215 protein-coding genes, 3 tRNA genes, 4 pseudogenes and 1 riboswitch (2 of these 223 cut by a window edge) are annotated in these 229,416 nt (G+C 57.8%); of the genes and pseudogenes, 110 read left to right on the top strand and 112 right to left on the bottom strand.

Annotated features, from left to right (window positions below; translation table 11 throughout):
• The 5 genes from ptsP to GOV53_RS08705 all read left to right on the top strand — a co-directional run.
• Positions 1-941, top strand: the end of a protein-coding gene (gene ptsP / locus GOV53_RS08725) for a phosphoenolpyruvate--protein phosphotransferase (protein ID WP_170465467.1). The gene continues 1,303 nt to the left of window position 1, outside the view; only the last 941 of its 2,244 coding nucleotides appear in the window; its start codon lies off the left edge, out of view; it ends in the stop codon at positions 939-941.
• A gap of 110 nt (positions 942-1,051) precedes the next feature.
• Positions 1,052-2,497: a glucose-6-phosphate dehydrogenase gene (gene zwf / locus GOV53_RS08720; RefSeq protein ID WP_170465465.1), complete on the top strand. Its 1,446-nt coding sequence runs from the start codon at positions 1,052-1,054 to the stop codon at positions 2,495-2,497.
• A 2-nt stretch (positions 2,498-2,499) separates the two neighbouring features.
• On the top strand, positions 2,500-4,305 hold the full coding sequence (gene edd, locus GOV53_RS08715) for a phosphogluconate dehydratase (protein ID WP_174823385.1): 1,806 nt from the start codon (positions 2,500-2,502) through the stop codon (positions 4,303-4,305).
• A 3-nt stretch (positions 4,306-4,308) separates the two neighbouring features.
• On the top strand, positions 4,309-4,941 hold the full coding sequence (locus tag GOV53_RS08710) for a bifunctional 4-hydroxy-2-oxoglutarate aldolase/2-dehydro-3-deoxy-phosphogluconate aldolase (RefSeq protein ID WP_170465464.1): 633 nt from the start codon (positions 4,309-4,311) through the stop codon (positions 4,939-4,941).
• Positions 4,942-4,992: 51 nt separating this feature from the next.
• Positions 4,993-6,183, top strand: coding sequence for a pyridoxal-phosphate-dependent aminotransferase family protein (locus GOV53_RS08705; RefSeq protein ID WP_170465462.1), 1,191 nt, complete (start codon positions 4,993-4,995; stop codon positions 6,181-6,183).
• Positions 6,184-6,277: 94 nt separating this feature from the next.
• Here the strand turns inward: GOV53_RS08705 and GOV53_RS08700 are convergent, their stop codons facing one another.
• Positions 6,278-7,387: a pyridoxal phosphate-dependent aminotransferase gene (locus GOV53_RS08700; protein ID WP_170465921.1), complete on the bottom strand. Its 1,110-nt coding sequence runs from the start codon at positions 7,385-7,387 to the stop codon at positions 6,278-6,280.
• A gap of 94 nt (positions 7,388-7,481) precedes the next feature.
• On the opposite strand from GOV53_RS08700, the gene GOV53_RS08695 reads away from it, so the two are divergent.
• Both GOV53_RS08695 and GOV53_RS08690 read left to right on the top strand, forming a co-directional pair.
• Entirely contained in the window at positions 7,482-8,552 is a 1,071-nt protein-coding gene (locus GOV53_RS08695; protein ID WP_170465460.1) for an SMP-30/gluconolactonase/LRE family protein, read from the top strand.
• A 64-nt stretch (positions 8,553-8,616) separates the two neighbouring features.
• Positions 8,617-9,399: a crotonase/enoyl-CoA hydratase family protein gene (locus GOV53_RS08690; RefSeq protein ID WP_170465458.1), complete on the top strand. Its 783-nt coding sequence runs from the start codon at positions 8,617-8,619 to the stop codon at positions 9,397-9,399.
• Between the two features lie 80 nt (positions 9,400-9,479).
• On the opposite strand, the gene GOV53_RS08685 is transcribed toward GOV53_RS08690, so the two are convergent.
• From GOV53_RS08685 to GOV53_RS08675, 3 genes are all read right to left on the bottom strand, one after another.
• Entirely contained in the window at positions 9,480-9,812 is a 333-nt protein-coding gene (locus GOV53_RS08685; protein WP_170465456.1) for a DUF1992 domain-containing protein, read from the bottom strand.
• A 39-nt stretch (positions 9,813-9,851) separates the two neighbouring features.
• Positions 9,852-11,015 (bottom strand): benzoate/H(+) symporter BenE family transporter, encoded by a 1,164-nt coding sequence (locus GOV53_RS08680; RefSeq protein ID WP_170465455.1) that lies wholly within the window; start codon positions 11,013-11,015, stop codon positions 9,852-9,854.
• Between the two features lie 140 nt (positions 11,016-11,155).
• Complete coding sequence (locus tag GOV53_RS08675; RefSeq protein WP_170465453.1) at positions 11,156-14,311, bottom strand: valine--tRNA ligase; 3,156 nt, start codon at positions 14,309-14,311, stop codon at positions 11,156-11,158.
• A gap of 133 nt (positions 14,312-14,444) precedes the next feature.
• Between GOV53_RS08675 and GOV53_RS08670 the strand changes: the two genes are divergently transcribed.
• Together GOV53_RS08670 and GOV53_RS08665 are read left to right on the top strand one after the other, a co-directional pair.
• Positions 14,445-16,736 carry a xanthine dehydrogenase family protein molybdopterin-binding subunit gene (locus GOV53_RS08670; RefSeq protein WP_170465451.1) on the top strand — a complete coding sequence of 764 codons (2,292 nt, stop codon included), beginning with the start codon at positions 14,445-14,447 and terminating at the stop codon, positions 16,734-16,736.
• Positions 16,714-17,790, top strand: a complete 1,077-nt coding sequence (locus GOV53_RS08665) for a DUF2235 domain-containing protein (protein WP_170465449.1) — start codon at positions 16,714-16,716, stop codon at positions 17,788-17,790. Before GOV53_RS08670 ends, GOV53_RS08665 begins: the two co-directional genes overlap by 23 nt.
• 1 nt (position 17,791) lies before the next feature.
• Here the strand turns inward: GOV53_RS08665 and GOV53_RS08660 are convergent, their stop codons facing one another.
• Together GOV53_RS08660 and GOV53_RS08655 are read right to left on the bottom strand one after the other, a co-directional pair.
• The gene (locus tag GOV53_RS08660) at positions 17,792-18,436 is read right to left on the bottom strand and encodes an NUDIX hydrolase (RefSeq protein ID WP_217361245.1); all 645 of its coding nucleotides are present in this window, start codon (positions 18,434-18,436) and stop codon (positions 17,792-17,794) included.
• Between the two features lie 3 nt (positions 18,437-18,439).
• Entirely contained in the window at positions 18,440-19,015 is a 576-nt protein-coding gene (locus GOV53_RS08655) for a GcrA family cell cycle regulator (protein ID WP_170426647.1), read from the bottom strand.
• A 128-nt stretch (positions 19,016-19,143) separates the two neighbouring features.
• On the opposite strand from GOV53_RS08655, the gene GOV53_RS08650 reads away from it, so the two are divergent.
• Positions 19,144-19,947 carry an ABC transporter permease gene (locus GOV53_RS08650; protein ID WP_170465447.1) on the top strand — a complete coding sequence of 268 codons (804 nt, stop codon included), beginning with the start codon at positions 19,144-19,146 and terminating at the stop codon, positions 19,945-19,947.
• 13 nt (positions 19,948-19,960) lie between these two features.
• On the opposite strand, the gene GOV53_RS08645 is transcribed toward GOV53_RS08650, so the two are convergent.
• On the bottom strand, positions 19,961-20,845 hold the full coding sequence (locus GOV53_RS08645) for a DMT family transporter (RefSeq protein WP_170465445.1): 885 nt from the start codon (positions 20,843-20,845) through the stop codon (positions 19,961-19,963).
• 293 nt (positions 20,846-21,138) lie between these two features.
• On the opposite strand from GOV53_RS08645, the gene GOV53_RS08640 reads away from it, so the two are divergent.
• Positions 21,139-22,326 carry an aspartate aminotransferase family protein gene (locus tag GOV53_RS08640; protein WP_170465443.1) on the top strand — a complete coding sequence of 396 codons (1,188 nt, stop codon included), beginning with the start codon at positions 21,139-21,141 and terminating at the stop codon, positions 22,324-22,326.
• A 28-nt stretch (positions 22,327-22,354) separates the two neighbouring features.
• The gene (gene argF / locus GOV53_RS08635; protein ID WP_170465441.1) at positions 22,355-23,281 is read left to right on the top strand and encodes an ornithine carbamoyltransferase; all 927 of its coding nucleotides are present in this window, start codon (positions 22,355-22,357) and stop codon (positions 23,279-23,281) included.
• Here the strand turns inward: argF and GOV53_RS08630 are convergent.
• Together GOV53_RS08630 and GOV53_RS08625 are read right to left on the bottom strand one after the other, a co-directional pair.
• On the bottom strand, positions 23,278-23,877 hold the full coding sequence (locus GOV53_RS08630) for a ferric reductase-like transmembrane domain-containing protein (RefSeq protein ID WP_170465439.1): 600 nt from the start codon (positions 23,875-23,877) through the stop codon (positions 23,278-23,280). The genes argF and GOV53_RS08630 overlap by 4 nt on opposite strands.
• Positions 23,878-23,882: 5 nt before the next feature.
• On the bottom strand, positions 23,883-24,371 hold the full coding sequence (locus GOV53_RS08625; protein ID WP_170426642.1) for a twin-arginine translocation pathway signal: 489 nt from the start codon (positions 24,369-24,371) through the stop codon (positions 23,883-23,885).
• 193 nt (positions 24,372-24,564) lie between these two features.
• Between GOV53_RS08625 and GOV53_RS08620 the strand changes: the two genes are divergently transcribed.
• From GOV53_RS08620 to GOV53_RS08610, 3 genes are all read left to right on the top strand, one after another.
• Positions 24,565-25,401: a phytanoyl-CoA dioxygenase family protein gene (locus GOV53_RS08620; protein ID WP_170465437.1), complete on the top strand. Its 837-nt coding sequence runs from the start codon at positions 24,565-24,567 to the stop codon at positions 25,399-25,401.
• Between the two features lie 114 nt (positions 25,402-25,515).
• A complete protein-coding gene (locus tag GOV53_RS08615; RefSeq protein WP_170465435.1) occupies positions 25,516-26,478 on the top strand; it encodes a pirin family protein in 963 nt (320 codons plus the stop codon).
• A gap of 67 nt (positions 26,479-26,545) precedes the next feature.
• The gene (locus GOV53_RS08610; protein ID WP_170465433.1) at positions 26,546-27,520 is read left to right on the top strand and encodes a 2-dehydropantoate 2-reductase; all 975 of its coding nucleotides are present in this window, start codon (positions 26,546-26,548) and stop codon (positions 27,518-27,520) included.
• On the opposite strand, the gene GOV53_RS08605 is transcribed toward GOV53_RS08610, so the two are convergent.
• From GOV53_RS08605 to GOV53_RS08590, 4 genes are all read right to left on the bottom strand, one after another.
• Positions 27,521-28,999 (bottom strand): inorganic phosphate transporter, encoded by a 1,479-nt coding sequence (locus GOV53_RS08605; protein ID WP_170465431.1) that lies wholly within the window; start codon positions 28,997-28,999, stop codon positions 27,521-27,523. It abuts the gene before it with no gap.
• Between the two features lie 91 nt (positions 29,000-29,090).
• Complete coding sequence (locus GOV53_RS08600; protein WP_170465429.1) at positions 29,091-29,549, bottom strand: NUDIX hydrolase; 459 nt, start codon at positions 29,547-29,549, stop codon at positions 29,091-29,093.
• 110 nt (positions 29,550-29,659) lie between these two features.
• Entirely contained in the window at positions 29,660-32,095 is a 2,436-nt protein-coding gene (gene hrpB / locus GOV53_RS08595; RefSeq protein WP_170465427.1) for an ATP-dependent helicase HrpB, read from the bottom strand.
• A 41-nt stretch (positions 32,096-32,136) separates the two neighbouring features.
• A complete protein-coding gene (locus tag GOV53_RS08590) occupies positions 32,137-32,841 on the bottom strand; it encodes a DUF3108 domain-containing protein (protein WP_170465425.1) in 705 nt (234 codons plus the stop codon).
• Positions 32,842-32,925: 84 nt separating this feature from the next.
• Here GOV53_RS08590 and meaB point away from each other — a divergent pair, with 84 nt between their 5' ends.
• The 5 genes from meaB (at position 32,926) to GOV53_RS08565 (ending at position 36,938) form a co-directional block, all read left to right on the top strand.
• Positions 32,926-33,903 carry a methylmalonyl Co-A mutase-associated GTPase MeaB gene (meaB, locus tag GOV53_RS08585; protein ID WP_170465916.1) on the top strand — a complete coding sequence of 326 codons (978 nt, stop codon included), beginning with the start codon at positions 32,926-32,928 and terminating at the stop codon, positions 33,901-33,903.
• Positions 33,904-34,051: 148 nt separating this feature from the next.
• Positions 34,052-35,200 carry a Hint domain-containing protein gene (locus tag GOV53_RS08580; protein ID WP_170465423.1) on the top strand — a complete coding sequence of 383 codons (1,149 nt, stop codon included), beginning with the start codon at positions 34,052-34,054 and terminating at the stop codon, positions 35,198-35,200.
• Between the two features lie 163 nt (positions 35,201-35,363).
• The gene (gene rpmB / locus GOV53_RS08575; protein WP_170426633.1) at positions 35,364-35,651 is read left to right on the top strand and encodes a 50S ribosomal protein L28; all 288 of its coding nucleotides are present in this window, start codon (positions 35,364-35,366) and stop codon (positions 35,649-35,651) included.
• A gap of 405 nt (positions 35,652-36,056) precedes the next feature.
• Complete coding sequence (locus GOV53_RS08570; protein WP_170426632.1) at positions 36,057-36,407, top strand: hypothetical protein; 351 nt, start codon at positions 36,057-36,059, stop codon at positions 36,405-36,407.
• A 45-nt stretch (positions 36,408-36,452) separates the two neighbouring features.
• A complete protein-coding gene (locus tag GOV53_RS08565; protein ID WP_170426631.1) occupies positions 36,453-36,938 on the top strand; it encodes a copper chaperone PCu(A)C in 486 nt (161 codons plus the stop codon).
• Between the two features lie 87 nt (positions 36,939-37,025).
• On the opposite strand, the gene GOV53_RS08560 is transcribed toward GOV53_RS08565, so the two are convergent.
• Both GOV53_RS08560 and GOV53_RS08555 read right to left on the bottom strand, forming a co-directional pair.
• Positions 37,026-37,634, bottom strand: a complete 609-nt coding sequence (locus tag GOV53_RS08560) for an HdeD family acid-resistance protein (RefSeq protein ID WP_170465421.1) — start codon at positions 37,632-37,634, stop codon at positions 37,026-37,028.
• 63 nt (positions 37,635-37,697) lie between these two features.
• Positions 37,698-38,393 (bottom strand): NAD-dependent deacylase, encoded by a 696-nt coding sequence (locus tag GOV53_RS08555; RefSeq protein WP_170465419.1) that lies wholly within the window; start codon positions 38,391-38,393, stop codon positions 37,698-37,700.
• 28 nt (positions 38,394-38,421) lie between these two features.
• Between GOV53_RS08555 and GOV53_RS08550 the strand changes: the two genes are divergently transcribed.
• Positions 38,422-38,865, top strand: coding sequence for a low molecular weight protein-tyrosine-phosphatase (locus GOV53_RS08550; protein ID WP_170465912.1), 444 nt, complete (start codon positions 38,422-38,424; stop codon positions 38,863-38,865).
• Here GOV53_RS08550 and GOV53_RS08545 read toward each other — a convergent pair.
• The 3 genes from GOV53_RS08545 to GOV53_RS08535 all read right to left on the bottom strand — a co-directional run bounded on the left by GOV53_RS08545 (position 38,862) and on the right by GOV53_RS08535 (position 41,284).
• Positions 38,862-39,803 (bottom strand): LysR family transcriptional regulator, encoded by a 942-nt coding sequence (locus GOV53_RS08545; RefSeq protein ID WP_170465416.1) that lies wholly within the window; start codon positions 39,801-39,803, stop codon positions 38,862-38,864. The two genes, GOV53_RS08550 and GOV53_RS08545, sit on opposite strands and share 4 nt — an antisense overlap.
• A 66-nt stretch (positions 39,804-39,869) precedes the next feature.
• Complete coding sequence (locus tag GOV53_RS08540; protein WP_170426627.1) at positions 39,870-40,181, bottom strand: hypothetical protein; 312 nt, start codon at positions 40,179-40,181, stop codon at positions 39,870-39,872.
• 2 nt (positions 40,182-40,183) lie between these two features.
• A complete protein-coding gene (locus GOV53_RS08535; protein WP_170465414.1) occupies positions 40,184-41,284 on the bottom strand; it encodes a Hint domain-containing protein in 1,101 nt (366 codons plus the stop codon).
• 163 nt (positions 41,285-41,447) lie between these two features.
• On the opposite strand from GOV53_RS08535, the gene lepA reads away from it, so the two are divergent.
• The gene (gene lepA, locus GOV53_RS08530) at positions 41,448-43,247 is read left to right on the top strand and encodes a translation elongation factor 4 (RefSeq protein WP_170465412.1); all 1,800 of its coding nucleotides are present in this window, start codon (positions 41,448-41,450) and stop codon (positions 43,245-43,247) included.
• 26 nt (positions 43,248-43,273) lie between these two features.
• Here lepA and GOV53_RS08525 read toward each other — a convergent pair whose 3' ends face one another.
• Positions 43,274-44,221, bottom strand: coding sequence for an aldo/keto reductase (locus GOV53_RS08525; protein WP_170465410.1), 948 nt, complete (start codon positions 44,219-44,221; stop codon positions 43,274-43,276).
• A gap of 253 nt (positions 44,222-44,474) precedes the next feature.
• Between GOV53_RS08525 and GOV53_RS08520 the strand changes: the two genes are divergently transcribed.
• The gene (locus tag GOV53_RS08520) at positions 44,475-44,924 is read left to right on the top strand and encodes a hypothetical protein (RefSeq protein WP_254439232.1); all 450 of its coding nucleotides are present in this window, start codon (positions 44,475-44,477) and stop codon (positions 44,922-44,924) included.
• A 972-nt stretch (positions 44,925-45,896) separates the two neighbouring features.
• Here the strand turns inward: GOV53_RS08520 and GOV53_RS08515 are convergent.
• The gene (locus GOV53_RS08515; protein ID WP_170426623.1) at positions 45,897-46,034 is read right to left on the bottom strand and encodes an entericidin A/B family lipoprotein; all 138 of its coding nucleotides are present in this window, start codon (positions 46,032-46,034) and stop codon (positions 45,897-45,899) included.
• A gap of 184 nt (positions 46,035-46,218) precedes the next feature.
• Positions 46,219-46,560 carry an ArsR/SmtB family transcription factor gene (locus GOV53_RS08510; RefSeq protein WP_170465408.1) on the bottom strand — a complete coding sequence of 114 codons (342 nt, stop codon included), beginning with the start codon at positions 46,558-46,560 and terminating at the stop codon, positions 46,219-46,221.
• Between the two features lie 314 nt (positions 46,561-46,874).
• Between GOV53_RS08510 and GOV53_RS08505 the strand changes: the two genes are divergently transcribed.
• From GOV53_RS08505 to GOV53_RS08480, 6 genes are all read left to right on the top strand, one after another.
• Positions 46,875-47,507, top strand: coding sequence for an ATP-dependent Clp protease proteolytic subunit (locus GOV53_RS08505; protein WP_170426621.1), 633 nt, complete (start codon positions 46,875-46,877; stop codon positions 47,505-47,507).
• 134 nt (positions 47,508-47,641) lie between these two features.
• The gene (clpX, locus tag GOV53_RS08500; protein WP_039532395.1) at positions 47,642-48,907 is read left to right on the top strand and encodes an ATP-dependent Clp protease ATP-binding subunit ClpX; all 1,266 of its coding nucleotides are present in this window, start codon (positions 47,642-47,644) and stop codon (positions 48,905-48,907) included.
• Between the two features lie 62 nt (positions 48,908-48,969).
• Positions 48,970-49,332, top strand: coding sequence for a RidA family protein (locus GOV53_RS08495; RefSeq protein ID WP_170465406.1), 363 nt, complete (start codon positions 48,970-48,972; stop codon positions 49,330-49,332).
• A 79-nt stretch (positions 49,333-49,411) separates the two neighbouring features.
• Entirely contained in the window at positions 49,412-49,795 is a 384-nt protein-coding gene (locus tag GOV53_RS08490) for an NADH:ubiquinone oxidoreductase subunit NDUFA12 (protein WP_170426619.1), read from the top strand.
• Positions 49,796-49,808: 13 nt separating this feature from the next.
• Entirely contained in the window at positions 49,809-50,261 is a 453-nt protein-coding gene (mlaD, locus tag GOV53_RS08485; protein WP_170465404.1) for an outer membrane lipid asymmetry maintenance protein MlaD, read from the top strand.
• Positions 50,258-50,626, top strand: coding sequence for a DUF2155 domain-containing protein (locus GOV53_RS08480; RefSeq protein ID WP_170465402.1), 369 nt, complete (start codon positions 50,258-50,260; stop codon positions 50,624-50,626). Before mlaD ends, GOV53_RS08480 begins: the two co-directional genes overlap by 4 nt.
• Here the strand turns inward: GOV53_RS08480 and aat are convergent.
• From aat to GOV53_RS08460, 4 genes are all read right to left on the bottom strand, one after another.
• Positions 50,581-51,213 carry a leucyl/phenylalanyl-tRNA--protein transferase gene (gene aat / locus GOV53_RS08475; RefSeq protein WP_170465400.1) on the bottom strand — a complete coding sequence of 211 codons (633 nt, stop codon included), beginning with the start codon at positions 51,211-51,213 and terminating at the stop codon, positions 50,581-50,583. The two genes, GOV53_RS08480 and aat, sit on opposite strands and share 46 nt — an antisense overlap.
• Before the next feature lie 48 nt (positions 51,214-51,261).
• Positions 51,262-52,611 carry an acetyl-CoA carboxylase biotin carboxylase subunit gene (gene accC, locus GOV53_RS08470; RefSeq protein ID WP_170426615.1) on the bottom strand — a complete coding sequence of 450 codons (1,350 nt, stop codon included), beginning with the start codon at positions 52,609-52,611 and terminating at the stop codon, positions 51,262-51,264.
• Between the two features lie 9 nt (positions 52,612-52,620).
• Positions 52,621-53,118, bottom strand: a complete 498-nt coding sequence (accB, locus tag GOV53_RS08465; RefSeq protein WP_170465399.1) for an acetyl-CoA carboxylase biotin carboxyl carrier protein — start codon at positions 53,116-53,118, stop codon at positions 52,621-52,623.
• A 151-nt stretch (positions 53,119-53,269) separates the two neighbouring features.
• Positions 53,270-53,806, bottom strand: a complete 537-nt coding sequence (locus GOV53_RS08460) for a LuxR C-terminal-related transcriptional regulator (protein ID WP_170426613.1) — start codon at positions 53,804-53,806, stop codon at positions 53,270-53,272.
• Between the two features lie 192 nt (positions 53,807-53,998).
• Between GOV53_RS08460 and GOV53_RS08455 the strand changes: the two genes are divergently transcribed.
• The 5 genes from GOV53_RS08455 to GOV53_RS08435 all read left to right on the top strand — a co-directional run bounded on the left by GOV53_RS08455 (position 53,999) and on the right by GOV53_RS08435 (position 59,912).
• Positions 53,999-55,294: a helix-turn-helix transcriptional regulator gene (locus GOV53_RS08455; protein ID WP_170465397.1), complete on the top strand. Its 1,296-nt coding sequence runs from the start codon at positions 53,999-54,001 to the stop codon at positions 55,292-55,294.
• Between the two features lie 76 nt (positions 55,295-55,370).
• The gene (locus tag GOV53_RS08450) at positions 55,371-55,751 is read left to right on the top strand and encodes a response regulator transcription factor (RefSeq protein ID WP_170426611.1); all 381 of its coding nucleotides are present in this window, start codon (positions 55,371-55,373) and stop codon (positions 55,749-55,751) included.
• Positions 55,748-56,062: a hypothetical protein gene (locus GOV53_RS08445; RefSeq protein WP_170465395.1), complete on the top strand. Its 315-nt coding sequence runs from the start codon at positions 55,748-55,750 to the stop codon at positions 56,060-56,062. Before GOV53_RS08450 ends, GOV53_RS08445 begins: the two co-directional genes overlap by 4 nt.
• Entirely contained in the window at positions 56,050-58,728 is a 2,679-nt protein-coding gene (locus GOV53_RS08440) for an ATP-binding protein (RefSeq protein WP_170465393.1), read from the top strand. The genes GOV53_RS08445 and GOV53_RS08440 overlap by 13 nt, the downstream gene beginning before the upstream one ends.
• Before the next feature lie 77 nt (positions 58,729-58,805).
• Positions 58,806-59,912, top strand: a complete 1,107-nt coding sequence (locus GOV53_RS08435) for a FliM/FliN family flagellar motor C-terminal domain-containing protein (RefSeq protein ID WP_170465391.1) — start codon at positions 58,806-58,808, stop codon at positions 59,910-59,912.
• Between the two features lie 13 nt (positions 59,913-59,925).
• Here GOV53_RS08435 and GOV53_RS08430 read toward each other — a convergent pair whose 3' ends face one another.
• Genes GOV53_RS08430 through GOV53_RS08415 form a run of 4 tightly spaced genes read right to left on the bottom strand, consistent with a single transcriptional unit; the run spans position 59,926 to position 62,116 of the window.
• The gene (locus tag GOV53_RS08430) at positions 59,926-60,357 is read right to left on the bottom strand and encodes a TIGR01244 family sulfur transferase (RefSeq protein WP_170465389.1); all 432 of its coding nucleotides are present in this window, start codon (positions 60,355-60,357) and stop codon (positions 59,926-59,928) included.
• A 9-nt stretch (positions 60,358-60,366) separates the two neighbouring features.
• Positions 60,367-60,798, bottom strand: coding sequence for a DUF6691 family protein (locus GOV53_RS08425; RefSeq protein ID WP_170465387.1), 432 nt, complete (start codon positions 60,796-60,798; stop codon positions 60,367-60,369).
• The gene (locus GOV53_RS08420; RefSeq protein WP_170465386.1) at positions 60,798-61,220 is read right to left on the bottom strand and encodes a YeeE/YedE family protein; all 423 of its coding nucleotides are present in this window, start codon (positions 61,218-61,220) and stop codon (positions 60,798-60,800) included. Before GOV53_RS08420 ends, GOV53_RS08425 begins: the two co-directional genes overlap by 1 nt.
• A gap of 32 nt (positions 61,221-61,252) precedes the next feature.
• Positions 61,253-62,116, bottom strand: coding sequence for an MBL fold metallo-hydrolase (locus GOV53_RS08415; protein WP_170426604.1), 864 nt, complete (start codon positions 62,114-62,116; stop codon positions 61,253-61,255).
• 244 nt (positions 62,117-62,360) lie between these two features.
• On the opposite strand from GOV53_RS08415, the gene GOV53_RS08410 reads away from it, so the two are divergent.
• Entirely contained in the window at positions 62,361-62,576 is a 216-nt protein-coding gene (locus tag GOV53_RS08410; protein WP_170426603.1) for a hypothetical protein, read from the top strand.
• A 9-nt stretch (positions 62,577-62,585) separates the two neighbouring features.
• Here the strand turns inward: GOV53_RS08410 and GOV53_RS08405 are convergent, their stop codons facing one another.
• Entirely contained in the window at positions 62,586-62,804 is a 219-nt protein-coding gene (locus GOV53_RS08405) for a hypothetical protein (protein ID WP_170465384.1), read from the bottom strand.
• Between the two features lie 161 nt (positions 62,805-62,965).
• Here GOV53_RS08405 and GOV53_RS08400 point away from each other — a divergent pair, with 161 nt between their 5' ends.
• Positions 62,966-63,232 (top strand): DUF2312 domain-containing protein, encoded by a 267-nt coding sequence (locus tag GOV53_RS08400; protein WP_170426601.1) that lies wholly within the window; start codon positions 62,966-62,968, stop codon positions 63,230-63,232.
• A gap of 13 nt (positions 63,233-63,245) precedes the next feature.
• Here GOV53_RS08400 and GOV53_RS08395 read toward each other — a convergent pair whose 3' ends face one another.
• Positions 63,246-64,121 carry a hypothetical protein gene (locus GOV53_RS08395; protein WP_170465382.1) on the bottom strand — a complete coding sequence of 292 codons (876 nt, stop codon included), beginning with the start codon at positions 64,119-64,121 and terminating at the stop codon, positions 63,246-63,248.
• 184 nt (positions 64,122-64,305) lie between these two features.
• Between GOV53_RS08395 and GOV53_RS08390 the strand changes: the two genes are divergently transcribed.
• Positions 64,306-64,381, top strand: a tRNA-Thr gene (locus tag GOV53_RS08390).
• A gap of 142 nt (positions 64,382-64,523) precedes the next feature.
• Here the strand turns inward: GOV53_RS08390 and GOV53_RS08385 are convergent.
• The 3 genes from GOV53_RS08385 to GOV53_RS08375 all read right to left on the bottom strand — a co-directional run bounded on the left by GOV53_RS08385 (position 64,524) and on the right by GOV53_RS08375 (position 66,778).
• Positions 64,524-64,700 (bottom strand): hypothetical protein, encoded by a 177-nt coding sequence (locus tag GOV53_RS08385; protein WP_170465380.1) that lies wholly within the window; start codon positions 64,698-64,700, stop codon positions 64,524-64,526.
• 266 nt (positions 64,701-64,966) lie between these two features.
• Entirely contained in the window at positions 64,967-66,037 is a 1,071-nt protein-coding gene (locus GOV53_RS21310; RefSeq protein ID WP_170465378.1) for a Hint domain-containing protein, read from the bottom strand.
• A 102-nt stretch (positions 66,038-66,139) separates the two neighbouring features.
• Positions 66,140-66,778 (bottom strand): hypothetical protein, encoded by a 639-nt coding sequence (locus GOV53_RS08375; protein ID WP_170465376.1) that lies wholly within the window; start codon positions 66,776-66,778, stop codon positions 66,140-66,142.
• Positions 66,779-67,697: 919 nt separating this feature from the next.
• Here GOV53_RS08375 and GOV53_RS08370 point away from each other — a divergent pair.
• The 3 genes and pseudogenes from GOV53_RS08370 (at position 67,698) to GOV53_RS21305 (ending at position 72,190) form a co-directional block, all read left to right on the top strand.
• Complete coding sequence (locus GOV53_RS08370) at positions 67,698-69,020, top strand: mechanosensitive ion channel family protein (RefSeq protein ID WP_170465374.1); 1,323 nt, start codon at positions 67,698-67,700, stop codon at positions 69,018-69,020.
• On the top strand, positions 69,017-70,630 hold the full coding sequence (locus tag GOV53_RS08365; protein ID WP_170465372.1) for a mechanosensitive ion channel family protein: 1,614 nt from the start codon (positions 69,017-69,019) through the stop codon (positions 70,628-70,630). The genes GOV53_RS08370 and GOV53_RS08365 overlap by 4 nt, the downstream gene beginning before the upstream one ends.
• A gap of 219 nt (positions 70,631-70,849) precedes the next feature.
• Positions 70,850-72,190: pseudogene (locus GOV53_RS21305) on the top strand (adenylate/guanylate cyclase domain-containing protein).
• A gap of 169 nt (positions 72,191-72,359) precedes the next feature.
• Here the strand turns inward: GOV53_RS21305 and GOV53_RS08350 are convergent.
• Complete coding sequence (locus GOV53_RS08350; protein ID WP_170465366.1) at positions 72,360-73,454, bottom strand: hypothetical protein; 1,095 nt, start codon at positions 73,452-73,454, stop codon at positions 72,360-72,362.
• A 197-nt stretch (positions 73,455-73,651) separates the two neighbouring features.
• Between GOV53_RS08350 and GOV53_RS08345 the strand changes: the two genes are divergently transcribed.
• Positions 73,652-73,990 carry a helix-turn-helix domain-containing protein gene (locus GOV53_RS08345; protein ID WP_170465364.1) on the top strand — a complete coding sequence of 113 codons (339 nt, stop codon included), beginning with the start codon at positions 73,652-73,654 and terminating at the stop codon, positions 73,988-73,990.
• Between the two features lie 351 nt (positions 73,991-74,341).
• Here the strand turns inward: GOV53_RS08345 and GOV53_RS08340 are convergent, their stop codons facing one another.
• The 5 genes from GOV53_RS08340 to GOV53_RS08320 form a co-directional block, all read right to left on the bottom strand.
• Entirely contained in the window at positions 74,342-75,322 is a 981-nt protein-coding gene (locus GOV53_RS08340) for a D-2-hydroxyacid dehydrogenase family protein (protein WP_170465362.1), read from the bottom strand.
• Between the two features lie 14 nt (positions 75,323-75,336).
• A complete protein-coding gene (locus tag GOV53_RS08335) occupies positions 75,337-75,555 on the bottom strand; it encodes a hypothetical protein (protein ID WP_170465360.1) in 219 nt (72 codons plus the stop codon).
• 51 nt (positions 75,556-75,606) lie between these two features.
• Complete coding sequence (locus GOV53_RS08330; RefSeq protein ID WP_170465358.1) at positions 75,607-76,695, bottom strand: 4-oxalomesaconate tautomerase; 1,089 nt, start codon at positions 76,693-76,695, stop codon at positions 75,607-75,609.
• A gap of 88 nt (positions 76,696-76,783) precedes the next feature.
• Positions 76,784-78,814 (bottom strand): tripartite tricarboxylate transporter permease, encoded by a 2,031-nt coding sequence (locus GOV53_RS08325; RefSeq protein WP_170465356.1) that lies wholly within the window; start codon positions 78,812-78,814, stop codon positions 76,784-76,786.
• A gap of 79 nt (positions 78,815-78,893) precedes the next feature.
• Positions 78,894-79,982: a tricarboxylate transporter gene (locus tag GOV53_RS08320; protein WP_155150290.1), complete on the bottom strand. Its 1,089-nt coding sequence runs from the start codon at positions 79,980-79,982 to the stop codon at positions 78,894-78,896.
• Between the two features lie 139 nt (positions 79,983-80,121).
• On the opposite strand from GOV53_RS08320, the gene GOV53_RS08315 reads away from it, so the two are divergent.
• The 5 genes from GOV53_RS08315 (at position 80,122) to GOV53_RS08295 (ending at position 87,927) form a co-directional block, all read left to right on the top strand.
• Complete coding sequence (locus GOV53_RS08315) at positions 80,122-80,790, top strand: response regulator transcription factor (RefSeq protein WP_170422429.1); 669 nt, start codon at positions 80,122-80,124, stop codon at positions 80,788-80,790.
• Entirely contained in the window at positions 80,787-82,154 is a 1,368-nt protein-coding gene (locus GOV53_RS08310; RefSeq protein ID WP_367648765.1) for a sensor histidine kinase, read from the top strand. Before GOV53_RS08315 ends, GOV53_RS08310 begins: the two co-directional genes overlap by 4 nt.
• Positions 82,155-82,530: 376 nt before the next feature.
• Positions 82,531-86,112: an adenylate/guanylate cyclase domain-containing protein gene (locus GOV53_RS08305; RefSeq protein WP_170465354.1), complete on the top strand. Its 3,582-nt coding sequence runs from the start codon at positions 82,531-82,533 to the stop codon at positions 86,110-86,112.
• 26 nt (positions 86,113-86,138) lie between these two features.
• Positions 86,139-86,396 (top strand): DUF4242 domain-containing protein, encoded by a 258-nt coding sequence (locus GOV53_RS08300; protein ID WP_170465351.1) that lies wholly within the window; start codon positions 86,139-86,141, stop codon positions 86,394-86,396.
• A gap of 115 nt (positions 86,397-86,511) precedes the next feature.
• Complete coding sequence (locus GOV53_RS08295; RefSeq protein WP_170465350.1) at positions 86,512-87,927, top strand: FAD-binding oxidoreductase; 1,416 nt, start codon at positions 86,512-86,514, stop codon at positions 87,925-87,927.
• Positions 87,928-89,337: 1,410 nt separating this feature from the next.
• Here GOV53_RS08295 and GOV53_RS08290 read toward each other — a convergent pair.
• Positions 89,338-89,442: a LysR family transcriptional regulator gene (locus GOV53_RS08290; protein ID WP_302477690.1), complete on the bottom strand. Its 105-nt coding sequence runs from the start codon at positions 89,440-89,442 to the stop codon at positions 89,338-89,340.
• Positions 89,443-89,678: 236 nt separating this feature from the next.
• Here GOV53_RS08290 and GOV53_RS08285 point away from each other — a divergent pair.
• Both GOV53_RS08285 and GOV53_RS08280 read left to right on the top strand, forming a co-directional pair.
• Positions 89,679-90,894 (top strand): annotated as a pseudogene (locus tag GOV53_RS08285) (beta-eliminating lyase-related protein).
• 1,185 nt (positions 90,895-92,079) lie between these two features.
• Positions 92,080-92,165 (top strand) — tRNA-Leu (locus tag GOV53_RS08280).
• A 565-nt stretch (positions 92,166-92,730) separates the two neighbouring features.
• Here GOV53_RS08280 and GOV53_RS21510 read toward each other — a convergent pair.
• The 3 genes from GOV53_RS21510 to GOV53_RS21190 all read right to left on the bottom strand — a co-directional run bounded on the left by GOV53_RS21510 (position 92,731) and on the right by GOV53_RS21190 (position 95,500).
• Positions 92,731-93,849 (bottom strand): ATP-binding protein, encoded by a 1,119-nt coding sequence (locus GOV53_RS21510; RefSeq protein WP_170465348.1) that lies wholly within the window; start codon positions 93,847-93,849, stop codon positions 92,731-92,733.
• 221 nt (positions 93,850-94,070) lie between these two features.
• Positions 94,071-94,730, bottom strand: a complete 660-nt coding sequence (locus tag GOV53_RS08270; protein WP_170465346.1) for a response regulator transcription factor — start codon at positions 94,728-94,730, stop codon at positions 94,071-94,073.
• A 56-nt stretch (positions 94,731-94,786) separates the two neighbouring features.
• A complete protein-coding gene (locus tag GOV53_RS21190) occupies positions 94,787-95,500 on the bottom strand; it encodes a PepSY domain-containing protein (RefSeq protein ID WP_217361244.1) in 714 nt (237 codons plus the stop codon).
• Between the two features lie 195 nt (positions 95,501-95,695).
• On the opposite strand from GOV53_RS21190, the gene GOV53_RS08260 reads away from it, so the two are divergent.
• The 10 genes from GOV53_RS08260 (at position 95,696) to GOV53_RS08215 (ending at position 106,402) form a co-directional block, all read left to right on the top strand.
• Entirely contained in the window at positions 95,696-96,811 is a 1,116-nt protein-coding gene (locus GOV53_RS08260; RefSeq protein ID WP_170465086.1) for a hypothetical protein, read from the top strand.
• A gap of 1,111 nt (positions 96,812-97,922) precedes the next feature.
• Positions 97,923-98,114, top strand: a complete 192-nt coding sequence (locus tag GOV53_RS21175) for a Flp family type IVb pilin (protein ID WP_174823383.1) — start codon at positions 97,923-97,925, stop codon at positions 98,112-98,114.
• Positions 98,115-98,248: 134 nt separating this feature from the next.
• Positions 98,249-99,064 carry a Flp pilus assembly protein CpaB gene (gene cpaB / locus GOV53_RS08250; RefSeq protein WP_170465345.1) on the top strand — a complete coding sequence of 272 codons (816 nt, stop codon included), beginning with the start codon at positions 98,249-98,251 and terminating at the stop codon, positions 99,062-99,064.
• 34 nt (positions 99,065-99,098) lie between these two features.
• Positions 99,099-100,580, top strand: coding sequence for a pilus assembly protein TadG-related protein (locus GOV53_RS08245; RefSeq protein WP_170465343.1), 1,482 nt, complete (start codon positions 99,099-99,101; stop codon positions 100,578-100,580).
• Positions 100,577-101,068 carry a TadE/TadG family type IV pilus assembly protein gene (locus GOV53_RS08240; RefSeq protein ID WP_170465341.1) on the top strand — a complete coding sequence of 164 codons (492 nt, stop codon included), beginning with the start codon at positions 100,577-100,579 and terminating at the stop codon, positions 101,066-101,068. Before GOV53_RS08245 ends, GOV53_RS08240 begins: the two co-directional genes overlap by 4 nt.
• Positions 101,065-101,703, top strand: a complete 639-nt coding sequence (locus GOV53_RS08235; RefSeq protein ID WP_170421748.1) for a TadE/TadG family type IV pilus assembly protein — start codon at positions 101,065-101,067, stop codon at positions 101,701-101,703. Before GOV53_RS08240 ends, GOV53_RS08235 begins: the two co-directional genes overlap by 4 nt.
• A gap of 11 nt (positions 101,704-101,714) precedes the next feature.
• Positions 101,715-102,920, top strand: coding sequence for an AAA family ATPase (locus GOV53_RS08230; RefSeq protein WP_170465339.1), 1,206 nt, complete (start codon positions 101,715-101,717; stop codon positions 102,918-102,920).
• Positions 102,921-102,969: 49 nt separating this feature from the next.
• Complete coding sequence (locus GOV53_RS08225; RefSeq protein WP_170465337.1) at positions 102,970-104,370, top strand: CpaF family protein; 1,401 nt, start codon at positions 102,970-102,972, stop codon at positions 104,368-104,370.
• 12 nt (positions 104,371-104,382) lie between these two features.
• Positions 104,383-105,411, top strand: a complete 1,029-nt coding sequence (locus tag GOV53_RS08220; RefSeq protein ID WP_170465334.1) for a type II secretion system F family protein — start codon at positions 104,383-104,385, stop codon at positions 105,409-105,411.
• A 13-nt stretch (positions 105,412-105,424) separates the two neighbouring features.
• Positions 105,425-106,402: a type II secretion system F family protein gene (locus tag GOV53_RS08215; RefSeq protein WP_170465331.1), complete on the top strand. Its 978-nt coding sequence runs from the start codon at positions 105,425-105,427 to the stop codon at positions 106,400-106,402.
• A 31-nt stretch (positions 106,403-106,433) separates the two neighbouring features.
• Here GOV53_RS08215 and GOV53_RS08210 read toward each other — a convergent pair whose 3' ends face one another.
• The 4 genes from GOV53_RS08210 to GOV53_RS21295 form a co-directional block, all read right to left on the bottom strand.
• Positions 106,434-106,925 carry an A24 family peptidase gene (locus GOV53_RS08210; RefSeq protein ID WP_170465329.1) on the bottom strand — a complete coding sequence of 164 codons (492 nt, stop codon included), beginning with the start codon at positions 106,923-106,925 and terminating at the stop codon, positions 106,434-106,436.
• Positions 106,925-107,677 carry a helix-turn-helix transcriptional regulator gene (locus GOV53_RS08205; protein ID WP_170465327.1) on the bottom strand — a complete coding sequence of 251 codons (753 nt, stop codon included), beginning with the start codon at positions 107,675-107,677 and terminating at the stop codon, positions 106,925-106,927. The genes GOV53_RS08210 and GOV53_RS08205 overlap by 1 nt, the downstream gene beginning before the upstream one ends.
• Before the next feature lie 487 nt (positions 107,678-108,164).
• Positions 108,165-108,662 (bottom strand): hypothetical protein, encoded by a 498-nt coding sequence (locus tag GOV53_RS08200; protein WP_170426597.1) that lies wholly within the window; start codon positions 108,660-108,662, stop codon positions 108,165-108,167.
• Positions 108,655-109,404: a helix-turn-helix transcriptional regulator gene (locus tag GOV53_RS21295; protein WP_254439229.1), complete on the bottom strand. Its 750-nt coding sequence runs from the start codon at positions 109,402-109,404 to the stop codon at positions 108,655-108,657. The genes GOV53_RS08200 and GOV53_RS21295 overlap by 8 nt, the downstream gene beginning before the upstream one ends.
• A 602-nt stretch (positions 109,405-110,006) precedes the next feature.
• On the opposite strand from GOV53_RS21295, the gene GOV53_RS08190 reads away from it, so the two are divergent.
• The 6 genes from GOV53_RS08190 to GOV53_RS08165 all read left to right on the top strand — a co-directional run bounded on the left by GOV53_RS08190 (position 110,007) and on the right by GOV53_RS08165 (position 119,158).
• Positions 110,007-112,664, top strand: a complete 2,658-nt coding sequence (locus GOV53_RS08190) for a hypothetical protein (RefSeq protein ID WP_170465325.1) — start codon at positions 110,007-110,009, stop codon at positions 112,662-112,664.
• Positions 112,665-112,793: 129 nt separating this feature from the next.
• Complete coding sequence (locus tag GOV53_RS08185; RefSeq protein WP_170465323.1) at positions 112,794-114,740, top strand: type I secretion protein; 1,947 nt, start codon at positions 112,794-112,796, stop codon at positions 114,738-114,740.
• A gap of 218 nt (positions 114,741-114,958) precedes the next feature.
• Positions 114,959-117,070, top strand: coding sequence for a type I secretion system permease/ATPase (locus GOV53_RS08180; RefSeq protein ID WP_437436791.1), 2,112 nt, complete (start codon positions 114,959-114,961; stop codon positions 117,068-117,070).
• The gene (locus GOV53_RS08175; protein WP_170426593.1) at positions 117,067-118,419 is read left to right on the top strand and encodes an HlyD family type I secretion periplasmic adaptor subunit; all 1,353 of its coding nucleotides are present in this window, start codon (positions 117,067-117,069) and stop codon (positions 118,417-118,419) included. Before GOV53_RS08180 ends, GOV53_RS08175 begins: the two co-directional genes overlap by 4 nt.
• Before the next feature lie 80 nt (positions 118,420-118,499).
• On the top strand, positions 118,500-118,871 hold the full coding sequence (locus GOV53_RS08170; RefSeq protein WP_170465319.1) for a rhodanese-like domain-containing protein: 372 nt from the start codon (positions 118,500-118,502) through the stop codon (positions 118,869-118,871).
• Between the two features lie 101 nt (positions 118,872-118,972).
• A complete protein-coding gene (locus tag GOV53_RS08165; RefSeq protein WP_170465317.1) occupies positions 118,973-119,158 on the top strand; it encodes a hypothetical protein in 186 nt (61 codons plus the stop codon).
• Here the strand turns inward: GOV53_RS08165 and GOV53_RS08160 are convergent, their stop codons facing one another.
• Positions 119,159-119,917 carry an alpha/beta fold hydrolase gene (locus tag GOV53_RS08160; RefSeq protein ID WP_170465315.1) on the bottom strand — a complete coding sequence of 253 codons (759 nt, stop codon included), beginning with the start codon at positions 119,915-119,917 and terminating at the stop codon, positions 119,159-119,161.
• A gap of 89 nt (positions 119,918-120,006) precedes the next feature.
• On the opposite strand from GOV53_RS08160, the gene GOV53_RS08155 reads away from it, so the two are divergent.
• On the top strand, positions 120,007-120,381 hold the full coding sequence (locus GOV53_RS08155) for a hypothetical protein (RefSeq protein ID WP_170426589.1): 375 nt from the start codon (positions 120,007-120,009) through the stop codon (positions 120,379-120,381).
• Between the two features lie 58 nt (positions 120,382-120,439).
• Here GOV53_RS08155 and glyA read toward each other — a convergent pair whose 3' ends face one another.
• Positions 120,440-121,735, bottom strand: a complete 1,296-nt coding sequence (glyA, locus tag GOV53_RS08150) for a serine hydroxymethyltransferase (protein WP_170426588.1) — start codon at positions 121,733-121,735, stop codon at positions 120,440-120,442.
• Between the two features lie 168 nt (positions 121,736-121,903).
• Between glyA and GOV53_RS08145 the strand changes: the two genes are divergently transcribed.
• The gene (locus GOV53_RS08145; protein WP_170465313.1) at positions 121,904-122,665 is read left to right on the top strand and encodes an NAD kinase; all 762 of its coding nucleotides are present in this window, start codon (positions 121,904-121,906) and stop codon (positions 122,663-122,665) included.
• Between the two features lie 257 nt (positions 122,666-122,922).
• On the opposite strand, the gene GOV53_RS08140 is transcribed toward GOV53_RS08145, so the two are convergent.
• The 3 genes from GOV53_RS08140 to GOV53_RS08130 all read right to left on the bottom strand — a co-directional run bounded on the left by GOV53_RS08140 (position 122,923) and on the right by GOV53_RS08130 (position 128,889).
• Positions 122,923-124,356: an amidase family protein gene (locus GOV53_RS08140; RefSeq protein WP_170465311.1), complete on the bottom strand. Its 1,434-nt coding sequence runs from the start codon at positions 124,354-124,356 to the stop codon at positions 122,923-122,925.
• 94 nt (positions 124,357-124,450) lie between these two features.
• Positions 124,451-126,340 carry a propionate-CoA ligase PrpE gene (prpE, locus tag GOV53_RS08135; protein WP_170465309.1) on the bottom strand — a complete coding sequence of 630 codons (1,890 nt, stop codon included), beginning with the start codon at positions 126,338-126,340 and terminating at the stop codon, positions 124,451-124,453.
• A gap of 275 nt (positions 126,341-126,615) precedes the next feature.
• On the bottom strand, positions 126,616-128,889 hold the full coding sequence (locus tag GOV53_RS08130) for an NADP-dependent malic enzyme (protein WP_170465306.1): 2,274 nt from the start codon (positions 128,887-128,889) through the stop codon (positions 126,616-126,618).
• Between the two features lie 185 nt (positions 128,890-129,074).
• On the opposite strand from GOV53_RS08130, the gene GOV53_RS08125 reads away from it, so the two are divergent.
• The 7 genes from GOV53_RS08125 (at position 129,075) to upp (ending at position 135,474) form a co-directional block, all read left to right on the top strand.
• Positions 129,075-129,779, top strand: a complete 705-nt coding sequence (locus GOV53_RS08125; RefSeq protein ID WP_170465304.1) for a hypothetical protein — start codon at positions 129,075-129,077, stop codon at positions 129,777-129,779.
• Positions 129,742-130,845, top strand: coding sequence for a cupin domain-containing protein (locus GOV53_RS08120; protein ID WP_170465302.1), 1,104 nt, complete (start codon positions 129,742-129,744; stop codon positions 130,843-130,845). The genes GOV53_RS08125 and GOV53_RS08120 overlap by 38 nt, the downstream gene beginning before the upstream one ends.
• Positions 130,846-130,949: 104 nt before the next feature.
• Positions 130,950-131,342 (top strand): cytidine deaminase, encoded by a 393-nt coding sequence (locus tag GOV53_RS08115; protein ID WP_170465300.1) that lies wholly within the window; start codon positions 130,950-130,952, stop codon positions 131,340-131,342.
• Positions 131,343-131,346: 4 nt separating this feature from the next.
• The gene (locus GOV53_RS08110; protein ID WP_170465298.1) at positions 131,347-132,654 is read left to right on the top strand and encodes a thymidine phosphorylase; all 1,308 of its coding nucleotides are present in this window, start codon (positions 131,347-131,349) and stop codon (positions 132,652-132,654) included.
• Entirely contained in the window at positions 132,651-133,862 is a 1,212-nt protein-coding gene (locus GOV53_RS08105) for a phosphopentomutase (RefSeq protein ID WP_170465296.1), read from the top strand. Before GOV53_RS08110 ends, GOV53_RS08105 begins: the two co-directional genes overlap by 4 nt.
• The gene (locus tag GOV53_RS08100; protein ID WP_170465295.1) at positions 133,859-134,845 is read left to right on the top strand and encodes an adenosine deaminase; all 987 of its coding nucleotides are present in this window, start codon (positions 133,859-133,861) and stop codon (positions 134,843-134,845) included. The genes GOV53_RS08105 and GOV53_RS08100 overlap by 4 nt, the downstream gene beginning before the upstream one ends.
• The gene (gene upp / locus GOV53_RS08095; protein WP_170426577.1) at positions 134,842-135,474 is read left to right on the top strand and encodes a uracil phosphoribosyltransferase; all 633 of its coding nucleotides are present in this window, start codon (positions 134,842-134,844) and stop codon (positions 135,472-135,474) included. The genes GOV53_RS08100 and upp overlap by 4 nt, the downstream gene beginning before the upstream one ends.
• A gap of 6 nt (positions 135,475-135,480) precedes the next feature.
• On the opposite strand, the gene GOV53_RS08090 is transcribed toward upp, so the two are convergent.
• The gene (locus GOV53_RS08090; RefSeq protein WP_170465293.1) at positions 135,481-136,494 is read right to left on the bottom strand and encodes a hypothetical protein; all 1,014 of its coding nucleotides are present in this window, start codon (positions 136,492-136,494) and stop codon (positions 135,481-135,483) included.
• Between the two features lie 103 nt (positions 136,495-136,597).
• Here GOV53_RS08090 and GOV53_RS08085 point away from each other — a divergent pair, with 103 nt between their 5' ends.
• Entirely contained in the window at positions 136,598-137,581 is a 984-nt protein-coding gene (locus GOV53_RS08085; protein ID WP_254439227.1) for a DMT family transporter, read from the top strand.
• A 286-nt stretch (positions 137,582-137,867) separates the two neighbouring features.
• On the top strand, positions 137,868-138,605 hold the full coding sequence (locus GOV53_RS08080) for a Hint domain-containing protein (protein WP_170465291.1): 738 nt from the start codon (positions 137,868-137,870) through the stop codon (positions 138,603-138,605).
• Between the two features lie 63 nt (positions 138,606-138,668).
• Here the strand turns inward: GOV53_RS08080 and GOV53_RS08075 are convergent, their stop codons facing one another.
• The 8 genes from GOV53_RS08075 to GOV53_RS08040 all read right to left on the bottom strand — a co-directional run bounded on the left by GOV53_RS08075 (position 138,669) and on the right by GOV53_RS08040 (position 146,489).
• A complete protein-coding gene (locus GOV53_RS08075) occupies positions 138,669-140,870 on the bottom strand; it encodes a 3-hydroxyacyl-CoA dehydrogenase NAD-binding domain-containing protein (protein ID WP_170465289.1) in 2,202 nt (733 codons plus the stop codon).
• Entirely contained in the window at positions 140,863-141,351 is a 489-nt protein-coding gene (locus GOV53_RS08070) for a cupin domain-containing protein (RefSeq protein ID WP_170465287.1), read from the bottom strand. Before GOV53_RS08070 ends, GOV53_RS08075 begins: the two co-directional genes overlap by 8 nt.
• Complete coding sequence (locus tag GOV53_RS08065; protein ID WP_170465285.1) at positions 141,351-142,562, bottom strand: acetyl-CoA C-acetyltransferase; 1,212 nt, start codon at positions 142,560-142,562, stop codon at positions 141,351-141,353. Before GOV53_RS08065 ends, GOV53_RS08070 begins: the two co-directional genes overlap by 1 nt.
• 12 nt (positions 142,563-142,574) lie before the next feature.
• Complete coding sequence (locus GOV53_RS08060) at positions 142,575-143,213, bottom strand: glutathione S-transferase family protein (RefSeq protein ID WP_170465283.1); 639 nt, start codon at positions 143,211-143,213, stop codon at positions 142,575-142,577.
• 124 nt (positions 143,214-143,337) lie between these two features.
• On the bottom strand, positions 143,338-143,550 hold the full coding sequence (locus GOV53_RS08055) for a hypothetical protein (protein ID WP_170426570.1): 213 nt from the start codon (positions 143,548-143,550) through the stop codon (positions 143,338-143,340).
• Between the two features lie 55 nt (positions 143,551-143,605).
• Positions 143,606-145,387: an acyl-CoA dehydrogenase C-terminal domain-containing protein gene (locus GOV53_RS08050; protein WP_170465281.1), complete on the bottom strand. Its 1,782-nt coding sequence runs from the start codon at positions 145,385-145,387 to the stop codon at positions 143,606-143,608.
• 48 nt (positions 145,388-145,435) lie between these two features.
• On the bottom strand, positions 145,436-145,837 hold the full coding sequence (locus tag GOV53_RS08045) for a MerR family transcriptional regulator (RefSeq protein WP_170426568.1): 402 nt from the start codon (positions 145,835-145,837) through the stop codon (positions 145,436-145,438).
• Between the two features lie 283 nt (positions 145,838-146,120).
• The gene (locus GOV53_RS08040; protein WP_170426567.1) at positions 146,121-146,489 is read right to left on the bottom strand and encodes a MerR family transcriptional regulator; all 369 of its coding nucleotides are present in this window, start codon (positions 146,487-146,489) and stop codon (positions 146,121-146,123) included.
• A 117-nt stretch (positions 146,490-146,606) separates the two neighbouring features.
• Between GOV53_RS08040 and GOV53_RS08035 the strand changes: the two genes are divergently transcribed.
• The 3 genes from GOV53_RS08035 to GOV53_RS08025 are packed head-to-tail and all read left to right on the top strand — an operon-like array spanning position 146,607 to position 148,867.
• Entirely contained in the window at positions 146,607-147,026 is a 420-nt protein-coding gene (locus GOV53_RS08035; protein WP_170465279.1) for a PaaI family thioesterase, read from the top strand.
• On the top strand, positions 147,026-147,541 hold the full coding sequence (locus GOV53_RS08030) for a PaaI family thioesterase (RefSeq protein ID WP_170465277.1): 516 nt from the start codon (positions 147,026-147,028) through the stop codon (positions 147,539-147,541). Before GOV53_RS08035 ends, GOV53_RS08030 begins: the two co-directional genes overlap by 1 nt.
• 9 nt (positions 147,542-147,550) lie before the next feature.
• Positions 147,551-148,867, top strand: a complete 1,317-nt coding sequence (locus GOV53_RS08025) for an MATE family efflux transporter (protein ID WP_170465276.1) — start codon at positions 147,551-147,553, stop codon at positions 148,865-148,867.
• On the opposite strand, the gene arsC is transcribed toward GOV53_RS08025, so the two are convergent.
• The 4 genes from arsC to GOV53_RS08005 are packed head-to-tail and all read right to left on the bottom strand — an operon-like array spanning position 148,864 to position 151,023.
• Positions 148,864-149,205, bottom strand: a complete 342-nt coding sequence (gene arsC / locus GOV53_RS08020; RefSeq protein WP_170426563.1) for an arsenate reductase (glutaredoxin) — start codon at positions 149,203-149,205, stop codon at positions 148,864-148,866. The genes GOV53_RS08025 and arsC overlap by 4 nt on opposite strands.
• Positions 149,202-150,260, bottom strand: coding sequence for a quinone-dependent dihydroorotate dehydrogenase (locus GOV53_RS08015; protein ID WP_170465274.1), 1,059 nt, complete (start codon positions 150,258-150,260; stop codon positions 149,202-149,204). Before GOV53_RS08015 ends, arsC begins: the two co-directional genes overlap by 4 nt.
• The gene (locus tag GOV53_RS08010; RefSeq protein WP_170426561.1) at positions 150,257-150,688 is read right to left on the bottom strand and encodes a DUF1330 domain-containing protein; all 432 of its coding nucleotides are present in this window, start codon (positions 150,686-150,688) and stop codon (positions 150,257-150,259) included. The genes GOV53_RS08015 and GOV53_RS08010 overlap by 4 nt, the downstream gene beginning before the upstream one ends.
• Positions 150,685-151,023 (bottom strand): DUF952 domain-containing protein, encoded by a 339-nt coding sequence (locus GOV53_RS08005; RefSeq protein ID WP_170465272.1) that lies wholly within the window; start codon positions 151,021-151,023, stop codon positions 150,685-150,687. Before GOV53_RS08005 ends, GOV53_RS08010 begins: the two co-directional genes overlap by 4 nt.
• Positions 151,024-151,131: 108 nt before the next feature.
• Here GOV53_RS08005 and GOV53_RS08000 point away from each other — a divergent pair, with 108 nt between their 5' ends.
• From GOV53_RS08000 to mnmH, 3 genes are all read left to right on the top strand, one after another.
• On the top strand, positions 151,132-152,715 hold the full coding sequence (locus GOV53_RS08000) for a bifunctional metallophosphatase/5'-nucleotidase (protein ID WP_170465270.1): 1,584 nt from the start codon (positions 151,132-151,134) through the stop codon (positions 152,713-152,715).
• Positions 152,716-152,847: 132 nt separating this feature from the next.
• Positions 152,848-153,513, top strand: coding sequence for an SOS response-associated peptidase (locus tag GOV53_RS07995; protein ID WP_170465268.1), 666 nt, complete (start codon positions 152,848-152,850; stop codon positions 153,511-153,513).
• A 36-nt stretch (positions 153,514-153,549) separates the two neighbouring features.
• Positions 153,550-154,602, top strand: coding sequence for a tRNA 2-selenouridine(34) synthase MnmH (gene mnmH, locus GOV53_RS07990; RefSeq protein WP_170465267.1), 1,053 nt, complete (start codon positions 153,550-153,552; stop codon positions 154,600-154,602).
• Here mnmH and selD read toward each other — a convergent pair.
• The 7 genes from selD to GOV53_RS07955 are packed head-to-tail and all read right to left on the bottom strand — an operon-like array spanning position 154,593 to position 162,685.
• Positions 154,593-156,752 (bottom strand): selenide, water dikinase SelD, encoded by a 2,160-nt coding sequence (gene selD, locus GOV53_RS07985; protein ID WP_170465266.1) that lies wholly within the window; start codon positions 156,750-156,752, stop codon positions 154,593-154,595. The two genes, mnmH and selD, sit on opposite strands and share 10 nt — an antisense overlap.
• 5 nt (positions 156,753-156,757) lie before the next feature.
• Positions 156,758-157,144, bottom strand: a complete 387-nt coding sequence (locus tag GOV53_RS07980; RefSeq protein ID WP_170426555.1) for a Na+/H+ antiporter subunit G — start codon at positions 157,142-157,144, stop codon at positions 156,758-156,760.
• 7 nt (positions 157,145-157,151) lie between these two features.
• Positions 157,152-157,421, bottom strand: a complete 270-nt coding sequence (locus GOV53_RS07975) for a K+/H+ antiporter subunit F (protein ID WP_170426554.1) — start codon at positions 157,419-157,421, stop codon at positions 157,152-157,154.
• A complete protein-coding gene (locus GOV53_RS07970; protein WP_174823381.1) occupies positions 157,418-157,918 on the bottom strand; it encodes a Na+/H+ antiporter subunit E in 501 nt (166 codons plus the stop codon). Before GOV53_RS07970 ends, GOV53_RS07975 begins: the two co-directional genes overlap by 4 nt.
• Positions 157,915-159,459, bottom strand: a complete 1,545-nt coding sequence (locus tag GOV53_RS07965; protein ID WP_170465264.1) for a monovalent cation/H+ antiporter subunit D — start codon at positions 159,457-159,459, stop codon at positions 157,915-157,917. Before GOV53_RS07965 ends, GOV53_RS07970 begins: the two co-directional genes overlap by 4 nt.
• Positions 159,456-159,815 (bottom strand): Na+/H+ antiporter subunit C, encoded by a 360-nt coding sequence (locus GOV53_RS07960; protein WP_170426552.1) that lies wholly within the window; start codon positions 159,813-159,815, stop codon positions 159,456-159,458. The genes GOV53_RS07965 and GOV53_RS07960 overlap by 4 nt, the downstream gene beginning before the upstream one ends.
• Complete coding sequence (locus GOV53_RS07955) at positions 159,815-162,685, bottom strand: monovalent cation/H+ antiporter subunit A (protein ID WP_170465262.1); 2,871 nt, start codon at positions 162,683-162,685, stop codon at positions 159,815-159,817. The genes GOV53_RS07960 and GOV53_RS07955 overlap by 1 nt, the downstream gene beginning before the upstream one ends.
• Positions 162,686-162,905: 220 nt before the next feature.
• Between GOV53_RS07955 and GOV53_RS07950 the strand changes: the two genes are divergently transcribed.
• Together GOV53_RS07950 and GOV53_RS07945 are read left to right on the top strand one after the other, a co-directional pair.
• Positions 162,906-163,379: a rhodanese-like domain-containing protein gene (locus tag GOV53_RS07950; protein WP_170465260.1), complete on the top strand. Its 474-nt coding sequence runs from the start codon at positions 162,906-162,908 to the stop codon at positions 163,377-163,379.
• A complete protein-coding gene (locus tag GOV53_RS07945; RefSeq protein ID WP_170465258.1) occupies positions 163,376-164,191 on the top strand; it encodes an alpha/beta hydrolase family esterase in 816 nt (271 codons plus the stop codon). The genes GOV53_RS07950 and GOV53_RS07945 overlap by 4 nt, the downstream gene beginning before the upstream one ends.
• On the opposite strand, the gene mdoH is transcribed toward GOV53_RS07945, so the two are convergent.
• The 13 genes from mdoH to cbiE form a co-directional block, all read right to left on the bottom strand.
• Positions 164,192-166,060, bottom strand: a complete 1,869-nt coding sequence (mdoH, locus tag GOV53_RS07940) for a glucans biosynthesis glucosyltransferase MdoH (RefSeq protein WP_170465256.1) — start codon at positions 166,058-166,060, stop codon at positions 164,192-164,194. It abuts the gene before it with no gap.
• Positions 166,057-167,556 (bottom strand): glucan biosynthesis protein, encoded by a 1,500-nt coding sequence (locus GOV53_RS07935; RefSeq protein WP_170465254.1) that lies wholly within the window; start codon positions 167,554-167,556, stop codon positions 166,057-166,059. Before GOV53_RS07935 ends, mdoH begins: the two co-directional genes overlap by 4 nt.
• Complete coding sequence (locus GOV53_RS07930; protein ID WP_170465252.1) at positions 167,553-168,770, bottom strand: OpgC family protein; 1,218 nt, start codon at positions 168,768-168,770, stop codon at positions 167,553-167,555. The genes GOV53_RS07935 and GOV53_RS07930 overlap by 4 nt, the downstream gene beginning before the upstream one ends.
• 32 nt (positions 168,771-168,802) lie before the next feature.
• Positions 168,803-170,173 (bottom strand): tetratricopeptide repeat protein, encoded by a 1,371-nt coding sequence (locus GOV53_RS07925; protein ID WP_170465250.1) that lies wholly within the window; start codon positions 170,171-170,173, stop codon positions 168,803-168,805.
• 181 nt (positions 170,174-170,354) lie between these two features.
• Complete coding sequence (locus GOV53_RS07920; protein ID WP_170465248.1) at positions 170,355-171,539, bottom strand: CaiB/BaiF CoA transferase family protein; 1,185 nt, start codon at positions 171,537-171,539, stop codon at positions 170,355-170,357.
• Positions 171,526-173,145, bottom strand: a complete 1,620-nt coding sequence (locus GOV53_RS07915) for a thiamine pyrophosphate-binding protein (protein ID WP_170465246.1) — start codon at positions 173,143-173,145, stop codon at positions 171,526-171,528. Before GOV53_RS07915 ends, GOV53_RS07920 begins: the two co-directional genes overlap by 14 nt.
• Before the next feature lie 78 nt (positions 173,146-173,223).
• Positions 173,224-173,682, bottom strand: a complete 459-nt coding sequence (locus GOV53_RS07910; RefSeq protein WP_170465244.1) for a DUF302 domain-containing protein — start codon at positions 173,680-173,682, stop codon at positions 173,224-173,226.
• A gap of 115 nt (positions 173,683-173,797) precedes the next feature.
• Positions 173,798-174,541, bottom strand: coding sequence for a precorrin-6A synthase (deacetylating) (cobF, locus tag GOV53_RS07905; protein WP_170465242.1), 744 nt, complete (start codon positions 174,539-174,541; stop codon positions 173,798-173,800).
• A complete protein-coding gene (gene cobA, locus GOV53_RS07900; RefSeq protein ID WP_170465240.1) occupies positions 174,534-175,262 on the bottom strand; it encodes a uroporphyrinogen-III C-methyltransferase in 729 nt (242 codons plus the stop codon). Before cobA ends, cobF begins: the two co-directional genes overlap by 8 nt.
• On the bottom strand, positions 175,259-176,581 hold the full coding sequence (locus GOV53_RS07895; protein WP_170465895.1) for a cobyrinate a,c-diamide synthase: 1,323 nt from the start codon (positions 176,579-176,581) through the stop codon (positions 175,259-175,261). The genes cobA and GOV53_RS07895 overlap by 4 nt, the downstream gene beginning before the upstream one ends.
• Complete coding sequence (gene cobM / locus GOV53_RS07890; RefSeq protein ID WP_170465238.1) at positions 176,568-177,362, bottom strand: precorrin-4 C(11)-methyltransferase; 795 nt, start codon at positions 177,360-177,362, stop codon at positions 176,568-176,570. The genes GOV53_RS07895 and cobM overlap by 14 nt, the downstream gene beginning before the upstream one ends.
• A complete protein-coding gene (locus GOV53_RS07885; RefSeq protein WP_170465892.1) occupies positions 177,359-177,727 on the bottom strand; it encodes a cobalamin biosynthesis protein in 369 nt (122 codons plus the stop codon). The genes cobM and GOV53_RS07885 overlap by 4 nt, the downstream gene beginning before the upstream one ends.
• Positions 177,724-178,923, bottom strand: a complete 1,200-nt coding sequence (gene cbiE / locus GOV53_RS07880; protein ID WP_170465236.1) for a precorrin-6y C5,15-methyltransferase (decarboxylating) subunit CbiE — start codon at positions 178,921-178,923, stop codon at positions 177,724-177,726. Before cbiE ends, GOV53_RS07885 begins: the two co-directional genes overlap by 4 nt.
• Between cbiE and GOV53_RS07875 the strand changes: the two genes are divergently transcribed.
• Complete coding sequence (locus tag GOV53_RS07875; RefSeq protein WP_170465234.1) at positions 178,922-179,671, top strand: cobalt-precorrin-6A reductase; 750 nt, start codon at positions 178,922-178,924, stop codon at positions 179,669-179,671. The genes cbiE and GOV53_RS07875 overlap by 2 nt on opposite strands.
• Here GOV53_RS07875 and cobJ read toward each other — a convergent pair.
• The 8 genes from cobJ to GOV53_RS07835 form a co-directional block, all read right to left on the bottom strand.
• Positions 179,644-180,396, bottom strand: coding sequence for a precorrin-3B C(17)-methyltransferase (gene cobJ, locus GOV53_RS07870; protein ID WP_170465233.1), 753 nt, complete (start codon positions 180,394-180,396; stop codon positions 179,644-179,646). The two genes, GOV53_RS07875 and cobJ, sit on opposite strands and share 28 nt — an antisense overlap.
• Complete coding sequence (locus tag GOV53_RS07865) at positions 180,393-181,121, bottom strand: precorrin-2 C(20)-methyltransferase (protein ID WP_170465231.1); 729 nt, start codon at positions 181,119-181,121, stop codon at positions 180,393-180,395. The genes cobJ and GOV53_RS07865 overlap by 4 nt, the downstream gene beginning before the upstream one ends.
• Positions 181,118-181,747: a precorrin-8X methylmutase gene (locus GOV53_RS07860; protein WP_170465229.1), complete on the bottom strand. Its 630-nt coding sequence runs from the start codon at positions 181,745-181,747 to the stop codon at positions 181,118-181,120. The genes GOV53_RS07865 and GOV53_RS07860 overlap by 4 nt, the downstream gene beginning before the upstream one ends.
• Positions 181,747-182,868: a cobalamin biosynthesis protein CobG gene (locus GOV53_RS07855; protein WP_170465227.1), complete on the bottom strand. Its 1,122-nt coding sequence runs from the start codon at positions 182,866-182,868 to the stop codon at positions 181,747-181,749. The genes GOV53_RS07860 and GOV53_RS07855 overlap by 1 nt, the downstream gene beginning before the upstream one ends.
• A complete protein-coding gene (gene cobN, locus GOV53_RS07850; RefSeq protein ID WP_170465225.1) occupies positions 182,865-186,158 on the bottom strand; it encodes a cobaltochelatase subunit CobN in 3,294 nt (1,097 codons plus the stop codon). Before cobN ends, GOV53_RS07855 begins: the two co-directional genes overlap by 4 nt.
• Before the next feature lie 5 nt (positions 186,159-186,163).
• Positions 186,164-187,219 (bottom strand): cobalamin biosynthesis protein CobW, encoded by a 1,056-nt coding sequence (gene cobW / locus GOV53_RS07845; RefSeq protein ID WP_170465223.1) that lies wholly within the window; start codon positions 187,217-187,219, stop codon positions 186,164-186,166.
• Between the two features lies 1 nt (position 187,220).
• The gene (locus GOV53_RS07840) at positions 187,221-187,604 is read right to left on the bottom strand and encodes a DUF1636 family protein (RefSeq protein ID WP_170426529.1); all 384 of its coding nucleotides are present in this window, start codon (positions 187,602-187,604) and stop codon (positions 187,221-187,223) included.
• Positions 187,605-187,687: 83 nt separating this feature from the next.
• A riboswitch (cobalamin riboswitch) is annotated at positions 187,688-187,898 on the bottom strand.
• A gap of 72 nt (positions 187,899-187,970) precedes the next feature.
• Positions 187,971-188,855, bottom strand: coding sequence for a LysR substrate-binding domain-containing protein (locus GOV53_RS07835; RefSeq protein WP_170465221.1), 885 nt, complete (start codon positions 188,853-188,855; stop codon positions 187,971-187,973).
• Positions 188,856-188,963: 108 nt separating this feature from the next.
• On the opposite strand from GOV53_RS07835, the gene GOV53_RS07830 reads away from it, so the two are divergent.
• The 3 genes from GOV53_RS07830 (at position 188,964) to GOV53_RS07820 (ending at position 192,453) form a co-directional block, all read left to right on the top strand.
• Complete coding sequence (locus GOV53_RS07830) at positions 188,964-189,920, top strand: NAD(P)-dependent oxidoreductase (RefSeq protein ID WP_170465219.1); 957 nt, start codon at positions 188,964-188,966, stop codon at positions 189,918-189,920.
• 911 nt (positions 189,921-190,831) lie between these two features.
• A complete protein-coding gene (locus GOV53_RS07825) occupies positions 190,832-192,184 on the top strand; it encodes a DEAD/DEAH box helicase (RefSeq protein ID WP_217361243.1) in 1,353 nt (450 codons plus the stop codon).
• A gap of 59 nt (positions 192,185-192,243) precedes the next feature.
• Entirely contained in the window at positions 192,244-192,453 is a 210-nt protein-coding gene (locus tag GOV53_RS07820; RefSeq protein ID WP_170329064.1) for a cold-shock protein, read from the top strand.
• Between the two features lie 128 nt (positions 192,454-192,581).
• Here GOV53_RS07820 and GOV53_RS21505 read toward each other — a convergent pair whose 3' ends face one another.
• From GOV53_RS21505 to GOV53_RS07805, 3 genes are all read right to left on the bottom strand, one after another.
• On the bottom strand, positions 192,582-192,707 hold the full coding sequence (locus GOV53_RS21505) for a DUF1660 family phage protein (RefSeq protein ID WP_170336644.1): 126 nt from the start codon (positions 192,705-192,707) through the stop codon (positions 192,582-192,584).
• A gap of 4 nt (positions 192,708-192,711) precedes the next feature.
• The gene (locus GOV53_RS07810; RefSeq protein WP_170329068.1) at positions 192,712-192,945 is read right to left on the bottom strand and encodes a hypothetical protein; all 234 of its coding nucleotides are present in this window, start codon (positions 192,943-192,945) and stop codon (positions 192,712-192,714) included.
• Positions 192,946-193,664: 719 nt separating this feature from the next.
• On the bottom strand, positions 193,665-193,898 hold the full coding sequence (locus GOV53_RS07805) for a hypothetical protein (RefSeq protein ID WP_170336649.1): 234 nt from the start codon (positions 193,896-193,898) through the stop codon (positions 193,665-193,667).
• Positions 193,899-194,033: 135 nt separating this feature from the next.
• On the opposite strand from GOV53_RS07805, the gene GOV53_RS07800 reads away from it, so the two are divergent.
• The 7 genes from GOV53_RS07800 to GOV53_RS07770 all read left to right on the top strand — a co-directional run bounded on the left by GOV53_RS07800 (position 194,034) and on the right by GOV53_RS07770 (position 200,105).
• A complete protein-coding gene (locus GOV53_RS07800) occupies positions 194,034-194,786 on the top strand; it encodes a Crp/Fnr family transcriptional regulator (RefSeq protein ID WP_170465217.1) in 753 nt (250 codons plus the stop codon).
• Between the two features lie 447 nt (positions 194,787-195,233).
• Positions 195,234-195,542 carry a hypothetical protein gene (locus GOV53_RS07795; RefSeq protein WP_170329073.1) on the top strand — a complete coding sequence of 103 codons (309 nt, stop codon included), beginning with the start codon at positions 195,234-195,236 and terminating at the stop codon, positions 195,540-195,542.
• A gap of 3 nt (positions 195,543-195,545) precedes the next feature.
• Positions 195,546-195,899 carry a hypothetical protein gene (locus GOV53_RS07790; protein ID WP_170329075.1) on the top strand — a complete coding sequence of 118 codons (354 nt, stop codon included), beginning with the start codon at positions 195,546-195,548 and terminating at the stop codon, positions 195,897-195,899.
• Positions 195,889-196,743 carry a hypothetical protein gene (locus GOV53_RS07785; protein WP_170356897.1) on the top strand — a complete coding sequence of 285 codons (855 nt, stop codon included), beginning with the start codon at positions 195,889-195,891 and terminating at the stop codon, positions 196,741-196,743. Before GOV53_RS07790 ends, GOV53_RS07785 begins: the two co-directional genes overlap by 11 nt.
• A gap of 92 nt (positions 196,744-196,835) precedes the next feature.
• Positions 196,836-198,035 (top strand): DUF1611 domain-containing protein, encoded by a 1,200-nt coding sequence (locus GOV53_RS07780; protein WP_170356898.1) that lies wholly within the window; start codon positions 196,836-196,838, stop codon positions 198,033-198,035.
• Entirely contained in the window at positions 198,032-199,153 is a 1,122-nt protein-coding gene (locus GOV53_RS07775) for an alanine/ornithine racemase family PLP-dependent enzyme (protein ID WP_170465215.1), read from the top strand. The genes GOV53_RS07780 and GOV53_RS07775 overlap by 4 nt, the downstream gene beginning before the upstream one ends.
• Before the next feature lie 379 nt (positions 199,154-199,532).
• The gene (locus GOV53_RS07770; protein ID WP_170336663.1) at positions 199,533-200,105 is read left to right on the top strand and encodes a hypothetical protein; all 573 of its coding nucleotides are present in this window, start codon (positions 199,533-199,535) and stop codon (positions 200,103-200,105) included.
• Positions 200,106-200,717: 612 nt separating this feature from the next.
• On the opposite strand, the gene GOV53_RS07765 is transcribed toward GOV53_RS07770, so the two are convergent.
• From GOV53_RS07765 to GOV53_RS07740, 6 genes are all read right to left on the bottom strand, one after another.
• Positions 200,718-201,188, bottom strand: a complete 471-nt coding sequence (locus GOV53_RS07765) for a hypothetical protein (RefSeq protein ID WP_170465213.1) — start codon at positions 201,186-201,188, stop codon at positions 200,718-200,720.
• Positions 201,189-201,687: 499 nt separating this feature from the next.
• Positions 201,688-204,447, bottom strand: coding sequence for an AAA family ATPase (locus tag GOV53_RS07760; RefSeq protein ID WP_170465211.1), 2,760 nt, complete (start codon positions 204,445-204,447; stop codon positions 201,688-201,690).
• A gap of 397 nt (positions 204,448-204,844) precedes the next feature.
• Positions 204,845-205,348, bottom strand: a complete 504-nt coding sequence (locus GOV53_RS07755; RefSeq protein WP_170465209.1) for a hypothetical protein — start codon at positions 205,346-205,348, stop codon at positions 204,845-204,847.
• 6 nt (positions 205,349-205,354) lie between these two features.
• Complete coding sequence (locus GOV53_RS07750) at positions 205,355-205,585, bottom strand: helix-turn-helix domain-containing protein (RefSeq protein ID WP_170465208.1); 231 nt, start codon at positions 205,583-205,585, stop codon at positions 205,355-205,357.
• A 319-nt stretch (positions 205,586-205,904) separates the two neighbouring features.
• Positions 205,905-207,296 (bottom strand): tyrosine-type recombinase/integrase, encoded by a 1,392-nt coding sequence (locus GOV53_RS07745; protein ID WP_170465206.1) that lies wholly within the window; start codon positions 207,294-207,296, stop codon positions 205,905-205,907.
• 236 nt (positions 207,297-207,532) lie between these two features.
• Positions 207,533-207,606: transfer RNA gene (locus GOV53_RS07740), tRNA-Cys, on the bottom strand.
• 227 nt (positions 207,607-207,833) lie between these two features.
• Between GOV53_RS07740 and GOV53_RS07735 the strand changes: the two genes are divergently transcribed.
• The 3 genes from GOV53_RS07735 (at position 207,834) to GOV53_RS07725 (ending at position 210,843) form a co-directional block, all read left to right on the top strand.
• Positions 207,834-208,487 carry a protein-L-isoaspartate O-methyltransferase family protein gene (locus tag GOV53_RS07735; protein WP_170465204.1) on the top strand — a complete coding sequence of 218 codons (654 nt, stop codon included), beginning with the start codon at positions 207,834-207,836 and terminating at the stop codon, positions 208,485-208,487.
• 95 nt (positions 208,488-208,582) lie between these two features.
• Positions 208,583-210,001 (top strand): TolC family outer membrane protein, encoded by a 1,419-nt coding sequence (locus GOV53_RS07730; protein ID WP_170426525.1) that lies wholly within the window; start codon positions 208,583-208,585, stop codon positions 209,999-210,001.
• A 74-nt stretch (positions 210,002-210,075) separates the two neighbouring features.
• Positions 210,076-210,843, top strand: a complete 768-nt coding sequence (locus GOV53_RS07725) for a hypothetical protein (RefSeq protein ID WP_170465202.1) — start codon at positions 210,076-210,078, stop codon at positions 210,841-210,843.
• Between the two features lie 3 nt (positions 210,844-210,846).
• Here the strand turns inward: GOV53_RS07725 and GOV53_RS07720 are convergent, their stop codons facing one another.
• Positions 210,847-212,304 carry a cobyric acid synthase gene (locus tag GOV53_RS07720; RefSeq protein WP_170465200.1) on the bottom strand — a complete coding sequence of 486 codons (1,458 nt, stop codon included), beginning with the start codon at positions 212,302-212,304 and terminating at the stop codon, positions 210,847-210,849.
• Positions 212,305-212,364: 60 nt separating this feature from the next.
• Between GOV53_RS07720 and GOV53_RS07715 the strand changes: the two genes are divergently transcribed.
• Complete coding sequence (locus GOV53_RS07715) at positions 212,365-212,934, top strand: cobalamin biosynthesis protein CobQ (RefSeq protein ID WP_170465198.1); 570 nt, start codon at positions 212,365-212,367, stop codon at positions 212,932-212,934.
• 67 nt (positions 212,935-213,001) lie between these two features.
• On the opposite strand, the gene GOV53_RS07710 is transcribed toward GOV53_RS07715, so the two are convergent.
• On the bottom strand, positions 213,002-213,322 hold the full coding sequence (locus GOV53_RS07710) for a DUF6280 family protein (RefSeq protein ID WP_037310273.1): 321 nt from the start codon (positions 213,320-213,322) through the stop codon (positions 213,002-213,004).
• 218 nt (positions 213,323-213,540) lie between these two features.
• Here GOV53_RS07710 and efp point away from each other — a divergent pair, with 218 nt between their 5' ends.
• Positions 213,541-214,104, top strand: a complete 564-nt coding sequence (gene efp / locus GOV53_RS07705) for an elongation factor P (protein WP_170426521.1) — start codon at positions 213,541-213,543, stop codon at positions 214,102-214,104.
• A 54-nt stretch (positions 214,105-214,158) separates the two neighbouring features.
• Here the strand turns inward: efp and GOV53_RS07700 are convergent, their stop codons facing one another.
• Together GOV53_RS07700 and ygfZ are read right to left on the bottom strand one after the other, a co-directional pair.
• Positions 214,159-215,103, bottom strand: coding sequence for an ABC transporter transmembrane domain-containing protein (locus GOV53_RS07700; RefSeq protein WP_170465196.1), 945 nt, complete (start codon positions 215,101-215,103; stop codon positions 214,159-214,161).
• A gap of 107 nt (positions 215,104-215,210) precedes the next feature.
• Positions 215,211-215,948, bottom strand: coding sequence for a CAF17-like 4Fe-4S cluster assembly/insertion protein YgfZ (gene ygfZ / locus GOV53_RS07695; protein ID WP_170465194.1), 738 nt, complete (start codon positions 215,946-215,948; stop codon positions 215,211-215,213).
• A 74-nt stretch (positions 215,949-216,022) separates the two neighbouring features.
• On the opposite strand from ygfZ, the gene GOV53_RS07690 reads away from it, so the two are divergent.
• Positions 216,023-216,697, top strand: coding sequence for a TIGR04283 family arsenosugar biosynthesis glycosyltransferase (locus GOV53_RS07690; protein WP_170465192.1), 675 nt, complete (start codon positions 216,023-216,025; stop codon positions 216,695-216,697).
• Between the two features lie 7 nt (positions 216,698-216,704).
• On the opposite strand, the pseudogene GOV53_RS21590 reads toward GOV53_RS07690, so the two are convergent.
• Together GOV53_RS21590 and GOV53_RS07680 are read right to left on the bottom strand one after the other, a co-directional pair.
• Positions 216,705-217,451: pseudogene (locus GOV53_RS21590) on the bottom strand (hypothetical protein); the annotation flags it as partial.
• A 77-nt stretch (positions 217,452-217,528) separates the two neighbouring features.
• Entirely contained in the window at positions 217,529-218,416 is an 888-nt protein-coding gene (locus GOV53_RS07680; RefSeq protein WP_170465190.1) for a MurR/RpiR family transcriptional regulator, read from the bottom strand.
• A gap of 105 nt (positions 218,417-218,521) precedes the next feature.
• Here GOV53_RS07680 and GOV53_RS21500 point away from each other — a divergent pair.
• From GOV53_RS21500 to GOV53_RS07635, 10 genes and pseudogenes are all read left to right on the top strand, one after another.
• Positions 218,522-218,587: pseudogene (locus tag GOV53_RS21500) on the top strand (hypothetical protein); the annotation flags it as partial.
• Entirely contained in the window at positions 218,584-219,309 is a 726-nt protein-coding gene (locus GOV53_RS07675) for an N-formylglutamate amidohydrolase (protein ID WP_170465886.1), read from the top strand. The pseudogene GOV53_RS21500 and the gene GOV53_RS07675, both read left to right, overlap by 4 nt.
• Positions 219,306-219,890, top strand: coding sequence for a TRAP transporter small permease subunit (locus tag GOV53_RS07670; RefSeq protein WP_367648764.1), 585 nt, complete (start codon positions 219,306-219,308; stop codon positions 219,888-219,890). Before GOV53_RS07675 ends, GOV53_RS07670 begins: the two co-directional genes overlap by 4 nt.
• Positions 219,887-221,206 (top strand): TRAP transporter large permease, encoded by a 1,320-nt coding sequence (locus tag GOV53_RS07665; RefSeq protein ID WP_170465188.1) that lies wholly within the window; start codon positions 219,887-219,889, stop codon positions 221,204-221,206. The genes GOV53_RS07670 and GOV53_RS07665 overlap by 4 nt, the downstream gene beginning before the upstream one ends.
• A 51-nt stretch (positions 221,207-221,257) precedes the next feature.
• Positions 221,258-222,292, top strand: coding sequence for a TRAP transporter substrate-binding protein (locus tag GOV53_RS07660; RefSeq protein ID WP_170426514.1), 1,035 nt, complete (start codon positions 221,258-221,260; stop codon positions 222,290-222,292).
• A gap of 93 nt (positions 222,293-222,385) precedes the next feature.
• On the top strand, positions 222,386-223,738 hold the full coding sequence (locus tag GOV53_RS07655) for a glutamine synthetase family protein (RefSeq protein WP_170465186.1): 1,353 nt from the start codon (positions 222,386-222,388) through the stop codon (positions 223,736-223,738).
• 94 nt (positions 223,739-223,832) lie between these two features.
• Positions 223,833-225,215, top strand: a complete 1,383-nt coding sequence (locus GOV53_RS07650) for an aldehyde dehydrogenase family protein (RefSeq protein ID WP_170465184.1) — start codon at positions 223,833-223,835, stop codon at positions 225,213-225,215.
• Between the two features lie 67 nt (positions 225,216-225,282).
• Entirely contained in the window at positions 225,283-226,428 is a 1,146-nt protein-coding gene (locus GOV53_RS07645) for an iron-containing alcohol dehydrogenase (RefSeq protein WP_170465182.1), read from the top strand.
• 74 nt (positions 226,429-226,502) lie between these two features.
• A complete protein-coding gene (locus GOV53_RS07640) occupies positions 226,503-227,342 on the top strand; it encodes an EamA family transporter (RefSeq protein ID WP_170465180.1) in 840 nt (279 codons plus the stop codon).
• 68 nt (positions 227,343-227,410) lie between these two features.
• A complete protein-coding gene (locus tag GOV53_RS07635) occupies positions 227,411-228,181 on the top strand; it encodes an alpha/beta hydrolase (RefSeq protein WP_170465178.1) in 771 nt (256 codons plus the stop codon).
• 18 nt (positions 228,182-228,199) lie between these two features.
• On the opposite strand, the gene GOV53_RS07630 is transcribed toward GOV53_RS07635, so the two are convergent.
• The 3 genes from GOV53_RS07630 to parE form a co-directional block, all read right to left on the bottom strand.
• Positions 228,200-228,481 carry a hypothetical protein gene (locus GOV53_RS07630; RefSeq protein WP_170426508.1) on the bottom strand — a complete coding sequence of 94 codons (282 nt, stop codon included), beginning with the start codon at positions 228,479-228,481 and terminating at the stop codon, positions 228,200-228,202.
• A 330-nt stretch (positions 228,482-228,811) separates the two neighbouring features.
• On the bottom strand, positions 228,812-229,399 hold the full coding sequence (locus tag GOV53_RS07625; RefSeq protein ID WP_170465176.1) for a hypothetical protein: 588 nt from the start codon (positions 229,397-229,399) through the stop codon (positions 228,812-228,814).
• A gap of 10 nt (positions 229,400-229,409) precedes the next feature.
• On the bottom strand, positions 229,410-229,416 hold the end of the coding sequence (parE, locus tag GOV53_RS07620; RefSeq protein ID WP_170465174.1) for a DNA topoisomerase IV subunit B. The gene runs 1,952 nt beyond the window's last position; the window shows 7 of its 1,959 coding nt (coding positions 1,953-1,959); the start codon falls outside the window, past its right edge; the stop codon is at positions 229,410-229,412.

Genomic DNA, 229,416 nt, shown 5'->3' with positions numbered 1-229,416 from the left:
CAACGGTGACTCGGGACGGTGAGCGGATCAATCTGGTCATGAACGCAGGCCTGATGGCGGATCTGCCGTCCCTGGGAAACTCTGGCGCCGAAGGCGTAGGCCTGTTCCGCACCGAGCTGCAGTTTCTGGTGCGCAACCAAATGCCCAAGCGATCCGAACTTGTGACGCAATATCAGCGCGTTATGGACGCTGCGGGCGACAAGCGCGTGGTGTTCCGTACGCTGGATATCGGGTCTGACAAAGTCTTGCCCTACATGAAGCATGTCGAAGAGCCGAACCCGGCTCTGGGCTGGCGTGCGATCCGGGTCGGCTTGGACAAACGCGGCGTGATGCGGATGCAGTTGCAAGCGTTGATGCGAGCCGCAAACGGTCGCCCCCTGACCCTGATGTTCCCCTTTGTCGCGCAGGCCGACGAATTCCGAGAGGCCAAGTGGGAAGTCAACAAGACCATCGAGCGTGAGAAGCGATTGGGTCATGTGCTGCCCGAGTCAATCGAGGTCGGCGCGATGCTGGAAACCCCATCGCTCGCCTTTGCGCCGCAGAAGTTCTTTGACGAGGTCGATTTCGTCTCAATCGGGGGCAACGACCTGAAGCAGTTCTTCTTTGCCGCTGACCGCGAGAATGAGCTGGTGCGCCGTCGCTACGACACGCTGAATGTCAGCTTCCTCAGCTTCATTGAGCGCATTGTGGAACGCTGTAACATCTCGAACACGCCTCTGTCTTTTTGTGGCGAGGATGCCGGACGTCCGGTCGAGGCGTTGTGTTTGGCTGCCATGGGTATACGAACGTTGTCGATGCGCCCCGCATCTATTGGGCCGGTCAAAAGCGTGCTGCTGCGGGCCGACTTGCTATCCTTGCGCAAGATCATCGCCGACGCACGTCACCGGGGCGAACAATCGGTGCGACCATCAGTGATGGAGTGGTTGCGGAATCTGGGTTGATTTTCCAGACGCGGTTCCCTATTCAGTGCGTGAATGTTAGCGATAACAGCGCCCGCATCCCAAGGCGATCAGCGCCAGGAGATGCCAGCAAGACCTAAAGGAGCCCACGGATGGTTTCACGCGTAATTCCGGTACACCCGTTCGATCTGGTGTTATTCGGCGCGACCGGAGATCTGGCGCAGCGAAAGATCCTGCCGGGCCTCTATCACCGGTTCGAAGTCGGCCAAATGCCCGAAAGCGCCCGGATCATCGGTACAGCAAGGTCCGATATGGACAGCGATGGGTTCCGCGACCTTATCCGCGCGTCGATGAAAGAATTTGCTCCGGCCTTCAAAAAGGATGTTCTGGACCAGTTTCTAAGCCGCGTGGAATACGTTCCCGTGGACGCGATGGGGGACGCAGGTTGGGGTGAACTAGCCAAAGTTCTACGCCCGGACGTGGTGCGCGCCTTTTATCTGTCTGTTGGTCCAAGCCTGTTTTCGGGCATCGCACAACGGCTGAGCGATCACGGAATGGCAACGCCTGACAGCCGTATAGTGGTCGAAAAACCCTTTGGCCATGACCTCGCCTCGGCCAAGGCGTTGAACGCTGGTCTGCGAGCCTGTTTTGAAGAACATCAGATTTATCGGATCGACCACTATCTGGGCAAAGAAACGGTGCAAAACCTGATGGCGGTGCGCTTTGCCAACTCATTGTTCGAACCGCTCTGGAACGCGACCCATATCGACCATGTGCAGATCACCGTCGCTGAAACGGTCGGCGTCGAAGGGCGCGGGGCGTACTACGATCAGTCCGGTGCTATGCGGGACATGGTGCAGAACCACCTTGTACAGCTGCTGTGTCTGACCGCGATGGAACCTCCGTCTAAGTTTTCGCCGAATTCGGTTCGTGACGAAAAGGTCAAGGTGATTGAAGCACTGGAGCCTGTGGCCCCGTCGGACATCGCACGCGGCCAGTACCGATCAGAAAAAGGCGGGGACGGGTATCTGGATCACGTTGGAAACCCTGCCAGCCGCACCGAAAGCTACATTGCGCTCAAGGTTCATTTGGGCAATTGGCGTTGGGCCGGGGTGCCTTTTTACCTGCGTACGGGCAAACGCCTGCGCGCGCGGGAATCCGAGATTGCGGTGTTCTTCCGCGATCCGCCGCACACGATCTTTCCTAATGTCGGACCTCTGCGCGGCAACGTCCTGGTGATCCGCTTGCAACCGGACGAAGGCATCACCCTGCGCACCACGATCAAAGAGCCGGGGCAGGGTGGTTTCCGTCTATCCGACGTGGCACTGGATATGAGCTTTGCCGAGGCGCTGGGGGACGAAGCCAAATCACCGGATGCCTATGAACGTCTGGTCATGGATGTCATCCGTGGCGATCAGACATTGTTCATGCGCGGGGACGAGGCCGAAGCGGCCTGGGCCTGGGTCGATCCCATCATTCAAGGCTGGGAAGAGCGGGGTGATCGCCCGGCGAAGTATGATCAGGGCAGTTCCGGCCCCGAGGAAGCACTGATGCTGATGCATCGCGATGGACGCCGCTGGCGTCAAATCGGAGGGTAATCATGGTTCATTCCGTCATCACCGACGTCACTCAACGAATCATCGACCGCAGCGCCGACCTGCGCGGCCCGCATCTTGAGCGGATGGAGCACGCGCGCTCCAAAGGTCCGGCGCGCGCGCATCTGTCCTGCAGTGGTCAGGCCCATGCCTATGCAGGTGCAGGTGAAGATCAACAGGCCATGGCCACAGGCACGGCGGGCAATCTGGGTATTGTGACCGCCTACAACGATATGCTCTCGGCCCACCAGCCGTTCGAGCGTTATCCCGCTTTGATCCGCGACGCGATCCGCGCTGCGGGCGGCACCGCTCAGGTCGCGGGCGGTGTGCCTGCCATGTGTGACGGCGTCACGCAAGGTGAGGCGGGGATGGAGCTGTCGCTGTTCTCGCGCGATGTGATCGCCTTAGCCACGGGCGTGGCGCTCAGCCACAACACGTATGATGCGGCTGTGTTCCTTGGTGTCTGTGACAAGATCGTCCCCGGTTTGATCATCGGCGCGCAGGCGTTCGGCCACCTGCCAGCGGTGTTCCTGCCTGCGGGTCCTATGACCAGCGGGTTGCCGAACGATGAAAAGGCCAAGGTGCGTCAACAGTTTGCCGCTGGCGAAGTAGGCCGCGACGCTTTGATGAAGGCTGAGATGGCCGCCTATCATGGTCCGGGCACCTGCACCTTCTATGGCACCGCGAACACCAACCAGATGCTGATGGAGTTCATGGGCCTGCACCTGCCGGGCTCGAGCTTCGTCAACCCGAATACGCCATTGCGCGACGCGCTGACCGAGGAAGGCGCGCGCCGCGCGTTGTCGCTGAGCGCGCTGGGCAACCACTATACGCCGGTGTGCCAGATTCTGGATGAACGCGCCTTTGTAAACGGCATCGTCGGCCTGATGGCCACGGGCGGCTCGACCAACCTTTTGATCCACCTGATCGCCATGGCGCGCGCGGGCGGTATCGTGTTGGATTGGGCAGACTTTTCGGACATCTCCGCTGTGGTGCCGTTGGTCGCGCGGGTTTACCCAAACGGTTTGGCGGATGTGAACCATTTCCACGCCGCGGGCGGGTTGGGTTACTGTATCGGCACCCTGCTGGAAGACGGTTTGCTGCATCCCGATACGCTGACCGTCGCCGGGCAGGGCCTGCATCGTTATACGCAGGAACCCAAGCTGAAGGACGGCGACCTGATCTGGGAAGATGGCGCAGGCCACAGCCTGAACGAAAAGATCGTCCGTTCGGCCAAAGACCCGTTCCAGCCCACCGGCGGCTTGTCGCGCCTGACCGGAAATCTGGGGACCGGAGTGATGAAAGTCTCAGCCGTTGCGCCAGAGCATCAGGTGGTCGAGGCTTCGGTCCGTGTGTTCCACGATCAGGATGATGTCAAAGCCGCTTTCAAGGCCGGAGAGTTCACAGATGACGTCATCGTCGTCGTGCGGTTCCAGGGCCCCAAGGCGAACGGCATGCCCGAGTTGCACTCGTTGACGCCTATCCTGTCGATTCTTCAGGGGCGCGGGCAAAAGGTGGCGCTGGTCACCGATGGCCGCATGTCCGGCGCGTCGGGCAAAGTTCCCGCCGCCATCCATGTCTGCCCCGAGGCGCTGGACGGTGGCGCGATCGCTTACCTGCAGGATGGCGACATCCTGCGTGTCGATGCGGTGAAGGGCGAGTTGGAGATCCTGACCCCCGGCGTTCTTGATCGCGCGCCAGCCGTCGCCGATTTGTCGGGCAACCAACATGGCGTTGGGCGCGACCTATTTTCCACCTTCCGCCAAACGGTTGGATCCGCCGATACCGGCGCCAGTATTTTCGGAGTTTAATCCATGTCCAAAACCCAGCGCACGCGCGAAATCTGCGCTCTGGCCCCCATTGTTCCAGTCCTCGTCGTCGATGATGCCTCGCAGGCCCGTCCGTTGGCCGAAGCCCTTGTCGCTGGCGGGCTGCCCGCGCTCGAGGTCACCTTGCGCACCCCTGCAGCGCTGGACGCGATCCGCGCCATGTCAGCGGTTTCGGGCGGCGTCGTCGGTGCAGGTACGCTGGTCACGCCTGAAGACGTGAGGGCGGCCAAAGAGGCGGGCGCACAGTTTGGTGTGTCTCCGGGCGCGACAGACGCACTGATTGCGGCATGTGAAGCTGAAGGTCTGCCGCTTCTGCCTGGTGCTGCGACCGCAAGCGAGGCAATGGCCCTGCTGGAAAAGGGCTATGACATGCTCAAATTCTTCCCTGCCGAAGCCTCGGGTGGCGCGCCCGCTTTGAAGGCCATCGGAGGCCCTCTGCCGCAGATCAAGTTCTGCCCGACCGGTGGCGTGTCGCCTGAAAACGCACGCGATTACCTGTCTTTGTCCAATGTGGTGTGTGCGGGTGGCAGCTGGGTCGCGCCTAAACAGATGGTCATTGATGGCGATTGGGCGGGCATCGAAAACCTTGCGCGCGCGGCCTCCAAGCTGATGGATTGACGCCGCCAAAGGCTGCGCTAGTGTGGGCGTCAATTCTTACAGGTTGATCCCATGACAGACCCAATATCTTTGGCGCAAGGGCGCACGTATCTGGCGATTCCCGGACCTTCGGTGATGCCGGACGCTGTGTTACAGGCCATGCACCGCCCGTCTCCGAACATCTACGACGGCGAGCTGATCGAGATGATGCCCGCGCTGACCCGCGATTTGTGCCGCGTGGCGCGCACCGATCACACCGTGGCGATCTATATCGCCAACGGTCACGGCACGTGGGAGGCCGCGCTGTCCAACGTGATCGCGCCCGGCGAAACCGTGCTGGCTCCGGCCTCGGGGCGGTTCACCCATGGTTGGGCCGAAATGGCCGAGGGGATCGGCGCCAAGGTCGACCTGATCGATTTCGGCTCGTCCTCGGCCTGGGATCTGGACCGGATTGCCGAAGCCTTGCGCGCGGACAAGGCTCATCAGATCAAGGCGGTTCTGGCTGTTCACGTTGATACCTCAAGCTCGATCCGCAACGACATTCCGGCGCTGCGCGCCGTTTTGGACGATCTGGGTCACCCGGCGCTTTTGATGGCGGATTGCATCGCCTCCTTGGGGTGTGACCAGTTTGAAATGGATGCCTGGGGTGTCGATGTCATGGTTACGGCCTGCCAGAAGGGGCTAATGACGCCTGCCGGTACGGGGTTCGTCTTTTTCAACGACAAGGCGCAGGCCAAACGTGCCGCGATGCCGCGCGTATCCCAATATTGGGATTGGCAGCCAAGAGCGAACCCCGGGCTGTTCTATCAGTATTTCAACGGCACCGCACCGACGCATCACCTCTATGGTCTGCGCGCTGCTCTAGACCTGATCCTTGCCGAGGGGATGGAGCAGGTTTGGGCACGCCACGAACGTCTGGCAACTGCAATTTGGGCGGCCTGTGAGGCTTGGGCGCAGGGCGGCGCACTGCAGATCAATGTTGCTGATCGCAAGCATCGCAGCCATGCCGTGACCGCTCTGAGATTGACAGACGGGCGGGGCACCCCCCTGCGTGAATTCACCGAGCATAAGCTGGGCCTGACCCTCGGCATAGGTCTGGGGATGGAGGATTGGGACGGATGCTTCCGCCTTGGTCACATGGGCTATGTCAACGCGCAGATGGTCATGGCAATGTTGGGCGGCGTTGAAACAGCAATGGCGGCGCTGGACATCCCCCGAGGCCAAGGCGCGCTTGAGGCTGCGGCTGCGGCGCTGGTGGCCTAAGGGCGCAACCCGCCTCTTCATCTGGCCAAAAATACCTTCTGGGGGAGTCGCGCCTCTGGCGCGATGGGGGGCAGACAGCCCCCCTTTTGAGCGGTCAGCCAGCTTGAGCCTTGGCTGCGGCCAACGCGCGCGGCAAAGCTGTCGCAAAAGCCTCAAGATCTGATATTTCACCACAGCTGACACGGATGCTTCGGTTTTGCGGTGCGGCAAACGGCATGCGCACAAAGATACCCTGTGCGACCAACGCGTCCAGAACGGCCTTGGCAAACGCTCCATCCCGCCCGCAATCAATGGCGACGAAATTTGTGGCCGAGGGCAGAGGGATCAATCCGTTCTCGCGTGCGATCCGACTGATCTGCGTGCGGGCCTCGGTGATCTTCGTCTGGACGTGGTCCAGCCAATCAGAATCCTGCAAAGCGGCCAGAGCCCCAGCCTGTGCCGTTCGGTTCATGCCAAAATGGTTGCGCACTTTGTTGAAAGCCGAGATCAGGCCGGGTGCCGCGATGGCGTAACCCACGCGCGCGCCCGCCATGCCATAAACCTTGGAGAACGTCCGCATACGGATCACGCGAGGATCGTCAGCGGCGACCGGGGCGGCCGTGCCCTCTGGCGCGCATTCCACATAGGCCTCGTCCAGCACAAGCAGGCATCCGTCTGGCAGGTTTTCCATCGCGCTCATAATGTCCGCACCGGAATGCCAACTGCCCATCGGGTTATCTGGGTTGGCCAGATAAACCAGCTTGGCATCCACTTCGGCGGCTTTGGCAAACAGGGCCACAGGGTCTTCGTGATCGTCACGATAGGGCACTTTGTGCAGCGTGCCGCCGAAACCGGCCACGTGGTAGTTGAAGGTCGGATATGCCCCATCCGAAGTGACAACCGCATCGCCGGGGCCAACCATGAGGCGCACCAGATACCCCAACAGCCCGTCGATGCCTTCACCCACGACAATGTTTTCGGGTGAAACTCCATGATGATCCGCCAAAGCGTCGCGCAGATCGTGGTTTTCGGGGTCGCCATACATCCAGATTGCCGTTTCAGCCATTGCGGCAATGGCACGAGGCGACGGGCCAAAGACGCTTTCATTCGCCCCCAGCCTGGCAACGAATGGCGCACCGCGCTGGCGTTCCTGTGTTTCGGGTCCGACAAACGGCACAGTTGCAGGCAGGGATTGGGCAAGCGGGGTATAGCGAGGCTCAGTCATGGGGGCAGATAAACGCAAGGTCACAAGACAGGCAAGCTTGCGTTGCATAGGGATGCTTCGCACTCTGTGACGAACACGAAAGGGAGGAGCGTACATGCGCATCGTTTTGGGTCTGTTGATCGTTGGACTTGCTTACCTGGTCTTCTGGCCGGTCCCTGTGCAACCTGTGGTGTGGAACCCGCCCAAAGCGCCCGGTTTTGCAGGTGAATTTGCGGAAAACAACGCATTGGACGGATTGGAGCTGATCTCTTTGCCGGGTGGTCAGATTGGTCCCGAAGACATTGCGATCACGCCGGACGGAACTGTGTATACGACATCGTTGTCGGGGGCGCTTTATCGGATTGACGGGGCCGAACCGGTCAGGATTGACGATCTGGGCGCTCGACCCTTGGGCCTGAAGGCCGGACCGGACGGCGCGCTGTATATTGCTGACAGCTATCGTGGCGTAATGCGTTGGACCGGACCCGGCACGCTGGAAACAGTGGTTGCCGAGATCGACGGAGCGCCTGTGATTTATGCAAACCAGCTGGATGTCGCCCAGGACGGAACGATCTATTTCTCGAATTCGTCTGATCGATTTGACCCCGAGACCATGGGGGGGACCAAGCCGACCTCGGTTCTGACCATATGGGAGCAATCGGACACCGGCTATGTCGCCCGCCATTCCCCCGATGGCACGACCGAAAAACTGGCCGAAGGGTTCGTCTATACCAATGGCGTGGCCTTGTCGCCCGACGAAGATTTCCTGCTGATCGCTGAAACCGGGCAGGCGCGGGTACACAAACTGTGGCTGACGGGCCCCAAGGCGGGCCAGCAAGAGGTTCTGCTGGCTAATTTGCCCGGCTATCCCGACAATATCGAAGCGCAGGGCGACGGCACCTATTGGATGGCCTTTGCCAGTCCGCGAGTCCCTAGCGAGGCACTGATGCCGTATCCGTTTTTGCGCAAAGTGATCTGGCGGTTGGGGCCGATGGTACGTCCGGCTCCGATCCATCGGGGGATGATTGTTCAGTTTGACGGCGACGGGACGATTTTGCAGAACCTGCAGGATCCCGGTGGTCGCGTGGGCATTACCACCGGCGGAAAGATTGCCGGAGACCAGCTCTATGTGATGACGCTGGACTCGCCATGGTTCGGGCGCATGCCTGCATCGGATCTGCCCTAACGTATAGGTGGAACTGAGCGGGCCTTCCGGGCATGGTACTCCTAACCAGAGTTGGGAGGCCAAAATGTCACGCGTTTCCATCGAATACAAAGATCACATCGCCCATGTCACACTGACCCGCGGCGATAAAATGAATGCGCTGGATGACGCGATGATCAAGGCGATCATTTCCGCAGGGCAGGAGGTTGCGGCCTCGAACGCGCGCGCCGTGGTCTTGTCGGGTGAAGGCAAAAGTTTTTGTGCCGGTCTCGACATGGCAAGTTTTGCCCAGATGGCGCATTCAGACCCGACCGAATGGTTGATGACCCGCAGCCACAAAGACGCCAACGAAGTGCAGGAGGTCGCTCTGACCTGGCGGCGGGTACCAGTGCCAGTGATCTGCGCCATTCAGGGTGTCGCCTACGGGGGCGGTCTGCAACTGGCGTTGGGCGCTGATATTCGCATTGCCCACCCCGAGGCAAAGCTGTCGGTGATGGAGATGAAATGGGGCCTGATCCCGGATATGGGCGGAATGGTGTTGTTACCAAAGCTGGTTCGGTCAGATGTGCTGCGCCTGTTGACCTACACCGCGCGTCCGATTGGTGCTGCGCAGGCGGCAGAGTGGGGGTTGGTCACCAAGCTTTCCGATGATCCATTGACCGAGGCGCTGGCCCTGGCCGAGGATATTGCGGGCCAAAGCCCATCGGCTATTCGGGCAGCTAAACGTCTGATCGAGGTCGCCGAGTCCCAACCCCGTACTGAAGTTTTGACCGAGGAATCCTCGGAACAGGTCGCATTAATTGGGAAGCCGGAGCAAATGGAGGTCATTGCCGCACAGATGCAGGGACGCAAGCCGGAATTCAAATGAAAATGAGGCCCGTACGATCTCGCGAGCCCGAAATCAGATTGCCCGATTTCGGTGTCGAATTAGACGTTTACGACAAGGTTCTAACGTAAAAAGGCCCGTCTTGCATCGCGCGCCATGTTATAGCGCATCTCAAGCTCGGCTATTTGAGCCATTGTTGCCTTGCGTTCCTCCGGGTCGGTCTGAGAAGCATAGGTTTTTCGCGCAGCGTCCAGCTTATTCTTGATGTCGAACTCTTCGGGCAAAACACCTGCCTGCGCCATGATGCGATGACCTGCGGCAAGCGCCGGATCGGTTTGCGCTTCGGACGACCGATCTGGCAGAGGCTGACCTTCACCCTCCAACCCGTCCAGCTGACCTTCGGCTTGCGCCTTTTTGATCTGACGTTCGACCAGTTTTCCAAACGATCCCAACATGGCATGAGTGTACTCGACCAGTGCGGCAGGGAAAAGCGATCATCTGAGCCGGTTTGCAACCACGTAAGCGATACCACCCGCCGCCAACCCCCAAACGGCGGCGCCCAAACCAAAGACCGTGATGCCCGATGCGGTGATGGCAAAGGTCAGAATGGCGGCTTCGCGCTCTGCGGGTACATCCAAGGCTGCGTGCGTGGCGTTCGCCATTACACCGATCAGGGCGATACCGGTCAGCGTGCCCATCAGCAACGGGTCCGCATGGGCGGCAAAACCTGTAATTGCAACAGCAAACACGCCGAACAGGCAGTAGAAGCCGCCCGCCATTACGGCTGACCAATAGCGCTGGTTCGGGTCTGGGTGGCTGTCTTCGTTTGAGCACATGGCGGCAGTGATCGCTGCAAGGCAGGTGGCGGGGGCACCAAAGGGGGCGGACAGGATGCTGGCCCCGCCGACCGCCGAGAACAGATTGCCTGCCCGAGGCGCGTAGCCAAAGCTGCGCATCACCGCGATACCGGGGATGTTTTGCGTGGCCATTGTGACGATGAACAAAGGTATGCCGATACCGATTGCAGAGGCGACCGAGAATGTCGGCATCGTAAGAACTGGCGCGGCCACCAGATGTTCCGGCATGACCGAACTGTCGCCAGCGTTCAGAACGACGACAATAGCCGCCGCGATCACAGCGGTGGGAACCGCAAACAGGCGGTTGACCCGCCCTGCGATGAACCACGTCAGGATGACGGGTAGCGCCTGCCACGGAACGGCGACTGCGGCCTGGAAGGGGATGATGCATAACGGCAGCAGAACCCCGCCCAGCATCGCCTGCGCAAGCGTTGTTGGGATGGCCGCTGCGAGCCGTCCAAGCGGCCCCCACAATCCGGCCAGAACGGTTAGCGCACCAGCACACAGAAACGCCCCGACGGCGTCAGAAAACCCAGCCAGCGGAGTGGCCGAAACAGCAAGCAGGGCGGCCCCGGGTGTGGACCAGGCCACGCTAATCGGCTGCTTGAACCACAGGCTGAGGGCAATCGCAGCCAGCCCCATCGCAACTGCGGCCATCATCAGGCCGGACGCGGACTCGGCCGCTGATGCGCCCATTGCGGCCAATCCCTGAAGCACAATCGGGAAGGAGCTGAAAAAACCAACGACCGCGACCACAAGGCCGGTCGAGATCGTTTGCATTGGGGGGAAAGCGCGTGCCATCGCAGCCTCAGAGTTATCTGGACAACTTGCTAACAATCACAAGCCTCTAAGAACAAGACAAAAGCAGTCATACGAACAAAAAAACCCGCCGAAAACATCTCGGCGGGGTTGTTGGAGTGAGTTCAAAGATAGGTCGAAGGTCAGGCGATTTCGGCTAACCGGGCCAGCGCCTCATTCAACCTGGCTTCTTCCTCTTCGCGGGCGGCCAGATTGGCTTTGGCTTCCTCGACCACCTCTTCCGGAGCCGAGGCCACGAATTTGGGGTTGTCCAGGCGTCCGCGCAAGCCGCCCAGTTCCTTGGCCAATTTTCCCTTGGCTTTCTCCAGCCGTTCTTTCTCGGCACCGATGTCGATGATATCCGCCAGCGGCAGACCAAAGGACGCGCCGGGGGCAGCGATCGAGATGGTGCCTTTGGGCAGTTCATCGGCCTTGGTCAGGCTGTCGATCCGCGCCAGACGCTTGATCAACGCCTCGTTTCGGTCCCATGCGGCCTGTCCATTGGCGTCGATTTCGGTCACCAGCATCGGGACGTAGAGGCCAGCCGGAACGCGCATCTGCGCACGGGCGGAACGGGTGTTTTCGATTACCGAGATCACCCAGTTCATCTCGCGATCCGCATCGGCGTCGATCAGGTCGGCAGCGGCATAGGTCGGCCAATCAGCGTGGACGACCATCTTGGCGCGGTCGCCGGTCAGGCCCCACAACTCTTCGGTGATGAAGGGCATGATCGGGTGCAGCAGGACCATGCACTGGTCCAGAACCCAACGCATAGTCGCGCGGGTCTCGGCCTGTGCTTCGGCGTCATCGCCCTGCAACAGGGGTTTCGACAGTTCCACGTACCAATCGCAGACCTTGCCCCAGACAAAGGCATAAAGCCCGTTGGCGGCGTCGTTGAAGCGGTAGCTTTCAAGTGCTGCGTCGACCTCTTCCCGCACACGGGCGGTTTCGCCGATGATCCAGCGGTTTACAGCCGCTTTGGGTTTCAGGTCGACCACGTCCAGTTGTGGAACGGCGTCGGTAAAGACTTCGTTCATCTCGGCAAAGCGGACGGCGTTCCACAGCTTGGTGCCGAAGTTGCGGTAGCCGGTGATGCGGTCTCGTGACAGTTTCAGCACGCCTCCAATCGCCGCCATCGAAGCGTTGGTGAACCGCAGCGCGTCGGCGCCGAATTCGTCCACGATCTCAAGCGGGTCGATCACGTTGCCGGTGGTCTTGGACATCTTCTTGCCCTTCTCGTCGCGGACGAGCTGGTGCAGGTAGACGGTGTGGAACGGAACCTGATCGACCACGGCCAGTTGCATCATCATCATCCGGGCGACCCAGAAGAACAGAATATCCGCGCCGGTGATCAGAACATCTGTGGGGAAGTAGCGTTCCAGCTCCTCGGTCTGCTCGGGCCAGCCGAGCGTGCCGATGGGCCAGAGGCCCGAGGAGAACCAGGTGTCGAGGACGTCGGGATCACGCCAGACCGGGTAGACCAGTTTGGTTGGATCCTGATCAACTGCGTACTGAGCCAGGCTCTCAGCGAACTGATGGATCGCTTCGTGCTTGTCAGCGACTTCGATGACCGTTGCGTGGCTAAGCGGGCTTGGAATGTTTGCGTTGTCGTCGAGGAACTTCTCAGTAACAGCCTCAAGGCTCGCTGCGCATTCCATGACGTTGCCACGGTGCAGCATGCCACCTTCGTTCAGCAAACGGCCCAACTCGACCAGATCAAGGTTGCCGTCGTTCTCGTCGTCCTTGAAGTTCTCAGCCGAGAGATCGAGACCATACCAAACCGGAATCTGATGTCCCCACCACAGTTGGCGCGAGATGCACCAGGGCTCGATGTTTTCCAGCCAGTGGTAATAGGTCTTCTCGCCCGACTCGGGGATGATCTTGACCGTGCCGTCCTTGACCGCATCCAGCGCGGGGCCGACGATCTTTTCGGCGTCCACGAACCACTGGTCGGTGAACATCGGCTCAATCACCACTTTGGAGCGGTCGCCGAAGGGCTGCATGATCGGTTTGCTCTCGACCAGCGGCACAAGGGCTGCCGGGTCGTCATCTTCGCCCAGCTTGGTGCCCAGAACCGGATCATCCGCGCGAGTCATTACGGCCAGACCATCGGCGTTGATCTCTTCCACCACTTTCGCGCGCGCTTCGAACCGGTCGAGGCCGCGCAGGTGGTCGGGGACCAGGTTGATCGCGTCGATCTCGTTCTCGGTGAACGCCTTGCCGCGCGCGTACTCCTGCGCCTTGCCCGCCTCGTCGGCGTAGGGCGCGCCATCGGCCCGCATCGCGCCTTTGGTGTCCATCAGGCGGTACATCGGGATGCCGCCGCGCTTGGCCACCTGGTTGTCGTTGAAGTCATGCGCGCCGGTGATCTTCACCGCGCCCGAGCCGAACTCTGGGTCCGGATAATCATCGGTGATGATGGGGATCTGACGGCGATGTTCTTTCGGGCCAACAGGGATTTCGCAGAGTTTGCCGATGATTGGCGCGTAACGCTCATCCGAGGGGTGAACCGCAACCGCGCCATCACCCAGCATGGTTTCCGGGCGGGTCGTCGCGATAGAGATGTAATCGCGCTCTTCCTCAAGTACGACGTTCCCGTCTTCGTCCTTTTCGACATAGGTATAGGTCTCGCCACCGGCCAGCGGGTATTTGAAGTGCCACATATGGCCCGCGACTTCGATATTCTCGACCTCAAGGTCCGAGATCGCGGTTTCGAAATGCGGGTCCCAGTTGACCAGTCGCTTGCCGCGATAGATCAGGCCTTTTTCGTACATATCGACAAAGACCTTGATCACCGCGTCGTGGAAGTTGGCCGAGTTCTCGTGCCCCGTGCGCGGATCACCCGCCGCACCAGCCATCGTGAAGGCATTGCGGGACCAGTCACAGGACGAGCCCAGCCGCTTCAACTGATCGATAATGGTGCCGCCGTATTCGGCCTTCCATTCCCAGACCTTTTCAAGGAATTTCTCACGCCCAAGCTCGCGCCGACCCGGCTGTTGGGTCAGCATCAGCATCTTTTCCACCTGCATCTGGGTGGCGATACCCGCATGGTCCTGACCAGGTTGCCACAGGGTGTCGAAACCCCGCATACGGTGCCAGCGGGTCAGGATGTCTTGCAGGGTGTTGTTGAACGCATGACCCACGTGCAGCGCGCCCGTCACGTTGGGCGGCGGGATCATGATGGTAAAGCTTTCGTCGCGCGATTTGTTCGCGCCTGCCTTGAAGGCTCCGGCCTGTTCCCAGGCCTCGTAGATGCGGGCCTCGGCTTCGGCCGCGTTGAATGTCTTTTCCATCGCCATCGGGTGCGTCCTGCGTCATCAATCTTGGGTCAGCGCCTGCAATAGCGAATGCGTGCAAGAAGGGGAAGGCCCCTATGGACATCACCCTGCCGCAGGCTAGTCTCGCCCCGTATCGCAGCGGCAGGAGCACAGCATGGAAAAGTTCGGAAGAAGCCAGCCCGTCAAACGGATCGAGGATCAACGGTTTCTGACCGGGCAGGGGCGGTACATGGACGACGCAGTACCCAAAAACGCCCTGTTCGCAGCGTTCTTCCGCAGCCCGGTCGCTCATGGCCGGATAACCGCGCTTGACCTGGACGCCGCGCGACAGGCAGACGGCGTGCGTCTTGTTCTTACTTTGGACGATCTTGAGGCGGCCGGTATCGAAACCGTCATGAATGCCGCTGCAGTACCGAACCGCGATGGTTCGCAGACCGCGATACCCGACCGACACATGCTGGCAAAGGATCGCGCCCGGTTCGTCGGCGAGCCTGTAGCCGTTGTGATTGCAGATACACTGGCGCAGGCGCGAGACGCGGTTGAGCTGATCTGGATGGAGACCGATGATCTGCCCGCAAAGCTGGACGTTGAAGTGGGCGGCGAGCCACTGCACGCTGAGGTACTCGACAACCGGGCATTCGACTGGGGGTTGGGCGACGAAGCGGCGACCCAGGCCGCCTTTCAGTCCGCCGCCCATACCGTTACGCTGAACGTCGCCGACAACCGTGTGATCATTACGTCGATCGAGCCGCGCGGCTGTCAGGCCAGTTGGGCCGATGGACGGCTGCACTTTGCCTACGGCGGGCAGGGTGTCTGGGCGATGCGCGGGCAATTGGCGCAAAAGCTGAAGCTAAAGCCAGAGGAAATTCGCGTCACCACTCCGGATGTCGGCGGCGGGTTCGGCATGAAGGTGATGCCGTACCCAGAATATTTCTGCGTGTCCGTTGCCGCGATGAAGCTGGGCCAACCGGTGCATTGGATGTCGGACCGGTCCGAGGCGATGCTGTCGGACCACCACGGTCGCGACCTGACATCGCTTGCGGAACTGGCCTTTGACGAAGACCTGAACATCACGGCCTACCGGGTGCACAGCAAAGTCAATCTGGGCGCATACAGTAGTCATTTCGGGCAGGCCATTCAGACCAATCTGTTCAGCAAGGTTCTGATGGGCGTTTATGATGTTCAGACCACATATCTGCGGGTCGAGGGGTTTTATACCAACACCACACAGGTCGACGCCTATCGCGGCGCAGGCCGACCCGAGGCAATCTATGTGCTGGAGCGTGTCCTCGACCGCGCGGCGCGGCAACTGGGCGTGGATCCCTGGGAATTGCGTCGACGCAACTTTATCAAACCTCAGAACTTCCCTTACAAAACCGCGACCGGTGAAACCTATGACGTGGGCGATTTCGACATGGTCCTGTCCCGCGCCGGCGAGCAAAGCCAGGGGTTCGCCGACCGCAAAGCAGCCGATGCCGAACGCGGCCTGATCCGAGGGCAGGGGTTGTGTTACTATATCGAAAGTATTTTGGGTGACCCTTCGGAAAACGCAAAGGTCGAATTCTGCGAGGATGGCACCGTGAACCTCTATGTTGGCACCCAATCAAATGGGCAGGGGCATGAGACGGTGTATGCGCATTTCCTGTCGGACCAGACCGGGATTCCGCTGGATCAGATCAACGTGGTGCAAGGTGACAGCGATCGTCTGGCGCATGGCGGAGGAACGGGCGGGTCACGCTCGGTCACAGTGCAAAGTACGGCGACCCTTGCCACGATTGACGTCATGATCGCCGCATTCACGCCTTATCTTGCCGATAAGATGGGGGTCGAGGAAAACGATGTGTATTTCGACCACGAAACCTTTCGCGCGCCGGGTTCGAACCTGACGCCCACCCTGACCGAGGCGGCCGAGATGGCCCGTGCCGATGGGCGCACAGACCTGTTGCGACACGAGGCGCGCGCCGAACTGGATGCGCGCAGCTATCCCAACGGTGCCCATGTTGCCGAAGTCGTGATCGATTCTTACACCGGCGAAACCTGGGTCGACCGCTATATCGTGGTTGACGATTTCGGCAACCTTATCAACCCGATGTTGGCCGAAGGGCAGGTGCATGGCGGCGTGGCCCAAGGGATCGGTCAGGCGCTGAGCGAGCATGTTGTGCATGATGCGCAGGGGCAACTGCTCACGGCTTCGTTGATGGATTACGCCTTGCCCCGCGCCGCCGAGATACCCATGATTAAGTTTACCTCGGCGCCGGTTCCGTCAACTTCTAACCCGATGGGCATGAAAGGATGCGGAGAAGCCGGCACCGTGGGCGCGCTGGCCGCAGTGGCAAACGCGGTTCAGGATGCGCTCTGGGATCACGGGGTGCGGCAGGCCGATATGCCATTCACACCTCAAAGAGTATGGGAATTGCTGACGCATGGTTCTGTCGCGGCTGAGTAGAAAGGTACTGGGATGGCTCGGACGGCCTTTGCGGTCCGAGCACTCCGCCGAAGCGCTCCATCGCGAGCCTGTCAGCCATGTCATTATCCTCGACGGCACGATGTCGACGCTTGAACCCGGATTTGAAACCCATGCGGGACAAGCCTATCGCCTGTGCCGCGAGATGGGCAGTCAGGTATCCGTATTTTACGAATCCGGCGTGCAATGGGACAACTGGAAGTCTTCTCTGGACGTGATGATGGGGCGTGGCATCAACCGGCAGATCCGCCGCGCTTACGGCTACCTTGCGTCGCGCTATAAGCCCGGCGACCGGATCTATTTCATAGGGTATTCGCGCGGCGCATATGGGGTGCGCAGCCTCGCAGGCGTGATCGACATGATCGGTCTGCTCAAGGCCGAACATGCCACCGTGCGGAATATCAAGCAGGCCTACCGGCACTATGAATGCAACGCCAGCGGGTCCGCTGCAGCCGTGTTCCGGCAAAAATTCTGTCATGCGGACGTGGCGATCGAGATGGTCGGCGTCTGGGATACGGTCAAGGCGCTGGGCCTGCGCCTTCCGCTGCTGTGGCGCTGGGCCGAGGAACGCCATTCCTTCCACAACCACCAGCTTGGCCCCGCCACCCGCCACGGATACCATGCTCTGGCCCTGGACGAGACGCGTGAGGTGTTCGAGCCGGTCCTGTGGAAATGTACACCAGAGTTCAAAGGCCACGTAGAACAGGTTTGGTTCCGCGGCACCCATGGCGATGTCGGTGGGCAATTGAACGGGTTTGAAGAGGCGCGTCCGCTCAGCAACATTTCTCTGATATGGATGCTGGACAAGGCCGAGCTGCACGGCCTGCAGTTGCCTGACGGGTGGCGTGACCGCTTCCCAACGGACACGCATGCGCAATCTGTCGGCACCTGGCGCGGCTGGGGCAAGATTTTCCTGCTGCGTAAACATCGGAAAGTGGGGCGGGACCGGTCCGAGCATCTGCACGTCTCTGTCGCGCCGGACGAGTTGCCGGGCTGGGTACCGATGCCAGATTTGCCGTCACATCCGGCGCAGTAACTCAGTCGAAACGCGTCATTTTCCCATCGTCCGCCTTGGCTTGAAACGCGGCAGTGATATCGGCCTCAATGGTTCGTCCTAGTGACAGTTGGGGTAAGTTCTCCGGCGCAAAGAATGCTGCTTCGCTTGTTTCCGGCCCGGCTTCCGGGAAAGCCTCACCTGCGACGTCGCACAGAAGGTACAACTTGTAGAAATCTCTCACATCTGCAGGGTATGGATGTCGCGCTTTGTGGTGCACGGCATAAAGACGCCTTGCGTTAACGCGCAACCTTGCTTCTTCCCAAACTTCGCGCTCGATGTTTTCTGCTGGCGAGTTGCCGATATCGGCAAACCCGCCCGGCATCGCCCATTTTCCGTCGCAACGTTCGCGCACCAGCAAAATACGCCCATCGCAGATCACTGCGCCCCGAATGTCGATGCTGGGCGTAGCGCAGCCTGCCGCGTGTTCTGATATCAATCCGTCGATCCGCGACAGTGGTACACGCCCCAGATCGGCCAACATGGTGCGGGCGATAATTGCGATTTCGTCATAACGTTCGCGGTCGAACGGATCTTTTGTAAAGTGCTGGCCGGTTTCGGCCAGCGCCAGCAATCGTTTTGCCTGAGCAAGCCAGGTATCCTCCATCGCTGTCGGATCCTGGTGCATGGATTACCGCCGCCGGTCGCGGCGCGAGCTCATCGGTTGGAACGCCACGCCCACATGCGCCTCGCAATAGGGTTTGCCCGCTTCAACCGGCAGGCCGCAGAACCAGAAATCCTCGGTCGCAGGGTCGCCGACGGGCCATTTGCAGGTCTTCTCGGTCAGTTCCATCAGCGTCAGCTTCTTGGCCTTTTTCTCGACCTCGTTGACCTTGGCCAGCGCCTCGGGGCTGATTTCGTTGGCTGAAGGCTGCGGCGGCAGCGGTTGTCCGGCCGGGATGATCTGGCGGCGCGCCGGAACGGCAGGCTTTGCCTCGGCGGCCGGGGCAGGGGCCGGTCGCGCGGGTTCCGTTTTGGGCGCGGGCTTTGGCTTGGCCTCGGCCTTGGGCGCGGGTGCCGGCTTTTCCTTGGGCTCGGCCTTGGCGGGCGAGCCGCCGGTTGCACGGTTCGACAGACCCAGGCGGTGCACCTTGCCGATGACCGCGTTGCGGGTTACGCCGCCCAGTTCTTTGGCGATCTGGCTGGCCGACTGGCCCTCGCCCCACATCTTCTTGAGCAGTTCTACGCGCTCATCAGTCCAGGACATGCGCTTCCTTTCAAAAAAGGGGAAAGCGGCCCCGGATTCGGGCCGCCTTCGAAATTCGTCTCAGCACCCTATTCTAATCACTGCGTCCCGAGTTACAAGCGGTTCTCGAATCAGGATGAGGGCAGAAGATGCAGATTACCGCAGATCACAGTGAACGCCGTTTCGGAGCGGTCAATTGGATGGGTCTGTACACGTTGGCCCAGCGTGAAACGCTGCGGTTTTTGGCGGTCTGGACCCAGACGCTTTTGGCACCGCTTGTGACGGCTGGGCTGTTCCTGCTCATCTTCAACATCGCCATCGGTCCCGGGCGACCAGACGTGATGGGCGTGCCGTTTCTGACCTTTTTGGCGCCCGGCATCATGATGATGACGGTGATCCAGAACGCTTTCGCCAATACTTCGTCGTCGATGGTGATTGCGAAGGTTCAGGGCAACATCGTCGATACGTTAATGCCGCCTTTGTCGCCGCTTGAGATCCTGCTGGGCTATCTGGCCGGTGGCATCGTTCGGGGCGTCCTGATCGCCTGTGTTGTTGCGGCGGCGCTTGCGCTGGTTTTGGGCATCTACCCGCAAGACCCTCTGATCGCATTGGTTTTTGTTGTATTGGGTGGAGCGTTCATGGGCGCGCTGGGTCTTTTCGCCGGGATTTTTGCCAACAAATTCGACCAGATGGCGGCGATCACGAACTTTATCGTGACACCCTTGGCGTTTCTGTCTGGTACGTTCTATTCGGTGCAGGCGCTGCCACCGATTCTGAACCGGCTGAGCCATGTGAACCCGGTTTTCTATCTGATTGACGGGTTGCGTTATGGAATGATCGGGGTGTCCGACAGCTCTCCCTGGTTGGGGATCGCGGTGTGTACCGGCGCGACCGTTTTGGTTGGCGCGCTGACCTGGCAGATGTTGCGGACCGGCTACCGCTTGAAGGCCTGAGTAGGGATGGCCGTTAGGCCCTACGCGCCCGCGCTTCGCGCCAAACAAGGATTAGCCCGCCCGTCAGGATGATGACCGATCCGATCATGCTGATGCCGTCTGGGACAACCCCGAAAATCGCGAAATCGTAGAACGCTGCGAAGATCAGCGTCGCGTAGCTGATCGGTGCCACGAATGAGGCATCCGCCCGCGCCATACCGTTCACAAAACACGCCTGCGCGCAGGCCATCAGCACCCCAATCGCGACCAGCGCTGCCCATTGTTGTGGTGTTGGCATTTGGAAAACAAAGCTGACGGCGACTGAGGCGATCGTCAGGCCCATTGCGTTGTTGATCAACAGAATCTGTATCGGAATCTCACGTCCCGAGAGCTTTTTGATAAAAATCAGCTCCATTCCAATGATCGCCGCAGCGGACAGAGCCAGCAACGCAGCGGGTTGAAAACTGGCGGGTGTGGGTCTGAGAAGGATAAGCGCGCCAAGCAAGGCGACCGCAGCGGCGAGCCAGCGCCAAGGACCGACGCCCTCTTTCAGCAAGGGAATCGCCAAAACCATCGCGAAGACAGGGTTCAGGAAAGAAATCGCCGTCGCATCCGAAACCGGAATGAATGCGACCGAGGCGAACATCAGTGTGATCCCCGCCCAGCCAAAGCTGGTTCGCCCGATATGCAGCCCCCAATGCGGGCGTTGCAGGCGCGGGCGCAGGATGCCTACGGCAGAAACGATCACCACAAAAGCAAACAGGAATCGTCCGTGGCTGATCTGCATCGGATGCAACGCCGGTCCTAGTGTATCTGTTCCCAACGCCTTGGCCAGCAGTGTGGTTCCGGCCAGCAGGGCACTGGCTGCGGTGATCAACACGGCCGCAAGCGGCGGGTTATGGGTCTTGGCGACAAACATAACGCAGCGGTGCGCCAGCGCCGATAAAATGGCAAGGATCAAATGCCCGACGCGACAAGTATTTTTGCGGCTTTCCAATTTCAGGGTTTTCAGGGGCGCGGCATCTGGCTATACGGCCCGCATGATCAAAACCGCACATATCCTGCGAGTCCGACGCCGACGCATTGCCGCGTAACCGGCCTCTTTGATCTGTTTGCGCTGTCCAAATCGGCGCATTTCCCACCAAATCAGTTGACGAACATGGGCCACGTGTATCACTCACAAGGCTCAAACTATCTGAAAAGGATGATCCGATGATCCCGTCCGTTCTGCCGACCTACAACCGTGCGCCCCTGACTTTCGTAAAGGGCGAAGGCGCCTGGCTGACCGAGGCGGATGGCCGACGTTTCCTGGACCTTGGGGCCGGGATCGCGGTGAACGCGCTGGGCCATGCCCATCCCGCACTGGTCAATGCGCTGACCGAGCAGGCGCATGCGCTTTGGCATGTCTCGAACCTGTATCACATTCCGCAGCAACAGGCGCTGGCGGACAAACTGGTCGAGCATACCTTTGCAGACACGGTGTTCTTCACGAACTCGGGCACTGAATCCTGTGAGTTGGCGGTCAAGATGGCCCGCAAGTATTTCTATGACAAAGGTCAGCCTGACCGGGTCGAGATCATTACCTTTGACGGCTCGTTCCACGGCCGGTCCTCGGCTGGTATTGCGGCTGCCGGGTCGGAAAAGATGACCAAGGGCTTCGGGCCGCTATTGCCGGGTTTCGTACACGTTACGTTCGGAGATCTCGACGGTGTCACCAACGCGATCACAGACAAAACTGCCGCAATCATGATCGAACCTGTTCAGGGTGAGGGCGGTATCCGTCCCGTACCCGATGCGGAACTTAAGGCGCTGCGCCAGATTTGCGATGAAAACGGACTTCTTCTGATCCTGGACGAGGTTCAGTGCGGCGTAGGCCGGACCGGCAAGCTTTTCGCTCATGAATGGGCAGGGATCACGCCCGACATCATGATGGTCGCCAAAGGCATCGGCGGAGGTTTTCCGCTGGGCGCTGTTCTGGCCACCGAAGAGGCTGCCAGTGGCATGACCGCAGGCACACATGGCTCGACCTATGGCGGTAACCCGCTGGGCTGTGCTGTGGGCTGCGCGGTTATCGATCAGGTGGCTACGCCCGCATTCCTTGAAGGCGTAAACCGCAAGGCAGGGATGCTGCGTCAAAAGCTGGAAGGCCTGATCGCCGACCACCCCGATGTTTTTGAAGAGGTGCGTGGTACCGGCCTGATGCTGGGCTTGAAGTGCAAAGCCCCTAACATAGACATGGTCAATGCCGGTTATGACAATGAGGTCATCACCGTTCCTGCAGCCGACAATGTGATCCGCCTGCTGCCACCGCTGACCCTGACCGAGGACGACATCGCCCAAGCTGTAATCCGGCTTGAGAAAGCGGCCGCGCAGGTCGAACAGTCGATGACCTCTGCCTAAGATACACTCGAATAAAAAGTGAACTGAAATGAACCATTTCCTGGATATCCACAAAACCGACGCGGCCGATCTGCGGGCCATGATTGATCAGGCGGGCGCAATGAAACAGGCGCGTCTTGGTCGCCCCAAGGCGGCGCTGGACGATGAACAACCGCTTAAGGACCGGATGGTCGCGCTGATTTTTGAAAAGCCTTCCACCCGGACCCGCGTATCGTTTGATGTGGGTGTGCGGCAGATGGGCGGCCAGACGATGGTGCTGTCCGGCAAGGACATGCAGTTGGGCCACGGCGAAACCATCGCAGATACCGCCCGCGTCTTGTCGCGCTATGTCGACATGATCATGATCCGGACCTTTGACGAGACCATTCTTACCGAGATGTCGGAATATTCCGACGTTCCGGTCATCAACGGCCTGACTGATCGTACCCATCCCTGCCAGATCATGGCGGATGTGCTGACGTTCGAGGAACACCGCGGCCCCATCGCGGGCAAAAAGGTGGTCTGGACTGGTGATGGCAACAACGTCTGCGCCTCGTTCCTGCATGCCGCTGGTCAGTTCGGGTTCGACCTGACCTTTGCCGGACCGGCTCAGTTCGATCCGGAAGAAGAGTTCATGGGCTTTGCGCGCCAGAAAGGGTCTAAGATCGTGGTCGAACGCGACCCGTTCAAAGCGGTCGAGGGGGCCGATCTGGTAGTCGCGGACACATGGGTCTCGATGCACGATTCCCAGTCCGCGAAAGAGCGCCGCCACAATCTGTTGCGGCCTTATCAGGTCAATGCCGAGCTAATGTCGCACGCCAAACCGGATGCACTGTTCATGCACTGCCTTCCTGCGCACCGCGAAGAAGAAGCCACGTCCGAGGTGATGGACGGCCCCAACTCGGTCATCTTTGACGAGGCAGAAAACCGTCTGCATGCGCAAAAGGCTGTAATGCGTTGGTGCCTGGGCGTCTAAGCCCGACGCCGCACATCCCATACACGCAGTTTGGCGAGCGCCCGAACGCTCGCCAATACGACCAGTGCGCAGAGCGCCCATTTGGTCATGATTTCCATTGTGCCTTCGATCAGCAGGGCATGCACGACGCTGCCGACAATGGTCACCGCCGCAAGGCTTGTATGTCCCAACCTCCAGACCCGGAACCGTAGGCCCAATCTCTGACGGGCAAAGCCCAGCAGCGCGACGCCGAAAGCAGCCCACATGGCCGTAACGCCCCACGCTGAAAACGGTGTCGGGGACACAAACAAAAGCGCGTCGATCACGTCAGGCGGGCTGGTGACCCACAAACCGCCGACATGGATCAGGATCGCCGCGACCAAAGCCAGACCACACCAGCGGTGCCAGTGGCGACTGGTCACCGGGGACAAACCCGGCAACAAACGCGCGGCAAGCAAGGGCTGCATCAATAGCAGACACATCGAGATCACCCCCGCAAAACCGGCTACGATGTAGACCGGTTCACGCCAAGCGAGCAGCGGGCTGTTCGCCGCCGCCACGATCGGCACGGCCACCGCCAGGATCACACCGGTCCAAATTGCCAGATTTCGCCGCACTCCGGTCAGGCGGGCTGCAGCACGAAATGCGCAGCTAAGGTCTTATCCTTGGAGCTGGCCATGATCGGACGCAGGAACACCGTTTCGAACTCGCCGCTGTCATAGGCCAGATGGCCATGCGGTTGCCCAAACGCGGGTACGATCTGGGGCATTTCCAGCCGGAACTCTCCGTTCGCATCGGTGAGAGTTGCTCCGTGGCTTTGGGGGTCGCGCTCGTGCCCTTCGGTGGTATGCGCCCAAATCTGGATGCGCTGACCGGGCAGGGGAGCTCCGTCACCGGCTCGCCGAACTGTGCCTGTCATCCAGAACCCACCGCCACCGATCCGATCCACGATTGGCGCGCCGGGGCGATAATTGTTGGACCCGCCGCGCATCGACGGGGTCGGGGCCACACCTTTGGCGCGTGCAGGCACCATCAGACCTGTTGCACCGGTTGCCAGCGCAGACGCACCGGTCACAATCAGAGAACGACGAGAGAACGTAACACCGGTCATGCAAACCTCTCAGTTTCACGCGTTAGAAGATGCCGCGACAGGGTCGCGCATCAGTTCGCGCTAAAGATAGCACGATTGGATTGCATTCCGAGGGGCAGTGGGGTCGCTCGGCAAAATTGTGAATTCCTTTGACGATGGCCCGGCCCCGATGCAATCCTGAACCCAGTCATTTCCTGTCAGGAAGGTCTGCGCCATGACTGCCGAAGACGCTGTATCAGACGACGACATCCGGGCCTTCCAACGTGACGGCGCCGTTGTCTTGCGGTCGAAGTTTTCGGAAGACTGGCTGGCGCGGTTGCGCGAAGGTATCGATGCTGATCTGGCTCAGCCGACCGACAATTTTACCCGCCATACTAAAGACCCGAGCGCACCGGCGTATTTCGAGGATTTTTGGGCGTGGAACAAGATTCCGCAGTTTCGGGATTTCGTTCAAAACTCGCCCTGCGCCGAGCTGGCGGCCCAATTGCTGGGCGCACCTTCGATCAATTTGGTCATGGACAATTGGTTCCTGCGCGAGGCTGGGTCTACCTCTCGCCCGCCATTCCATCAGGACCTGTCGTATTTCGATTTCGAAGGCACCATGTGCGTGTTGTGGCTGCCGCTCGAGCCGGTCAGCAAGGACAATGGCATCGCCTTCGTCAAAGGCTCGCACCTGTGGGACAAACTGTTCATGCGGGTGCGGTTTGCAGATGGGCATCCCAGCTATGAACCTACCGAAGTCGCCGGGCAGACCTATCACCCGCCGCCGGACGTCAATGCCGATCCGGATGCGTACGAATTGCTGCAATGGGATATGGATCTGGGTGACTGCATCTTTTTTGACATGCGAACGCTGCATGGGGGGCTGTCCTCGGTCACCCCGACCGAAACTGTGCGCCGCTTTACGCTTAGGATGACAGCTCCGGATGGGGTCATCCGGTATCGTGGCGATTGGGCCAAGGATGAACGGGCGCAGTTCGAGGCCGCCGGTTACAGTGAAGGGGATCGGCTGGACGGGGATTTCTTCCCCAGACTTTGGCCGCGCGCCTAATTTCGTCTGCGTCTCGCCCGCACCAAGTCTGTGCGTCTGTGCGAATTGAAAGCGTAAAATACGGATTATATCCTGCATGTATGAACGAAATGCGCATGTCATGGGAGAGAAGGCATGAGTTGGAATCCGACCCACAACCCCGAATGCAAGTCCGAAAACGCATCGCTGGAAACGCTGATTATCCCACGCGCCCGCGATCTGGGCGGGTTCGAAGTGCGGCGCGCGTTGCCCTCGGTCAAACGTCAACTGGTCGGGCCGTTCATCTTTTTCGATCAGATGGGACCAGCCGAGTTCATTACTGACGGCGGCATTGATGTCCGCCCGCACCCACATATCGGTCTGGGCACCGTGACCTATCTGTATCAAGGCGAATTCGAACACCGGGACAGCCTGGGCACTCATCAAATGATCTATCCAGGCGAGGTCAACTGGATGGTTGCCGGCCGGGGCGTGACCCACTCGGAACGCACCAGCGAGGATACGCGGGGCAAACGGCATAGCCTGTTCGGTATCCAAACCTGGATCGCTCTGCCCGAAGCGCATGAGGACATGGCCCCCGATTTTGAACACCACAAGCAGGGGGCGCTGCCCCATATTCAGGACACGGGCGTAAGCGCGCGGCTGATCCTGGGGTCTGCCTATGGTGAGACCAGCCCGGTGACGATGCTGTCCGAGACTTTCTATCTGGATGTCCAGCTTGAACCCGGAGCAGCATTTCCTTTGCCGGACAACCACGAAGATCGTGGGGTCTATGTCACCCAAGGTTCGGTCGAGATTGCTGGCGATACGTTTGATGAGGGTCGCATGATGGTGTTCCGGCCGGGCGATCATCTGTCGGTCAAAGCAGGACCGACGGGCGCGCGCCTGATGTTGTTGGGCGGAGCCACGTTGAACGAGGATCGGTACATCTGGTGGAACTTTGTGTCCTCATCGAAGGAAAAGATCGAAAACGCCACCCGTGAATGGAAAACGGCTGATTGGGCCAACGGGGCGTTCCACCTGCCACCGGGTGACGATCAGGAGTTCATTCCGATCTCGGAAGAACTGGAGCGCACAAGCCCAAGACTTGCACGCTGACCAAGCGTCAGGAGGCCTTGTTCGGAACCGCGATACCGGCAATCCTCGCCATCAGGGGAGGATCACCATGAAAATCGTTATCGCAGGTGCTGGTAGCATTGGTTGTTATTGTGGGGCCTTGCTGGCGGATGCAGGCCATGCGGTCACCCTGTTGGGTCGGGCCCGAATTCTGGATCCTATACGTGACAGCGGCTTGACCATCACCGATTTCTCGGGCTTGCGTCGGCATGTGAAGGCTGAAAACCTGACGTTGTCCGAAAGCCCGGAGTGCTTGTCCGAGGCGGAGGTTGTGATCGTCGCCGTCAAGGCTGCCGCGACGGCAGATATGGCTGGTGAAATCGCACGGTTTACTCCGCCGTCGGTCCCTGTGTTGTCCTGGCAGAACGGCATGGAGAACGCCCGAGTACTGCGCGAGGCCTTGCCCGAGCATGACGTACGCGCCGGGATGGTGCCGTTCAATGTTGTCCCCCCCGAACCCGCTTGCTTTCACCGTGCAACGTCAGGAGAGATCGTGATCCAGTCTGGCCCCGGCGGTTTGGGGCAGGCTCTCAGTTCCACCGAGCTGCCTGTGATCGAAAGCGATCAGATCGAAGCCGTGCAATGGGGCAAGCTGGTCATCAACCTGAACAACGCGTTGAATGCCTTGTCGGTAATGACGTTGAAAGAGCAACTGATGGACCGCAATTGGCGTGGCCTCATGGCAGATCAGATGGTCGAGGCCCTGACGGTGCTGCGTGCTGCGGGTCTTCCGGTGGCCTCGACCACTCCGTTGCCCGCCTGGATAACGCCACATATCCTGCGCCTTCCGACGCCACTGTTTAGCAGGATCGCTGCGCGTATGCTGACCATTGATCCCAGCGCACGGACGTCGATGGCCTATGATTTGATGGCCGGTCGCGTGACGGAAATCGACAGCCTGCAAGGCGAAATCATTCGACTTGGGGCCCAGAACGGTTGCCCTACGCCGATCTGCGAGAAAGTGCACACGCTGATCGAGGGGAGGCCGGACAAAAGCCTGACACCGGACCAAATCCGCCCCTAATCAGGTAAAGGCAGTCAGCATCCAAAAGATAACCGCCGACATGGTCGCCGCAGCTGGAACCGTTATGACCCAGGCCGCAACAATGGTCATGAAATGCGACCGGCGCACCAGCTTGCGGCGGCGATACTCTTCCACAGCCAAGCGGTGATCGGACGAGCGTTGGCGGTTGGAGTTCGTCCGGCGTCGATTCTGGTGCCATTCCCGATAGAACCCAACGCCAAATACAGCGCCCACTGCGATATGGGTCGAGCTGACCGGCAGCCCCAACCAGCTGGCCACAATAACCGTAATTGCCGCCGACAGTGCCACGCAGAAGGCGCGCATCGGGTTAAGCTTGGTGATTTGACTGCCGACCATACGGATCAGCTTGGGGCCAAACAGGAACAGGCCGAACGAAATGCCAAAGGCCCCGATTACCATCACCCAGGTTGGGATGGTCACTTTGGTGGCGAAATCTCCGAACTCGGCCGCGTGCACGATCGCGGCCAGTGGCCCAACCGCGTTGGCCACGTCATTGGCGCCGTGAGCAAAACTCAGGAACCCAGCAGAGATAACCAGCGGCAAGCCAAACAGTGTTTTCAGCGATTTGGTTCGGTTCTCAAGCCCTTCGGATTTGCGGCGCACCCATGGAACTGTAATCGACCAGACCAACGCGCCCGAGGCCAGACCGATCAGCAAAGCCATCTCCAGATCGACTTTTACAAGTCGCTTGAGGCCTTTGACGGCCAGATAGGTGGCGAACGCTCCGGCCATAACGGCGACCAATATCGGTACCCAACGGCGCGCAGCCGCGATCTTGTCGTCCTGGTTCTGGATCTTCGCTTTGATCAGCGCCAGAAACCCTGCCGCAATCACCCCGCCCAGAACGGGTGAGATCACCCAGCTGGCCGCGATTGCGCTCATCGTACCCCAGCTGACCGCGCTCAGGCCTGCTGCCGCGATCCCGGCCCCCATTACGCCGCCCACGACCGAGTGCGTAGTCGAGACAGGCGCGCCTACCCACGTGGCCAGATTGACCCACATTGCCGATGAGATCAGCGCTGCCATCATTGCCCAGATAAAGACGTTGCTGTTCTGAACCGAGGCGGGGTCGATGATGCCCTTGGAGATCGTCGAAACCACGTCTCCTCCGGCCAATAACGCCCCGGCGCTTTCGGCAACGGCCGCGATGGCGATCGCGCCACCCATGGTCAGGGCATTTGCGCCAACTGCGGGGCCCATGTTGTTGGCCACATCGTTTGCACCGATATTGATGGCCATATAGGCCCCAAAACCGGCGGCCGCGATCACGATTAATCCGCCTTCTGCCTGGCCAAACAAGACGGCCGCGGTCAGGCCTGCCAACGCGATGAAGGCAAGCGCGATACCGGGCGCCAGCATCGGGCGCGCGACGTGAACATTCGCGTGCTCAATGCGCGAAATACGGTGCAGGTCGCTGTCCAGCGCCTGCCAGCGGTTTTTTTGGTTTGCGTTCGACATAGGTTTTTGAAGGTGCCTTGATTTGACAGGCGCACTTAACGGCTGGTCGAAAGTGTTGCAACCAGCCTCACGGAACTTTGTTGGAAATCTGTTACAATTGCCGCAGCAATGCGCTCAGCTCCGGCTCATCCACCAGATCAGCAGCTTTTTTGGGGGGAAACCACTTGCGATTGCGTTGGTCGACCTCGGGGAAGTCATCCGCGAGCTCTGCAACATCCACACGGTAAACCGTCGCTCGGACCGGTACGGCGGATCCGTCATTCAAGCGTTTGTCATAGCTGTAATGGCCGATGGGGTCGCGATGCAGCTGCTGCGGGCGAACCCCGGCTTCTTCCCACGCCTCTTGCAGAGCGGCCTCGGCCCCGTCCTTGCCGTCCATGGGCCAGCCTTTCGGAATAACCCAGCGGCCGGTATCACGGCTGGTGATCAGCAAAACCTCTTCGCCATTCTCACCGTCACGCATGCACAGGGCTGCAAACTGCACCCGGTGTGGGCGCAGGATAAAAGGCCGGGCGACCTCTTCCCACATATTTCGCAGCCATGTCGTCATCGGTTAAGCAGTATTTCGCGTTTCCAAAAGTAAAGTGACGCGTCTTAACAGTTTATTTCGGATGCATCAATGTTTCTTCAGGAGGGTGAGAATTTCCCATTGGAAACACATCAGCTCCGTCGTTTGGCGCGCAGCGTAGGATCGGCTTGGGTCGGGTCTTCGGGCCAGGGGTGTTTGGGGTATTGCGCCCGCATGTCCTTGCGCACATCCGCATATGACCCTGCCCAGAACCCGGGCAGATCGCGAGTAATCTGGATCGGGCGTTGCGCAGGGGACAAGAGCGTGATCTTCAGCGCCTCTCCACCTATGACCGGATGTTGTGTCACACCGAACAGTTCCTGCAGTCGGACCGAGATCTCGGGCACCGCACCGCCGTAGTCGATGGGCACCTTGCGGCCCAATGGTGTCTGAAACGAGCCCGGTGCGCGGCGGTCGAGTTCCTGCGTCTGCGTCCAATCCAGTCGGGCGCGCAGGGCAGGCAAAAGATCGAACCGCTTCCAATCGTCGGCATTGCGCTGGCCCGACAGCATGGGCAGCAGCCAATCGTCCAGCGTGTCCAATAGCCCATCCAGCGAGAAATCCGGCAGGTCGGCCCCTTCGGCCCGCACCAGCTCGACCCGGGCGGCCAGACGTGCGGCGGCCCCATCCAGACGCAGGCCCAGATCGCGAACGCCGTCCAGCATGGCGAGTGCGACGGCTTCATCCGGCGCGTCCTTCCAGATGCGATCGTCCAATGTGATAGCGCCAAAGCGTTCCTGACGCCGGGCGATGACCCTGCGTTCGCGTTTCGACCACGCGCAGGTGTCGACCCATTCGATCTGATCCGCGAAAAGCTCTCGAATTTCACGCTCTGAGATTTGTGCCGCCATGCGCACCTTGGCCTCTCGCGGGTTTCCATCTGTGTCGGTGACCACCAGATACGGGGCTGCAGCCAGAGTGTCGTCGCTTGCCAGCACCACACCCTTGCCGCCCGACAAGACGTAACGCGGCACGTCGCCTTTGCGGCGCTGCCCGATGCGGTCAGGATAGGCCAGCGCGGCCATCGCTGAAGGGCCAAGCTCTGACCTGTCGCTCTGCGTTTTCAGTCGTTTGGTCTCGGCCTTGATCCGTTCAACGGTCCCAGTGTTGACCTGCCAGACCCGGTTGCGCTGAAACGCGCGCGGGTCGCGCATGGCCTCAAGTCGCAACAGCAGATCCGCAGGGGCTCCTTTCAGTGGATCCCGCTCGGCCATCAACGCGGCCAGTGGCGCGGCATCCGCCCCCGCGGTCACCAACATATGTCCCAACCGCGGATGCAGGGGCAGGGAGGACAGCGCCCGACCGTGATCGGTGATCCGCCCTTTGGCATCCAGTGCGCCCAGCATGGTCAACAGCGCCCGGGCTTCGGCCATTGTGCCTTCGGGGGGCTGCGTCAGGAACGCCAGATCGTCTGGTTCAGCTCCCCAAAGCGCCAGTTCCAGTGCAAGGTCGGTCAGGTCGGCTGCTTCGATCTCGGCTGGTGGGTAGGCGGACAACGCGCCTTCTTCACCCTTGGACCAAAGGCGATAACACACACCCTCGGCCACGCGCCCGGCACGGCCCGCGCGCTGGGTGGCCTCAGCGCGTGTTACCCGTTCGGTGACCAGCCGCGACATGCCCGAGCCCGGATCGAACCGCGCTCGCCGGGCTTGTCCCATATCAACAACAACGCGGATATCCGGGATGGTCAGCGAGGTTTCAGCGATCGAGGTTGCCAGCACTACCTTGCGCCCCGTTTCGGCCGGGGCGATTGCGGCGCGCTGGGCTGTGAATGGCATCGCCCCAAAAAGCGGCCTTACCACGCAGTTGCCGGACAATCGGCTGGACAAGGCCGCCTCGGCCCGGCGGATTTCGCCCTCACCGGGCAGGAAGGCCAGTATGCCGCCTTCTGTTTCGCGCTGGGCCTGAACGACCAGATCAACAAGCGCATCCAGTCGCCTTGCTTGCGCCCCTAGTGGGCGATCCAGCCAGCGGGTTTCAACCGGGTAACTGCGCCCCTCGGATGTGACCAGCGGCGCATTCATCAACTGACCAACGGGTTCGGCATCCAGCGTCGCGGACATGGCCAGCAGGATCAGATCGTCCCGCAGCGCTCCGGTGACCTCAAGGCACAGGGCAAGCCCGAGATCTGCGTTCAGCGATCGTTCGTGGAATTCGTCGAAAATGACCGCGCCGACGCCGGGCAGATCGGGGTCCGATTGCAGCATTCGTGTCAGAATACCCTCGGTTACCACTTCGATGCGGGTTGCTTTGGAAACCTTGGCCTCTCCGCGGACCCGATAGCCAACAGCTTCGCCCGCGCGCTGACCAAGTGTTTCCGCCATCCGCTCTGCCGCGGCGCGTGCGGCCAGCCTGCGCGGTTCGAGCATGATGATCTTGCCCTCACACAGATTGGCCTCGAGCATCGCCAGAGGGACCCGTGTGGTTTTGCCTGCACCCGGAGGAGCCTGCAGAACAGCCCGGCCATGGGCCTGCAGGGCCGCAAGCAAGTCGGGGATGGCGTCATCAATAGGCAGGCGTGGTGTCATTGGCGCTTTATCCGCCAACTGCGGGGCGAGGTCCAGTTCCGCTATTTCCGAACGACAACTGCCGCGCCATAAATCGTCTGCGCTTCGACGCGCGTTGCCCGCATCATATCGCCGAAAGGCACATAGGTGACCGACACGGGAAAACGACTTCCGGTACGCAGGTCGCCGGGCGGATAGCCTGCCAGCCGGGTAAACGCGCCGACGCACCGGATCTGACCTTTTTCCTCAATCCGTCGCGTGAGGGCGATTTCAGTCAGCCGCTCTCCATCAAACAGCTTTTGCCGCAGCGTGCACAGCGAGGCTGTATCCTGATCCCGCAACACCATGAAGATACCCGTCAAAGGGTCCACCGCACCGCGCTGTTGTGCATCTGTCACCGCATACTCGCCGCGATCGCTGATCTTGGGGCCGCTGGCCCGCGCGACGCCATTTCTGTACTCGAGCCGAACACGGGATTCGCGGCGTCCGGTGTCCATATCTTCGATGTACAGTCGGGGGAAGAACCGGTTCCCATCTCGCCTGCCTTGGGCCTCAAGCACGAAACTCACGCGTTTGATCGCTCCGGCCAACCCGGTTGTCGACAGCCGTCCCCGAACAGCATAGCCCGAGGTGCTGAGGTCCGAGGTCAACGCCATTTCGCCCACCTTCACCCCCAGCGCGCGCAGTGCAAACCGGCTTTGTTCGGCGATGCCCGTTGTGGGCAGGCAGAGGATCAGCAGCAACACACAGATGCGAAATGCAGGCATTGGGTACGTTTCCTTGATGCTCCGGTCTGGACAAACTACCCCGCGGGGCGGCAAGTAGTCATGCCGCAAGAGATCGGGGTCGGAATGGAAATAGACAGCCTAGGTGACAAGATTTTGAACGGAGACCGGCGTGCGCTGGCCCGGGCAATCACTTTGGTGGAAAGTGGCCGTGCCGATCACCGTGCGCAGGCGTCGGAATTGCTGGCGCATCTGGCCAAGTCCGGGCGGCAATCGCTGCGCATCGGGTTGTCGGGGACGCCGGGGGTCGGCAAGTCCACATTCATCGAAAGCTTCGGCATGATGCTGATCGCGCAAGGGCTGCGCGTGGCGGTCCTGGCCGTCGATCCCAGCTCGGCCAGATCTGGCGGGTCTATTCTGGGCGACAAGACCCGGATGGAGCGACTGAGCCGCGAGAGGAACGCCTTTATTCGCCCGTCGCCCAGTCAGTCTCATCTGGGCGGTGTCGCCCGGCGCACGCGCGAAGCGATCGCATTGTGTGAAGCCGCTGGGTTTGACGTGGTGCTGATCGAAACTGTCGGTGTCGGGCAGTCCGAGACGGTGGTCTCTGAGATGTCCGATCTGTTCCTGCTGTTGCTGGCCCCGGCGGGCGGCGATGAGTTGCAGGGCGTCAAACGCGGCATCATGGAGATGGCCGACATGATCCTTGTGAACAAGGCGGATGGTGATCTGAAGGCAACAGCCACCAGAACCTGCGCGGACTATGCCGGTGCCCTGCGGCTGCTGCGCAAGCGTCCGCAGGACCCCGAAGGGTTTCCCAAGGCGATGACCGTATCGGCGGTCGAGGAACACGGGCTGGAACAGGCTTGGGGCGAGATGCAGGCTTTGTCTAGTTGGCGGCGCGAGGCCGACCACTGGGAGTCTAACCGCGCGTCTCAGGCGCGGTTTTGGTTCGATCAAGAGGTGCGGCACGCCCTGCTTTCACGACTGGACACGCCAAACGCCCGGGCCGAAATGGACCGCCTGGGATCCGCAGTTGGACAGGGCAGCCTAAGCCCCAGCGTGGCGGCTGACAAAATGCTGAGCATCCTGGCAACACAATAGACGTGACGGCGTCGCAAAGGTGGCAAGTTCGCGGTCGCCATGTATTCTGGATTCGAACACACCTTCTGATTGCACTGCTGATTTAGGGAAGGACACACTGCCCAAACGGGGGCAAACCGAAAGTTAATCGCGTCGAGGACGGTCGAAAATGCCCGATATCAATGGCACGCCTGGTGCTGACAATATCGACGTTACGGGCGATCAGGGTACGCTGAATGGCGCACCGCAGGGGACGCCGATCGATGATATTCGCGCGCTGGGCGGCGATGACGATATCACGGTTGTCAGCAGTACGATCTCTGGCAATGTGCGCGGCAATGCGGGAAATGACACTATCACGGTGTTCAACGCCGAGATCGGCGGGCAGCTGAACGCTGGGCGAAACTCGGACACGGTCACCGTTTACGACGCTTTGATCGGAGACATTCGTCTGGGGCAGGGCAACGACACCCTGAACTTCATCCGAACCGAGGTCACCGGCGATGTTAGGGGCGGCGGCGGTCAGGATTCTCTCAACCTGCCTGTGGGCACTGTTGTGACCGACGCCAATTTCGGGACGTTCACTGTTGTCGCGGGGCAGTCTTACTCCCTGTCCAGTGGCAGTTTCGAGCTGCCCTCAGGTATCGTGGTTTTCTACAGCGGGTTTGAGAATGGTACAGGTTTTTTGTGCTTTACCCGTGACACCCTGATCCAGACACAGAACGGGCCCGTTCCTGTTCAGGACCTTCGAACTGGCGACAGAATCAAAACCCAAGACAATGGTCTGCAACCCATCCGGTGGATCGGACGCCGTCGATTTGGCAGTGCTGTACTGTCCGATGATCCAAGGCGCAGACCCGTGCGCATTCTGGCCGGGGCGCTGGGCGGAGGGCTGCCCGCCCGCGATTTGCTGGTATCGCGGCAGCACCGCATGCTGGTGCAGTCGAAGATCGCCGAGCGCATGTTTGGTACGTCCGAGGTTTTGATCCCCGCGATCAAGCTGACTGCTGTGCCTGGTGTGTTCGTTGACGACTCGGTCGACAGCGTCGAGTATTTTCACCTGCTTTTTGACCAGCATGAGATTGTCTTCGCGGAAAACGCCCCCAGTGAAAGCCTGTTTACCGGTCCCGAAGCGCTGAGGACACTGGATCCCGAAGCGCGGCGAGAGATTTTCGATATTTTTCCCGAGCTGGCCAAAACCAGCCATGCTCCCGAACCTGCCCATTTTATCCCAAAGGGCCGACAGCAGTCGCAACTGATTGCGCGGCATTTGAAAAACAATAAACCTCTGTTGAAGGACCGGTTGCACACCCGCTGACAGGAATATGGTGTGGGGCTAAAGAATCCGCGTGGTGTGTCTTGACCCTTCCGGCGATTCCCACTACACGCATCCAACCAGTTTTCGGGCGCGACTTCGGGTTGCGCCCCTTGTGATTTGGCCGAGGGCATCTGCCCGGCCTCCAGAAACAAAGGAAGAAACCATGTCGCGCCGTTGCGAACTGACCGGAAAAGGCCCGATGACTGGCAACAATGTCAGCCATGCCAACAACAAAACTCGTCGTCGTTTTCTGCCGAATCTGAACGACGTAACCCTGCAGTCCGAAACCCTGGGTCGTGGCGTCAAGCTGCGTATCTCGGCGGCTGCACTGCGTTCGGTGGATCACCGTGGTGGTCTGGACGCGTTCTTGGCCAAAGCCAAGGACGAAGAACTGTCCGCCAACGCACTGAAAGTGAAAAAGGAAATCGCCAAGGCGCAAGCTTCGGCCTAATACCTTTTCCTACAAGATTTCAGGCCCTGTACCGTTCGGTGCAGGGCCTTTTTCGTTTCGGAAGCTTTGTTCGAGAAAACGAATTAAAATTTCGAAATAGGTGAAACTGTTCACATACCCTGCGGCCAGGGCGTCTTATGTTTAGACATATTCATCTGACGGAGTAGTACCTCATGTCTTTCAAGTCATTTAATTCCTTCTCCCTGATGGCTGACTTTTTCAGCAAGTCTGTTGGGGCATGTCTACGTATGCAGCGTCGGGTGAATCGGCTGCACACAAGCCTCACAAAAGGGTCCGTCAAACGTCCTGAACCGGATCGCTGACACTTTCCTCCCGACCCTGGGCTTCAGGCGTATCGGAATGCGCTTGAAGCCCGCTTCGTCTCAGGCATATATCAGCGGTAGGATGAAGCTCGTTCTCAATAGATGCCTGCCGATCGTGGTCTCGCTGCTTGTCGTACTGACAGGCCAGAGCATTGCTGCATCGCGCGGCATGGATCGGGCTGTGGGCCAGATGGTCCTGTGTACCGGATCGGGACCTGTTGTCGTCTATATGGATGCCGAGGGCCAGCCGACCCAAGCCCCGCATTACTGCCCGGACTATGCGCTGACCCTGTTGGGGGCGATAGCCGTGACAGAGCTAACGCTACCCAATGCACCAGACGTTGACCGCCCCGCGCTTGTACGCGCAGGCGGCAGTCTGATTGCGCTACCTGTTCCCGCACAGCCCGCGCGCGCACCGCCTGTAAGTGTTTGACGCAATTATCTAAAACATCAAACGCTTAAATTCAGGAGAGGCGCTATGTCCCTCACATCCAAACTGCTGGCCACGCTGGCTGCCGCAACCCTCGCAACTGCCGCTTTTGCGCAGGACACTATTTCCGTCGATGACGCCTATGCCCGGTCATCAGGCAAAACCGCAAAAGCGGGTGCCGCGTTTATGATGATCCAGAACACAGGTCAGGTTGATGACCGGCTGATCGCAGTGGAATCGGATGCGGCTGCCCGGGTCGAGCTGCACACCCATATCGTTGACGACAATGGTGTCGCCAAGATGATGGAGGTCGAGGAGGGCTTTGCCATTCCCGCAGGTGAAGCACACATGCTGAAGCGTGGTGGTGATCACGTGATGTTCATGGGGCTGACTGCTCCGTTCGAACAAGGCGCGACAGTCCCTGTGACGCTGATTTTTGAGAAGGCCGGCGAGGTTCAGATCGAGATACCCGTTGATCTGGAGCGCAAGGATGCAGGTGGTCACGGCGATCATTCGCACTCGCATTCCAACTAAGGGGACGCCTGTCTTCGGGCCGCGTTGCGGCCGTCATCCATGCGTCAGGCCGGGGTTTCCCGGCCTGATGGCGTTACGGGGCAGGGGTCAACGATGGACCACCCGCATCGCGATGCGGTCATGGGCGCGCTTGAAGCGCACAGCAAGCCAGAACATCACTGCAGCAAAACACAGTGCAGAGAAGGCAATCGCCCAACCCAGTGCCACCATCCCGCTGCCCGGCCAGAACAGCAACGCAAGGCCAATCAGCAGCGCAATCAGTCCGGAATTGCGCATCGTCGCGGCATCCGGATGCGCATCAGGCAGCTGACGCCAGGCCATTAAAGAGCCGATGCCGACGATCAGTGCCCAGGCCCCAAGCAGGAAGAACGCCAGTCGCGCAACTCCTTCGGGCCAGATCACCAGGATAAGCCCGATCACCAGGGCACCGACACCGAATCCGCCGATCAGGCCACGCCGACCGAACCCCAGCAGGGTTAGTGCCCCGTCCAGAAGCAACAACACACCAACCAGCCTTAGCAGTATGGCGATACTGCCCGTGGGCCAGAACAGGGCCGCAATCCCAAGCGCCCCGGCCAGGATGCCGCGCAGAAGGAAGGTCCACCAAAGATCGGCTAGCTGATTGCTCAGCGCGTCCCGGCCATCGAGACTGTCATCGTCCAGGATTTCGCTTTCTGGGATTTGGGGATCTGTCATCGGAAGCTCCTGTTTTGGCGTCACTATAGGCGAGAAAGCGTGAGAGGTGTCTTAGATTTTGACCTATCGACCAGTCAGCAATTGATCGACCCAGGCTGGAACGGTTTCCGTTGCGGGCCCCAGAACGACCTGATCAAAGCTGGACGCGCCAGAGGACGGATCGAGGTTCAACTCAACGGTTCGCGCTCCGGCCATCGCGGCCTCATGCACGAAGGCGGCGGCGGGATAAACCTGACCCGAGGTGCCGATCGCGGCAAAGATAGCCGCCTCAGCCAAATGATCATAGATGCTGTCCATGTGATAGGGCATCTCACCAAACCAGACCACATCCGGGCGGCCCGTAGGGGCTGCGCAGGCGGGGCAGGGCTGTCCGACCGCCATCTCAGGCGGTGCGGCCCAGCGGTGGCCGCAAGCCGCGCAGAGCGCCCCGGCCAGTGTTCCATGCATGTGAATGACGTTCCGCGCGCCGCCCGCTTCGTGCAAGCTGTCGACGTTTTGCGTAACCAGGACGACCTCTCCGGGCCAACCTCGTTGCAGCCGGGCGAGCGCGGCATGCGCTGCGTTGGGTTCGGCCTCGGCCGCCTGAACCCGGCGCGCATTGTAAAACGCATGCACCAAAGCGGGATCACGGGCAAAGCCTTCGGGCGTGGCGACGTCTTCGATCCGATGCTGAGCCCACAGGCCGCCTTCGTCGCGGAACGTGCCCAGCCCACTTTCGGCGGAAATCCCGGCCCCTGTCAGTATGACGATCTTTTCCATCTTGGCCCTTCGCGTTACACCGTGGTTCATGACCCACCGTATCCTGTTCGTCTGTCTGGGCAATATCTGCCGTTCACCTGCCGCCGAGGGTGCCTTTCGCGCACGCGCACCGCATCACACTACTGACAGCGCAGGCACGTCCGGATGGCACATTGGTGACCCGCCATACGGCCCGATGCAAAAGGCGGCGCTGGCGCGCGGGATCAGGTTGGACGACTTGCGGGCGCGCCAATTTGTGGCCGCGGATTTCAACCAGTTCGATTTGATCATTGGAATGGATGCCGACAACATCGCTGATATTGAGGCCCTGCGGCCAGCAGGCAACCAAACCCCAGTGCGTTTGCTTACGGATTTTGCACCCCAACCGGGCGCGGACCATGTGCCCGATCCGTACTATACCCGGGACTTTGACGGCGCGCTGGACCTGATTGAGATTGCGGTTGAAGGGCTTGACGCCCATTTGCGTGGCTAGGTCATCAGCTTCAGGCGATTGTTCAGCCAGGGCAATTGAGCAAGGGCCGGGTCCACGATCTGGCTGCCCATCAGGCGGCGCATCATGCCGGCGACCTCTTGCGGAACCTGATCGGACCAGTCGGTGCGGGTGAACAGTGAAATCGTGCGCGAGACATCACCGATCGGGGCCGGGTGCGCTTCGATTGCGTCGTGAAACCGCGCGGCGCGCATGTAACCCAGCGGTGTCGTAATCGCCCATCCAAGGCCGCGCGCGACCATTGCCATCAAAGCAAGGTGCGAACCGATTTCGAACCTCTCCTCAAAATCCAGCTGGTGCCGGGCCAAATGTGCTTCGATCTGGCGGCTGATCAACTGCTCGCGGGCGTATCGCAGGAAGGGCAGATCCTCCATCGCGTTCTCGGCCCCCTTTGGGGTAACCAGTATGAACGGATCGCGTACCAACGGGTATTCAACCACGTTTTCCAGTACCTCGCCGCTATGGGCTGCGACGACCAGTTGAAGCCGTTGTGCCTCGAGCTCTTCAAACAGGTCCAGGCTGGGCAGAGTGATCAGCTTGAACTTCGACCGGGTCAGGCTTTCAGCCAATAGAGTTGCCAGGCGCGGAGTCAGGTCGTTGTCGAAATCGTCGATCAGACCAACGGAAAGGGTGGCCAGGTGGCCCAGCTCCATCACGGTCAGCTCGCTTTGGGCCATCTGCAGCTCGGCCAGAACCGCCTGCGCACGGGCCAAAAAGCTGCGCCCGGCTTGCGTCAGCCGCATCGGCCGTCGTCCGTGATCCACCAGATCGGTGCCAATAGCTTTTTCGAGATTGCGCAATTGCTGGCTGACCGAAGGCTGACTAAGTCCCGTGATCTCAGCAGCTTGTGCCACCGATCCCGTCCGAGCCAAGGCCTCGAACACTTCGAGCCCGCGCAGGGTCACCCCTTTCATAATCATGGAACACACCTTTCGCTGCGCCTTTTCTGAGGCGCAGGTCGGATCAGGTCAAGCGTCCAGAAAGGGTTAGCTACAGATTGCCTGTGCCATCTGGCCAAAGTTCCGGTACCGATCCCACAGCGCATCGTCGCGCGCGGTTTTCGACATCTTCAACTCTTGCGCCTGATGAGGGTCAGTAAACCACTTGGCCACGGTCTTCTGGTCACTGCGCGTCAGCGCCTGGTTGGCTACCCGCTGGATGCAGTTGCACCGGTCGCGCGTTGCGGCGCTTCGGTCCGATGCCAGACAAGCCCGTTTGATTTGCGCGGCTTCTGCGGGTTGCGGCGCCACGGCCGAAATAGAAGTGGCGCACAGTGCGATAATGAGGAATTGTTTCATGCTCATGCCTCGTTTTTGCCTGCCCGGAGAGATCTGACGCCCCTCTCGGCTTGCGCGGGAGTATGAATCAAACGGTTCTTCGGATCAATGGCCAAGATACTCTGCAACAACAGCGTGGCCTCTTTACGTTTTAGGGCAGGACGGGATGTCCGCATCCCGTTGGGCGCATGAGTGGCGAGGTCGGGGAAAAACAGGCTGTCGGGGTCGTCGGAAGTCGGCACTGGCATGGCCAAAAGGCTTTCTGATGCAGCGCCATTCGCCAGGATCACGCTGTGATGTTCCAGCAGAAAGTGGCAATACCGCGCAGTTTTTGCCATGGATAGCGTCGCGAGACCAACATCGACAAGGCTGATCGCCGGCACAAAAGCCTCTGGCTCACCAAAAAGCAGGTCTGACAGGGGATGTGAGATCAGGACTCTGTGCTGCTGGGACACGTTCAGTCGCGCGAAGGTCGACAGGGTGCCAGCCGGAACTTCAACCATTCTGAACCGCCCGGCGGCAATCACGTCCTGAGTTCCAACCCATTGAACGGGAAGGTAGCCATGATCCTGTGTCTGCACCAAATCACCGGGTTGGATTGTTTCGATGGGAACATTGCCCTTCTTCGTCGCGATGAGCGTGCCGGCGCTGTAACAGATGGGCGTGACATATTCGCCGGAGTCAAAGTTCGGGCCTTCCTGTGTACTGACCACGGTGAGAGGAACGCCTGCCGGAGGAAACTCGCCCGGACCGCCGATAAATGCGATCCCTTCCACGGTGCCGAAGGACGGAGAAGAGTTGTTCACGTTGAACGCGATAGCTTGCCACGTGTTCACACCATCCGTCAGCGTAATACCGTACTCGGCCTCGACCCGCGTTCCGTCGGCGTACGTCACGCCATCGATTGTTTGGTCGCCGTCCAGACGCTGATTACCGTCGTTGTCGCGAAAGTCGGTGTCATTGCCGCCGTCAGATATGAAGACTTCGGTGGCCGTGCGCGTATCAATCGTGATGGTTTGCCCGATCAGGTGAACCCCAGTCCCCTGATTGAGGCCATCTAACCCCTGCGGGACCGAGATGGAAAGCTGGCTTTCCCCCAGAACAAAGATCGAATAATTGGCCAAGGATTACCCTGCTTTCTTGTTTGTGCTTGGGCCATTCAGTGCCATCATCCTACCCATTGGCTGATCTTGGGTAAATGCGACTAGGCAGAAAGACATCATTGCGGCCTTTTCTGCAACGCTTCACCGCTTGACGAGGCCCCAATCTACGGACATATCCCGTTCCATGACAGACCTCGCTCATATCCGCAATTTCTCCATCGTCGCGCATATCGACCATGGCAAATCCACCCTTGCTGACCGGCTCATCCAAGAGACCGGAACGGTCAAGGATCGCGACATGAAGGAACAGCTGCTCGACAGCATGGATATCGAGCGTGAGCGGGGCATCACAATCAAGGCCAACACGGTTCGCATCGACTATACTGCGGATGACGGTGAGAAGTATGTGCTGAACCTGATCGACACCCCCGGCCACGTTGACTTTGCCTATGAGGTCAGCCGGTCGATGCGCGCGGTCGAGGGCTCTCTGCTGGTCGTGGACTCGACCCAAGGCGTCGAGGCGCAGACGCTGGCGAATGTGTATCAGGCCATCGATGCCGATCATGAGATTGTGCCGGTGCTGAACAAGATCGACCTGCCCGCGTCCGACTGTGACCGCGTGGCCGAACAGATCGAGGATGTGATCGGCATCGACGCGACCGACGCCATTCAGGTGTCCGCCAAGACGGGTCAGGGCATCCACGAGACGCTTGAGGCCATCGTGCAGCAACTGCCCGCACCGCAGGGCAATCTGGACGCGCCGCTCAAGGCGATGCTGGTCGACTCGTGGTATGACGCCTATCTCGGCGTCATCGTTCTGGTTCGCATCATGGACGGTACGTTGAAAAAGGGCATGCGGGTCAAGTTCATGTCGAACAATACCCTGCACCATGTCGACCGCGTCGGCGTCTTCCGTCCTGAGATGGAGATGGTGGACTCACTTGGCCCCGGTGAGATCGGCTTTCTCACCGCTTCGATCAAACAGGTCCGCGACACCCGCGTCGGTGACACCATCACCAATGATCGCAACGGGACTGAGGACGCGCTGGACGGTTTCAAACCCGCGCAGCCGGTGGTGTTCTGTGGCTTGTTCCCCGTCGACAGTTCCGAATTCGAAGACCTGCGCGATGCGATCGACAAACTGGCGCTCAACGACGCCTCGTTTTCGTTCGAAATGGAAACCTCGGCTGCGTTGGGCTTTGGCTTCCGCTGCGGCTTCCTCGGGCTGTTGCACCTTGAGGTCATCCGCGACCGGATCGAACGCGAATATGATATCGAGCTCATCACCACCGCGCCGTCGGTGATCTATCACGTCTACATGAAAGACGGTGAGATGATCGAGCTGCACAACCCCGCCGACATGCCCGACCCCTCCAAGGTCGATCATATCGAGGAGCCACGTATCAAGGCGACCATTCTTGTGCCCGACGAGTACCTCGGCGACGTGCTGAAACTCTGCCAGGACCGCCGCGGCATCCAGCTGGACCTGACCTATGCCGGTTCCCGCGCCATGGTCGTCTATGACCTGCCGCTGAACGAGGTCGTCTTTGACTTTTACGACCGCCTGAAATCTGTGACCAAGGGCTATGCCTCGTTTGACTATCAGATGACCGGCTATACCGAGGACAATCTGGTCAAGATGTCGGTGCTGGTGAATGACGAACCCGTCGACGCGCTATCAACCATGGTTCACCGCGACCGGGCCGAGATGCGCGGCCGGGCGATGTGCGAAAAGCTCAAGGACCTGATCCCGCGCCACATGTTCAAAATCCCGATCCAGGCCGCAATCGGGGGCAAGGTCATCGCCCGCGAGACCCTCTCGGCCCTGCGCAAGGACGTGACCGCTAAGTGCTACGGAGGCGACGCCACGCGGAAACGCAAACTGCTGGACAAGCAGAAGGCGGGTAAGAAGAAGATGCGCCAGTTCGGGAAGGTTGATATCCCGCAAGAGGCGTTTATTTCAGCTTTAAAGATGGACAGCTAAGGCTGTCCATTTTGATCTAGTCGGTGCTATGCCGCTTCTGGATCTGCGTCTGTCTGTCCAAGTTCAGCCAGTTCACTCCAAACAGCCTCTGGGATACTCCAATCAGCCCATTCGAGTGTCTGCCTGACATGTTGTGGCCATGTAACCCCACACACCGTTGAGGCAATGTTCGCGTCCCGCATCGAAAACTGAAGCGCCAGTGCGCCCAAGGGTACATCATGTCGAGAACAGATATTCTCAACTTCGCGAACGGGCGCGAGCGTCTTTTCGGTGGTTGGTCTGTAGACATAAAAGTGATGCAGTGAACTACCTCTAGCAAGCAGTCCGCCAGCGTATGGAGCAGCGTTCAAAATGGTGATGCCTTTAGAATTTGCAAATTCAATCAGAGGCGCTGCATTCACGTTCACAAGCGTGTGCCGGTTGTGCGTCATTACCACGTCGAAATCCCTGTCCCGCAGCATCGGCATCAGCACATCCAGCCGTCCACCCGCAAGCCCAACGGCGGTCGCCAAGCCTTCCTCTTTCATCCGGAACAACTCGTCTAGTGCCCCTCCGCTACGGGTTATCTCTGAAACGTTCCCGGCGTATTCCGGGTCGTGCAGGCTCAAGATGTCAACGCGCTCCACGCCGAGTGCCTGAAGGCTTTGTTCGAGCGACCGTCTTGCCTGGTCAGCATCAAAAACGCTTGTATCCATATCTCGGTCGATTTTTGTCGACAGAATTCGACCTTCAGGCATGCCACCAAGTTCCCGAATGACGTTGCCGATGCGCTCTTCGCTTCGCCCCAGCGCATAGCCTCTGGCGGTGTCGATAAACCCGTCCGGGCGATCAAGAATGGTGTGCAATGTGTCCCGCGCCCTGTCCTCGTCAACTTCGTACCCGTAGATCTGTGGAATACTTCCGATACCCGTAGATCCGAAGCCTATTGGCGGAATTCTGATGCCGGTTTTTCCGATTTCCTTGGTCTGTTGCATACCATCCTCCCATTCCCCGGTTTGACCCTTCAATTTTGAACAGGCCGTGTCTTTGGCGCAAGTTTGGTGCCCAAACGACGTGAGTTTTCTTTTTATTGTTTTATTTTAGATATTTAAGTTATTTTCGACTGGTGCGCGTCTAAGGCTACTCTAAACTCTTCATGAAGTTTCCCTAAGGTAAGTTGCAACCGCCGTCGCTCCTCCCAATTTGTTCAGCAGGCCAGAAACGGCCCTGATCTCAGGAGGAGAGCCCATGACCAGATTTATGACTGCCGGAGCAGCCGCTCTGGCCACAAGCCTCACATTGGCCACCGCTGCGATGGCCGACACGCCCGATCTGCGCGGGATTTGGACAGCCAGCCAGACGACGGTCTCGCCGTCGAACGCCGCTAGCGGGGATGCGCCCCGGTTCAACCAGTCTGAGTGGGTGCTCGACATCCAGAAGCAGCAGGACAACGTGTTCTGGGGCCCCAGCAAGTGGCGTCGCAACGCCAGTGATGACTGGACCATGTATGAGGCCACCGGCGCCGTCAGCCAGGATGGCTCTGGCAAGATCGGGATCGTCGAAAGTTCGGCCGAGCCCACGATAGGGGTGAACGCGCTGATTGATGCGCGGTACGAAGATGGAAAGATTTACGCGGATTTCCGTAGCCTGCGAACCGGAACGACCTACAGCACCGTTCTGGAACGTCAGGTGAACTGAAGCGGTTCCGGCCCGGTCCGGCTGTAGGGGGTACTGGCTGCATCCGTGTTGCGGCGCGTAAGAGGTAATCCCGGTCGGGTCGGAACGCTTCTCAAAATTGAAAGACAAGTCTCCACAGGGAGGAGACGGGTCGGGCGGCTTGGATTTTCCAACCCAGGTGTGATGCCGTCCGACCCCTTCGCAGATTTGTTGATTCGACCCGGTGTGATGGGTCAATCACGCAAAGTTCGGCCTTCTGGGCCTTTGCGGGTGCAGAAAAACGCCCAAAACTGGGCCATTTGACCGGCTGCAGCCTTTTCCCGCGTCAAAGCCGCCCGGATGTTGAATTTCCCGACTTATCCACAAAATCCTCCCGGCGGATATCAACACGTTATCCCCGTCTAATTTTCATGCTGCAGTGCTATTTTCTTGCCGGATGAGGACCCCAGTGTAACAGTCTAATCACCGCACGAGTTCTTAGGAGCCCGGGCGGGACGCAAAGACCAAGGGGGTCAAGCCAGACAGAGCGAATCTTAGGATTTTGCTTTATCTGAAAAGACTTACCGGTGGATGATCAGATGATCTGAGTGTCAAACCCAGGCCATTTGATCAGACTCTCAGAAGGTTGATGCGTGTTGCGTGACACTTTGCGGTGTCGTGCGGCGGCCATGGTCCTTAACAGGGTCGCGGCAACTGGATCGGGGCGTCCCTCGGGCGTGTCGACCCGGCAAGGCGTCAGGAGTATTCGCAAGGATACATGCATGGACCGCGTCTGCGCACCTGACGCCTTTTCCTTTTCCGCAATAACCGGGCTGCCACTCTGCCCCCGACTGAAATGGGAACGGGGTTCTTGTGTTTCCACAAGAACCCCGAGATCGTGTCAGAAATGCAATACCGCGTCTATGCACCTGTAGGGATCAGAGTACACTGATCAGGCGCATATCTCAACCACATCTTGTGGCGAGGGGCGACTTGGTCGCAAAATACGGAAAGTCAGATGTTTTGCTGAACGTCAGTTGCAGCGTTTTGAATTGCGTCGCCTGCCTTTTCGATGTCCTTGCCGGCGCCCTTTGCAGTTTCGCATGCCGCAAGTGAAAACAGGGCTAGCCCAACCAGAATTGCTCGGATCATCGGTACCTCCATTTTGCTTTTTGTACGTCGTGGGTAACAGCTTTCTTCGGCTGTAACCAGAGTTTAGCCGCAGAGATCAGAGCATGTTGCAAAGGTCTAAAGACCGCACAGTGACTGCTGCACGGGGCAGGCTAAGTGTACGGCCTGATTTCTGGGCTCACCCGGAAGGGTCAATCTGACAGTTTCAGCCTTTCTCGTCGTTGCAAAAAAGTTCGTAAACGACTTCCAGCATCCGGCGCGGGCGGTCGTCAGCCAGGCGATAATAAATCGCTTTGCCTTCCCGGCGGGGAATCACAAGGCCCTCAAGACGCAGTCTGGAAAGTTGCTGAGACACAGCCGCTTGTCGGGCGGACAACAGGTCTTCCAATTCGGTTACGGATTTTTCGCCAGAGACCAGGTGGCACAGGATCATCAGGCGGCCTTCATGACTGATAGCCTTAAGGAAATTCGATGCTCGGGTCGCATTGCCCGCCATCCGATCGAAGTCGTCAGATGACATTTTCTGTGAAATCTGAGGCAGAGCCATTGGTGTTTTCCTTTCGGGCCCGAAGCCGGGCGCGTGGTGTTTTTTTGAGTGGTCCGCTGTGGCGCGGTGCGTTTTGCTACACGTTATGATCATGAATTTCTATATGCATGGATCAAAATGCCGTGATGGAAAAAGGGGAACTTATCCCGTTACGCGTCAAACCGCTATTGCGACGCGCCTCTTCAGACCTGCGTTAGAGGCGTCTTAGCGGCGATATTTCTGGCCCCCCTTGCAGCCCCCCCGTGCCAATACTAAGACTCGGGTAACGTTTCTTCGGGTAGTGTCCCGATCCATAGCAAAGCAGGCAGGTTCTCATGTTCGATCCCGTTGATACCTATATGAATACGCTCGTTCCCATGGTCGTCGAGCAGACCAGCCGGGGTGAGCGGGCATACGACATTTTCTCGCGTCTTCTGAAAGAGCGGATCATTTTCATCAACGGTCCGATCCATGACGGTATGAGCCACCTGGTCGTTGCGCAATTGCTGCACCTCGAGGCTGAGAACCCGAACAAGGAAATCTCGATCTACATCAACTCGCCCGGCGGCGTGGTCACCAGCGGTTTGTCGATTTACGACACAATGCAGTATATCAAGCCGAAATGTTCCACATTGGTAATCGGTCAGGCGGCCTCGATGGGGTCGGTTTTGCTGGCCGGTGGCGAGAAAGGGATGCGCTTTTCGCTGCCCAACAGCCGGATCATGGTGCACCAGCCCAGCGGCGGTTATCAGGGTCAGGCCAGCGACATCATGATTCACGCAGCTGAAACGCAAAAGCTGAAGGATCGCCTGTATGACATCTACGTGCGTCATACCGGCCAGACCAAAAAAGCGGTTGAAAAAGCCTTGGATCGTGACAATTTCATGAGCCCGGAAGAGGCAAAAGACTGGGGTCACATCGACGAAATCGTCGAAAACCGCGCCAAAATGGATGGTGATGACGCCTAAGATTTCGTCCCCGCGTCAACGGCGCGGGGAACATTTTTGAGATTGTAGCCGCCCCAGTGGTGGCCTAAGCTGCACCAACAGGTGGCATGCGCGGTCCAGAATGGGCCGCAGAGACGAAGCCCGAAAGGTAGAACATGGCGACGAATTCAGGCGGTGACGGCAAAAACACGCTCTACTGTAGCTTCTGCGGCAAGAGCCAGCATGAAGTCCGCAAGCTGATTGCCGGTCCGACCGTTTTCATCTGTGATGAATGCGTCGAGCTGTGTATGGACATCATCCGCGAAGAGACGAAGGCCAGCGGGCTGAAGTCCAGCGACGGAGTGCCGACACCCAAAGATATCTGCGAGGTTCTGGACGATTACGTCATCGGTCAGGCCACCGCCAAGCGGGTTCTGTCGGTTGCCGTGCACAACCACTACAAACGTCTGAACCACGCCCAGAAAGCGGGCAGCGATATTGAGCTGGCCAAGTCGAACATCCTGCTGATCGGCCCGACCGGTTGCGGCAAGACCTTGCTGGCGCAGACGCTGGCACGCATTCTGGATGTGCCGTTCACCATGGCGGATGCAACCACGCTGACCGAAGCCGGTTATGTGGGCGAAGATGTCGAAAACATTATCCTGAAACTGCTTCAGGCCAGCGAGTACAACGTCGAACGCGCGCAGCGTGGCATTGTCTATATCGACGAGGTCGACAAGATTACTCGTAAGTCCGAAAACCCCTCGATCACGCGCGACGTGTCGGGTGAGGGCGTTCAGCAAGCGCTGCTGAAACTGATGGAAGGTACGGTGGCATCGGTTCCGCCTCAGGGTGGCCGCAAGCACCCGCAGCAAGAGTTTCTGCAGGTCGACACCACGAACATCCTGTTCATCTGCGGCGGTGCGTTTGCGGGTCTGGACAAGATCATCGCGCAGCGCGGCAAGGGCTCGGCCATGGGCTTTGGCGCCGATGTGCGTGACAATGACGATCGCGGCGTGGGTGAGATCTTTAAGGATCTGGAACCCGAAGATCTGCTGAAATTCGGCCTGATCCCGGAATTCGTTGGCCGTCTGCCGGTTCTGGCGACGCTTGAGGATCTGGACGAAGACGCTCTGGTCACGATTCTGACCAAGCCCAAGAACGCTCTGGTCAAGCAGTACCAGCGTCTGTTCGAACTGGAAGATGCGGAACTGGCCTTTACCGACGACGCCTTGAAAGCGATCGCCAAGAAAGCCATCGAGCGGAAAACCGGTGCACGGGGCCTGCGCTCGATCCTCGAAGACATCCTGTTGGATACCATGTTCGAACTGCCGGGTATGAAAAATGTGACCGAGGTTGTAGTGAACGAAGAGGCTGTGTCGTCGGACAAACAACCGCTTATCATTTACGCGGATGCGGCTGAATCGGCTTCCGCTGGTTAAGTTCCAATCGATTTACCAAACACGGCGCGGCACTGACCGCGCCGTTTTCTTGTGAGGCACCCATGGCGATCAAACGTATATCTTCCGGTGGAGAGTTCGAGACCAAGGTTGGTTATTGTCGGGCCGTGGTCGCAGGCGGATGGGTGCATGTGGCCGGAACCGTAGGTCAGGGCGACGATGTCGTCGCACAGTGCCAGTCCGCCCTCGATACAATCGGACGCGCGCTGGCCGAGACCGGAGCTTCGTTCGCGGATGTGGTACGCGTGACCTATATGCTGCCTGATCGGACCGAGTTTGAGCCGTGCTGGCCAATTCTCAGCGCTACGTTCGGAGAGAATCCACCAGCTTCTACGATGATCGAATGCGGTTTGATCGACCCGAAATACCGTATTGAGATAGAGGTGACCGCCTTTCTGCCGGAATAGGGGGTGCGGTCCTTGTGACACTGGACCTTGGCCAGCCTTTGGTCCATATCTGCAAGTACATAAATGCCGGAGGCAACCGATGGGAATCCTGAACAATCTTCTGCGGGCCGTAACCTGGTGGAACGGGTCCACATTGAACACGCAGATTTTTACTGCGCGTAAGGGGATCAAAGTCGGTGAAGATAACGAAGGTAACGTGTTCTATCGCAATGCCGACGACAGCAAGCGTTGGGTTATGTTCAACGGTGAGGCCGAAGCCAGCCGCATTGACCCGGATTGGCATGGCTGGCTGCACCGCACTTGGGATGAGCCGCCAACGGATAAACCTCTCAAGCACAAATCCTGGGAAAAGCCCCATCAGGAAAACCTGACAGGCACCGCGTTGGCCTATGCGCCTGCGGGGTCTCTGCGCCGCCCGGACCCGGTCGAGCGCAAAGACTACGAAGCCTGGAGCCCGGAATAACACGAGGCGCATAATGTCGACCTACAATGCAACCGAAGTTCTGGTCGGTGGGGCCGTTCTGGCTTGCTCCATCGCTTTTGGTGTTTATGCCAGCCAGTCCACCGGCCTGTCGCAAAGCGGTGCTGGTTATGAGCTTGGCGCCTCTTTCCGCTCCCTTGAAGGGGTCGGCGTGGGCACGGATGTCCGCCTGGCTGGCGTCAAGATTGGGACCGTTACCGGCGTGACCCTGAACCCCGACACCTATCGCGCGGACACAACCTTTACGATCTCTGATGGCATTCTGGTGCCGGATGACAGCGCCATCGTGATCTCCTCTGAGGGGTTGTTGGGCGGCAATTTTGTCGAAGTTATGCCAGGTGGTTCGCCGTTCTATTTCGAAGCGGGCGATCAGGTTGAAGACACGCAAGGTGCGGTCAGCTTGATTTCTCTGCTGGTCAAATTCGTAGCCGGAGACGGGAGCGAATGAAGCGTTTTGCCCTGATCGCTTTGCTGCTGGCAGCCACAGGGGCGACGGCCCAGCAAAAGGCGACCTCTGGTCCGGGTGCGATGCTGCGCGGGTTGGACAAGGTCAGCGGCCAGACCGTTGATATTGAGATGCGCAATGGCCAGACGCAGCCGATTTTTGGCTTGGACGTGGCGCTTGGCGATTGTCGCTATCCGGCAGACAACCCGACCGGCGATGCGTTTGCCTATTTGACGATCTGGGAAAAAGGCAAGACAGATCAACTGTTTGATGGATGGATGATAGCGACGTCTCCGGCTCTGAACGCGTTGGACCACGCGCGTTACGATGTCTGGGTGATCCGCTGTATCACACCTTCGGCGGACTGAGACAGCTCTGCCTCAAAATCAGCACTGGCGTTGATCGCCTCTTCCAACTCGACCCGATACTGCGTGCGAGAGATCTCGATCGCGCCTAACGACGCCAGATGCGCGGTCAGAAACTGGGTATCAAACAAGCGGAAACCGGTTTGGCGCAGACGATCAATCAGATAGGCTAGCGCGATTTTTGAGGCGTCCTTTCGGCGGGAGAACATACTTTCCCCGAAGAACGCCGCCCCAAGAGCGACACCATAGACGCCACCGACCAGCGTATCTTCGTCCCAGACTTCCAGTGAATGGGCGCGACCTGCTAGATGGAGTTGCTGATAAAGGTCGCGCAGCTCGGCATTGATCCAGGTGTCCGCACGGTCGGCACAGCCGTCGACCACGCCAGCAAAATCGCGGTTGATGGAGATGGTAAATCCGCATTTTCGGATGCGGCGCGCCAGGCTGCGCGAGATGTGAAAGCCGTCCAGCGGGAAAACGCCGCGAAACTTGGGGTCGACCCAGAACAATGCGGGGTCATCCCGATGTTCGGCCATCGGGAAAATGCCGATGGAGTAACCGTGCAGCAGAAGTTCGGGGGTCAGGCTCATGCGCAATACCTTGGGACCAGAGCGCAAATGCCCTCTGGTCCCTTGGTCTTATTCGGCCATGTTCGCCGCAAGCCAGTGTTCCAGCCAGTGAATGTTGTAATCACCGCTGTGAATGTCGGGCTCTTGCAAGAGGGCGTGGAACAGGGGAACGGTGGTGTCGATGCCATCCACGATCAATTCACCCAATGCACGTTCCAGACGCGCCAGCGCCTCTGCCCGGTCGCGACCCTGTACGATCAGCTTGGCGATCAGCGAGTCATAGTAGGGCGGAATCGAATACCCGTCATAAAGAGCCGAATCCATCCGCACACCCAGACCGCCGGGCGCGTGATACGCAGTGATCTTGCCGGGGCACGGCGAGAAATTCGGCAGCTTTTCCGCGTTAATCCGAACCTCAATGGCGTGACCGTTGATTTCCAGATCGTCCTGACCGAAGGACATGTCTTCGCCAGCGGCTACGCGGATTTGTTCGCGTACCAGATCGACACCAAAGATGCCCTCGGTCACCGGGTGTTCCACCTGCAGACGGGTGTTCATTTCGATGAAATAGAACTCGCCATTCTCATACAGGAACTCGATGGTGCCCGCGCCGATATAGTTGATCTTGGCGACCGCGTCGGCGCAGATCTTACCGATTTTGGCGCGCTCTTCAGGGGTGATGCAGGGGCCAGGGGCCTCTTCAAACACCTTCTGGTGACGGCGCTGCAGCGAGCAATCGCGTTCGCCCAGATGCACCGCCTTACCCTTGCCATCGCCAAAGACCTGAATCTCGATATGGCGCGGCGTGGTCAGATATTTCTCGATGTAAACTTCGTCATTGCCAAAGGCGGCTTTGCCCTCAGCACGCGCAGTCATGAAGGCGCTTTCCATCTCATCAGCGTTCTGCGCAACTTTCATGCCGCGTCCGCCGCCACCAGCCGTGGCCTTGATGATGACGGGATAGCCGAACTCCTCGCCGATGCGCTTGGCGTCTTCCAGCGTGGGCACGCCACCATCCGAACCCGGCACGCAAGGAACGCCCAGCTGCTTCATCGTGTCTTTGGCGGTGATCTTGTCGCCCATGACGCGGATGTGCTCGGCGGTGGGGCCGATAAAGGTGATGCCGTGATCTTCGACGATCTGCACAAACTCGGCATTCTCGGACAGGAATCCATATCCGGGGTGGATTGCCTGCGCACCTGTGATTTCACAGGCCGAAATGATCGCGGGCACCGACAGATAACTTTGCGGGCTGGGCGGAGGGCCAATGCAAACCGATTCGTCCGCCATGCGTACATGCATCGCGTCGCTGTCGGCGGTGGAGTGGACGGCAACCGTCGCAATCCCCATCTCGCGCGCGGCGCGGATGACGCGCAGGGCGATCTCGCCTCGGTTGGCAATCAGGATCTTGTCGAACATGGGCGCGCCTTACTCGATGATGACCAGAGGGGTGCCGAATTCCACAGCGTCGCCGTCGCCCACCAGAACACGCTTGATGGTGCCCGACTTGGGCGCGTGGATGTGGTTCATGGTTTTCATCGCTTCGACGATCAGCAGTGTGTCCCCCTCGGATACGGATGCGCCGACGGTGATGAATGCGGGTGCGCCCGGTTCGGGCTGCATATAGACGGTGCCGACCATGGGCGAGGTTACGGCGCCGGGGTGGCTGGCGGGATCTTCCTGGGCTGCCGGTGCTTCGACGGGGGCTGCTGCAGCAGGGGCCGCGACGGGTGCCGGTGCAGCCGCTGGAACAGCGACCTGAACCGGAGCGGGAGCGGTTTGCGACATGCGGCTGACGCGCACATTCAGGCTGTCTTCCTCGCCATATTCACGCTTGACCTGCAGTTCGGTCAGGTCGTTTTCGCGCAGCAATTCGGCCAGAGCCTTGATGAATGCCACATCCGCTTCGTGTTTGGTGTCTGTCATGAGTGTCCTCGACGGTTCCCCTTTGGCCCGTCTATTTGGTGCGGGCTTTGGCTTGATTACGCAGCGTTATAAGCTAAGCGCCCTGTCATGAAAAGCGCGTCCGAGCCTGTCAGATAGGGGTTTTTCTCAAGTTTTTGAGTAGTGAGCGGGTTCAGAGCGGCATTCCCGAGAGTTTTGCCACAAGTTCCGGTAGTTTACGCGCGCCGAACTTCTCCAATAAGCGGGCCCGATATGCCTCGATCGTGCGGTAGCTGAGGCCAAGTTCAACGCCGATTTCCTTGGCCGACAAGCCGCGGCACGACATGATGGCGACTTCGCGCTCTCGGGTCGTCAGTTCGACCAAGGGGCGTTCTTCCGAGATGTCCGAGAAGCTCCAGATGCCGTGTCGAAACGGATCATCGGGCGTCAGCGACCGACCGCGCGCCCGACACCAGAACAGATCGCCATTACGGCGGCGCATTACGCGTTCGTCGGTGTAATACCCGGTGTCGCGCATTACCTGCAGGCTGCGCTCGCCGATCCGTTCCCAATCCGCTACCGAGGGGTAGAGGTGCAGCAACGGCATGTTGCGATATTCTGCCTCTTCGCCGCCAAAGGTGCGGGCGAACTGCAGATTGCAGCGCCGGATGATGCGGTTTTCCAACTCGACCAATCCGATGGGGGCATATTCGAAGGCGGGGTCGCTCATCCGGCTATCGTGCAGTGATTTCAGGGAAAATAGAAGAGGCCGAGGTAAATTTCGCCACTTTGAAAGCCTGGGACGTGACAGAGTTCAAAGGTCCAAATTGTGAAGACTGTAAAGAGGCTATGAAAATGGAGATCTAACTTATAGAAATATAAAGGGAGTTTTGAAAAGTCGTTAGAGTTATGGGGGGAGAGCATGCGCGATACGCTAACCGGCAGCCGCATCCGCGAGCGACGTCAGATTGCGGGGTTGCGTCAGGCTGAGCTTGCGCGGCAGGTCGGGATTTCGGCGTCATACCTTAACCTGATCGAACACAACCGCCGCCGGATTGGCGGCAAGCTGCTGGTCGATATTGCCAATGCTCTGACGGTCGAGCCGTCGTTGTTGACCCAAGGGATTGAGGCGACGCTGATTTCGGCTCTGCGCGAGGCCGCGGCGGATGCGGTGGGGCAACAAGCCGAAGTGGAGGCTCTGGAAGAGTTCGCCGGTCGGTTTCCTGGATGGGCCGGAGTTCTGGCGCAAATGCACCGCAGGGTGGTTTCTTTGGAGCGCACGGTTGAGACTTTGTCGGACCGTCTCACCCATGACCCGCATTTGGCCGCGTCGATGCACGAGGTCCTGTCGACAGCCGCCGCGATTCGATCCACGGCTGCAATTTTGGCCGAGACGCAGGAGATTGAACCAGAATGGCAGGACCGGTTCCACCGAAACCTGCACCAGGATGCCGAACGTCTGGCGGACAGTTCCAAGTCGTTGGTTGCGTATCTGGACGATTCTCAGGCGGCCGAGGACCGCCGGGGTGTGCCGTCTGAGGATGTTGAGGCTTTTTTTGCGGCCAGCCGCAACCATTTCCCTCAGATCGAAGCCGGTAGCGGTAGTGCTGATATTGATCTGAGCGCATTGGAATCGTCTGCGGCCCGCACCGTGGCCAAGACATTCTTGGACGTTTACGCAGCGGACGCGCGGGCCATGCCGCTGGAAGATGTTCAGAAGGCCTTGGCAGAGGACGAGTCCGACCCATTGCAGTTGGCGGCTCGATTCTCCGTCGATATCGCGACGGTGCTGAGGCGGCTTGCAGCTTTGCCGGATGGATACCAGGGGCGCCCGACCGGGCTCGTTCTTTGTGACGCGTCAGGGAGCATTTTGTTCAGTAAATCCGTGCCGGGCTTTGCAATGCCCAGGTTTGGCGAGGCCTGTCCGCTCTGGCCGGTGTTTCAGGCGTTGAACCGACCCTTGGTCCCGATCCGCAAGCGAGTTGTTCAACTGGGGCGCACGGCGGCCGAGTTTGATTGCTACGCCTATGCGTGGCCGCAATCGGTTTCGGGGTATGACGATGCGCCCGTTTATCATTCGGTCATGCTTGTCCGTCCCGTGAACGAGGCAGAGCAGAATACACAGCCCGCCACCCGGGTTGGCCCAAGCTGCCGTGTCTGTCCAAACGACACCTGCGCATCGCGTCGCGAGCCGTCGATTCTGAGCGAAGGTTTTTGACAGTTTCCTGACAGAACGCGTAAGCTGACGCGGACAGGTTCGCGGACAGAGCCCGTCACGGGGAGGGATGGAGCATATGAGCCGCAAGGTTCTGTTAATTGAGGATGAGCCGAACATCGCTGAGGCCATCCGTTTTTTGCTGACTCGTGAGGGTTGGCAGGTGGAAACGCACGCAGAAGGGTCGGATGCGATACAGGTGATTCAGGGCGCAAACCCGGATTTGGTCATTCTGGACGTTATGTTACCGGGCAAGAGCGGAATGGAAATTCTGCGCGATCTGCGCGGGCTTGAGGGCATGCAAAACTTGCCCGTTCTAATGTTGACGGCGCGCGGCCAGACACGCGATCGCGAGATGGCCGAAAACGCAGGGGTCAGCCGGTTCATGACCAAACCGTTTTCCAATGCCGAAGTGCTGACGGCTGTGCGCGACCTGCACGCTCAGGCAACGCGGTCATGAGCGAGAGCGAAGATCGCAAGCCCCAGAGGGCCCGGCCTTCGCTGTTTCTCGAGCGTCAGAGCTACCGCCGTCGCAGGCTGATGGACGCGGCGCGGCTGTTGCCCATTCTGGGCGCGGCCTTGATTGCGCTGCCGCTTCTGTGGCCAAGCCAAACCAGCCCCGAGGATGGCGTGCCGTTATCATCGGCAATTTTGTACATTTTTGCATGCTGGGTTTTTCTGATCGTGGTCAGCCTGATTTTCGGGTTTGCCGCCAAGCGCATGGCCACAGGTGACGACCCCGAGGCAGAGTCGGACCGATGGCCACACTAAACGTTCTGATCCTTGTTTGCCTTGGCTACGTTGTGTTGCTGTTCGGCGTCGCCTTTGCCGCTGACCGAATGGCTGCTGCGGGACGGGGGGCGTGGCTGCGGTCTCCGTTGATCTACACGTTGTCCCTGTCGATCTACTGCACCGCCTGGACTTTTTATGGTGCCGTCGGCAACGCGGCACGGTCGGGGCTGGAGTTCGTGACGATCTATCTGGGGCCGACATTGGTGATGCTCAGTTGGTGGTGGGGGCTGCGCAAACTGGTGCGCGTCGGGCGCAGCCAACGTGTGACCTCAATCGCTGACCTGATCTCATCCCGATACGGCAAGTCCAATACGCTGGCGATCTGTGTGACCATTCTGGCCGTGTTGGGCGGCACGCCTTACATTGCCCTGCAGCTTCAATCCATTACCCTGTCATTCTCGATTTTTGCCGAGGCCGACCCCTCGGGCCTCTACCGCGAAGGTTCCAGCGTCTTTTGGGTCGCGGCGGGCCTTGCGATGTTCGCGATCCTGTTTGGCACCCGCAACCTGGACGCAAACGAGCGTCACCACGGGGTCGTAACGGCAATTGCGTTGGAATCCGTCGTGAAGCTTTTCGCCTTGATCGCTGTCGGCGTCTTTGTGGTTTGGGGCGTCGCTGGCGGAATTGGTCCGATGATGGCTCGCATCGATGCATCGGAAATCGGGCAGTGGAACGTGGATGCTGGGCGCTGGACGACCTTTATCTTTCTGTCCGCCGCCGCTTTCATCTGTTTGCCGCGGATGTTTCAGGTGATGGTCGTCGAAAATGCGGATGAAGGGCATCTGAGAACCGCGGCTTGGGCCTTCCCGTTGTATCTGCTGCTGATGAGCCTGTTCGTCGTGCCGATCGCCGTTGTAGGTCTGGACTTGCTACCCGAAGGGTCGAACCCGGACCTGTTCGTTCTGACGGTTCCACTGTCGCAGGGCAACGACTGGTTGGCGATGTTGTCTTTCATCGGCGGGTTCTCTTCGGCTACTTCCATGGTCATCGTCACCGCGATGGCGCTGTCGACGATGGTGTCGAACCATCTGGTCATGCCGATCTGGCTGAGCACGCAGGAAGGGTCCGGCTCGGTCTCGGGTGACGTCCGAAACGTGGTTCTGGTGGCGCGGCGTGTGTCGATCGCGGTCATAATGGCGATGGGTTATTACTATTACCGGCTGTCGGGTGGCGGCGCGGCGCTGGCCTCGATCGGGCTTGTCGCGTTTGCCGGCATTGCGCAGATTCTGCCCGCCCTTGTTGGCGGGTTGTTCTGGCGCGGTGCGACGCGGACAGGGGCTTTGATCGGGCTGACGGTCGGTTTCGTTCTGTGGATCTACACTCTGCTGCTGCCGGGAATGGACGGCGCTTTGATGCCTCAATCGGTGCTGCAGAACGGCCCGTTCGGCTGGGGCTGGCTGCGCCCACAGGCCCTTTTCGGGATCGAAGGAATGGACCCAATGGTCCACACAGTGATGTGGTCGCTGTCGCTGAACGCCTTTGCTTTCTGTGCGGCGTCCTTGCTGAGCTTTCCAAGCCCGCTGGAACGCCTTCAGGGTGCCCAGTTTGTCAACGTCTTTGACCATTCCGTCGCGCCGCGTGGCTGGTCCGGGTCTGTTGCGCAAAGCGAAGACCTCATGATCATGACCCAGCGGATTTTGGGCGCGGGTCCGGCGCAGGAGTTCTTTCAGGCCGAGGCGCGCGCCCAAGGCGGACGCACAAGCCTGCCCGAGCCAACGCCGGGGTTCCTTGAACGGTTGGAGCGGGAACTCAGCGGTTCGGTCGGTGCGGCGACGGCCCATGCGATGATCGGGCAGATCGTTGGCGGTTCGTCGGTCTCGGTCGAGGACCTTCTGGCCGTGGCTGACGAGTCCGCGCAGATGTTGGAATACTCCAGCCAGCTCGAGGCGAAATCCGCGGAACTCAGCAGGACTGCGCGGAAATTGCGCGAGGCCAATACCAAGCTGACGCAGATTTCCGAGCAAAAGGACAGTTTCCTCAGCCAGGTCAGTCACGAGCTGCGTACGCCGATGACGTCAATTCGAGCGTTTTCTGAGATTATGCGGGATACCGACGGGCTTACCCCGGAAGAGCAAACGCGATACGCCGCGATCATCCACGACGAGGCGCTTCGACTGACCCGCTTGCTGGATGATCTGCTGGACCTGAGCGTTTTGGAAAGCGGCCGGGTGAACCTGAATATGAGCGGGGAGAGCCTGAGTGCGGTTCTGGACCGCGCCGTCTCCAGTGCGCTGGCCGGCTCGCGTTCGACCCTAACGGTGCGGCGAACCCGGCAATCCGAACGGATTCCCCTGCACACAGACCTTGATCGCCTTGGGCAGGTCTTCATCAACCTGATTTCCAATGCGCAAAAGTATTGCGATGCCGAGGACCCCGTTTTGACCATTTCCGCACATGATGTGGGCGGGCAGGTCGTCATTGATTTTGCCGATAACGGCAGCGGTATTCCACCCGAGGCGCAATCGATGGTGTTCGAAAAGTTCGCTCGGGTCGGTGGCGACAAAGCTGGTGGTGCTGGCCTGGGGCTGGCGATCTGCCGCGAGATCATGCAGCGCTTGGGCGGCGAGATCACTTACCTTCCTGGACAGGGCGGCGCGGCGTTTCGCGTTCGCTTGCCGATGGCGTACCGACAAGCCGCGCAGTAGCGGCATTTTAAAGACATTGGTAACCAGCGCCGGGTTAGACCAGATACCAGACTCAGTAACTGAAATCGGTATCCGGGATGACGCAGTCTGTCAGCACAGCTTTGGCGCGCAAGCTTTCGGCAGGGCAGGAAGAGCAGGGCGAGAAGCCCCGCTCAATACTGCGGGCCCTTCGGCTGGCCTTTGCCCGCACCGCAGGCGACCGATACCAATTGCCGCTGGCAGTGATCGGGGCAAAGCAATCCCATAGGGCACCCGAAGCGCTGGAGCAGGTGATTCAAGCGGATTGGTTGTTGCTTCAGTTCAGCAATGCCGAGGGGATGGCGGCCGCGGTTTGCATGGATATGGCGGCGGTCTCTGCGATCGTTCAGGTTCAGACGATCGGTCAAGTCTTGCCTGGCGAACCGGACGCCCGCGCGTATACTGATACGGATGCAGCTATGGTGGCCCCGCTGGTCGAAGAGGCGCTGAGCAGGGCAGTTGGGGTGGTCGAGGCGAGCGCGGATCAGGCGAACCTGTCGGGTTATGAGTTTCGGGCGCGACTGGGTGATTTGCGGACATTGTCGTTGGCCATGGTCGAAGATGCCTATCGCGTGTTTGAATTGACGGTCGAACTGGGCGGCGGCCTCAGGCAGGGTCAGGTTTCCGTCCTGCTACCCGACCTCCCGGCAGAGCCGGGCGAGGATGAGGTGGATGCAGGTGAGGCCGGCCCAAACCTGGAACAGGCATCGGGGGTTGTACGGGCCGAGCTGAATACGGTGATCAGCCGGATGTCTCTGCCACTGGCGATGCTGTCCGATCTGTCTGTGGGCGATGTGCTTCCGCTGACAGGATCGCGGCTGGATCGCGCGGAGATTCTGACAATCGACCGGACCCGCGCCGCCATCGGGCGCCTGGGTCAATGCGGCGGGATGCGTGCTGTTCGTTTGAACGAATACGCCTCAGTTGCAGCGCTGGAACAGTCCGAGCTGCCCGAGTTTCTTAAGGCGCGGAGCACAGCTTCGCGGTCTGAAGCTTTGGAAGAACCGATACAGGCTGCCTCCAACCAAGCCGTTATTCCAATTGGAGCTGATGTTCTGGGCGACCTTGAGGCCGATCTGGGCTTTGAAAGCCCGGATCAGATGGTGGCAGAAATTTCGCAGTTGGCCGGGTTGACCGGGCTAGAAGACGAGCCCGGGCCAAGCTGATCGCCTTTCGGTGTCATTCACCGGTGCTTCGGATGTGGTCCAGCGCTGGACGCAGGTTTTCCAGCATGTAGCCAGCCTTGGTCGTGGCCTCCAGAATGTCATCCGTGCTCATGCGGTCGCACTGTCCCAAAGCCCAGACAACCGAACAGCGGGTCCCTGATGCGCAATAGGCCAGAACCGGGCCAGAGCAGCTTTCGGCCAACTCCCGCTGCAAGGCGACATTGCCGGGTGTCATGGTCTGGTGTGTCAACTCCAGAACCTCATATTCCATCCCAGCTGCGCGTACGGCCTCGCCGATGGCGTCCGATTGCATCATGGGCGGAACCTCGACGTTTGGACGGTTGCAGATGACCTTAACAAAACCGGCTTCGGCAATGGCTGGGACGTCCTCGACCGTAATCTGGGGCGAGACGGCGTAGCGGGGGGTTATTGGTCGAATCTCCATGCCAATTGCTTAGGCCGCGTTTGCGGTCCTGTCCAGTTGTGCGCCAAGCCCGGGTGCCGCAAACATGCCGGCAATCATGGCGGCCAGAAACACTAGCCCTCCGAGGCCGCCATAGGTGATCGACGCGATTGCAGGCCCCGGGCACAGACCAGCCAATCCCCAGCCCATGCCGAACATGACCGATCCAATGATCAGGCGGCGATCCAACTCGGGCGGGCTCATCTTTGGAAACTGACCGCCTGCCAGTGGAACGCGATGGGTTGTCATCCGCCAAGCGATCAGCATCGGCAGGATCGCGCCCCCCATCACAAAGGCCAATGTCGGGTCCCAGTTCCCAAAAACGTCCAGCCAGCCCTGCACCTTGGTGGTGTCGGTCATACCCGATATCAAAAGACCGGCACCGAACAGTGATCCGGCCAGCAGCGAAATCAAAATCCGCATCAGATTAGTCCCCATACGTGGCGCATCAGGGCAATAGTCACCCCACCTGCGCCGATATAGATCAGCGTTGCGACAATACCCCGGACCGAAAACCGCGAGATGCCGCAAACTCCGTGTCCCGAGGTGCAACCATTGGCAATGCGTGTGCCCGCGCCAACCAAAATCCCGGCAATGACGATAACGGCGATGTTGCTAGTCAGGTGCGTTTCGGGTGCAGAGGAAAGCAAAGGCCGCAATAGCAGCGGCATGGCGATGACGCCCGCAATAAAGCTCAGCCGTTCAAGAGTGCGGTCACTGCCATCGACGAGTCCGCCCAAAATCCCGCTGGCACCCATGACGCGTCCATTGCCAAGTAGATAGACTGCAGCGCCCAGCCCGATCAGCAAGCCGCCTGCCAGCCCCCATATCCATTCCGTATACATCGATTATCCTCTGATTTTTTCGACGGCCCGCATCACAGCTTGTTGATCGGAACCTTCAAAAACACGTTGCCCTTTTCGTCCGCCGGAGGCATCTGCCCAGCCCGCATGTTGACCTGCAGCGAGGGCAGGATCAGGCGGGGCATCGGGAGTGTTGCATCTCGCGCATCGCGCATCTCGACGAATTCTTCGATTGATTTGCCCTGTCCGATATGGACGTTCAGGGCCTTTTGCTCGCCGACTGTTGTTTCCCACGCGAACTCATCCCGGCCGGGCGCCTTGTAGTCGTGGCCAACAAATATCCGGGTCTCGTCAGGCAGTGAGAGGATCTTTTGGATCGATTCAAAAAGCTGCTCCGACGAGCCGCCGGGAAAGTCGCAGCGCGCGGTGCCAAAATCCGGCATGAACAAGGTATCACCGACAAAGGCCGCGTCTCCAATCACGTAAGTCAGACAGGCGGGCGTGTGGCCCGGCGTGTGCAGAACGTCTCCCCGCATCTGGCCAACATGGAAGCTGTCGCCATCCTGGAAGAGAGCGTCGAACTGGCTGCCGTCACGCTGGAACTCGGTGCCTTCGTTGAAGATCTTTCCAAAGGTATCCTGGATCGTCACGATCTGTTCGCCGATGCCGATCTTTCCGCCCAATTCCTGCTGCAGATAGGGGGCCGCGGACAAGTGGTCTGCGTGGACGTGGCTTTCCAGAATCCATTCGACCCTCAGGTCATTGTCGCGCACGTAAGCCACGATCTGGTCGGCCGAACTGGTATCCGTCCGGCCCGAGGCGTGGTCGAAATCCAAAACGCTGTCGATGATCGCACAGGCCGTGCCCTCGGGTTCCTGCACGAGGTATGAGACCGTGTTGGTTTCGGGATCAAAAAACGCTTTCACAATGGGTGTCATCTGGTCCTCCGTCCGTGCGACTTATTTCATATATTATTTTTAGAATGTGATGCAACAACCTTCTTCGATTTGATGCGGGTCAAGGCAAGTTAATCCAAATTCGAGTAGAAATTAATCATTCCGCCTTAGGTTGCTGATGCCGAGCAGGGGACAGGCAGTTTTCCGCGCGTTTCCAAGCTAAGCTCGGCAAGTCTTAAAACGGTTACCTATATGGTAGAGTGTAACGTTAACTGGGAGGATCGAGATGTCTACGAATTGCCTGTATTCTGAAGCCGAATACTTGGAGCAAAAGCTGCAGAACGCTTGTCTCGAAACGCGTTTGGCGCTGCAGCCCAGTGTGACGAATGTGATTGACCGGATGCGTCAGCAGGGTGTCCACGTGCCATCGCGGCTGCGGCGGCTGGATGCTGCATTGTGCGAAGATGCAATGGAAGCACGTTTCGACAATATGCCGATCTGAGGGCCAGCGTCAGCTGAACGCAATCCCCAAGATCACCAGCATCAGCCCGATCACCGACAGAAACAACGACGCCAGATTCCACGGCAGAACATTTTGAACAGCGGCGCGCAATTCGTCATCCGACAATCCGGATTTGCGCGCCTTCATCACACGCAGGATACACCAGACCAGGCCCACAAGGCCGGCAAGCGACAGGGCGGCACCGCCCCAGGTGATGAATTCGAACATGGTGCCCCACATTTCCCAGCAAATCTTCACTGCGCTTAGCGGATCGGCTAGGCACACACAAGCCCACCGGGGATTGCATGCTTGCAGCCCGCGCAGCGGCAATGTATCCGGCTATGTGCCGTTGTTAACGCATCAGATCGCAGCCTTTGGGAGAGATGAATATGGAAGACATGACCGAAGATCAGGCCGCCGCCAACTACCGTGTGACCGCGGGCGAGCTGCGTCAGTTCATCGAACGGTTTGAACGTCTGGATGCCGAGAAAAAAGACCTGGCCGAGCAGCAGAAAGAGGTCATGGCCGAGGCCAAAGCGCGCGGCTACGACACCAAGGTGATGCGCAAGGTCATTGCGCTGCGCAAGCGTGACAAGGACGACATCGCCGAAGAAGAGGCGGTGCTTGAAATGTACAAGGAAGCGCTGGGCATGTAAGCCCTGCGCGGGGTCAGGGTCTCAGAACCCTTACCCCATCCATCGCCTCAAGCGTGGCGACGTCCTGTTCGTACAGTTCGGAAAACGCGTCGATGACCTCTTCAGTCCAGCCGGGCAGGTCCAGTTCTTCCTCAATTTTGTCAGGCCGCACGTGATCTTCCAGAATCTGCGCCAGTGCGTAGCGTTGTTCGGTCCGCGACTGGGCCGTGTCCTGATCAAGAAGCGCTTGGGCCTGCTCCTGGCCGTCGTCAGTCAGCAATGAGATCAGCAAGTTGTATTCACCGATGATCCGCGAGTCGTCCGGAAGTCCTCCGACACACCGCACGATGTCGCCCCAGATGAACGGAGTATCCTCGTTGCACCATAAGGTGATCTGAACGCCCGGAGCGAAATCGCGGATGTCCTCGATCATCTCAACCCAGCTGAGGTGGCTCAGGTCGTTTTTGCGGATCACCTCTTTGCGCTGTTCTTCGGGCAGAGACATCAGATGTTTGGGAATCAGGCTGCCAGGGTTCCGAAGCGCAATGAAAAGCTCAACACCGCCTTCCCCGAAGGCCTCTTGCAGAACGGATAAACGTTTTCCGGCCAGCGGATAAAACTGACCTTCCGCAAGCAGAGTATCTCGATCGCCAACAAAGCCTTCATTGGAAAAAACAATGCGCCGAATGTCTTGGCTCGAAGACAATTGGTTTCGCAGTGTTTCTAACTCGTCCGGCACAGGAGGGCGGGTGTTCAGCACCTGGAATGTAGATTTGAACAGCTGCCGATAGCGGCGAGGTCCCAAAAGGGCCACGCTGTTCTGGCCCAGGGCCTCGCCATTGGTCCGCAACGATTTGAACAACCGCCCGTCATCGGTGAATGCCACGCCTGCGTGGATGGCAACCTTCATCTTCGGTTCATGTCCTTGCATCCCTATGCCCGCCTGTCGAGTTACAGGCTGCGAACAAGACAGTCAAATCTGCGCACTCACATGACGGTGTTCGATTGCACCACAAGGAAATTTCACATTCCCTAACGTCCGATGATAATTGAGGCTTGCAGTCCGGGAAAAGAGGCAGTAATCGACACCCAGCGCCCCTATAGCTCAGCTGGTAGAGCAACTGATTTGTAATCAGTAGGTCCGCGGTTCGAGTCCGTGTGGGGGCACCACCAGAACCATTTAAATTATTTAATATCAATGCTTTCTGCCTCCTATTATGAAGTCAGCCCCCCAAATGGTCCCCCGCAGGGATTGTGGTTAAAAAACCGCTTGATCTCACTGAAACGGCGATATCGGGTTCTTCAGGCGCAATCAGTCCAGCGTCAGAGCATTCACTAAAAGCCTGTCATTAACGGCTTCATCGTAGTCCTCTTTTCGCGGTAAAGCTTTGGCATGCCCAAATGGGATGAGAAACATCGCTATTTTGATGGCTTTGTCATGATTGCCCGTGCCAACAGCGCCTTTTCGCTGTCCAAGCAAATATTGCATCGGTTCAACGTAGTTCCGACGTGATGCTAAATCTTCCTACCGTTTCATATGGTTACGCTTGATTTTGTCCTGATTTGGCATGCTGGGATTATAGCTAGGTGACGCCCGTTAGGAAAGATTAGGAAAGGAATGACATTTGTTCTGCCCGCAAAGCTGACTTTCGCGTTAAGTGCAGCGAAAGTCTGCACAGCGGTTATTGATGCGCTGCTTAGCGAACAACCGCTTCGAGCCCAAAGCCGTAAATTGTCTTATGGTCAGTTATAAAACTAAAACAGAGCCTTTGCTTCGAAACCTTTTAACGTTGGACGAGCGACTTGCATTCGCTGCATAGAATGAATCTGTTTAGAAAAGAGGCGGCTTAATTCCGCTTCCATCGGCGTCGAATTAAACTCGGTGCGATGAGGATCAAAATAGTAGCTTTCCGACCAAACACCTGAAGAAAGCAATAGTTCATGCTGATCAAACATCAGGTGAAAATACTCAACTGGATCGGCGCTATAGTTTCTATAGATCGTGTCCCCGTTGCAAAGGTGTTTTGCAGCCACAAGGGCTTCATCCAACCCGAACAATAGCTCGGCTTTCCAACCAGATAACAGAACTCTGTGTTCTGGTGAAACTCGCAGCTCCCGAAAATTTCCTAGAGCCCCTTTGGCAATAACGATGGGGGCCAGTTTTCCAATTGCGTGAACTGTGACTTTGCCGATCCAACGGATCTGCCGCAAACCGTTGTCATGCGTAAGAACGTAGTCACCAACTTTCAAGTCCTCAACCGGTCGCAATCCTTCACGCGTCTCAATTAATGAGCCTCTAACGAAACAAGGTATGGGAGGAGGAGATAGAACGGTTCCAATATTGAAGTTTTCGTTGTTAAAGACCGTTCCGCCATCAGGATCCCCATCACCATTTGTATCCAGATCCGGACGAGATCTTGGAATTATCGGGTCAACTGAATTGCCATCGGTGTCAATGAAGGTCTCGTCAATTGAGAAAGCCAAAGTACCGCTTATGCTCGAACCAAATTCTGGGTCGTCCAGTGTAACATCGTCATTGGTTGTGAAAAACGAGTCACCTTGCTCCTTGGTGCCGCTATCAGCGCCCCCGGTTTCCTTGATCTTTGATCCGTCATTCACATCGAGGTCGTATCGAATTCCGTCTCGAATTACGGACACACGAGTAAAAATGATTTGGCTGTAATCAAATTCGCCATTTAAAGGAGGGCCCTGTATGTCGCCGCTGACAATATCGATTTCGATCAAGTCGGTGGCTTCAAATGTAAAGGAGGTCGACAATTGAGTTGAGCCAGATCCCACGTCGTCAATTGCATCGACAAATGCCACCTGCGAACCAGTAAAGTACAACGTTGTAACTTGGTCGTCGGCCAGTGGCGTGGGAAGCGCGCCAGAGCCGCCAGTATCAAATGTGAAACCACCTCCCGGGTTCTAGTTCCCCCCACCGTCGTCAGTGATCCAGTTATCAGGATCTCCAATTAGTGAAAGCAAATTCTCTCTGAGAACTTCTGGAGGTTCGGTATAGGTGTTGCCATTCAGAGCGGTAGTTGGGTCGAAGACCATAAAGTCTTCATCCCCTGCAATCGTTACTGCCCCATTTGTAGAATTTAGACCTGTTCCATCTAAGATTGGGCCTCCATTTACACCTACGTCCTCATTCGAAATTACTGAAATGAACCCGTCAGGATCAGGAACAACTTTTGTGCCGTCATACGTACCTTGTACAGCCCAGAGTTGTTCATTGTTTTGGGCGAGCAGACCTCCACCGCGAAGATAGTCAACTGATCCGACCGGGTCTCCCGAGGGTGACGAACCCTCTACTATCTCCGCGTCCGGTCCACCTTGATTGAAAGGTGTCATATCAATGGTGAAAACCTGACCGGCCGGAATGTCCTCTGTTACAGTCCATTCAATAACCTGTTCGCCAGGAGCAAACTCAGTCCCGTTCCATTCTGTGTCAGTAAAATAAATGACTTCGCCGGCAGAAATTGTCGCTGTCGCCAGAAAAGCGACATTTTCGTTGTCGGAATCCGAACCCACAAATGCGATATCACCAGCGCTAAGTGCCAATATTATCCTCTCGGTGAACTAACGTATACAGATACAACAGCATTTGAATTCGTTAGTTAAGACCGCCAATGGATCAAACTTCTATAGTGTTGCGCAACGCATTCACAATTTCGAAAGTGAAAACGTGGCCACTAAGAATTGTCTGGTAGGAAAAAGGAATGGTTTGTTCGCAAGGTAAAAGACACTCGCTGAATATTTTCTGGCGGCCGCCTAGTGCCCAAAGTATTCGCTCACTAAAGGCAGAGCAGCACGCAGTGGCGATCCAAATGCCCGCGCCGTCATGATCTGGGATGACAGACAGCGCGGGCCATAGTCTGGGTTTGGGACTGGCCAGACTATCTGGAATGCGAGTGGGGGCATGCGCAATTCACCAGAGCGGTATGGCTACTTGTTCACTTCATTTTTGCCCCAATTAGTGGCCAACTACTCGCACAATACGGCGCTATCTTCAGAGGCGGGGCTGCGAGATCTAATACGTAAACAGGTGTACAACACGCGAGAGAATATAATTTTCCGCGCGTAAAAATTGTTGAATTGTTGCATTTTGGAGTCAAGTATCTGGCTGCGTGACAAGTATGTATTTTTTGCTTTGTTCGCGCGTTTGCCAGACCTGTCTGGCTAGCCTCCTGGAGAGGTAAGTGAGTGGCGTCTTCAGGAGGCAATTTTATTTGGTATATTGAGTTTTATCGAAAAAGCTCGGAACTAGGCGTGCACGGCAAGTCTATGATCCGTCCACGCAAATTTTAGTTTCGTTCGTAGAACCATGAATCCACCCATTTGAAAGAGTTCCTCTGTCGAAAGCGATCCGAAGATTGGTGTGTTCGTCACAGGGAAATATTCAAACATAAACATAACTATGGATTTTTTTGCGTATGTGTGTGTGCTCTCTTCAACCGTTAAGGAAGTAGGGGACAGATTGATGAGACAAGCACTGAGAACGTTGACGATTTGGTCATTCCTTTGGTTCACAGCGTTATTGGGCGCTTTCCCTGCCGGCGCGCAAGAAACTGAGGCGGGCCAAGAGGCTGTCGAAGTCGAGAACGACGATCTTATCAATTCAGTCGTAGATGAGATGATTGCGGCCGATGACCTCGAGATCCTGCTTGTTCCCTTAACGTCTGAAGAACTTTCTGAGGTCGCCGGAAATTGGCAGAGTTACGTGCGCTCTCGGCTCGAAGAAGTCGCGAAATTAAACTTGCAACTTCGGTCGGCGAGCGGAACTCGGGAAGACACCTTGCGGTCTCAGTTGGCCTCCTTGAACAACTCTGGATCAGACGTTCTCATCAACTATCGTTTGGTGCTCGAAGCATGGGCCCTCAAAGGCGCGAAGGCGGAAGATCTAGAACCGCACACTGATTACATTCTTGCATTGAAAACGGGAGCCTTAAAGACAACCGACCTTCAAACGCTTTTTCAGAACGCGTGGTCTTGGTTGTTCTCGTGGGACGGGGGCGTCGGCCTGTTGATAGCTGGCATGGGCGTTCTGCTGGCAGTTTGGGCCATGATGTTCGTTGCGCGTATGGTGCGCCGGGTCACTGAACGGGGTCTGAACAAAATTCCAACTATTTCCAGAATGCTGAAACGCTTCATCGCCACCACCGTGTACTGGGCCGTTTTCGTCCTTGGCATTCTCGTCGTATTAGCTTTGTTCGGAGTTAACGTTACACCGCTGTTTGCGGTGCTTGGGGGTTTGTCGTTCATCCTAGGTTTTGCTTTGCAGGAAACGTTAGGCAACCTCGCAAGCGGTCTGATGATCATGGTTCTCAAACCGTTCGATACTGGTGACTATATCCAAGTAGGTGGTTCATCTGGGTTTGTTGATGAGATGTCGGTGGTTTCAACCAAGATCAGAACATTCGATAACCAGATTATCATAGTCCCCAACAGCAAGATTTGGGGGGACGTAATAACTAATGTGAGCGCATCCGAAGAACGTAGGGTCGATTTGGTCTTTGGCATCGCTTATTCGGACAACGCTGCCCAAGCAATTGAAGTCCTCAAGGACTTGGTCGCACGTCACCAGCTTTGTCTGAAAACACCGGAACCTGAAATCTTCGTGGGAGAGTTGGGAGACAATTCCGTTAACATCTTCTGCCGTCCATGGTCCAAGTCCGATGACTATTGGACTGTCTATTGGGACCTTACTGGTCAAGCGAAAGAGCGGTTTGACACGGAAGGTATATCCATACCGTTCCCGCAACGTGATGTGCACATAATTCCCGTAGAAGGAGTAAAACCATGAGGGCTCTTACGTTATGGTTCCTGCCGCTTCTATTTGCCTGCACTGTTGCGCTTGCTCAGTCTGAAGAAATTCTCGCACCTGTCGAAGAAAGAAATGATCCCGAATTCATAGCGCCGGTGATTGTGGATGGCGAAGAGCTATTCTTGGTTCGCGGCTCAAGTGCTTTGCCCGCTACCGAACGGGCGAGAAAGATCGAGGAACGGATTGCTCAGGTCGCCGATGCTTCGACGAGGGCTTCGGTTCAGGTTCAAGTATCGGACGCGGAATTTGGGAAAATGATACGCGTCGACGGACAAATGGTTACGACAACCACTCAGGCTGACGCCGAGCACGAACAAATGGCTATGGAAGTCTTGGCTGGGCTTCAGGCTGAAGCGATTGAGACGGCAATCCTTCAATACCGAGATGCTCGGTCCAATGAAGGCAGAGTAGATAGTGCGATGGCTGCATTTGCTTGGACGGCAGTCTTTGCCCTCGCTTCGTATGCGTTTTTTGCGAAGCGGCGAAAGCTATTGGACTACATCAGAAACAACTTGGAAAAGAGGGCTGAAGGCGTTGAGGAAGCCACAAAATCGATCTTGAGAAGCAGGGCAATCGCATCGATTATAGTCTATTCAATCCACATATTGATGTGGGTCTTCTTTCTATTCTTTTTCTACTACTATCTTTCATTGGTGCTGCTCTCCTTTGCCGAAACGCAGGGTATAGCCCAGATCCTCTTGAAGTACGTAAGTGAGCCACTCGTAACCGTTGTTTTGGCAATTGTTGGTTACGTCCCCAACTTGATCATGCTCGCAATCATCGCAGCTGTGACCAGGTTGGCAATTCGCGGTCTCGACCTGTTCTTTGAGAACCTTGAGAACGGGGCTTTCGAACTGAAAGACTTTGAGGATCATTGGATCGCCCCCACTAACATGTTGTTCCGCGCGTTGGTGATCGTCATCGCGCTGGTGTTTGCGTACCCCTATATCCCTGGTTCCGATTCCCGGGCTTTTCAGGGCTTGACGATTTTGGCGGGTATTATGGTTTCGCTCGGTTCGAACACCGTTGTTTCAAATATGATGGCCGGTCTGTTTGTCATCTACAGACGCAGTACCAACGTCGGTGACCGCATTCAGGTTGGCGACAAGATCGGAGACGTAACAGAGATCAAGTTAATGGAAACACTGATTAAATCGATAAAGAACGAGATGATAAGCATTCCAAATGCACAGCTACTCAACTCCGAGGTCGTAAACTATTCGCGCAAAGTAGACGGTCGGGGGCTATTGGTTCACACGACAGTCGGGATCGGATACGAAGAGCCGCCCAAGAAGATCAAAGCGATGCTGATAGAGGCGGCTCATCGAACTCAAGGATTAAGAAAGAACCCAGAGCCATTTGTCCTTTGGACACAGCTGGCTGACTACGCAATCAATTATGAGATCAACGCATACACTTCGCGTGGATCGAGCCTGCCCAAGATTTTGTCCGATTTGCGCGAGAACATTGTCGATGTGTTCAACGAAAACGGAACACAGATAATGACACCGTCTTACATTGCTGACCCGCCGGAACCCAAGGTTTCAACAGAAGAATGGGACGGCAGACTTGCGCACCACGTTGAATAAACCGTATTCAGCAATTCCCTATCAGCGTTGGTGCTTAAGCTTCGTACCGCACAAAACACGTCATTTAGTAACCACGTTGCTTGGTCCGCAGAGCGGGTAATGAAGCTATCCTTGCGAACGTCCGCTTCGAGCCCAAAGCGAACGGAGTTGTATTGCTTCTCAGCCTATGTGAGAGAGTGACTTAGCGATTTGGCGTGAATAGTTTAGACTGTCTGGCGCATGTCAGAAACCGTTCAAGAAAGAGTACGATCACGCGGCGGCGCGGCTTTCGCCGAGGAAGAACGCCAAGGCATGATGCTGGCCGCAAAGGTCCGCACTATTGCTCTTGCACTTGTTCTACTGTGGCAGGCCATTGATAGCCCGGAAACTGGACCATCATATTTTTTTGCTCTTCTTGAAATCTTCGCTTTTGTTTTGCTTGGTGGTTTGCAGTACATCGCAGCATACTCGCGTCGTGGCGGACGCAGCATTCAGTATGTGTTCGTTACGTTAGACTGCCTGTTACTGGCGGTAGTTTTCAGTCTCGGTTCGCCGTTTTCTGACATTTCATGGCCGCCAGCCATTTCGATGAACTCAGCGCGTTTCTTATACTTTTTGATGTTTCTGATGCAGGCATCCTTCAGCTTTCGACCTTTCTTGGTTGTCTGGTGCGGTTTCAGCATAGCGATTGCTCGTATCGGCATGTGGGTATGGTTTTTGAGCCTACCAGGTGCATACAGTAATCTGGACTTGCCGGAACAGACAGTTGAAGCTTGGCTTGCCGGAGGCACTGACCTCAATTTTCTGTTTCTGGGATATGCCGCCACAGAATTGCTGGTTGTTGTGATATTGTCTGCAGGCTTTGCTATCGTTGTTGCGCGATCTCGGCGGCTCGTTAGCAATCTCCTTTCGACTGAGAGGAAGCGGGCCAGTCTGGCAAGATACTTTTCACCAAATGTAGTCGACCAACTAAGCAGATCAGGTGTTGGTCTTGCGGCCGGTAAACACCAAAAAGTTGCAGTACTTTTTGCGGACATCATCGGGTTCACAAAACTTTGCGAAAAAGCGACTGCCGATGAGGTGATTGAGCTTCTTAGAGGCTATCATGAACGTTTGGGTAAAGCGGTATTTAGAAACTCGGGCACCTTGGACAAGTACATTGGCGACGGGCTGATGGCGACCTTTGGAACTCCCAACCCGAACCCTCGCGACCCCCAAAACGCACTAAACAGCGCTTATGAAATGCTCGAAGCATTGGACGAGTGAAACACTGAAAGAGCGTTGTCCGGCGACGATCCGATCCGTGTTGGGATCGGGCTGCACTGGGGCGCCGAGGTCGCCGGAGACATAGGGAATGAACGGCGCTTGGAATACAGCGTGATTGGCGACACTGTGAACATCGCAAGCAGGATCGAGCACTTAACCAGACAACTGAACACTCGGTTGGTTGTGAGCGACGATTTGGTTTGTGCAATCAAACAGCAAAACCCAAACGCCAATCTCGATCCCTTGATTGATGCAGGTCTTCAGAAAATCCGCGGCAGAGCGTCTAAAGTGAAAGTCTGGAAATACTCCAAGTAGCCACAGCGATCTCTATTGACCGTTTCGTAGGCCAACCGGACGTTCAGCCGAGTTCAGAAAGTTGCAGGGTAGTACAACAAAGCCGACGGCTTGAGTAAGCGAGGCATGTCAAAAAAGAGAAAAGCCCCACATGATCACGGGGCTTTTCTGGACTTAATTTGCGGAGGTATCAGGATCCTGCTGCAGGCTTCGGGCATGAGCGGAACTGGATCATCCGGCCACCTTCATTGGCTTGATCCATGGCATCGGCGCATACCCGGCCACCACTAAGTTCGTGAGCGATCTTGGCGTCTGTGATCGAGTAAGAAATTTCCGCGGCTGTCGCGAAATCCCGAACAGTGATGATGTCATCTCCCAGAATCGTTCTGCTGGTTTGTCTGGTGGTATAGGTCGCTCCGATGGTTGGATCGATAACCTGTTGGGGGACACTGGCACCGCTGTCATACATGTTTTGTACCGTTCCCAAAGCTTCAGGCTTGGACATACCACCCAGAGAAATGTTCTGGTTAAGCCAGGTCAGACGCAGGTGACGGCTTGCCGAGGAAATGTCCGCAGGAACATTCTCTGCAGTATTACCATCTTCCGCATTGAACGCCGCGATGTTCTCGCGATGATACTGAAGCAACGGCGCGTTCGCTTTCACTCCAAGGTCCGAGCCTTCAATGTTACCGGTGTAAACCAGAACTTCGCCACCTTCGTTTACTTGGAAAAGAACGGCATCTCCATTTGCATCCACAGCCGATACATGTACTCCGTGCTGACCCGCATAGCCCAAATCTGCAGACCACGCGAACTGGAACTCACCTGAGTTATACGCTTCGGCAATTTCGGGGGCTGTGTCGTACATTGCGACCAGATAACCCGGAGCGTCGGCCAAGTTCACAGCTGGGGCGCCATTATCTTTATAATCGCCAATGTAGTCCGCACTGGGTGCCATGTAGAGAGTATCGGCAACCATTCCTTTGTCATTGAAGGCCTGTGCCTGAACACCGTGGAAAGACTCATTTTCTACCCAAGCCACGGTGAAGTTTTTCGCCGGTTCGTTTGCCTGACGATAGAACCCTTCGGCTTCGTAGGTCGTCACGTCATCACCAACCCCGAAGGTCACCAGATCCATTCCGGTTTTGGTGCCCCAGTCCACCGAGCGGACATAAGCGACACCGTGGTCAGAGTGTTTGGCGAGACGCGAGCAGGCGTCTGCTGATGAAACCAGTGCGGTTGAGGCCATGAGGGTTGCCATCATTACTTTTGAAAAGAGGGTCATTGTTGTTTCTCTGTCTATGAGGTGTGATTGATCATCTTTGTGAGGTCGAAATAGACGATAAATCATCGATATGCAATGATTTGACGCGCATTTCGGTTATGCGCTTTTTGCAACTCTGCAGTTACCATCCTGTTGACGGTCGCGAATCTCGGCATTAACCCGTTGAATGACAGAACATAAGTTACCGATGGGAAATCATGCAGATTGAGAACGACGTCGAACTCGGGAAACGAATTGCTTCAAAAATCGCCGATCTCATTGAAGAACAGGGCACCAACCCTGGTGCTGTGGCGAAAGCTGCAGGGCTTGGAGTGACTTCGGTCAGAGACTTGTTGAGCGGTCGCGCGCGCACTCCGAATGTCGCAACCCTGGTTCGAATAGCGAATGTGCTTCACGCCGACCCGGGCGATCTTATAAGCCCTCAGCAAAGCGACCCTCAAGCAAACGCATTGTATTTTGCGTTAGACGCGGAAAATCAGCGTCGCATTCGCGCAATTATGCGAGCGTTGCTCAGCGATCAGGAAGCGAGCCAATAACATAAAACCAAACGGAATAGCGTGCGTCCGTCTCGGCATCTCATCGGTTGTTTTCGGTAAGTCTCAGCTCAGGCCGCGCATTTGATGCCTAGCTTGTAAATGGTCACGGCATTCGTTGAACGATCTTTGCGATACATTGCAGGATACTTTCATACTGGAATGAACTGAGTTACTTCGGTTCGCTTGTCTAGGTGGTGAAGCAGACGTCGCGTATCTGCACTGGGAGGTTTAGCCTCCTCAATTTGGCTTTCCAGTGATTTAGTCAGCTTCGAGCCATTCTGGAGCAGTCTATGACGAGAAAAAGGACCGCCGTTTCTTTGTTAGTTATGTCGTTGGCAACCGCAATCAATCTTATTCTGCGCTAGTCCAAACCTCGGCGTTGATCATGTGAATGGGAGCGCCTTCAGCAAAGGCGTTCACCTGATCGAATATGTCTGAGAATTGCAGGTCGAACTCGTCCTCGGTCACAAAGCCGATATGCGGTGTCGCAATCAGTTTTGGGTGCGATAGCAAAGGGTCATTCGGGTCGGTGAGCGGCTCGGTATCGAAGACATCAATTGCGGCCTTGCCTGGGCGGCCTGCATTTAGCGCCTCAAGCAATGCACCCTTTGCGATCAGCCCGGCCCGGGAGGTGTTCACAAACAGTGCTCCCGGTTGCATCTGCGAGAAATCCGACGCTGTGATGATGGCGCGTGTGTTGGGCTTCAGGCGGACATGGACCGAGACAACATCGCTGTTGGCAAAGAACGCTTCGCGGCTTGCGGCGACTTGAACACCATCTGCCTGCGCGCGCGCCCGACCTTCGTCCGAGGACCACCAGACCACATTCATCCCGAAAGCCTCGGCATAGCCAGCAACAGCGCGGGCGATACGGCCATATCCATAAAGCCCCAGCTGCCGCCCCTTCAAGGTCTTGCCTACTCCGGCCTGCCATTGTCCGGCTTTGACCGAGGCCATCTGCGCAGGCAAATCGCGCATCCCGGCCATGATCAGCGACCATGTCAGTTCTGCTGCTGCATATGAAGGCGTCCCGCCATGCATGTTCGAACACAGCAGCACGCCGCAATCCGAGCATGCCTGCACATCGACATGGGGGTACACGCTGCGCTGACTGATCAATTTCAGATTTGGGAGTTTTTCAACCAAATCGCGGGTGATCTTGGTGCGTTCGCGAAACAAAACCAGCGCCTCAGCCTCCTGCAAGCGTGCGGCCAATTCGCTGGTATCTTCAACATGATCTGTCCAGACCTTCACGTCATGACGTGACAGCTTTCCAAAACAGGGCAGATCCTGCAGTGTATCAAACCAATCATCCAGAATGTGAACTTTCATCGACTTCCTATACCCTACTCGGTGCTCAGTTTTCTTGGCGTCGGCACAAAATGACGAGTGTCGAGTGCTTCTAGCGCATTGCGAACCCGTTCACGTTGATCCAGCAAATGGTTGAATTGCTCGTCACACCCGGCAATCGGAGTCGGGTAGTCCGAGATATCCCTCCGCAGAGCCGCCTGCGCCAGCCTGAGTTCCTGACGCGCGATATCAAGGCATTCGGAATAGTCGTCCATCGTGACACCCTCATTATGTATACCATAGTATACCCAGTGAGACCTGCCATTTCAACAGCCGTTCCATTCTGATTCCGGCACATAAACATGCCCATCCGCCAATTTACGCGCAGTCCTGACCAGACCGGCGGAAATTACGTTGAACTCCCCGTCGTTCGAAAAGTCCACCAGAACGTCAATCTTGCCTGAGGCGTGTTCCAATACAACTTCAGCCGGGCTTGAATCCGGGCGATCAAGCACCCCGTCTGCGACGGTTCCGGGCGTCAAGGCGCAAGATGCCATGCATTGCGCACCCGTGACGGCCATTGTCGGGTGGGTTTTCCACGGCATGAAATACCGAACCGCAAGGGTTCCCCCCTCTCTGGCGGGTGCCATCAGGCCGAATTTGGGAGTAACCGATTTCGAAACGTCCCCCATACCCATCAGTTTCCCGGCTTCGATCCGCACGGCCTCCATCCGATCAAAGAAAGCACGGTTGGCATCCAGTTCTTCGGCGCTTTCATATCCTGTCAGTCCGAAATCCGCTGCCCGTGCTATGGCCATCGGCATGGCGACATCCATGCACGTCAGCTCGATCCCCTGCACTATATCGCGCAAGTTTCCTGTGGGTAGAAATGCACCTGTTGCCGAGCCAACAACGCCCATGAAACTCAGCTGTACCGGTGCAGAATGGCCCGGAACTCCGGCGATTTCCGCGTCACCCTCATAGACCAACTCACCTCCCGGGGTCTGCACTTTGGCAACGACGCGGGCGCCGGTATTGACAGCGCGAATGCGGATTTCGGTCTCATCGCCGGTGGGCTGAAACAAACCCATTTCAATCGCAGCTGGACCAACTCCTGAGAGGATGTTTCCGCAGGTGGGTTTGAAATCGACCAGCTTCTCCTCAACCGAAACCTGCGCGAAGAAATAGTCGACATCAGCCCAGTCGTCCTCGCTGACGGATAGGATCGCCACTTTGGTCGTCACTGCGTTACCACCACCGATCCCGTCGATATTGAGCGCTTGTCCAGCCCCGAGGGCAGCGACCAGAACATCGGCCAAAGTGTCCAAGTCTTCGGGCAGATCAGAGCGCCGAAAATAAGGTCCTCGGGAAGTGCCGCCGCGCATGAAGACATATGGGATTGCTGTCTGGGTCATTGAGAACCCTCCTTTACAAGCCTTTGAAATTTCTGATTTCAGGGCCGCCCGGCCCGCCTGATGGGCCAGCCGGGCAACCGTGGAGCGCCTACTTGAGTGGCCATGGCAGGTTCACCATGTCTTGCAGCAGACCCGGCGGAAAATCCCGGTTCAGAGCACCAGCCATGAAGCACATGAAACCGATGCCGCAGGCCGTCAGGAGCAGCGTCATCTGCCAGCTGGACCCGGCGCGAATGCGGAAGAATGCGATCAGGAACCCGATCAGGGCTAAGATGAATCCCACAACCCAGGTGGCCGCGATCAAACCTGCAAACCACGCGAGCGTTGACCAAAGTCCATGTGGCGCGCTCGCATCCTCGCCTGCGAGTTCCTTGTCAGCAAAAATCGCGTCCCCCTCGGGTCGCCGCATCATCTGGATCAATAGAATGACGCAGCAAAACAGCGACACGCTGCCGATCACCAGCGGGATGATCTTGTCGGTCATATTGTAGTCAGGGATCATGTTTGCATTAACCAATGCCACGATCAGATAGGCCATGATCACCAACAAAAAGATCAACGGCGCGCGCTTGCTTCCGGATTTGACCTCACCTTCGGCCATGATCATCTTAGCTTGACGAATGCCCAGAATGACCGAAACCACGGTAACCACGATCAGCACGATAACAATCGGGCTGAAGACGTACTCCATGCCTTCGCCAAAGCTTTTGCGGAAGCGGAAAGAGGCAATCTGGAACGCCTGGTTGGTGAACTTCTCAACCGGGTTCGACAGCACGAACCCAATCAGAAAGGCCGGGCGCGACCAGTCGAAACGGCGCAGGAAGATGCCGATCAGGCCGATGACAAACAAGGCCAGAAGGTCTTCAAAGTTCTGACCGGACTGGAATGCCGCGAAGCTGATCAGCATGAAAAGAAACGGCGCCAGATAAGTGAAGCGGATTGTTGTCAGTTTGGCGATCCCACCCGAGGCTGCGATACACAGGATGGTGCCCACCACGTTGGCAAGAGCTAGCAACCAGACAATCGAATAGGTGATGTCGAGATTATCCTTGAGCATGCTGGGACCAACCTCGATATCGCCGGATCCCAACAGTGCAACTGCGCCGATAAAGATCGCCATCGAACCCGAGCCGGGGATACCAAACAGCAGCGTTGGGACAAGCCCCCCGCCCTCCTTGGCGTTGTTCGAGCTTTCCGGCCCGATGACGCCACGCACTTCGCCTTTGCCGAAGTTGCTTTTGTCTTTGGTCGATTGAACCGAATGACCATAGGCAATCCAGTCAACGACCGAGCCACCAAGCCCGGGAATGACTCCGACAACCACACCAATGATCGAACAGCGGACCGACAACCAGATGTTCGCAGCCCAGTCTTTGACGCCATCCAGCCAACCCGCGCCTAGTGAGGCACCCTTGGCAATGGATCGGTCTTGTCGCAGCAGCGAGACGATTTCGGGCACCGCAAAGATACCCAAGCCGACGATGACCAACTTCAGACCATCGGTCAGGTAAGGAATGTCATACGTCGCCATACGTAGCGAACCGCCTGCGTCCGCCTCGCCAATCGTACCGACCATCAGGCCCAACCCTGCGGCGGCGACACCCTTAAGCGGGATACGTCCGGCTAGGATGGCGACCATCGACAAGCCAAGAATGGTGATCATCAGCATCTCGGGCAGACCGAATGCCAGAACGATGGGCCGCGCGATCAGGATAAACATGGTCAGAAATGTTGCGCCGACCAAACCGCCAAAAAGCGATGAAGCAAAGGCCGCTGACAATGCCCGCGCGGCCTCGCCCTTTTTTGCCATCGGAAAGCCGTCCAGCACGGTCGCCTGTGAGGCAGAGCTACCGGGGATGCCCATAAGAACCGATGCAAAGGTGTCAGAGGTCGGAACAACGGCAACCATCCCGATCATCAGTGCCAACCCAAGGATAGGGTCCATGCCGAACATGAAAGGCAGCAATAGGGACAGACCGGCAATACCCCCAAGCCCCGGAAAAACACCTACGGCCAGCCCCATGACGACGCCGAGAACAAGATACCCCAGAACAATAGGTTGCAGGATCAGACCCCACGCGTCGCTGAGCGCAGGAAGAGCGGTGGCGAAAACCTCCATAGCGGCCGCCTTTCATAAATTGTCTTGTGTTTGGAAAAGCGCGCGCCCAACATTGGGGCACGCGCAGTGGTGTTTGGGCTTAGTTCAGCTCGACACCATAGGCTTCTTTGAGCCAGTTCAGGACATAGGCCTTGGCGTTGTCGTCGACGTTTGTCGCAGTTTGCAGCGCCGACTTGGAGCCGTCACCAACAAACACCGGGTACTTGCCCACGCGCTTCGAGGAGATGTCGGCAAAGTCGCCGCGCTCGGTCACAGCCTGGAACGCTGCTGTGTATGCGTCGACCACTTCCTGAGGCGTGTCACCCGGCAGGAAGGCCAGCTTCTGAACCGGGAAACCGGCCACAAAGAACGCTTTCCACGCATCCCATGCCTCACCGCTGGTTTCACAGCCATCGGTCGCTTCGCATACTTCTTTGAATGTCGGAATGTCCGGGAAGGTCGGGTCGCGCACGATGTTGCCGTCCGCATCCAGAGCACCCCAGGTCATCATCGGCACAGCCTGACCGGATTCGACCAGAGGCGCTGATCCACCCAGATAGCCGGACGAGGTCTGATAATCGATGTTGGCTTCACCGCGCTCGAACATCAGGCGACCATCGCCGCGGCCTTTGATGCCAAAAACAGGCTCAACATTCATACCCAGCATTTGCCAGGCCAGCAGCGGCACAAGGTCAAGACGTGTCGCGCCCTGCGAACCGTAAATGAAGTTGGTGTCTTTCAGCGCGTTCGCGGAGCCATCAAACTTAGCTCCGTCTTCGGCGTTCAGATAGGCAACACCGCCGGTTCCCGACGCCATAACTGGAATCCAATCGTTGTATTCATAGCGCACGCGAGGATCGCTCAGCAGATATGGGAATTGAGTTGAGCCGGAGGTGCCAAATAGCAGCGTTCCATCATCATGGCTCTGCTCCTGGAACCAGTTTGCGCCTTTGGTCGAACCAGCGCCCGGCATGAATTTCACGACCACTGTCGGTTGACCCGGTAGAGCTTCGGACAGAAGTGGCGCAAAGAAGTTGGCCCATTTGGCAGACCCGCCCGTTTCCGAGAACGGGATGACCCATTCAACTGTCTTGCCCGAGAAGTCGACCTCGGCAGCGGCAGGTGCGGCGATACCGGCGGCGGCGATCAGCCCCACGACGGCGCGACGAGTGAAGTTGGAAATGGTCATTGGTTCCTCCCTGTTGACCAGACAACCACGCTAGCGCCCTCTGCGCCACCGTGATCGCAAATAGAACTGTGGGGTTGATTCCCCCTCCCATCTGGCAATCATGGAGCGCCAACCTTGCGCGAAACTTGCAGGAGCCCGAATGCGGATCGTCATCGTCGAGGATAACGAGACCCTCGCCAAAGCTATTGCTTACCGCCTACGTGACCGGGGTCATGCAGCAGAAGTGCTTGTGGATGGCGATGAGGCTGAGTTGTATCTCGCGCAAGAGGGCGCGGACCTAGTTGTTCTGGACATCAATTTACCCGGACAGTCTGGGCTGGAAATTCTAAAGTCTCTTCGCAATCGTGGCGACGGAGTACCGGTGATCTTGCTCACGGCACGTGCCGAAACACGCGACCGCGTTTCCGGGTTGGATATGGGTGCCGATGATTACCTGGTTAAGCCATTTGAAATGGACGAGTTGGAAGCACGCATCCGGGCGCTTTCTCGACGCAAAGACCTCGACTACGGAGCAAAGGAGAGCATCGGTGGCCTGGAATTCGACCGCGCCGCACGTCAGGTCAGTGTGCAGGGCGAAGTTATGGACATTCCGCGGAGGGAAATCGCGGTGCTTGAATGCCTGTTAGAGCGCAGGGGTAGAATTGTTCCCAAAAGCCAACTTACAGACTACGTCTATGGCGTGGGTGCCGATGTCGAGGCCTCTGCCGTTGAGCCTCATGTATCTAGGCTGAGAAAACGTCTTCAAGATCTCGGTATTAGAATAAAGACAGCCCGAGGTCTGGGATATCTGCTTGAGGTGCAGAAGTGATCAATCACGGCTCGCTCAGGTCAAGGCTTTTCATTCTTATCCTAACCCCCTTGGTGTTAATTGCCGCTCTGCTTGGTCTTTGGCGTTTTATGATTGCGCAGAATACGGCTCAGGAATTGTTCGACGACAGCCTGTTATCTGCTGGCCTAGCCATATCGCGAGATGTTGCGATTTCGGGGGGTGACGCGCTGTCACCAACAACACGCAGCATGATCCGCGACGCGTCGGGCGGAGAGATATTTTACCACGTAACGGGCCCCGGCGGCATCTATGTAACAGGCTATGCCTACCCTCCGGCAGCCACCAACCAGTCTGCTCAAGAGGCGTACAAACCGCAGTTTTTCGAAGCGCTCTACCGCCAGGAACCAGTGCGCGTTCTTAAGATGACGGAACGCGTGACCATAGACAATCTAATCGGAGATGCGACGGTTACCGTCTGGCAACGTATGGCGGACCGCAATGCGTTTGCGAATGAACTGTCAATCCGCGCAGGAATTCTCATGGGAATTCTGCTGGTCACCCTCGCCATTGTAGTGTGGTTCGGCGTAGCTCGTGGCCTTAGGCCCTTGCTGGATTTGCAGGACGCAATAGACCTGCGTTCACCGGATGACCTCAGTGAGATTAAACGCCCTGTCCCAGTCGAAGTTCAAGGAGTTGTCAGGACCCTGAACCGGCTTTTTGGGCAGGTGGAAAACAGTATCAACGCCCATCAAGTGTTCATATCCGAAGCTGCACATCAGCTGCGGAATCCAGCGGCCGCCGTGCAATCGATGGCCGAAGCGCTGCAGGACGCAAAAACGGATGACGACCGAGAGAAACGCATCTCAGAGCTTGTTGCGGCGGCAAAAAGCTCAGCAACAGTTGCCGAACAGCTTTTGTCACTCGAGAGGCTCAGACAGCCAACGCATCAAGACCAAATGGATAAAATTGACTTCCGCTCGGTCGTGGAAGAGGCCTGCGCCGAGATGGGAGTTCACATCCTCGCGAAGGGTATCGAGTTTGATGTAACGATGCCCGAGAGGGCGGTCGCGGTATTCGGCGATCGGGTCTTTCTGATTGAGGCTCTAAAGAACCTGTTGGACAACGCAATCAAACACGGTGGCACAAAGTTGAGCCAAATCTCAGTTGAGCTGCGGTGTGACGGCAAATACGTCAACCTGACCGTGGCCGATGACGGTGCTGGCCTTTCGCCAGACCACAGCGAAGCGGCATTCAATCGGTTTTCGCAGTTGGAACATTCCGAGGGCAGCGGTTTGGGGCTGTCAATCGTCTCTGCGGTGGCGCAGCGCCACGGAGGAATAATCGAAATCAACCAAGTCGAAAGAGGAGCGAGCATTACGCTTAAGCTCCCCATAGACTTGTAAGCTGTTTCTAATTTCACTCGAAATCCGAAACCAATCAAAATCAACGCGCGTTCTTGCGATTGATACGAAAGCAAGTTTTTCGCACTGAGCGACGAACGCAGCGATCATCATATATATTTTTGTCGCCTTTGGACTCGATGCGGTCCTTTGCCTACATCTGTTGAATGTCCACATTTGCGAAGAAGCTGTCATTAAGGGAAAAACACCGTATTCCCGCAGTCAAACAGCTGCTCGCACTGATCTGGAATGCTTTTGCAATAGCCAAGCTTGTCGGGTCGCCAGACGATTGATGGATTCTGAGTCTGTTCATTGAATAGTCAGCCCGCTTTGAAAGCAGATTCTTGATTAGTGACACGTATCTCATCATGATCCAAAGATGTCAGTTGAAATAGACCAGTGGCTACAAGACCTCGAACTGGGTCAGTACGCAGATGCATTTGCGGAGAACGATATCGATGCGCGTGTTCTGCCGCTCCTGTCTGGCGACGACTTAAAAGAGCTTGGAGTAAGTCTGGGTCACCGAAAAATCATCCTCGCTGCAATTCACAAGCTGGTCAGCCAGCAGCAGACAACTTCTTCGTTACAAGCAACTCGTGAACAAGCGCCGACCTCAGACAATGCGAAAAATGACGATCTGCTCAAAAACAAGCATAGTGAACCGGCCACCGCAGAGAGGCGTCACGTAACAGTCTTGTTTGCCGATCTGGTCGGTTCCACCGAACTTACTAATCGTTTTGATCCTGAAGATATGCGGGAATTGCTGCAAAACTACCAGGATGCTGTGGCTGGAGCCGTAACTCGATACGGTGGCTACGTTGCAAAATACTTGGGCGACGGCCTTCTCGTGTTTTTTGGCTGGCCGACGGCTTACGAAGATCACGCAATTCGGGCAATAAAAGCCGGTCTCGAGGCCGTGCGTCGTGTCAGGGAGCTCAAAACACCGGACGAAGAGTGTTTGTCGGTGAGACTGGGCGTTGCAAGCGGCGATGTGGTGGTAGGCGACACCATCGGTGAAAACACATATGAAGAAGGGGCCATGACTGGTCCGGTTGTCAATCTCGCGGCCAGGATTCAAGAACATGCAGAACCAAACTCGGTCGTTTTGCCGGCCGAGGAAACTGAGACAGCTTTGCATGGGATATTTGAGTACAAATCCCTTGGACAGAAAGAGTTAAAGGGTTTTGCTGAACCGCGCACACTTTTGAAAGTTGTGTCGGAACGCAGTGCGGAAAGCCGGTTTCGAGCTTCACATCGCGATGATGCCGCCAGCGCAATGATTGGCCGCGACTACGAAAAAGGGATACTGCTGCAAACATGGCAACGGGCTCAGAATGGGCACGGAGAGGTTGTTCTGCTGTCCGGTGAACCCGGGATTGGAAAATCGCGACTTACAGAGGAGTTCCTTGCTGAAACCACAGCAAACGAGCAAGCCGATGTCATAAGACTGAACTGTTCCCCTTATCTCAGCAGCAGCCCCTTTCATCCGGTTGCCCAACGAATTTCCCAGGACGCTGGGGTCGAACCGGGCTTCGACGACCATCTGATCCTTGAACATGTTCAGAATATGCTTGAAGGGCGGCCCGGACTGGACTGGGAACAGGTTCTGCCTGTCTTCGCAGCTTTGGTCGCACCTCGAAGCGCACTCGCCCAACAGGTGCTTGAGATGTCACCGCAGGAGCAGCGTGACATAACAATCCAAACTTTGATCCACACCGTACAAGTGCGATCAAGCGTGCGTCCGGTAATTCTGTGCGTCGAAGATGCTCATTGGATTGATCCTTCCACCCAAGCCCTGTTGGAGCGGTTTAAGTCAATATGCACCGATCTTCCCCTGATGATCCTGATAACCCACAGGCCTGGGTGGGAACTGGCTCGAGACGATGGGGACACGCACGTTCAGTCTTTGGTATTGCGCCGGTTCGATGCTGCGCATGTCTCAAACCTTGTCGAAAACATTACGGGCAAGAAACCCGACGACGCCCTGATTGCCACAATCATTGAAAAGACCGACGGTGTACCTTTGTTCGTGGAAGAGCTGACCCGAGCGATTGTCGAGGCGGGAGAGCACGGGCAAATCCACATACCTTCGTCTTTGAAAGGCGCGTTGATGGCGCGTCTCGACGCGGTGTCGCCTAAGGCAAAACAGGTCGCACTTACAGGTTCTGTAATTGGTCGAGAATTTGAGCCGAGTATTCTGCATGCGGCGATGCGCCTTGCAGATTCTGATATCAACAAATGCCTCGAAGAGCTTGCTCGAACCGGCATAATCTTCGAAAGCGGACACAATCGCGGGCATTTTGTTTTCCGTCATGCTCTTATTCGCGATACCGCCTATCAGTCCATGCTGAGCTCGACCCGAAAACAGCAACATGCAGACGTGGCACATGCGTTGATACGAACAAGGTCCGCTGAGATCGAGCGTCGTCCCGAACTGGTCGCCCGCCACCTTTCAGAAGCTGAGGATTGGGAGGCTGCGTTCGCACAATGGCAGATTGCGGCAGAAATGGCGTTGGCGCGATCTGCCAGCCAAGAGGCGATGACCAACGCCAACGAGACGCTAAGAGCCGCCGAGAATTTGGGCTCAGACACCAATTCGGAATTGATCAAAGCCAAGATCCTGGTTGGCCGCAGCCATGACAGCCTGGGCCAGTTGCCCGAAGGGATAGCGGTTCTCAAGGACGCATCCAACGCAGCCCGGGCGGTGCAAAACGTAGAGCTGGCCGCAGACGCGGCCAACCACTTCGCTGACTCCTGTATGATGTCCAGTGAGAGGCACGGTGAGGCAATCGATCTCTGCGATAATGCGCTGAAGGATTTGCCCGACGATGATGAAGTCCGTCGGTGCAGATTGATGAGCCAACTTGCGCGTGCCCATATGTTCGTCGGTCAATTTTCCGAAGGGGCGCGTTACGGCCAGCAATCCATGGAACTGGCCGCTAAACTGGGTGACTATAAATCCCAGTTCTCGGTCATGATGATGCATTTCGGGGCCCCATTTGTTGCGCGGAAGGGAAGAGAGGCCCAGCATTGGCGCGAAAACCTCGAGGCTATGCATGGTGTGGCCGAACATCTTGGTAGTATCGATCAAGGGCGAGATCGAACTCTCAGCTTGTTTGTCGGCGCCGAGATGGCCGACCGCGCGTTGATGGACCATTCACTGGAATTGCTCACTGAGATTTCGGAAAAGGACAATCATCTGCAACTCTATTGGGTTCAGAAACATGCACGCGCCATGGTTGCAATAATGGACGGCGATTTTGAGCAGGCCGAGAAACACGCCACCGAAGCGGTTAAAATCGGTCGGAAGACTCATGGGGAACATGTTGAGGGCGTTTTTGGAGTTCAGATGTTCACCATCCGCCGCGAACAGAACCGGCTGCACGAGGTCGCGCCTGTAATCAAGAAACTGATGACAGACAGCCCTGAGGACATTTCGTGGAAGCCGGGATTTGGTCTTATCGCTGCCGAACTTGGATACAAGGAACCTGCCGAACGTGTACTGATTGAAATGGCCGGCAATGGCTTCGATCTTCCACCTGACGCCATGTATTCAACGACATTGTCATATCTGGCAGACATATGTGTCGCCGTTGAGCATCAGGAACACGCTAAAACACTCTTTGACATGCTTGCCCCATACGAAGACCTGACAATCACCGCAGGGGCAACCACAGTTTGCACTGGCGCTGCTGCGCGACGCTTGGGCCGTCTGAGCGCGGTATTGAAAGATTGGGATACCTCAGACGCAATGTTCCAGAAGGCCATAGAGATCGATACCCGCATGAAATGCCCGCCCTGGATTGCCCATAGCAAGGCGGCTTATGCATCCGCATTAAGGCGGCGGGGACACCCGGATGATGTGGAACAGGCGTTTCAACTGGAAGGGGAAGCGTTGGCAATTTCACAGAAATTGAGTATGGTTTCCCTAAGGTCAAGGCTCGAAGGAGTACCGAGTTAAGGTAAAAATCTGGTTTGGGGGAAATTATGCCAAGGTACATAATTGAAAGAAATTTTGCCGAGCAGCTGAACGTCACAGACAATGACAAAATTCACATCAAAGAGATCAATGACGAAGTCGGTGTCGAGTGGATTTTTTCGTTTCTCAGTGCCGACAAACGCAAAACGTACTGCCTGTACGAAGCCCCCGACGAGGAAAGCCTGCGAAAGGCGGCCGAACGCCTGAACATCCCAGCCGATGTCATAACACCCGTGGATCGGATTGATCCGGCAATATTCGCCTGATCAGCAGCATATATCACCCAATTCTGTAAAATGCCTTCGCGGGACAACGCGACGGGAAACAATCGACCGAGGCAGCACTGCAAGAAGCCCGACCTGACAATAGGGAGGCTTACGCATGTTTGATCTGAAAACACTCGACGGTGGCACGGCAACAGTGGACCAAGACGCGTTGGGCGCACTTGATGCATCGCTTCGTGGCGGGGTCTATCAGAAGGGCTCTCCTGAATACGAGGACGCTAGAACAACGTGGAACAGCATGTTCGAACGTTACCCGGGGTTCGTAATCCGCGCATTGGGGGCCAGCGACGTGCAGAAGGCCGTGAACTTTGTTCGGGATGCCGGCCTTGTAATGTCTGTTCGGTCTGGTGGGCATCAGATTGCGGGTCACGCTGTTGCAGATGAAACAGTCATGCTTGATCTGTCGCAGATGCGGTCGGTTCACGTCGATCCTGCCAAAAAGACCGCTCGGGTTGCGCCAGGAGCACTGTTGGGCGATGTGGATCGCGAAACGCAGGCACATGGACTTACTGTTCCCGTTGGAATCAATTCAACCACGGGCATCGCAGGACTTACCTTAGGCGGTGGCTTTGGATGGACCACTCGGAAATTTGGCATGACGATCGACAACCTGCTCTCAGCGGAGGTCGTGACCGCAGACGGAGCCATTGTCACGGCTTCCCCCGCCAGCCATCCGGAACTCTTCTGGGCGATCCGTGGAGGGGGTGGAAATTTCGGTGTTGTGACCTCATTCGAGTTTCAACTGCATGAGTTAGGGCCCGATGTCCTGTCTGGCCTCATTGTTCATCCGATAGAAAAGGCGCCAGAGCTTCTGGCCGAATTCGCCACCATTGCAGACAATTCTCCGGATGAGCTGACTGTCTGGAGCGTGATGCGAAAAGCGCCGCCTCTGCCATTTTTGCCAGAAGAGTGGCACGGGCGCGAGGTGCTGCTCTTTGCAGCCTGCTACAGCGGTCCGATGGACGAAGGTGAAAAAGCCATGGCGGCATTGCGCTCGCTTGGCGAACCAATTGTCGATGTGATTTCTCCCCACAAGTTCGTAGATTGGCAGGCCGCTTTTGACCCGTTGCTGACACCCGGCGCGAGGAACTACTGGAAAAGCCACGATTTCGATGCGCTTTCATCGGAAGCGATCGCGGGTCTTCTCAATGCAATATCCACGCTTCCGGACCCCGCATGTGAGGTATTTATTGCCCATGTCGGCGGCGCGATGGCACGCGTCGAGGCCGGTTCGACCGCGTACCCCCAAAGATCTGCTCACTTCATCATGAATGTTCACACACGTTGGGAGGATCCCAGCAAGGATGCCGAGTGTATTGATTGGGCGCGAGAGCTGTACGACAGAATGCAACCGCACTCGAGCGGAAGCGCTTATGTCAACTTCATGCCCGAAGATGAAGCCGACCACATGGCTGGCGCTTATGGCGATAATGGCGAAAAGCTTTCTAGGATCAAGGGCACCTATGACCCCGCCAATTTGTTCAGAGTGAACCACAATATCTTGCCTGCGTGACGGCATTCAGAACCGCCATAGCTGATCCAAGTTGATGTTGAGATTTCTTTGTTGGCAACCGGCGGTTCATTTTTTTACTGGCCAATTGTCAAGCCAGACAACACCCCAAAGCGAGTGTGGCCTTGGTGGTTGTGCACCCACCTGGTCTTGGTAACAGTAAACAGTGATTGGGAAACTCTAAAGACGACCGCGTCAGCTTTGGGCTCAACGATATCATTTGAGCACTTTTGTCGGCTGTCCACAAAGCGACTGATACCGGACGCTCAATACAAGTCAGCACCGCCTCAACGTTCGCTTTGACGCCATAGTGATCGCTTATGCTGGGACGGGACGTTGGTTTGATCAGGACCTGCGTCCGAGTTGCGTACAAACCGGCCATAATTGAAAATACCCTCACCAAATATTGAAACATGCCATTTTGTTGAGCTAAGATTGCTTTCCATTATCCTATCGATTAAAGGGGGGGTCTATACATCGGTGGCTTGTTTCTAGCAGGCAAGTTGTGTGTTTTTTCGACATTTTACGAGAATAACTGACCTCGACTTACTCTGTAGAGTATGGCCGTTTCCCGCCCCCTCGGCGATAGCTTGTATGCTCACAGCAAGAATCTGGCGACTGAAGCGGACGGCAACTCTTGCGCCCATAGCGGAGACACTCGCCATCTCTGCAAGTCTCATCGGCCCGAGTGCCGTCCTTCCTCTCGAAGTAGACTAACGACTTCATCGATCGCAAGATGGCGTCTCGATCTATGCGAAAGCTCGAGGGCCAACACAGGACCAGTTCGGATACTTTCCGATGAAACTTTATTGAGTTGCCGAGACTGAAGCACCTGCTCAACCAGGCAACTATTTCCCATAAGTACACCCGCATCGGACTTCGCTTCTTCTACGGCGAGGGCGTATAGCGAATATCGCGGCCCCCTTTGGGGATCACCAACTGAAACACGCGTCGCCTCCGACCACATGGGCCAGTCTTCTTGCCACGTCTGGTCATGCAGCAACCGTACGGTCTCTAGATCGAGACCATCTGCTATCTTCGGTGAACAAACGGGGAGGATTTCGTCTTCCGCAAGCACTATCTGATCCGGTGTTTCAGCCGAGACGGAAAAGAATACCGACAGATCAAAGAGTTCTCTCGATAGACTGGGGGCCTCTCCATCGCTGTCACAGAGACATTTAGGTCGGGACGCGTCTCGCGCAGCTTGCCCAATCGCGCTGGTAGCCATAGCTGCGCAACTGAGGGCAAAGCGGCAATGTGGATCTCAGGGTTGGGTGCTAGGTTGCGTAAACTTTGCGTCGCCGCCGCGAGAAGATCAAAAGCATGTGCGAACTCTCCTGCTAGCTTGCGACCAGAGAAGGATAACGAAAAACCGTGAGCACCTCTTTCAAACAAGGTAGTCCCGGCCCAGCCTTATAGGGCTATTATATGTTGTGATACCGCGCCAGCCGTGACTCCCAACTCCTCGGCCGCGGAAACGAAACTTTCTAGCCTCGCCGCTGCTTCGAAGGCACTCAGAGCATTCAGAGGTGGCCCTTTGGGCGACGCGGTGCGACAGCCAAAGATCTTAGCCTTAGTTTTTCAAAGCCCAGATATAGCAAAACTGGTTTGCTTTGTAATCTGATCTGTCCAATCTGTGTACAGCCAAGGAGGGAGTTGCGATGACCATTGAAATGAGAAACTGAGTACCGGTCGACAGCAAAGCACTGGTCCAGAAGATCGCGACCGAAGCATTACGCCACTGATCCAAGGCGCTGCTGGATCGGATTGAGCATTTAGCCACCCGAAACCGGGAAATCCACGAGCAAGAATGCTTCAACTTAAATTCGCAACCAATGTGATGAACCCGAGAGCTGAAGCTTTGCTATCTTCAGGAATTGGGTCTCGACCGTCGCTTGGATATCGGGGCGATAAATATGAGATGGGTCTTGAAGCCATCGAAGAGATCGAGGCCATCTCCGCGGAGCTTTGCGCGGAAGTTTTCGACGCAAAGTTAGCAGAAATCCGCGTGCCTTCTGACGCCATTGCAAACCACTATGGCTTCATGGCCACTTGCCAAGTCGGCGATAGGATCATTGCACCGCCGGCATCGGTTGGTGGGCACGTAACGAATCATATCGCAGGATGCGCCGGGTTGTTTGGTTTGCGAACAAAAGATGCACCAACCGATGCCGATGGCTACACCGTCGATCTCGACCAACTCCGCGCGCGTGCGCGAAGGGAGCGTCGCAAATTGAAACGATAGGTGGCAGTCTCAATCTTTTTGAGCACCCGGTCAAAGAAGTACGGGCCATTGCAGATGAAGTCGTTGCCAAGGTGACGTTCGACGCCGCGCACCAATGCGGGATTATCGCGGGAAGAGCTTGTAGAAACCGCTTGGTCGAGGGCGCACACTTCATGACAATGAGTACGCACAAAAGCCTCGGCGGTCCTGCTGGGGGGCTGATTGTCACAAACGATGCGGAGATTGCAAAGGCTATGGATGCCAATGCATACCTAGGCAAGACGGCAAACTTTTATGCTGCGAAGTCAGCTGCTCTCGGAATAACACTGCTAGATTGGTGCGAATACGGACGAGACTACGCCGCCGAGATGATCGCGATGTCTGGCGCATAGGCTCAGGGCCTCGATGCGCAAGGTGTTCCAATTTATGCCGGACGCGAGGGCTTCACTGACTCTCACCAGTTCGCTGTTCTGGCAGAACGGTTTGGCGGTGACTAGACTGCGTCCAATACCCTGCGCAAAGCCGGGTTCCTTGCTTGCGGTATTGGCCTGCCGGTGAGGGAAATCGAAGGTGATATGAATGGTCTGCGTATCGGTACGCCTGAGTTGATGAGATGGGGCATGACGTCTGCTCACGCCGACAGACTAGCTTCTCGGATTGCGCGCGGTCTTAACGGCGAACATATCACCGCTGAAGTGAAGGACTGGCGCCGTCAGTTTGTGAGCCTGCACTTCGTTCATGGGTGAAACCGTATTTATTGCCGCAGGAGAACGGATGGCCGCTTCGTTCACTTAGCGGTCATTAACGCACACATAAGCGAATGATCAGATGGCTGCATTCAATGTTCAAACCTATGAAGCTGGCTCGCTGCGAGATTGATCGCAATGCTCGTATCATACGAACGACTGGTTTTTGAGGGCTTAGATGTGTTCGAGGTAAAAATTGGCCTCTAAATGTTGAAGGGTCGTGGCAAATACACTGCAAAAGCAAACGAGGCAATTTTGCCATTGTGGGGTACCATTCGGGGTATCGTGTAGTGTGTTTGAATATAACAAAAATTGAAAGTATGTACTTGTTTTAATTTATGTATTCCGTGTAGTCACCAACTTTCCCGCTGAGTTACAAGTTTGCCCGTTTCCGAAAGGGTTTGGACAATTGTGGTTTTAGTCCGTATTCGGTTTTAAAAGGCCGCGGCGCGGTAAGGGCGTATTTCAGGTTAGGCCCATGGTTAAGCCAAAGATATCAAGGCTGGAAGGTTCGTTTAGCCGCTGCATGAACTCGACCCAGTGCTCGTTGTAGATACGTTCGCACTGTATAGGGTACTGTCAGAAAAAGTTGTGGAAGGCAAAGAGGGTTAGCGGAACACTGACAGTTCAGGCACCTGCGGATTCTCCTTTCTTTTCCCACAGGAACTTTGAGTTGACGATGCCAGCCATGCTGGCCAGGACTATTCCGCTAAAGTCCTGTGTGCTCATCATGCCGGGCTCAGGGACCCCAACTGACAGAAACTGTATGCAGCGGGTCAGGAACACCACTATCACGCCTACAACAAATGCTGTAATAAACGCTTCTGGCTAGGCTAGACGTTGCCAGATCGTTGCCGTTCTGGGCCTCGGGGTTGTGCTGGCTGATTGTTCTGAGCGTTGGTTGATCTGCGCGACGCGATCCTGAAAAAACTTGTATTCAGTGCTCACGACGAAGCTCAAACTCTCGTTCACTATGAGAAAGGGTTAGCGACTGGGCGCCGTTGACGCAAGCGCTGCGCAACCCTTGCGTGCGTATGAGTGCGACCTGTTTCGTCGCGCGATAAGAGGATGCGCGGTACTGCGAAGAACTCCTGAAAAAGGCCTTTACTCGGCGAAACAGATTGTATTCATGGTCTAATCGACTTACTGAGATTTTCAGGCCCAACAGCGGCCTGCCACGTTAGAGCGGGCGTGATGGAATGGTAGACATATCAGACTTAAAATCTGAAGGGCGTATGCCCGTGTGGGTTCGAGTCCCACCGCCCGCACCATTTTTTTTAGCTTAGCGTATTGCTTCAAAGCCAGACAATATAAATCAAACTTCTTCACCCTAGAGGCGGCCGGACATACGAATCGCGGTGCGCGAAAATTGCGCGGCCCATTGTTTGATCGGGTTTCTCGAACCCTACGTCTTTCAGCAAATTTATGCTTGTGACCTAGTGTATTGTATTTTTCTGTTTTAGGCTTGTGGTCTGGCATCGTTATCATAGCATCAGCTTTTTGGCTCTATGGTTCCGCACCAACGAAGCGTTCTCGAATGCGCTGTCGGAGTAGGCTAAGAATTCTAGAGGACCTGGGGCCTTTAGTAATCGATTTTCAGGTAGACCAAAAATATACAGGCACTTTCAACACATTTTACGGCGTAATAAGTTGAAAAGGCATGAGCCACACTTGTTCTACAGATGTCGAGGCGATCAAGCCAAATAGACTTTAGCAAACTAAATTAACTTGCTGCGAACTCGATTGGAGTTGGTGTTGGCGTGTCAGCGAACGCTCAAAGAGCGTCACAAACTAATTGGACCTGTCGAGCAAAGTTGGAGAAAATACAACTAAATATCAGACTACTTGGCTTGACGGAATAAAAACACTGCTCTCCAATCCACCGAGAACATCTGAGCTTCCGAGAACAAGTTTCGCGCCATATGCGTTTAAAAGATCTACGGTGATTGCAAGGCCCAACCCTGTTCCGGCAACCGAGGTATCCAACCGACCACCCGAGCGTAGCGCTTCTCGATGTTCTTTTTCAGGAACGCCAGGGCCATCATCTTCGACACGCAATTCTATGTCCCCGTCTTTATACTGAGCTGTCAGGATTACCTTCTGTCTGCTCCACTTGAACGCGTTGTCCAAAAGATTGCCAATGACTTCCTCAATGTCCTGGGCGTCCATTCGAACCCACAGTGTCGCGGCACAGTCGACCACGAGCTCTTTGCCGTCACGCTCGGCCACAATTGAAAAGAGCTTAGCCAGCCTTTGGATGGAATGGGTCAGGTTGGTGCGTGAATGGGTCAGTTCGGCGGTGTTTGCCGCTCGCATCCGCGCGAGCGAGCGACCGAGCTGGGCTTCTATCCGGTCGACGGCTTCTTGTGCCACGGATGTCGACGCACCTTCTTGGGACAAGGTCATCAATTCGTTTCGCAATATCGACGCGGGTGTTTTTAACGCATGAGCCAAATCCGCAGCCTGCCTGCGAGACCCGGAAACGATATCCCGATTGCGATGCAAGAGTTGGTTCAAATCCTCGACGAGAGGGGCAACCTCGTCGGGGTAGTCCGTTGGCCTCAGATCTTCCTCGCTGTCCCAGCGCTGCGCGACATCCGCCTGCAGTTTTTGTAGCGGTCTTCTGATGGCCGAGAGCAAAAGTAGCGAACTGGCGATTCCGATAACGCCGACCAGCGCGAACACCGACAGCAGGCTTCTTTGGGCAGAACGCCTTTCGGCGATGAGTTGGAGCTGACTTTCAGCAACACTGACGCCCCAGACCGTACCGTCATCGTATGTGATCTTCTGATACGCGCTGCGCACCAATTCATCATCTGGTCCCGGCGTATTCCAGATCACGCCACCATCTGCGGAATTGCCTGGCTCGGCTATGACTTCGTCAAACAGCGAAGCCGAGGCGAAAATCTCTCCGTCGCTACTTGTGACCTGCCAATAACGCCCTGAAAATGGCACCCCATACGCTGGGTCATATAGGAAATTGCCAAGTGCCGCTGGGTTCTGAGTAGTGGTGCTCAGAGCTACAACGACTTGCGTATGGCGATCCTCGAGAGTTTTGTCGAATTGCGCCGAAATCCTGGTGTCGATGATCGAAAAGACGGCAATCGTTCCGATCGCTACAGAAACAGCCCCGGAAGCGATGCCACCTAGCAGGGCCCGTTGCCGCAAAGATAACATCAGATCGCGTCGATCCTGTAACCGCGTCCCCTGACCGTGGTTATCACGTCGGGGCCCAGCTTCTTGCGCAGTCGATTGATGAACACCGCAATCGTATTCGAGTCCCGATCGCCGTCATATTCATAGATATGCTCGGAAAGTTCTGTCCGTGAAACAAGGCGGCCGGCGTTGTGGGCAAGGTAAGTTAGGACTGCGATCTCTTGAGCGGTCAGATTGACGGGCAAGCCATCCAGTGAAACGCGTCCTGTCCTGGAATCAAGAGAAACGTTGCCAATCTCGATGACTGGGTTCAGCTGGCCACTTTGGCGTCGAAGTATGGCGCGAACACGGGCTGCAAGTTCCGGTAGGTGAAAGGGCTTGACCATGTAGTCGTCCGCGCCAGCATCCAACCCGTCGACCCGTTCGCTCCAACCGTCCCGGGCAGTAAGGATGAGCACAGGTGTTGAAATGCCGGCAGAGCGCCATTCTCGTAGAACGGATATGCCGTCCCGCTCTGGTAATCCGATATCCAGGATAATGACGTCGTAAGGTTCTGTTGACCCTAAATGCAACGCCTCAGTTCCGTTGTGGACAACATCCACCACTCTGCCTTCGGCAATAAGCAACCACTTTATCTGGTTGCAAAGGTGAGGCTCGTCTTCTGCCAGCAATATTCTCATATCAAGAAACTATAATCAGTTGTGCCGGGGTGAAAGAACCATTTTTTCTTGTTTTCTTATCGGTTCTCTTGGCCATTTCCGTTCCCGTTTCCACCAGCGTTCCCGTTCCCATTACCACCAGAGTTGCCGTTCCCGTTGCCACCGGAATTGCCGTTCCCGTTCCCGCCGGAGTTGCCGTTCCCGTTTCCACCGGAGTTGCCGTTCCCGTTGCCGCCAGAGTTTCCGTTCCCGTTGCCACCGGAATTCCCGTTCCCGTTGCCACCGGAATTCCCGTTCCCGTTGCCGCCGGAGTTGCCGTTCCCGTTGCCACCAGAGTTACCATTGCCACCCTCGCCAGAGTTTCCTCTGTTGCCCGAGTTGCTCCTGCTTCCAAAGGCGTTGGAGTTCCTGTTGCTGTTTTGAAAAAACGAAGTCGTGCTTTTGACGCTGCCAGCCGAGTTCTGCGCGGCCCTTGAGATTTGGCGCCCGACACTTGATCGGTTTGAAACCACTATGCCCGTCTTCGCGTTGACAATGACGCTCTGGATCACTCCATCAGGTTTTTTGACCAGAATGCGATAGAAAATCTCATCGGTCTTGAAGGCCCGCGCATCAACCGGAGTGCCGCCGAAAACCCTCTCAACGCCTTTGATGACCCGGTTCAGGCGGATGGCCTGTCCGGACGTAGTTGCCTTGCGCAGCTCCGACTGCCGCAACTCTTGAGCGTCGGCATGCGCATCACCCGCAACGAGCAGGGACAACAGGCAGGCAAGGATTAAGAAGGTTTTCATCGACTCTGTTTGCACAAAAAAAATCCGATCAAATTCTACCTGTTTCAACGTGAACCCCAGATGAACAGCCAATTTCTCGGTCGTTCATCTTGGTTGCGGTCAACTAGTGAGGTTGTTTGATGATTCGCTTCAACCGCCTGTTGGGGTGAGAGAATAGAAGAGAAAAAAGGTCCTATTTAGGCATTGGGAGGAGTGATGGAAGTTAAGTCGTCCTGCTTTCTTAAAGCAACTACCATCGTGATCGCCCTTTTGGGGGGCGTGGCAGTTGTCTCAACTGTTGCGGCCCCTGACGTCGTTGTTGCCAAGGAAGGCAAAGGAAACGGAAATGGCGGCGGGAATGGGAACGGAAACTCCGGCGGTAACGGCAACGGCAACGGAAATTCTGGTGGTAACGGAAACTCCGGCGGTAATGGAAATGACAGCCGTGAAGCCAAAGGCAATGCTGGGGGCAAGGGCTTTGGACAAGGCAACGGTAAGTCGAAGTCCGTAGCCGGGAATAGCGCTGCGCAGCAGAAAAGTCGGAAGTCCTTTGCTGGCAACTCCAATCGTGAGCGTTCAAAATCGACCCGTTCGGGAAACAATGTGCTTAAACGCGTTGAACTGTCCTTAAAACAGGCTTTTGGTGGAAAGAAAGCCAGACAAAAGCTCGCCAGAGCTCAAACTCAAACAACCAACACAACCAAAGTACGCCGCGCAGTTGAGAGGCAGACATTGGTCACGACCTCGACCAGGCCTGCAGCCCGGACCACGCGCCATGAGATGGCATACATCCTCGGGGCCCATCCGTCCGAGCTGGGTGCTTTGAATGCCGCCCATGCCAGTGAAACCGCATTGCAGAATGCCTCACCGAACTCACGCGTTGGCCGAATTGCCACTTACCGCGATACGGTTCTTGAAGGTGACGAACTGCGAGACGACCTGGCGGATAAGGAAGAGTTTCTCGCTGGGCTGGACGAGCCTGAAAGACCTCTGTCAGAGATCGAAGATGACCTGAAGGACGCATTGGCCGACGTTCGCGAAGACAGAGAGCGCGTCGAGGAACTTCAAGAGGCGTTCGAAACTGATCCATCGCTCGAAGATGAGCTTAATCAGGCCAAGGAAGATTTGGCGGAGTCGGTCGATGTAGCGAGAGATCTGAGAGAAGAACGAAGATCCGCCGTCGAGTATGAAGAGACGGTTGAAGAAATTGCGGACCTGTCAGAGCAGGTCGAGGATCAGGAACTTCTTGAACGGGAAACGCTTGAAGCGGCCGCCAACAAACCGGTCACGGATGAAGTGGAGGCTGCCGTGAAGGCCTTGTTGGGTCTTTAATGATATCAATCATAGGTAGAATAATACGCTACCGTATTTATTCGATTCAAAAGGCGGTGCTATTTGCTGAGAATGCATGTGGGCTCAGTAAATAGCCCCGAAAATTGAAGTGAGGGCGGGGCGAAATTGAGCAATTTTCGCACCCTTATGATTTTTACGAAAAGCACAGTTTCCACTCGAGCATTCAGGGGTGGAAATTTAGGTTTCTGAGAGCTTTTTATTAGCCGCTAGGAGCCACTTATGATGCGCTATCTCAAAAAAGGCTTCGTCTACCGGAGGAAAGTTGGCACACTTAGGTTGGCACGTGAGTCTTTGTTCCTCCAGCAACTTCAGAGGTGGGTGCAATCGAGAAGTCTGCTTATTTTTAGCGACATGCTTTGCGATCGTCTTGTTCATGTATCCCCCTCCTGGAAAGTTAGGAAAAACAACTTAACAACACTCGTCTGCAAGCAGTATGAAGGACTATGGGTTAACTTAACAAAAACAATCTGTTAATCTAGCGTTAAACTTAAGTTTAACCTCATTTCGGCCGGACTTGTTTTTATGTGAAGTTAGCTTCCTGATGGCGCATCCATTGGCTCACTGAGTGCCGAACATCTTGCGAATGTTGGGTATTCCGAACCTAGTGAGGTCGAGTGTTCTGCTCGTCACATCATATAAGAAACCGTGGTGGCTATTTCGGTCTGTATTGTGGGATTGCCTTTCGGTAACCGTAGCTCTGTTTTTTGATTTTTTTTGACGGTATAAATGCACTTACACTCTTTTCTGATTGCCGCTCCGCATGTTGAGGGTTATTCGAATTCTTATTAAATTTTGTGCGAAAATTCCTGCGTGGATTTAACCGTATCTGTCCGAATACGGAATTTTTTGGAAGTATAAAGCCCTGGGTCCAAATTGCATGAAGTTGGATACAAACCTGTACTCCTGCACTGAAGAATGCCCTCTTGGAAACCGCAGATTCTGAAAAAGAAAACACTTTTAACGGGAAATTTTTTCTGTTTGAGGGGACGGCGCTACGGCCTGGCCTTGCTACGAATCCAGAAGGCTAGGGGGAAAACCTCGAGTCTGTGCGCGGTTCGCGCATAGTCAAAAAACAGACTGGAGAAATATTATGTTGAATGGAATTCGTAAGATCTTCGTGCGTCTTCGCCGCGACGAAAGCGGTGCAACGCTGGTTGAATACGGCATCGCGCTGTTTGTCGCAATTGCGGTTGGCGGCTTCGTGCTGACCGACCTCGGCGCGGAAACTTTCAATAACTTTGAAGCGGCCGACACAGCTGCGACACGTCCTGCAGCGGATTGATCATTTGATCGAAACAAGCCCTTGCCCCCGTTTCTGTGGGGGCAAGGCAAACAAAAGTACCAGATTTTTTGTTGCTCGATGCCTAATCGAGCGTTCAGCAAATCGGTCCATGTCCCTGAGTATTGGAGAATGCAATGCGCGTGAAATCACTGATGATGACAATCTTGGGCGTAGGTCTGGCCGGTGGTGCTGTGATGATGGCCCAAGAACAGCTTCGGCAAAGCCAGGCGGCCGCGGATCCCACGATCGTAAGTGTGGTGGCCGTCGCAGAGGCAATCCCTTTTGGAACGCCTATTGAGGGCTACAAGTTGACAACTATTGACTGGCCTGCGGATTCAGTTCCAGCGGGCGTATTTACAAATTTCGATGACGTTCTTCCTGCAAATGGGGGAGAACCGCGTCGCGCCAAACGAGCGTTGGCGCAAGGCGAGTTATTGCTGGAATCGAAAGTCTCGGATTTCGGAGAAAAAGTTACAATTGTTCAAACGCTTGGCGAAAACAATCGTGCCATGGCGATCAGTGTTGACGCCCAGACTGGCGTCGGTGGTTTTGTGACGCCAGGCGATTTCGTCGATATCGTCCTGACCCGAGGCCGAAACGACGAGTTGCGAGCGGTGACGATCCTGCAGAACATTCGGATTGTTGGTGTCGACCAGACTGCCGATGAAGAACTGGATCAGCCGGGCGTGGCGCGTACCGTGACGGTAGAAGTTACGCCGGAACAGGGGCAGCGACTGGCCCTGGCGCAGAAGGCTGGTCAGCTCAGCCTGTCGCTGCGCTCGCTGCAAACAGCCGACGATGAGCCCCTGGAAGCCATTCGCCTGAGTGACATCCTGCTTGAGAAGTCGCCGGTTGCTGACGGGGCGCCAAAACCTGTCGTTAAGGTCCGTCGCGGAACATCCGACATTCAGGAAGTACCGGTCGCCGGAAACGCAACCCGCACAAACTGATTTTCCAAAGATTGTTCGCAGAAAGGTCACGTCCATGTTTTCACCACGTAAATTCGCAAAAGACGAAGAGGGGACAATTCTTGTCTTTGTCGGGATTTGCATGGTGGTCATCATGGGGATGGCAGCTCTGACATTCGATCTGGGGCGGCTGGCCTCGACCCAAACCGATCTGCAGGCCTACACGGACCACGTGGCCTTGGCAGCCGCCGGGGAACTGGACGGCAACGCTGACGCAATCACCCGGGCAAACGCTGCAGCAGAGGGAATGATCGAAGACAGCCAGTTCTTTGCGGAGGGTAGCCGGGACTTGGGGTCTTCCGCCGATTTCTCGCTGCGGTTTTTGACCGGCCTGCCAACGCCCGGCGATGATCCCGACGACAACGACCCGGTTGCCGGGTTTGTAACAACTGACTCGACTGCAGCAGTTATGGTCGAGGTCACTGCAACGCCCAGAACAGTTTTTCTGCCCTTCGGTCGTGCCCTTGCGGATTTGCTGGGCGTCACCCGGCCGAATGAAGACGTAAATGCGGTCGCAATCGCCGGCTTCACTCAATACGCCTGCGATGTGACGCCGCTGATGTTTTGTATCCCACCCAACTGGACAGCTGATGCGAACAAAGGTGCGGCGATCAAACTGCGCACTGGCGGAAACAACTCTGCGTGGGGGCCGGGAAACTTTGGGTTTCTTGATCCTACGGATATCGGCATCAACCCAAATGGACCCTGCGCCGGGGAAACCGGTTCCAAGCTCTATATTTGCCTGATCGCCGCACATGGGAACCTGACGCAATGTGTTTCTCAGCGCGGCGTTGATACTGAACCGGGGCAGCGTAACGGGATCGGTAGTGCGATTTACAACTCGCGGTTCGACCTGTTCCAGTCGACCATGAGTAATCTGAAGAATGATCCTGCGTACTCTCCTGGCCCTCAGGTCATTGCAGGGTGGGAAAACACAGGCGGTGCCTGCCTTAAAAACAACCCGACCATTTCCAGCGACTCGATGCCGTTTCCGCCGGATGATTGTTTTGCGACCGGATCATGCGCGCATGGCAACCGGTTCGGCAACGGGGACTGGTCAACTGGCCGGACCGCCTATCTGGATATGAACTATGGCGATGGCCCCGCTAACAACCTGACGCCGCATCCATTGGGCAACCCAAGTGGAACCACGCGGTACAAGATGTACCTGAACGAGATCGCCAGAGCTGCGGGTGGCGACGTACTGGCCGGGCGCAGTGAATCCGGTCGTCCTCAATGTGCAAAAGAAACATTGGACGATCCAGATCGCCGGACGTTCGTCGCAGCCGCGATCGATTGCAACGCCAACCCTGTTTCTGGACGCGCCACGGACATACCGGTCAAGGAATTCGTGAAGGTTTTTCTGATCCAACCCTTGGAACAGACCAGCGGCACGGATTTCGACATTTACGTAGAAGTGGTTGAGCAAGTTGGCGGCGGTGTCGGCAGCAGCAGCGACGATGGCATCTTCCGCGATGTAGTGAGGCTGTACCGATGAAAAAGCTGACTGCTCTCATAACCCGTATCAAACGCTGCGAGTCGGGCGCGCCCATGGTCGAGTTTGGGATTGTCCTGCCCCTGATCCTGCTGTTCTTTGCCGTAATCATTGAAGGTGGACGCATTACCTGGATCCATCAGGCCACTGCGGCTGGGGTGCGCGATGCCTCACGTATGATTGCCCGGATTGCACCGATTGACGCCTGCACATCAGGCGGCGTCGGCGGATATGACGGGATGGCAACGACAATTGTCGAAAACCAGTTGGGCGGGTCATCTATTTTGCCGCACGGAACCACCGTGGTTGATGTAACACCGACTTGCGTCTCACGATCTGGCGCGTATCGGGTCAATCCGACTTCGGTTGTCGAAGTTACGGCTGAGATCCAGATCGACTATCTGTTCGGCAACATGTTCAGCCTGTTCGGAGCAGCCCTTGGGCCGCTGACAACGGAAATCTCTGACCAAAGCAGGATTTTCGGGGTATGAGACGTCTGACGCATATCATCCGTTCCTTCCGGCATCGCGAGGAAGGGGGCGCTCTTGTCGAGCTGGGGATGGTGATCCCGCTTTTCCTAGTGCTTATTTTCGGAATTCTGGATTATGGCCGCCTGTATTGGTCGACGACCATGGCACAGAAGGCCATGCAGGTTGCGTCGCGCCTGGCGACCGTTGGGCCACCGATGTGTGGCGCATTGCCCAGCACGCATACTTTGGCCGGGTCGGCGCCCACCACCACCCGATTTGGTGCCTTGTGCCGCAACGGGGGCATCTGCGCGGTTCCAAACCTGCCGGCCCCGTGCCAGCTTGATACGTCGACGGCTTATGGCGGCCGCATCTGGGACGAGATCGAAATGCTGCTGCCGCCCGGTTCAACCCCGGCAAATGTCCAGTTCACCTATTCACACGATACGCGTTTGGGCTTTCTTGGAGGTCCTTATACCCCGGTGGTTACCGCGGAAATCGTCAATCTTGATTTCGATTTTGCATTGCCGTTGGGTCCCTTGGCTGCGCTGGCTGCAAGCGACCCGGCGATCACCTCAAGTAAGCTGAACACCATTTCAATCCCTGCAATGAGTACATCGGTACCGGCCGAAGATTTGGCCGTCGGGGCCGTTGAGTAAGGAGTAAGATCATGAGTGCCAAACAGATTTCAGTTTTGTTGATTTCGCCGGACGAGCAAATCTATTCGGCAATCGAAGGATCCCTTGCCGGGCAGGCCAACTGCCGCTTTACCGGTCGTCAGGACACCGTAACCGGGGTTAACGGTGCTGCGGTTGCGCTTACGGCCCGTCACGACGTCGTTCTGTTTGATGTCGATGACCAGTCAGACGACCTGATGCAAACGGCGCGCACGATTTGCGATGCCAGAATGCCGAACGCCATCATCATTGCGCTGGCGTCCGAAGATCTTCCATTGGAAAAAGCGCGCCAGCTTAGAAAGCTTGGTGTGGACGACGTGCTGCCGCGAACAGCGATCAACGAGGAAATCGTTCCTCAGCTCGATGAAATTCGCGCCCGTCGTCAAGCGCAGTTGCCTGCCCTTTGGGGAGGGCAGGCAACACAAGGTAAAGTCATCGCCGTCGCAAAATCTCGCGGTGGTGTCGGCTCGTCAATCGTGGCGGCGAACATGGCGAACGAGCTGCAGTCCAAAGAGGGGTTCTTCAAGAAAAAGGCCACAAACGAGGTTGCTCTGGTCGATCTCGATTTCCAGTTCGGCTCGCTTGCAGCCTTGATGGATGTCGAAGAAAGCGACGCAATGTGGCGCATGGCGATGGAAGAAAGCATTCCAGACACCGCGTTCCTGGAACAAGCCATGGTCAAGTCGCCTTGCGGTGTGGACGTCCTTTCAGCGCCATCCCGCTACGGTCCGCTCAGCGCCGTAAAGGAAGAGCAGATCGCAGCGATTTTGGATTGCCTCAAGCGCAGCCATGACTACGTGATCGTCGATCTGCCACGCGCACTGGTCGAATGGATCACGCCGGTCCTTGGACAAGCGGATCTGTTGTACCTGGTGACAGACGTGGCCGTGCCGTCGGTTCGTTCCGCGCGTAAGCTGATGGACTTTTACCAGGCCGAGAATCCAGCACTGGAAATTCAGCTTGTCGCGAACCTTGAGAAAAAGCCGATCATTCCCGCGGCCCATCATCGTGCGGCTGCGAAGTTGTTGGAAAGGGATTTTGCGTTCTGGGTCCCCAGGGATGAACGAACCGTACGTGAAGCCGTCGATCGCGGTGTTCCGTTGCAGGATGTGTCGAACCGGGCGCCTTTGACCCGGGCAATCAGGAAACTGGCCCAACAGACGACTGTCTCATTGCCTCCGCGTGTCGGGCATCACTGAGCCTGCAGTCAAGTTTGTGACGGTTACAGAAGTAAGAAGGTAAAAAGTAATGTTTCGTGAATTCGACAGAACAGGGCGTCAGGCACCAAAGTCAGCAACAATCGTGCAATTGGACACGAAGCAAATGGCTGAGGAGGAGGCCGCGGAGGTCACAGCGTTTGAAGCCGAGAAACTTGCAGCCCAACGTAACATCGAGATGGACCGGATCGACCTGAAGGCACGGATGCACAACTCGCTGTTGGACAAGCTCAACCTCGCCGTTATCGATAAGGTCGAAGAAGAAACGCTGAGAGGCGAGATCGGCAAGCACGTGACCGAGTTGCTGCGGGCCGAGGGGCGCGCGATGCGCAGCGAAGAAGTGAAGCTGTTGGTCGAAGAGTTGATGCATGAGGTTCTGGGTTTGGGGCCATTGGAGCCTCTTCTGGCCGACCCGACAATCAACGACATCCTGGTGAACGGTCATAAACAGATCTTTGTTGAACGTTCCGGAATACTCGAGAACACCACGGCACGGTTCAGGGATGAGCGTCACTTGCTGCGGATCATCGACAAAATCGTAAGCCGGGTCGGACGCCGCATTGATGAGCGCCAGCCTTGGGTGGATGCGCGTTTGGAAGACGGCAGCCGCGTGAATGCCATCATTCGCCCTTGCGCATTGGATGGGCCAGCGCTTTCGATCCGGAAGTTCGCCCGTGTGCCTCTGACGATGGAGCGCCTAATCAAAAACGAAGCGCTGAATGACAGTGCTGCAAAACTGCTGCGTGGTCTTGTCGAAGCCAAGATGAATGTCCTGATCTCAGGCGGTACGGGTTCAGGCAAGACGACAATGCTGAACGCGCTGTCGTCCTACATCAGTCCCCGCGAACGGATCGTCACGATCGAAGACGCCGCTGAACTTCAGTTGCAGCAGGAGCATGTTCTGCGCATGGAAACCCGGCCAGCTGGGTTGGACGGTACCGGCGCTGTGGCGCAACGAGATCTGGTCCGAAATGCGCTGCGGATGCGCCCGGATCGCATCATCGTTGGCGAGGTTCGCGGGTCAGAAGCATTCGACATGCTACAGGCCATGAACACGGGTCACGACGGGTCCATGACAACCGTTCACGCCAACAGCCCCAGAGACGCGCTGTCGCGAGTCGAGCAGATGGTGCAGATGGGCGGTATCGAACTGCCTCATGCCGCTATTCGAGCGACCATTGCGTCGGCTATCCACTTTGTTCTGCAGCTAAATCGTCTGTCCGATGGTAGCCGCCGTGTCACGTCCATCGCCGAAATTACAGGGATGGAGGGCAATATCGTCACGATGCAGGACATTTTCGTCTTCAAGCGCGAAGGCAAGGATGAGGCTGGCAACATTTTGGGCAAGTTCATGCCAACCGGCATTCGCCCGAAGTCAAGTGATGCGTTGGCCGCGGCCGGCGTCGACCTGTCCAACGTCAAGTTCAACTGAGGAGGGCGGAACATGTTGGAAGAAATTCGGTCCTATCTGCCAAATGTGAACCTGGACGTCCTTATCGGTCCCGAGATGGAGATCGCAGGGTTTGACGGGCGGTTCATCATCTCAATGCTCATCTTTGTCGGCGCGCTGATTGCGTATGAGGGTATTCGCCAATTCCTGAAACGCGGCGAAAACCGGGAAGAAGCAATCAACCGCCGCATTCAGATGCTCAACCAAGGCAAATCGGGTGAGGATGTTCTGGACCTGCTGAAACCGCAGGAAGCCAAACCGTTCATGAAATCCTTCCCCTTTGTTGGCGACTTGCCGGGGGCGCTGGCTGCCGCTGGGTTAACCATGGTGCCCGAAATGTTCCTGCTGGGATGTGGTGCGGCCTTTCTGATCTCGGCCATCGGTGGTTCGATGGTTGCTGATCCGATGAAGGTCATTCCGATTTGTGCGCTGTGTTTTATCATCGTGCCGTTGATCCTATTGGGGGAAAACCTGAAAAAGCGGAAAGCCGCACTGATCAAGCAGCTTCCTGATGCTCTCGATCTGATGTCTCGCGGTTTGAAAGTTGGGCATCCCCTGAACACAACTCTGCAAAGCGTCGCCAACGAGATGCCGGACCCAATCGGGACAGAGTTCGGTCTTGTTGTCGATCAGGTTGCGTACGGCGAAGAGTTGACGACTGCGATCAGAAACATGGGGGAGCGCGTTGAGGAGGAAGACATCCAATACCTCGCGGTCGCACTGACCATGCAACACGGCACCGGTGGTGATCTGGCCGGAATCCTTAGAACGTTGGCCGCGGTGATCCGTGCGCGGATGTCGCTGCGCAGAAAGATCAAAGCGATCTCGGCCGAAGGCCGGATGACGGCTTACATCCTTTCTTCAATTCCGGTTGGCATCGCCTTGGTCATGACGATCATGACCCCGGAATACTACGGCAGTGTGATGCATTACCCCGTGTTCTGGCCGGTGATGACAGTGATCGGCGTGGCCATCGTCTTGAATGCGATCATTCTGTTTAAACTAGTGAATTTCCGGATTTGAGGAGGGGGTGGAGATGGAATATTTGAACACGATCCTTACGAACGGCTTTACCTCCCAGGTGTTGATCTTCGCGCTTGTTGCGGTCGGTGCAGTCATCGCATTCTTCGGTATCTCCTCGTCATTGAGCGAGCGTTCAACCGCTGCCGATCGCATGCTCCCGAAACGACAGCGCCAAAGCCTGTCCCGGCTTGTACCCGATGCCATTGAAGGCGACGCGCCAACCGGTTTGAGCGCGGCCCTGATCCCAAGTGACGCCAGCCTGCGACTGGAAGTCGGCCAGGTTCTGGCGCGGGCCGGGTTTCGTGGAAAAAACGCAATCGCCAACTTCTATTTGGCGCGTTTGGGGTTGGCATTCTTTCTGCCGCTGGTGTTTCTGGTTTTGCTTTATTGGCAGCCGCCTAACAGCACCGGTGCCAGTATTGCTGAATATATGACCGGACTGAGCGCCTATGAGATTCTGAGGAATCTGGGTCTTTTGTGCGGCATCGGTTTCTTCGTTCCCCAGTTTTGGATGAGCTCCCGCATCAAAGAGCGTAAGCGCCGGATGGAGAACGCATTTCCGAACATGCTGGATCTGCTGCAAATCGGGATCGAAGCTGGAATGGGTTTTGATCAGGCCTTGTTGAAAGTCGCGGTGGATATGCAGAGCGTTTCCCCAGAAATGTCGGAAGAGATCTTGATCGCCCTGAGCGAAATTCAGGCCGGACGGGATCGCGAAATTGCGCTTATGCGTATGGCGCGGCGTACGGGGATCGATGAGATGAGCTCTTTCGTCAGTGTTGTCCTGCAATCGACGCGTTTTGGCGTACCGCTCTCTGCCGCACTGACAACCTATGCCGAGGAAATGCGAGAATTGCGCGAGCTGCGCGCTCAGGAAAAGGCGAACAAACTGCCGGTGCAGATGTCTGCGGTTATGGCAAGCCTGATGTTGCCATCCATTGCAGGTCTGATCCTGGCGCCGATCGTCATTCGCTGGATGGAAACGTTCTGACGCCCTAGGCTTCAGGTTTGTCCGCCCATGTTCAGAATTGGACCAGGTAAGCGGAAAGACCGGCGAGCAAAAGGCCAGCCGATCCAATCGCAATTCCCATCGGAAACTTGGTGACCCGAATTGTCGCTTCGAATGTCGGGGAGGGCTGCTTGACCAGCCTTCGGCACACGGCCAGCGTTGTTAGGCCAAACGCCATGGAAAACGACAAGAGCAGCAAATAGGTTGACACGGCAGGAAGAGGGATCGCCAAAAAGACTATTGGCAAGACTTTGGCATCGCCACCGCCGATCCAGCCCAGAACAAAAAGTCCAAGGCAAATTGCGAAGCAAAATGCAGCTACCGCAACGCGGAGGAGTATGTCGTTGAACTCAAGAAATGGCGTTGTTACCAAAAACAGACCGGCCCCGATAAGGCAGTAAGTGTTGGGTATCTTGAACCGGGTCAGATCAGTCCATGCGATCGCGACAAGCAAGGGGCTGAAGATCCACAACGTGATCCAGTCCTGCCAGGAGCTCTGCAACATTAGGCCCGTGCCTGGCGTTGTATCCCGTGCAGAGCTTCGCGTTCCTCAAGGCTGACAAGGCGACGCGCCAAGTTATGAAAGCTGTCATGCGCCGTTTTGGAGTAAATGTGTTTCAGATGCGTCCTGACGGTCGCCGGTCCGATCCCAAGTTCCTCGCCGATGGACTGTGAAGAAAGCCCGCGCGAGATCAGCACGCAAACGCGCCATTCGGCACGGGTCAGCCCGGCAGGGTTATCCGTGCTCATGATAAGCGCGTTTTCATTTGTCTTTTTTTTGAGCTTCACCAGCGATTGCCGCGACAATGCCTCGGTAATCAGGCCGGGGCGGCGATTTTGGTAGATTTCCGAAAGCTCCTCGGCAATGGCCTCGACTCCGACGCGGTAGTCCCGTTCACTGCTGCGACAGAAGTGCAGCTCAAGGAAGTCCAATTCATGTCCCTTGTTGTCCAGGCAAATGAAAAGGATGTCGTGTAGTTTTCTATGGGACACCCAGTCCAGAACGAGCGAAGACATTTCTGCCGGGTCTTTCCCTTCTTCGAGATAGCTGAAGACCGATGCGCGTTTTGGTTTGTTGCGAAAGGGTCCCAACACCTCGTTTGTGAAAGAAAGGAAAAGTGGCCGCTTGCTATTTTGACCGTTACTGTCTGCTCGGGCCGCAACCCTGTCAGACCCTTTGTTCAACCAGACACGGCTGACAACACCGCAATCGGCGCCAAACGCATCGACGATTGTGTCCAGTGCCGCGTCCAACACGACCGCGCCCTGGCTCCACTGTATGAATTTTATCAATGCCTTAGTGTGACGTGCGTTTGGAATCCACGCTGCACCTTGGCCCATCCCCAAGTTCATATTGCACCAACTTTAACTCGTACCAACTCAAACTGATCACCCATTGACTGGTGTTTGTTAGAACATTTTTTTGGTGCTCGATCCCTCTCCAAGGAGATTACACGAAACACTAGGAGGCTTCACCCGTTTTAACAGCGGTAGGCGGGATTACGTCCAGATTGTCCCTAAATTGCAAACAATATTGGTTGCTCTCGAAAATTGAGTTTCAAAGGTTTGAATGTGTGGAAAGACTTGAGGCGGATTTCGCGATTCACTTGTGGTCGTTTTTGCTCTGAAACGTTACGTTGCGAATTCTTTTCATTATCTCAAATTCTGCCCGGCACGTGTATTGAGTTCATTTGCATCCTGTGGCGACAGCAACAGGATTCATACCGCCCGCACCACTGTAATCTTAGGTTGGAAAGCCAAGTTGGTTGATCAACTTCCAGATATCCCGGTTGGCATCAGAAAGCTGATCGACCACTTTTTCGATCTCCTTCATCGCATCCTCATCCACGGTATCCTGACGGCCCAGTTTTATATCCGTTTTCCGATCGGCAATGCGCATCAGAATAGTCTTCGGGTTCCCGCTGTCGGGATCGAAGGAATAGATGCAATGGTTGTACCGGTTGCGGATGCCGGAGAGCTTGCTGAGGCGCTGCGTGTGTTTGAGGATGGGATCCCGGATGTCCGGCGGACGACCCTCCATTTTGGCCAACCGCTCAACCAGGTCAATTCTGGCGCGCGTTGTGTTCAACGTCAGAAAAATAATGACCGAGATGTCCTTATTGGTGCGGGTCAACCCTGCGATCAGGTGGATCAACAGGCTTTCCGTGTTGGTCCACATATAATTCAACTTGCCGACCATGAGGATCAGGCGGTCAAAGCGGGCTTCGAAATCGTCAGTCAATTGTAAGTTCTCGTGCTTCTTCTGGTGCGACCTCGAAAAAGAATTGTGCCGCCGCGGTTCGATTGCTGACACCGATCTTGCCCGCAACATTGTGCATGTGCAGTTTGACCGTGTGTTCGGTGATGCCAAGATTTGATGCGATGATCTTGTTGCTCTGGCCTTTGGACACCAGACGCAGCACTTGTTTCTCGCGCCGTGTCAGCTTGGAATAGACTGGGTGCAGATCACCTGACTTTGTTGGTGCCGCCGGCGCATCATTCGACACTGCCGGGGGATGCGCGACGCAATCCGCCAGGAAACAGGGCAGGTACAGTTCTTCATGTAGCAACAGGCGCAGAATGGAGCGCCACACATCCGGCGCGACATTCATCGGCAAGTACCCGATGTCGCCAAACTGGCCACGATCCCAGTTTTCGAATGCAAGGCGCGCGGCCTCTTCTTTGCGGTAAGCAAAGGCGAGGCAGCCAGACCCTGCAGTCTCTTTATAGGCATGCGGGCGGTTCAACAGATCCTCAAGCAGAACCTGATCGACGACGATCACCTTGCCGGCACCGACGTCCGAGCCACTCGACGCTGGCAGCGCATCGATGCTCTCAACCCGGCGCGTGGTGACGCCGAATTCGTTTTCAACACCTTGGATGGTCATATCTGAATAGAAGAGTTCTTTACCGACGAAATTGATCGAGAAGTCTTCGGGATTAGAAACGTTTGGAACAGCATTATCCTGAAACGGAATGCTCATTATTCCCCCCTTATTAACCCACACCGCGAAAAAAATACGGCGAAATTGTAAACAGTACTCCTAGAGCAGAATTCGAAGTATTTAACAGTATAGAGGTAAGACTATAGCGGAAAGTTCAAGTTTCAGCAACTTTGCCTGCCGTCTGCAAAAACCGCGTTCTAATACTTTCGGTTAGGTTGGGTTCGATTCTTCTCGCTTAAGTAGAGGGAATTGCAGGATTTCCTAAACTGGTGGTTTTAATTTCGCCCGTCCGCCCGGTGTTCCGCTTAATTTCGGTCACAGAAGATTTACAGTAATGAAAACAAGCCCCTGTGCGTTCTAGTGCTTTAGGGTAGCTATTCAGACTGCTTCCGGCCTGTAACCATGACCGAGCTTCAATTTCGAAGCCACAAGTCCAGTGTGTCCGCGAATCGCGCATTACAGCGAACCATTTCCGCAGACACGGTATCGGCTAAGCCGAGAAAGGAGGGTGGGAGATAATTCACTGAAGGTAACCGCATTCAAGCGCGTTTTGCGCCTGTGTGCCGTGACTAGTTTTAACCGCGCCAGTAGCCGTTTTGGAGATGAATGACGGCCCGTGCGCTTAGTAAGTGGAAAATCATATGTCTGGTAAACGCACGACAAATAACGTTGCAAACATCGAAGAAATCAACGTTGGTGAAGCCTATGTACCTGTCTACGCTGATGTAGAGGTCGAAGAGGCCAATATCGACGCTGACATGACCGAACAGAAGACCAAGGTCGATAACGATCAGGGTCAGGGTCAAGACCAGGAGCAAGCTCAGAAAACCAAGGTCGAAAATGAGCAAGGTCAGGGTCAGGACCAAGGACAAGGCCAGGATCAGGGCCAAGGTCAGGACCAAGGTCAGGGCCAAAGCCAAGGACAAGGTCAGACCAACGGCAACAACGATAATTCGAACTGGGTAAACATTGACTTCGGTGAAGAAGGCATGCCCAGCGATGATGATGTCGTTGATATCGATGCTAACGGGTCCGAATTTGGTGACGTGATCACCGCTGGTGGTGACATTGACTACGATCCCGGCGATGACATGAACCTGTCGATCGACATGAGCGGCACGACCACCGCAATGTCGGCAATCAACAGCCAGTATGCCAGCCTAGAAGACAGCGACACTCTGGAAAATGCCGAAGTTGTTAACGACGGTACTTTCAAACAGATGGGTGACGCCAAAGGCGGTGACGCAAGTGCCGGTGACGGTATCTCGTCAGGCTCAGATGGCGGAAACTCCGGCGACGGTGGCGAGACCACTGGCGGAGACGCTTATGGCGAAACCTACGGCGGACACACTGCGGCCTTCGGTGGTCAAAGCGGCGATGCCGACGGTGACGGCGATGGCGGAAACGGCGGAAACTCCGGTGAAGCACTGAACTTCGGTTTGGGTGTCGGACATTCTGCAGCAGACGCGGATGGCGACAGCACCGGTGGTGAAGGTGGCGCAGCTGACGCTGAATCGGATGCCGAAAATGAAAGCGAAACCGAAGTCGACATCGATAGCGATGGTGGCGACGGCGGCAACGCAGGTTCGATCGGACTTGGCGTTGGACTTGGCCTTTCAGGCGCCAGCAACGATGGCGAGTCGGAAGGCGGAGACAACGAGTCTGAAGCTGAAAACGAAATCGATTCCGAAGCTGACAATGAATCGGAAGCCGATGACGCAAACGGCGGAAGCGGTTTGGCTGGAAACCTTGGCGGTGCTTTGAACGAAAGCGAAACCGAAGCCGAAAACGGTGACTCCACATCTGGTGGTAACATCGGTCTTGGTCTTGCTGGAGCAGGTTCGGAAGCAGATGCAGATGCTGACGGTGGTGACGCTGATGGCGGCGACGGCGACGGCGGTGACGGCGACGGCGACGGCGGTGACGGCGGTGATGCCGACAGCGGAAACGGTGACGGCGGCAACGGCGGCGACGGTGACGGCGGCAACGGCCCAGGTGGCGACGGCGACGCTGGTGAAGTGACTGCCGGTGACGGTGACGGCGGCGACGGTGACGGCGGCGACGGCGACGAAGGCGGCGACGGTGACGGCGGCGACGGTGACGGCGGCGACGGTACTGGTGGAACGTCCGGTCAAGTTGACGGTGCGCTTGCAGCTCTGAACCAGCAGAACGGTTTGGTTGGTCAGAACAATGGCGCAGCTGGCGCAAGCAACGGCGGTGGTGACACCAATGGTGGCAACCCCGGTGTTGGTGGTGCTGGTGACGGTGGCAACGGCCCTGGTGGTGATGGCGGCGACGGCGACGGTGGTGACGGTGCTACTGGCGTTGGCGGCGATGCCCATGGTGGCAACGGCCCAGGCGGTACGGGTACCGGTGGTACTGGTGTCGGCGGTGCCGGTGCTACAGGTGTCGGCGGTGCTGCTGACGGCGGCAACGGCGACGGTGGCGACGGCACAGGCGCAGCTGGTGTCGGTGGTGCCGGAGGCGATGCTGGTGCAGACGGCGGTGAAGCTGACTCGCAAGCCGATGCTCAGGGCGTAGGTGATCAGGACGCTAAAGGTCCGGTCGTTACGCAATCGCCAGGCGACGCCAACGGCGAAGCCGACAACAACCAGAGTGCTGAAAACAACGCTGGTGACGGTGGAACCAACGATGTCGACGGTTGGGCACAAGCCGCTGGTACTGGAACTGCAACCGCTGACGGTGTCGGCGGCGGCGGTGGTGCTGTGCAGCAGGATGCCACATCCACGGGCACCGGTGCCGGATCTGCAGATGCGGAGAACAACGCCGGTGACGGTGGAATGTCCGACGTCTTCTCGCAGGCTGACACCGACGGTTCGGCAGACAGTATGGCGCAAGCCATTGCCGGATATGGTGGCGACTCGATGTCCGACAACGACGCCACTTCTACCGGAATGGGCAGCGCTACTGGTGCGGCTTCTTCGGGAACCGGTGGCGGCGGTGGTGCCGGCGCTGGTTACGGTGGAACCTCCGGCAGTGCCGCAGGCAATGCCAATGGTGGTGCGACCTACGGTGCTGACGTCGACGGCGGCGCTGCGTCGGGTGCGTACTCGGGTGCAGGCGGAGCCGGCGGTAACGCAGGTACGTGGGGCTCGAACAACGGTGGCGACGGTATCGTCAACGGTGAGTCCTATGCATCGGCAGCAGCCGTAGTCGACACATCGGCGTTCAACCAGTCGATCGTCATGGGTGCCAACGTTCTTGGCAACTCGGTCGATACGACCATGGTTGGTGGTTCGATGACCGCGACCCACAATAGCGACGACACCGACGTGTAAGTCGCAGTCGGGGCCCGAATTATCGGGCCCCGACCCATTTCATAAAACTGCCGAGGCCGTATCGGGCGGCCTCGGCGCAGCAAACCCAAACCGGAAATTTCAGGCCGGGGAGGGGAAAAGGAAACCGATATGTCTCTCGACAGTATTACAGAAACGATTGCGCATTTTGTTGGAACCTTTGAACTTACTATTGAACAAGCTCGTCTGCGTGATGAGTACCAGGAATTTGTCGCGCTGCGGCGCAAGAACGAATTGGAAGAACTGGAAGATCCGACCACAATTCGGGTCAAAGCCAATCTGAAGCTCGATCCAGGCGAATACGATCCACTCCCGTACAAGCTTTTGCCGCCTGCTGCTGATCTTCCTTTGCCTCCTGTCCCGAACGGGCCACTTGAAATGGCTCAGATGATTTCCGGCCCGGGTTTTGGACCCGATCCCTATGTGCCGGCCGTTCAACTGGGTGAGGCCCAGACCGTTATCGTGGTCCCGGACCCGCAGGTTGCGCCGCTGATTATCGGCTCGGCTGTGACCTACACGTTCCAAACCATCCTGATGAACGATAACGATGTGATCGGCCAAGGGGTCTTCCGCGACGTTGAACTGCAGATCGCCCAAGGTCAGGAGATGTTGGACGCCGCGCTGTCGATGCACGCGATTGTGACCCCGTCCCTGAACATCGAAGATTACCAATCGCTCGAATATCTCGAGAGTTTGGCCGACCAGATGCAGTCGCCAATGATCTCGCAGATCGAGGGCGTGACCGTTTACCAGTTCCATGGCGAGGACGCTTTGGGCATTTTCGTGAACGGTGAAAAAGTCGATGAGATGCCGGACTGGAACGATCTTTTGCCAGCCCACCATCAGACTGAGGAAGAAGACGAAGAAGAGGGCGACGCGCCCGACATGATGCCCGACGAATGGGACCGCTCAGATGACGAGGAATTCGGCGAAGGTCATACTGTCATCGCGGGCGGAAACCTGGCCGTCAATCAGGTCGACATCACCTTGGCCTGGGTTGATGCGCCTGTGATCGCAGTGGGCGGCAAGTCTGTCAGCCTCACGGTCGTCAGCCAGGTGGCGGTTGTCTCGGACGTAGATCAGGGTGGGCCGGGCGTGCAAAGCAGCACAAATGTGGTTCAGGCCGCCTATATCGGAACCGAAGCCAGCGAGGCCTGGTGGGTCGAAGACAATGTCTCTGAAACGAGCGCCGACCCGATTGTCTCGGTAACCTGGATTCAGGGTGATCTGTGGGTCACCAACTTTATCAAGCAAGTGATCGACGCCACGGATATCGACAAGATCAGCACTGAACTTTCGGCCTCGACCAGCCTGTACACCTTGGGTGACAACGTGTTGACCAACGTGACCAACATCATTCAGCTGGGCAACTTCTACGACCTGATCATGATTGGCGGAAACATGGTTTCCGTCGATGTGCTGCACCAGACAATTGCGTTGATGGATGACGACGTCTACGGCAGCGGGACACCGGATCAGGAAGGCAATGAAAATCTGGTCATGAACCAGGCTTCCGTGACGACGACCGGCGAAGATACGCTGGAAGAGTTGGACATGCCGCATGCCGAGGCGCTGACCCTTCAGCAGGTCGACCGTGAGGCATTCGAAGATGCTCTGACGTCTAACCCCGACTATGCTGGCATGGAGTTGATCCGCGTTCTCAACATCGAAGGTGACCTGGTTCAGGTCAATTCGGTCGAACAGATCACATTGTTGCAGGATCAGGACGATATGTCGGTCGAAGGAGCTGAGGCGGTAAATGCGGCGGTGAACGGTGCTGGTAATGCTCTGCTGAACGCTGCAAACATCACCAAGGTTGGCGTCGACTCGACCATCATGGCGGCGGGCGGAGAGTATTCCGACCTCCTGATTCACCAGGCTTCATTGCTCGATATCCCCGAGCAGGAGGACGCAACGGAGATCGCGAATGAAGTGATCGCCGTCCTTATGGAAGAAACGGCAGCGGCTGGCGAGAATGGCCTCGCTCAGGCGCAATCGAACCTGACACCGTCCGAAATGGCCAGCAATGACGATGCTATGCAGTCCATGCTGGCGTAAATTTTATATCCGTTTCGGTCGATTCATGTTAGCTTAAAGACTGTATTTGTTGCGAGTGCTCCGAAAGTTTTAAAATGTCGATTGTTTTTTCGTCGCGTCGTTCTCTTGATGCCAGCCCGCTTGATATTGAGGGCGTTGGTAAACCTACGCAGCCAGATGGCAGCGATAAGTCCCAACAACAAACAGCAAAGGCGCCCAGCTTGCGTCTGAACAAAAAAATGCGTGTGCCAGACCCTGACGTCAGTCCTGAAGCGACGGCCAAGCAGGAAGAGTCTGTCGCCGCAAAAGCTGTGAAGCCCAAGAAGAAAGCGACCAAACCCAGATCCGAACCACCAATACGCGCCGCAGCTTCCCCCCGGCGCGCTCAGTCGCAGCCCGATGAAGACCAGAATGCCCAGGGCCGCGACGCTGGGGTGGCCGAGGATGCCTCAAGCCCCGATCCTGACACCGCCACGGAAACGACAGCGCGAGCGACCCCCCAATCGCGCTCGACGGGCGGTGAACGCATAGGTGCCACTATCGAGGCTAAGGCGAACGAGCCGATGCAACTCCGAAAAACGGGCGGAGGTGACGGCAAGGGGCCACCCCAGACTTTCCACAAACGCACTCCTCCAGAGGATTTCCAGAACACGCTGCGCACGTCGTTGCGGGCGATCTGGCGCAATCTGGCCTTTGTTCTGGTGCTGACCTGTGCCACGAATATCCTGATCCTTGCGATCCCGATCTACCTGTTCCAGATCAGTGACCGTGTTTTGACCAGCCGCTCGCTGGACACGCTGATCATGCTGACGGCCATCGTGGCTGGGGCGGTGATTTTTCAGGCGGCTTTTGATGCGGTGCGTCGCTTTATGCTGATGCGCACAGCGGTTGAGGTCGCTGCAAGGTTGGGCGCGCCGGTTCTGAGTGCTGCAGCGCATGCCTCATTGCACGGCAATGGTCGTGAATACCAGACATTGGGTGATTTGCAGCAAGTGCGTGGGTTCCTGGTTTCGGGAACCCTGATTTCATTCCTCGATGTGCCTTTCGCTCCATTGTTTATCTTGATGATTTTCCTGGTGCATCCGCAGCTGGGAACCATCGTGATCATAACTGCGTTGTTGCTGATGATTATCGCGTTCGTGAACCAGAAGATGACCGCCAAACCCTTCGCCGAGGCGAACCGGGCGCAATCCATGGCGAACCAGCATCTGGACTCGATGGCGCGCAACAGCCAGATCATCAACGCACTGGCCATGATCCCAGAGGCCGTTCGCATCTGGGGACGGGACACCGCGCAATCGTTGACCTGGCAAGTGCGCGCGCAGGACCGGAACGTGATTTTTGCCGCGATCTCGCGCGCTGTGCGCCTGTTGACTCAAATCGCCATTCTGGGCTGGGGCGCGTTCCTGGCGCTGCAGGGTGAGATCACCGGCGGTATGGTCATCGCGGCCTCGATCATCGCTGGGCGGGCCTTTGCGCCGATCGAAGGGTCGATCGAAGGCTGGAACTCATTCCTGCTGACGCGTGCAGCCTTTGGGCGCATCCGGAACCTGTTGTCCAATTCGGCGCTGCAATTCGAAAAGCTGCGTCTGCCGCGCCCCGAAGGTCGCATGGACGTGGAACGTCTGCTTTACGTGCCCGGTGGTACCAAGCGCGTTGTTCTGAATGGGATCAGTTTTTCGCTGAACCCCGGCGAAACGCTGGCCGTGATCGGGAACTCTGGTGCAGGCAAGACCACGCTGGGCAAGACGCTGGTGGGATCGATCCTGCCGACATCCGGCAGTGTCCGGTTGGACCTGATGGACATCCGCAACTGGGATCCGCGCCAGTTCGGGGAAAGCATCGGCTACTTGCCGCAGGATGTGCAGCTGTTCCCCGGTACAATCAAAGACAACATCGGTCGGATGCGCGCGGATGCGACGGATGAACAAATCCACGACGCGGCGGTTCTGGCTGATGTGCACAATATGATCGCCACCCTGCCACAGGGGTACGAGACTGTGGTGGCTGCGGATGGCTCACCCCTGTCGGGTGGTCAGAAACAGCGTATCGCACTGGCGCGAGCTTTCTTTGGTAACCCGCGCATGGTCGTTTTGGACGAACCGAACTCGAACTTGGACGTGGCGGGGGATCAGGCGTTGTCCAAGGCAATTGCACAGGCCAAGGCGAACAAGATTACCGTTGTGGTGATTACTCAGAAACCAACCCTGTTGAACGTTGTCGACAAGATCATGCTGCTGACGGACGGCCGCGTTGCATTGTTTGGCCAGCGTGAACAGGTGCTGCAGCAGTTGAATGCGTCGCGGGGCAACAGACCCGGTATTCAATCACAGCAAGGGGGTCCGGCATGAATGAACTTGTCCCAGTAAACAACGATCCCAAGGACCCAACGGTCTGGTACGCCGAGGTTCCGCGCTCGATCAGTCGGTTCGTGGTGATCGGCTTGATAATGTTGGTGGTCTGCTTTGGCGGCTTTGGAATTTGGTCCTTCCGCGCACCATTGGCGGCAGCAGTAATTGCGCAGGGCAGTTTTGTTGCCACTGGTCGCAACAAGATTGTACAGCACCTCGAAGGCGGCATTATCGACGACATCAAGGTGATCGAAGGTCAGACGGTCAAGCAGGGTCAGGTTCTGATGACCCTGGACCAGACCTCGGCCGAGGCGAATGAGCGTGAACTGTTCATCCGCAAAATCCGTCTGCAGGCGATGACTGAACGGTTGTCGGCCGAGTACAACGAAAAGGAACGCTTAGAGTTCTCGCCCGATTTGATCGAAGCATCGGATGACGTTGAAGTCATGGGCATTCTGGACGGGCAGAAAATCAGCTTTGACGTGTCCCGTAAAACGCTGCTGAATGACATTGCCCTGCTGCAACGCAATATGGAGGCACTCAAGATCCGCTCCAGCGGTTTTGAAGCGCAGCTGGACAGCATGATCCGGCGTTCGGAAATCCTGCAGGAAGAGTTCGAAACCAAAGAGGCCTTGTTCGAAAAAGGATTGGTGCGCAAAGGCGACCTGAACACGATCCGCCGTGTTCAGGCCGAGGCGGAAGGCCAGCAGGCGCGCCTGATGGCCGAAACCGCCGAAATCAACCAGATGATCCTGAAGTATGAAGAACAGATTACGCGAACCCGTTCCGCTTATCGCGAAGCGGCGCTGGACGAATTGGGTGTCATCGAGGCCGATCTTGAAAGTGTGCGTGAAAAAAGCCGCCAGGCCCGCAGCGTTCTGGAACGGGCAGTGGTTCGGGCGCCGGTATCCGGGACCGTCGTGCGCTTGCACTACCATACCGCAGGTGGCGTAATCGAAACCGGTGAGCCTATTGCCGAAATCCTACCCTCGGACGCGCCTCTGATCATCGAGGCACAGGTGCCCCGGACCGAAATCGACAGCGTTGTGACGGGCCAGCAGGCCACCGTACGACTGGTGGCGCTGAATCAGCGCACAACGCCAGTGCTGAGCGGCGAGGTCTTTTATGTCTCGGCGGACGCTCTGGTCGAAGATTCCTCGGGTGTGCCGCAAGAGGTCTATCTGGCGCGTATCTCGCTGGCTCCGGAAGAGATGGACCGCGTACGTGGCTTCATTCCCACTCCGGGTATGCCGGCCGAGATCATGATCCAGACCGAGGAACGCACCTTTGCGGCCTATATCGCAAAGCCTGTGACAGACAGCATGTCGCGCGCCTTCCGCGAGCACTGATTGCCCAATCGGGCAATCAGTCTGCGCATTCCCGATTTTGCGTGCTAGCATCTGGTGAGATTCACCAGAGGGGACTTTTCATGCCATTGACCGTAAGCCAGATGATGGAGGCGGCGAACGCCGTCGTTGCCCGGATTGATACAAACGGAGCCAAAGACCTGATCGGGCAGGGCGCGCTGCTTTTGGATGTCCGCGATGCTATCGAGCTGCAGCAAACCGGTCGTGCCAAGGGCGCACATCACATCCCGCGTGGCATGTTGGAGTTCCGCGCCGACGATAGCCTGCAATCGCACGATCCCGAGCTGCGCAAGGATCGCGCCATCGTGCTGTATTGCGCCGCAGGCAGCCGGGCTGCGTTGGCGGGCAAGCTGTTGAAAGATATGGGCTATGAGCAGGTCTATAACGTCGGCGGTCTGCCAGACTGGATCAATGGCGGTGGGGAGGTCACGTGATTTTCTGACCTGGGCACACCGAAATCTGACGCAGATCAAGGTGTCTTACATTCCAAATGGTTAATGTGATCTTCGGGCTTCAAACATAAGGAAGACAGAAGATGCTACGCCTTGCCGCTATACTCTATTCCCTGATCGCAACCGCCTTGGCCGGTTCGGCTGTTATCGCGGTTCTCACCGCAGGGCTGGTGTCTACGGTCGCCATTGTCTCGGCAGCTGCGGCAGGCTGTGTTGTGGCGTTGCCAGCGTCCTGGCTGGTTGCCAGACGTCTGTATCAGAACGCCTGATCAGGCGTTCAAAAAGGTCCTGACGGCCGCTTCGAATTCACGCGGTTTCTCGGCGTGCAGCCAATGGCCCGCGCCGGGAATTTTTGCAAACCGTGCAGCCGGGAACAGGGCGCGGATTGCGTCCCGATGTTCAGGCAGGACGTAATCCGAAGCGCCGCCAGACAGGAACAGAGTAGGGCCGGCCCAGGACGCATCTGTTTCGGGGAACCCCATGATCTTGGGCATCTCGGTCGCCAGTGTGTCCAGGTTCAGCAGCCAGCGTTTTCCCTTGATATCAAGGGATTGCGTAAAAAAGCTCTGCAGCGCTTTTTCGACGCCTTGCGCCGCCAACTGCCCCTCGGCGTCTGACCGGCGTTCGATGGTCGAGAAATCGACAGCGCGCATGGCTTCGATGAACTGGATCTGGCTGTGCGTATAAGTGACAGGCGCAATGTCCGCGACCACCAGTTTGTGCACCAGATCACCGTGCCCAAGCGCCAACATCATGGCAGCCTTGCCGCCCATTGAATGGCCAACAACGTCTGCTTTTCCTCCGATATGTTCGACTACTTCGGCCAGATCAGCGGCCAGATCGGGATAGCTGTGCTGGTCTGTCCAGGCGCTGTTGGCGTGATTGCGCATGTCCAGGGCCACAACCTGCCGCTCATCCGACAATCGCCGCGCAATGACCCCCCAATTGCGGGCCGACCCGTACAGGCCATGCGCAATCAAAAGAGGAGGGTTCGAGGTCGGTTCGCCGTGGATGATCATGTTCAGCATAAGGCCGTGATACCTTCACCCGTTTCAAACAGCCAGCCCCATTGTCGAGCCTGCTGCCCGAGGTTACATTCCGCGCGCAGGAGGGCGTCATGACGCAGACAACAGATATCCAAGGCCAGATCGCGGACACGGTGCAATTGCTGCGTGCAAAGCTTGGCGTAAAGGACAAGACGCTGACGGCCTCGGTTCGCAAGGCCAAGCGCCGCCTTCCGCGGCGGATCTACAAGCAGGCAATGCTGCTCGCCGGTGCGGAACAGATGGCTGCGCATCCGAAATTGCGACTGGTGCTGGACACGCCCAAATTGGCGCAGGCGTCCGAAGAGGTTCAGACCCATCTGGCCGGTATCAATTTGGCGGATCGCCGCTGGGGCTGGTTCCTCAGCTTTCTTGGATCGCTCGCGCTGGGTTTTCTGGCCCTGTCGGCGCTGGTGCTGGTCGTGCTGCGCTGGCGCGGCTTTATCTGAGCGCACAAAAAACGACGCCCCTTGGGGCGCCGCATGTGTTTCTTCAAACCTGTAGGACTTACAGGTTCGGATAGATCGGGAATTTGGCGCAGAGATCTGCGACCTCGGCCTTGACCTTGGCTTCAACTGCGCCGTTGCCGTCTTCGCCATTGGCCGCCAAACCATCAACAACCTCGATGATCCAGTCCGCAATCTGGCGGAACTCGATCTCGCCAAACCCGCGTGTGGTTCCGGCGGGTGAACCCAGACGGATGCCGCTGGTGATGGTCGGCTTTTCGGGGTCAAACGGCACACCGTTCTTGTTGCAGGTGATGTGCGCGCGGCCCAAGGCCTTTTCGGTCGCGTTGCCTTTGACGCCTTTGGGGCGCAGGTCGACCAGAACAACATGGGTGTCCGTTCCGTGGGTGACCGTATCCAGACCGCCCTTGATCAGCTGATCCGACAGCGCCTGCGCGTTGGTCACGACCTGCTGGATGTAGTTTTTGAATTCGGGGCGCAGAGCCTCACCAAAAGCGACGGCCTTGGCCGCGATCACGTGCATCAGTGGGCCGCCCTGAATGCCGGGGAAGATGGCCGAGTTCACTTTCTTGGCGATATCCTCATCGTTGGTCAGGATCATGCCGCCACGCGGACCGCGCAGGGTCTTGTGTGTCGTGGTGGTTGCCACATGCGCATGCGGGAAGGGGCTGGGGTGTTCGCCTGCGGCGACCAGACCGGCAAAGTGCGCCATGTCTACGTGCAGGTAGGCACCGACCATGTCAGCAATCTCGCGCATGCGGGCAAAGTCGATTTGGCGCGGGATGGCCGAGCCACCAGCGATGATCAGTTTGGGCTGGTGCTCTTTCGCCAGCGCTTCGACCTGATCATAGTCCAGCATGTTGTCTTCTTTGCGGACGCCGTACTGCACAGCGTTGAACCACTTGCCCGACTGGTTTGGACGCGCGCCGTGGGTCAGGTGACCGCCTGCGTCCAGGCTCATGCCCAGAATGGTGTCGCCAGGTTTGATCAGCGCCTGGAAGACGCCCTGGTTGGCCTGAGAGCCCGAGTTTGGCTGCACGTTGGCGAACCCGCAACCAAACAGCTCTTTGGCGCGGTCGATAGCCAGATTTTCAGCGATATCAACGAATTGACATCCGCCATAGTAACGACGACCGGGATACCCTTCGGCGTATTTGTTGGTCATGACCGAGCCCTGCGCTTCCATCACGGCGGCAGAGACGATGTTCTCGGACGCGATCAGCTCGATCTCGTCGCGCTGACGACCCAGCTCGGATGTGATCGAGCCGAAAAGCTCGGGGTCACGGTCGGCGAGGGACTGGGTGAAAAATCCGGTATCACGGAGATTGGCGTTCATGGGCACTCCACATGGCTGTGTCAAAATCTTGCGGATTTCCTATCGGAAACCGTGCAAGTGCAAAAGCTTTAAAGCGACGATTTGGCCTGCTGGGGCGTCAAGTCTGGCCTATCGGGGAAAGGTATGATTGTTTCGGAACCAAATGTGCAAGACCGGAAACCGGAACAAATGATCCAGAGAATCGCTTTCCTCGCCAGCGACGTCAAAGTGGCCCAAACTGCCCGCGACGCCTTGGTAAAACGCTATGGCAATGCCGCGCCACGGGATGCGGATGTGGTGGTGGCGCTGGGCGGTGATGGGTTCATGCTGCATACCCTCCATAACATGCAGCATCTGGATACGCCGGTTTATGGCATGAATCGCGGCACAATCGGATTTCTGATGAACGAATTTCACGAAACCGACCTGATGGCGCGGCTGGATGCAGCCGAGGAAGAGGTCATCAACCCGTTGGCCATGCGGGCGATGGATCAGTCCGGCAAGATGCACGAGGCGCTCGCGATTAACGAGGTTTCACTGCTGCGCGCCGGTCCGCAGGCTGCGCGGCTGAAGATCAGCGTTGATGGCCGGGTGCGAATGGACGAACTGGTCTGCGACGGCGCACTTCTGTCCACACCTGCGGGATCGACCGCGTATAACTATTCGGCGCATGGCCCGATTTTGCCAATTGGCTCGGACGTCCTGGCCCTGACGGCAATCGCCGCGTTCCGACCACGCCGGTGGCGCGGAGCGCTTTTGCCCAAGATCGCCAAAGTCCGGTTCGATGTACTGGACGCTGACAAGCGCCCGGTCATGGCGGATGCGGATTCGGTGTCTTTTCCAGACATCGACTGGGTCGAGATCCGGTCCGAACCCTCGATCCAACATCGCATTCTGTTTGATCCGGGGCACGGGTTAGAAGAACGCCTTATTTCTGAGCAATTCACCTAAAATATGGGATTTTCGAAATTTTTAGAACTTGTGTGAACTGGTTCACATGAGGTTCATTAACATTCCGCTAATCTAATCTTGCCCGGAGATCACGTCACGGTGGGAGTGAGTGGCCACCAAACGACGTTTTCGAACGAGTGCGCAGATTTTGCGCTGGCGAGGGTAGGTGGTGCTACGCTCGTTACCGATATCCGGGCATATTTTAGCAAGCGGACCCCGGGCACAATAACCCGGGGTCTATTATTGTTGGGGTCGTTTTAGGCGCCCATCTTCTCCCACAATGGCAGGCACATCTGGCCGACTCGCGCCTCGATCGCAGCGGCGGCATCCACGGCCATATCTTCGCGCCAACGGCGGGCCGCGATCTGAACGTTGATCGGCTGCGGTCCATCGGGCAGCTCGGCCAGCCGGGAAGGTACACAAGCGGCGGGCAGGCCAAGGAAGTTCATCGAATAGGAATAAACCGCACAGCCCAGAACCTCGTGCACACCTTCTGCGCCTTCGGTGTCCCGGTCCGGTTTGAAGAATGGTTGCGGCAGGAACGGGGACAGGACCAGAGGGTAGTCCTCCATGAATACTGACCATTCGCGGGCATAATGGGTGCGCTTGGCCAGAATGCGGATCAGGTCGGTTTCTACGATAGGCGGAAACTCCTGAAAGTAGACCTCGAAAATCTCGCGGATGGTCTCTGACCCCGCAGCCTCGATATCGCCTCGTAGCAGTGTCAGGACTTCTCCCATCAGGGCGCGATAGCCGGATCGCCCGCATTCGAAGACGTCAGGCGGGTCGATCTCTTCAACCAGATATCCGGCGTCGACAAGCGCGTCTCGGGCCGTGTCCAACGCCTTGTCAACCTCGGGATGCAGGGCGTAGCCAAAGGTGTTCTTGGTGAAGGCGACTTTGATCGGGCCGTCCATAGTCTCACCGCGCCACGGCATGGCGACGTGGAAAGGGTCGCGCGGATCCGGGGCGATCAGGCTGGGCATAGACAGATGCAGGTCGGCGGCGGAGCGGGTGATCAACCCCTGCACCGACATGGATTGCGCCAGAATTCCACGCTCGGCCTGCTGGCTGGGGTTCCACGCTGGCACACGGCCCAATCCGGGTTTGACCGTGACCGCGCCATTGGCCGCCGCAGGGAATCGCAGACTGCCGCCGATATCGTTGCCATGCGCCAGCGCACCGATCCCGGCCATCACCGACGCACCGGCCCCGCCCGAAGACCCGCCGGGCGAGATATGCCGCCCCCAAGGGTTATGAGTGCGGCCATGCAGCGGGTTGTCGGTATCGGCGCGGAATGAGAACTCGGGCGTATTGGTCCGCCCGATCACGATAGCTCCGGCATTCTGCAGATTGCGCACCACAGGGGCATCGTCAGGGGCGATCACATCCTTCAGCGCGACCACACCGTTCGAGGTCGCATGCCCCTTTTGATCGACATTGATCTTGATGGTGACGGGCACACCATGCAGCGGACCGGCTGGTGCGCCACCCGCTACGGCCACATCCAGATCACGCGCGCGGCTCAGGGCCTCATCGCTCAGGTCTTCGACGACTGCATTCAGCGCAGGGTTGGCCTGATACATCCGATCGATGGCGTTCCGGGTGACCTCTTCGGCGCTCAGGTCACCGCTGCGGGTCAAGGCGGTCAGGTCGGTGGCGTTCAGACGCCAGATGTCGGTTTGTGTCATGGGCCCTCACTGTCTTGGGATGACAGTAGGGGGCCTGTTTCAGGTTGCAAGCGAAAGACAGACGTCGGGCGACAGATCGCCGCCCAAGTGCCTGTTATTGCGCGTAACCAATGGTTTTCAACGCATCCGTGATCTCGTCCAGGATGGCCGGATCATCGATGGTTGCGGGCATCTTGTAGTCTTTGCTGTCCGCAATCGACACCATGGTGCCGCGCAGGATCTTGCCCGAGCGTGTCTTGGGCAATCGGTCCACCACTACGGCCAGTTTGAACGCAGCAACCGGGCCAATCTTTTCCCGCACCAGCTTGACCACGTCTTGCACGACCTCGCCATGATCGCGGTCACAGCCAGCATTCAGGCACAAAAAGCCAACCGGCATCTGACCCTTCAACTGATCGGTCACGCCGATCACGGCACACTCGGCGACGTCGGGGTGGGCGGCCAGAACTTCTTCCATACCGCCGGTAGACAGGCGGTGGCCCGCGACGTTGATCACGTCATCGGTGCGCGCCATAATGTAGAGGTATCCGTCCTCGTCCACCATGCCCGCGTCTCCGGTCTCATAGTAACCGGGGAAGTGGTTCAAGTACGAGCTTTTGAACCGCTCTTCCGCATTCCACAACGTTGGCAAGGTTCCCGGGGGCAGGGGCAGTTTGACGGCGATCGCACCCAACTCACCCGGCTTCATCGGGTGACCGCCCTCGTCGAGAATCTGCACGTCGTAGCCCGGCATTGGTTTCGCAGGTGAGCCCAGCTTGACCGGTAACTCCTCAATCCCCAGCGGGTTGCCGGCAATGGTCCAGCCGGTCTCGGTCTGCCACCAGTGGTCGATCACAGGGACCTTCAGCGCATCCTGTGCCCATTCGATGGTGTCGGGGTCCGCACGTTCACCGGCCAGATACAGGGCGCGCAGGCTGGACAGGTCGTACTTTGCCAGCATCTCACCCTTAGGATCTTCGCGTTTGACGGCCCGGATGGCTGTCGGGGCAGTGAAGAAGCTTTTTACTTTGTGCTCGGAAATCACCCGCCAGAAGGTACCTGCATCGGGTGTGCCGACCGGCTTGCCTTCGAACACAATCGTCGTGTTGCCATGGATCAGCGGCGCGTAGCAGATATAGGAATGCCCAACGACCCACCCCACGTCAGACGCTGCCCAGAACACATCGCCCGGATCGACGTCATAGATGTTCTTCATCGTCCAGTTCAGCGCGACCAGATGGCCTGCGGTTGGGCGGACGACACCTTTAGGTGCACCGGTCGTGCCTGAGGTGTAGAGGATGTAGGCCGGATGATTGCCCTCGACCGGCACGCATTCCGCCGGTTCGACACCGTACTGAAAGCCATGCCAGTTATAGTCGCGGCCTTCGACCAGCTGAGCCACTTCCTGTTCGCGCTGGAAGATGACGCAGAAATCGGGCTTGTGACTGGCCATGTCGATGGCGCCGTCCAGCAGCGGTTTGTAATGCACAACGCGACCCGGCTCCATCCCGCAGGAGGCGGCGATGATGGCTTTGGGTTTGGCATCGTCGATCCGCACGGCCAGCTCGTTGCTGGCAAAGCCGCCGAACACAACCGAGTGAACCGCCCCGAGGCGGGCACAGGCGAGCATGGCCTCAAGCGCTTCGGGGATCATCGGCATATAGATGATGACGCGATCGCCTTTTTCGACACCCTTGGCCCGCAGTGCGCCGGCCAGATTGGCGACACGGTTGCGTAGCTCGACATAGGAAATCTCGCGCTTGGTATGCGTGATCGGGCTGTCATAGATAATGGCGGTTTGTTCGCCGCGACCGTTTTCAACATGCCGGTCCACCGCGTTCCAACAGGTGTTTACCTTGGCATCGCTGAACCATTCGTACAAAGGCGCGTTGTCGTCGAACAATGCCTTGGTTGGCGGCTGAACCCAGTCAATCTCTTGCGCGGCTTTCATCCAGAATGCCTCTGGATCCGATTTCCAGCTTTCGTAAATGTCCTGATAAGCCACGGTGACCTCCTCCAAAAACTCCTTGGAAGATGTGTTATGTGGCCAGAGGTCACCGCACAAGCGACCGGAATGACGGAGCGTCACTTTATCGCAAAATATTTGCAAGAATCCGCTAACTAGCCTGCAAATTTTTGCAAACTACCGCGATTTTGCTGCGTTTTTGCGACTGAATTCGAGTTTTTGCAAAGTTGCATAGTTTGGTGTGCAAACCACGCACCCGGTTTGGAATCAAACAGGGCGCCGCTTTGACGCCCTGTATAGTGGGTATTGGTTAATCAACCGTAATGGGCGACCGGGGTGCCCGCGATGGCTGCCATGTTCAGCAACCCACGCGCCGTGATCGAAGGCGTCACGATGTGCGCCTTGTTGCCCATCCCCATAAGGATCGGGCCGACCTCAAGCCCATCGGCCTTCATCTTGAGGATGTTGCGCACGCCGCTGGCCGCGTCGGCATGGGCAAAGATCAGAACATTGGCTGGACCCTGCATGCGCGAATTCGGGAAGATGCGCGAACGCAGCTCAGGGTCCAGAGCAAGATCCAGGTTCATTTCACCCTCATAGGTGAAATCGCGCGGCTCGGAGTCGAGGATCTCCATCGCGGCCCGCAAGCGTTTGCCCGACCCTTCGGCCTGATTGCCGAACTGCGATTGCGAGCAAAAGGCGATTTTGGGCTCGATCCCGAAACGTCGCACATGCCGCGCAGCGCCAAGTGTCGTCTCGGCCAATTCTTCGGGGGTGGGAAGCTGTCGTACATGGGTGTCAGCGATGAATAGTGGCCCGTCCTCAAGGATCATCAGCGACAGCGCACCATGCGGCCGCAGATCGCCGTCGTCCAGAACCTGCTCGACGTAATTCAGGTGCCAACGATACTCGCCAAACGTGCCACAGATCATACTGTCGGCTTCGCCGCGATGAACCATGATGGCCGCAATGGCGGTGTTGTTCGTGCGCATGATGGCTTTCGCCAGATCGGGCGTGACGCCTCGGCGCTGCATGATCTCGTGATACGAGTTCCAATAGTCGTAGTATCGCGGGTCATCCTGCGGGTTGACGATTTGGCAGTCTTTGCCCGGGCGCACCGTCAGGCCAAGCCGTTCGCAACGCGCATTGATCACATCGGGGCGGCCGATCAGGATCGGCGTTTCGGTCGTTTCCTCTAGAATGGCCTGCGCTGCGCGCAAAACCCGCTCATCCTCGCCTTCGGCAAACACGATCCGGCGCGAGGCGGCTGCGGCGGCCTCGAATACCGGGCGCATCAGAAGGGCGGACTTGAACACGGTCTGGTTCAAACGCTCTTTATAGGCATCGATGTCCTTGATCGGACGCTTGGCGACGCCGCTCTCCATAGCGGCTTTAGCCACCGATGAGGACACCACGCCGACCAGACGCGGATCAAACGGCTTGGGGATCAGATAGTCCGGGCCAAAGGTCAGCTGTTCCCCTTTGTAGGCCGCCGCCGCCTCGGCGCTGGTTGTCGCGCGAGCCATCTCTGCGATGCCGTCCACGCACGCGATCTGCATCTCGTCATTAATTTCGGTCGCGCCCACGTCCAGCGCTCCCCGGAAGATAAAGGGGAAACACAGGACGTTGTTGACCTGATTGGGAAAGTCGCTGCGCCCGGTGGCAATGATCGCATCCGGTGCGACCTCGCGGGCTGCCTGGGGCAGAATTTCCGGTGTCGGGTTGGCCAGCGCAAAGATGATCGGTCGTTTGGCCATCTTCTGCACCATCTCGGGCTTCAGAACGTTTGGACCGCTAAGGCCGAGGAACAGGTCTGCGTCGCCGATGACGTCATCCAATGTGCGCAGGTCCGATTTCTGAGCAAACTGGTCTTTGTGCGGATTCATGTCCACGTCACGACCTTCGTAAACCAGCCCGTGAATGTCGCACAGCCAGATATTCTCGCGTTTGACGCCCAGTTTGACCAGCATCATCAGGCAGGCAATACCCGCCGCGCCGCCCCCGGTAGAGACAATCTTGATGTCTTCGAACTTTTTGCCTGCAACGTGCAGGGCGTTCTTGGCCGCAGCGCCGACCACAATGGCTGTACCATGCTGGTCGTCATGAAAAACGGGGATGTTCATGCGTTCGCGGCACAGTTTTTCCACGATAAAGCAGTCAGGCGCCTTGATGTCTTCGAGGTTGATCGCACCGAAGGTCGGTTCCAGTGCGCAGACGATATCTGCCAGCTTTTCAGGGTCAGGTTGGTCGACTTCGATGTCGAAACAGTCGATCCCGGCGAATTTCTTGAACAGAACAGCCTTGCCTTCCATCACCGGCTTCGACGCCAGCGCGCCGATATTGCCCAGCCCCAGAACCGCTGTCCCGTTTGAGACAACCGCCACAAGATTTCCGCGCGCTGTATAGAGCTCGGCATTGGAGGGGTCGGCTTTGATCTCCAGGCTGGCATCGGCCACGCCGGGGGAATAGGCGCGCGCCAGATCGCGGCCGTTCGCCATGGGCTTCGTTGCCTTGATCTCAAGCTTCCCGGGTTTGGGATGGGCGTGATATTCAAGCGCTGCTTGCCGCAAGCTGGGTGTATCCGACATCGGCGTTATAACTCCTCAGACAATTTGGTTTAGCATTAAACTATATTTTCGGGTTTGGCTACGCTACGTCATTTTGCAACAGTTATGTAAAAGTTGCTGGGGCTCTTGTTGAAAATTGTCACATAAAATTTACGTACGTGCATCCTTGGGACAAACCTAAACACGTCGAGCAGTGAAAGCTACACATGAGCTACAAAGATGAATTCCAGGCCGGGATAGCCTTTCCGGCTGGCCGGGCCGGGCTTGGGGCCGACCGCATCGTCTATGCCATCGTGCTGACAATCGCCAGTCTTGTTCTTGCTGCCGTGAGTATCTGGCCGGTGCAGGCGCTTGCGCTGAACCAAGAGGGCGGGTTGTTCGAGACCATCTCGGCCGCGGCGCTTTTTGTGGCCGGCCTTGCCGCGCTCTGGCGGTATCCCGGCCTGAGCCGCCTGTACATCGGCCTCGTCTGTTTACTGTTGGCGGAGCGAGAGCTTGAAGCGGACATCTATCCGGTGGATAGCCTGCCGTATTGGGTGCTGAATGGGCTCGATACCGCGCTGGACATGACGCTGGTTCGGATCGCTCTGGTCGCCATCGTGATTGGTGGTGTGGTATGGCATGGCGTCCCCAACGCCTGGCATGCTGTAAAACAACGTGCTCCGTTTTTTGCCGTTTTCGTCCTTGCAGGCGTTCTGGCAGTCGTCGCACAAGTGCTCGAAGAAGTTTCGGGCAAGTACAGCGCTGATTTGTCTGCTCTCATGAGAGTTCGTTTTTTTGTTCTGGAAGAAACGCTTGAGATGTTCTTTTCGATTGGCATTTTGGCCTCTGTTCTGATCGGATGGCCAAAATCCGACAGCGAAGAGACTCTGTATGACCTCAACCCCAAGCATCGACCAGACGCGCGCTGAAATCCGACTGCCCACCAGCGAGCTGCGCGACGACATTCCCTTTTTTACCAAGACGCTCGGAATGCGGATGGACATGATCTATCCCGCCGACGACCCTCGGGTTGCTGTGTTTTCCGGCCACGGGCTGCGCCTGCGGGTCGAAAAGGACGCGCCCGAGACACCGGGGACCATTCGTATTCTGACGGATGATCCGGACGCATTCGCTGGAGGTAAGCGCAATCTGGTCGCACCCAATGGCACACGGGTCGAGATTGACGAATTGAACCCGCCTATGGTGATGCCAGAAACAGTGCATTCCTTTGTGGTCCGCAGGCTCAAGGATCAGGCTCCGTGGATTATTGGGCGCGCGGGGATGCATTACCGCGATCTGGTGCCGGATCGGCTGGGTGGTTCCATCATCGCCAGCCATATCCGTATTCCTGACGGCGGCCCCGTGCCGGATATGGTTCATTTCCACAAAGTCGGGTTTCAGCTGATCTTCTGCATTCATGGCTGGGTGGATGTTGTCTACGAGGATCAGGGCGCAAAGATGCGCCTGACCGCAGGAGACTGCTTTATCCAGCCGCCCGAAATCCGCCATCGGGTGCTTGAGGCATCCGACAATGTGCAAGTGATCGAAATCGGCGTTCCCGCCGAACACGTCACCGAAATTGATCATCAGATGGAATTGCCCACACCCCATTTCCGCCCGGACCGCGAATGGCAGGGCCAGCGTTTCGTCTACAACAAGGCCGAAGGCGCCGCGTGGGAACCGTTCCGCCTACCGGGCTATGTCTACCGTGACACAACGATTGCCGAAAGCACCAAGGGCGTCGCTGGCGTACAGGTTGTGCGCAAAGGGCAGGGTGATCCGGTTTGGGCGACGCATGACACAGACATTCATTTTACCTTCGTGATGGAGGGTGAGGTGACCCTGGAAGGGGAAGGCCGCGAACCATATCATTTGGAACAAGGCGATGCGTTCGTGATCCCGCCGGGCATGCGCACGAAACTGTCCGACCCTTCTGATGATATCGAATTGCTCGAGGTCACCTTGCCGGGAGTATTCAATACCAAGCTGGATTAAGTCAGTTTTGGCCCAGGAATAATGCATCCCGGGGGTTCAACTCCCCGGGCAGTTTCATTTAGGGTATGTTTTTCTGACCAGTTGATCAAAAATGGGGAATCGCCATGACTTTGAAAGATGCAGCGCTGTCTGTCCGGGAAAAAGCCTATGCGCCGTATTCCAACTTCAAAGTTGGCGCGGCGATCCGGTCAGCAAGCGGCCAGGTCTATTCGGGCTGCAATGTGGAAAACGTGGCTTACCCCGAAGGCACCTGTGCTGAGGCCGGTGCAATTGCAGCAATGGTGGCCGCGGGTGAGCAGGAACTTTCCGAGGTTTACGTCGTCGCCTCAAGCCCGCAACCGGTGCCACCGTGTGGAGGATGTCGACAGAAACTGGCCGAGTTCGGTAAGCGGGAGGTCAAGGTGACCCTCGCCACGGTCGATGGGGCCGAGTTTGAAACCACGATCGGAGACTTGCTGCCGGGTGCGTTCGACGCCTCGCATATGGAGGACGTGTAACCTCATGGACGCCCGTTCGATCATTGCAAAACTGCGCCGGGGGCAGGTCCCAACCGGAGATGAGCTGACCTGGTTCGCACAAGGTCTGGCCGATGGCGGCGTCAGCGACGCACAGGCAGGGGCCTTTGCCATGGCGGTCTGCATGGGCGGGCTGGGTGCGCAGGGGCGCGCGGACCTGACAACCGCCATGCGTGATAGCGGCGATGTGCTGACCTGGGATTTCGATGGTCCGGTGATCGACAAACATTCGACCGGTGGGGTGGGGGACAGCGTTTCTCTGGTGCTTGCTCCGGCATTGGCCGAGTTGGGGGCGTATGTACCCATGATCTCGGGCCGCGGTCTGGGCCATACGGGTGGCACGCTGGACAAGCTCGAGTCGATCCCCGGGGTCAGCACGCAGATCGGGCAGGACCGCCTGACGCAGATTTTGCACGACACCGGCGCAGCGATTGTGGGGGCCACGGGGCAGATCGCCCCGGCGGACAAGCGGCTTTATGCGATCCGCGACGTAACTGCGACAGTGGAAAGCCTGGATCTGATTACTGCCTCGATACTGTCCAAGAAACTGGCCGCCAGCCCCGAGGCTTTGGTGCTGGACGTCAAGGTCGGCTCTGGTGCCTTCATGAAAACGCTGGAAGATGCGCGCAAACTGGCGCGTGCCCTGTCGGAAACCGCGAATGCGGCGGGATGCCGGACCTCGGCGGTGATCACCGATATGCACCAACCCTTGGCCCCTGCGCTGGGCAATGCGCTGGAAGTGGCCGAGGTCATGAAGGTTATGACCCAAGACGCTTATGCCCCGCTGGCTGAAATCTCGGCCGAACTGGGCGGCGTGTTGTTGGCCGACGCCGGGATGTTCAAAACGGCTGATGAGGGCCGCGACAAGATCACGGACGTTATCCGCGACGGGCGCGCGGCTGAACGGTTCGGGCGCATGATGGCCGCTGTTGGCGGGCCGCTGCAGTTCGTTGAAAACTGGTCGCGCTACCTGCCTGAGGCCAGTGTGATCCTTGAGGTTCCGGCCCCGACAAACGGATACGTCACCGCAATAGATGGTGAGCCGCTTGGCCTGACCGTTGTGGCGCTGGGCGGCGGGCGGCAGGTCGAAGATGACGTGATCGACCCGGCGGTCGGCTTGTCGGATATCGTCCGGTTGGGCGACAAGGTAGACAAAGGCGCGCCGCTGGCCGTGATCCACGCCGCGCGTGAGGACGCTGCCAAACAGGCCGCCGAGGCTGTTGTCGCCGCGATAACGCTCGGAGACGCCGCCCCGACAGAGCCCACGCTGATACACGAAAGGATCACACCGTGACCCGCGCGTTTCTGGTGGTGATGGACTCGGTCGGCATCGGCGGCGCGCCGGATGCGGGCAGTTACTTCAATGGCGAGACCCCCGACAACGGCGCAAACACGCTGGCGCATATCGCGCAAGCCTGTGCCGAGGGTCGGGCGGAAGAGGGGCGGTCAGGCCCTTTGCTCCTGCCTAACCTCGATGCGCTGGGGCTGGGGGCCGCGACGCGGTTGGCCTCGGGCGACGAAACGCCCGGGCTTGCGGCTGAGCCGACCGGCTTGTGGGGATGCGCGCGCGAGCATTCGCCGGGCAAGGACACGCCTTCGGGCCATTGGGAACTGGCCGGGCTGCCAGTGCCGTGGGACTGGCACTATTTCCCCGATACCAAGCCATCTTTCCCCGAGGATCTCAGCCGCGCTGCTGCCGAAGCAGCGGGCACTGACGGCATTCTGGGCGACTGCCACGCCTCTGGCACGGCCATTATTTCCGAACTGGGGGCCGAGCATATGCGGACCGGCTGGCCTATCTGTTACACGTCCGCCGACAGTGTGTTTCAGATCGCCGCGCATGAGGAAAGCTTTGGCCTCGACCGTCTGCTGGCGATGTGCAAGGCGCTGGCCCCACGTTTGCACGAGATGAAAGTCGGCCGGGTCATCGCGCGACCCTTTGCCGGCTCGCCCGAGCAGGGGTTTACCCGCACCACCAACCGTAAGGACTTTGCCATTTTGCCGCCAGCGCCAGTTCTGACCAATTGGGCGCAGGATGCCGGGCGTCGGGTACATGCAGTCGGCAAAATCGGCGACATCTTCTCGATGCAAGGGATCGACACGCTGCGCAAAGGTTCGGATACCGAATTGATGGGCCACTTGTCCGATCTGGTCGACGAGGCCGAAGAGGGCAGCCTGACCTTCGCCAATTTCGTCGAATTCGACAGCCTGTACGGGCACCGCCGCGACATCAGCGGCTATGCCCGCGCGCTGGAATGGTTTGACCGTGAAATCGGCCTGATCCTGAACAAGATGCGTCCGGGCGATCTGATGCTGCTGACTGCCGATCACGGTAACGACCCCAGCTGGATCGGGACTGACCACACACGCGAACAGGTGCCGGTTTTGATTGCCGGAAAGGGCACAGGCCAGATAGGTGCCGTCGATTTTGCCGATGTCGCCGCCAGTATCGCGCACCACCTTAACATTCCGGCGCAAGGACCGGGGAAGAGCTTTCTATGACTGTCGCAGACCTGCCAAAAATCGAACTGCACCTGCACCATGAAGGTGCAGCGCCACCTGCTTTCATTCGCCAGCTTGCACATGAAAAGCGCATTGACCTGAGTGGTATTTTCAAGTCGGACGGAAGCTATGACTTCCGCGATTTCGCACATTTCCTCAGCGTGTACGAGGCCGCCTGCGAGGTGCTGAAATCCCCTGAGGATTTCCGCCGTCTTACGCTGGCCATCCTCGAAGAAAGCGCTGCAAATGGTGTGGTTTACTCGGAAACCTTCCTCAGCCCGGATTTCTGTGGCGGGGGCGACCTGCATGCGTGGCGCGATTACCTGAATGCTATTCAGGACGCCGCGGATGAGGCAGAGAGCAAGTTCGACATCACCCTGCGCGGGGTGGTCACCTGTGTGCGCCATTTCGGACCGGAACAGGCGAAGCAAAGCGCGCATTGCGCTGCTGAAACGGCGGGCGATTGGATCACTGGTTTCGGGATGGGCGGAAATGAGGGCGTGGGCGCGCAGGGTGACTATAAGTGGGCCTTCGATTGCGCCCGTGAAGCTGGCTTGCGCCTGACCACCCATGCCGGCGAATTCGGCGGCCCGGAGAGTGTACGCGATGCGGTGCGTGATCTGGGTGTGGAACGAGTGGGCCACGGCGTTCGCGCCATTGAAGATCCTGACCTGATCCGTGAGTTGGTTGACCGTGAGGTCACGCTAGAGGTCTGCCCCGGCTCGAACGTGGTGCTGGGGCTGTTCCCCGATTTTGGTGCACATCCGATTGCGCGGTTGCGCGATCACGGCGTGAAAGTCACTGTTTCTACCGATGACCCGCCGTTTTTCCATACCACCATGCGCCGCGAATATGAGATGCTGAACCAAGCCTTCGGCTGGGAGGCCGAAGACTTCGCAGCCCTGAATGACACGGCCCTGAACGCGGCCTTTTGTGATGACGATACCCGCGAACGGGTCAAGAAAAGACTGGAGAGATCATGAGCGAACACCTGACCGTCGTTGACCACCCGCTGGTGCAGCACAAACTGACGCTCATGCGGGACAAGGGCACCTCGACCGCTGAGTTCCGGCAATTGCTGCGCGAGATCACGCTGCTACTGGCCTATGAGGTTACGCGTGAGTTGAAGCTGACGACCCGTCACATCGAAACCCCGATGGAAGAGATGGACGCCCCTATTTTGGCCGGTAAAAAACTGGCGCTTGTGTCGATCCTGCGCGCAGGCAACGGAATGTTGGATGGCGTGCTGGAACTCGTGCCATCGGCCCGTGTGGGCTTTGTGGGCCTTTACCGAGACGAAGAAACGCTGAAGCCGGTCCAGTACTATTTCAAAGCGCCCGAGGGACTGAAGGACCGTCTGGTTATCGCGGTTGACCCAATGCTGGCCACCGGCAACAGCTCGGCCGCAGCGATTGATCTGCTGAAAGAGGCCGGGGCCACCGATATCCGCTTCCTCTGCCTGCTGGCCGCCCCCGAAGGCGTTGCCCGCATGAAAGAGGCGCACCCTGATGTGCACATAGTCACAGCGTCGCTGGATCGTGAGCTGAACTCAAAAGGCTATATCATGCCGGGGTTGGGTGACGCGGGCGACCGGATGTTCGGCACCAAGTAAGCGGCTTTATTCGCCGCAGATGTTCTGCAGCCGGACCCAATCGCGGTCCGGCAATACTTGGGGCAAGGGACGACCGGCCATCGGGTCGGCCTCGATCAGGCCCAGTGTTGTTTCCCCAGTCACATCCACGGCATACGCATAGGGCGTCGAGGGCAAAGCGGCCTGGGCGAACACCTCTAACAACTGTTCGTCGGGCACGGATGGACGCGGTTCTGACAGGATTTGTTCGGCATAAGAATCGACAATCTCAGGCGTCAGCTCTCCGGTCGTGAGAAGGCGGAACGCCGTTGTTGGGCCGGTGCGGTCTAGCAACTCATCTAACGGCTCTTGTGCAACAGACCGCGCGCGTTCCGCGATAATGAACCCGGCCGCGATGGACGGATCTTCGTGATCTTCGACCAGGGCCCGATTCAACAGGATGATCCCGCCAGGTAGGCTGAGGCTGGTTTGTACCCCGGCGGGCAGAATGACAACTTCGCGCACACCAGTCCGGCTCGCCAATTGCTCTAAGGCCATCTGCGCGTCTTCGGACTTGCACGCTACCCCCGATACCCGTTCGATCCGATGCAGGATCGCGTCGCCGATATCATAGCGCTTGATCTCGGGTACGACCGAGACAACGTGGCTTTGCAAAGCAGCAGGGACCCACAGCAGCAACAGCGCCGCAACGGCGGCGACAACACCGGCTACGCTGAGCCAGCGTAAACGACCCGGATGTGGGCGCGACCGGTCGATCGCCCTTTGCAGCCTGTCGATGGCTGCGATCATAGTGGTTTCGGACTCATCCAGCTCAAGCGTTTCGTCCGGGTCGCCATCGGGGTTGAAGACGGCAGGGAAGGTTCCCGGGTTCTGCCGTTCCAGCGCGGCCAGCGACCAATGAGTCAGTGCTCGGTCGTTGAAATCGGAAATCGTCAGCGTCGCTTCACCAATCGAGACCACGACCTCGCGCCGTTGTACATCGGGCGAGGGGCGCCACAGACCGGTGGCTTCGATCCGCTGGTACTGTTTCAGGGCCGTCATCTGATTGAGGTCTGCTCGTTGGTATTTTGCCCCAGCTTAACATGGTAAATTCGAAGGGCGCAAACCAGTTGCGTCACCTTGGGTAAATGTGCTGGATACCACGATGGACGCAGGATTGGCCTGCTGTGCCAATCGGGTAACAGAGCGACAGATGCAGGCGGATACTCAGACCTCACCCATACTGGCCTCACTGCTGATGATCGGTGCGATGGCGATCATCGGTGTGATCGACAACGTGGTGATCTTGTTGGCCGAAACGGTTGGCCTGTGGCAATTCCACTTGAGCCGGGCAGCGATGATGTTGCCACTGATCTTTGGCCTGTCGTTGTTGGGGCTGGGCGGCATGCGACCCAAACGTTTTGGCCCGGTGATCCTGCGCAGCGTTCTGATTACGCTGGCGATGCTGTTTTACTTCGCTTCTTTGGCTCTTATGCCAATAGCCCAAGCGTTGGCAGGGCTTTTTACCTCGCCCATTTTCGTTCTGCTGATTTCGGCCATTGCGATGAAGCAAAGGATTGGCCCCTGGCGTATCTTTGCGGTTCTGTTGGGCTTTGCGGGTATTCTGTGCGTTTTGCAGTTGAACCCGTATGAATTCGATATGCGTAGCTTGCTGCCCGTCGCCGGAGGCCTGTTTTATGCGTTCAGTTCAGTTATCACGCGAAGCCATTGTTCCGGGGAGAGCACCGTTGCGCTGCTGGCCGCGATGATCGTGACTCTTGGTTCTGCCGGGGCAATCGGCCTGGTCGTACTGGAGTTGTTCCCGATTGCTTCGCCCGCCGGACCCGAGGGTTTTGCCACACGTGGCTGGGTGTGGGACATGCAGCCTGCCTTGCTCTGGATCGTTATTCAGGCAGTTGGGTCCACGATCGCCGTGTTCATGTTGATCAAGGCCTATCAGGTGGGCGAGCCGTCCTATGTCGCGGTTTTTGAGTATTCGGTTATGATTTTCGGCCCACTCTTTGCCTATGTGGCGTTGGGGCAGGCCATCGGGCCGGTTCAAATCGCGGGGATCGGCTTGATTGCCTGTGCGGGTGCGATGTTGGGTTGGCGGGCAGGGCGCGAAACCGCGCAGCACGAGACGGTGTAACGTATTCCGATCCTTTGAATGAGCCCAACCAAGTCGGCCCAAGGTGCGAGGTCAGATTCGGAAAGGTCGCTGAACGTTCGCGTTGATCACAGTTTCCAGATTTAGACCAATGGATCAAAAATTGGCAGTGTTGTTCGAAGTTTCTTTGGTTTCCACGGGCTTAGGGGGCCAAATTGGACCATAATGTGTTCAAAATAAGACTGCTACATAACTGCTATGTTAACAGAAAGGTGTAGTTGGTTTGTGTCAGAAGTGAGTGCGACACGTGTTAAATGTACAGAGTGTTTTGAGTTATTCCGACGTCCCGGACGGCCAGATTCAGGATAGTCCGGCGACTGCCTTGAATTCGCGCCGCGGTGGTTTTGTCCATGGAACTAAGATCGCAACCGACCGTGGGTGGAAAGTGGTCGAAGACCTTCTGGCCGGCGACCTCGTTCGAACGATGGACAACGGATTTCAACAGGTTTGTCGGATTTCGACGGATTGCATCGCGGTTCCGGCGAACGAAAACCGGACAGAAAACCTGTTGGTTCGGGTCCCTTCTAACACGCTGTACAGTGGTCGCTCAGTCTGGTTGATGCCAGAGCAGGGTATGGTCATCGACAATACCAAGCTGACCAATGGGCCGATCACTTTGCCAATCAGCATGCCCGTTGTACCGGCTCGAGTGCTTAGCGGTACATTTCGGCTGACGTCGGGAACGCCCGCATCCTATTTCGATGTGTGTTCCCTGTTCTTTGAGCAAGACGAAGTGATCTATATCGAAGGCGGTCTGCGTGCGTTTTGTTCCGCAGGACGTTTCGGGTCATCGGGTCGTCCGCAGAATGCCTCGTACAAGATTGTCGATGCCGAGCAGACTGATGAGCTTGTCGATAGCGTGGCGCATAGCCGAGACATTGCCGTTTTGGCGAATTCACTGGGCGCGCTTCCTGCGCCGATCCAGCAAAACCCGATCTTTCCGGTGCGGCCTGTCAAGGCGGTACGTCGGGCAGGGCGGCCAGGGCGACCGGCTCCACTAATCTGATTTTATTAAAGTAATTGATTAAAGAAAGACGCTGGCGCGGAGATCCGCACCAGCGTCTGTTTTTTAGGCGGCTTTAGCTTCGGGGTTGAAGCGACCATAGAAGGTCTGACCTTTTTCCGCCATCTCACGCAGCAGCGGCGGGCACGCAAAGCGCTCGCCGTACTTTTCGGACAACTGGTCGCAGCGCTCGGCCGCGTAGGGCGTGCCGATGATGTCCAGCCAGCTGAGCGGGCCACCCGACCAGGGGGCAAAGCCCCAACCCAGGATCGCACCGACATCGCCTTCGCGAATGTCTTCCAGAACACCTTCTTCCAGTGCACGGACCGCTTCCAATACCTGTGCGAACATCAGGCGTTCCTGCACCTCGATCAGGTCCGGCTGGTCTTCGGCCAGCGGGTACTTGTCCTGCAGGCCTTTCCAGTATTCGACACGCTTGCCTTTTTCGTCATAGTCGAAGAAGCCCGCGTTCGCCTTGCGGCCCAGGCGGCCCTGTTCTTCCATCCAGAAGATCAGATCGTCTGCCGGGCTTTCCGGATAGGCATCACCCATGGCGGCTTTGGTGGCGCGGGCGATCTTAGCACCCAGGTCGATCGAGGTTTCGTCGGTCAGCTGAACCGGTCCGACAGGGAAGCCCAACTGACGCGCGGCGTTGTCGATGACAACGGGGCTGACGCCTTCGGTGATCATGCGTGCGCCTTCGTTGATGTAAGGAATGATGCAACGGTTGGCGTAGAAGAAACGCGCATCGTTGACCACGATCGGGGTCTTGCGGATTTGGCGCACATAGTCCAGCGCCTTGGCGACCGCGCGATCACCGGTTTCCTTGCCCTTGATGATCTCGACCAGGAACATCTTCTCGACCGGCGAGAAGAAGTGGATGCCGATGAACTGGTCCGCGCGCACTGATGCCTTGGCCAGATCGGTGATCGGCAGGGTCGACGTGTTCGAGGCAAAGATGCAATCCTCGGGGATAATCGCCTCGACCTTCTTGGTCATCTCGGCCTTGACGCCGACATCTTCGAAGACAGCTTCGATGATCAGATCACAGCCCGTGAGATGCTCAAGATCCGGGGTCGCGGTGATGCGCGCTAGCATGGCCTCTTTCTTTTCAGCCGTGACTTTGCCGCGCTTCATGCCCTTGTCCAGATAGGTCTCGGTATAGGCTTTGCCCTTGTCGGCCGCAGCTTGGTCGCGGTCGACCAGAACAACTTCCATCCCGGCCTGCGCCGAAACCAGAGCGATACCTGCGCCCATCATACCAGCACCCAGAACGCCGATCTTCTTGACCGACTGATCCGGAACACCCGCCGGACGCACAGCGCCTTTTTCCAGCGCTTCTTTGTTCAGGAACAGCGAGCGGATCATCGCGCCCGAGGAGGGGTTCATCAGAACAGAGGTGAACCAGCGTGCTTCGATCTTCAGCGCCGTGTCGAAATCGACCAGAGCACCTTCGTAAACCGCGCTCAGCAGAGCTTTGGCTGCCGGGAACGCGCCTTGGGTCTTGGCGTTTACCATGGCCGAGGCACCGACGAAGTTCATGAAGCCTGCAGGGTGGTAAGGTGCGCCGCCGGGCATCTTGTAGCCCTTCGCGTCCCATGGCTTGACCAGATCAGCTTCTTTGGCGTTCAGCACCCATTCCTTGGCCGCAGCCATCGGATCGGCTGCGATCTCGTCGATATAGCCCGCGCCCTTGGCTTTCTTGACGTCCAGCATCTTGCCTTCCAACAGCAGCGGCGCAGCCGCCAGAGCGCCAACCTTGCGGACCATCCGTGTGGTGCCGCCCGCGCCGGGGAAGATGCCGACCATAATCTCGGGCAGGCCGTATTTCGCCTTGGGGTTTTCGGCCGCAAAGATGCGGTGTGTGGACAGCGGGAGTTCCATGCCGATACCCGCAGCGGTACCCGGCAGGACGGTCGCGATTGGCTTACCGCCTTTCTTGGTTTTAGGGTCCATGCCTGCCAGCTCGATCTTGCGCAGCAGGGCGTGCATTTGCATCGTGCCTTCGAACAGACCCTTTGCCGGATCGCCGCCTGCCTGTTCCTTCATCACAGCCAGGAGGTTGAGGTCCATGCCCCCCGCAAACGAGCCTTCTTTGCCCGATGTGATGATGATGCCTTTAACCTCATCATCGGCCAGGGCCTGATCGACGAGGTCGCTCAGTTGCGCCAACCCGTCAAAGGACATTACGTTCATTGTTTTGCCTGGAACATCCCAGGAAATCACCGCGACGCCATCGGCGTCTTTTGTCAGAGTGAAATCAGTCATTGTCATCTCCAATCTGGTCAGCCGTCAGCGGGCTGCCATCTTTGCGGGTGAAGGAGAAACCGTTCTCATCATCCTTCACCATCATGTCTATGTCGCTGTAATAGCCGGTCTCGGTCGGGGTCCGTGTGCCCACCACCAGAAAGGTCGCGGGCGCATCGGTCTTGTTCACAAGGTGATGGCCGTTAGTCTCACCTGCCGGGAAAGCGGCGCAATCGCCGGGCTGCATCTCATGCTCACCATCGTCATCGATCAGCACGCAGGTGCCGCTGAGCATGATGGCAAACTCGTCCTGCTCCATGTGGTAATGGCGCAGTGAGGACATGCCCTGCGGTTCAAGCCGCACGATGTTGACCCCGTATTGGGTCAGGCCGCCCGCATCACCAACGCGCTGCACGAAGCGACCCGCGGTCGCCTCAGCCAGCTTGCCAGGATAGGCCGAGCCACCCTTGAACGGGATCTGAGAGAGATCCAGCTTGGGCATCAGACCCGCTCGATGATTGTGGCTGCACCCATGCCGGATGCCACACACAAGGTCGCCAGACCGGTTTCTTTGTCCTGACGCTCAAGCTCATCCAGCAGCGTGCCGATGATGATTGCACCGGTTGCCCCCAGCGGGTGGCCCATAGCGATCGAACCGCCGTTGACGTTGACCAGCTCGGGGTCGACGTCGAATGCCTGCTGGAAGCGCAGAACAACCGAGGCAAAGGCTTCGTTGACCTCGAACAGATCAAGATCAGAGATGGCCATGCCGCTGTCAGCCAAGATCTTTTCGGTCACAGGGACGGGGCCGGTCAGCATGATGGTCGGGTCCAAACCGATCTTGGCGGTCGCCTTGATACGGGCGCGTGGCTTCAGGCCGTGCTTTTCACCGAATTCCTTGTTGCCGATCAGAACAGCCGCCGCACCGTCCACGATGCCCGAGCTGTTGCCCGCATGGTGGATGTGGTTGATCTTTTCCAGATGCGGGTATTTCAGCATCGCCACCTTGTCGAAACCGGGCATCTGTTCGCCCATCATCTGGAAGGCTGGGTTCAGCGCGCCGAGGCTCTGCATGTCTGTACCCGGGCGCATGTATTCGTCACGGTCCAGGATGGTCAGGCCGTTCTGATCCTTGACGGCGATCACCGATTTTTCGAACCGATTTTCTTCCCAAGCCTGCGCCGCACGGCGCTGCGATTCCATCGCCAGCTGGTCGGCCTGATCACGAGTAAAGCCGTATTCGGTCGCAATGATATCCGAAGAGATACCCTGCGGTACGAAGTAGGTCTCCATCGCTACTGACGGGTCAACGGCAATCGCTGCACCGTCCGAGCCCATGGCCACGCGGCCCATCATCTCAACACCACCGGCGATGTAACCGTCACCGGCACCACCCTTGACCTGGTTGGCGGCCAGGTTCACAGCCTCCATGCCCGAGGCGCAGAATCGGTTGATCGACAGGCCGGGGATGCGCTCGTCCAGATCCGAGGCCAGAACCGCGGTGCGGGCCAGACAGCCGCCTTGCTCCATGACCTGCGTGGCATTGCCCCAGATCACATCTTCAACCGCGTGACCTTCGAGGTTGTTACGCTCTTTCATCGCGTTCAGGGTGACGGCAGACAGCCGCACCGAGGTTACCTCGTGCAGGCTGCCATCCTTGCGGCCCTTGCCGCGCGGGGTGCGCAGGGCGTCATAGATATAAGCTTCGGTCATCAGTAGCTCTCCTTAAGCTCGATCCGACAATTTGCCGGGCATCAGGTCATAGGGGTGTTTCCAGCCGGGTTGTTCCGACAAGCGGGTCAGCCAGGCGTCGATATGGGGCCAGTCGGCGCGGTCAAAGCCGAATGGTTCGGGATAATACAGGTAGCCGCAGCAGCTGAGATCCGCGTTGGTGATGTCATCTCCGACGATCCAGTCGCGGCCCTCAAGATGGTCGTTCAGAACCTCATAGGCGGCTTTGAGACGGCCTTGGTTAAAGGCTATCACGTCCGGGTTGCGGTGCTGTTCCGGCAGGAAATTCACCAAAAACCGCGTCAGCCCTGCCATCGAGCTGAGCTTGTGGTTGTCCCACAGAACCCAGCGTAGGACATCGTATTTCTCCTCGTGGGTTTTGCCGCCGAATTTCCCGGACTTCTCGGTTACATAGGCTTGAATGGCCCCGGACTGACTGGTGCGAAAGTCACCGTCGATCAGTACCGGCGCTTCGCCCATTTCATTGACATCGGCACGGAATTCCGGCGTGCGGGTCACACCCTGAAAGAAGTCAACAAAGACCGGCTCCCAGTCCAGTCCGGACAGTTCCAAAGCCAAAGCAGCCTTGTAGCTGTTTCCGCTTTCTCCGAAGCAATGCAGCTTGATTGTCATCTGGGTGCCCCTCCCAAGGCGTATTCTGCCAAACCGAAATTCGCGAATTTCGAGTAAGGCGAACCAAAGGGCCTTATGGTGACCCGGTTCGACTTGCTGAAAACACGCCCAATTGCGTTCAGGTTTAGCGTTTGCGTTCTTCGAGTTCGGAATTGAAGATACGCAGGCGGTGGGTCAGGTTCTCCTCATCAATCACGCTGTTGAAGTTCTCGAACAGAAACGACAGTGCCTCTCCTTCGTCCAACCCAGCCTCGCGCGAGAACGCCTTGAGCTTGCGATAGCCGTCTTCGGTCATGGCGACGGGAAACCGGCGGGTCAGGCGAAAACGTTTTGGCATGTGGTGTCCTCCGAAAAGCTGGGTCCGGGCAGTGCTACCCGGACCCAGACTGAGGTCAGAAGTTCGCCGCGTCCAGAGCCATCACCGTGTCTGCGCCAGTCTGGATGCGCGACAGGTGCATCGCAGTCGCGGGCAGGCGGCGTGCCATGTAGAAACGGCCGGTGTTGATCTTGGTGTCGTAGAACTCTTTGTCCGATGCGCCACCGTCCAGAGCTTCTTGCGCGGCTTTCGCCATCTGCGCCCACATCAGGCCCAGGCAGACGTGGCCGAACATGTGCATGAAGTCATAGGAACCGGACAGCGCGTTGTTCGGGTTCTTCATGCCTTCCTGCATGAAATACATTCCAGCGGCCTGCAGATCCTTGGACGCAGCTTTCAGCGGCTCGATGAAGGCCTTGTCATAGGCTTCGTCCTTGCCTGCGTTCTCCTTGCAGAAGGTTTTGACCATCTCAAAGAACGCCATAACATGCTTGCCGCCGTCCTGCGCCAGTTTACGGCCCACAAGGTCTAGCGCCTGAACGCCGTTTGCACCTTCGTAGATCATAGCGATACGGGCGTCGCGGGTGTATTGCGACATGCCCCATTCTTCGATGTAGCCGTGGCCGCCATAAACCTGCTGAGCCTGCACGGTCATGTCATAGCCCTGATCGGTCAGGAAGCCTTTGATGACCGGTGTCAGCAACGAGATCAGCCCGTCCGCATCCTTGTCGCCCGAGCGGTGCGCTTTGTCGAGCATGGTTGCACCCCAAAGGATGAACGCGCGCGCGCCTTCGGTGAAGCTTTTCTGATCCATCAGGTTGCGGCGGATGTCCGGGTGAACGATCAACGGATCGGCGGGGCCATCGGGGTTTTTCACACCGGTCACATCGCGACCCTGCAGGCGGTCCTTGGCGTATTCCAGTGCGTTCTGGAAAGCCGCGTCAGCCTGGCTCAGACCCTGCATACCAACGCCCAGACGCGCTTCGTTCATCATGGTGAACATGGCGCGCATGCCTTTGTGCTCTTCGCCAAGAAGCCAGCCGGTCGCCTCGTCATAGTTCATGACGCAGGTCGAGTTGCCGTGGATGCCCATTTTCTCTTCGATCTTGCCGACCGAGACGCCGTTACGCTCGCCCAGCGAACCGTCCTCGTTCACGATGAACTTGGGCACGATGAACAGCGAAACGCCCTTGATGCCTTCGGGGCCGCCGGGGATTTTGGCCAGCACCAGGTGGATAATGTTGTCGGCCATGTCGTGATCGCCAGACGAGATAAAGATCTTCTGGCCAGAGATTTTGTAGCTGCCGTCGCCCTGTGGTTCCGCCTTGGTGCGCATCAGGCCCAGATCGGTACCGCAATGCGGTTCGGTCAGGTTCATGGTGCCGGTCCACTCACAGCTGACCATGTTGGGCAGGTACTTGTTTTTCTGCTCGTCGGTTCCGTGTGCCAGAATGGCCGAGGCCGCGCCGTGGGTCAGACCTTGGTACATGGTGAAGGCTTGGTTCGATGCCGAGAACATCTCGCCGACAGCCGTGCCCAGAACTTGCGGCATATTCTGACCGCCGTATTCTTCGGGCATGTCCAAGCCGGTCCAGCCACCTTCCTTGACTTGCTCGAACGCGTCTTTGAAGCCGGTGGGTGTGTATACGATACCGTTTTCCAGACGGCACCCTTCGGTGTCGCCAACAACGTTCAGCGGGTGCAGAATGTTGGTGGCAACTTTGCCTGCTTCTTCCAGCACTGCACCGGTGAATTCTGCTTCAAGTTCGCTGTATCCGGGAATGTCGGATTCCGAGACTTTCAGAACATTGTGCAGCACGAACTGCGTGTCTTTGGTTGGTGCGTTGTAGACGGGCATGTGAAGCTCCCTTTAATTCATATGTCCGGGTGGAAGGCAGGCGAGGGGTTACTCGGCAGCCTTTTTGTCTTGTTTCATTGAGGCGATGACTTTCTCGCCCCAGCGCAACTGTTCTTTCAGGTCGTCGATGGCCTGTGTCAGCTCTTCGCGGCGCGACTCCATATCGGCCAGACGCTCGCAGGCGATCTCATACGTGCGCGATATCTGGGTTAGCTGCTGGTCGCCCACATGATAGAGGTCCAGAAGCTGGCGGATTTCCTCGAGGCTGAAGCCAAAACGCTTGCCGCGCAGGATCAGTTTCAGGCGCGCACGGTCGCTTTTGGTGAACAGCCGTTTCTGGCCCTCACGAATGGGAAACAGAAGCTCTTTGGCTTCGTAGAACCGCAAGGTCCGGGGTGTGACGTCGTAAGTCTCGCACATCTCGCGGATGGTCATCAGATCTTCGGTCATGGTTTCAGTACTCTTGTGGCTGGCGTCTGTGAAAGTTAGGTGCGCAGTCGTTGCGGTCGTTACAACACGTCGATGACGTTTACGTAATGCGAACGCTGCGTCACAAATTAGGTTTACGTAACTTCCTTACGCGTCAAGTCGCAGATTTCCTACTTTTGACGATTTAACGTAACGGAATTTTGGACGGAAAAGCGCCACAGCAGATCGCTCCGCACCTTCTCAAAAGGGCAGAGATTGCGGATTTCGCATCATTTTCCGGCAAAAGTGGGATGTCCCGAAGGAATCACTTCAGCGATTTGGCGGTCTCGTCGCGCATCTGGGTCAGGGCGTCGATCGCCTCGTCGAGTTGCTGCTTTTGCTTCTCAAGCTCGACGATCTGTTTGTCTGCAACGTCGACAAAGGCACGCATCTGAACCTCGTTGCCTTCATGTTCGTAGATCAGCAGCCACTGGCGGATATCCTCCAGAGAAAAGCCGTATTTGCGGCCCCGCAGGATCAACGTCATACGCGCGCATTCGCGCGGTCCGTAAAATCGCGATCTGCCTTCCCGGTCGGGCTGCAGCAATTCGATGTATTCATAGTAGCGCAGGGTACGCGGAGTCACGTCGAACTCTGCGCACATCTCTTTGAATGACAAACGGTTGTCGGACATTCCTGATCTCCTCTGCCGCAGCCTATGTTCTGTCGGCGGCAAGCGCAACCGGCGGGCTTGCTCTTTTGGCGGACACAGGCTCATAAAGGGATAAACCAAAAGAACGGATTCAAGTACATGGTCGACAAAGCCGCAATTGCGCGCCAGTTCATCGAGGCGATCCCCCACGCCAAGGCGCTGGGCCTCAAGCTGACCGAGATCGGCAATGGAAAAGCCGAGATTTCCATGCCGTATAGCGAAGAACTGGTCGGCGATCCGCGCACAGGTGTGATTCACGGCGGCGCAGTTTTCGCCGCACTTGATACCTGTTGCGGTGCAGCGGTCATGAGCCACCCATCGGCACCGGGCGGTACGGCTACGATTGACCTTCGGATTGACTACATGCGTGCGGCGACGCCGGGGCAGACCATCAGAACCCAGGCGACCTGCTACCACATCACTCGGAACGTTGCCTTTGTACGGGCCACGGCTTTGGACGAGGCCGAGGGCCTGCCTGTGGCCACGGCTGCTGGTTCCTTTACGGTGGAGGGTCTGTGATGGCGCGAACTCGTCCAGAACCCGTTCAGGTCGTCAAACAACGCCGGGATGCGGCGTTGAACGCGATTGTCGAAGGTGTTCCCTATATCCGGTTTCTCAACACCACGTTCGACCGCCGCGGCGACGAACTGACCGGCGTGCTGCATTTTGACAACAAGCTGATCGGCAACCCGATGCTGCCTGCCCTACACGGCGGAGTAACCGCGGCGTTCCTTGAAATCACTGCCGTTATCACACTGAGCTGGGATTTCTTGCTGCCCAAGATCGAAACTGGCGAGCTAGAGGCCAGCGATATCGCGGACTACCAGAAGGTACGTTTCCCCAAGACGGTCGATTTCACAGTCGATTACCTGCGTTCAGGCCTGCCGCGCGACGCATATGCGCGTGCCTATATCAGTCGGGCCGGGCGTCGGTATGCATCGGTGCGCGTTGAGGCCTGGCAGGACAATCACGCGCGGCTGTTTGCGCAGGCGTCAGGGCATTTCCTGATGCCGCAGCCCAAAGCCGACGGATAACAAAACATCATGCAGGACGCGTCGGCACCCATAACGCATAAACGGGTGCTCAAGATCGCAGCGCCCATAGTGCTGTCCAATGCGACCGTCCCGATACTGGGCGCGGTCGATACTGGTGTCGTGGGGCAGATGGGGCAGGCCGCACCAATCGGTGCCGTCGGTATGGGCGCGGTTATTCTGGCCACCATCTACTGGGTGTTCGGATTTCTTCGCATGGGAACGACAGGCCTTGCCGCACAGGCGCGCGGGGCAGGAGATACGGCAGAAACCGGGGCCCTGTTGATGCGCGGGCTGCTACTTGGCGGCGCGGCAGGTCTGTTCTTTATTCTCACGCAGGTTTGGGTATTTTGGGGGGCTTTTGCCCTGTCCCCGGCAAGTCCCGAGGTCGAGGCCTTTACGCGTGCCTATCTGGAAATCCGTATCTGGGGTGCTCCGGCGACAATCGCGCTCTATGCGGTCACCGGTTGGCTGATCGCGGTTGAGCGTACCAAAGGCGTGTTCGTGCTTCAGATCTGGATGAACGGTCTGAACATCGTGCTGGACCTGTGGTTCGTGCTGGGGCTGGGCTGGGGCGTCGAAGGCGTCGCCATCGCCACGCTGATCGCCGAATGGACCGGGCTGGTGCTGGGTCTTTGGTTGTGCGGAGACGCCTTCAGCGGAAACCAATGGCGCGACTGGCCGCGGATTTTTGACGCTGCGCGCCTGCGCCGGATGATGCAGGTCAACGGCGATATCATGGTACGTTCCGTTCTGCTGACGGGGTCGTTTACAACGTTCCTGTTTGTCGGCTCCGATCTCGGCGACGTCAATTTGGCGGCCAATCAGGTGCTACTGCAGTTTCTTGAGATCACCGCATTTGCTTTGGACGGATTCGCCTTCTCAGCCGAAGCGCTGGTGGGCAGCGCGGTCGGGGCGCGTGATCGATCTCAGGTCAGGCGCGCGTCGATCATGGCGTCGCAATGGGGCATCGGTGGGGCATTTGCGCTTGGGCTCGCGTTTTTTCTTGCCGGACCCGCGCTGATCGACCTAATGTCGACGTCGCCCGAGGTTCGGGTGGCCGCGCGCGAGTTCCTGTTCTGGGCCGCGCTTGCCCCCGTGATCGGGGTGGCCAGCTGGATGTTCGACGGTATCTATATCGGGGCAACGTGGACCCGCGCCATGCGGCAAGCGATGATCCAGTCAGTGGCGATCTATGTGGTCGCCCTGTTCCTGCTGGTGCCAACTTTCGGCAATCACGGCCTTTGGGCCGCGCTGATGGTTCTGAATATTGCGCGCGGGGTCACGCTGGGATGGCGGTACCCCAAGCTGGAAGCGCAAATCGCCTAAAGCAGCGACAAAAGGTTTTCCGGCGGTCGACCGATTGCGGCCTTGCCGCCGGAAATAGCTAGCGGGCGTTCAATCAGAATGGGGTTCTCGGCCATGGCCTGGATCAGGTCGCTATCTGGTGCCGTTTTTGCCAAACCCAGCTCTTTGAACCGCTTTTCTCCTGTGCGCATCATTTCGATCGCAGGGATGCCCAGCTTGGACTGGGCCGCGCGTAGTTCCTCGGCGGACGGCGCATCCTCAAGGTATTTGCGAACCTCGACCTGCGCTCCGTTTTCTTCCAGCAGCGCCAATCCGGCGCGGGATTTGGAACAGCGTGGGTTGTGCCAGTATTCGATCACAGCCAGTCCTCTTTTTTACTGCCAACAGCCTGCTCGACCGAGGTGAAACCGTCTTGCGCCAGAAGCTCATCCAGACCTTGGGCGATTTCGGCGGCCAGCGAAATGCCGCCATAGACCATGGCCGTGTAGAACTGGACCGCCGAGGCCCCGGCGCAAATCTTGGCATAGGCCTGCTTGGCCGTGCCGATGCCGCCAACGCCGATCAGCGGGATTTGCCCGTCGGTCAATTGGCTGAGGTGCGCCAGCACGCGGGTCGATTTCTCGAACAAAGGCGCGCCGGACAAGCCACCGACCTGGTCCTTGTGACCACTGCGCAAACCATCGCGTGACAGCGTGGTGTTGGTGGCGATCACCGCATCCACGCCGGTTTCCCGGGCCACATCGGCGATGTCCTGTAATTCGGCCTCAGTCAGGTCCGGCGCGATCTTGAGGAAGATCGGCAAGGGGCGGGGCAATGCGTTGCGGGTGTCGATCACGCCGCTCAGCAATGCTGTCAGCGCGGCCTTACCTTGCAGATCGCGTAGTTTTTCCGTGTTCGGTGAGGAGACGTTAACCGTGGCGAAATCCAGGTACTCGGCGCAATGGGCCAGAACTTTGGCAAAATCACCGGGGCGGTCATCACTGTCCTTGTTCGCGCCAAGGTTCAAGCCGATGACGGCATTCTTGGGGCGGTCGGCCAGACGACGCTCCATAACCTCCATACCCTCGTTGTTGAAGCCGAACCGATTGATTGCGGCCATATCCTCGGTCAAGCGGAACAAGCGCGGTTTCGGGTTTCCGGGCTGGGGACGCGGGGTCACCGCACCGACCTCGATGAAGCCGAATCCGGCACGGGACAGCGGGCCCAGAACCTCGCCGTTTTTATCAAACCCAGCGGCAAGCCCGACAGGGTTCGGCAGGTCCAATCCAGCGACGCGGGTGCGCAACCTTGATGACGCCACCGGACCCGGCGCAGGCGCTAGCCCCGCCTTGAGCGCCTTGATCGACAGACCATGGGCCGTTTCGGGGTCCATACGGTGCAGGGCCGCCAGCCCCAGTTTCTCAGTCAGTTTCATCCAAAAGCCTCTCCGCCCCGGGCCGGGGCGCAACGAACAAGACGCGAGGTTGCAACGGCTGCTTGCCGGTGCACGACCGCCTGTCGGTAAACGGGGTCTGTCACCATCTCAAGAAACGCGTGCGCGGTCGGATAGCGGGCAATGAAGACTTCATCCCATTCCTCGTCCTGCGGGCCGATCAGCGTCGTCTGGTATTCACCGCGCCACAGGATCGAGGCCCCGATGCGCGCAATGATCGGCGCTGTTTCCGCGCCGTACTTGCCGTAAGCCTGCGCCCCCGTAAGGCCCGCATCCGCCAACGTATGCCCCTCCGGGTACTCAGCGGTGTCCCGGAATTTCACGAGGTTCAGCATCTCGATCGGATGATCCCGGTCGAGGTTCTTGAAAGCCTCGAACTGGGCGCGGTCGGGGTCGACGAACCCTTTCATGCCATCTCTTTCGGGAACTGGTGCGCAGTTCCGTCAAAGGGAAGGGGGCGTGACCAGACAACGTCGCTCATGCGGATCTGCCGGTAGAGATGCGGGAACAGCGCGTCGCCGCGCGACACTTCCCACTTCAACTCATCACCCATCGCGTCTGCATCACAGGCCAGCAGGGTCAACCCGTCGACCTCGGCGAAATGCTTGGCGGCGGTCTCTGCGGCCTGTTCGGCGGTCGAGAAATGCACAAACCCGTCTGAGACATCGATCGGAGCACCATCCGAGGCCCCCTGCGCCTGAAGCGTGGCCCATTCATCGGCCCGGAAAATCTTGTAAATCAGCATGGGGTCGTGATGCACCGGGCCAAGGTTAGAATCAAGCCGGATTTCCCCCTTTGACTCTCGGCGTTGCGCATCGCAACATCGCCGCAATTAACAATAGGGAGTTAAACTATGCTCACCCGTCTTTTGACATCCGCCGCCGCGCTCAGCCTGACCGCAGGCATGGCGTTTGCCGAATACAAGCTGACGATTCTGCACACCAACGACATCCACAGTCGCATTGAATCCATCAACAAATACGACTCGACCTGCGACGCCGAGGGCGAGGCTGAAGGCAAGTGTTTCGGTGGTGTTGCCCGCTTGAAAACCATCGTGGACGCGCGCCGCGACGCGCTGAGCGATGGAAACGTTCTGCTGCTTGATGCAGGTGACCCATTCCAGGGTTCGCTGTTCTACACCACGTACAAGGGTGCGGCAGAGGCCGAGTTCATGGAGGCCATCGGCTATGACGCAATGGCCGTCGGCAACCACGAGTTCGATGATGGCCCCGAGGGTCTGGCAGCGTTTGTCGATGCGGTCAGCTTCCCGGTGATCTCGGGCAACCTCGACCTGTCGTCTTCTGCCGAACTGAAAGACCGGGTTCTGAACCACGTGGTTCTTGAAGTCGGCGGCGAAAAGATCGGCATTATCTCAGCTCTGGCCACGGACACCGTGGACACCTCGAGCCCGGGCAAGGATGTCCTGTTTCAGGATGAGATCGAAAGCCTGACCGCAGATGTCGAGGCGCTGAAGGCCGAGGGTGTCGATATCGTCATCGCGCTGACCCACGTGGGTTTGGCCAAAGACCTTGAAATCGCCGAGCGTGTACCCGGTCTGGATCTGGTTATCGGTGGGCACTCGCACACTCTGCTGTCCAACACCCAAGACGGCGCGGCTGGCCCTTACCCGATGATGGTGGGCGACGTTCCTGTCGTTCAGGCCTATGCCTATTCCAAGTATCTGGGCGAAGTTACACTGACCTTCGATGACGACGGCAACCTCGTCTCGGCAGAAGGTGAGCCGATCCTGCTGGACGCTTCGGTCGAACCTAATGCTGACATAGCAGCGCGCGTCGCTGAAATGGGCGCACCAATCGAAGAGATGAAAAAGCAAGTCGTGGCCAATTCGGCCGCAGCCATTCAGGGCGACCGCAATGTCTGCCGCGTGCAGGAATGTGAGATGGGTAACCTAGTGGCCGACGCCATGCTGGCGCGGGTCGCGGATCAGGGCGCTCAGCTGGCGATTGCCAACTCTGGCGGTCTGCGTGCCTCGATTGACCCGGGCGATGTGACCATGGGCGAAGTGCTGACCGTACTGCCGTTCCAGAACACCCTCTCGACCTTTGAGATCAGCGGTCAGGGCGTCATTGATGCGCTTGAGAATGGCGTCAGCCAGGTTGAAGAGGTCAAAGGCCGCTTCCCGCAGGTTGCGGGGATGAAATTCACCTGGGATCCAAGTGTCGCTCCGAATGAGGGGCGTATTGTCGAGGTGATGGTGGCCGATGGTGATGGGTTTGTGCCGATTGATCCGGCCGCGACCTATCTGGTGGTCACCAACAACTATGTCCGCAATGGCGGCGATGGCTACAAGATGTTCGAGGGCGACGACAAGAACGCCTATGACTTCGGTCCTGACCTCGCCGACGTGACGGCCGAGTATCTGGCAGAGAACGCGCCGTATCAGCCCTATCTGGACGGTCGCATTCAGCAGAAGTAAACCTGCAAATCAGGACGCTACGAAAAGGCCGCGCTGGACGCGGCCTTTTTTCATGGCTGAACGCGGCTTGCCATTACCGCGCGCGCTGGTCCATCTTGCGAAGACCTGACCTGACCCCCGGAGCCAAGGCGCATGTGCGGACGGTTTGCCGTAACACTTCCCAACGATGCGATGGCGCAGCTTTTTGCTGCGCGCCCGGCCAATTCGCTGCCTGTTGTTCCGAATTTCAATGTTTGTCCGACCAATCAGGTGCATGTGGTTCGCGCGGGGGAAAACGGGCGTACGCTCGATCCGTTGCGCTGGGGGTTTCTGCCGCATTGGTACAAGGCGGAAAACGCCGGACCGTTGCTGATTAACGCACGGGCCGAGACGCTGTCTGAAAAGCCCGCATTTCGCGCGGCGTGCCGAGAACGCCGCTGCCTGATCGCTGCGACGGGGTTCTATGAATGGACCAAGACGGAACAAGGTGACCGGTTGCCGTGGTACATCCATCGGCAGGACGGCGCACCGATTGCTTTCGCCGGCGTATGGCAGGATTGGGGGCCAGAAGAGGCCCGGCAAGGCACCTGCGCTATCGTGACAACGCCCGCCAACGGGACCCTCAGTACGATTCACCATCGCATGCCATTGATCCTGGAACCCGACGACTGGCCCCTTTGGTTGGGCGAGGCAGGCAAAGGTGCTGCGCGACTGATGCAACCCGGGGCCGAAGATGTCCTGACGTTTCACCGTGTCGATCCTGCGGTGAATTCGAACCGCGCCAGCGGGCCTGAGTTGATCGAAGCGATAGACGCCTGACTTTTCAATCCCACCGCTGCGGGATAGACCTTTGGCATGGTTCTGAAATTCGACAGCCTTCCCGACCTTTATGCGCATGAGTTTGATACGGTTATCGACGTGCGTAGTCCTGCGGAGTATGCCGAGGATCACCTGCCGGGGGCCATCAGCCTGCCGGTTTTGGACAACGAAGAACGTGCCCGAGTGGGCACGATCTATGTGCAGGAAAGCCCCTTCCTTGCGCGCAAACTGGGGGCCGCGCTGGTGTTTCGTAATGCGGCAAACCATATCGAAAACAGCCTGTCGCATCACGAAGGCGGGTGGCGGCCTTTGGTCTACTGCTGGCGAGGCGGGCAGAGATCGGGCTCGTTCACCTGGATGCTACAACAGATCGGCTGGCGCGCCGAAGTGGTTGAGGGCGGCTATCGCACCTACCGCCGCTTGGTGAACCGTTACCTTTATGATGACCCGCTGCTGCACCGATTGATTGCGCTGGACGGCTATACCGGAACGGCCAAGACCGAGATTTTGACGCATCTAAAGGAACGTTCGGTACAGGTTCTGGATCTTGAAGGTCTGGCCAATCATCGGGGATCGTTGCTGGGTGAGATGCCTGGCGGTCAACCCAGCCAAAAAGCGTTTGAATCCGCACTCGCCGCCGCGCTGTGCCATCTGGATACGGCGCGTCCTGTGGTGGTTGAGGCCGAGTCATCTAAGATCGGGTCTCTGATCTTGCCGCCTTCGCTGTGGACGGCATTGCGTCAGGCGCCGAGAATTCAGATCAACGCGTCGATTCAAGCGCGGTCCGCGTATCTGGTCTCGGCCTATGATGACGTGCTGTCGGATCAAGTTCGCCTGCGCGACCGTCTGTCGCCGCTACGGTTCCATCGCGGGCACGAGGTGGTGGACGGGTGGATGACCCTGATCGACGCGGGCGACAAACGGGCACTGACCCAGGCGTTGATCGAACAGCATTACGACCCTGCCTATGCCAAAGCCAACCGCGCGCGCAAAGCCAAGATCATTGCGTCCATTGAGGTCCCGACGCTGGACGCACCAGGTTTGTCCGCTGCCGCATCCCAGATCGAAGCCGTTCTGGATCAGTTGTGAAGCTGCAATCCCGGTGCTTCGGTCATATGTCCGATGATCGCGGCGGGATACCCTGCTTCGCGTAAACGGTCACAGATCACCTGCACCTGATCCGAAGATACGGCGGCCAAAAGCCCACCGGCCGTCTGAGGATCGAACAGCAGGTCCGCCTTGCCGCCGGTCGGCAGTTCGGGCGCGATGGCGCGATTGTCTTCGAAAATCGTTGACCGAATGCCTTGCCGACTCAGCTCCAGAGCGCCATCCATCACAGGGATCGCTTCAAGGTCCAGAATGGCCCCGCAGCCCGAGGCGTCGGCAATGCCCAAAAGGTGCCCCGCCAGCCCAAAGCCGGTGACATCTGTCATCGCATGCGCACCAGCCAGTATCTCCGAGGATTTGCCCTGCGGTTGAACCATCTGCGCAAAGGCTGCCGCCACCCACTCGCCTTTTGCAGCGCCAGCCATCTCAGCTGCCATCAGAACGCCGCTGCCCAAAGGTTTGGTCAGGATCAACACATCGCCGGGTTTCGCGCCGGACAGGGTGATCGGGTCGGTGTCGCACAGCCCGGTCAGGGTGAATCCAATGGTCATCTCGTCACCCATGGAACTGTGACCGCCGACAATCTCAGCCCCGGCAGTGCGGATGACGTCCGAAGCGGTCGCCATGATCTCGGCCATGGTGCGGTGCTGCAGCGCGGGGGACATGCGCGGCAGGATGATCGTCGCGGTGGCCGCTTGTGGACGAGCCCCCATGGCCCAGATGTCCCCTAGTGCATGAACGGCAGCGATGCGCGTCATCAGCGCAGGATCGTGCATAAAGCTGCGTAGGTGGTCCGTGGTTATGACCTGCCGTGCGGATCCAGTGTTCAAAAGGGCAGCGTCATCTCCCGGCAGCGACGTCACATCACTGCGGGAAGGTGGCGGCAGATCGGCAAGTGCAGTCTGAAGCGCGCCGCGACCCACCTTGGCACCGCAGCCGCCGCACATGGGTTTTTCGCCCAATGCCTCGATCAAGCCAGCTGCGTGGTGGCGGGGTAAGGCCGGGGTCTTCATTTGGGGCAGGTCCCGGAATTTGTTCATAAAGTTTTGGTCGATGTGGTTCTTCCATTTCCACATCAGCGGCCCGCTGAATGATGTTCCCAGCCTTTCCCCCAGTGCTGATTTCCCGCCCAGCGAGATCAATTTGAGGTAGTCCTTTTGCGGATCGTAAGGGCGCATTGTGCCGGAACCCAGTGCAGCGCGCAGATTTTGGAATAGGATCGGTGCCTCGCGCACGGCGTACACTCCGGCCTTGGGGCGAGGGTTCTCGGTAAGGTGAGCGCAGTCGCCCGCGGCAAAAATGGCCGGATCGTTGGATTGCAGATGCGCGTTGACCCGGATGAACCCGTCCTGCAGGTCCAGCCCCGTCTTCGAGATCCAGCCATAAGGTTTTGCGCCCGCCGCGCCGGTCACAAATTGGGCTGCAACCTGACGGCCATCGTCCAGCGCAACATGGTCAGCGGCAACGTGTGAAATGGTTGCACCTTCGATGATTTCAATGCCCAGATCGGCCATCGCCTTGCGAATAGTCGCTGCTGCCTTGGGCAGGGTGGCCGTTAGAATCTGAGCATTGTCGATCAGGGTCAGTTGCGCAGCACGACCCCTTTCACGCAAAGCGTGGGCCATAGCCATGATCAGCTCGGCCCCCGCAACACCGCCACCGATAACGGCGACCGAGGCATCGCCAGGTTCCTCAAGATATCGGGCCCATTGGGCGGCGAACGGCCCCAGCGGTTTGGCGGGCACGGCATGCTCGGTAAAGCCGGGCAGGGCAGGCATGTCCGAGGTAATTCCCACATTGACCGAAGCCACATCGAACGCCACAGGTGGGCGGCCTGCCACGTGGACCTCTTGCCGGTCCGTGTCGATCCCTTGGGCCGCACCCAGAATGACTCGCGCACCGGCAAAACGGGCGAGTTTTGCCAGATCAATGTCCAGTTCGGGCCGGGAATAGTGGCCCGCTACGAACCCCGGCAGCATTCCGGAATAAGGCGCAGTCGGGCCAGGGTTGATCACGGTGACCCGCGCGCCGGGAAGCGGGTTCATCCCCCACATCCGAAGTAGCAAAGCGTGGGTGTGACCGCCGCCGATAAGAACCAGATCGCGGGTCAGGGGCAGCGGTGAATGATGCATCAAATTCAGGTCTTGCTGTGATCAGGAACGTCTTCGACCTGCTCGACCGCGTGTGTGGCCCAAAGTTCATCTTCGCCCGCGTCCGGCAGATCGCTGGGCTTTTCATGGCGGTGAATGTGCCATTTGGCAATGAACAGGGCCGTGATCGGGGCGGTCAGGAACAAAAACAGCGTGATAAGCAGTTCGTGCATGGACAATTTGCCCTCAAGCAGGACCGAATGGCAGATCGAGGCGAGCAACACGCCGCCCACACCCAGCGTTGTCGCTTTGGTGGGCGCATGCAGACGGGACATTGGATCCTTCAGTTTGATCATGCCGTACGAGCCGACAAAACCGAATATGCCCGAGATGACGAGGAAGAAGGCGATCAGCAGTTCGACGATGAAACTCATGGCATCCTCACTCGATGATGTTGCCGCGCAGCATGAAGCGCGCATAAGCAACTGTTGAAACGAACCCGAGCATGGCGATGATCATCGCGGATTCAAAGAACACCTCGGTTCCCAGGCTAAGCCCATATAGGATCAGCAGAGCGATCGTGTTGATGACCATCGTATCAAGCGCCAGAACACGCGTGCCTACACCGTCCGCAGTGATAATCCGCCACAGGCACAACATGATGGCCGTACCGAAACAGGCGAATGCAAACCAGATCGCTAAGTCGATCATTCGAATATCTCCTTAAGACGGCGTTCGTAACGGCTCTTGATCTGATCGCGCACTGCATCAGGATCGGGCGCGTCCAGGCAGTGCACCAGCAGATTGTGGCCTTGGGCCGACAGGTCGCTGCTGACGGTGCCGGGCGTCATGGTGATGGTGCCCGCCAGCACAGTGATGGCCTCGGGTGTGCGCAGCTCAAGCGGAACAGAAATCCAGGCCGGTTTACGGTCCGCATCGCGCTTGAACAGGATGATCCGCGCAACGGTGACGTTGGCGACCACGATGTCCCACAGAACCACCAGCATGTATTCAACGACCATAGGCCAGTTACGCAGCTTGGGCCGGTCGGGCCAATAGGGCTGCGTGATGAACGGAATGATGATGCCAAGGATCAGGCCAAAGACCAGCGAATTGAGCGTCATGTTGTTGGCCAGCAAGACCCAGACGATGGTCAGCAGCACGGTCAGGTGCGGGTGCGGGAAAATGCGGTGCAGAAGTCTGATCATGTGTCGCCTCCCAGTACGGCCGAGATGTAGTTCTCGGGTGTAAACAGTTGCTCGGCTGTCTTATTGGTATATTCCAGCGCGGGACCCGCAAACAGGGTCAGCAGCACAAGACCCATGGCCATCGCGAAGACGGCGGTGAATGCGAGGCCGGGGTTCGGCTCGGGCGCGGGAATTGCCGGGACATCCTCTTCGTTTTCAGGGTCGCGTTCGGTGTTGTGATGGGCATCGTGGCTTTTCCAGAAAATCAAAGAGCCCGCCCGCGCGAGGCCAACAATGGTAATGAACGACCCGATCAGGATTACAGCCCAGATGGCCGTCACGTCAGGGGCGTCTCGCGCGGCGTCCAAAACCAGCAGTTTGCCGATAAAGCCCGAAAGTGGCGGCATACCGGCCATCGCAATAGCGCCGACGAAGAACAGCGCCGAGATCAGGCCGGTTTGCGGCATGGGGGCCGTCGGAGTGATTGCTCCGCCCCGGCGTTCCATCACCAGATCGGCAACCAGGAACATGAGCGCGGTGGCCAGGGTCGAGTGATAGACATAGTACAGCGCGGCGGCCGTTGCCGTTTCGGTGAACAGCGAGATTGCGATCAGGAGCGTGCCCATCGAGGTGATGGCGCAGAACGCCACCATGCGCGCGATATGTTGTGAGCCAAGGATGCCGATGGCTCCAACGGCCAGCGTTACCAAAGCAGCCGGTTGCAGCCAGGTTCCTACAAGGCCCTGCGTTGCCTCAACCTCGGGGCCAAAGCCAAGTGTGTACATTCGCAAGATCGAATAGGCACCGACCTTGGTCATAATGGCAAACAGGGCGGCCACGGGCAGGGGTGCGCTAGCATAGCTGGCCGGCAACCAGAAATGCAGGGGCAGTACGGCGGCCTTGATGCAGAACACCAGCAGCAAAAGGACCGCTCCGACCCGCAGCAGGGCAGTGTCGTCAGCCGGAAGGTCCGCCACACGCGCGGCCATGTCGGCCATGTTGAGCGTTCCGGTCATGGCATAGAGCGTACCCAAAGCAAACAGGAACAGCGTCGATCCCAGAAGGTTATAGGCCACATATTGCACACCCGCCTTCAGGCGAACGGAACCCCCGCCATGGGTCATCAGGCCGTAGGACGCGATCAGCAGAACCTCGAAGAAAACGAACAGGTTAAAGGCGTCGCCGGTCAGAAACGCGCCACAGACCCCCATCAGCTGAAAGTGGAACAGCGCATGGAAGTGTTTGCCCCGATCGTCCCAGCCGGAAGCGATGGCATAAAGCACGATGGGCAGGGCAAGCAATGCGGTCAGCAAGACCATCATGGCGGACAAGCGGTCCAGCACCAGCACGATGCCAAAGGGCGCGGGCCAGTTGCCCAGCTCATAGACCTGAATATCGCCGCCTGCTGCCTGTGCGGTGATGGTCAGGGCGATGCCCAGCAGGGCGACGACTCCGGCAACCGAGAAGATGCGTTGCAGGTCCAGGTGAAAGCGCAGGACCATGATGATGAACGGGGCCAGGATCGCGGGAAGGACGATCGGCGCAACGATCCAGTGGTTCATGCGTCTTCTCCCGGCGCGTCTACGCTGTCATGGGCGTTCATATCGATATGGTCATCCTTCGAGGACAGATAGGCCGAAAGCGAGATCATCACGATCACCGCCGTCATCCCGAACGAGATCACGATGGCCGTCAGTACCAGCGCCTGCGGTAGAGGATCGGTATAAGGTACGTCCTCGTACTTGTTCAGAACGGCGGGCGCATCCAGCGCGAGCCGCCCGGTTGCGAACAGGAATACGTTCACCGCATAGGTCAGTAGGGACAGACCCAGAATGACGGGAAAGGTCCGGCGGCGCAGGATCAGGAAAATACCGGCAGCGGTCATGACGCCGACCGCAGAGGCTACGAGCGCTTCCATCAGGCCTGCTCCTTCTCTTTGTCTTCTTCCGGCGAATTATCCCGCAACGGGTTGATATCCATCGGATGCTCCTGCGCCATGCCCGGCTGCCAAGCGAACCGTGACAGACTGTCCAGCGCCAGCATGACCGCGCCCAGAACAGCAAGGAAAACGCCCACGTCAAACAGCATCGCAGTGGCCCATTCAAATTCTTCCAGAGGCGGCCAGTTGATGTAGCCGAAGTCGCTTGTCAGGAAGGGGCGTTCGTTGAACCACGCGCCCAAACCAGTGGCAGCGGCGATCAAAACGCCCCAGCCGATGGTGCCGTGGTAATAGAACCTTTGTCGTTCGATCGCCCAGGTATAGCCACTGGCCATGTATTGCATCAGGAAGGCAATCGCGACCACCAGACCGGCGATGAAACCACCCCCCGGCTGGTTGTGGCCGCGGAAAAAGATGTAGGCTCCGACCATCAGGGCGATGGGCATCATCATCCGCGTCACAACCACCATCATCAGGGGATGCGAGTCCCCAGATTGCGGCCAATGCGGTTTGCGGTTCAGCAAATAGGCGCGGACATTCGTGCCCAGAACGGACTCGGTCAGGGCAAAGATGATCAGGGCGGCGATGCCCAGCACGATGATCTCGCCAAAGGTATCAAAGCCCCGGAAGTCGACCAGAATGACGTTCACCACGTTGGTGCCGCCGCCACCTTTATACGAGTTCGCCAGGTGGAAATCTGAGATCGTCGGAAACGCGAAATCCCGCAGCATTAGCGCATAGATCAATGCACCCGAACCGATCCCTGCCACAACCGAAATGGCCGCATCGCGCCACCGCCTGGCAGCGCTGCTGTCCCATGGCGTGTCTGTGGGCAGGAAGTTCAGCGACAGCAGCAGCAGGATCATCGTCACGACTTCGACCGAGATCTGCGTCAGCGCCAGGTCCGGAGCAGACAGATAGTTAAAGGCCATCGAAACAATCAGGCCGACCACTCCGATCAGGACCAGCGACAACAGGCGGTTGCGGTGGAACCACATGATCGCCAGTGTTGCGCCCACAAGACAGATCCAACCGATCAGCGGGATGATCTGAATGCGCAACTCGGTCCGGGTCTCAGGCCCGATCGTACCGGTGGTATAGGCGTAGTATCCAAGACCAACCGTGAAGGCGATTAGGATGATCGCATAGCGGCTAAGAACTCCGTTGTGGAGCGTATCGGTAACCGCCTGACTGACCTTTGTCATCGCTGCGATCACCGCCTCGAAGATCACCTTTGCCTCGGGACGGGGCAGGGCGTTCCAGAACCTTTCTTCATGCCTGTGCAGGCTCAAGAGGAACAGGCCGCCCAGAGTTGCAACAACGGACATGTAGAGGGCGGGCGTGAACCCGTGCCAGAGCTTCAGCGAGTAATAGGGCAGTTTCTCTCCGCCAATAACCGCGCTGGACACGACCGCGACCAGCGGACCGACAATGGCGTTGGAATACAGGCCGATCAGTACCACAAGTACGACAAGGAAGGCCGGGGCCAGCCACAGCCCGACGGGCGGATCATGCGGATGGGCCGGATAGTCGTGACGCTCGGTGCCAAGAAAGACATGGCTGACGAAGCGGAAGGAATACGCCGCCGAGAACAATGCCGCCAGCAGCGCCAGTCCCGGCACAAGGTAGTGCGAGTTCAACCACGTTGTGTGGACGGTTTCCTCAAGCATCATTTCTTTGGACAGGAAGCCGTTGAGCGGTGGAATACCGGCCATCGACAGCGCGGCAATCGTGCCAATGGTGAAGGTGATCGGCATCAGGTGGCGCAAACCGCCCAGCCGCTTGATATCGCGCGTCCCCGTTTCGTGGTCGACTATCCCTGCGGTCATGAACAACGCCGCCTTGAACGTGGCGTGGTTGATGATGTGGAACACGGCAGCGACTGCGGCGAATTTGGTGCCAAATCCCAGCAGCATGGTCACCAGCCCCAGATGCGACACCGTGGAGAAAGCCAGCAGCGCCTTGAGGTCATCTTTGAACAGCGCGATCACTGCGCCCATCAGCATGGTGATCAGTCCAGTTGTGGCAACAATGTAGAACCAAGCGTCCGTTCCGGCCAAAACGGGCCACATCCGCGCCATCAGGAACAACCCGGCCTTCACCATGGTTGCCGAGTGCAGATAGGCCGAAACCGGCGTCGGCGCGGCCATCGCGTGCGGCAGCCAGAAATGGAACGGGAACTGCGCCGACTTGGTAAAGCATCCCAGCAGGATCAGGATCAGCGCAGGCAGGTAATAGGGCGAGGCCTGGATAAGCTCTTTGTTCTGCAGAATGACGCTCAGGTCATACGAGCCGACGATGTTGCCGAGGATCAGCATCCCGGCGATCATGGCCAGACCGCCCGATCCTGTGACAGCCAAAGCCATCCGCGCGCCTTGCCGCCCTTCGGGCAGGTGCTTCCAATACCCGATCAGCAGGAATGAGCTGAGCGACGTAAGCTCCCAAAAGATAAGCAAAAGCAGGATGTTGTCGGACAGAACAATCCCGACCATCGCGCCCTGAAACAGCAGAAGATAGGTGTAGAACTGGCCCATCGGATCTTCGCGGGACAGGTAGAAACGCGCGTAGAGGATGATCAGCAACCCGATCCCAAGGATCAGCAGAGCGAACAGAAAACCCAGCCCATCCAGCATGAAATTCGCGTTCAGTCCCAGTGCCGGGATCCAATCGAACCGGGCGGTTACGACGTCACCGCGCATGACGGAGGGGATGTGAATCAATAACCCCATCAACGCCAAATAGGTGGTCAACCCAGCTGCGGAAGCGGCTGCATTTCGTCCTGCCCGGATCAAAAGGGCTGGAAAAACAGCGCCAAGAAAGGGAAGGGCCGCGATGAGGAATAGGGACAAGTGCGATACTCCGAGCTGGGCGGTCAACATGACAGATTTAGTAGGGATAATTTAATGACTGTTCAAAAAATGCAAGGTTTTGAAAGGTTCTAAAAGGAACATATTGGATGCAATTTACCTGCGCGATAATGACGCGATCTTGATCCGTAGTCCCAATTTGGGCGCAGCGACCCTGATCAAGCTGTGATACAAGCGGCTTTGAGTGTCAGGAGGGGGCCGAATGGCAAGTAAGGTAAACCGAACCCGAAGGTGGGTTTTTCTGGGCGGTGGCGCGGCTATCGCTGCAGGGTTTGCTATTCGCGAATACCGCTTGATCCCGCCGGATTATGCGGGCGGTCAACTGAGTGTGCAGGACGCCCATCAGCAGGCGGTGTCCGGCGACATCGTGCTTGTCGACATCCGAACGCCCCGAGAATGGCGTGCGACCGGGGTTGGCGAGGGGGCCTATCCGCTGGACATGCGCCGTGACGACTTTGAACAAGCTCTGACAGAGTTGACCAACGGGAACCGGGGCGTGCCAGTTGCACTAATCTGCGCGCGCGGCGTCCGGTCCGCGCGCCTCAGCAACCGCCTGACCGAGGCTGGTTTCACTAAAATCATTGATGTGCCCGAAGGCATGTTGGGCTCGGCTGCGGGGCCCGGATGGGTGCGCGCCGGGTTGCCGGTCCAGCGCAATACAGGAGAGACAGGATGATCCGCAAATTGACCCTGGCCGCTGGCCTTGCGCTGACCGGGCAAGCTGGCTTGGCTGCCTGCGCCGATCAGGAGGGAATGTGTGAGACCGCTTCGGGCGGCTATCACATCGAACTGCCGCAAGCCGAAAACCCACCATTGGTGGTTTTCCTGCACGGCTGGGGCGGCACCGCCACAGGAACACTTAAGAACCGAGGGATGGTCGACCCGTTGCTGGCGCGTGGTTACGCGGTGATGGCACCCGAGGGGTCGGTACGCAACGACCGACAAAGCTGGAACTTTTTCCCCGGTTGGGAAGGGCGCGACGAAACTGCCTTTTTGATTGAGGCGGTCGAGGATGCAGCGGACAGGTTTGGCATTGACGCAGACCGCGTTGTGCTGGGCGGGTTCTCGGCAGGGGCGTTCATGGTCTACTACCTTGCCTGCGCCGCGCCCGATACGTTCTCGGCCTATGTGCCCGTCTCGGGCGGTTTCTGGCGGCCGGATCCAGAGTCTTGTGACGGACCGGTACGGATGTTCCACACCCATGGCTGGACGGACAATGTGGTACCTTTGGAAGGACGCCTGCTGGGTGGCGGCCGCTTCCATCAGGGGGACATTTTTGCCGGGCTCGAGATCTGGCGCATCGCCAATGGCTGCGTCGATACGAAACCCAGCGGGTTTTCGACCACCGGCCAGTTCATGCGCCGCTATTGGAGCGGGTGCGACGATGGCAGCGCGCTGGAGTTCGCGCTGTTTCCAGGCGGTCATTCGGTGCCCAAGGGCTGGGCCGATATGATGGTGGATTGGTACGAAGGCCTGCCGGGCGGCTAATCACTCGGCAGGGGTCATCACACCTTTGCCTTCGATCACATTCTTCAACTCATCCCGATAACGACGGGCAGAGCGGGTGATGGCAGGTTCGTTGAAGTCCTCTTTCATGCCAACCATCCGACGTGCCGCCCCTGCAGAAACGCCGCTGAGCGCGGATAGAGGAATCGCCAGCGCCAGGCTGATCGCGATGGGGGCCAACCAGACTGAAACAAGGCCGGACAGGATGCCGACGCTGAGCGCCACGCCACTGACCGTTTCGACCGTATGGCACAGGATCAGTGTTCGGAGGCTGTAAGTCCCGCCGTCGCGCGCCTGCGGGGACCAGCCCTTTTGGATGCCAAGTGCGGTGCGAATGACCGCGATCATTTGTTGTACCATCAGAATTGGCGCATAGAGGATCGACAACACGACCTCGGCCAGGAACGACGTCAGGAACTTGCGCCCGCCACCGAACTCGGAATAGCGCACACCGCTCAGAGGCAGGGCCAGAACACCCAGCACTTTAGGCGCAAGCAGCATCGCGTACATGACCAGAATGATCAGCACATGGCGGGTTTCGGTCATCTCGGGCCATTGCGGGAACAGCGGATTGTCCGGGCTGAAGTAATGCAGGACCGAGGCTTCTTCGCCTTGACCGATCAGCGCCCACATCACCAGCAGCGCAAACCACAGCGGCGACATCAGATAGCCGACCGCGCCGTGGAACATATGGAACCGTGACACAGGCTGGAAACCGGCCGAGCCCAGCAGTTTCAGATGTTGCAGGTTACCCTGACACCAGCGCCGGTCGCGCAGTGCGTGGTCGATCAGAGTGGGCGGGGTTTCTTCATATGATCCACGGATACGCGGCAGGAACCGCACGGCCCATCCGGCCCGGCGCAAAAGGCCTGCCTCGACGAAATCGTGGCTCATGATCAGCTTTTCCTGACCGTTCATCGCCCGCAATTTCGGTAGGCCTGCGCTGGTCGCGAACGCTCGGGTACGGATGATGGCGTTATGGCCCCAATAGTTGCCTTCCTGCCCACACCAGCGTGCCAGTCCCTCGGCAAAGGCGATACCATAGACGCCGTTCGCAAACTGCTGCATCCGGGCAAAGACGGATTGCGCTCCGATCAATTGCGGATAGCTTTGGATCAACCCGGCACCGGGATCGCGGGCCAGCGCGTCTGTCAGCCGTGAAATGGCGCGGCCCGTCATCAGACTGTCGGCGTCCAGCACCAGCATCGCATCCCAATCCGCGCCCCAGCGGTTGACCCAATCGGCTATGTTGCCGACCTTGCGGTCCGTGTTCTGCGGACGGCGGCGGTAATAGAGCTCAAGACCGGGGGCGAGGGTGGTGCGCAGCGCTTCGACACTGGCTTGTTCCTGTGCGGCGATCTCGGGGTCTCGGGTGTCGGACAAGATGAACATGGCGTAGTGATGCTGCCCACCACGCGCCTGCAAATCCTCAAGCATGGTTCGGGCATTGCCCAATACGTTCCAGGGAAACTCGTTATAGACCGGGGTCAGCAGCGCCACGCGCAGTGGTTGGGCGCGCCCTTGCCGTACCGGACGGTCCTGCCGGGACAGGGAGACCATGCCCAGCAATACGGTGCAGACCGTGAAAGAAATCCAGAAGAAGTTGAACGAGATCAGCGCCAGCAGAATGGCTTCAATCAGGTTGATACCCTCAGCACCGAACCAATCCGTCATGACCCATAGCAGGCCCAATGTGGCCGCCATCGCAGGCGAGAACGCCAGCGCGCGCCAGAACCCAGCCGAAGGGCGCTTGGCATCGGGCACCTGCGCATCCCGGAATCCAGCGCTGAAATCCTGCGCGGGCATCTCCAGAGGGGCCTCTGGTGGCATGATATGAAGATCGCTACTCATGAGGTCCAGCGGTAAAGCCAGACCTCTGAGGCCGGCTGTTTGTCTTTCAGCAACTGCGCGCGCAACTCGACATGGTCGCGGTCACCGGGTTGGAACGAAAACGCCAGACGAAGTCCACCTGTGTCAGGGTTGCGTTGCAGAACACCTTCGGATGTTTCGGCGTGGGGTGAATCTACAAAGATCGTCATCGCCTCGGGGTCGTCGAACAGTTCGCTTTCTTCAAAGTCGATGACGGCCAGACGCCCTTCGCCAAAGGTGTTGTCGCCCATGGCGGTGTTGATCACACGCGGCATTGGCGTGCGCTGGGGTTCTTCACCCCAGATGAGGCGATAGGACAGATCGACCTGACTGCCCGGTGCATAGGGCTCTGCAGGCCGCCAATAGGCGACGATGTTGTCGTAGATCTCCTGATCCGCCGGGATTTCAACCAGCGTGACCGAGCCTTTGCCCCAATCCCCTGCGGGTTCGACCCACAGGCTGGGGCGCTTGTGATAGTTAGCCTCTAGGTCGGCATAGTCCGAAAATTCGCGTTTCCGCTGCATCAGCCCGAAACCGCGTGGGTTGGTATCGACAAAGGACGAAATCTGCAGGCGGGTCGGGTTAGCCAGGGGTCGCCAGAGAACCTCGCCAGCGCCATTACGGACCAACAGACCATCACTGTCGTGAACAGCAGGGCGGAAATCGTCAAACCGGCTGTGGTTGGTCTGATCGAACAGGAACATCGAGGTGCCCGGAGCGATCCCGACATGCGTCATCTCTTCGCGCGGGAAAAGCGTCGCTTCGACATCCATGATGGTGTCCTGGCCGGGGGTGACCTCAAAGCGGTACGCGCCACTTACGCTTGGGCTGTCCATCAAGGCGTGGACAACCATGTTCCTTTGGGCGGGGGCAGGGCGTTCCAGCCAAAAGCGTATGAACTCTGGAAATTCTTCGCCGTCCGGATCGCCGGTTTTCAAAGCCAGCCCACGCGCCGACAGACCGTAAGCCTCGTGCAGCCCGATTGCGCGGAAATAACTGGCACCCTGAAATACACAGAATTCATCAGTCAGCCCGGGGCGGTGCATCTCGGCCCGCAAGCGAAATCCCGAAAAGCCAAGCGTTTCATCGGCTGGCAGGGCAGGCACATCTTCGCTTTTGGTGAACATGTCGAGATCGAAGGCCACGGGCTCTACCTGACCGTGGTCAACGGTAGAGATTTGCACAGCGCGGGGGAAGTACAGGCCGGGGGCAAAGAAATCGACCTCGAACGGGGTTGTTGTGTCGTACCAAAGGCCCTTTTCCAGCTTGAACCGGATCGACCGGTATTGCTGATATGTCAGGTCCTGCCATGCCTTTGGAACCATATCACGTTCGGCATAAGGGCGGCTTGCTAGGTCTCGGGCCAGCTCAATCACATCATTGCGGCTAAAGGGGGCTTCGCCGCCGGTGGCAAATGCTGCCGGAGCAAAGGCAAGAGCAGTGGACGAGGCCAGAAATGCGCGGCGTGTAAAATTCATTTCTTAGACTTCCAAGGTTGAGACTTAAACCAAGCGGCCATGTATGCCACGCCGATGATCATCGCAAAGCCAATCATGTTGGCGACGAAAACACTGGCGACATCCCGCCCACTCAGGTCCAGACCGACACCGATAAGTCGTGCGGCGGCCATGGAAAATACGAAAACCGCCAGCGATTGCTGTCCGACTTTCGTGATGACGGTCAGCAGGAATTGCCACACTTTGGCCGCTACGCCTTGTCCGGTGGCGATCAGGCGGTGGCCGTGCTCACCCGCGACGACCCAGCCCAGATAGGCAAGCGACAGGAAGTGCAGGTAACGGAACAGGCCGAAATCGGTCTTGTCGCGGAATTCCTTAGTGACCGGCCAGACCTTGCGAATTTCATCCGCCAGATCGGGGGCGGCGGCATTGATCCATGTGAACACTTTCCAAGACCCGAAGGGCATCGAGAAGATCAGAAACAGCGCGGCTGCCCAGATCAGGGTTTTCGATACGGGTGGGGCCGGTATCCAACCGCGCATGAAGGCAAAACCAGTGAAGAACAGCAGCTGCCAGCCGAAGGGGTTAAAGAACCATTGACGCTCGGACCACGGCTCGGCCGGCAAGTCCAGAACGTCAAACTGGGCGATCAGCCAGATCGTGATCGAGGTCGCTGCGACCGCCCAGAACCCGATGCGATACAGACCCATGAAGATCGGCATCATCGCCAGAACCACCAGATACATCGGCAGGATGTCAAAGTAGTTCGGAACGTAGGTCAGCGTGAATAGACCCACCATCTGCGGCGCAGGGTCGTTGAAAAAGTGCTGCAGGTTCAGCGAATAAACATATGTTTTCTCGAACAAACCTGACTGATCGAGCGCGGCCATGGACATGGCAACAAAGAAGAACAGACAGATATGCGCCCAGTAGACCTGCCAGATACGGAAGGACACGCGGGCGGTGCCCATCCACCAGCCCTTGCGCAGGAAAGCCCCACCAAAGGCGATGGCGGAGGCCATGCCTGAGCAGAACACGAAGATCTCTGTAGCATCCGAAAACCCGAACCGTGCAGGAATCCACTTGGCCCATGGGTCATTCGGGATATGGGCAATCAGGATGATGAACATCGCGATACCGCGATAGAAATCCAGGCGCGGGTCGCGCGTGCGGGCAGGGGCTGCCGCAGAGGCGGCCACCGGCGCAAAATCAGAAGCGGGCGAAACTGTCGCCATGCGAATTCTGTCCTTCTTGGTCTTTGTTTTTGTTATTCAGCCGGGACGCTTTGTGCGTCGCCGTTGTCGCGGGCCGCGTCAATCAATGCGCGGCGCGCGAGAGCGTAATTGTCTTCGCCCCCGGCGCGTTTTGCGCGGCGGTCATCCAGAATGCGCTCGACAGCATCCAGACGGCCGGCGCGCAGGCCGGAATCGATTGTGATGCGCTCGAAAACATCACGTTGGGCGTGGCTTCCACCTGCCAGTTGCATACCTGCACGGGCGTTCGACAAAAAGTCGAAAGCTTCGCCGTACAGGCCATCGCCAAAGGCCTCAAGCCCTTTGGCCGCCGCGATGCCCGGATCGGACATGCGGATCGGGGTATCCCCCTGGTTACGCTGCGCATCCTTTTGGATACGCTGCAGCATCTTTGATGTCGCGTCGTTGCGATTGTCACCGGTCAACGCCAGCAGATAGTGCAGATCGGCAAAGATCAGGCAGCCATCTTCGGTCCGTGCGGCACTCAGGTCAGCCAACTCTTCCCAGCGGTTGCCGACATCGACGCCCTCAAGCTCCAGTCGGGACAGCAGCGAAGTTGCGTTCGAGATGTCGCGGTAATCGTCGGTTTTGTCCTGGCGAACGTAGTTGTCATACAGTTCCATCACCTGATCGACCTGACCCAGGTCCAGATGCATCAGCGCCTTGTGCCACCAGACGTGATATCGGAAGTTGTTGCAGTGGGTCCAAGCCTCTTCCCGGCCAGCCAGCCAATCCAGACCCAGTTGCGCGTTGCCGGTCATTTCATGCACATGTGCGACGGCATGCAGGCCCCAGGCATCGTCCGAGACCATCCATAGCGCCTGCCGTCCCGCAATTTCGGCCTTTTCATACGCACCGGTTTCTTCCAGCGCGAAAGAGTGACAGCCCAGCAAGTAACCGCGGCCAGCGTGGTCGGGCGCATAAGTCGGCAGAACGCGTTCGATCGACCGACGCATCCCGGCTGAATCTCCCAGCACAAAGCGTGTCGCGTGGCTGAGCTTCATCGCCAGTGTGTCCTGAGGATGAGCGCGCAGAACCTCTTCAAACTTCTGGATCGCCTGAGAGGGCAAGTCCGCCAGATACAAAGCCAGCGCTTCAACGTACAAACGCTCGCGCTCTGACACCGGCTGACGTTCCATTGCGGCATTGGCGGCCGCCAGCGCTTCGACGGCGACGGGCATCATTTCGCGACGGCCCAGCAGAACCATGAACAATCCCTTGACCGCGTGGCCCAGTGCAAAATCGGACTCGAGCTCAAGAACTTTGCCAAGATGCTGCGGCGTAACGGCGGCATGGGCCATGAACCCAAGCAGAACACCATCCCACGCCTCGACGCTCGCCGGGTGGCTCAGGGTGTTCATCTGTCCGAAAACGTCTTGCTTCATGTTCATGTTCCGATCCAATCGAGAATTTCTACAATAAATGACTTAGCAGAGACTCTGAGATGGTCGTATCAGTATCGGCTCTGCTCTCGAATTGGTGAAAGGTCGTGTGGGCAAAAATTGAAAAAAACCGCCGATTCAAGGGCATGTTTCAGCAACATGCCGCCGAAATAGGCAGAGTGTTTCAATCCTCAAAGGGGTTTTTAGAGGTCAGAACAGCCTGTGTGTCAGCCCCGCAAACAGGCGGAGCGGCGCGATATGTTACAGGCGTGCGCGACAGTTTCAGCGGATTTCCGATCAGTTTTACCTCACCCGGATCGGCCTGCATCGCGATATGCATCTGGCGTGCTTCGACCTGATCGGTGGCAAAAACCTGATCCAACGTCTGCACCGGGCCGACCGGCACCTTGCGAGCTTCAAGTTCGGCAATAACAGTGTCAGTCGGGTGCGATTTGACCGCCGGGCGCAGTATAGCGTTCAGCGCGTCGCGGTGTTCCAGTCGGGCTGGGTTGGTGGCAAAACGCGGATCGTCGGCGAGTTCCGCATGGCCAATGAACTCGCAGAACCGACGGAACTGGCTGTCATTGCCGACCGCCAGAATGACGTGCCCATCCGAGGTTTCGTAAACATCATAAGGCACGATATTTGGGTGTCCGTTGCCGCGCCGTTGGGGCACGTTGCCCGAGGTCAGATAGTTCACCCCTTCGTTGATCAGCCATGCGATCTGCGCGTCCACCAATGCCAGATCAATCTGCTGGCCTTCGCCGGTCAGATCACGGTGGCGCAGTGCCGCTAGAATTCCGACGCTTGCGTACATGCCGCACATCACATCGGCGATGCCGACACCAACCTTCATCGGTGCACCTTCGGGGGCGCCGGTCAGGGACATGACGCCGCCATAGCCCTGCGCCATCAGGTCATAGCCGGGTTTGGATGCATTGGGTCCGGTCTGCCCATAGCCCGAGATCGAGCAGTAGACGAGGCTGGGGAAGTCGTGCGACAGCGTCGCATAGTCCAGACCGTACTTTGCCAAACCGCCGGGCTTGAAGTTTTCGATCAGGATATCAGCATGTGACGCCAAACGTTTGATTTCGGCCTGACCTTCGGATGTTGTGATATCGATGGCGACAGATTTCTTGTTGCGGTTGGCCGCCATGAAATAAGCGCTCAGGTCCGATCTGTTGCCCTCGGCGTCCTCGACGTATGGCGGGCCCCATTGGCGGGTATCGTCCCCACCAGTCGCGGGGTTTTCGATCTTGATGACGCTGGCACCCAGATCCCCCAGCAGTTGCGTGCAGGTTGGCCCGGCCAGAATGCGGCTGAGGTCCAGGATTTTGACGCCCTTCAGCGGTCCTTCAGATCCGGCCATCGTAACCTCCGCGGTCAATCTCGGCGGCAATCACAGTGAAGGTATCAGCCTTCATCGCGTCATTCAGCGCCGCACGCAGTTCGTCGCGGTTACGGACCGTATGGCCATTGCCGCCAAAGGCGCGGCCCAAAGCGGCGAAGTCATGGCGGTCAAAATCCACGCCCTTGTTACCCATCTGGCGCTGGCGCTGTTTCAACTCGATCAGCGCAAGGCTGGCATCGACAAAGACCAGAAAGATCGGGTTTCCGCCCATCTCGGCCGCGGTCGACAGCTCTCCTGCGACCATCAGGAACCCGGCATCGCCCGAGAAGCTAATCACCGGACGGTCCGGCTCGGCCAGTTTCAGGCCAATCGCCATCGGTACCGCGCAGCCCATGGTGCACAAAGCCGAGGACTGTATCAGCCCACGCTCTTCCGAGCAGTTCCACATCTGGCTGAGCAGGATGCGATGCGCGCCGCTGTCGGCCGTGGCCAGCGTGTCAGCGGGCAGAGTGGCGCGGGTTTCGGCAATAACTGCAGCGGGGCCCCAGTCTTCGTCGGTCGGGAAAGCCTGCGCCAGCGCCGCTTTGACCTTCGCAGGTTCGCCACCGGGCCATGTTTCGCGCGCGGGGTTGCCCTTGGCGATGGCCTCCAATGTGGCCCCTGTATCGGCAACAAGGTTCAGCCCCGCCTGATGCATATAGTGATCGTTGACCACGGCAGATATGTCGATGACACGTGTGTCATCGGGGTCCCAGACTTCTCGCCAACCGGGGCGCATTTCGATCGGGTCGTAGCCCAGGCACAACACCAGATCGGCCTGTTCAACTAATGGCAGAAGGTGTTTGTCCGCCAGAGGCGACAACCCGGCTCCACCAAGACATAGGGGGTGATCTTCAGGCACAACGCCCTTGGCCTTGTAGGTGGTGACAAAGGGAATGCCGAAGTGTTCAAGGAAGGCCTGCACCACATTGCGCGACCCGTCATACAGGACGTCCAGGCCGACAATCGCGATAGGCCGCTCGGCATCCGCCACCCAGCGACGCGCTTTTTCAACACAGTTGCCTTCGGGCGCGACAGCTGCTGCCTTGGCAAGCCGCCGCTTCTTGACACCGGATACCCGCGTGTCCGCGACCGAGATCGGAACGTCGATATGGACGGGGCCGGGGCGCGGCTGATTGGCCAGAGACACGGCTTTATCCGCCACGATGTCCGCCCCCTGCGCCGTCAGCGTGAACGTCCCCTTGGTGATCGAGCGGTACACCTGCGCATGATCCATAACCTGATGGGTATAGGTCAGCGCCTCATCCGCATCGACACAGCCGGTCAGCACGATCATGGGCACGCGATCTTGCAGCGCGTTGGCGACCACATTGATTCCGTTCATCGCGCCGGGGCCGAGCGTGGCCACCAGAATGGCGGGCGCGCCGTCGCGGTGATGCACGGCCTCGGCCATGAAACCGGCAGCGTTTTCGTGCTTGGTCAGGTGAAAGGTGATCCCGGCCTGTTCCAGTGCATCCACCAAAGTCAGAACTTCACCACCGGGCATGCCAAAGGCATGGCGGCATCCGGCCTCATAGAGTCGTTGGGCCAAAAGGTCCGCGGCGCGCGGCGAGAGGTCCTGCATCAGTCATGCTCCGAAATAATACATCACTGCAGATTGCGGAGGACGCGCCCGGACGCAAGCAGGTTCACGTCAGTGTGACTATTTGACGGCGGATTCCGCCACTGCCTGAAACTTTGCGTCCAGTTCTTTGGCAATCTCGCGCAACGGCTCGCCACCTTCGTGAACGTAAGGCGAGAACACGAAGCTGGGCGTTTTGTAGGACAGCGAGGCTGTTCCGTCCTCGTTCTCGGTCACATAAAACCTGATAGGTGCCTCAATCATAGCGCTGACTGACGTTTCCAGAACGCGCACGGCGTAATCGTTGTTGAAGGCGCCGATGACCAGATTGCCCGGAATGGTGATCCCGCGCGCAGCTGCCGCCTTTGTAGGCCCGGCTTGCGTGACCACGATCAAGCCGTTTTCCTTCACGGCTGATTTGGTATCTGCAACCAGTGCCTCATAGCTTTTGCCGGTCGGATGAACGGCCCAACCTACAGGCGGTTCCTGCGCCAAGGCGGGCAGGGCCAGCATGGACAATAGGGTTACAAAAGCCTTCATCGTGCTATCCTCATCGGTGCGAATGCGGGATTGATGCCAGAAACCGATGTTTCGCGCACTCACAATCCCGTGGGGTTTCAGGCTGTAGCAAGCGCGCGTTCAGCTGGGTGAAGCTTCAGACGCCACGTTTCCGCAGTAAGTAAATGTCCATGATCCAGCCGTGATTTTCACGCGCCTGTGCGCGGGTTTCCACGATCTGTACAGCGACATCGGCCAAGGCCCCACTGACCAAAATCTGTTCTTTCATGCCCACGTAAGCGCCCCACCAGATGTCATAGTCTGCCATCTCAAGGCTTTGGAACGAACACTCCCCATCCAGCATGACCGCAACTTTCGATGCGTCCTGTGGCCATCCCTCATCCCGAATGCGGCGCCCTGTGGTGACCACGTAAGGCGCGCCCAGATCGTTGATCGGGATTGCATGGGCCGCCGTAAGCGCCTGCAGCGCGGTAATACCGGGGATCACGCGGGTCCTGGGTTGCGGGTTCAGTCGGGACGCGATGCGCAGGGAACTGTCATAGAGCGACGGATCCCCCCAGATCAGCAGAGCGACCTGTTGCGCATCGGGATAAGCCCGGATCGCCTCTTGCCACCGAAGTGCGATGGCATCGTGCCATTCATCCACGCCGCGCAGATACCCGTCATCTGCCCGGCGTTTTGGGATGTCAAAGTATGCAATTCTAGGAGGGGTCTGGGCAACCTGAGCAATGATCTCTTCGCGCAGACCGGCCAGATCGGCCTTGTTCTCACCCTTTCGAGGGATCAGGATCAGGTCTGCGTTGCGAATGGCTTGTGCGCCCTGAAAGGTCACGTGGTCGGGGTTGCCGGTGCCGATACCGATCAGAGTCAGATCAAACATTTTCGGCCTCAGCCAGCGGGCCATACAGGATCAGGGCGGGGGCCGTTCCGATCTCGGCCCCTAGTTTCTCGGCCAATCCGCCGACGGTTGAGCGGTGCAGTACTTGATCCGGGGTGGATACGGATTCAGCCATTAGCGCTGGCGTATCCAGCGGTAAGCCATGTTCACTCAGCGCCTCGACCAGCAAAGGAAACGTGCGTTTGCCCATGAATACGACCGTCGTGGCATCCGGGTCAGCCAGGGCCGTCAGGTTCAGATCCTCCGGCAGCTTGCCGCTGACGTCGTGACCCGTCACGAACTGCACTCGCCGGGCGGTCAGCCGTCGGGTCAGGGGAATTCCGGCCGCTGCCGCCGCTGCAACTGCCGAGGGAATGCCCGGGATGATCTCATACTCGATCCCGGCTGCACGCAGCGCCACCAGTTCCTCTTCCAGTCGACCAAACAATCCGCCGTCGCCGGACTTCAACCGCACCACCCGGGCACCCGTCTTGGCATAATCCACCAGCAAACGGCTGACATGGTCTTGCTTGGGCGAGGGTCGACCGGCGCGCTTGCCGACACCCACAAGGTCCGCGTCCTGATGCGCGTGGCTCAGGATCGGGCCGCTGCTGAGGTCATCAAACAACACCGCATCCGCCTTTTGCATCCGGTCTACGGCCTTCAGCGTCAGCAACTCCGGGTCACCTGGGCCTGAGCCAATGAACGAAACAAAACCGCTCATGCCTGTGCCTCGGCGATCAGATGAAAGAAGGTTCCGGTTACGTTACCGCGCACCGATCCGGTTTGTGGGCCTTCAACGCCTTCGGCATCGAACACCCGGGCCAAAGGTGCATCGGGCTGCTCAAGGATCGACGAATAGTGGAACTCATGCCCCCGAAGAGTCGTATCAACCGCAATACCCGGCATTGGCTCTAGCAACCGTGCCTTGCGGTAACCAAGGTTGAATTTCCTTTTTTCATAGGATGTTACAAGGCCAAGCAAACCCGCCATCTGATGTCGGACACCTTCCTTGTCGACCAGCGCCTCACCCAACGCCATGTACCCGCCGCACTCGCCATGTACGGGCTTTGTTTCAGCATGCGCGCGCAGGCCGCTCAGGAATGTGGTGGCCGCGGCCAAAGTGCCCGCGTGCAACTCGGGATACCCTCCGGGCAACCAAACCAAATCGGCATCCGGCGCAGGGGCCTCATCCGCCAACGGGGAAAACGGCATGATTTCTGCTCCTGCCGCACGCCATCCTTCTAGCAAATGCGGATAGGTGAACGAAAACGCCGCGTCCCGTGCCAGCGCGATCCGCTGGGCCGGAGGCCGCGGCAGCGCGGCTGACGATGGCCCATTGGGGCCTGAGGAAGCCGCCGCCTTGATCGCCGCAAGATCCACATGTTCGCGCAGGAAGGCCGCATAGCCGGCTATCGCGCTTTCCAGATCGGGATGCTCAACAGCCTGGATCAGACCGAGGTGCCGCTCGGGCAGCGTCAGGTCTCCGCGTCTGGGTAGAACGCCCAGAACCGGCAGGCCTGCGCGCTCCATTCCCAGCCGGGTCAGGCGTTCGTGACGAGGGCTCGCACAACGGTTCAGGATAACACCGGCAAAGGGCAGATCGGGGTTATACATCCGGAACCCCAACGCGGTGGCAGCCGCCGATTGCGCCTGACCGCCCACATCCAGAACCAGCACCACGGGCCATCCCATGCGCTGTGCTGTCTCAGCACTGGAGCCATGGCCCAGCTCTCCGGGTTTGGCCACGCCGTCGAACAGCCCCATGGACCCTTCGGCTACAACGATGTCGGCACCTTCGGCTTGTGCGGAAATGGCGCTTAGCAGCGGATCGGCCATCGCCCAGCTGTCTAGGTTGAACGATGCCCGCCCCGCAGCTGCTCGGTGAAAGGCCGGGTCAATATAGTCCGGCCCGCTTTTAAACGGTTGCACGGTCAGACCGTCCTCGGCCAAGGCCCGCAGCAGGCCCAGCATGACGGTGGTCTTCCCCGTGCCAGAAGACGGGGCAGAAATCAAAAGGCCCGGAGGGTTAGTCATCACCATGGCTCCAGCTGGACCATGGGCTGTCCGCGCTTTGCGGACGATAGCGGCGGTCATAATCTTTTGAATACAGGCAGCTTTCGTCAAACCCTTCGCCTGCCAACGCTGGGCCGACCATGATCAGAGCGGTGCGTGAGATGCTTTCGTCCAACGCCTCTTTCAGGGTCGCCAACGTGGCGCGAATGATCCGCTCGTCCGGCCAGCTGGCGCGGTAGACCACGGCTACCGGGCAATCTGCCCCATAAGCCGGGGTCAGGTCCGCGATCACCTTGTCCAGATTGCCGATCGACAGGTGAATGGCCAGCGTTGCACCGGTGCGGGCAAAGTTCTCAAGCGTCTCACCTTCGGGCATCGAGGATGCACGGCCAGGTGTCCGGGTCAGAATCACGGATTGCGCAAGACCGGGTAAGGTCAGTTCTGTGCCCAACGCTGCCGCAGCGGCTGCGAACGATGGAACACCCGGCGTGACGCTGACGGGAATGCCCATCTCTTTCAGCCGCCGGATCTGTTCACCCATCGCCGACCAGACCGAAAGGTCACCGGAATGCAGGCGCGCCACATCCTGACCGGCCTGATGGGCTGCTTCAATCTCGGCCATGATCTGACCCAGATCCATCGGCGCAGTGTTCACGATCTTTGCGCCCTCGGGGCAATGACTAAGGATTTCCTCAGGCACCAGCGAGCCTGCGTACAGGCATACCGGGCATGAGGCGATGATATCGCGCCCGCGCAGGGTCAGAAGGTCGGCGGCGCCGGGTCCGGCACCGATAAAATGAACGGTCATATGTGTCCTCCGATGGCGACGGCGCATGTGGCAAGCCGGTCGTCAGAAATCTGTCTGGGTGAGGTCAGCCGCGCGCCAGCTCCGGCGGCGGCAAGGGCGGATGCTTCGGCAACGCTGCCGGTGCCATAAGTGGCACGACTGCGGTTCGAGCAGGTGAGGGTTCGCTGTTCCGCAAGATCGGCGGGCGCGATGAAATGCACGGGCAAGGCGGTCGCAGATGCGAAATCCGCCAGCGCCGCATGGCCTTCCTTGTCGGCAACAGTGGCCAAAGCGTCCACAACCTGCCCGGCGCTGGCCCGTTCAAAGGCTGCGCGCAGGCTGTTAACGGTTGCCGCCGACGAAAACCCAAGCCCTGCGACGATCATAGGGTCACGCTCCACTGCACCACCGGATAGGCGGATTTCCAGCCGCGTCGTGGGCCGAGTGCCGAGGCATGCGCAAGTTCGATGCGCAGAAGCTCTCCGCCAACCTGATCGTGCCATTGGGCCAACAGCGCTTCGCTTTCCAGCGTAACCGCATTGGCGACCAGCCGGGTGCCCTTTGGCAGGGTATTCCGCAGCCAAGCCAGAAGGTCAGCGCTGAGCCCGCCGCCGATGAAAACGACGTCTGGCAGGGCAAGACCATCCAACGCGTCGGGGGCCGTACCATGCACAACGTTCAGTCGATCCTGACCCAGAGAATCCGCGTTGCGCCGTATTCGCTCGGCCCGGTCTTCGCGGGGTTCGATCGTGGTTGCGGTCAGGGTTGGATCACACATCAGCCACTCGATACTGATCGAACCTGTGCCGCCGCCGATGTCCCACAAATGCTCGCCCCGTTTGGGAGCCAAGGCCGACAGGGTCAATGCACGCACGGGGCGTTTGGTGATCTGGCCGTCGTTTTCGAAAATTTCGTCTGGCTTGCCCGAGGACTTGGGGAGAGCTTCACCTTCGCCGGCAACCTCCAACCCCACGCAAACCGGGTGATCAAACCCGCCCAGCAGGGCCTCGGTCAGCGTGACGCTTCGCGACCGTTCGCGGGGGCCGCCAAGCGCTTCCATCACGTGCAGCTGCGTATCGGCAAAGCCCGTTTCACTAAGATACGTGGCAAGCTCGGCCACCGCAGCCCCGTTGCGCAGCAGCAGAATGGCGCGCAAACCCGGTGACAGGTGCGGGCGCAGCCGCGTAAGCGGTGCCGCGTGCAAGCCGAACGTCTGGGTGCTTTCCAGCGGCCAGCCCAGACGGGCGGCTGCGAGCGAAAAGGTGGACTGTCCGGGCAGGGCGACCCACTCACCCGCATCAAAATTGCGCGCGATCACCGAACCGGCCCCGAACCAGAACGGATCGCCAGAGGCGAGAACAACCGTTAGTCGCCCCCGGTACCCGGTCAGAACCGGCAGCCCGTCGGCAAATGGCACGGGCCATTCAACCCGTTCAGCGCCTGTGTCAGGGATAAGTGACAGGTGGCGCGGCGGACCCATGATGATTTCGGCGCGTTCCAGCACTTGACGGCTTGCGGGCGGCAGGCCATCCAGTCCATCTTCGCCCAAGCCCAGAACGCTCAGCCACGGAGCCTCATGCATGACCAACCTCCTGATCCTTGGTGGCACGACCGAGGCCAACGCGCTGGCCAAAACTCTGGCCGAGCGGGGCATCCCGGCGACCTATTCCTATGCCGGTCGTGTCGATAATCCAAGGCCGCAGCCGTTGCCGGTGCGTGTTGGCGGGTTTGGCGGTGTTGAGGGGCTGGCCAGCTACCTGCGCGACCACGGAATAACGCATGTGGTCGACGCCACCCATCCCTTCGCCGCGCAGATGAGCACGAACGCGGTTGCCGCGAGCAAAGCGGCCAACGTACCTTTGGTCGCGTTGGCCCGCCCGGCGTGGCGCAAACAAGACGGCGACCGCTGGCAGCACGTTGCCGACATCGACGCAGCAGTCGCAGCCTTGACCGGGCCGAAACGCCGCGTTTTTCTGGCCGTCGGGCGCCTGCATCTTGAGGAGTTTTCGGCGCAACCCCAGCATCAATACCTGCTGAGATTGGTGGACGAACCCGATGCGCTGCCGCTGCCCCATTGCGATGTCGTTGTGTCGCGCGGACCGTTTACAGAGGCAGAGGACCGGGCGCTGATGGAAAGTCACCGGATTGAGGTTGTGGTGTCCAAGAACTCGGGTGGCAGTGGCGCGCGTGCCAAACTGGACGTCGCGCGCGCGCTGGGCGTGCCGGTGCTGATGATCGACCGCCCGAGCCTTCCGCAAAGGACCGAACTGTCGAATGTCGCACAAGTTCTGGACTGGCTGGCTCATTCAGGCGTGAACCTCGGGGTGTAAACGATCGGGCTGCTGTCGCGCTCAATCACGCGGGTCAGCGATGATCCGACGATGACAACCGTCTGCATGTCGGCCATATCCGGCGTCGCCTCGGCCAGTGTGGAAATCCGGATCGCCTCATCGGGGCGCGATATGGCGCGAGCGAACAGGATCAGGCGCTCTGATTCACACTCCTCGCGCAGGATTTCCAGCGTTTTCACAAAGCCTTCCGGGCGGGACTTTGAGCGCGGGTTGTAGAACGCCATCGCAAAATCGCCCTGCGCTGCCAGGCGCAGGCGTTTTTCAATCAAAGACCATGGTTTCAGGTTGTCGCTGAGGTTGATCGCGCAGAAATCATGCCCCAGTGGCGCACCTGCGCGTGCTGAGGCTGCCAACATTGCAGTGATGCCTGGCAGCACGTCGATGGGGATATTGCGCCACTCGGCAGGGCCGCTTTCCAGCGCCTCAAACACTGCAGCCGCCATGGCGAAGACGCCCGGATCGCCGGACGACACCACGACGACCCGCTTGCCTTCGGCCGCCATCTGCAAGGCGTGTTGGGACCGGTCAATCTCAACCCTGTTGTCGCTGGCGTGCAGCGTCAGGCCGGGGCGCTCTGCCACGCGTGCGACGTACGGGATGTATCCAACCACATCGGTAGCTTCGGCCAACGCTGCTGAAACTTCGGGCGTGACCAACTGTTCATTTCCGGGCCCGAGGCCCGCGATCTTGACCCAGCCGCTCATGGTCGACGGCCCTGCCCATGCACGATGATGATCGAGAAATAGGGGGTGACCTTCTCGCATGCCTCAGACAGTTTCGTGACGGTCTGGTTCGGCATTTGCGCAAATTCCACAATCCACGCGCGGTCATACAGCCCCGCCGTTTTCAGCGCGCTCTTCACCTTGTCGATGTTACGCCCGATCTTCATCACGACTAGGGCGTCGGTTTGCGCCATCCGACGCGCTAAGTCCTCTTCGGGCAGGGTGCCGACCAACACTGTGAGCACGTCATCGCCCCAGGTGATCGGGTCGCCGGTCGCGGTCCAAGCGCCGGACATGCCAGTGATGGCCGGAACAACTTCGACCTCAGCCTGATCGCGTAAGCGACTGTAAAGATGCATGAACGATCCATAAAAGAACGGATCGCCTTCACACAAAACCACCACGTCCTCACCCTGATCCGACAGCGTTTTCAAATGCGCTGCGCAGTCCTGATAGAAGGTCGACAGCAGTTCGTTATAGCGCGGGTCGGTCAATGGGATTTCGGTGGTTACGGGGTATTCCATCGGAAACTCCACCGCATCTCCGGGGATCATGCCGTTTACGATTTTGCGCGCCTGGCCGCTGCGGCCCGGTTTGCGGAAAAAAGCCACGTGGCGCGCATTGCGCAGCAAACGGTCGGCCCGCACGCTCATCAGGTCCGGATCGCCGGGGCCAAGGCCCACGCCATATATTTTGCCCGCGCTCATTCAGCGCGGCTCGCGATGGCGTTTACGGCGGCCACTGTAATGGCGCTGCCGCCCAGACGGCCTTTGACAATGCAGGACGGCACAGGCTGCGCCTCCCACAAAGCATCTTTGGATTCCACCGCGCCGACAAAGCCAACCGGGCAGCCGATGATGGCGGCCGGACGTGGGCAGGCGGGGTCTTCCAGCATGTTCAGCATATGGAACAGGGCAGTCGGCGCGTTGCCGATAGCAACTACAGCGCCCTCAAGGTGCGGGCGCCACAGCTCCAGCGCCGCGGCCGAGCGCGTGTTGCTCATCTCTGCCGCCAGGGGGCGCACGCGCTCGTCATGCAGGGTGCAGATCACTTCGTTATCGGCGGGCAGGCGGAACCGTGTCACGCCTTCGCTGACCATGCGCGCATCGCAGAGGATCGGAGCGCCGCCTTCCAGCGCAGAACGCGCAGCCGAGACGAAACCGGGCGAGAAATGCACGAACTCTTCCAACCCGACCATCCCGGCGGCGTGGATCATGCGCACGGCGACCTGCTCTTCATCGGCATCAAAACGCGCGAGGTCAGCTTCGGACCGGATCGTGGCAAAGCTCTCCTTGTAGATCGCCGCTCCGTCGGTTTCGTATTCATAGGGCATCAGGTGAAGTCCATGGTCAAAAGTGTTTCTTCGGTCAGGCCGGTCTGGCTGGGCTCATCCCCTGCGCGGCCTTGTTTGACAAGATCAAATCGCCCGTTGTGGCCGATCAATGTAACATCCGCCGCCCCCATCCGGGCGCACCCCTTTGCGCAGCCTGAAACGTGCAGGCTGCCGGGTACGCGGGATGCCAGCGCGCGCGCTATGTCGCGCGTTTCCAACTGCGCCTGCGGGCAGAACGGTGCGCCGGGGCAGGCGTCGGTTGTCATCAGCGGATCAGAGCCATCTGTGACAAACTCCGGGGCGGGTATCGCCGCCCCGCCTTCCAGCAGGATCATCCGCCAAGGCGTGACACGCAGGGCAGTAGCATCACTGTCGTTAATCAGATCGTAAAGTTTGCGCGCCGGCAGCGACCCAAAAGCCGCGCCATACAGCGCTCCGATTTCACAGGGGCCGGGTTGTGGTTTTGCGCCAACGGGGCCGGGCGGGGATCCTTGCCACTCTTGCGGCAGCGCTTTGACGACCCGCGCCATGCGGCGCGCCTCGGGCGTATAGTTCTTAGAAAACCAAGTTGCCAAAGCCATCACGCGGTCAATCGCATCGGCTTCGGTCACGCTCTGGCCCGTTTCGCAACCATCGGCGCGCAGGATCAGACCATCGGCACCTGTCTCAAGGCGAATATCCGCAGAATCAAGGGTCAGTAGACGTTCTGGCCCAGTGTCGATTGCAAAGCCGAATTTGGCAGGCAGCGCCGGAAGCTCGGCCAGTCTGTTGATCAATTCCTGCGTCAGGCGCGCGGTCAGATCTCCTGCCTGATAGAGCGGCGTAACAAGAATGTTGCGGCGCACTTCGATACCGGGTTCGGCATCCAGAAGGTTCAGGGCTGCAAGCTCTTTCAGCAGAGCCTGGTGGTCATATTCTTCGACCCCCCGCAGCTGCAAGTTTGCGCGATTGGTCAAATCGATCGAGCAGTTGCCAAAACGATCCGCAAGGTCACACAAACCCAGCGCCTGGTCCGCATCCAAACGTGCCAGCCGTGGGCGCACGCGAACCACCAGACCGTCGCCCGACATCATCGGGCGATGCGCGCCGGGGCACCAGCCCTGAACGATGGGGGCGCTCATCCCAACCCCTCCAGATCGGCGCGGATCGAGTTCCGGCGGGTATTCCAGAGACCGGCCTCCAACAGCGCCCGGAAACGGTCCTGCATCGCCTGATGCGCGCGCGGGTTGGCCTCTTGCAGGAACGCGTCAACTTCGGCATCGCCAAGAGTGGCGTCGTGGTAGAGGTCGAACAGGTGCGGTGCGACCGTGCCGGACAGGTGCGCAAACGAGGCCATGTGATCCAGGGTCGCTGCGATCTCGGCCGCGCCCCTGAAACCATGCCGTTGCATCCCCGCGATCCAACCCGGGTTGGCCGCACGGGCGTGAACCACGCGGCTGATTTCCTCGGGCAGTGTGCGGGCGCGCGGGTTTTCCGGATTGGTATTGTCCAGATGGTACAGCTGCGCCGCGCCACCGGTTACCTTTTTGGCAGCGGCAAATCCGGCCTCGTGCGTAGCATAGTCATTGGCCAGCAACAGATCGGTTTCAGTCAGGTCCTGCAGGTGCACAAAGCTGTCGGCGTTGGCGACCCGTTGGGTGATGCCGTCTTTGTCCTGTGCAATATGCTCGCCTTCCAACGCGAAGGAACTGGCTTCCAGCCACGCCTCACCCGCCTGCGTCCGCGCTTCATCCGTGTAGATTTCAGACAGCTGCGTCATATTCACGCCATAGCTGCCGGGCGCAGGGCCATAGACGCGGGCCGAGGGTTTCTGACCGGCATAGGGGTTCCAATCCGATGCCTCATCGCGATCCGCCAACGCCCGAACGGCCTGTCCATAAAGCGCCGAGAGGGTCGGGAAAACATCGCGGAACAGACCTGATACGCGCAAGGTCACATCCAGACGCGGGCGGCTGAGGTCTGTGATCGGCAGAACCTCGATACCCGACACCCGCTCGGACCCTTTGTCCCAGACGGGCTTTACACCCAAAAGGTGCAAAGCCATTGCGAATTCCTCGCCCGCGGTGCGCATCGTGGCCGAGCCCCAAAGATCCACGATCAGCCCTTTGGGATAATCGCCTTCTTCTTGCAGGTGGCGCCGGACCAACTCCTCGGCGAGCTTTACGCCTTGCGCATACGCCGCGCGGGTCGGGACCGAGCGCGGGTCGGTGGTATACAGGTTCCGCCCGGTGGGCAGCACATCAGAGCGCCCGCGATAGGGGGAGCCAGACGGGCCAGCCTCGATCCGCTTGCCCGCAAGCGCGTCGATCAGGGCGTTGCGTTCGGAATTAGCTGACGGCGCAGGATCAAAGTTACCGGTGACATCCGGAACCCGGCCAAAGATGTGCAGACCGTCACCGAATTGGCTTTCTTTGATATCGCAGACAAAGCGGTCGATGCGTGTGATTGCCTCGGCGGTGCAGGTGGCCTGATCCAGACCCAGATCGCTCTCCAACCCGATGGCCTGCGCCTCATCCCGGATATCCTCCTGCAGACGGTCGCGGCGTTTTGGGTCGAGCCCGTCGGCGTTTGAGAACTCGTCCAGCAGTGATTCCAGCCGCACCATCCGATCCGGTGTTCCGCTTTCCTTCATCGGGGGCGGGATATGGCCCAAAGTGACTGCCCCGATCCGGCGCTTGGCTTGGGCAGCCTCACCTGGGTCGTTGACGATGAAGGGATAAATCACCGGCAAATCGCGGATCAATGCTTCGGGCCAGCAGTCTGCCGACAAGGCGACTGATTTGCCCGGCAACCACTCCAACGTGCCATGAGCGCCGATATGAATCAGCGCATCAGCCTGAAGGTCTTTGCGCAGCCAAAGATAGAAGGCAACATAGCCGTGGCGCGGGGTGCGCGAGAGGTCATGGTAATCGTCGTCGCGCGCCTCAGGCGTGCCGCGTTCGGGCTGCAACGCCACCAGCGTCTTGCCCCGGCGCAGCGCGGTAAAATGGAACGCGCCGTCAGTGCAGGATGGGTCATCTTCGGGAACACCCCAGACCATGGTTAGGTCCTTGCGAAGCTGCTGAGGCAATTCGTCCAGCGCGTTTTGGTAGTCCACCAGAGACCACGAAATCCGGGCGTTCAGGAGCGTTTCGGCGATCGGTTCAGCGGGGGCTGTGTCATAGCCCTCAGTCTGCAGATCGGACAGCATTGCCTCAGCCGAGGCCAGCGCATCCAAGCCTACAGCGTGGGCCATCTGCCAGTCTTTGCCGGGGTAGGTGGACAGCACCAGCGCAGGAACCTGATCCGCCTTGGGTTTGTCGTTCAGGGTCAGCCAGCCTGTAACGCGGTCGATGATGGCTTCGATCCGTTCCGCTTCGGCGCGGTGAGCAAAGCGCGAATATTCCAGATGCGGATCGCGTTTGCCCGGTTCCTTGAACGACGCGATACCAGCCGAGATGCGGCCGTCCACTTCGGGTAGGACCACATGCATCGCCAGGTCTGCAGGGGACAGGCCACGTTCCGCCTCGGCCCAGGCTTTGCGGCGCGAGGTGGCGAGGGCGACCTGAAACACGGGAACATTGGCTGCATCCAATGGCGACGTGCCGGACGCGCCTTTGCCCGAGAATGACGTGGCGTTGATAATTGCTGACGGGGCAAGCGCCGTTACCTGCTCACGCAGCCAATCTGCAGCTGCGGGTGCTTTGAGAGATGGGGCAAACAGGCCAACGGCGTCCAGTCCACGCGCACGCAGACTGCGGATCAGCGCCGCGACCGGGGCCGTGTCGGCCGAGGTCAGATAGGCGCGGTAGAAGGTGACGAGGATTCGTTTATTGTCGCCTGCGAATGCCTTTTCGACCGAAATCACGCCCCGATCCGGGCACCATGCGCCGCATTCGGGGATCGTCTTGGCCCCCATCACCGGCCCGGCATACAGCCCCGCCGCCAAAGCCATCTGAGCCAGCGCAGCCTGCGCTGCAACCTCCCCGCCGGTGTCACACAGATGGGCAAGCCGTCGCAGGGTCGAAACGGGCAGGGTGGAGTAGTCGTCCAGCCGCGTGTCCTCGCGCCCGTCCGCCGGCAGAACCGCCAACGCGATCCCTTTCGACTGCGCCAGCGCCAGCACCTGCTGCAGACCGTATGACCAGTAGGGTACCCCGCCGATTAGGCGGATCAGGATGCCCTTCGCTCCCTCCAACGTCTGTTCAACATATGTGTCGACCGACAGGGGATGTTTCAGCGCCGTCAGGTTGGCCAGCCGCAGGGTCGGCATCCGCCCCTCTGGGCCACCACCACGATGCCAGCCCGCCGCGAAAGCGCCAAGGTCGCTGTCCGAGAACGACAGCACCACCAAATCCGCTGGGCTCTGACCCAGATCGGTTGGGGTTTCCGTTTCCTCTAACCCGTGGCTTTCGCGAAAGACGACGTGCATGGGACTTACTCGGCAGCCTCGCGCACACCCACGAGGATCTCGCGGATTTCGGCCTCTTTGATGTCGTCATGCTCGGCAATCACCACCAAACGCGAGCGGCGTTCTTCGCCGGGTTCCCAAGGGCGATCATATTGGTGACGCACACGGGCACCCACGGCTTGTACCAGCAGGCGCATCGGTTTGCTCTGAACGGCCGCATAGCCTTTGACGCGCAGGATGTTCAGTTCAGAGGCCAGACGTTCGATCTTGGCGACTAGATCGGAGGGATCGGTTTGTTCGGGCAGTTCGACGATGATGCTTTCGAAATCGTCGTGCTCATGATCGTGGTGGCCGTCGTGATGCGACGGGCGTGCGTTCATGTCATCTTCGGCTGCGGCTTCCAGACCCAGAACGACGCGTACATCGACCACACCCTCGGCCACTTCGACCACGGGCAGGGGCCGCGGGGCCTCGGCTGCGATGACCTCTTTGGCCTTCGCGACACCTTCGGGACCGGCCAGATCAGGCTTGGTCAGCAGGATGATATCGGCGCAGGAGATCTGGTCCTCGAACACCTCGGACAGAGGTGTTTCGTGGTCGATCGAGTCATCGGCTAGACGCTGTGCGTCAACCGCTTCGACATTCGGGGCGAACCGACCTGCGGCAACGGCTTCGGCATCCGCAAGGGCGATCACGCCGTCCACGGTGATTTTCGAGCGGATATCGGGCCAGTCGAACGCTTTCAGCAGCGGCTTGGGCAACGCCAGACCAGAGGTTTCGATCAGGATATGCTCAGGACGCGGCTCCAGCGCCATCAGGGCTTCGATGGTCGGAATGAAATCGTCGGCTACGGTGCAGCAGATGCAGCCGTTTGCCAGCTCCATGATGTTCTCCGCAGGGCAGTCAGGGATGGCGCAGGATTTCAGGATATCGCCATCAACGCCAACATCGCCGAACTCATTAACGACAACAGCCAGACGCTTGCCCTGCGGGTTTTGCATCAGGTGTTTCACCAGAGTGGTTTTGCCCGAGCCCAGAAAGCCGGTGATCACAGTGACGGGGAGTTTCTCAAGGTTCGACATATCAGGCTCCAATCGGGGGAATTCGGGCCGCACAGTTTTTGCGGAAATGCTCGGGGCGTTCGCGCCATTTCACCAGACCGTCTTCGGCAGCCAGATACTTGGTGACGCCGTCAACGATGGTCTCGACATGATCGACCTCGTTGAGGTTTTCGTAAACGAAGGTCCAGCGGGATGGGCCACCGCGCAGTACAATGGAACAGCCCTGATCGCAGTTCGACAGGCATTCAACCGGCTTCAGCTGGATACCGTCTGGCAGTTCTGCCTTCTCCAATGCCTTATGCAGCAAAGTACCGGGCCGCTGGGCATCATCTTCAATGGGCAAGCCACGACGGCAGGTCGTACAGACCAGCAGCTCGACTGGTGTGGTCTCGGTCACGTCTCTCATCCCCCCAAATCCTCTTCGCGGGGGACGGGGTTTCATGCGGGCCACGTCTGTGCATGGACCCGACACCGGATCACCCCGTCCGGTTTCAACTTCGGGTGCTGGCAGGTCTCCCGGCTTGCGGATGTCAGAGCCTTTGGCCCTGTCGGATGTCCCGCCTTCCCGGCCTTTTAGGCCAGTGGCTTTGGGCAACCTCTCCGGTCACGGTCGCGGGGGCGGCTGTGCTTGACGGATCATCCGCTGGCACATTCCCTTTTCATCCATCCGAAAATGGACACCAACGCAAGCGACATGCGGCACGGGCAGGGGGGTTGTCAAGCACGAGCCGGGCTTGGACAGGGATGACGTCGGAAAAGCGACCAGCCAGTGTCAGCCAGCGGCATCCAAGGTCAGCCGTTCCCGCAGCCAAGCGCAAAACAACCCAGCTGCAGCCGAGGGCTGACCGGTTCCCGGAGCTGCAATCAGGTAGTGCGATTGCGCAAATGGAATCGCAGGGCCCGCGATCCGGATCGGAGCGCCCTTAGCAATAGCGTTGCGTGCGAACCGCTCGACGATCGTTGCACACCCAGCGCCTGCCATAACCAGCTGCAGCGCTGCCACGGACGTATCGACCGAGCACAGCGGCGCGCGCTCTGCCGGGGGCAATCCATGAGCTTCAAAGTAGCGCGCCCAGTTGTCCTCGTAGCCCAGGATGTGAATCAGTGGGCTGCCATGAAGCGCTTGCAGGTCTGGAATAGGCGATCCGGATCGGCAAACTGGAACCAGCGTTTCGTCGGTCAGCTTTTCCGAGGTCACGCCCGGCCAGTCGCCGTAGCCCATTCGAATTTCGACATCCACGTCCTTGGGCGCGATTGTGTCGTTCCAGATGTGTGACACAAGACGCACGGGAATGTCTGGGTGTCGCGCCATGAAATCTGGCAATTCAGCCGCAATCCAATAGGTCGCTGTAGATATCGCGGCCCTCACCGTCAGGGTTTGACGCGAGGCGGGGCCGAACAAGCTGTTGGTGGACAGGGCGATGTCACCCAACGCACGTCGCACGGTCAAAGCATAGGATTGGCCCAGTTCGGTTAGTTCCAGCCGCCGCGCGTTTCGAGTGAATAGCTTCTGGCCCAGATCAGCCTCAAGAGATCGGATATGTAGCGACACTGCAGTCTGGGTTAGGCCAAGCTCTTTCGCGGTGGTGGTAAAGTTCAGATGCCGTGCGGCAGATTCAAAGCTGCGCAGCCATGCGGGGTTGGGAAGTCGATCCATTTATCACCAATAATTTTTGGTCATTATTTCGATTATTATTCGTTTCATTTTTGAAAACGCAATGTGGATACTTGCGAACAAATCAATGCACAGCCGCCGGAGGGTATTATGAAAGTTGGCTTTATCGGGTTGGGAAACGTCGGAGCAAAGCTATCGGGGTCGCTGCTGCGCAATGGGGTTGATCTGACCGTACATGACCTGAGCGCGGACCTTGTGCAGGACTTTGTGGCCAAGGGGGCCAAAGCAGCCGAAAACCCAGCGCAGCTTATGCGCGATTGCGATGCGGTCATCACTTGCCTGCCTTCTCCCGCCGCTTCCGACGCTGTGATGCAAGAGATGCTGCCCGAGGTCGGGCCGGGCAAAATCTGGATGGAGATGTCCACGACCGACGAGGCCGAGGTCAAACGACTGGGGGCAATGGTGATTGAACGCGGCGGTGCTGCGGTGGATTGCCCGGTCTCTGGCGGTTGCCACCGGGCCGCAACGGGGAATATCTCGATCTTTGCCGGCTGTGACCGAGAGACCTTCGACCGGATTTTGCCATTTCTGACCACGATGGGGCGGCGCATCTTGCATACGGGTGAGCTGGGTTCGGCATCAGTTTTGAAGGTTTTGACGAACTATCTGGCCACCGCAAACCTGATCACCTGCGCCGAAGCACTGGTGACGGCCAAGGCGGCAGGTATGGACCTAAACACGACCTATGAGGCGATCAAAATCTCATCCGGTACGTCCTTTGTTCACGAAACGGAAAGCCAAGTCATCCTGAATGGATCGCGCGATATCTCGTTTACAATGGACTTGGTAAAGAAGGATATCGGCCTATTCCAAGAAGTCGCCGACCGCGCAGGTGTGCCATTGGAGATCAACCCTCTGATGATCAAGATTTTCGAAGATGGCATCGCACGCTTTGGCGAACGTGAACTGTCTCCCAATATCATCCGACGTCTGGAAGAGGCTACAGGCCTCGACATCCGCGCGCCGGGCTTTCCGCCCGAAATGCAGGACGACGAACCCGAAGAAGCCGGATACGAAGTTGTTCCGCGGGGACGTGAGGCCGTGTGACGCACAGAGAACCGGGGCCGACTGACACGATTTTGCAAGGGAGTGGAGGCGAGTACCGGAATCGAACCGGTGTACACGGATTTGCAAGCGGTGAGCCTTTATTCACATATTGTTACAAATGCCTTTGTTTCCGGGGTTTTGCAACGTACCGGCGCGCGAAGAACAAAATACTTTCCGCAGAATGGGACTTTAGCGTTTCTTATGGACCAATTTCCGCAGAGAGCGGCGATTGCGCGCCTAAGACGAATCAAAATATGGATTTTGCAAGTAGTGCCCTCGTTCCAAATTCCGTTGCTAAGGGTTGTGGATCAACGTCTGGTTCTTAAAGGGGGGACGGTTAGATCCTAGACTGACGCTGGCTTGTTCTGGTCTATTGCTGAGTGATTTCTGAACGCCGCTTAGCTGACATCTAGCCGAAAACCTCAGGCGACTGCCTTGAGCCCATGCCGCGAGCGATCTGCGCAAAAAGTTCGTGGATGCAGCGACGCAGTCGACCAAGTTTTCCAGCTTCGCCGCAGAAGAAACAGCGGTCGTTCATGCAAAGCGCAGCAAATTTTGTGGAAGCAATGTTTGAGTTGCGGACAAATCCGCCACTCCGTTCGCCGAGGACATGGCGGCAATCAGCAAACCGGACATTCAATCCAAGACTTTGCTATTCCGGCCTTGCGGACAAACGTAACCTTGGCAAATGTCTGCTCTTAAATGAGTTGTTGCTTTCTTAACCTTTGCCCTGTAGGTGAGTCGCAACGCCGCGTGTGGATGACCAAATCAGCGGCAAAGTATTCTCGCCCGTGATTCCCAGATCGTTGTCTTGAATAGCTCCTTGAGAGCAACGAAACGACGGCGGCTATTTCATACGAGCTTCCCAGTAGATTAGAGAGACCAAGTGCCGATAGCGGTGAACCGCGTTTATGGCACGAGACCAAACGCTTTTGACGACATTTGACACCCTCGGCCTTGCCGAGCCCATCCTGAAGGCCATCAAGGCTCAAGGATATTCGACCCCTACGCCCATTCAGGCCAAGGTCATTCCGCTGCTGCAATCTGAGCGCGACGTGATCGGCATTGCCCAGACCGGCACAGGAAAAACCGCCTCATTTGTATTGCCACTGTTGCATCGGATTGAGCGTGAGAGATCAAAACCCGCTCCGAAACAGTGCACGACATTGATCCTGACGCCGACGCGCGAGCTTGCGGCGCAGATCGTGGACAACATCCGCGCTTACAGCAAGTTCAGCCAGATCACGGCGACACTTGTTGTCGGTGGCGTACGCCCCGGCGGGCAGATCAAGGCTCTCAGCGGCGGTGTGGACATTGTGGTGGCAACACCCGGACGCCTGCTCGGCCACCTTGGCACAGGCGTTATCAACCTGTCCGCAACCAAAGCCATTGTGGTGGATGAGGCTGATCAGATGCTGGATCTGGGCTTTCTGCCCAGCATTCGCAAGATCATGGCAAAACTGCCCGAGGCTCGCCTGACGGCACTGCTTTCGGCAACAATGCCGGGGCAGATCAGAAAACTCGCTGATGACTTCCTGAACGATCCGGCAGAGGTTCAGGTGGCGACTGTTTCAAAGCCGATTGAACGGATCGCGCAGAGCGTCCGGCATGTGGCCAAGCAGGACAAACGCCGTGTATTGGCAGACATTCTGTCGGACAAGGACGTGCATCGCGCCGTTGTTTTCACGCGCACCAAACGCGGGGCTGACAACGTCTGCAAGTATTTGTTTGCCGCCGGGATCAACTCAGCATCCATTCACGGGAACAAAAGCCAGCCTCAGCGCGAACGCGCCATGGCGGGGTTCCGGACAGGGGCGACCACCGTCCTTGTGGCAACCGATATTGCGGCACGGGGCATCGACTTCGACGATGTGTCTCATGTGGTGAATTATGAGCTTCCGAATGTGCCGGAATCCTACGTGCATCGCATCGGCAGGACCGCTCGCGCAGGCAGAACCGGCACCGCAATTTCACTGTGTGATCGCGAAGAGATGCCCCTCCTGCGGGATATCGAAAAGCTGATCGGCAACAGGCTGCCAAATGGCGATGAAACGCAAGCCGAGCCTGCGAAACGCAGTCGGGTTGCACAACCGCAAAAGCCCTGTGCTGCCAAAATTGCGCCGTCGCCAAAACCGCGAACGGTTGGTCACGCAACGCGTCAGCGGAACGGGCACCAAAAACACAAGATCGACCCCGCCCAAGCGCAGGACGGTCTTATGCGAATGCTCTCCAATATTGGTGAGTTCACCCAACCTGCTGCCTAACGCAGCAAACAGCCCCGGCCAATCCCGGCGGGCGCACATGTCATTGAAAGGATAATCTCATGACGACCGGAACAGTAAAATGGTTCAACGAAACTAAAGGCTACGGCTTCATCGAATTGGATAACGGTAGCGGCGACGCATTCGTGCACATCAGCGCGGTTCAGCGCTCCGGCCTCGACAGCCTGAAAGAAGGCGCAAAGGTCGGCTTCGATCTGAAAGAAGACCGGATGCGCGGCAAGACGTCCGCCGAAAATCTGCAATTGCAGTAAATTGCTTTTAAGCAACTCCACTCAGCGGCCATATTGGCCGCTGAGTGGTAGATCCTGAAATCGCAAACACTGTCTTTCGCTGCTTTTCGAAGCAATGGCGCGATTGGATCTGTGTTTCCTACCCCCCTTTAGTGAACTTCATTGCAGTGGATATCTCCACCCACCCCGCAGCGAAGACAATGATGAAAGGGGTAGGTCGATGCCCAGCGAACGCGCCACTTGTGCCCAAATATCCTGCAAAAAATCCGCTTCATACCGTCACCCTTTTTGATCATCTTCAAATTCCTGCAATACTTTTTTACCCAACGCGGTGATGCGGTATGTTGTACCTTGTCCGGATTTTGGTGAATCTCGCGTAGCCAGTCCTTCCGAAACTAAGCGTTCGAGCTGAAATGTAACTCGGTCTTCGACATCGCCACTGACCAGCGACAACGTGTGTCCGCCTGATATAACCAGGGTTTTCAGAGCGGTAATGTCACTACGCGATCTCATGGCAACGCCTCTCCTTGACTGCGCTTTCGGGGTGGCTATCCGCCGATACGAACCCCTGCGACTTCACAACAACTACACTATACGGAGATGCGTAGAACGGTGCAGAGAATTTGTTAGGCCGGCTTGCATCTGCGGAATTCACACGAACTCCAACATCCATTCCGAGCAAACAAAGTTCAATGGCCGAAATGCACCGATTGCTCCGGTTAGAACACCGCGCGGCATTGGTCAAAAAGGGCTCCCTGCCGACATCAGAGGCAACGCAGTATCAGCTGTCGCATGGCGAGAGGATACATCACGGACGGCCCAAAGGAGACATCCAGTGCACCCCTCGGATGCTGCTGCTGCCTGCGTTCCTGCCGTTCGCTGCGCAAGCGAAATCTGGGCTTTGGTGAACTCACGGTAAGCTGGCTTTGCCGTCTTTCGATCTGGAGCCTTCGCTAAAGCAGCACTTGCTCGCGGTCGCGGCATACTTATTGTTGCGTCGCGGCAAGTGTCACCAATCAGGTCATTCGCAGCCGTTGTATTTGCGTTAACGGGAACCGTACCTTCGCCGCGGCTCGGTCGGACGAGCAAGACGCGGGATATGGCAAGTATTGAAACATTGGTTTTTGCTTCGTGTTTGAACTGATTAGAAACGAGACGCCAATTTTGTGTCTTCTTGCTGTTAAGCTTTTTTTGACGAGCATAATCTTGTTTTTCCGATACGGGACTTTATGCTACTGCCGAACCCGATAGCCGGAAGCAATGATCCGGTTAATGAGAAAGGCGACGGCCTGGTGCATATCCTTTTCATCGTTATTGCCGACCGCTGTTTCGTGGGCAGCGGCTGCGTCACGCAGAACTCCCACAATTTCATGTTCGGGCAGGAGCTCACGATCTTTGATTGCAAGCAAAAGCGCTTCACAAATTGAGAGTGCGGCCATTCCAGAGTGGTCTTGCCGGTCAGCCATGGTAGACGTCCTTTTTTAACAGGCGTCCAAGCAAGGAAGCGCCACAATGAATTGCATCATACTGGCATAGATTGCTGTATACTTAACTGATCGAAAGCAGTCTTGGCGTCGGATAGTTTCGCGGGCTGCTCATCGATGAAGGAAGAACACTTGCGCACTATCAAAAACAGTCCACTCACCCGAAAGCTTTCAAACTTCGTCGCTCTTACTGAGGTTGAACTTGCGGCATTGGCACGCCTGCACAAGCGTCGCAGAACCTTTGAAGCCGGACGTGACCTTGTGCATCAAGGGCAATCAGAGCAGGCTGCCTACATTCTGGCCTCGGGCTGGGTTTGTTCCTACAAAACCCAGACTAACGGGTCGCGTCAGATCGTCGATTTCCAAATACCGGGTGACTTTCTGGGCTTGCGAAGCGTTCTGCTGCACACCTCGGATCACAGCATAGAACCAATCATGGAAATCCAAGCCATTGAAGTAGTAGTGGATGATCTCCTGGACGCATTTGCGCAAACGCCCCGGCTGGCGACAGCAATTCTTTGGGCGGTCTCTCGAGATGAAGCGATGGTGGTTGAGCACCTGGTCAACATAGGACGGCGAGATGCGGGTGAGCGCATGGCGCATTTTCTATTGGAACTTGGTGTGAGGCTGTCTCAGGTCGGGATGGCAAGCAAGACGGGATACGCCTGCCCACTGACACAATACCACCTTGCCGATGCACTGGGACTGAGTGCCGTACATGTTAATCGTGTCCTACGGCAACTGCGGGAGAAGGGGCTGGTTACTTTTCAATCCGGGCAAGTGGTATTTGATGATTATGAAGGACTGGTGACGTTGGCCGGTTTTGACCCCACTTATCTGGATCAGGCCGGGCCACTGTTGAAGCAATAAGTTCACCCCTACAGCGATGCCGGGATTTTGATGATCGTTGCCTGTTAGAGACGGAATTCGCTTCGGCAGATTTGGGATTTCACTGAAAAAGAAGCGCAAGATAAATACAGTCCGATTGCGGTACTGGATTTCCTGCGCTTCTCAATTACTCGTTAAGAACACGCCAGCAAATATCCCGCCAACACACATCACGTTGCCGGAATCCAAACATCGTTGCACTGACGCAGGTTAGTCAATTTTTGGCAGTGTGCCTGATCCTCGGGCACCAAATGCATTTGAGATTCCAATAAAATCTCAGGTCATTGGCCGCCGACTAACATCGATCAGCGCGCGCCTGACATTTGCACATTATTCTAAATTACAACGCCAGTACTACCGCGGCGCTTACGAGCGTGTACCGCGGCAGACTGCGCGGGGAAGATCCAACAAACTAAATGGAGGACAAAGGTGAGCACAAGATCGTCCAGTTCTTTGGTGACGTTTTCAAATCCGTTCTCTTTGTCCGGCTACCCGGATGTACTTCCTGCAGGCGAGTATGAAGTAGTTGTCGAAGAAGAGCTACTGCAGGGCCTGAGTTTCGAAGCCTATCGCAGAACCGGAACCTACCTGACAGTTCGGGGCAAAGGCAGCAAGCCAGGCCGCACGGAAATGCGCCCAATTGACCCAGAAGATTTTGAACTGGCGCTTAAGCACGACCAGACCTTGGCCACATCTAACAATGACAGCGATGCGGCGCTTTCCCCGCAGGAGGAATAGATTATGAACACGCCCGAATGGCTTAAACCCGGAATCTACGGTGCTCTGATCGGCGGGGTTTTCGTAGGCGTCGTTGGATTTTCATGGGGTGGATGGATGACCGGCGGTAGCGCGGACAAGATGGCCAACGCCATGTCCCGCGACAATGTAATCGCTGCGTTGGTTCCGGTCTGCGTCGACATGGCGAGAACTGACGCCCAACGCGCCGAAAAAATAACGACGATCAAAGAGGCTTCTTCTTTCAAGCAGAAGGATGCCGTCATGGCGGCTGGCTGGGCAACGGTGCCGGGATCCCAAACTCCTAACAAAGACCTGGCGCAGGCCTGTATCGAGGGGCTGAACCTGGATGGATCGTAACTCAATCACTCAACATTCGGACAACGCCGTTTGCATCAGGGCAAATCGAAAAAATCAGTACCGGTTTTGCGCTCACTTAATGGCTGCGTTGTTTGTTGTCGTCTTCAGCAGTTTGGCGGGCTCCTTTATCTCATCAAGTCCCGCATCGGCCGAAACAAATTCGATCCCGGATAACGCGCATCCCAAAAAGTATGGCGACGGTTGGAAATGCGATTTGTCCTATCGGTTGAAAGGCGAAGAATGCGTGGCCATTGTCGTGCCGGGAAATGCCTACCCCACAAACAGAACCTATGGCTCAGGGTGGGCATGTATGCATGGCTTTGTTGAAGTTGGCGGCACCTCATGCACTGAAGTGATTGTGCCTGAGGGTGGATATCTCGATCCATCAGGTGAGAGGTGGCGGTGCCTGCGTGGATACACAAGAGTAGACGATAGCTGCCAGAAAATCGTGGTGCCGGATAATGCTTACCTGACGAATAGCACTTATGGATCTGCATGGCGTTGCAACCGTGGCTACGAAAAAGACGGAGAAGCATGCGTGGCAGTAGCGGTGCCGGAAAACGCTTTTCTGAACGCATCAACCAGCGGGCGTCCCTGGACGTGCGAGCGTGGGTATTTTGAGCGCGACGGACGGTGCGATGCCGTCTTTGTGCCTGAAAATGCTTTCTACGATGACGCGATCCATGGAGTTGGATGGAAATGCGAACGTGGCTACGAGGCGTCCGGTGATCGCTGCAATGCAATCGAGCTACCGGCAAATGCCCATATCGACCGATCCGGCAATGGGTGGCAATGCCACAAAAACTATCATCGATCAGAAGGGCTGTGTGTTCTGAACCAGTGAGAATTCAGACAGAAAGCCCACTTTCCCAAACTTCACAATTTTTGCCCGTCCTTACCAAGGACGCGCGTTTCACACTCTAAAAAGGAACAAATATGAAACCCGTACCCATTGCGTCGGATGCCAAGCAGTTCATTGCCAGCGACGCGCAAAAGCTGGCGCCTGAACAAGCAGTTTTTCCAGAGCTTCACCGCAAGACACTCGTGACAGATACACCGACTGCAATTGTGTATTGCGAAGGAAACTTCGCAAAGATCGATGGCAAGACGGCTAATGGTCTCGTTCGACATTCACAGGCCTATCGCGTTCTTTCGGTGATCGACAGCACGTATGGCGGTTGTGACAGTGGCAAAGTGCTTGATAATATCGCAAATCAGGTTCCCATCTTCGATGATCTTGATGCCGCCGTCGCTAATGAAGCTACGATCCCCGACACTTTTATTTACGGAATGGCGCCGGCCAGCGGCAGAATGTCCCTTGAGGATCGCGAAGTTGTTTTGGATGCGATAACGCTCGGAATGAACATCGTCAGTGGGCTGCATGAATTTCTTAGCGATGACAAGGAGCTCGCCGGATTTGCCAAAATTCACGATGTCACGATACGCGACATTCGCAAGCCGCGGCCAAATCCCGACCTGCGCCTGTTAGATGGCAGTATTGGAGACGTCCAGGCGATCCGCATCGCGGTGTTCGGCACCGATTGTGCAATTGGAAAGCGTACAACCGCGACAATCCTGACCGGCGCACTTAACGCGCATGGGATCAAAACAGTTTTGGTCAGCACCGGCCAAACTGGCTTGATGCAGGGCGCCAAGTATGGTGTCGCGATGGATTCGGTGCCGCCGCAATTTTGTTGTGGCGAACTTGAGCGCGCTGTCGTTGCGGCATCCGAGGGTGAGCACCCGGATGTAATAGTGATCGAGGGCCAGGGCGCGCTAAGCCATCCGGCTTTTTGCACATCAGCCTTCATTCTGCGAGGCAGTCAGCCACATGCAGTTATTCTTCAACACGCGCCTAAACGAAAACGTCGATGTGATTTCCCCAACATGACTATGCCCGCCCCTTGCGATGAAATCACCCTGATCGAGGCATTTGCGAACACAGAGGTAATTGGCATGACGATCAACCATGAAGGAATGAATGATGTTGAGATTTCAAAGGCCATCACAGACTACAACTGCAAATTGTATCTCCCGGTCACTGACGCATTGAACCGTCCTCCAAAAAACTTGGTGAATATGGTTCTATCTGCCTTTCCGCGCCTGCAACCCGTACGTGTTACGACGATTGAATGAGCAAGCTGCGTATCGACGTTGATCTGGACAAAATTCGGTACAACACACGGTTCCTGGTCGACCACCTTAGACCCCGCGGAATATCGGTGACAGGTGTGACAAAAGCCGTTTGCGGTCATCCTGAGATTGCGAATGCTATGCTTGAAGGTGGCGTGACAGGGCTGGCGGACGCGCGGATCAGCAATATCATGCGTATGCGCGATGCTGGAATCTCGTGCTCCATATCCTTGATCCGAACGCCCATGCTGAGCCAGGTCGCGCAAGTCCTTGATAACTGCGATGTCAGCTTCAACACTGAGATGGACATTATCGCCAGCCTGGCCATCGAGGCGCTGGGGAAGAACATTACTCACAATATTATCCTGATGGTGGAAATGGGGGATATGCGGGATGGCATCTTGCCTGAACACCTTGAAAGCACTGTGTCTCAAATTCTTAGAATGGAAGGGATTTCTCTGAAGGGGATTGGCGCAAATTTTGCCTGTCTGGGTCATGTGGCACCCTCTGCAGGGGCAATGGAATTGCTTTCGTCGCTTGCCGCCGACACCGAACTTGCAAGTGGACCCGCTCTGGAAACAGTGTCAGGCGGCGGCTCTGCCAGTTTGCCATGGGCGCTTGGCAAGGGGGCGACCGGAAAGATCAACAACCTGCGTCTGGGTGAGGCCATCCTGCTGGGTACCGATCCCGTTTCGGGATACGCGATCGACGGGCTTTACACAGATGTTTTTACGCTTTGGGCGGAAGTGATCGAAACGAAGACCAAATCAAATCCAAATCCCTTGCAAATGAATTATCCTATACCTTCAATGCAGTGTGTGACTTTAGACAGTCCTTCGAATACTCGGTCGATCCTTGCGATCGGACTCCAGGACACTGATGCGGCGGGTCTAATATTCCCTGCTGGCGTCACGTTCGTCGGAGCCACCAGTGATCATATCGTTGTAGAAAACACCAATTGGCTGCTTCGCCCTGGTGGCGAGGTGAAGCTGAGAATGAAGTATGGCGCGCTCTCGCGCGGCATGGCTGCACCCGATGTAGCAAAAGTCTTCCATGGTGATAGCGCTTTGGTTGACTGCAACGCAGCGAACACTGATCGCCCATACTCGAATCGAAAATAGCGCGCCAAGGTGCCGCCGCCTCGGTTCTGCTTCAGCCATCCGTCTTATTCTACGGCTTTACGTAGTAAATGAGGCACCCAATCCCTATATTGGACGTAGCCGCATTCACTTTTCACACCCTATCTGGGCTCGTGGGTGTTGCGGACAATCAAAGGATCAAAATGATGTCTTTCAAAGACCTGACGACCAGAGCGGCTGCCGCACTGAAGGAAAACGATGCGGACGCGCCGAAAAAAGAAGTTACGTCTGAAGCGCCTGACGTCGTCCCCGAAAAACCAAAGCCTAAACCTTAAAAACTGATAATACCCTGCCGGGAGTGGGTGGCTTGTTCTTGTCTGCATCTCCGAGCGAGCGGTATCAGCAAAGGAGAATTACCCAAATGAACCAGATAATCAGCAAGACAATCGCAGTCTTTTCCAGGCCGTTTACTTTCCCTGGCTTCGACGAATTACTCCCGGCAGGCGAGTACGACATAGAAACTGAGCTTTCCGCACCACCAGATTATTCGGACCCAGAAGCCTGGAAGGCCTCGGTGTTAATCTGTCTGCATCCACGGAAATCTTACCCCGGTCTGGCGCGTACCTTGACCGTTTCTCTTACTGATTTGGAGAGAGCCCGCGCAAAGGATAAATTGTCTTCAAAGCAGTTGTCGCAGTTCTTGCTCGACCAACTTTTGGCCGATCCCATGGTGCAATTGATTATGGAAGCGGATGGCGTTTCAGAGACTCAACTTCGGCACCTCTACTCGGAGTCGCTCATCTCTGAGGCAGACGACATATCATCAGATCAACGAGCCCTACCGCGAGGATGCGGAAACGGTTCTCGGTATACTTTCGCTGTCCAAGCTGCTGAGAACGAAGGAATGCCGGTTCGTCCTATTAAAACCCCTCGGATTACAGGCCGTCCCATTGGACAGACTGAAATGGGCAGCTCCTTCAATCTCAAGGCTTAGGGCTCGGAACTTTCTTTTCCAGTCGCTGTATGGATTGAATTTCGGCCATTTTGACTATTCTGAACGACCGCTTTCGGGAAATCGTGCCGCAGCGCCGCATAATGTTGAGCGACTAGGCCAACCTGGAGTCATGATGTTCGCCGTACCCGCATTGGTCGCCTTCGTCACGCAACTCGGACAGATTTGCCATCTTACCAAGACTCTGATTGCGTTAAGAAACAGACTTTCCAGCTCAAAGCCGCAGCTGGGCGACTTGAAGTTACCAGGTCACAATCTGTTACGTGAAAATTCGGAGTCATATTTTGTGCGGCTTTGGTGCTCGCATCCGATTGTGGTGATCAGGGGGTGGCCAGGGGACGGGTGCCGATATGCAGCTCTGCGCATGGTTCGATATGTGCACGGAGATGAAGTCCGTGAGCAATCTGGGTGTTTAGGCGAATAAGCCACTGAATCTTATTATCAATTACACTGGTGTGATTTGAGTTCTAGAGCAGATTCCGCAGAAAAGGTCGTTTCACAGTGCTTACCGGGCGCTTCAGCCTAGAAAAGTCTTGGTGAAATGCCCTCCAATGTCGCTCTAGGGTCCATGACCTGAATAATGTGTATTTGAAGCTAGGATCGGTTCAACAGCAACTCTAGATGGGCGCGGTAGGACCTGTGGTCGATGCGGTTTCGAAAAACATCACGCACAATCATTTCCAGTCTGGGCCTGTCGTAAGGGTCATTCAGCTTCGGGACCATGTTTGCCGCAAAGCGCAGTTCTTGAGGAGTCGGTGGCTCATGGTCAAGGTCTCTGCGGGCCATCTTGCGGGATCGATTCAGTTCGCGCTTCTTCTTTCCGTTTTCGGAGGTGCGCGGTTCCCGTTTTTCTTTGACGTTGCCTGAGTGATACCAGCAGAAACCGCCCGGAGATTTGCCCCATGCGGCTCTGCCACAGGTGTCGCGGGCACAGGTCGCTGGCGAGTCAGGCCCGCCGAATTGGGTCCTGCGCCGGTTTTCTTCCAAGGCCCGCAGGGTGTTGGGATGCGGGGTCCGCTTGGGGGCGGCTGTGGGGTTCTTAGACACCGTTATTGCCTCACTCATCCCTTTCTCTGTTTATGGCGTCGCTATGTGTGATTGCCTGTTGTTTGGAGTATGCCACATTGCGGGGTCGAAGCGCCATTGCATGTGCCGGAGGAGGGATTGGAAATTTCAAGTATTCTGATCGGTTTACGGGACTTCAGGATACTATAGATCGTCCAGTCTGTTCGGAGCTGTCAGTTTTCAGTTGGCAGCCGTCTATGACCAAGGAACTTTGTGTATCTGATCTGCGACTGAACTGTAGCCAACCTAAGGTTAGTGTCTCCGACTGTCCAAACGGCTTTCTTCTTGCTGACTTTGAGAAGCGCTGTTCGTGTTCTGTCCAAAAGACTGTCCAAATGCCGGGTTCTACCCATTTGAGCCATAAAAATATGGTGTTCACGCATGGACAGTGTCCCTAGAGGGAAACCTAAAGTTTCCTCCCCTAGGTGGACTGTCCAAAAATTCGAAGGATGTAGTATTGGAATTTGAACAGTCCGTGTTTTGCAGGTAAGGCCAGGCATCAAAACTCGTCTACTTCGTCCAACCGCGCCTGACCGGCCTGCGTCAAGAACCGGCGGACGGTGCGGTTCTTGCCGGTCACATCAATCAGTCCGTCCTCTCGCAGATCGTTCAACTTGTTCTGCATTGTCCCGCGCGCAACGTTCTGTCCATCCGCCGCAAGGGCATCCGTGAGCCCTCTGACAGACACCGCCGCGTCTTTCTGAATTTCTTTCAAAATGCGCGTTCCTAGATCATCAGCGGCGAACTGTGCATGACCTCGCGTCATAGGTTCCGCCCGGACGCTTTCTTCAACATCCCCGTCCCCATCAATCACGGATGGGTCGGACAAAGGCTTCAGGCGAAAATATACGTCCGGCACGGGTTTGGACCGGCGCTTGCTGAGATGCGCCTGAACGATACCGCCCGGCAGCACTGCAACATTCAGGTTGCTGTCAATCGCGCCCCAAGAGGAAGACGCACCACGCGGACGCATTTCCCGAAGCCGCCGCTGCGGTTCCAACTTGGCACATTCAGCAGAGGGATGGGCCAGCACCACCACCGCAGGATTGCCCGGGCCGTTGGCGACCCTGCCGAAGCTGTCGAAGTACCGCTGCATCTGTGTGTTGTCGTTTTCGCTTTCACCGCTGAAATGCGCTGCCAGCGTGTCCACCACAATTAGCCCGTAGTTTTTCTGGCTGGTGTAGAACAGAACCTTTTCGGCGTGGTCTGCGAAACTGAAACCGCCTTTACGAATATCAATTGGGACGTTCCTCGGGTCGATCCCGCGTTCGAGGCACATCAGCACAATCCGCGCACGCACGTCCGAGTAATTCTCCCCCGCGAAATACAAGACGGGCATCGGTTCCAACTGCCGCCCGTGAAACACTTCGCCCAGTGCCACTGCAAACGCCACTTCCAACGCAATGGCCGTCTTGCCGCCATTTGGGTTGGCAGTCACCGCGTTCACGGTCTGGCAATACCAGCCTAACGGCTTCACCACCGATTTGCGGGGCTTAACGCTGTCTATGAAATCCGCCATGCTCTGGACGCCCAGCGGGCCATACGCGCCTTTGTCTGTGCTGGACAATCCATCCGCAGTACCGGTCCCTAAAGCAACCAATGCCCGGTTTGCCTCGGCCAGCCGCGCTTTCTGCGCCCCCAGCCACTCGCCCACAGAAAGCGGCGCACCTTCGGGCTCTTGCTTCGCCGCAATCTTGCGCAACCCGTCCAGATGCGCGGGGTCAGGCGCATCGAATCCCGGCAAAGGCTGTTCGCCGAACTCCACAACGGCTTGCGCCGCGCGTGCAATGGTTTCCACCTGTGAGCGCCGCAGAGCCTGCTCCTTGGCCCGGGCATTCACGGACACACCGCGTCCGACCAGTAGCGCCAGAGCCTCTGTCACGACCCCCTGCGGCACTCCCAGCACACGAACCACACGGTCGAGGTCCAGTCCGCCCTGAACGGCCCGCGCAATGTCCTCCGCTGCGTAGTCGTTCATGTCGTAAAGAATGCCGCCGTGGGCTTTGGAATTGATCTTGGGACGACCGACAGCGGCATTTGCATATATCTTGGCAGTCTGGCGTCCGTAGCCCGGTCCCTCAATCGGATCGGCAATCGGGACTCCATCCCACGAAGTTAGGTTTTCCAGCACGTCCAGAACTGTCGGCTTACCCAGTTTGCTGTCGTTCAGCGGTATCAGTTGTTCCGCCAAGTCCAGCTTGCGGTACTCCATGATGAAAGCCAGCGATGCCTGTGCTTGTGCAATGGTCACGCCGTGGCTCTGGGCGCGTTCCGCGACCCATTTATCTTTGCGGCGCGTAATCTCGGCCTGAATCTCTGATGAAGCCACCGCCGCGTCCCAAAGTTGCGCGACCTTGCCCGCCGCAGCTTCTTTTAGTTGGGTCTTCACGTCGAAGACTTTCACCGCGCCACGCTGAAGCTGTCCCATGCGTCCGGTCTGTTTCAGATGCTCCGCAGGATCCAATGTCGGCGGGGCCTCATAAATCGGTTGCTGCGGCATCCATATTGTATGGTCAATAATGGACCACTTCAAAGCGCGACCACCGCCAACAACCCGGGCATACCCAAGTCCCGCCTCCCAAAGTCGGTCCCGAACAGTCTTCATAAAATGCTCTGCGTCTTGACCGTCGGACAGGACCACGTATGCATGCTCACCGCCGCCGGGGTAAGTCTCACCATCCCGGTTGTCGATGATACCGGAAGACGTGCTGGGGCGGCGCAAAACCTCCACGTCCTTTAGTTCTGGCACGGCATGGCAGACGGCCTCCCACGGCCCACCCAGCGCCTTCACCCGGTCCCTTATGTGCCTCGGGTATGACTTTTCGTCGAAGTCGAAAGGTTGAAGCGCCGGTACACCCGTTGCGTAGGCGAAATCCTCCGCCGTGCGGTGGACGTAGTCCCGACCGTGTTCCCCAGTCCCTTGCGTCCCCTGAAGAACGACAGGCACGTCTGTGTCATCAGGCACACCCTTTGGAAGCCGCCCCATCGACAGAGCCTGAAACTTGTTCAGGCCCTTGATGATGCGCGCGGCGTCGGCAAGCGTATCCGTCTCAGACAGCTTCACGCGCTTGGCGTTGATATAAGATAGTGCTTTCGGGGCTTGCTCGGACTGCCAGTCTCCCCCGGAATTTTCCCGCCGGATTGTTTTGGTGAAAGGTAGACCATCCGTCTTTTCCAGCACGACCAATTCGATGCCGCGGTGGTCAAGAATTTTGCGAGCGCCCGGATTCGACGGCATTTTCTCGTTCTGGTCGGTCATGTGACTACACCTACTGAGAATTCGGGTTTCGGCAAATCAGCCGATTGAAATGAGGTTTGCGTAGGGGTTGTGGTGTTCGACCGCGATCTAAGGCTTGGGCTGTCCGACCGTGAGCCCATTTCGCTCCATCCATGCGAAGCAGCGCCTTCAATCGCAGCGATTGTTGCACACTCCAAAATTCGTCCAAAGGCTCTGGCGTTTGAAAGCTGCGATTTAATGCGCAGGCTATGTGTAAGGTATCTCATTCTTTCGGCTCCCTCTGCTTGCGTCCCGTACCGATTATCTTCGTTCCGGTGGGAGGGGCGAATGGGGATGCGTCCCAAAGCTGTACGCAGTAATTGTAACGACCCTGATGCTTAGTCTGGTCTACCGGCACCCATCGCGGGCGCCATAGCAACTAAATCTCTCCCGCATGATCTTCTCGGGTCAAAAACTCTTCGCGCTTAGCGGCAAATGCCCAGTCAGATCGGCAGAGAAGGCAAACGACACCGCCCAAGGGCATCATTAGCGACAGCGCATGCGTCAGGTGGGCGTCAATCGCATTGAACGGAGGATTCATTACAATCGCACCGATGCCTTCCGGCGGCTCTGCCGCCTTCAGGAAGTCTTGTTGCTTGGTTCCTATGCGACGGGGATAAAGGTCGGACTCAAACACCTCGTGGCCGTAGGACCGCAAAGCGTCGGTCAGATGGCCTTCGCCTGAGTGTGGCTCCCAGAGCCGTGGCGGAAGCCACTGATAATCTTTGAGAGCATGGACCACATGGCAAGCGTCATAGGTCGGATACAAATCGGCAGGTCTGCGTGTGAACTGTTGGTCAAAGCGGGTTCCGCCAGGTCGTTTTTGGCTGGTGACAGGACTGTCTGTGCAGTTGCGCTGCGGGTTGAAGTCGATGATGTCCATATCTATTCATTCCGACCCAAAAGGAACATTGCGCAACGCATTCAGCGACGCTCTGCGGATGCGGGTCGCGCTGCCGATCTTATACGCACTGAGTTCTTTGCGATTGATCATCGCGTACAATACCGTAGCGCCACAGCCCATAATTTTGCGGGCTTCGGCTACCGTTGCGTCGCGCAGGAACTCATCGCGCGCAGCGTCAAAGAAAGGTGTGGTGTCGTGTTTGTGTATCGCATCCATAGCGAAATCCCCTCACAGACTAGGTTTAAGGATTTGCGATACGCTTCGGCAGGGACTGACGCGCTTGCCTGTCAGTATGCAGTTCGGACTTCCTGTCCTATCTCGTCACCCCCGGCGGGCTTGTTCGGGATCACCATAATGGCTCTTTTTTCATTGGTCGGTGCGCTAGTACCGCCGCCCAAATCACAAAATTCGTGACCGGAGTATTGCAACGTTCGCCGGCGCGCACAAGGGAAAAGTATATAATTGGCAGATGGTTACAATCTGTTACCTCTGTGACAGGAGCGAAGTCATATCAGAGATCGGTATCAAAACGCTGTCAGTTGCTCGAGAGCCGAGTCGGGTTCAATTTGACAACGTTCTGACCTTGCAGGGCGTCGATATGGTGTGCCCAGCGTTGTAACCAATCTCGAGAGAGATCACTAAAGTCTGCGGTTTTGGTGTAGCCACCATCGACCACTTCGTTCTGTGCTTTGGTTCGGTGGTTGGTGATCGCGTTCCGCACGTCGAGTGGGCAGAGGTTCTCTTTCAGCCATGTGAGCCCAGCATGTCTCAACGCGTGAGTGGAGAAGCCATCGGGAAGGTGGGCGTTCTTGCGGATGCGTGATGCCCCGCGAATGGCATTGGCTTTGGCGACGGGACGGGTGTGATCATGTGGGGCTGGGAATACGAACTCGGTTCCTTCCGGCTGGGCATCCTTGATGCGCTTCAGGAGGGCCACAGCTTGATTGGAAAGTTGGATCGTATATCCGTGTTTGTTTTTGGCCCGCGCACTCGGCAGATGCCAGAGGGCATTGTTTAGATCGATTTCCGCCCATGCCGCTTGCGCAGCTTCGCCCACGCGAGTCATCGTCAGGAGTTGCAGGCGCAGGGCGTCGCCGTAAACTTCTTTTTCCAATCCTTCCAAGAAGGTCTTCATTTGGACTGCTTCGGGGCGGAAGGTCTTGGCCGTGTGTGCGGGCGCCATCGCGCCATCGGTTGGGTTGTGGTGGTCTTGCGGAAGCCATGCTCCGTTGGGGTAGGCGATCTTTGCCGTTCGACCGCAGGCGACGTTAAACATTGTCGACAGAACCGCCCGGACCTTCTGGGCCTCGCGCGGTGCGCTATTTGAAAGCGCCGCCAGAATGCTACGAATGGTGTCGCCATCAAACTCGGTAGCAGGGGTCTGGCCGTGATGTGGGATAATGTGACGTCGCAGGAGTCGGGCGTCTTCCTTGCCCGACCGCTTGATTGGCTCCCCGGTATGGGCATTAACACCCAGTGCATATTCTGCGATGTACTGATCGCAGAGATCCATCATCGTATAAGTGATTTCAGGTTCCGTCAGGGTCAGGGACTGCCCGGATTTGTGAAGTTCCCGTAGGCGTTGTGCTTCTACTCGGGCTTCAGCTACAGAGAGGTCGCGGGGGAATGCGCCCAGCTTCAATTCTTTCTCCAACCCAACATCGTTGCGGTAGCGGAAGAACCAGACTCGCCCGTCCCGGCGACCATGACGCATCAGAAGCCCCGGGTTGGCCTTGCAAGTCAACTTCCCGCCTGGGGCAAGTTTCTCATACTCTAGATGGCTTCTACCGGCTGCGCTCTGAGGTTGGGCCAAGGCGGCCGCTGCCTGAAGCGCGGAGCGAAGGGCATCGTCCCGGAACTTCACGTCGAGGGCTGCTTCGATGAGTGCAAGGGCCTCGGCCTTCAGTGTACTCGTGGGTCTGTTCACGGCTAGTGTCCTGTCAAATGGTCAACTGCTATTGGGGCAAAGACGTTTTTGCATCCGGGTCCATCCAACGTATTGATTGGGAACAATTGTGCCAGTTCATTCCGCAAACTTTCCGCGACAGGGGCGGTTACAGACGGTTTTCGGCGGTCACAGACGAAAACTCTGTTCTCCGTTTGTCCTAACCTTTTCCGCCCAACTGTTGCAGAAAAACGCTTGTTTTTAAGGGGAAAAAGATTTGGAGGCGAGTACCGGAATCGAACCGGTGTACACGGATTTGCAATCCGCTGCGTCACCACTCCGCCAACTCGCCTTTTCAAGTAAAATCAAATACTTGCTGTGGTGTGACAGGCGTTTTAACAGCTTTCGGCAGGGGCGTCCAGAGGGGGGAGCGCAAATTTCCGGGTCAGTTTTCAACTTCGGCTTTGGTTGCGACGTTGTATCCTGAGATGATTGAAAAGTTTCCGCATCAGGGCCGTTGCCGGTTTTTCAAGGATGTGGCAAAACCTGATCACCCAAGGGAACAGAATGAGCGATCCAATGACAGATTTCGCAGCCCGCCGCCGGACGATGGTCGATACGCAGATACGGCCTTCTGACGTTACCAAATTTCCCATCATTGACGCGATGCTAACCGTCAAGCGCGAGAACTTTGTGCCGGATGCACAGCGTGAGGCGGCTTATGTCGAAGGTGTTCTGGATCTGGGCGATGGGCGGTGCCTTCTTGAGCCGCGGACACTGGCCAAGATGTTGGATATATTGAACATATCGAACGATGAGGCGGTTTTGGATATCGCCCCGGCTTTGGGGTATTCAACCGCCGTAGCCGCGCGTATGGCGCAGCTGGTTGTTGCCGTTGAGCAGGACGAAAGCCTTGCCGCCGAGGCGCAGAACGTCCTGATGGAGGCCGAAGCGGACAACGCGATTGTCCATGTAGGCCCGTTCGAAGAGGGCGCGGCAGAGCATGGGCCGTATGACGTCATAATGATCCAGGGCGGGGTCGAGCATGCGCCCGAGACGCTGATCGCGCAGCTCAAAGATCACGGCCGTATTGCGTGCCTCTTCGTCGAAGGTGCGCTTGGAACGGTTCGCATCGGCCACAAATCTGGCGATCGGGTAACATGGCGGGACGCGTTTAACGCCAATGCACCGATTTTACAGGCATTTTCCACAAACCGTGTATTTTCGCTATAGTTTGACGGCAGTTTGCGCTGCTGCCTTGATTAGTTGAACATAAACACGCAAACTGTCGGCAGGGCAGCGTAATTTTGATTTGAGAGGATTTCGTTATGAGTTCTATGGCGGGAGGAAAGCTGGTCAAGGCGCTGGCGCTGACTGCAGGGGTCGCACTCAGCTTCGTACCAGGTCGTGCGGCATGGGCCGACAATATTACCGACGCCTTCATCGGCGCGTATAACACAAGTGGTTTGCTAGAGCAGAACCGGGCATTGTTGCGGGCAGCGGACGAAGACGTCGCAATCGCACTGTCGGCGCTGCGGCCGATCATCAACTGGACGGTTGCGATCAGCAGTGACTACAACCGCCGTAACATCGACAACGTGGTGACACGCACCGAACCAAATAACTTTTTCACCGGCTTGACACTAAGCCAGCTGCTGTACGACGGCGGCGCGGCGATATTGGGCAAACAATCCGCACAGGAAACTGTGCTTTCGACGCGGCAAACCCTGCTGGACATTGAGCAACAGGTGCTGTTCCGCGGTGCAAACGCCTATCTTGAGGTTCTTCTTCAGGAAGAAACCGTACAGATTCGTCTGAACAACGTCGACGTGTCAGCCGAAGAACTGCGCGCATCGCAGGACAGGTTTGATGTGGGTGAGGTAACACGGACTGACGTCGCACTGTCGCAAGCTCAGCTTGCAAGCTCGCAGGCGGATCTGGCTGTTGCACGGGGTAACCTGGATACAGCGCAGGCCGAATATGTGAACGCTGTCGGCAAATCACCGGGCCGCACTGCGGGTCAACCGAGCCTGCCGAATTTGCCAAGCTCGGAGGCGCAGGCTGTAAGTCTGGCGCAGCGCAATCACCCGGCCATCCTGTCGGCGCAGCATCAGGTGCGTGCGTTTGATCTGATCGTTGCGCAGCAGCGCGCCAACCTGGGGCCAAACGTCAGCCTGAACGCAGATGCGGGCATCACGGAAAGCTATGACAACGATGACAACATCGAAGACGCATCGGTCTCGCTGAACTTCAACCAGCCGATCTACGCTGGTGGCCGACTGGCTGCGAACGTGCGTCGGGCGATGGCAACGCGGGACGCATCCCGGGCCAACCTGTTGAACGTACAGAAAGACATCACGCAGGGTGTGACCGAAGCATATGCCCGGTTCCAGGCGGCGACAGCCAGCTTGCGGGCGTCGACCGAACGAGTACGTGCATCGCAGGTTGCGTTTGACGGTATCCGCGAAGAGGCCACGCTGGGCGCACGGACCACGCTGGACGTGCTGAATGCGCAGCAAGACTTGCTGGACGCGCAGCTGGCACTGGTTGCCTCGCGCATCGAGCGGTCGCGCGCAGCCTATCAGCTGTTGCAGGCACAAGGTTTGCTGACGGCTGAACGTTTGGGGCTGGCGGTTCAGATCTATGACCCGACGCTGTACTACAACCTGGTCAAGAAAGCGCCAGCTCAGGTCAGCAGACAAAGCCGGGACCTGGATCGTGTTCTCAAAGCGTTGCGCCGCGACTAACGGCCAATACTACCTGTTGTGACACCCGGTTTGTTTGGCTACACTCAATCCTGAGGATAGAGCGGTAGAGAACAATGACGGATAAAGTCGTGAACGGCAGAGTAGAGGACGTGTTGTCCTCGATCAAACGGCTGGTCGGTGAAAAAGGTCAGAACAACTCCGACGTGATGCCACCGTCAATCGCCCGCAAGCCCGGGCGATTGGTCCTGACCGAGGCGCTGCGTGTTGGCGGAACGTCAAGCATTCAGGACGGGCCGGAAAACGAGGCCGAAGCCGAAAAGACCTATACTGCTGATGCGTCGGTCAAACCGATGTTGCTGCGCGCCTGCGACATCGTGAATCGTGAAGACCCAGCCAATAAAGAACCAGAAGCGCCCGAGCCCTCCAAGGATGCCACCAACAGTCTGAGCGCCAAAATAGAAGCGCTGGAAGCAGCCATTGCCAGAACCGAGGATCAATGGGAGCCGGATGGCGACAGCGAAGACGATTACTCGGGCACACCGGCGAAGGCGTTGGAATTCAGCGCCCAGAAAGAATTCGCCGATTCCGCACCGGACCCGTCTGAGGCCCCTCAGCCAAAGCCGGAAGAGGCGGTTGCCACCACCAAGGCCACCTTTGTGCGCGACCCGCAGGTTACGGCTGACCCCGCCGGTCAAAATATTGAAGGCGTAGTCGAACGGGATGACGCTGTAACTATGGGTGAAGACGCGCTGCGCGAGATGATCGCACAGGTTGTCCGCGAGGAATTGCAGGGCGTTCTTGGGGAACGCATCACTCGCAATGTCCGCAAAATGGTGCGTCGCGAAATCTACAAAGCCCTGGCCGAACAAGAGCTCGAGTAAAACTCAGGCCCTTTTGGGCGTTTCAGCCAGTGCGAGCAGACGGTCCAGGTCCATGGTCTGTTCCAGATGATCGGCCAGCGCGTCCAGCGTCTGTTCGACACCGTCTTCATAAGACAGATCGGACGTTACACCCAGCTTCGACAGATAACTGGCGCGGAAGGCGTCCGAAGTGAATATTCCATGCAGGTAACTGCCCCGGACACGCCCCGTGGCATCGGTCGCACCTTCAGGACGCCCGTCAATCTCAAGCCAAGCACGGTCGCAGTCGGGGCCTTGCGTCCGTCCCATGTGAATCTCATAGCCCGAGACCGGCTCTCCGCCCTCCAGCGCGCGCGCCGAGGTGAGAGTTACATGTTTTTGCCCACCCATGACAGTTTCCACGTCCAACAGCCCCAGCCCTTCGACGGTGCCGGGACGACCATCGACACCCTCGGGGTCGGCGATGGTTTTTCCCAGCATCTGATAGCCGCCGCACAGGCCCAAAACGTGGCCGCCACGCCGAACATGCGCATACAGATCGACATCCCAACCTTGGGTGCGGAAATAGGTCAGATCGCCGATCGTTGACTTGCTGCCCGGCAGCAGAACCAGATCCGCATCGCCGGGCAGGGCGCGACCTGCCGGGACAATCTCGACCGTGACGCCCGGTTCGGCAGACAGAGGGTCCAAGTCGTCGAAATTCGCCATCCGCTCAAGCTGCGGCACGACCACCTTGCAGGCACCGCCGGAATGCGAACGGATATCCATCATATCCTCCGCCGGAAGCTTCCACGCGTCGTTAAACCACGGAACAACGCCCAAACAAGGCCACCCGGTGCGCGCGGCAATGTCGTCGCGACCTTCGTCAAACAAGGATACGTCCCCCTTGAACCGGTTGACGGCAAATCCCCGGATCATCCTCAGGTCCTCCGCATCCAGAACCGCCTGAGTTCCGACGATCTGCGCAATCACACCGCCGCGGTGGATGTCGCCCACTAGAACGACCGGCACACCAGCGGCGCAGGCAAAGCCCATATTGGCTATGTCGCCCTTGCGCAGGTTGGTTTCGGCCGGGCTGCCAGCGCCTTCGATCAGCACAAGATCCGCGTCGCTGCACAGGCGTTCAAAGCTCTCCAGCGCTGCGCCCAGCAGTTTGGATTTGTCTTTGCGGTAGTCGCCCGCCTTCATGGTGCCCGCCCGCTGGCCCTGCACGATGATCTGCGCACCGGTATCGGTTTCCGGCTTCAACAGGATCGGGTTCATGTCCGTATGGGTCGCGCGTCGAGCCGCCCGCGCCTGCAGGGCTTGTGCGCGACCAATCTCGCCGCCGTTTTCGGTGACAGCTGCATTGTTCGACATGTTCTGCGGTTTGAACGGCGCGACGCGCAGTCCGCGCCGGGTAAAGGCCCGCGCCAGACCGGCCACGAGAACCGATTTCCCGACATTGCTGCCGGTGCCCTGAATCATGATGGACCGAACCATGGCCTGTCTCCTATGCTCTGGCGCAGATGACCTGATTTGCAGGCAAAGGAAAAGCCCCAGTTGAATACGCCCGCGCATCTTTTGATCGGAGCTGCCGCCTTTGCCCGCCCGCCCCATGGGCGTATCCTTTGGGCAGCCCTTCTGGGCTCATTGCTACCGGATCTGTCGCTTTATGTAATGGCGGGAACATCGCTTTTTATCCTGGGTATTCCGCCAAGCGTTGTTTTCGACCAGCTCTATTTCTCGGACAGTTGGCAGACAGTGTTTGCGATCGACAATTCCTTTGTCATTTGGGGAATCGCTCTTTTTGTCGGGATGTGGAGAAAGTGGCAGGTCCTGACAGTTGCGGCATCCGCCGGGTTGCTGCACCTGGCGATGGATTTCCTGCTTCATGCCGGGGACGGCCGGCCTCAGTTCTGGCCGATCAGCGATTGGGTGTTTCATAGCCCGGTCAGCTATTGGGACAGCAATCACCACGCCCTATGGGTCGCGCCTGTGTCTGCTGCGATCTGTATCGCGTGCTATGTGGTGCTTTGGCGTCGCGGTATGCCGATTCTTGCCAAACTGTTCTTTGGCGCGTTGCTGATGGCCGAGTTGTGGGTCGCGCGGCAATGGTTTTTGTTCTTTTGATACCCGCCAAAAGAAAAGCGCGCCCCAGTTATGGGAGCGCGCTTTTTCATGCGAGAGTCGCGTTGGATCAGGCGGCTTCAGCTTGCTGAGCGGCGTTGCGGCGTTCGCTTTCTTCACGCGACAGCGCGACCGAGGTGCGGACACCACGACCAACGAATTCCATCAGACCGCTGACAACCCGTTCGTTCGGGTCGATACCGGCGCAGGACAGCACTTCGCGGCCATCGCGCGAGCGTGCCCAACGGGCGATTTGTTCGGGGCCATTGCCGTATTTCTTGTCATCGGCGATAGCGTCATCCAGTGCAGCCAACACAACGGCCGCGAAAAGTTTGCGTGCACGATTGCCTTGCTCATTGTTAAAGGCAGTGCCGTCAACGAAATCTCTCATCTCGTCTTCCTTGTTGTTCTTGCTCTTGCATTTTCGGCGTGAGGGTCCTTATGACCTATTAGGTGCGATTCGGATACAGCTAAAATGCATAGTTGCGTTGCGTCACTCGCATAGCTTGCTGCAAGTGCAGCACTAGGTTTCGTTATCTTGTCAGGTGTGATCCCGCCAGATATAGGGACGGGAACTGACGCATCAACCGTTTGTGAAGGATTTATGTCATGCCCAAGATAAATGGGAACGAAATTCGCCCCGGCAACGTGCTTGAGCATAACGACGGGCTGTGGGCGGCGGTCAAGGTCGACCACGTAAAGCCCGGTAAAGGCGGCGCTTTTGCGCAGGTCGAGCTGCGCAACCTGCGGAACGGATCGAAGCTGAACGAACGCTTCCGGTCTGCGGACAAAGTTGAGCGCGTGCGCCTGGAACAGAAAGATCAGCAGTTCCTGTACGAATCCGACGGCATGTTGGTGTTCATGGACTCTGAGACATACGAGCAGATCGAACTGCCCGCAGAGTTGTTGGGTGACCGTCGCCCGTTTCTGCAGGACGGCATGACAATTGTCGTCGAGTTTTACGAAAGCGAAGCGCTGAATGCCACGCTGCCCCAAAAGGTCACCTGCAAGATCGTTGAGACCGAGCCGGTGGTCAAAGGCCAGACCGCGGCGAATTCGTTCAAACCAGCCGTTCTGGACAACGGCGTCAAAGTTATGGTGCCGCCGTTCATCGGGCAGGATGAGATGATCGTCGTGAACACCGAATCCATGGAATATTCCGAGCGCGCATAAACCCGCGCTCACTGGAACATTGAAAAGCCGTGCGGACAGGTGCCGCGCGGTTTTTTATTGTCTGCGTTTGATGTGCCGATACTGTTCGGGGTTTGGGCCGAATAGCTCAAGCATGAGCTCGTATTTGATGCGATTTGCGCTGACCTGCCGGTAAAAGGCGATCAGGAAGGCTGTGGGGCCCTGAATCCGGCTAAGCCCGCTGGTGGCCGCGACAACCGTGCCGACATCCGTTTTTCCGTTCAGAACAAGGTAACCGCCCAGCATCAGAACACCCACGGTTCCGGCGCCGTTGATCACGCTCAGCAGAAACTTGGCCGACAGCTTCCAGATGAACATTTTGCGCCGGGTTTCGTAGATGTCATCGAACTGTGCTTCGACTTCGCGCGCGATGTCATTGATCTGTTCAACGTTCAGTTTATCGGTGGCGCCGCGCAGAATTCGCACGCGTTCGGCGACGAAAACGTTCACTTTGCGCTGTGATATCAGGACAATGATAATCTGTGGCACGATCATCGAGAACGCGATCATGCCCAATCCGGGTTGGGTGGACGAAATATAGCCGATGACGCTGATCAAGGTGCCAATCTGGACGACCGGGTCTGAAAACGCGCCTCCTGCGAATTTTCCCAGTTCTTCCGCTTCGGCCGAGATCGCCGTGGTCATCGTGCCTTGGCGCACTGTTTCGCCAGAACCATTCAAATCTTCGGCCCTGCGCAGCAACCTTTGGCGGATCATGCGGATCAGGTCCTCGCCCAAAGTCCCGGCGCGGTATCCCAGCAACCACTTCAGGGCAAGGCTCAGCAGGATGACGGACATCATGCCTGTGCCAAGGTAGATCAGCTTGTCAGTGCTGACGTCATCCGAGGTCAGGTGGTTGATGATATCGCGCTGAAACTCAAGCGGGACCGCAGCCAGACCCGCAATGGCAATGGACAAAACAATGAGAATGATCTGCCGGCCGGCGCTGGCGCGCCAAATCGCTCTGTATAACTGGAACATGAGTCAATCCGGATTGCTGAACTCAACCCAGTGTGACAGGGCGCGTCGCTTTGTTCAAACCTGACGGGGCAGGGCGACGGCACCGCCGTGCCGGTTTGGCAACAAATTTAGGGGATTAGCCGAACGATGGCCCCATCGGCCTGCATATCATCCCCAACGCGGTCGAGGCGCAGGTAGGCGATCCCTCGGCCATTGGATTGGGTGAACAGTGTCCCCGCCGGTTTTCCACCCGATGTGATGGCCGTCCCAACCGGAGCGGCCCCATCGACAGCAACACTGCGCAGGCCTTTGCGCAACTCGGTCTTGTGCTTCATCCGTGCGGTGACTTCCTGCCCGACATAGCAGCCCTTTTTGAAATCCACGCCGTTGAGCACTTCGAACCCTGCCTCCAGGATGTAACTGTCGGGGGTCAGTTCGATCCCGGTTTCGGGGATGCAATGGCCCACGCGGATCGCGTCCCAGTCGGTGCCGTCGTCGCTTTCTTCCTGCGCGGTATAGGCCCGCCAGCCCATGTCCGGGTGGCGTGGATCGGGCAGGGCACCATCCGGTGCCGGTCCGGTACCGCGTTGCAGGTTCAGACCGCTGTCCTCGATCGCGACATCCGCGCGCAGCTTGTACATGCCCAACCGTTTGACCAAACCGTCGGCAAGGTCTTCGGCCACGTCCAGCAACACAGCTTCACCGTCGCGTTTCAGGAAAAAATCGGCCAGATACTTGCCCTGAGGCGTCAGCAGGGCGGTATAGACCAGCCCGGAATCCATCCCCGCGATATCATTGGTCACCAGTCCTTGCAGAAAGCTGTCGGTGTCCGAGCCGCTGAGGCGCAAAATACGGCGGTTGGGCATCTGAGTTGTCCTCGTCTTTTCCTCGGGCCTCGTGATATAGGAGTTTCCGCCGTCATGACCAGAGGGTTTCCGCTGTGCCTGCACCGATCAGCATCGTTATCCCGACCCTGAACGCTGGCGATAGCCTTCCGGCGACCCTTGGGGCGTTGATTGAAGGGCTGCATGCAGGGCTGATCCGCGAGCTGATCGTCTCGGATGGCGGATCGACTGATCAAACCGTTGAGATTGCGGACGAGGCCGGGGCCGAGATCGTGACGGGACTGCCTTCGCGCGGCGGGCAATTGGCGCGAGGATGTGCGGCGGCCAAGGGTGAGTGGCTGCTGGTTCTGCACGCCGACACAGTGTTGCAGGAAGGCTGGAGTAAATCTGTGGGCGATCATCTGAGTACCAGGGCACCGGCTGCATTCCGATTGGCATTCAGGGCTTCGGGCTTTGCGCCGACATGGGTTGCGGGCTGGGCCAATCTGCGCAGCCGTTTGTTCGGTTTGCCCTATGGGGATCAAGGCCTGCTGATCCCGCGCGCGATGTATCAAAAGGTCGGTGGTTACCGCGATCAACCATTGATGGAGGACGTCGCGCTTGTGCGCCGCCTGCGCGGCATCACCTTGCTGCCCAGCCGAGCTTTTACGAGCGCGGACCGCTATCAGAGGGCGGGATGGCTGCGTCGAGGGGCGCGGAACTTGTGGACTCTGACGCGGTATTTTCTGGGGGCAGAACCGGAACGGCTGGCTCAGGCGTATCGTCGTTGACGGTGGCGCGCAGCTCGACGATGGATTTTCCAAGGCGGAAGGGGGCTGCGAAGCTGACGAGGCACAGGGCGACGATCTGCAGGACCAGAATATGCGCGTTGGCCTGCAGGTACTCCCACTCATCCTTTAGTTTGCCCACCTGTTCCACCAGATCGTCGTAACTCTGCGCCAGGATCAGATAATCCCCGGCTATCGCGGGCACCTTGCGGCGCATGTTGTCGATGGCGGTCTGCGTTGCGTCGTCCAGTGTCGTGAAGACAAGGAACTGGTCGATGTCGAACGCATCAGCCTTGGCGGCCATCTCGTCCATCTCATCCTTTTCCTGCCGCCCGAACAGGAAATGCAGCCCCTGCAACGGCGCGACTTCGTTCGTGACAGCGATGAACAAGGGCAGGTCGGCGTTGCTGGCGGTTGAGGCAGACAGGAACTCGACCCGGTCGCACAAAACAGCGGTATCGGGGTCGAAGGCCGGATCGCAAAAGCGCAGCCGGAACCGCGCGGCATCCCGGTCAAAGGCCAGCGTGGCGGCATAGGCCACGTCGATTTGCCGGTCCAGTCGCGAACTGTCTGAGGAATAAAGCCCCGCCAGAACCGCTACCAGCGCACCAACCCCGCCCAGCACGACCCAGACCAGATCGGCCAGTTTCCAGGCCCGATGCCCGGCGGGTTTGCGGAACAGAAATGCCGTACCAATCGATCCGATCAGAAAGAACAGGATCAGCAGCGGCAATTGGTTGTCGGTCACGAAACTCATGACTTCAAAGTGACCGCCCGCCCTTCGGCTGGCAACACTCATCACGCGCAGTTGTTCCGGTTGAAAGGGAAAAGGCGTTATGAACCGGCGCTTTGGCCGAACTTTCGGAACAGCTTGGTACGGTCGAAGGCTTGTTCCAGCTCGTCAGTTCTTTCTTTGACCGAATCCCACAGACGCTCTTGCACCTCGGCAATGACGCATTCCATCAGGACCAGGATAGCAGCCATGGAATCCCAGGCCGAGGGCACCGCGATCCGGGCGGCAAAAGTATGTTTGGCCAGCCTGTGAATGGGCGATCGCCATTGATCCGTGAACAGAATGATCTCGGCCTCGCGCTCGTGGCAGAGCTGGCCGATCAATAGCGACGCGTTCTCGTATCGGCGAACATCCAGTGCCACCAGGACATCCCCTTTGCGGACGTCCAACAGATCGTGTGTCCAGGATGCCGCAACGGGCAGCAGGCGCACGTCAGGGCGGATCATCTGCAGATGCAGGTACAGATACTGCGCCAACGTGCCGGTTATGCGGCCACCGGTTATAAAGATGCGCCGTTCGGGGTCGCAGAGCAGGTTGCAGAAACTGTCGAATTCTTCCGGGTCGACCTCATCAATCGTGCGCTTTTGGTTGGCGAGCGTTTGCTGAGAATAGCGGTTCAGGATATGCTCTTCGGGCAGGTCGTTCTGCCAAAGGTCGCGTTTGGCGACCGGCCCCGAGATCATCTCTTTCACCTCGCCGCGCAAGGCGGACTGAAACTGGGGATAGCCATCAAAACCGGTTTTCTGAAGCATTCTCGCGACGGTCGTGGTCGAGACCGAGGCCGTGCTGGCCAGTTCCGTGATGCTACCCAGGCCAGCCATTGGGTAGTCGTCCAGCAGGACACTAACCAATTGCCGCTCGGATGGGGTCATCTTGTCTTTGTGGGCCAGAAGCCTGTCTGTCACCCGCACGCGGTGCTCCTCCTGCATTCTTTACGGCCTAGTGTGAATAATTTTTCAGCAATTTCAAGAGTGGTGAATTTTGTACAGGAAAATTATTGACAGGTTAAGGTCTCATGTGGAAATTTTTCCACACTCGGTCTTACTAGGAATCGCAGGGCAGTAACTTGGACTTTGGAACAGTCGTTCACACGGACATGACGGATGGCCCATTTTCGGTGGTGCTGGTCTGCGAGCACGCGTCCAATCGCGTCCCCGAATTTCTAGGGGATATGGGGCTGTCCGAGGATGCGCTGCGCAGCCACATCGCGTGGGATCCGGGGGCGCTGGCCGTGGCGCAGGGTATGGCCAAACGACTGTCGGCCCCGTTGGTACATGGCGGTGTGTCGCGGCTGGTCTATGACTGCAACCGCCCACCCGAGGCCCCCGGAGCAATGCCAGAACGCAGCGAGGACTATCGGATTCCCGCCAACATCGGGCTGTCCGAACAGGATCGTCGGCAGAGGATCGAGGGTATCTACCGGCCTTTCACCAAAACGCTATCTGATTTGATTGCCGAAAACCGTGCGGCTCTGGACCTTATGGTAACGATTCACAGCTTCACGCCTGTGTATCATGGCCAAAAGCGCGAGGTTGAACTGGGCGTGCTGCACGGTGCCGATGACCAGTTCGCGCGGGCCATGATGGCGGCGGCGCCACTGGATCAGCCCTTTGTGATCCGTTTGAACGAGCCGTATTCGGCAGCAGATGGAGTCGCCCACACTCTGGACGCACAGGCCGTATCCCAGAAACTGCCGAACGTCATGATCGAGATACGCAACGACCTGATCCAGACGCCCCAACAGCAAGAGGCGATGGCCGACTACTTGGTGCCGTGGATCCAGCAAAGCCTCGTAGAGTTTCAAAAAGGGGGCGCGGCGTGATCAAAGCAATGGCGGCATATGTTCGGATCGTCGACGCGGTCAACTACCGGATTGGCCGGGTCATGATGTGGGGCTTGTTCGTGATGATGGGCATCCTGCTGTGGTCCTCGATCTCGAAAACCTTCTTTCTCCCTTCGCTCTGGACGCTGGAAATGGCGCAGTTCGCGATGGTGACCTATTACATCCTGGGCGGCCCGTACTCGGTACAGGCAGGGGAAAGCGTGCGGATGGACCTGTTCTATCACAACTGGAGCCCGCACCGGAAAGCCTGGTTCGATGCGATCACGGTTCTGCTGCTGATCTTCTATCTGGGCGTACTGTTCTACGGAGGCCTTGGGTCGACGGCCTATAGCCTTGGCTATTGGGGGGACGAGCCGGTTTCCTACTTCGTCGGCATTCTGACCGGCAGCGAAGAGATTGGCCGGCTTGAACGTTCGTCGACAGCCTGGAGGCCCTACATCTGGCCGATCAAGGCCATCATGGTGTTCGGCTTTTTCCTGATGCTGCTGCAGGCGATATCGGAATTCTTCAAAGACATAGCCCGGATCAACGGGCAGGAAATCGGGGTCTCACGGGCATGAGCCAGGAATATATCGCCATCTTCATGTTCGCACTGATGATGCTGATGCTGTTTACAGGTCAGCGCGTCTTTGGCGCGATCGGTGCTGTGGCCACAATTGCCGCGTTGGCGCTGTGGGGCACAGGAGGACAGGACATCACGTTCTCGGCCGCGATGAAGCTGATGAAATGGTATCCGTTGCTGACGCTGCCGATGTTCATTTTCATGGGATACGTCCTCAGCGAGAGCCGCCTTGCAGATGACCTTTATCGGATGTTCCACGTCTGGATGGGGCCGATCAATGGCGGGCTGGCCATCGGTACGATCGGGCTGATGGTGCTTGTGTCCGCGATGAATGGCCTCAGCGTTGCGGGCATGGCCATCGGTGCAACCATTGCTCTGCCCGAACTGCTGCGTCGTGGCTATGACAAAACCATGGTGACTGGCGTCATTCAGGCCGGGTCCAGTCTGGGAATCCTTGTGCCGCCGTCCGTGGTTCTCGTGCTATACGCGATGATCGCGCGTCAGCCTGTGGGACAGCTCTGGTTGGCCGGTATCGTTCCGGGTTTGATGATGGCCGCTTTGTTCATCCTCTATATCTGGATCCGCTGCCGCATTCAGCCCCAGCTTGGTCCCGCCATGGAAGACGCACACGAAGTGCCACGGGCCGAGAAAATCCGTCTGTTGGGGGCAGGGGTACTGCCGCTGATCATCTTTGCGGCCATGATGGTGCCTTTTGTGAACGGCTGGACCTCGCTCGTGGAAAGCTCGGCTATCGGAGCCTTGACCGCCTTGTTCGTCTCGGTCGTAAAGCGGCGGATGACGTGGAAGATCTTTGAGGACTGCACCAAACAGACGCTGATGATCTCATGCATGTTCATGTGGATAATTCTGGCCGCGCTGGGCTTTGGGGCCGTGTTTGACGGGTTGGGCGCTGTGAAGGCCATCGAGAACCTGTTCACGGATCAACTCGGCCTGTCGCCCTGGATGATCCTGATACTCATGCAGCTCAGCTTTATCGTCATGGGCACGTTTCTGGACGACACCGCCATGCTGGTGATCGTGGCCCCGCTGTATGTCCCCTTGGTGGGTGAGTTGGGCTTTGATCTGATCTGGTATGGTGTGCTGTATACGATCACGACCCAGATCGCCTATATGACCCCGCCGTTCGGCTATAACCTGTTCCTGATGCGCGCGATGGCACCGCCTGAGATCGGGCTGAAGGACATCTACACCTCGATCTTCCCCTTTGTCGCGGTGATGGTGCTGGCGCTGACGATCGTCATGATTTTCCCGGAAATCGCCCTGTGGCTGCCTGGATATGTCTATGGAAATTAACAAGAATGTCCGGCGAACGGGCACCAAAACTTTAACGGAGAGGAAATTGACATGACAACAAGACGTAAGTTTCTGAAAACCGCCGGGGTTGGCGTTGCGGCGGCCCCGCTGGCAACGCCCGCGCTGGCGCAAAACACGATCACGTGGCGGATGCAGACTTATGCGGGCCCGGCGCTGGCAGAGCACGTGATTGATCCCGCGATCAAGATGTTCAACCAGATCGCAGGCGACCGCATGCAGATCGAACTTTTCTATGCTGACCAGCTTGTTCCCACTGGTGAACTGTTCCGGGCCATGCAGAAGGGCACGATCGACGCGGTGCAATCGGATGATGACTCGATGGCGTCGCCGACCGAAGTCACCGTGTTTGGCGGATACTTCCCGTTTGCGTCACGCTATTCGCTGGATGTGCCGGTTCTGTTCAACCAATACGGCCTGAACGAGATCTGGGACGAAGAATACTCGAAGGTTGGCGTCAAGCATATCAGCGCCGGTGCATGGGACCCCTGCCATTTTGCCACCAAAGACCCGATCAACAGCCTGGCGGACTTGCAAGGCAAGCGCGTCTTCACCTTCCCAACCGCGGGCCGTTTCCTGACGCAGTTCGGCGTTGTTCCAGTGACCCTGCCGTGGGAAGACATCGAGGTTGCAGTTCAAACCGGCGAACTGGACGGTATCGCGTGGTCCGGTATCACCGAAGACTATACCGTCGGTTGGGCGGATGTGACGAATTACTTCCTGACCAACAACATCTCGGGCGCATGGGCCGGGTCGTTCTTTGCCAATATGGACCGTTGGAACGAGCTGCCCGAAGACCTGCAAACCTTGTTCCGCGTCTGCTGCGACCAGTCGCACTACTATCGTCAGTGGTGGTATTGGGGCGGTGAAGCCAGCCTGCGCGTTAACGGTGACAAGATGCAGCTGACCTCCATCCCGGATGAAGAATGGGCACAGGTTGAAGAGGCCGCCGTGGTGTTCTGGGACGAGATCGCAGCCGAGTCCGAAACCAAGGCGAAAGTTGTTGAAATCTTCAAGCGCTACAACGCCGATATGCTCAAGGCCGGACGGCCTTATCGCTACGGCTAATACAATTAGAACCGGCCCGTCTTTTTGGCGGGCCGGTCCCTACACGGATTTAGAGTTTTCGATGAAAATTCTTGCACTTGCCAGAGGTAACTCATGCTGACACTGGAGCATCTAAAAACACAGGTTTCTGCGGGGGAAGTCGACACCGTGCTTGTCTGCATGGTCGATATGCAGGGGCGTTTGATGGGCAAACGGTTCCATGCCGGTCATTTTGTTGCCGGTGCATGGGAAGAGACCCATTGCTGCAACTATCTTCTGGCCACGGATTTAGAGATGGCTACGCCCGACGGGTACGCGGCAACCAGTTGGGAGCGCGGCTATGGCGATTACATCATGAAGCCCGACCTGAGCACTCTGCGCCCTGTGCCCTGGCTGGAGGGTACAGCCATGGTCATGTGTGATGTGCTGGACCATCACACGCATGAAGAGGTGCCGCACGCCCCGCGATCAATTCTGAAAAAGCAGGTGAACCGTCTGAAAGCCATGGGCTACGACGCCATGTGCGCGACCGAGCTGGAGTTTTTTCTGTTCGAAAAGAGCTTTGACCAGATCCGCAAGGAGGGCTTCCGCGATCTGGAACCGATCTCTGGCTATAACGAAGACTATCATATCCTACAGACCACCAAGGAAGAGCATGTAATGCGCCCGATCCGCAACCATCTGTGGAATGCGGGAATACCGGTTGAGAACTCGAAAGGCGAGGCCGAGACCGGGCAGGAAGAGCTGAATATCAAATACGCACCCGCCATGGACACCGCCGAGTATCACTCAATCGCCAAGAACGCGGTGAAAGAGATCGCCTGGCAGCACGGCCACGCGGCGACCTTCCTGCCGAAATGGCACCACGACAAAGTAGGCAGCTCTTCGCATGTGCATCAGTCGCTGTGGAAGGATGGGCAACCCGCGTTTTATAACAAGTCGGATGGGCTGGGCATGTCGGCGCTGATGAAAAGCTACATGGCCGGGTTACTGAAATACGCCGCTGATTACACCTATTTCATGGCCCCTTACATCAACAGCTATAAGCGGTTCATGAAGGGCACTTTTGCGCCCACGCGGATCATCTGGTCGGTGGACAATCGAACCGCCGGGTACCGTCTGTGTGGCGAAGGCACCAAGGCGGTGCGGGTGGAATGCCGTATCCCGGGCTCGGACATGAACCCCTATCTGGCGATGGCCGGAATGCTGGCCGCTGGGATCGCTGGGATCGAGGAAGGGCTAGCGTTGCAGGCGCCGACCAAGGGGGATGTATATCAGGGCGAAACGGGCATGATCCCTGCGAACCTGAGCGCTGCTCGGGATGCCCTGCATGGGTCGGCGATGTTGCGTGGGGCAATGGGCGACGAGGTTGTCGACCACTATACCCGTGCGGCCGAGGTCGAGATAGAGGAATTCGAGCGTGTGGTGACCGATTGGGAAGTTGCACGCGGGTTCGAGAGGGCTTGAGAAGGGGTAAGGCTGGGGGCTCTGCCCCCAGACCCCCGAGGTATTTTTGGCCAGATGAAGCAGGGATCCTGCTTTCTTTCTACATGGAGTGGACATGGGGCAGATGTTGAAATGTGTCTCGCCGATTGATGGATCGGTTTTTGCAGAACGGGAGGTGTTGTCTCGGGATGCGGCGTTTGACGTGGCTGCTCGGTCGCGGGCGGCGCAGGCGGGCTGGGCGGCGCGGCCGTTGCAGGAGCGTATTGATCTGGTGATGGCGGGCGTGGCTGCTATCGGCGCGATGAATGATGCGATCGTGCCCGAGTTAGCGCATATGATGGGGCGTCCGGTGCGTTATGGCGGTGAGTTTGGCGGTTTTAATGAGCGCGCCAGCCATATGGCTGAGATTGCCGAGACGTCTCTGGCCGATATCGCTGTGGGTGAGGACGAGACTTTCAAGCGTTACATCAAGCGTATCCCCCATGGCGTAGTGTTCGTGGTTGCGCCCTGGAACTACCCTTACATGACGGCGATCAATACGGTGGCTCCGGCGCTGATCGCGGGGAATACTGTGGTCCTGAAGCACGCCACACAAACGCTGCTCGTCGGTGAACGGATGGCCAGAGCTTTTCACTCGGCCGGCGTGCCCGAGGATGTGTTTCAGAACGTGTTTCTGAGCCATGAAGTGACCAATGATCTGATTGCGGGCAACGCGTTTGATTTCGTGAACTTCACCGGCTCGGTCGGTGGTGGTCAGGCGATGGAACGCGCCGCGGCGGGGACGTTCACCGGTGTTGGCACTGAACTGGGTGGCAAAGACCCCGGCTATGTCATGGAGGACGCTGATCTGGATGCTGCCGTCGATACTCTGATCGACGGAGCCATGTTCAACTCGGGTCAGTGCTGCTGTGGGATTGAGCGGATCTACGTACATGAAAGCCTGTATGACGCGTTCGTCGCCAAGGCGGTTGAGGTTGTGAAGGGCTACAAATTGGGCAACCCGCTGGATTCCGAGACAACGATAGGGCCGATGGCCAATGTGCGGTTTGCCGATGAGGTGCGCGCTCAGATCGCCGAAGCGGTTGAGGCGGGTGCCGTTGCCCACATTGAAACCTTTCCAGAGGATGATGGAGGCGCGTACCTGACGCCGCAAATCCTGACCAATGTCACCCACGACATGCGCGTGATGCGGGATGAAAGCTTTGGGCCGGTTGTTGGTATCATGAAGGTATCTTCGGATGACGAGGCCATCGCGTTGATGAACGACAGTGAGTTCGGCTTGACCGCCAGTTTGTGGACTCGTGACGTGGATCGCGCGGCCAAAGTGGGTGACCGGATTGAAACCGGTACTGTTTTCATGAACCGGGCCGACTATCTGGACCCCGGCCTGTGCTGGACCGGGTGCAAGAACACCGGGCGCGGCGGCGGCCTTTCGGTTATCGGCTACCACAACCTGACACGTCCCAAATCCTACCACCTCAAGAAGGTCACGGGCTAAGGACTCCGGCCTGCTCTGGTCCTCCCCCCTCGCCAGAGCAGGCATCAATCAACAAAGGAAACCTGACATGTCACTTGTTGGAAACTGGTCGTACCCGACCGCAATCAAATTCGGGGCAGGGCGCATCAAGGAATTGCCCGAGGCCTGCGCGGCGGCCGGTATGAAGCGGCCCCTGTTGGTCACCGACAAGGGATTGGCCGATCTGCCGATCACCACGGCCACTCTGGATATCATGGAGGCGGCCGGTCTGGGCCGGGGCCTGTTCAGCGACGTCGACCCGAACCCGAACGAAAAGAACCTTGAGGCCGGTGTCGCAGCCTATAACGCGGGTGGCCATGATGGGGTGATCGCCTTTGGCGGCGGCTCGGGTCTGGATCTGGGCAAGATGGTGGCCTTTATGGCCGGACAGACGCGCCCTGTTTGGGATTTCGAGGATATTGGCGATTGGTGGACCCGCGCGGATGCGGACGTCATCGCTCCGATTATCGCGGTGCCGACGACTGCGGGCACGGGGTCAGAGGTTGGCCGGGCCAGCGTCATCACCAATTCCGAGACGCACGCGAAAAAGATCATCTTCCACCCCAAGGTTCTGCCGACCGTGGTGATCTGCGACCCGGAGCTGACCGTTGGCATGCCCAAATTCATTACGGCTGGCACGGGGCTGGATGCTTTCGCACATTGCGTCGAGGCCTATTCCAGCCCGCATTACCACCCGATGAGTCAGGGTATCGCTCTGGAAGGCATGCGTTTGGTCAAGGACTACCTGCCGCGCGCTTATTCCGATGGTACCGATATCGAAGCGCGCGCTCAGATGATGAGTGCAGCCGCAATGGGCGCAACTGCGTTCCAAAAGGGCTTGGGTGCGATCCATGCGATGAGCCATCCAGTTGGTGCGGTGTTCAACACCCACCACGGCACGACGAACGCGGTCTGTATGCCCGCCGTGCTGGACTTTAATACTCCTGCCATCGCGGATCGTTTTCAGGTCGCGGCGGCCTATCTGGGTATCGATGGTGGATTTGACGGCTTCCGCGCCTTTGTGCAGGAGTTCAATGACGCGCTGGGCATTCCACGGCAACTGTCCGATCTGGGAGTCACCGAAGCCGCGATCCCCGAATTGGTCCAAGGTGCGATCATAGATCCCTCCTGTGGCGGCAACCCGATCGAATTGAATGAGGCCAATCTGACAGACCTGTTCAAAGCCGCGTTGTGATTGACCTGAGGTTATGCAACTAAAGGGGCCGGTCCGGTACTCGGGCCGGCTTTTTCTATGCGAAAGGTTCGGATGTGACCCCGTTTGTCATTGCCATCATTCTGACGGCAGCGCTGTTGCATGCGGTTTGGAACGCAATTGTCAAAACCGCGGCTGATCGGACCACGACTCTGGGCCTGGTCGCGTTCGGGCACGTCATTCCGGCGACGGTGATGGTTCTGCTCTTGCCACTGCCCAGTGCCGAAAGCTTTCCGTACATCCTGATCTCGACCGTCGTGCATTTCGGCTATTACTACATGCTTGGCAAAGCCTATCAGCATGGCGATCTCAGCGTCGTCTACCCCATCGCACGCGGTATTGTACCCGCGCTGGTCGCGCTTTGGGCGATGATACTGGTGGGCGAGGTTCTGCCGTTGCAGGCGTGGGGTGGCATCGCCCTGATCGCGCTGGGCATCCAACTTAGCAGCTGGAGCGCCCTGCGATCTGGTGTTGGCCGCTGGGCTTTGGGGTTCGCGCTGGGTACAGGATTTTGCATTTCGATCTATTCGGTCGTTGACGGTATCGGCGTTCGGCTCTCGGGCAATACGCTCAGCTACTGGGCCTGGGGCGCATTCCTGCACCTGTTCATCGCGGGGTTTGTAGGGATCAAAAAGCGCAACACATTGGCTGGCCTTCCACTCAAGACGTGGATGATCGGTATTCTGGGCGGATTGGTGTCGATGGCGGCTTATGGGCTGGTGCTATACGCCAAGAACTTCGCGCCGCTGGGTGCGGTTTCCGCGCTGCGCGAAACCTCGGTGATCTTTGCGGCGCTGATCGGGTTCGTCTTCCTGCACGAGGGTAACTGGATGCGACGTCTGGGCGCTGCAGTTCTGATGGCCATTGGTGTCGCGTTGATTGGTATGTCCGTCTGATCCCGACGCTCTTGCCGTTTGCGTCCTGTCTCTCTCATACTGAGGGCAAGCGATGACGGAGCGTTTTGATGACCAAAGAGATTGTTCTGATCCACGGGGCCTTTGCCGGGCCGTGGTGCATGCAAGACTACGCGGATTTCTTCACCGCGCGGGGCTGGACTGTGCATACGCCCGCACTGCGCTATCACGGCGGCGATCCCAAGGCCGAACCCGACCCGCGCCTGACCGATACCAGCGTTATGGACTATGCCGATGACATCGCGGCCTTCGTACAGGGGTTGGACAGCAAACCAGTGCTGCTGGGCCACGCAATTGCGGGCGTGGTGGCACAGCAGGTGGCCTCGCGCGGATTGACCAGCGCCATCGTCCTGATCAACCCGAACGCCGCGTGGGGGACGCTTCCCGAAACCGACGACGAACGCGCGATCCCGCGCGCGTTGATGGAGGGCGGGGCGTTCTGGAAACAGCCCATGCGGGTCGAGTTTGACCTGATGGCCCCCTTCGCGCTGAACAAAATGCCTGAGGCGCAGCAGCACGAGGTGTTCGACCAGCTGGGCGCGGAAAGCGGACGGGTGATGTTCGAGATGTTCTTCTGGATGTTCGACGACCACCACGCGATGAAGGTGGACATCGACAAAGTCGACTGCCCGGTGCTGATCGTCTCGGGTACCGAGGATCGGGCCGTGAACCCCAACACCTGCCGTGCGCTGGCCAAGCTGTACGGAGACCGCGCGACATTCCTGCCCGTGGAAAACCACGCGCATTTCCTGTTCATGGAACCCGACTGGGAAGGTCCGGCCGGACAGATCGCGGACTGGCTGGAGGGGAAGCTGGGCTAATACGCCCGGCTATTGGGTTCAGCGATTGATGTTGATACCGCTCTCCGGTTGCCACCTCATGAGGCCATCGCTCCCTTTTCTACACCGCATAAGGTGTTCTTCGCGCGTATTGGACGTTTCGGTCACGGTGTTTTTGCCAGAGATCACGACATAGGCGTCCACCGAATACGCCAGGCCGTTGTAGTAGCAGAACCGCAACTCTGCCCCGACCGGAATAGGCGACGCGCCGATCAGCGACTGCTGCGCGCTTGCCTGGCTGGCCAGCAGGGCCAGAGCTACTCCTAACGTCAGTGTTTTCATGTCGTCCTCCCGTGCGAAAATGTGTTCGTTGAAATTGGGTCTTGGACGCTCGGAACCTCAAATATCGTTCTTCTATGACGGATTGCGCGCAAGTGTGAACGCGATCAACGGGTTAGGCAAGGGGGTGTTTGGGGGTCGCTTGTGGAAACGTCATACGCAATCCACGCCAATGCGTTATGCAGCGAATGATGCACGCGCCCGGCTCGAGGGTTGTGATAAAGTAGGACCGGTGTTTGCACCCATTTCGATATTGGTCGCACGATTGGAACGAAAGCCGATCTTGTGCTAGCCAAAGGTCTGAGTTTAGCAAGGTTGGAGCGTTTAAGGAGCTCAAAGCTGGTCAAACTCCGAAGGGTCAATCAGCATTGATTTAGCAAAATAGTGGTTCTCCAGTCCAGTATTGCTTAAACCTATGTCTCTTCGCATAGCTTTATAAAGCGGGTCAATTTGCGATAACAATTCCTTAGATGAAGACCGCCCAGCCGAAACCGACAAAAAGTTTTGGAAAGAGTTGAGTACTTTAGGTGAAGCCCATAAGGTTATGTCAACTCTGAAGTCGCTCAGCATGAGGAGTAACTCCTTCTCATCAACCGCTTGGTCTTCAAATCCTTCTTTCTGAGCGAGCAGCATTTTCTGAACAAGCTTTAAGAAACCATAGTAGATTTCGATTTTCCTGTTTCTGTGAGCTTCTTCAATTTCTCTCTTTCGAATAGACGATTGAGTATACAACGCGGCAATTAAACCAATTGCTGCCGAGAAGACTGTCACAACCAAGGGAACATAAATTTTTGGCTCTAAGGTTTTTGCGCCTTCAATTACAGCTATTGCTACAAACCACCCATGGTAGGCGACGAAGCCGACGAGGCCACCGCCTACCAAAAGAACAATAATGGCAAAGAAGAATCCAAGCGTTTTCATTGAAACTTACTTAAACA

Source organism: Ruegeria arenilitoris (assembly GCF_013035315.1).
GTDB lineage: Bacteria > Pseudomonadota > Alphaproteobacteria > Rhodobacterales > Rhodobacteraceae > Ruegeria > Ruegeria arenilitoris_D.
This window is presented reverse-complemented; position numbering and strand designations above follow the sequence as displayed.

Bases quoted from the DNA above. Each gene is read 5' to 3' on its own strand.
- zwf (WP_170465465.1), top strand. From the start codon at position 1,052: ATGGTTTCACGCGTAATTCCGGTACACCCGTTCGATCTGGTGTTATTC.
- edd (WP_174823385.1), top strand. From the start codon at position 2,500: ATGGTTCATTCCGTCATCACCGACGTCACTCAACGAATCATCGACCGC.
- GOV53_RS08710 (WP_170465464.1), top strand. From the start codon at position 4,309: ATGTCCAAAACCCAGCGCACGCGCGAAATCTGCGCTCTGGCCCCCATT.
- GOV53_RS08705 (WP_170465462.1), top strand. From the start codon at position 4,993: ATGACAGACCCAATATCTTTGGCGCAAGGGCGCACGTATCTGGCGATT.
- GOV53_RS08700 (WP_170465921.1), bottom strand. From the start codon at position 7,387: ATGACTGAGCCTCGCTATACCCCGCTTGCCCAATCCCTGCCTGCAACT.
- GOV53_RS08695 (WP_170465460.1), top strand. From the start codon at position 7,482: ATGCGCATCGTTTTGGGTCTGTTGATCGTTGGACTTGCTTACCTGGTC.
- GOV53_RS08690 (WP_170465458.1), top strand. From the start codon at position 8,617: ATGTCACGCGTTTCCATCGAATACAAAGATCACATCGCCCATGTCACA.
- GOV53_RS08685 (WP_170465456.1), bottom strand. From the start codon at position 9,812: ATGTTGGGATCGTTTGGAAAACTGGTCGAACGTCAGATCAAAAAGGCG.
- GOV53_RS08680 (WP_170465455.1), bottom strand. From the start codon at position 11,015: ATGGCACGCGCTTTCCCCCCAATGCAAACGATCTCGACCGGCCTTGTG.
- GOV53_RS08675 (WP_170465453.1), bottom strand. From the start codon at position 14,311: ATGGCGATGGAAAAGACATTCAACGCGGCCGAAGCCGAGGCCCGCATC.
- GOV53_RS08670 (WP_170465451.1), top strand. From the start codon at position 14,445: ATGGAAAAGTTCGGAAGAAGCCAGCCCGTCAAACGGATCGAGGATCAA.
- GOV53_RS08665 (WP_170465449.1), top strand. From the start codon at position 16,714: ATGGTTCTGTCGCGGCTGAGTAGAAAGGTACTGGGATGGCTCGGACGG.
- GOV53_RS08660 (WP_217361245.1), bottom strand. From the start codon at position 18,436: ATGCACCAGGATCCGACAGCGATGGAGGATACCTGGCTTGCTCAGGCA.
- GOV53_RS08655 (WP_170426647.1), bottom strand. From the start codon at position 19,015: ATGTCCTGGACTGATGAGCGCGTAGAACTGCTCAAGAAGATGTGGGGC.
- GOV53_RS08650 (WP_170465447.1), top strand. From the start codon at position 19,144: ATGCAGATTACCGCAGATCACAGTGAACGCCGTTTCGGAGCGGTCAAT.
- GOV53_RS08645 (WP_170465445.1), bottom strand. From the start codon at position 20,845: ATGTTTGTCGCCAAGACCCATAACCCGCCGCTTGCGGCCGTGTTGATC.
- GOV53_RS08640 (WP_170465443.1), top strand. From the start codon at position 21,139: ATGATCCCGTCCGTTCTGCCGACCTACAACCGTGCGCCCCTGACTTTC.
- argF (WP_170465441.1), top strand. From the start codon at position 22,355: ATGAACCATTTCCTGGATATCCACAAAACCGACGCGGCCGATCTGCGG.
- GOV53_RS08625 (WP_170426642.1), bottom strand. From the start codon at position 24,371: ATGACCGGTGTTACGTTCTCTCGTCGTTCTCTGATTGTGACCGGTGCG.
- GOV53_RS08620 (WP_170465437.1), top strand. From the start codon at position 24,565: ATGACTGCCGAAGACGCTGTATCAGACGACGACATCCGGGCCTTCCAA.
- GOV53_RS08615 (WP_170465435.1), top strand. From the start codon at position 25,516: ATGAGTTGGAATCCGACCCACAACCCCGAATGCAAGTCCGAAAACGCA.
- GOV53_RS08610 (WP_170465433.1), top strand. From the start codon at position 26,546: ATGAAAATCGTTATCGCAGGTGCTGGTAGCATTGGTTGTTATTGTGGG.
- GOV53_RS08605 (WP_170465431.1), bottom strand. From the start codon at position 28,999: ATGTCGAACGCAAACCAAAAAAACCGCTGGCAGGCGCTGGACAGCGAC.
- GOV53_RS08600 (WP_170465429.1), bottom strand. From the start codon at position 29,549: ATGACGACATGGCTGCGAAATATGTGGGAAGAGGTCGCCCGGCCTTTT.
- hrpB (WP_170465427.1), bottom strand. From the start codon at position 32,095: ATGACACCACGCCTGCCTATTGATGACGCCATCCCCGACTTGCTTGCG.
- GOV53_RS08590 (WP_170465425.1), bottom strand. From the start codon at position 32,841: ATGCCTGCATTTCGCATCTGTGTGTTGCTGCTGATCCTCTGCCTGCCC.
- meaB (WP_170465916.1), top strand. From the start codon at position 32,926: ATGGAAATAGACAGCCTAGGTGACAAGATTTTGAACGGAGACCGGCGT.
- GOV53_RS08580 (WP_170465423.1), top strand. From the start codon at position 34,052: ATGCCCGATATCAATGGCACGCCTGGTGCTGACAATATCGACGTTACG.
- rpmB (WP_170426633.1), top strand. From the start codon at position 35,364: ATGTCGCGCCGTTGCGAACTGACCGGAAAAGGCCCGATGACTGGCAAC.
- GOV53_RS08570 (WP_170426632.1), top strand. From the start codon at position 36,057: ATGAAGCTCGTTCTCAATAGATGCCTGCCGATCGTGGTCTCGCTGCTT.
- GOV53_RS08565 (WP_170426631.1), top strand. From the start codon at position 36,453: ATGTCCCTCACATCCAAACTGCTGGCCACGCTGGCTGCCGCAACCCTC.
- GOV53_RS08560 (WP_170465421.1), bottom strand. From the start codon at position 37,634: ATGACAGATCCCCAAATCCCAGAAAGCGAAATCCTGGACGATGACAGT.
- GOV53_RS08555 (WP_170465419.1), bottom strand. From the start codon at position 38,393: ATGGAAAAGATCGTCATACTGACAGGGGCCGGGATTTCCGCCGAAAGT.
- GOV53_RS08550 (WP_170465912.1), top strand. From the start codon at position 38,422: ATGACCCACCGTATCCTGTTCGTCTGTCTGGGCAATATCTGCCGTTCA.
- GOV53_RS08545 (WP_170465416.1), bottom strand. From the start codon at position 39,803: ATGATTATGAAAGGGGTGACCCTGCGCGGGCTCGAAGTGTTCGAGGCC.
- GOV53_RS08540 (WP_170426627.1), bottom strand. From the start codon at position 40,181: ATGAAACAATTCCTCATTATCGCACTGTGCGCCACTTCTATTTCGGCC.
- lepA (WP_170465412.1), top strand. From the start codon at position 41,448: ATGACAGACCTCGCTCATATCCGCAATTTCTCCATCGTCGCGCATATC.
- GOV53_RS08525 (WP_170465410.1), bottom strand. From the start codon at position 44,221: ATGCAACAGACCAAGGAAATCGGAAAAACCGGCATCAGAATTCCGCCA.
- GOV53_RS08520 (WP_254439232.1), top strand. From the start codon at position 44,475: ATGACCAGATTTATGACTGCCGGAGCAGCCGCTCTGGCCACAAGCCTC.
- GOV53_RS08515 (WP_170426623.1), bottom strand. From the start codon at position 46,034: ATGATCCGAGCAATTCTGGTTGGGCTAGCCCTGTTTTCACTTGCGGCA.
- GOV53_RS08510 (WP_170465408.1), bottom strand. From the start codon at position 46,560: ATGGCTCTGCCTCAGATTTCACAGAAAATGTCATCTGACGACTTCGAT.
- GOV53_RS08505 (WP_170426621.1), top strand. From the start codon at position 46,875: ATGTTCGATCCCGTTGATACCTATATGAATACGCTCGTTCCCATGGTC.
- clpX (WP_039532395.1), top strand. From the start codon at position 47,642: ATGGCGACGAATTCAGGCGGTGACGGCAAAAACACGCTCTACTGTAGC.
- GOV53_RS08495 (WP_170465406.1), top strand. From the start codon at position 48,970: ATGGCGATCAAACGTATATCTTCCGGTGGAGAGTTCGAGACCAAGGTT.
- GOV53_RS08490 (WP_170426619.1), top strand. From the start codon at position 49,412: ATGGGAATCCTGAACAATCTTCTGCGGGCCGTAACCTGGTGGAACGGG.
- mlaD (WP_170465404.1), top strand. From the start codon at position 49,809: ATGTCGACCTACAATGCAACCGAAGTTCTGGTCGGTGGGGCCGTTCTG.
- GOV53_RS08480 (WP_170465402.1), top strand. From the start codon at position 50,258: ATGAAGCGTTTTGCCCTGATCGCTTTGCTGCTGGCAGCCACAGGGGCG.
- aat (WP_170465400.1), bottom strand. From the start codon at position 51,213: ATGAGCCTGACCCCCGAACTTCTGCTGCACGGTTACTCCATCGGCATT.
- accC (WP_170426615.1), bottom strand. From the start codon at position 52,611: ATGTTCGACAAGATCCTGATTGCCAACCGAGGCGAGATCGCCCTGCGC.
- accB (WP_170465399.1), bottom strand. From the start codon at position 53,118: ATGACAGACACCAAACACGAAGCGGATGTGGCATTCATCAAGGCTCTG.
- GOV53_RS08460 (WP_170426613.1), bottom strand. From the start codon at position 53,806: ATGAGCGACCCCGCCTTCGAATATGCCCCCATCGGATTGGTCGAGTTG.
- GOV53_RS08455 (WP_170465397.1), top strand. From the start codon at position 53,999: ATGCGCGATACGCTAACCGGCAGCCGCATCCGCGAGCGACGTCAGATT.
- GOV53_RS08450 (WP_170426611.1), top strand. From the start codon at position 55,371: ATGAGCCGCAAGGTTCTGTTAATTGAGGATGAGCCGAACATCGCTGAG.
- GOV53_RS08445 (WP_170465395.1), top strand. From the start codon at position 55,748: ATGAGCGAGAGCGAAGATCGCAAGCCCCAGAGGGCCCGGCCTTCGCTG.
- GOV53_RS08440 (WP_170465393.1), top strand. From the start codon at position 56,050: ATGGCCACACTAAACGTTCTGATCCTTGTTTGCCTTGGCTACGTTGTG.
- GOV53_RS08435 (WP_170465391.1), top strand. From the start codon at position 58,806: ATGACGCAGTCTGTCAGCACAGCTTTGGCGCGCAAGCTTTCGGCAGGG.
- GOV53_RS08430 (WP_170465389.1), bottom strand. From the start codon at position 60,357: ATGGAGATTCGACCAATAACCCCCCGCTACGCCGTCTCGCCCCAGATT.
- GOV53_RS08425 (WP_170465387.1), bottom strand. From the start codon at position 60,798: ATGCGGATTTTGATTTCGCTGCTGGCCGGATCACTGTTCGGTGCCGGT.
- GOV53_RS08420 (WP_170465386.1), bottom strand. From the start codon at position 61,220: ATGTATACGGAATGGATATGGGGGCTGGCAGGCGGCTTGCTGATCGGG.
- GOV53_RS08415 (WP_170426604.1), bottom strand. From the start codon at position 62,116: ATGACACCCATTGTGAAAGCGTTTTTTGATCCCGAAACCAACACGGTC.
- GOV53_RS08410 (WP_170426603.1), top strand. From the start codon at position 62,361: ATGTCTACGAATTGCCTGTATTCTGAAGCCGAATACTTGGAGCAAAAG.
- GOV53_RS08405 (WP_170465384.1), bottom strand. From the start codon at position 62,804: ATGTTCGAATTCATCACCTGGGGCGGTGCCGCCCTGTCGCTTGCCGGC.
- GOV53_RS08400 (WP_170426601.1), top strand. From the start codon at position 62,966: ATGGAAGACATGACCGAAGATCAGGCCGCCGCCAACTACCGTGTGACC.
- GOV53_RS08395 (WP_170465382.1), bottom strand. From the start codon at position 64,121: ATGAAGGTTGCCATCCACGCAGGCGTGGCATTCACCGATGACGGGCGG.
- GOV53_RS08385 (WP_170465380.1), bottom strand. From the start codon at position 64,700: ATGCAATATTTGCTTGGACAGCGAAAAGGCGCTGTTGGCACGGGCAAT.
- GOV53_RS08370 (WP_170465374.1), top strand. From the start codon at position 67,698: ATGAGACAAGCACTGAGAACGTTGACGATTTGGTCATTCCTTTGGTTC.
- GOV53_RS08365 (WP_170465372.1), top strand. From the start codon at position 69,017: ATGAGGGCTCTTACGTTATGGTTCCTGCCGCTTCTATTTGCCTGCACT.
- GOV53_RS08350 (WP_170465366.1), bottom strand. From the start codon at position 73,454: ATGACCCTCTTTTCAAAAGTAATGATGGCAACCCTCATGGCCTCAACC.
- GOV53_RS08345 (WP_170465364.1), top strand. From the start codon at position 73,652: ATGCAGATTGAGAACGACGTCGAACTCGGGAAACGAATTGCTTCAAAA.
- GOV53_RS08340 (WP_170465362.1), bottom strand. From the start codon at position 75,322: ATGAAAGTTCACATTCTGGATGATTGGTTTGATACACTGCAGGATCTG.
- GOV53_RS08335 (WP_170465360.1), bottom strand. From the start codon at position 75,555: ATGGACGACTATTCCGAATGCCTTGATATCGCGCGTCAGGAACTCAGG.
- GOV53_RS08330 (WP_170465358.1), bottom strand. From the start codon at position 76,695: ATGACCCAGACAGCAATCCCATATGTCTTCATGCGCGGCGGCACTTCC.
- GOV53_RS08325 (WP_170465356.1), bottom strand. From the start codon at position 78,814: ATGGAGGTTTTCGCCACCGCTCTTCCTGCGCTCAGCGACGCGTGGGGT.
- GOV53_RS08320 (WP_155150290.1), bottom strand. From the start codon at position 79,982: ATGACCATTTCCAACTTCACTCGTCGCGCCGTCGTGGGGCTGATCGCC.
- GOV53_RS08315 (WP_170422429.1), top strand. From the start codon at position 80,122: ATGCGGATCGTCATCGTCGAGGATAACGAGACCCTCGCCAAAGCTATT.
- GOV53_RS08305 (WP_170465354.1), top strand. From the start codon at position 82,531: ATGTCAGTTGAAATAGACCAGTGGCTACAAGACCTCGAACTGGGTCAG.
- GOV53_RS08300 (WP_170465351.1), top strand. From the start codon at position 86,139: ATGCCAAGGTACATAATTGAAAGAAATTTTGCCGAGCAGCTGAACGTC.
- GOV53_RS08295 (WP_170465350.1), top strand. From the start codon at position 86,512: ATGTTTGATCTGAAAACACTCGACGGTGGCACGGCAACAGTGGACCAA.
- GOV53_RS08270 (WP_170465346.1), bottom strand. From the start codon at position 94,730: ATGAGAATATTGCTGGCAGAAGACGAGCCTCACCTTTGCAACCAGATA.
- GOV53_RS21190 (WP_217361244.1), bottom strand. From the start codon at position 95,500: ATGAAAACCTTCTTAATCCTTGCCTGCCTGTTGTCCCTGCTCGTTGCG.
- GOV53_RS08260 (WP_170465086.1), top strand. From the start codon at position 95,696: ATGGAAGTTAAGTCGTCCTGCTTTCTTAAAGCAACTACCATCGTGATC.
- GOV53_RS21175 (WP_174823383.1), top strand. From the start codon at position 97,923: ATGTTGAATGGAATTCGTAAGATCTTCGTGCGTCTTCGCCGCGACGAA.
- cpaB (WP_170465345.1), top strand. From the start codon at position 98,249: ATGCGCGTGAAATCACTGATGATGACAATCTTGGGCGTAGGTCTGGCC.
- GOV53_RS08245 (WP_170465343.1), top strand. From the start codon at position 99,099: ATGTTTTCACCACGTAAATTCGCAAAAGACGAAGAGGGGACAATTCTT.
- GOV53_RS08240 (WP_170465341.1), top strand. From the start codon at position 100,577: ATGAAAAAGCTGACTGCTCTCATAACCCGTATCAAACGCTGCGAGTCG.
- GOV53_RS08235 (WP_170421748.1), top strand. From the start codon at position 101,065: ATGAGACGTCTGACGCATATCATCCGTTCCTTCCGGCATCGCGAGGAA.
- GOV53_RS08230 (WP_170465339.1), top strand. From the start codon at position 101,715: ATGAGTGCCAAACAGATTTCAGTTTTGTTGATTTCGCCGGACGAGCAA.
- GOV53_RS08225 (WP_170465337.1), top strand. From the start codon at position 102,970: ATGTTTCGTGAATTCGACAGAACAGGGCGTCAGGCACCAAAGTCAGCA.
- GOV53_RS08220 (WP_170465334.1), top strand. From the start codon at position 104,383: ATGTTGGAAGAAATTCGGTCCTATCTGCCAAATGTGAACCTGGACGTC.
- GOV53_RS08215 (WP_170465331.1), top strand. From the start codon at position 105,425: ATGGAATATTTGAACACGATCCTTACGAACGGCTTTACCTCCCAGGTG.
- GOV53_RS08210 (WP_170465329.1), bottom strand. From the start codon at position 106,925: ATGTTGCAGAGCTCCTGGCAGGACTGGATCACGTTGTGGATCTTCAGC.
- GOV53_RS21295 (WP_254439229.1), bottom strand. From the start codon at position 109,404: ATGAGCATTCCGTTTCAGGATAATGCTGTTCCAAACGTTTCTAATCCC.
- GOV53_RS08190 (WP_170465325.1), top strand. From the start codon at position 110,007: ATGTCTGGTAAACGCACGACAAATAACGTTGCAAACATCGAAGAAATC.
- GOV53_RS08185 (WP_170465323.1), top strand. From the start codon at position 112,794: ATGTCTCTCGACAGTATTACAGAAACGATTGCGCATTTTGTTGGAACC.
- GOV53_RS08180 (WP_437436791.1), top strand. From the start codon at position 114,959: ATGCGTGTGCCAGACCCTGACGTCAGTCCTGAAGCGACGGCCAAGCAG.
- GOV53_RS08175 (WP_170426593.1), top strand. From the start codon at position 117,067: ATGAATGAACTTGTCCCAGTAAACAACGATCCCAAGGACCCAACGGTC.
- GOV53_RS08170 (WP_170465319.1), top strand. From the start codon at position 118,500: ATGCCATTGACCGTAAGCCAGATGATGGAGGCGGCGAACGCCGTCGTT.
- GOV53_RS08165 (WP_170465317.1), top strand. From the start codon at position 118,973: ATGCTACGCCTTGCCGCTATACTCTATTCCCTGATCGCAACCGCCTTG.
- GOV53_RS08160 (WP_170465315.1), bottom strand. From the start codon at position 119,917: ATGCTGAACATGATCATCCACGGCGAACCGACCTCGAACCCTCCTCTT.
- GOV53_RS08155 (WP_170426589.1), top strand. From the start codon at position 120,007: ATGACGCAGACAACAGATATCCAAGGCCAGATCGCGGACACGGTGCAA.
- glyA (WP_170426588.1), bottom strand. From the start codon at position 121,735: ATGAACGCCAATCTCCGTGATACCGGATTTTTCACCCAGTCCCTCGCC.
- GOV53_RS08145 (WP_170465313.1), top strand. From the start codon at position 121,904: ATGATCCAGAGAATCGCTTTCCTCGCCAGCGACGTCAAAGTGGCCCAA.
- GOV53_RS08140 (WP_170465311.1), bottom strand. From the start codon at position 124,356: ATGACACAAACCGACATCTGGCGTCTGAACGCCACCGACCTGACCGCC.
- GOV53_RS08130 (WP_170465306.1), bottom strand. From the start codon at position 128,889: ATGTCGGATACACCCAGCTTGCGGCAAGCAGCGCTTGAATATCACGCC.
- GOV53_RS08125 (WP_170465304.1), top strand. From the start codon at position 129,075: ATGAGCTACAAAGATGAATTCCAGGCCGGGATAGCCTTTCCGGCTGGC.
- GOV53_RS08120 (WP_170465302.1), top strand. From the start codon at position 129,742: ATGACCTCAACCCCAAGCATCGACCAGACGCGCGCTGAAATCCGACTG.
- GOV53_RS08115 (WP_170465300.1), top strand. From the start codon at position 130,950: ATGACTTTGAAAGATGCAGCGCTGTCTGTCCGGGAAAAAGCCTATGCG.
- GOV53_RS08110 (WP_170465298.1), top strand. From the start codon at position 131,347: ATGGACGCCCGTTCGATCATTGCAAAACTGCGCCGGGGGCAGGTCCCA.
- GOV53_RS08100 (WP_170465295.1), top strand. From the start codon at position 133,859: ATGACTGTCGCAGACCTGCCAAAAATCGAACTGCACCTGCACCATGAA.
- upp (WP_170426577.1), top strand. From the start codon at position 134,842: ATGAGCGAACACCTGACCGTCGTTGACCACCCGCTGGTGCAGCACAAA.
- GOV53_RS08090 (WP_170465293.1), bottom strand. From the start codon at position 136,494: ATGACGGCCCTGAAACAGTACCAGCGGATCGAAGCCACCGGTCTGTGG.
- GOV53_RS08085 (WP_254439227.1), top strand. From the start codon at position 136,598: ATGGACGCAGGATTGGCCTGCTGTGCCAATCGGGTAACAGAGCGACAG.
- GOV53_RS08075 (WP_170465289.1), bottom strand. From the start codon at position 140,870: ATGACTGATTTCACTCTGACAAAAGACGCCGATGGCGTCGCGGTGATT.
- GOV53_RS08070 (WP_170465287.1), bottom strand. From the start codon at position 141,351: ATGCCCAAGCTGGATCTCTCTCAGATCCCGTTCAAGGGTGGCTCGGCC.
- GOV53_RS08065 (WP_170465285.1), bottom strand. From the start codon at position 142,562: ATGACCGAAGCTTATATCTATGACGCCCTGCGCACCCCGCGCGGCAAG.
- GOV53_RS08060 (WP_170465283.1), bottom strand. From the start codon at position 143,213: ATGACAATCAAGCTGCATTGCTTCGGAGAAAGCGGAAACAGCTACAAG.
- GOV53_RS08055 (WP_170426570.1), bottom strand. From the start codon at position 143,550: ATGCCAAAACGTTTTCGCCTGACCCGCCGGTTTCCCGTCGCCATGACC.
- GOV53_RS08050 (WP_170465281.1), bottom strand. From the start codon at position 145,387: ATGCCCGTCTACAACGCACCAACCAAAGACACGCAGTTCGTGCTGCAC.
- GOV53_RS08045 (WP_170426568.1), bottom strand. From the start codon at position 145,837: ATGACCGAAGATCTGATGACCATCCGCGAGATGTGCGAGACTTACGAC.
- GOV53_RS08040 (WP_170426567.1), bottom strand. From the start codon at position 146,489: ATGTCCGACAACCGTTTGTCATTCAAAGAGATGTGCGCAGAGTTCGAC.
- GOV53_RS08035 (WP_170465279.1), top strand. From the start codon at position 146,607: ATGGTCGACAAAGCCGCAATTGCGCGCCAGTTCATCGAGGCGATCCCC.
- GOV53_RS08030 (WP_170465277.1), top strand. From the start codon at position 147,026: ATGGCGCGAACTCGTCCAGAACCCGTTCAGGTCGTCAAACAACGCCGG.
- GOV53_RS08025 (WP_170465276.1), top strand. From the start codon at position 147,551: ATGCAGGACGCGTCGGCACCCATAACGCATAAACGGGTGCTCAAGATC.
- GOV53_RS08015 (WP_170465274.1), bottom strand. From the start codon at position 150,260: ATGAAACTGACTGAGAAACTGGGGCTGGCGGCCCTGCACCGTATGGAC.
- GOV53_RS08010 (WP_170426561.1), bottom strand. From the start codon at position 150,688: ATGAAAGGGTTCGTCGACCCCGACCGCGCCCAGTTCGAGGCTTTCAAG.
- GOV53_RS08005 (WP_170465272.1), bottom strand. From the start codon at position 151,023: ATGCTGATTTACAAGATTTTCCGGGCCGATGAATGGGCCACGCTTCAG.
- GOV53_RS08000 (WP_170465270.1), top strand. From the start codon at position 151,132: ATGCTCACCCGTCTTTTGACATCCGCCGCCGCGCTCAGCCTGACCGCA.
- GOV53_RS07995 (WP_170465268.1), top strand. From the start codon at position 152,848: ATGTGCGGACGGTTTGCCGTAACACTTCCCAACGATGCGATGGCGCAG.
- mnmH (WP_170465267.1), top strand. From the start codon at position 153,550: ATGGTTCTGAAATTCGACAGCCTTCCCGACCTTTATGCGCATGAGTTT.
- selD (WP_170465266.1), bottom strand. From the start codon at position 156,752: ATGCATCATTCACCGCTGCCCCTGACCCGCGATCTGGTTCTTATCGGC.
- GOV53_RS07980 (WP_170426555.1), bottom strand. From the start codon at position 157,144: ATGAGTTTCATCGTCGAACTGCTGATCGCCTTCTTCCTCGTCATCTCG.
- GOV53_RS07975 (WP_170426554.1), bottom strand. From the start codon at position 157,421: ATGATCGACTTAGCGATCTGGTTTGCATTCGCCTGTTTCGGTACGGCC.
- GOV53_RS07970 (WP_174823381.1), bottom strand. From the start codon at position 157,918: ATGATCAGACTTCTGCACCGCATTTTCCCGCACCCGCACCTGACCGTG.
- GOV53_RS07965 (WP_170465264.1), bottom strand. From the start codon at position 159,459: ATGAACCACTGGATCGTTGCGCCGATCGTCCTTCCCGCGATCCTGGCC.
- GOV53_RS07960 (WP_170426552.1), bottom strand. From the start codon at position 159,815: ATGGAAGCGCTCGTAGCCTCTGCGGTCGGCGTCATGACCGCTGCCGGT.
- GOV53_RS07950 (WP_170465260.1), top strand. From the start codon at position 162,906: ATGGCAAGTAAGGTAAACCGAACCCGAAGGTGGGTTTTTCTGGGCGGT.
- GOV53_RS07945 (WP_170465258.1), top strand. From the start codon at position 163,376: ATGATCCGCAAATTGACCCTGGCCGCTGGCCTTGCGCTGACCGGGCAA.
- mdoH (WP_170465256.1), bottom strand. From the start codon at position 166,060: ATGAGTAGCGATCTTCATATCATGCCACCAGAGGCCCCTCTGGAGATG.
- GOV53_RS07935 (WP_170465254.1), bottom strand. From the start codon at position 167,556: ATGAATTTTACACGCCGCGCATTTCTGGCCTCGTCCACTGCTCTTGCC.
- GOV53_RS07930 (WP_170465252.1), bottom strand. From the start codon at position 168,770: ATGGCGACAGTTTCGCCCGCTTCTGATTTTGCGCCGGTGGCCGCCTCT.
- GOV53_RS07925 (WP_170465250.1), bottom strand. From the start codon at position 170,173: ATGAAGCAAGACGTTTTCGGACAGATGAACACCCTGAGCCACCCGGCG.
- GOV53_RS07920 (WP_170465248.1), bottom strand. From the start codon at position 171,539: ATGGCCGGATCTGAAGGACCGCTGAAGGGCGTCAAAATCCTGGACCTC.
- GOV53_RS07915 (WP_170465246.1), bottom strand. From the start codon at position 173,145: ATGCAGGACCTCTCGCCGCGCGCCGCGGACCTTTTGGCCCAACGACTC.
- GOV53_RS07910 (WP_170465244.1), bottom strand. From the start codon at position 173,682: ATGAAGGCTTTTGTAACCCTATTGTCCATGCTGGCCCTGCCCGCCTTG.
- cobF (WP_170465242.1), bottom strand. From the start codon at position 174,541: ATGTTTGATCTGACTCTGATCGGTATCGGCACCGGCAACCCCGACCAC.
- cobA (WP_170465240.1), bottom strand. From the start codon at position 175,262: ATGAGCGGTTTTGTTTCGTTCATTGGCTCAGGCCCAGGTGACCCGGAG.
- GOV53_RS07895 (WP_170465895.1), bottom strand. From the start codon at position 176,581: ATGGTGATGACTAACCCTCCGGGCCTTTTGATTTCTGCCCCGTCTTCT.
- cobM (WP_170465238.1), bottom strand. From the start codon at position 177,362: ATGACCGTTCATTTTATCGGTGCCGGACCCGGCGCCGCCGACCTTCTG.
- GOV53_RS07885 (WP_170465892.1), bottom strand. From the start codon at position 177,727: ATGATCGTCGCAGGGCTTGGGTTTTCGTCGGCGGCAACCGTTAACAGC.
- GOV53_RS07875 (WP_170465234.1), top strand. From the start codon at position 178,922: ATGACCAACCTCCTGATCCTTGGTGGCACGACCGAGGCCAACGCGCTG.
- cbiE (WP_170465236.1), bottom strand. From the start codon at position 178,923: ATGCATGAGGCTCCGTGGCTGAGCGTTCTGGGCTTGGGCGAAGATGGA.
- cobJ (WP_170465233.1), bottom strand. From the start codon at position 180,396: ATGAGCGGCTGGGTCAAGATCGCGGGCCTCGGGCCCGGAAATGAACAG.
- GOV53_RS07865 (WP_170465231.1), bottom strand. From the start codon at position 181,121: ATGAGCGCGGGCAAAATATATGGCGTGGGCCTTGGCCCCGGCGATCCG.
- GOV53_RS07860 (WP_170465229.1), bottom strand. From the start codon at position 181,747: ATGCCCTATGAATACGAAACCGACGGAGCGGCGATCTACAAGGAGAGC.
- GOV53_RS07855 (WP_170465227.1), bottom strand. From the start codon at position 182,868: ATGAGCGCCCCCATCGTTCAGGGCTGGTGCCCCGGCGCGCATCGCCCG.
- cobN (WP_170465225.1), bottom strand. From the start codon at position 186,158: ATGCACGTCGTCTTTCGCGAAAGCCACGGGTTAGAGGAAACGGAAACC.
- cobW (WP_170465223.1), bottom strand. From the start codon at position 187,219: ATGTCGAACCTTGAGAAACTCCCCGTCACTGTGATCACCGGCTTTCTG.
- GOV53_RS07840 (WP_170426529.1), bottom strand. From the start codon at position 187,604: ATGAGAGACGTGACCGAGACCACACCAGTCGAGCTGCTGGTCTGTACG.
- GOV53_RS07835 (WP_170465221.1), bottom strand. From the start codon at position 188,855: ATGGATCGACTTCCCAACCCCGCATGGCTGCGCAGCTTTGAATCTGCC.
- GOV53_RS07830 (WP_170465219.1), top strand. From the start codon at position 188,964: ATGAAAGTTGGCTTTATCGGGTTGGGAAACGTCGGAGCAAAGCTATCG.
- GOV53_RS07825 (WP_217361243.1), top strand. From the start codon at position 190,832: ATGGCACGAGACCAAACGCTTTTGACGACATTTGACACCCTCGGCCTT.
- GOV53_RS07820 (WP_170329064.1), top strand. From the start codon at position 192,244: ATGACGACCGGAACAGTAAAATGGTTCAACGAAACTAAAGGCTACGGC.
- GOV53_RS21505 (WP_170336644.1), bottom strand. From the start codon at position 192,707: ATGAAGCGGATTTTTTGCAGGATATTTGGGCACAAGTGGCGCGTTCGC.
- GOV53_RS07810 (WP_170329068.1), bottom strand. From the start codon at position 192,945: ATGAGATCGCGTAGTGACATTACCGCTCTGAAAACCCTGGTTATATCA.
- GOV53_RS07805 (WP_170336649.1), bottom strand. From the start codon at position 193,898: ATGGCTGACCGGCAAGACCACTCTGGAATGGCCGCACTCTCAATTTGT.
- GOV53_RS07800 (WP_170465217.1), top strand. From the start codon at position 194,034: ATGAAGGAAGAACACTTGCGCACTATCAAAAACAGTCCACTCACCCGA.
- GOV53_RS07790 (WP_170329075.1), top strand. From the start codon at position 195,546: ATGAACACGCCCGAATGGCTTAAACCCGGAATCTACGGTGCTCTGATC.
- GOV53_RS07785 (WP_170356897.1), top strand. From the start codon at position 195,889: ATGGATCGTAACTCAATCACTCAACATTCGGACAACGCCGTTTGCATC.
- GOV53_RS07780 (WP_170356898.1), top strand. From the start codon at position 196,836: ATGAAACCCGTACCCATTGCGTCGGATGCCAAGCAGTTCATTGCCAGC.
- GOV53_RS07775 (WP_170465215.1), top strand. From the start codon at position 198,032: ATGAGCAAGCTGCGTATCGACGTTGATCTGGACAAAATTCGGTACAAC.
- GOV53_RS07770 (WP_170336663.1), top strand. From the start codon at position 199,533: ATGAACCAGATAATCAGCAAGACAATCGCAGTCTTTTCCAGGCCGTTT.
- GOV53_RS07765 (WP_170465213.1), bottom strand. From the start codon at position 201,188: ATGAGTGAGGCAATAACGGTGTCTAAGAACCCCACAGCCGCCCCCAAG.
- GOV53_RS07760 (WP_170465211.1), bottom strand. From the start codon at position 204,447: ATGACCGACCAGAACGAGAAAATGCCGTCGAATCCGGGCGCTCGCAAA.
- GOV53_RS07755 (WP_170465209.1), bottom strand. From the start codon at position 205,348: ATGGACATCATCGACTTCAACCCGCAGCGCAACTGCACAGACAGTCCT.
- GOV53_RS07750 (WP_170465208.1), bottom strand. From the start codon at position 205,585: ATGGATGCGATACACAAACACGACACCACACCTTTCTTTGACGCTGCG.
- GOV53_RS07735 (WP_170465204.1), top strand. From the start codon at position 207,834: ATGACAGATTTCGCAGCCCGCCGCCGGACGATGGTCGATACGCAGATA.
- GOV53_RS07730 (WP_170426525.1), top strand. From the start codon at position 208,583: ATGAGTTCTATGGCGGGAGGAAAGCTGGTCAAGGCGCTGGCGCTGACT.
- GOV53_RS07725 (WP_170465202.1), top strand. From the start codon at position 210,076: ATGACGGATAAAGTCGTGAACGGCAGAGTAGAGGACGTGTTGTCCTCG.
- GOV53_RS07720 (WP_170465200.1), bottom strand. From the start codon at position 212,304: ATGGTTCGGTCCATCATGATTCAGGGCACCGGCAGCAATGTCGGGAAA.
- GOV53_RS07710 (WP_037310273.1), bottom strand. From the start codon at position 213,322: ATGAGAGATTTCGTTGACGGCACTGCCTTTAACAATGAGCAAGGCAAT.
- efp (WP_170426521.1), top strand. From the start codon at position 213,541: ATGCCCAAGATAAATGGGAACGAAATTCGCCCCGGCAACGTGCTTGAG.
- GOV53_RS07700 (WP_170465196.1), bottom strand. From the start codon at position 215,103: ATGTTCCAGTTATACAGAGCGATTTGGCGCGCCAGCGCCGGCCGGCAG.
- ygfZ (WP_170465194.1), bottom strand. From the start codon at position 215,948: ATGCCCAACCGCCGTATTTTGCGCCTCAGCGGCTCGGACACCGACAGC.
- GOV53_RS07680 (WP_170465190.1), bottom strand. From the start codon at position 218,416: ATGCAGGAGGAGCACCGCGTGCGGGTGACAGACAGGCTTCTGGCCCAC.
- GOV53_RS07675 (WP_170465886.1), top strand. From the start codon at position 218,584: ATGACGGATGGCCCATTTTCGGTGGTGCTGGTCTGCGAGCACGCGTCC.
- GOV53_RS07665 (WP_170465188.1), top strand. From the start codon at position 219,887: ATGAGCCAGGAATATATCGCCATCTTCATGTTCGCACTGATGATGCTG.
- GOV53_RS07660 (WP_170426514.1), top strand. From the start codon at position 221,258: ATGACAACAAGACGTAAGTTTCTGAAAACCGCCGGGGTTGGCGTTGCG.
- GOV53_RS07655 (WP_170465186.1), top strand. From the start codon at position 222,386: ATGCTGACACTGGAGCATCTAAAAACACAGGTTTCTGCGGGGGAAGTC.
- GOV53_RS07650 (WP_170465184.1), top strand. From the start codon at position 223,833: ATGGGGCAGATGTTGAAATGTGTCTCGCCGATTGATGGATCGGTTTTT.
- GOV53_RS07645 (WP_170465182.1), top strand. From the start codon at position 225,283: ATGTCACTTGTTGGAAACTGGTCGTACCCGACCGCAATCAAATTCGGG.
- GOV53_RS07635 (WP_170465178.1), top strand. From the start codon at position 227,411: ATGACCAAAGAGATTGTTCTGATCCACGGGGCCTTTGCCGGGCCGTGG.
- GOV53_RS07630 (WP_170426508.1), bottom strand. From the start codon at position 228,481: ATGAAAACACTGACGTTAGGAGTAGCTCTGGCCCTGCTGGCCAGCCAG.
- GOV53_RS07625 (WP_170465176.1), bottom strand. From the start codon at position 229,399: ATGAAAACGCTTGGATTCTTCTTTGCCATTATTGTTCTTTTGGTAGGC.